This is a genomic window from Bordetella sp. 2513F2 (genome assembly GCF_054642735.1).
In genome coordinates, this window is the sequence record NZ_CM137755.1 from 497,908 (window position 1) to 720,480 (window position 222,573).

At 68.3% G+C, this 222,573-nt stretch carries 204 protein-coding genes, 4 tRNA genes, 3 rRNA genes and 2 other RNA genes (1 of these 213 only partly in view); 132 read left to right on the top strand and 81 right to left on the bottom strand.

Annotated features, from left to right (window positions below; translation table 11 throughout):
- A protein-coding gene (gene metH, locus ACYBYQ_RS02355) for a methionine synthase (protein ID WP_459616792.1) crosses the window boundary here: on the top strand, positions 1-953 show its end. The gene continues 2,821 nt to the left of window position 1, outside the view; 953 of the gene's 3,774 nt are visible here — the last part of the coding sequence; its start codon lies beyond the left edge, outside the window; the stop codon is at positions 951-953.
- Between the two features lie 13 nt (positions 954-966).
- Here the strand turns inward: metH and ACYBYQ_RS02360 are convergent, their stop codons facing one another.
- A complete protein-coding gene (locus ACYBYQ_RS02360; protein WP_459616793.1) occupies positions 967-1,737 on the bottom strand; it encodes a class I SAM-dependent methyltransferase in 771 nt (256 codons plus the stop codon).
- 94 nt (positions 1,738-1,831) lie between these two features.
- On the opposite strand from ACYBYQ_RS02360, the gene ACYBYQ_RS02365 reads away from it, so the two are divergent.
- A complete protein-coding gene (locus ACYBYQ_RS02365; protein ID WP_459616794.1) occupies positions 1,832-2,638 on the top strand; it encodes a helix-turn-helix transcriptional regulator in 807 nt (268 codons plus the stop codon).
- A 31-nt stretch (positions 2,639-2,669) separates the two neighbouring features.
- Here ACYBYQ_RS02365 and mutY read toward each other — a convergent pair whose 3' ends face one another.
- Entirely contained in the window at positions 2,670-3,773 is a 1,104-nt protein-coding gene (mutY, locus tag ACYBYQ_RS02370; protein WP_459616795.1) for an A/G-specific adenine glycosylase, read from the bottom strand.
- 148 nt (positions 3,774-3,921) lie between these two features.
- Here mutY and ACYBYQ_RS02375 point away from each other — a divergent pair, with 148 nt between their 5' ends.
- Complete coding sequence (locus tag ACYBYQ_RS02375; RefSeq protein WP_459616796.1) at positions 3,922-7,527, top strand: indolepyruvate ferredoxin oxidoreductase family protein; 3,606 nt, start codon at positions 3,922-3,924, stop codon at positions 7,525-7,527.
- Between the two features lie 74 nt (positions 7,528-7,601).
- Here the strand turns inward: ACYBYQ_RS02375 and cheD are convergent, their stop codons facing one another.
- From cheD to ACYBYQ_RS02390, 3 genes are all read right to left on the bottom strand, one after another.
- The gene (cheD, locus tag ACYBYQ_RS02380; protein ID WP_459616797.1) at positions 7,602-8,252 is read right to left on the bottom strand and encodes a chemoreceptor glutamine deamidase CheD; all 651 of its coding nucleotides are present in this window, start codon (positions 8,250-8,252) and stop codon (positions 7,602-7,604) included.
- 137 nt (positions 8,253-8,389) lie between these two features.
- A complete protein-coding gene (locus ACYBYQ_RS02385; RefSeq protein WP_459616798.1) occupies positions 8,390-9,298 on the bottom strand; it encodes a cell division protein FtsX in 909 nt (302 codons plus the stop codon).
- On the bottom strand, positions 9,295-9,966 hold the full coding sequence (locus ACYBYQ_RS02390; RefSeq protein WP_459616799.1) for a cell division ATP-binding protein FtsE: 672 nt from the start codon (positions 9,964-9,966) through the stop codon (positions 9,295-9,297). Before ACYBYQ_RS02390 ends, ACYBYQ_RS02385 begins: the two co-directional genes overlap by 4 nt.
- Positions 9,967-10,183: 217 nt before the next feature.
- On the opposite strand from ACYBYQ_RS02390, the gene ACYBYQ_RS02395 reads away from it, so the two are divergent.
- The 6 genes from ACYBYQ_RS02395 to ACYBYQ_RS02420 all read left to right on the top strand — a co-directional run bounded on the left by ACYBYQ_RS02395 (position 10,184) and on the right by ACYBYQ_RS02420 (position 16,315).
- Positions 10,184-11,200, top strand: coding sequence for an amino acid ABC transporter substrate-binding protein (locus ACYBYQ_RS02395; protein ID WP_459616800.1), 1,017 nt, complete (start codon positions 10,184-10,186; stop codon positions 11,198-11,200).
- 132 nt (positions 11,201-11,332) lie between these two features.
- Complete coding sequence (locus ACYBYQ_RS02400) at positions 11,333-12,523, top strand: amino acid ABC transporter permease (RefSeq protein ID WP_459616801.1); 1,191 nt, start codon at positions 11,333-11,335, stop codon at positions 12,521-12,523.
- Between the two features lies 1 nt (position 12,524).
- Complete coding sequence (locus ACYBYQ_RS02405) at positions 12,525-13,622, top strand: amino acid ABC transporter permease (RefSeq protein WP_459616802.1); 1,098 nt, start codon at positions 12,525-12,527, stop codon at positions 13,620-13,622.
- A gap of 59 nt (positions 13,623-13,681) precedes the next feature.
- Positions 13,682-14,422, top strand: a complete 741-nt coding sequence (locus ACYBYQ_RS02410; protein WP_459616803.1) for an amino acid ABC transporter ATP-binding protein — start codon at positions 13,682-13,684, stop codon at positions 14,420-14,422.
- Positions 14,423-14,548: 126 nt separating this feature from the next.
- Positions 14,549-15,574 (top strand): Bug family tripartite tricarboxylate transporter substrate binding protein, encoded by a 1,026-nt coding sequence (locus tag ACYBYQ_RS02415; protein ID WP_459616804.1) that lies wholly within the window; start codon positions 14,549-14,551, stop codon positions 15,572-15,574.
- A gap of 132 nt (positions 15,575-15,706) precedes the next feature.
- Complete coding sequence (locus ACYBYQ_RS02420) at positions 15,707-16,315, top strand: suppressor of fused domain protein (protein ID WP_459616805.1); 609 nt, start codon at positions 15,707-15,709, stop codon at positions 16,313-16,315.
- A gap of 10 nt (positions 16,316-16,325) precedes the next feature.
- Here the strand turns inward: ACYBYQ_RS02420 and glpK are convergent, their stop codons facing one another.
- Positions 16,326-17,837: a glycerol kinase GlpK gene (gene glpK / locus ACYBYQ_RS02425; RefSeq protein WP_459616806.1), complete on the bottom strand. Its 1,512-nt coding sequence runs from the start codon at positions 17,835-17,837 to the stop codon at positions 16,326-16,328.
- Complete coding sequence (locus tag ACYBYQ_RS02430; RefSeq protein WP_459616807.1) at positions 17,834-19,276, bottom strand: DHA2 family efflux MFS transporter permease subunit; 1,443 nt, start codon at positions 19,274-19,276, stop codon at positions 17,834-17,836. The genes glpK and ACYBYQ_RS02430 overlap by 4 nt, the downstream gene beginning before the upstream one ends.
- A 105-nt stretch (positions 19,277-19,381) precedes the next feature.
- Here ACYBYQ_RS02430 and ACYBYQ_RS02435 point away from each other — a divergent pair, with 105 nt between their 5' ends.
- From ACYBYQ_RS02435 to ACYBYQ_RS02450, 4 genes are all read left to right on the top strand, one after another.
- Complete coding sequence (locus ACYBYQ_RS02435) at positions 19,382-19,570, top strand: DUF3460 family protein (protein WP_459616808.1); 189 nt, start codon at positions 19,382-19,384, stop codon at positions 19,568-19,570.
- A 23-nt stretch (positions 19,571-19,593) separates the two neighbouring features.
- Positions 19,594-20,478 carry a segregation and condensation protein A gene (locus ACYBYQ_RS02440; protein WP_459616809.1) on the top strand — a complete coding sequence of 295 codons (885 nt, stop codon included), beginning with the start codon at positions 19,594-19,596 and terminating at the stop codon, positions 20,476-20,478.
- A gap of 42 nt (positions 20,479-20,520) precedes the next feature.
- Complete coding sequence (gene panC / locus ACYBYQ_RS02445) at positions 20,521-21,363, top strand: pantoate--beta-alanine ligase (RefSeq protein ID WP_459616810.1); 843 nt, start codon at positions 20,521-20,523, stop codon at positions 21,361-21,363.
- A gap of 86 nt (positions 21,364-21,449) precedes the next feature.
- Positions 21,450-21,692 (top strand): response regulator transcription factor, encoded by a 243-nt coding sequence (locus ACYBYQ_RS02450; protein WP_459616811.1) that lies wholly within the window; start codon positions 21,450-21,452, stop codon positions 21,690-21,692.
- Between the two features lie 13 nt (positions 21,693-21,705).
- On the opposite strand, the gene ACYBYQ_RS02455 is transcribed toward ACYBYQ_RS02450, so the two are convergent.
- Positions 21,706-22,488 (bottom strand): copper resistance protein NlpE N-terminal domain-containing protein, encoded by a 783-nt coding sequence (locus tag ACYBYQ_RS02455; protein WP_459616812.1) that lies wholly within the window; start codon positions 22,486-22,488, stop codon positions 21,706-21,708.
- 167 nt (positions 22,489-22,655) lie between these two features.
- Here ACYBYQ_RS02455 and ACYBYQ_RS02460 point away from each other — a divergent pair, with 167 nt between their 5' ends.
- From ACYBYQ_RS02460 to ACYBYQ_RS02490, 7 genes are all read left to right on the top strand, one after another.
- On the top strand, positions 22,656-23,501 hold the full coding sequence (locus tag ACYBYQ_RS02460) for a prepilin peptidase (RefSeq protein WP_459616813.1): 846 nt from the start codon (positions 22,656-22,658) through the stop codon (positions 23,499-23,501).
- Between the two features lie 52 nt (positions 23,502-23,553).
- On the top strand, positions 23,554-24,195 hold the full coding sequence (gene coaE, locus ACYBYQ_RS02465) for a dephospho-CoA kinase (protein WP_459616814.1): 642 nt from the start codon (positions 23,554-23,556) through the stop codon (positions 24,193-24,195).
- A gap of 44 nt (positions 24,196-24,239) precedes the next feature.
- Positions 24,240-24,992, top strand: coding sequence for a cell division protein ZapD (gene zapD, locus ACYBYQ_RS02470; protein ID WP_459616815.1), 753 nt, complete (start codon positions 24,240-24,242; stop codon positions 24,990-24,992).
- Positions 24,993-25,110: 118 nt separating this feature from the next.
- Positions 25,111-26,427, top strand: coding sequence for an MdtA/MuxA family multidrug efflux RND transporter periplasmic adaptor subunit (locus ACYBYQ_RS02475; RefSeq protein WP_459616816.1), 1,317 nt, complete (start codon positions 25,111-25,113; stop codon positions 26,425-26,427).
- Positions 26,424-29,513 (top strand): MdtB/MuxB family multidrug efflux RND transporter permease subunit, encoded by a 3,090-nt coding sequence (locus ACYBYQ_RS02480; RefSeq protein ID WP_459616817.1) that lies wholly within the window; start codon positions 26,424-26,426, stop codon positions 29,511-29,513. The genes ACYBYQ_RS02475 and ACYBYQ_RS02480 overlap by 4 nt, the downstream gene beginning before the upstream one ends.
- A complete protein-coding gene (locus ACYBYQ_RS02485; protein WP_459616818.1) occupies positions 29,510-32,620 on the top strand; it encodes a multidrug efflux RND transporter permease subunit in 3,111 nt (1,036 codons plus the stop codon). The genes ACYBYQ_RS02480 and ACYBYQ_RS02485 overlap by 4 nt, the downstream gene beginning before the upstream one ends.
- Positions 32,620-34,128, top strand: coding sequence for an efflux transporter outer membrane subunit (locus ACYBYQ_RS02490; RefSeq protein WP_459618686.1), 1,509 nt, complete (start codon positions 32,620-32,622; stop codon positions 34,126-34,128). The genes ACYBYQ_RS02485 and ACYBYQ_RS02490 overlap by 1 nt, the downstream gene beginning before the upstream one ends.
- A gap of 10 nt (positions 34,129-34,138) precedes the next feature.
- Here the strand turns inward: ACYBYQ_RS02490 and ACYBYQ_RS02495 are convergent, their stop codons facing one another.
- From ACYBYQ_RS02495 to ACYBYQ_RS02515, 5 genes are all read right to left on the bottom strand, one after another.
- Positions 34,139-35,101 (bottom strand): Nudix family hydrolase, encoded by a 963-nt coding sequence (locus ACYBYQ_RS02495; protein WP_459616819.1) that lies wholly within the window; start codon positions 35,099-35,101, stop codon positions 34,139-34,141.
- Positions 35,094-35,966: an ATP-binding protein gene (locus tag ACYBYQ_RS02500; RefSeq protein ID WP_459616820.1), complete on the bottom strand. Its 873-nt coding sequence runs from the start codon at positions 35,964-35,966 to the stop codon at positions 35,094-35,096. Before ACYBYQ_RS02500 ends, ACYBYQ_RS02495 begins: the two co-directional genes overlap by 8 nt.
- An 8-nt stretch (positions 35,967-35,974) precedes the next feature.
- Positions 35,975-37,201 (bottom strand): bifunctional glutamate N-acetyltransferase/amino-acid acetyltransferase ArgJ, encoded by a 1,227-nt coding sequence (argJ, locus tag ACYBYQ_RS02505; protein WP_459616821.1) that lies wholly within the window; start codon positions 37,199-37,201, stop codon positions 35,975-35,977.
- 95 nt (positions 37,202-37,296) lie between these two features.
- Positions 37,297-38,292 carry a hypothetical protein gene (locus ACYBYQ_RS02510; RefSeq protein ID WP_459616822.1) on the bottom strand — a complete coding sequence of 332 codons (996 nt, stop codon included), beginning with the start codon at positions 38,290-38,292 and terminating at the stop codon, positions 37,297-37,299.
- A 28-nt stretch (positions 38,293-38,320) separates the two neighbouring features.
- The gene (locus ACYBYQ_RS02515) at positions 38,321-38,809 is read right to left on the bottom strand and encodes a MarR family winged helix-turn-helix transcriptional regulator (RefSeq protein ID WP_459616823.1); all 489 of its coding nucleotides are present in this window, start codon (positions 38,807-38,809) and stop codon (positions 38,321-38,323) included.
- Between the two features lie 384 nt (positions 38,810-39,193).
- On the opposite strand from ACYBYQ_RS02515, the gene ACYBYQ_RS02520 reads away from it, so the two are divergent.
- From ACYBYQ_RS02520 to ACYBYQ_RS02540, 5 genes are all read left to right on the top strand, one after another.
- Positions 39,194-40,357: an ABC transporter substrate-binding protein gene (locus ACYBYQ_RS02520; RefSeq protein ID WP_459616824.1), complete on the top strand. Its 1,164-nt coding sequence runs from the start codon at positions 39,194-39,196 to the stop codon at positions 40,355-40,357.
- An 88-nt stretch (positions 40,358-40,445) separates the two neighbouring features.
- The gene (locus ACYBYQ_RS02525) at positions 40,446-41,366 is read left to right on the top strand and encodes a branched-chain amino acid ABC transporter permease (protein WP_459616825.1); all 921 of its coding nucleotides are present in this window, start codon (positions 40,446-40,448) and stop codon (positions 41,364-41,366) included.
- 19 nt (positions 41,367-41,385) lie between these two features.
- The gene (locus tag ACYBYQ_RS02530) at positions 41,386-42,348 is read left to right on the top strand and encodes a branched-chain amino acid ABC transporter permease (protein ID WP_459616826.1); all 963 of its coding nucleotides are present in this window, start codon (positions 41,386-41,388) and stop codon (positions 42,346-42,348) included.
- Positions 42,345-43,127 (top strand): ABC transporter ATP-binding protein, encoded by a 783-nt coding sequence (locus ACYBYQ_RS02535; protein WP_459616827.1) that lies wholly within the window; start codon positions 42,345-42,347, stop codon positions 43,125-43,127. The genes ACYBYQ_RS02530 and ACYBYQ_RS02535 overlap by 4 nt, the downstream gene beginning before the upstream one ends.
- The gene (locus ACYBYQ_RS02540; protein ID WP_459618687.1) at positions 43,127-43,831 is read left to right on the top strand and encodes an ABC transporter ATP-binding protein; all 705 of its coding nucleotides are present in this window, start codon (positions 43,127-43,129) and stop codon (positions 43,829-43,831) included. Before ACYBYQ_RS02535 ends, ACYBYQ_RS02540 begins: the two co-directional genes overlap by 1 nt.
- Before the next feature lie 23 nt (positions 43,832-43,854).
- Here ACYBYQ_RS02540 and ACYBYQ_RS02545 read toward each other — a convergent pair whose 3' ends face one another.
- On the bottom strand, positions 43,855-44,736 hold the full coding sequence (locus ACYBYQ_RS02545) for an alpha/beta hydrolase (protein WP_459616828.1): 882 nt from the start codon (positions 44,734-44,736) through the stop codon (positions 43,855-43,857).
- 370 nt (positions 44,737-45,106) lie between these two features.
- Here ACYBYQ_RS02545 and ACYBYQ_RS02550 point away from each other — a divergent pair, with 370 nt between their 5' ends.
- From ACYBYQ_RS02550 to ACYBYQ_RS02605, 12 genes are all read left to right on the top strand, one after another.
- A complete protein-coding gene (locus ACYBYQ_RS02550) occupies positions 45,107-47,455 on the top strand; it encodes a bifunctional salicylyl-CoA 5-hydroxylase/oxidoreductase (RefSeq protein ID WP_459616829.1) in 2,349 nt (782 codons plus the stop codon).
- The gene (locus ACYBYQ_RS02555) at positions 47,452-48,243 is read left to right on the top strand and encodes an SDR family NAD(P)-dependent oxidoreductase (RefSeq protein WP_459616830.1); all 792 of its coding nucleotides are present in this window, start codon (positions 47,452-47,454) and stop codon (positions 48,241-48,243) included. Before ACYBYQ_RS02550 ends, ACYBYQ_RS02555 begins: the two co-directional genes overlap by 4 nt.
- A 55-nt stretch (positions 48,244-48,298) precedes the next feature.
- The gene (locus tag ACYBYQ_RS02560) at positions 48,299-49,156 is read left to right on the top strand and encodes an enoyl-CoA hydratase family protein (RefSeq protein ID WP_459616831.1); all 858 of its coding nucleotides are present in this window, start codon (positions 48,299-48,301) and stop codon (positions 49,154-49,156) included.
- A gap of 3 nt (positions 49,157-49,159) precedes the next feature.
- Positions 49,160-50,329, top strand: a complete 1,170-nt coding sequence (locus ACYBYQ_RS02565) for an acyl-CoA dehydrogenase family protein (protein WP_459616832.1) — start codon at positions 49,160-49,162, stop codon at positions 50,327-50,329.
- A 34-nt stretch (positions 50,330-50,363) separates the two neighbouring features.
- Entirely contained in the window at positions 50,364-52,019 is a 1,656-nt protein-coding gene (locus tag ACYBYQ_RS02570) for an AMP-binding protein (protein WP_459616833.1), read from the top strand.
- A gap of 2 nt (positions 52,020-52,021) precedes the next feature.
- A complete protein-coding gene (locus tag ACYBYQ_RS02575) occupies positions 52,022-52,465 on the top strand; it encodes an acyl-CoA thioesterase (protein WP_459616834.1) in 444 nt (147 codons plus the stop codon).
- Between the two features lie 37 nt (positions 52,466-52,502).
- Positions 52,503-52,910 carry a RidA family protein gene (locus tag ACYBYQ_RS02580; protein WP_459616835.1) on the top strand — a complete coding sequence of 136 codons (408 nt, stop codon included), beginning with the start codon at positions 52,503-52,505 and terminating at the stop codon, positions 52,908-52,910.
- Positions 52,911-53,939: 1,029 nt separating this feature from the next.
- Entirely contained in the window at positions 53,940-55,115 is a 1,176-nt protein-coding gene (locus tag ACYBYQ_RS02585) for an ABC transporter substrate-binding protein (protein WP_459616836.1), read from the top strand.
- A gap of 63 nt (positions 55,116-55,178) precedes the next feature.
- Complete coding sequence (locus ACYBYQ_RS02590; protein ID WP_459616837.1) at positions 55,179-56,522, top strand: aromatic ring-hydroxylating dioxygenase subunit alpha; 1,344 nt, start codon at positions 55,179-55,181, stop codon at positions 56,520-56,522.
- Positions 56,513-57,046 (top strand): aromatic-ring-hydroxylating dioxygenase subunit beta, encoded by a 534-nt coding sequence (locus ACYBYQ_RS02595; protein ID WP_459616838.1) that lies wholly within the window; start codon positions 56,513-56,515, stop codon positions 57,044-57,046. Before ACYBYQ_RS02590 ends, ACYBYQ_RS02595 begins: the two co-directional genes overlap by 10 nt.
- Positions 57,043-57,636 (top strand): cysteine hydrolase family protein, encoded by a 594-nt coding sequence (locus tag ACYBYQ_RS02600; protein WP_459616839.1) that lies wholly within the window; start codon positions 57,043-57,045, stop codon positions 57,634-57,636. The genes ACYBYQ_RS02595 and ACYBYQ_RS02600 overlap by 4 nt, the downstream gene beginning before the upstream one ends.
- A gap of 55 nt (positions 57,637-57,691) precedes the next feature.
- Complete coding sequence (locus ACYBYQ_RS02605) at positions 57,692-58,507, top strand: SDR family oxidoreductase (RefSeq protein WP_459616840.1); 816 nt, start codon at positions 57,692-57,694, stop codon at positions 58,505-58,507.
- Here ACYBYQ_RS02605 and ACYBYQ_RS02610 read toward each other — a convergent pair whose 3' ends face one another.
- From ACYBYQ_RS02610 to ACYBYQ_RS02625, 4 genes are all read right to left on the bottom strand, one after another.
- Positions 58,508-60,127 carry a flagellar assembly protein A gene (locus ACYBYQ_RS02610; RefSeq protein ID WP_459616841.1) on the bottom strand — a complete coding sequence of 540 codons (1,620 nt, stop codon included), beginning with the start codon at positions 60,125-60,127 and terminating at the stop codon, positions 58,508-58,510. It abuts the gene before it with no gap.
- Between the two features lie 207 nt (positions 60,128-60,334).
- Entirely contained in the window at positions 60,335-61,615 is a 1,281-nt protein-coding gene (hemL, locus tag ACYBYQ_RS02615; protein ID WP_459616842.1) for a glutamate-1-semialdehyde 2,1-aminomutase, read from the bottom strand.
- A gap of 6 nt (positions 61,616-61,621) precedes the next feature.
- Positions 61,622-62,305, bottom strand: coding sequence for a thiamine phosphate synthase (gene thiE / locus ACYBYQ_RS02620; protein WP_459616843.1), 684 nt, complete (start codon positions 62,303-62,305; stop codon positions 61,622-61,624).
- The gene (locus ACYBYQ_RS02625; protein ID WP_459616844.1) at positions 62,302-63,111 is read right to left on the bottom strand and encodes a bifunctional hydroxymethylpyrimidine kinase/phosphomethylpyrimidine kinase; all 810 of its coding nucleotides are present in this window, start codon (positions 63,109-63,111) and stop codon (positions 62,302-62,304) included. Before ACYBYQ_RS02625 ends, thiE begins: the two co-directional genes overlap by 4 nt.
- 143 nt (positions 63,112-63,254) lie before the next feature.
- Here ACYBYQ_RS02625 and ACYBYQ_RS02630 point away from each other — a divergent pair, with 143 nt between their 5' ends.
- The 4 genes from ACYBYQ_RS02630 (at position 63,255) to ACYBYQ_RS02645 (ending at position 65,293) form a co-directional block, all read left to right on the top strand.
- Positions 63,255-63,419 carry a rubredoxin gene (locus tag ACYBYQ_RS02630; RefSeq protein WP_003814980.1) on the top strand — a complete coding sequence of 55 codons (165 nt, stop codon included), beginning with the start codon at positions 63,255-63,257 and terminating at the stop codon, positions 63,417-63,419.
- Positions 63,420-63,470: 51 nt separating this feature from the next.
- Positions 63,471-64,070 (top strand): YqgE/AlgH family protein, encoded by a 600-nt coding sequence (locus ACYBYQ_RS02635; RefSeq protein WP_459616845.1) that lies wholly within the window; start codon positions 63,471-63,473, stop codon positions 64,068-64,070.
- Positions 64,063-64,488, top strand: a complete 426-nt coding sequence (ruvX, locus tag ACYBYQ_RS02640; RefSeq protein WP_459616846.1) for a Holliday junction resolvase RuvX — start codon at positions 64,063-64,065, stop codon at positions 64,486-64,488. The genes ACYBYQ_RS02635 and ruvX overlap by 8 nt, the downstream gene beginning before the upstream one ends.
- A gap of 61 nt (positions 64,489-64,549) precedes the next feature.
- Positions 64,550-65,293 (top strand): lysophospholipid acyltransferase family protein, encoded by a 744-nt coding sequence (locus ACYBYQ_RS02645; RefSeq protein ID WP_459616847.1) that lies wholly within the window; start codon positions 64,550-64,552, stop codon positions 65,291-65,293.
- Positions 65,294-65,303: 10 nt separating this feature from the next.
- Here the strand turns inward: ACYBYQ_RS02645 and ACYBYQ_RS02650 are convergent, their stop codons facing one another.
- The 8 genes from ACYBYQ_RS02650 to mpl all read right to left on the bottom strand — a co-directional run bounded on the left by ACYBYQ_RS02650 (position 65,304) and on the right by mpl (position 73,907).
- The gene (locus ACYBYQ_RS02650) at positions 65,304-66,137 is read right to left on the bottom strand and encodes a symmetrical bis(5'-nucleosyl)-tetraphosphatase (RefSeq protein WP_459616848.1); all 834 of its coding nucleotides are present in this window, start codon (positions 66,135-66,137) and stop codon (positions 65,304-65,306) included.
- Positions 66,134-67,312 (bottom strand): LPS export ABC transporter permease LptG, encoded by a 1,179-nt coding sequence (lptG, locus tag ACYBYQ_RS02655; RefSeq protein WP_459616849.1) that lies wholly within the window; start codon positions 67,310-67,312, stop codon positions 66,134-66,136. The genes ACYBYQ_RS02650 and lptG overlap by 4 nt, the downstream gene beginning before the upstream one ends.
- 89 nt (positions 67,313-67,401) lie before the next feature.
- Positions 67,402-68,136: a monofunctional biosynthetic peptidoglycan transglycosylase gene (gene mtgA / locus ACYBYQ_RS02660; protein ID WP_459616850.1), complete on the bottom strand. Its 735-nt coding sequence runs from the start codon at positions 68,134-68,136 to the stop codon at positions 67,402-67,404.
- Between the two features lie 5 nt (positions 68,137-68,141).
- Positions 68,142-69,008, bottom strand: coding sequence for a shikimate dehydrogenase (aroE, locus tag ACYBYQ_RS02665; protein WP_459616851.1), 867 nt, complete (start codon positions 69,006-69,008; stop codon positions 68,142-68,144).
- Positions 69,005-69,904 (bottom strand): energy transducer TonB family protein, encoded by a 900-nt coding sequence (locus ACYBYQ_RS02670; protein ID WP_459616852.1) that lies wholly within the window; start codon positions 69,902-69,904, stop codon positions 69,005-69,007. Before ACYBYQ_RS02670 ends, aroE begins: the two co-directional genes overlap by 4 nt.
- Positions 69,905-69,953: 49 nt before the next feature.
- A complete protein-coding gene (locus ACYBYQ_RS02675) occupies positions 69,954-71,834 on the bottom strand; it encodes a ribonuclease catalytic domain-containing protein (RefSeq protein WP_459616853.1) in 1,881 nt (626 codons plus the stop codon).
- Positions 71,835-71,905: 71 nt separating this feature from the next.
- Positions 71,906-72,508, bottom strand: coding sequence for a YqiA/YcfP family alpha/beta fold hydrolase (locus ACYBYQ_RS02680; RefSeq protein ID WP_459616854.1), 603 nt, complete (start codon positions 72,506-72,508; stop codon positions 71,906-71,908).
- A gap of 19 nt (positions 72,509-72,527) precedes the next feature.
- Complete coding sequence (mpl, locus tag ACYBYQ_RS02685) at positions 72,528-73,907, bottom strand: UDP-N-acetylmuramate:L-alanyl-gamma-D-glutamyl-meso-diaminopimelate ligase (RefSeq protein ID WP_459616855.1); 1,380 nt, start codon at positions 73,905-73,907, stop codon at positions 72,528-72,530.
- A 79-nt stretch (positions 73,908-73,986) separates the two neighbouring features.
- On the opposite strand from mpl, the gene ACYBYQ_RS02690 reads away from it, so the two are divergent.
- The 8 genes from ACYBYQ_RS02690 (at position 73,987) to ACYBYQ_RS02725 (ending at position 80,652) form a co-directional block, all read left to right on the top strand.
- On the top strand, positions 73,987-74,523 hold the full coding sequence (locus tag ACYBYQ_RS02690; protein WP_459618688.1) for a TlpA family protein disulfide reductase: 537 nt from the start codon (positions 73,987-73,989) through the stop codon (positions 74,521-74,523).
- A 71-nt stretch (positions 74,524-74,594) separates the two neighbouring features.
- Positions 74,595-75,029, top strand: a complete 435-nt coding sequence (gene aroQ, locus ACYBYQ_RS02695) for a type II 3-dehydroquinate dehydratase (protein WP_459616856.1) — start codon at positions 74,595-74,597, stop codon at positions 75,027-75,029.
- Positions 75,030-75,118: 89 nt separating this feature from the next.
- Positions 75,119-75,571 (top strand): acetyl-CoA carboxylase biotin carboxyl carrier protein, encoded by a 453-nt coding sequence (accB, locus tag ACYBYQ_RS02700; RefSeq protein WP_459616857.1) that lies wholly within the window; start codon positions 75,119-75,121, stop codon positions 75,569-75,571.
- 15 nt (positions 75,572-75,586) lie between these two features.
- Positions 75,587-76,933: an acetyl-CoA carboxylase biotin carboxylase subunit gene (accC, locus tag ACYBYQ_RS02705; protein ID WP_459616858.1), complete on the top strand. Its 1,347-nt coding sequence runs from the start codon at positions 75,587-75,589 to the stop codon at positions 76,931-76,933.
- A gap of 36 nt (positions 76,934-76,969) precedes the next feature.
- The gene (gene prmA, locus ACYBYQ_RS02710; RefSeq protein ID WP_459616859.1) at positions 76,970-77,881 is read left to right on the top strand and encodes a 50S ribosomal protein L11 methyltransferase; all 912 of its coding nucleotides are present in this window, start codon (positions 76,970-76,972) and stop codon (positions 77,879-77,881) included.
- A 14-nt stretch (positions 77,882-77,895) separates the two neighbouring features.
- Entirely contained in the window at positions 77,896-79,053 is a 1,158-nt protein-coding gene (locus ACYBYQ_RS02715; RefSeq protein WP_459616860.1) for a DUF3426 domain-containing protein, read from the top strand.
- Between the two features lie 12 nt (positions 79,054-79,065).
- The gene (locus ACYBYQ_RS02720; RefSeq protein WP_459616861.1) at positions 79,066-80,007 is read left to right on the top strand and encodes a carbohydrate kinase family protein; all 942 of its coding nucleotides are present in this window, start codon (positions 79,066-79,068) and stop codon (positions 80,005-80,007) included.
- A gap of 141 nt (positions 80,008-80,148) precedes the next feature.
- Entirely contained in the window at positions 80,149-80,652 is a 504-nt protein-coding gene (locus ACYBYQ_RS02725; RefSeq protein WP_459616862.1) for an outer membrane lipoprotein, read from the top strand.
- Between the two features lie 93 nt (positions 80,653-80,745).
- Here ACYBYQ_RS02725 and ACYBYQ_RS02730 read toward each other — a convergent pair whose 3' ends face one another.
- The 5 genes from ACYBYQ_RS02730 to ACYBYQ_RS02750 form a co-directional block, all read right to left on the bottom strand.
- Complete coding sequence (locus ACYBYQ_RS02730) at positions 80,746-81,306, bottom strand: YggT family protein (RefSeq protein ID WP_459616863.1); 561 nt, start codon at positions 81,304-81,306, stop codon at positions 80,746-80,748.
- Between the two features lie 141 nt (positions 81,307-81,447).
- Positions 81,448-82,041, bottom strand: coding sequence for a histone H1-like DNA-binding protein (locus tag ACYBYQ_RS02735; protein WP_459616864.1), 594 nt, complete (start codon positions 82,039-82,041; stop codon positions 81,448-81,450).
- 309 nt (positions 82,042-82,350) lie between these two features.
- Positions 82,351-83,532, bottom strand: a complete 1,182-nt coding sequence (locus ACYBYQ_RS02740) for a ribonucleotide-diphosphate reductase subunit beta (protein ID WP_459616865.1) — start codon at positions 83,530-83,532, stop codon at positions 82,351-82,353.
- A 22-nt stretch (positions 83,533-83,554) separates the two neighbouring features.
- Complete coding sequence (locus ACYBYQ_RS02745; protein WP_459616866.1) at positions 83,555-86,479, bottom strand: ribonucleoside-diphosphate reductase subunit alpha; 2,925 nt, start codon at positions 86,477-86,479, stop codon at positions 83,555-83,557.
- A 292-nt stretch (positions 86,480-86,771) separates the two neighbouring features.
- Positions 86,772-90,278 (bottom strand): indolepyruvate ferredoxin oxidoreductase family protein, encoded by a 3,507-nt coding sequence (locus ACYBYQ_RS02750; protein WP_459616867.1) that lies wholly within the window; start codon positions 90,276-90,278, stop codon positions 86,772-86,774.
- A 119-nt stretch (positions 90,279-90,397) separates the two neighbouring features.
- Between ACYBYQ_RS02750 and ACYBYQ_RS02755 the strand changes: the two genes are divergently transcribed.
- The 3 genes from ACYBYQ_RS02755 (at position 90,398) to ACYBYQ_RS02765 (ending at position 92,773) form a co-directional block, all read left to right on the top strand.
- Entirely contained in the window at positions 90,398-90,850 is a 453-nt protein-coding gene (locus ACYBYQ_RS02755) for an Lrp/AsnC family transcriptional regulator (RefSeq protein ID WP_459616868.1), read from the top strand.
- Between the two features lie 140 nt (positions 90,851-90,990).
- Entirely contained in the window at positions 90,991-91,509 is a 519-nt protein-coding gene (locus ACYBYQ_RS02760; protein ID WP_459616869.1) for a hypothetical protein, read from the top strand.
- Between the two features lie 61 nt (positions 91,510-91,570).
- Complete coding sequence (locus tag ACYBYQ_RS02765; protein WP_459616870.1) at positions 91,571-92,773, top strand: MFS transporter; 1,203 nt, start codon at positions 91,571-91,573, stop codon at positions 92,771-92,773.
- Positions 92,774-92,776: 3 nt separating this feature from the next.
- Here the strand turns inward: ACYBYQ_RS02765 and gltX are convergent, their stop codons facing one another.
- A complete protein-coding gene (gene gltX / locus ACYBYQ_RS02770) occupies positions 92,777-94,186 on the bottom strand; it encodes a glutamate--tRNA ligase (RefSeq protein WP_459616871.1) in 1,410 nt (469 codons plus the stop codon).
- Positions 94,187-94,297: 111 nt separating this feature from the next.
- Between gltX and ACYBYQ_RS02775 the strand changes: the two genes are divergently transcribed.
- Positions 94,298-96,757, top strand: coding sequence for a bifunctional acetate--CoA ligase family protein/GNAT family N-acetyltransferase (locus ACYBYQ_RS02775; protein WP_459616872.1), 2,460 nt, complete (start codon positions 94,298-94,300; stop codon positions 96,755-96,757).
- Between the two features lie 34 nt (positions 96,758-96,791).
- Here the strand turns inward: ACYBYQ_RS02775 and ACYBYQ_RS02780 are convergent, their stop codons facing one another.
- Both ACYBYQ_RS02780 and yjgA read right to left on the bottom strand, forming a co-directional pair.
- Positions 96,792-97,469: an alpha/beta hydrolase gene (locus ACYBYQ_RS02780; RefSeq protein WP_459616873.1), complete on the bottom strand. Its 678-nt coding sequence runs from the start codon at positions 97,467-97,469 to the stop codon at positions 96,792-96,794.
- Between the two features lie 11 nt (positions 97,470-97,480).
- On the bottom strand, positions 97,481-98,032 hold the full coding sequence (gene yjgA, locus ACYBYQ_RS02785) for a ribosome biogenesis factor YjgA (protein ID WP_459616874.1): 552 nt from the start codon (positions 98,030-98,032) through the stop codon (positions 97,481-97,483).
- 60 nt (positions 98,033-98,092) lie between these two features.
- Here yjgA and pmbA point away from each other — a divergent pair, with 60 nt between their 5' ends.
- The 7 genes from pmbA to erpA all read left to right on the top strand — a co-directional run bounded on the left by pmbA (position 98,093) and on the right by erpA (position 104,349).
- Positions 98,093-99,457, top strand: a complete 1,365-nt coding sequence (gene pmbA / locus ACYBYQ_RS02790; RefSeq protein WP_459616875.1) for a metalloprotease PmbA — start codon at positions 98,093-98,095, stop codon at positions 99,455-99,457.
- A gap of 124 nt (positions 99,458-99,581) precedes the next feature.
- Positions 99,582-100,682: a TRAP transporter substrate-binding protein gene (locus ACYBYQ_RS02795; protein ID WP_459616876.1), complete on the top strand. Its 1,101-nt coding sequence runs from the start codon at positions 99,582-99,584 to the stop codon at positions 100,680-100,682.
- Positions 100,683-101,084: 402 nt separating this feature from the next.
- Positions 101,085-101,513 (top strand): 50S ribosomal protein L13, encoded by a 429-nt coding sequence (rplM, locus tag ACYBYQ_RS02800; RefSeq protein WP_459616877.1) that lies wholly within the window; start codon positions 101,085-101,087, stop codon positions 101,511-101,513.
- Positions 101,514-101,522: 9 nt separating this feature from the next.
- Positions 101,523-101,915: a 30S ribosomal protein S9 gene (rpsI, locus tag ACYBYQ_RS02805; RefSeq protein ID WP_006388641.1), complete on the top strand. Its 393-nt coding sequence runs from the start codon at positions 101,523-101,525 to the stop codon at positions 101,913-101,915.
- A gap of 129 nt (positions 101,916-102,044) precedes the next feature.
- Complete coding sequence (argC, locus tag ACYBYQ_RS02810; RefSeq protein WP_459616878.1) at positions 102,045-103,109, top strand: N-acetyl-gamma-glutamyl-phosphate reductase; 1,065 nt, start codon at positions 102,045-102,047, stop codon at positions 103,107-103,109.
- 31 nt (positions 103,110-103,140) lie between these two features.
- Positions 103,141-103,890 carry a DUF6776 family protein gene (locus ACYBYQ_RS02815; RefSeq protein ID WP_459616879.1) on the top strand — a complete coding sequence of 250 codons (750 nt, stop codon included), beginning with the start codon at positions 103,141-103,143 and terminating at the stop codon, positions 103,888-103,890.
- 87 nt (positions 103,891-103,977) lie between these two features.
- Positions 103,978-104,349, top strand: a complete 372-nt coding sequence (erpA, locus tag ACYBYQ_RS02820; protein ID WP_459616880.1) for an iron-sulfur cluster insertion protein ErpA — start codon at positions 103,978-103,980, stop codon at positions 104,347-104,349.
- A 135-nt stretch (positions 104,350-104,484) separates the two neighbouring features.
- On the opposite strand, the gene ACYBYQ_RS02825 is transcribed toward erpA, so the two are convergent.
- Positions 104,485-105,624 (bottom strand): anhydro-N-acetylmuramic acid kinase, encoded by a 1,140-nt coding sequence (locus ACYBYQ_RS02825; protein WP_459616881.1) that lies wholly within the window; start codon positions 105,622-105,624, stop codon positions 104,485-104,487.
- 22 nt (positions 105,625-105,646) lie between these two features.
- Positions 105,647-107,062, bottom strand: a complete 1,416-nt coding sequence (locus ACYBYQ_RS02830) for a M23 family metallopeptidase (RefSeq protein WP_459616882.1) — start codon at positions 107,060-107,062, stop codon at positions 105,647-105,649.
- A gap of 264 nt (positions 107,063-107,326) precedes the next feature.
- On the opposite strand from ACYBYQ_RS02830, the gene tyrS reads away from it, so the two are divergent.
- From tyrS to nrdR, 4 genes are all read left to right on the top strand, one after another.
- The gene (tyrS, locus tag ACYBYQ_RS02835) at positions 107,327-108,571 is read left to right on the top strand and encodes a tyrosine--tRNA ligase (RefSeq protein WP_459616883.1); all 1,245 of its coding nucleotides are present in this window, start codon (positions 107,327-107,329) and stop codon (positions 108,569-108,571) included.
- 34 nt (positions 108,572-108,605) lie between these two features.
- Positions 108,606-109,262 (top strand): YbhB/YbcL family Raf kinase inhibitor-like protein, encoded by a 657-nt coding sequence (locus ACYBYQ_RS02840; protein ID WP_459616884.1) that lies wholly within the window; start codon positions 108,606-108,608, stop codon positions 109,260-109,262.
- Between the two features lie 187 nt (positions 109,263-109,449).
- A complete protein-coding gene (gene glyA / locus ACYBYQ_RS02845; protein WP_459616885.1) occupies positions 109,450-110,697 on the top strand; it encodes a serine hydroxymethyltransferase in 1,248 nt (415 codons plus the stop codon).
- Positions 110,698-110,783: 86 nt separating this feature from the next.
- A complete protein-coding gene (nrdR, locus tag ACYBYQ_RS02850) occupies positions 110,784-111,263 on the top strand; it encodes a transcriptional regulator NrdR (protein WP_459616886.1) in 480 nt (159 codons plus the stop codon).
- A gap of 31 nt (positions 111,264-111,294) precedes the next feature.
- Here nrdR and ACYBYQ_RS02855 read toward each other — a convergent pair whose 3' ends face one another.
- Both ACYBYQ_RS02855 and ACYBYQ_RS02860 read right to left on the bottom strand, forming a co-directional pair.
- A complete protein-coding gene (locus ACYBYQ_RS02855) occupies positions 111,295-112,248 on the bottom strand; it encodes a GlxA family transcriptional regulator (RefSeq protein WP_459616887.1) in 954 nt (317 codons plus the stop codon).
- Between the two features lie 11 nt (positions 112,249-112,259).
- Positions 112,260-112,820 carry a cysteine hydrolase family protein gene (locus ACYBYQ_RS02860; protein WP_459616888.1) on the bottom strand — a complete coding sequence of 187 codons (561 nt, stop codon included), beginning with the start codon at positions 112,818-112,820 and terminating at the stop codon, positions 112,260-112,262.
- A 180-nt stretch (positions 112,821-113,000) separates the two neighbouring features.
- Here ACYBYQ_RS02860 and ribD point away from each other — a divergent pair, with 180 nt between their 5' ends.
- The 6 genes from ribD (at position 113,001) to ACYBYQ_RS02890 (ending at position 120,109) form a co-directional block, all read left to right on the top strand.
- Positions 113,001-114,113: a bifunctional diaminohydroxyphosphoribosylaminopyrimidine deaminase/5-amino-6-(5-phosphoribosylamino)uracil reductase RibD gene (gene ribD / locus ACYBYQ_RS02865; RefSeq protein WP_459618689.1), complete on the top strand. Its 1,113-nt coding sequence runs from the start codon at positions 113,001-113,003 to the stop codon at positions 114,111-114,113.
- A 28-nt stretch (positions 114,114-114,141) separates the two neighbouring features.
- Positions 114,142-114,762, top strand: coding sequence for a riboflavin synthase (locus ACYBYQ_RS02870; protein WP_459616889.1), 621 nt, complete (start codon positions 114,142-114,144; stop codon positions 114,760-114,762).
- Between the two features lie 373 nt (positions 114,763-115,135).
- Complete coding sequence (locus ACYBYQ_RS02875) at positions 115,136-117,052, top strand: PrkA family serine protein kinase (protein WP_459618690.1); 1,917 nt, start codon at positions 115,136-115,138, stop codon at positions 117,050-117,052.
- Positions 117,053-117,065: 13 nt separating this feature from the next.
- Complete coding sequence (locus ACYBYQ_RS02880) at positions 117,066-118,328, top strand: YeaH/YhbH family protein (protein ID WP_459616890.1); 1,263 nt, start codon at positions 117,066-117,068, stop codon at positions 118,326-118,328.
- 52 nt (positions 118,329-118,380) lie between these two features.
- Positions 118,381-119,922: a SpoVR family protein gene (locus ACYBYQ_RS02885; protein WP_459616891.1), complete on the top strand. Its 1,542-nt coding sequence runs from the start codon at positions 118,381-118,383 to the stop codon at positions 119,920-119,922.
- A 96-nt stretch (positions 119,923-120,018) separates the two neighbouring features.
- Positions 120,019-120,109: transfer RNA gene (locus ACYBYQ_RS02890), tRNA-Ser, on the top strand.
- A gap of 99 nt (positions 120,110-120,208) precedes the next feature.
- On the opposite strand, the gene ACYBYQ_RS02895 is transcribed toward ACYBYQ_RS02890, so the two are convergent.
- Positions 120,209-120,844: a TonB family protein gene (locus ACYBYQ_RS02895; protein WP_459616892.1), complete on the bottom strand. Its 636-nt coding sequence runs from the start codon at positions 120,842-120,844 to the stop codon at positions 120,209-120,211.
- Positions 120,845-121,108: 264 nt separating this feature from the next.
- Between ACYBYQ_RS02895 and ACYBYQ_RS02900 the strand changes: the two genes are divergently transcribed.
- From ACYBYQ_RS02900 to ACYBYQ_RS02910, 3 genes are all read left to right on the top strand, one after another.
- Positions 121,109-121,408, top strand: a complete 300-nt coding sequence (locus ACYBYQ_RS02900; RefSeq protein ID WP_459616893.1) for a DUF2061 domain-containing protein — start codon at positions 121,109-121,111, stop codon at positions 121,406-121,408.
- 159 nt (positions 121,409-121,567) lie between these two features.
- Positions 121,568-121,834: a hypothetical protein gene (locus ACYBYQ_RS02905; RefSeq protein ID WP_459616894.1), complete on the top strand. Its 267-nt coding sequence runs from the start codon at positions 121,568-121,570 to the stop codon at positions 121,832-121,834.
- Between the two features lie 4 nt (positions 121,835-121,838).
- Positions 121,839-122,315 (top strand): YaiI/YqxD family protein, encoded by a 477-nt coding sequence (locus ACYBYQ_RS02910; RefSeq protein WP_459616895.1) that lies wholly within the window; start codon positions 121,839-121,841, stop codon positions 122,313-122,315.
- 45 nt (positions 122,316-122,360) lie between these two features.
- Here ACYBYQ_RS02910 and ACYBYQ_RS02915 read toward each other — a convergent pair whose 3' ends face one another.
- The 6 genes from ACYBYQ_RS02915 to ACYBYQ_RS02940 all read right to left on the bottom strand — a co-directional run bounded on the left by ACYBYQ_RS02915 (position 122,361) and on the right by ACYBYQ_RS02940 (position 128,053).
- Positions 122,361-122,702 carry a YegP family protein gene (locus ACYBYQ_RS02915; protein WP_459616896.1) on the bottom strand — a complete coding sequence of 114 codons (342 nt, stop codon included), beginning with the start codon at positions 122,700-122,702 and terminating at the stop codon, positions 122,361-122,363.
- Between the two features lie 128 nt (positions 122,703-122,830).
- Entirely contained in the window at positions 122,831-123,151 is a 321-nt protein-coding gene (locus ACYBYQ_RS02920) for a cupin domain-containing protein (protein ID WP_459618691.1), read from the bottom strand.
- Between the two features lie 161 nt (positions 123,152-123,312).
- Positions 123,313-124,092: an NAD(+) diphosphatase gene (nudC, locus tag ACYBYQ_RS02925; protein ID WP_459616897.1), complete on the bottom strand. Its 780-nt coding sequence runs from the start codon at positions 124,090-124,092 to the stop codon at positions 123,313-123,315.
- 159 nt (positions 124,093-124,251) lie between these two features.
- Positions 124,252-125,547, bottom strand: a complete 1,296-nt coding sequence (locus ACYBYQ_RS02930; RefSeq protein WP_459616898.1) for a c-type cytochrome — start codon at positions 125,545-125,547, stop codon at positions 124,252-124,254.
- Between the two features lie 13 nt (positions 125,548-125,560).
- The gene (locus ACYBYQ_RS02935; protein ID WP_459616899.1) at positions 125,561-127,336 is read right to left on the bottom strand and encodes a GMC family oxidoreductase; all 1,776 of its coding nucleotides are present in this window, start codon (positions 127,334-127,336) and stop codon (positions 125,561-125,563) included.
- Positions 127,337-127,339: 3 nt separating this feature from the next.
- Entirely contained in the window at positions 127,340-128,053 is a 714-nt protein-coding gene (locus ACYBYQ_RS02940; RefSeq protein ID WP_459616900.1) for a gluconate 2-dehydrogenase subunit 3 family protein, read from the bottom strand.
- A gap of 165 nt (positions 128,054-128,218) precedes the next feature.
- On the opposite strand from ACYBYQ_RS02940, the gene ACYBYQ_RS02945 reads away from it, so the two are divergent.
- Positions 128,219-129,679 carry an alanine/glycine:cation symporter family protein gene (locus ACYBYQ_RS02945; RefSeq protein WP_459616901.1) on the top strand — a complete coding sequence of 487 codons (1,461 nt, stop codon included), beginning with the start codon at positions 128,219-128,221 and terminating at the stop codon, positions 129,677-129,679.
- A 7-nt stretch (positions 129,680-129,686) separates the two neighbouring features.
- On the opposite strand, the gene ACYBYQ_RS02950 is transcribed toward ACYBYQ_RS02945, so the two are convergent.
- Positions 129,687-130,307 carry a flavin reductase family protein gene (locus ACYBYQ_RS02950; protein ID WP_459616902.1) on the bottom strand — a complete coding sequence of 207 codons (621 nt, stop codon included), beginning with the start codon at positions 130,305-130,307 and terminating at the stop codon, positions 129,687-129,689.
- 90 nt (positions 130,308-130,397) lie between these two features.
- The gene (locus ACYBYQ_RS02955) at positions 130,398-130,634 is read right to left on the bottom strand and encodes a hypothetical protein (protein WP_459616903.1); all 237 of its coding nucleotides are present in this window, start codon (positions 130,632-130,634) and stop codon (positions 130,398-130,400) included.
- A gap of 191 nt (positions 130,635-130,825) precedes the next feature.
- Here ACYBYQ_RS02955 and ACYBYQ_RS02960 point away from each other — a divergent pair, with 191 nt between their 5' ends.
- The 4 genes from ACYBYQ_RS02960 to ACYBYQ_RS02975 all read left to right on the top strand — a co-directional run bounded on the left by ACYBYQ_RS02960 (position 130,826) and on the right by ACYBYQ_RS02975 (position 134,253).
- Entirely contained in the window at positions 130,826-131,761 is a 936-nt protein-coding gene (locus tag ACYBYQ_RS02960; protein WP_459616904.1) for an NUDIX hydrolase, read from the top strand.
- Positions 131,762-131,783: 22 nt separating this feature from the next.
- Positions 131,784-132,218, top strand: a complete 435-nt coding sequence (locus ACYBYQ_RS02965) for an EamA family transporter (protein WP_459616905.1) — start codon at positions 131,784-131,786, stop codon at positions 132,216-132,218.
- A 96-nt stretch (positions 132,219-132,314) separates the two neighbouring features.
- Complete coding sequence (gene nadC / locus ACYBYQ_RS02970) at positions 132,315-133,190, top strand: carboxylating nicotinate-nucleotide diphosphorylase (protein WP_459616906.1); 876 nt, start codon at positions 132,315-132,317, stop codon at positions 133,188-133,190.
- Positions 133,191-133,278: 88 nt separating this feature from the next.
- Complete coding sequence (locus ACYBYQ_RS02975) at positions 133,279-134,253, top strand: tripartite tricarboxylate transporter substrate binding protein (RefSeq protein ID WP_459616907.1); 975 nt, start codon at positions 133,279-133,281, stop codon at positions 134,251-134,253.
- A 34-nt stretch (positions 134,254-134,287) separates the two neighbouring features.
- Here the strand turns inward: ACYBYQ_RS02975 and ACYBYQ_RS02980 are convergent, their stop codons facing one another.
- The 4 genes from ACYBYQ_RS02980 to gloB form a co-directional block, all read right to left on the bottom strand.
- Positions 134,288-135,007, bottom strand: coding sequence for a tellurite resistance TerB family protein (locus tag ACYBYQ_RS02980; RefSeq protein WP_459616908.1), 720 nt, complete (start codon positions 135,005-135,007; stop codon positions 134,288-134,290).
- 90 nt (positions 135,008-135,097) lie between these two features.
- A complete protein-coding gene (gene fabI / locus ACYBYQ_RS02985; protein WP_459616909.1) occupies positions 135,098-135,883 on the bottom strand; it encodes an enoyl-ACP reductase FabI in 786 nt (261 codons plus the stop codon).
- Between the two features lie 67 nt (positions 135,884-135,950).
- Complete coding sequence (locus tag ACYBYQ_RS02990) at positions 135,951-137,366, bottom strand: transglycosylase SLT domain-containing protein (RefSeq protein WP_459618692.1); 1,416 nt, start codon at positions 137,364-137,366, stop codon at positions 135,951-135,953.
- A 10-nt stretch (positions 137,367-137,376) separates the two neighbouring features.
- Complete coding sequence (gene gloB, locus ACYBYQ_RS02995; protein WP_459616910.1) at positions 137,377-138,198, bottom strand: hydroxyacylglutathione hydrolase; 822 nt, start codon at positions 138,196-138,198, stop codon at positions 137,377-137,379.
- Positions 138,199-138,219: 21 nt separating this feature from the next.
- On the opposite strand from gloB, the gene ACYBYQ_RS03000 reads away from it, so the two are divergent.
- From ACYBYQ_RS03000 to ACYBYQ_RS03025, 6 genes are all read left to right on the top strand, one after another.
- Complete coding sequence (locus ACYBYQ_RS03000) at positions 138,220-138,978, top strand: class I SAM-dependent methyltransferase (RefSeq protein ID WP_459618693.1); 759 nt, start codon at positions 138,220-138,222, stop codon at positions 138,976-138,978.
- A gap of 25 nt (positions 138,979-139,003) precedes the next feature.
- The gene (rnhA, locus tag ACYBYQ_RS03005; protein ID WP_459616911.1) at positions 139,004-139,471 is read left to right on the top strand and encodes a ribonuclease HI; all 468 of its coding nucleotides are present in this window, start codon (positions 139,004-139,006) and stop codon (positions 139,469-139,471) included.
- Between the two features lie 168 nt (positions 139,472-139,639).
- Positions 139,640-140,719: an efflux RND transporter periplasmic adaptor subunit gene (locus ACYBYQ_RS03010; RefSeq protein ID WP_459616912.1), complete on the top strand. Its 1,080-nt coding sequence runs from the start codon at positions 139,640-139,642 to the stop codon at positions 140,717-140,719.
- Positions 140,720-140,739: 20 nt separating this feature from the next.
- Positions 140,740-143,832, top strand: a complete 3,093-nt coding sequence (locus ACYBYQ_RS03015) for an efflux RND transporter permease subunit (protein ID WP_459616913.1) — start codon at positions 140,740-140,742, stop codon at positions 143,830-143,832.
- A 9-nt stretch (positions 143,833-143,841) separates the two neighbouring features.
- Positions 143,842-144,570, top strand: coding sequence for a DNA polymerase III subunit epsilon (gene dnaQ, locus ACYBYQ_RS03020; RefSeq protein WP_459616914.1), 729 nt, complete (start codon positions 143,842-143,844; stop codon positions 144,568-144,570).
- A gap of 74 nt (positions 144,571-144,644) precedes the next feature.
- Positions 144,645-144,719, top strand: a tRNA-Val gene (locus ACYBYQ_RS03025).
- A 136-nt stretch (positions 144,720-144,855) separates the two neighbouring features.
- Here ACYBYQ_RS03025 and ACYBYQ_RS03030 read toward each other — a convergent pair.
- A complete protein-coding gene (locus ACYBYQ_RS03030) occupies positions 144,856-145,293 on the bottom strand; it encodes a response regulator (RefSeq protein ID WP_459616915.1) in 438 nt (145 codons plus the stop codon).
- Positions 145,294-145,632: 339 nt separating this feature from the next.
- Here ACYBYQ_RS03030 and ACYBYQ_RS03035 point away from each other — a divergent pair, with 339 nt between their 5' ends.
- Positions 145,633-146,091: a multidrug/biocide efflux PACE transporter gene (locus ACYBYQ_RS03035; RefSeq protein WP_459616916.1), complete on the top strand. Its 459-nt coding sequence runs from the start codon at positions 145,633-145,635 to the stop codon at positions 146,089-146,091.
- 79 nt (positions 146,092-146,170) lie between these two features.
- Here the strand turns inward: ACYBYQ_RS03035 and ACYBYQ_RS03040 are convergent, their stop codons facing one another.
- From ACYBYQ_RS03040 to ACYBYQ_RS03050, 3 genes are all read right to left on the bottom strand, one after another.
- A complete protein-coding gene (locus tag ACYBYQ_RS03040; protein ID WP_459616917.1) occupies positions 146,171-147,103 on the bottom strand; it encodes an alpha/beta hydrolase in 933 nt (310 codons plus the stop codon).
- A gap of 179 nt (positions 147,104-147,282) precedes the next feature.
- Positions 147,283-147,927: a LysE family translocator gene (locus tag ACYBYQ_RS03045; protein ID WP_459616918.1), complete on the bottom strand. Its 645-nt coding sequence runs from the start codon at positions 147,925-147,927 to the stop codon at positions 147,283-147,285.
- Positions 147,924-148,835 (bottom strand): DMT family transporter, encoded by a 912-nt coding sequence (locus ACYBYQ_RS03050; RefSeq protein WP_459616919.1) that lies wholly within the window; start codon positions 148,833-148,835, stop codon positions 147,924-147,926. The genes ACYBYQ_RS03045 and ACYBYQ_RS03050 overlap by 4 nt, the downstream gene beginning before the upstream one ends.
- 157 nt (positions 148,836-148,992) lie before the next feature.
- Here ACYBYQ_RS03050 and ACYBYQ_RS03055 point away from each other — a divergent pair, with 157 nt between their 5' ends.
- From ACYBYQ_RS03055 to fusA, 4 genes are all read left to right on the top strand, one after another.
- Positions 148,993-150,408, top strand: a complete 1,416-nt coding sequence (locus ACYBYQ_RS03055; protein WP_459618694.1) for an aminotransferase-like domain-containing protein — start codon at positions 148,993-148,995, stop codon at positions 150,406-150,408.
- A 44-nt stretch (positions 150,409-150,452) separates the two neighbouring features.
- On the top strand, positions 150,453-150,797 hold the full coding sequence (locus tag ACYBYQ_RS03060; RefSeq protein WP_459616920.1) for a protein tyrosine phosphatase family protein: 345 nt from the start codon (positions 150,453-150,455) through the stop codon (positions 150,795-150,797).
- An 88-nt stretch (positions 150,798-150,885) separates the two neighbouring features.
- Entirely contained in the window at positions 150,886-151,350 is a 465-nt protein-coding gene (locus ACYBYQ_RS03065; RefSeq protein WP_459616921.1) for a universal stress protein, read from the top strand.
- 182 nt (positions 151,351-151,532) lie between these two features.
- Positions 151,533-153,632: an elongation factor G gene (gene fusA, locus ACYBYQ_RS03070; protein ID WP_459616922.1), complete on the top strand. Its 2,100-nt coding sequence runs from the start codon at positions 151,533-151,535 to the stop codon at positions 153,630-153,632.
- Positions 153,633-153,638: 6 nt separating this feature from the next.
- On the opposite strand, the gene ACYBYQ_RS03075 is transcribed toward fusA, so the two are convergent.
- On the bottom strand, positions 153,639-154,163 hold the full coding sequence (locus ACYBYQ_RS03075) for an MgtC/SapB family protein (protein ID WP_459616923.1): 525 nt from the start codon (positions 154,161-154,163) through the stop codon (positions 153,639-153,641).
- Between the two features lie 112 nt (positions 154,164-154,275).
- On the opposite strand from ACYBYQ_RS03075, the gene ACYBYQ_RS03080 reads away from it, so the two are divergent.
- A complete protein-coding gene (locus ACYBYQ_RS03080) occupies positions 154,276-155,025 on the top strand; it encodes a TerC family protein (protein ID WP_459616924.1) in 750 nt (249 codons plus the stop codon).
- 11 nt (positions 155,026-155,036) lie between these two features.
- Here ACYBYQ_RS03080 and ACYBYQ_RS03085 read toward each other — a convergent pair whose 3' ends face one another.
- The gene (locus ACYBYQ_RS03085) at positions 155,037-155,846 is read right to left on the bottom strand and encodes an alpha/beta fold hydrolase (RefSeq protein WP_459616925.1); all 810 of its coding nucleotides are present in this window, start codon (positions 155,844-155,846) and stop codon (positions 155,037-155,039) included.
- A 127-nt stretch (positions 155,847-155,973) separates the two neighbouring features.
- On the opposite strand from ACYBYQ_RS03085, the gene ACYBYQ_RS03090 reads away from it, so the two are divergent.
- Both ACYBYQ_RS03090 and ACYBYQ_RS03095 read left to right on the top strand, forming a co-directional pair.
- Positions 155,974-156,468: a YbaK/EbsC family protein gene (locus tag ACYBYQ_RS03090; protein WP_459616926.1), complete on the top strand. Its 495-nt coding sequence runs from the start codon at positions 155,974-155,976 to the stop codon at positions 156,466-156,468.
- A 3-nt stretch (positions 156,469-156,471) separates the two neighbouring features.
- A complete protein-coding gene (locus tag ACYBYQ_RS03095; protein ID WP_459616927.1) occupies positions 156,472-157,380 on the top strand; it encodes an EamA family transporter in 909 nt (302 codons plus the stop codon).
- A gap of 22 nt (positions 157,381-157,402) precedes the next feature.
- Here the strand turns inward: ACYBYQ_RS03095 and ybgF are convergent, their stop codons facing one another.
- From ybgF to ACYBYQ_RS03135, 8 genes are all read right to left on the bottom strand, one after another.
- Positions 157,403-158,092: a tol-pal system protein YbgF gene (gene ybgF / locus ACYBYQ_RS03100; protein WP_459616928.1), complete on the bottom strand. Its 690-nt coding sequence runs from the start codon at positions 158,090-158,092 to the stop codon at positions 157,403-157,405.
- An 85-nt stretch (positions 158,093-158,177) separates the two neighbouring features.
- Positions 158,178-158,684, bottom strand: coding sequence for a peptidoglycan-associated lipoprotein Pal (pal, locus tag ACYBYQ_RS03105; protein WP_459616929.1), 507 nt, complete (start codon positions 158,682-158,684; stop codon positions 158,178-158,180).
- A 34-nt stretch (positions 158,685-158,718) separates the two neighbouring features.
- Entirely contained in the window at positions 158,719-160,035 is a 1,317-nt protein-coding gene (gene tolB / locus ACYBYQ_RS03110; protein ID WP_459616930.1) for a Tol-Pal system beta propeller repeat protein TolB, read from the bottom strand.
- Between the two features lie 16 nt (positions 160,036-160,051).
- Positions 160,052-161,233, bottom strand: coding sequence for a cell envelope integrity protein TolA (gene tolA, locus ACYBYQ_RS03115; protein ID WP_459616931.1), 1,182 nt, complete (start codon positions 161,231-161,233; stop codon positions 160,052-160,054).
- Between the two features lie 32 nt (positions 161,234-161,265).
- Complete coding sequence (gene tolR, locus ACYBYQ_RS03120; protein ID WP_459616932.1) at positions 161,266-161,721, bottom strand: protein TolR; 456 nt, start codon at positions 161,719-161,721, stop codon at positions 161,266-161,268.
- On the bottom strand, positions 161,721-162,401 hold the full coding sequence (gene tolQ / locus ACYBYQ_RS03125) for a protein TolQ (RefSeq protein ID WP_459616933.1): 681 nt from the start codon (positions 162,399-162,401) through the stop codon (positions 161,721-161,723). The genes tolR and tolQ overlap by 1 nt, the downstream gene beginning before the upstream one ends.
- A 2-nt stretch (positions 162,402-162,403) precedes the next feature.
- A complete protein-coding gene (gene ybgC, locus ACYBYQ_RS03130) occupies positions 162,404-162,826 on the bottom strand; it encodes a tol-pal system-associated acyl-CoA thioesterase (protein WP_459616934.1) in 423 nt (140 codons plus the stop codon).
- A 49-nt stretch (positions 162,827-162,875) separates the two neighbouring features.
- A complete protein-coding gene (locus tag ACYBYQ_RS03135; protein WP_459616935.1) occupies positions 162,876-164,606 on the bottom strand; it encodes a proline--tRNA ligase in 1,731 nt (576 codons plus the stop codon).
- 63 nt (positions 164,607-164,669) lie between these two features.
- Here ACYBYQ_RS03135 and ACYBYQ_RS03140 point away from each other — a divergent pair, with 63 nt between their 5' ends.
- Genes ACYBYQ_RS03140 through ACYBYQ_RS03150 form a run of 3 tightly spaced genes read left to right on the top strand, consistent with a single transcriptional unit; the run spans position 164,670 to position 167,444 of the window.
- Positions 164,670-165,245 carry an RNA pyrophosphohydrolase gene (locus ACYBYQ_RS03140; protein WP_459616936.1) on the top strand — a complete coding sequence of 192 codons (576 nt, stop codon included), beginning with the start codon at positions 164,670-164,672 and terminating at the stop codon, positions 165,243-165,245.
- On the top strand, positions 165,226-165,912 hold the full coding sequence (locus tag ACYBYQ_RS03145; RefSeq protein WP_459616937.1) for a response regulator: 687 nt from the start codon (positions 165,226-165,228) through the stop codon (positions 165,910-165,912). Before ACYBYQ_RS03140 ends, ACYBYQ_RS03145 begins: the two co-directional genes overlap by 20 nt.
- A 32-nt stretch (positions 165,913-165,944) precedes the next feature.
- Positions 165,945-167,444 carry a sensor histidine kinase gene (locus ACYBYQ_RS03150; protein WP_459618695.1) on the top strand — a complete coding sequence of 500 codons (1,500 nt, stop codon included), beginning with the start codon at positions 165,945-165,947 and terminating at the stop codon, positions 167,442-167,444.
- 25 nt (positions 167,445-167,469) lie between these two features.
- Here the strand turns inward: ACYBYQ_RS03150 and ACYBYQ_RS03155 are convergent, their stop codons facing one another.
- A complete protein-coding gene (locus ACYBYQ_RS03155; protein ID WP_459616938.1) occupies positions 167,470-168,402 on the bottom strand; it encodes a LysR family transcriptional regulator in 933 nt (310 codons plus the stop codon).
- 128 nt (positions 168,403-168,530) lie between these two features.
- On the opposite strand from ACYBYQ_RS03155, the gene ACYBYQ_RS03160 reads away from it, so the two are divergent.
- Positions 168,531-169,154: an FMN-dependent NADH-azoreductase gene (locus ACYBYQ_RS03160; protein ID WP_459616939.1), complete on the top strand. Its 624-nt coding sequence runs from the start codon at positions 168,531-168,533 to the stop codon at positions 169,152-169,154.
- A gap of 20 nt (positions 169,155-169,174) precedes the next feature.
- Here the strand turns inward: ACYBYQ_RS03160 and ACYBYQ_RS03165 are convergent, their stop codons facing one another.
- From ACYBYQ_RS03165 to ACYBYQ_RS03185, 5 genes are all read right to left on the bottom strand, one after another.
- Positions 169,175-170,080 (bottom strand): NAD(P)-dependent oxidoreductase, encoded by a 906-nt coding sequence (locus tag ACYBYQ_RS03165; protein ID WP_459616940.1) that lies wholly within the window; start codon positions 170,078-170,080, stop codon positions 169,175-169,177.
- Between the two features lie 113 nt (positions 170,081-170,193).
- Positions 170,194-171,051 (bottom strand): SDR family NAD(P)-dependent oxidoreductase, encoded by an 858-nt coding sequence (locus ACYBYQ_RS03170; protein ID WP_459616941.1) that lies wholly within the window; start codon positions 171,049-171,051, stop codon positions 170,194-170,196.
- Between the two features lie 68 nt (positions 171,052-171,119).
- On the bottom strand, positions 171,120-171,692 hold the full coding sequence (locus ACYBYQ_RS03175; protein ID WP_459616942.1) for a TetR/AcrR family transcriptional regulator: 573 nt from the start codon (positions 171,690-171,692) through the stop codon (positions 171,120-171,122).
- Positions 171,693-171,818: 126 nt separating this feature from the next.
- Complete coding sequence (locus tag ACYBYQ_RS03180; RefSeq protein ID WP_459616943.1) at positions 171,819-173,324, bottom strand: tripartite tricarboxylate transporter permease; 1,506 nt, start codon at positions 173,322-173,324, stop codon at positions 171,819-171,821.
- 11 nt (positions 173,325-173,335) lie between these two features.
- Entirely contained in the window at positions 173,336-173,800 is a 465-nt protein-coding gene (locus tag ACYBYQ_RS03185) for a tripartite tricarboxylate transporter TctB family protein (protein WP_459616944.1), read from the bottom strand.
- 416 nt (positions 173,801-174,216) lie between these two features.
- Between ACYBYQ_RS03185 and ACYBYQ_RS03190 the strand changes: the two genes are divergently transcribed.
- The 4 genes from ACYBYQ_RS03190 (at position 174,217) to ACYBYQ_RS03205 (ending at position 176,102) form a co-directional block, all read left to right on the top strand.
- Positions 174,217-174,663, top strand: coding sequence for a hypothetical protein (locus ACYBYQ_RS03190; RefSeq protein ID WP_459616945.1), 447 nt, complete (start codon positions 174,217-174,219; stop codon positions 174,661-174,663).
- Entirely contained in the window at positions 174,663-174,974 is a 312-nt protein-coding gene (locus tag ACYBYQ_RS03195; RefSeq protein ID WP_459616946.1) for a cell division protein ZapA, read from the top strand. Before ACYBYQ_RS03190 ends, ACYBYQ_RS03195 begins: the two co-directional genes overlap by 1 nt.
- A gap of 105 nt (positions 174,975-175,079) precedes the next feature.
- A non-coding RNA gene (ssrS, locus tag ACYBYQ_RS03200) (6S RNA) lies at positions 175,080-175,263 on the top strand.
- Between the two features lie 80 nt (positions 175,264-175,343).
- The gene (locus tag ACYBYQ_RS03205) at positions 175,344-176,102 is read left to right on the top strand and encodes an SIMPL domain-containing protein (RefSeq protein ID WP_459616947.1); all 759 of its coding nucleotides are present in this window, start codon (positions 175,344-175,346) and stop codon (positions 176,100-176,102) included.
- On the opposite strand, the gene lgt is transcribed toward ACYBYQ_RS03205, so the two are convergent.
- Entirely contained in the window at positions 176,065-176,862 is a 798-nt protein-coding gene (lgt, locus tag ACYBYQ_RS03210; protein WP_459616948.1) for a prolipoprotein diacylglyceryl transferase, read from the bottom strand. The two genes, ACYBYQ_RS03205 and lgt, sit on opposite strands and share 38 nt — an antisense overlap.
- Before the next feature lie 174 nt (positions 176,863-177,036).
- Here lgt and ACYBYQ_RS03215 point away from each other — a divergent pair, with 174 nt between their 5' ends.
- Positions 177,037-177,375, top strand: a complete 339-nt coding sequence (locus tag ACYBYQ_RS03215; protein ID WP_459616949.1) for a c-type cytochrome — start codon at positions 177,037-177,039, stop codon at positions 177,373-177,375.
- Between the two features lie 21 nt (positions 177,376-177,396).
- Entirely contained in the window at positions 177,397-177,954 is a 558-nt protein-coding gene (gene msrA / locus ACYBYQ_RS03220) for a peptide-methionine (S)-S-oxide reductase MsrA (protein WP_459616950.1), read from the top strand.
- Positions 177,955-178,001: 47 nt separating this feature from the next.
- Here the strand turns inward: msrA and hppD are convergent, their stop codons facing one another.
- The gene (gene hppD / locus ACYBYQ_RS03225) at positions 178,002-179,114 is read right to left on the bottom strand and encodes a 4-hydroxyphenylpyruvate dioxygenase (RefSeq protein ID WP_459616951.1); all 1,113 of its coding nucleotides are present in this window, start codon (positions 179,112-179,114) and stop codon (positions 178,002-178,004) included.
- 144 nt (positions 179,115-179,258) lie between these two features.
- Between hppD and ACYBYQ_RS03230 the strand changes: the two genes are divergently transcribed.
- From ACYBYQ_RS03230 to ACYBYQ_RS03260, 7 genes are all read left to right on the top strand, one after another.
- Entirely contained in the window at positions 179,259-179,741 is a 483-nt protein-coding gene (locus tag ACYBYQ_RS03230) for an Lrp/AsnC family transcriptional regulator (protein WP_459616952.1), read from the top strand.
- Between the two features lie 753 nt (positions 179,742-180,494).
- A 16S ribosomal RNA gene (locus ACYBYQ_RS03235) occupies positions 180,495-182,025 on the top strand.
- Positions 182,026-182,129: 104 nt separating this feature from the next.
- Positions 182,130-182,206: transfer RNA gene (locus tag ACYBYQ_RS03240), tRNA-Ile, on the top strand.
- A 43-nt stretch (positions 182,207-182,249) separates the two neighbouring features.
- Positions 182,250-182,325, top strand: a tRNA-Ala gene (locus tag ACYBYQ_RS03245).
- A 342-nt stretch (positions 182,326-182,667) separates the two neighbouring features.
- Positions 182,668-185,548, top strand: a 23S ribosomal RNA gene (locus tag ACYBYQ_RS03250).
- 187 nt (positions 185,549-185,735) lie between these two features.
- Positions 185,736-185,848, top strand: a 5S ribosomal RNA gene (gene rrf / locus ACYBYQ_RS03255).
- Together the 16S, 23S and 5S rRNA genes with 2 tRNA genes alongside form the textbook arrangement of a ribosomal RNA operon.
- Before the next feature lie 230 nt (positions 185,849-186,078).
- Positions 186,079-186,408, top strand: a complete 330-nt coding sequence (locus tag ACYBYQ_RS03260; protein ID WP_459618696.1) for a DUF4870 family protein — start codon at positions 186,079-186,081, stop codon at positions 186,406-186,408.
- Positions 186,409-186,615: 207 nt separating this feature from the next.
- On the opposite strand, the gene ACYBYQ_RS03265 is transcribed toward ACYBYQ_RS03260, so the two are convergent.
- Entirely contained in the window at positions 186,616-186,894 is a 279-nt protein-coding gene (locus ACYBYQ_RS03265; protein ID WP_459616953.1) for an SWIB/MDM2 domain-containing protein, read from the bottom strand.
- Between the two features lie 156 nt (positions 186,895-187,050).
- Here ACYBYQ_RS03265 and ACYBYQ_RS03270 point away from each other — a divergent pair, with 156 nt between their 5' ends.
- On the top strand, positions 187,051-188,244 hold the full coding sequence (locus ACYBYQ_RS03270) for a M20 aminoacylase family protein (RefSeq protein ID WP_459616954.1): 1,194 nt from the start codon (positions 187,051-187,053) through the stop codon (positions 188,242-188,244).
- A gap of 8 nt (positions 188,245-188,252) precedes the next feature.
- A complete protein-coding gene (gene pyrC / locus ACYBYQ_RS03275; protein WP_459616955.1) occupies positions 188,253-189,311 on the top strand; it encodes a dihydroorotase in 1,059 nt (352 codons plus the stop codon).
- Positions 189,312-189,313: 2 nt separating this feature from the next.
- On the opposite strand, the gene ACYBYQ_RS03280 is transcribed toward pyrC, so the two are convergent.
- On the bottom strand, positions 189,314-191,143 hold the full coding sequence (locus tag ACYBYQ_RS03280; RefSeq protein WP_459616956.1) for an ATP-binding cassette domain-containing protein: 1,830 nt from the start codon (positions 191,141-191,143) through the stop codon (positions 189,314-189,316).
- A gap of 86 nt (positions 191,144-191,229) precedes the next feature.
- Between ACYBYQ_RS03280 and rnpB the strand changes: the two genes are divergently transcribed.
- From rnpB to murD, 8 genes are all read left to right on the top strand, one after another.
- An RNA gene (rnpB, locus tag ACYBYQ_RS03285) (RNase P RNA component class A) lies at positions 191,230-191,649 on the top strand.
- 269 nt (positions 191,650-191,918) lie between these two features.
- Positions 191,919-192,347 carry a division/cell wall cluster transcriptional repressor MraZ gene (mraZ, locus tag ACYBYQ_RS03290; RefSeq protein ID WP_459616957.1) on the top strand — a complete coding sequence of 143 codons (429 nt, stop codon included), beginning with the start codon at positions 191,919-191,921 and terminating at the stop codon, positions 192,345-192,347.
- Between the two features lie 8 nt (positions 192,348-192,355).
- Positions 192,356-193,435 carry a 16S rRNA (cytosine(1402)-N(4))-methyltransferase RsmH gene (gene rsmH / locus ACYBYQ_RS03295; RefSeq protein ID WP_459616958.1) on the top strand — a complete coding sequence of 360 codons (1,080 nt, stop codon included), beginning with the start codon at positions 192,356-192,358 and terminating at the stop codon, positions 193,433-193,435.
- Positions 193,435-193,728: a cell division protein FtsL gene (gene ftsL / locus ACYBYQ_RS03300; protein WP_459616959.1), complete on the top strand. Its 294-nt coding sequence runs from the start codon at positions 193,435-193,437 to the stop codon at positions 193,726-193,728. Before rsmH ends, ftsL begins: the two co-directional genes overlap by 1 nt.
- Entirely contained in the window at positions 193,725-195,455 is a 1,731-nt protein-coding gene (locus ACYBYQ_RS03305) for a peptidoglycan D,D-transpeptidase FtsI family protein (protein ID WP_459616960.1), read from the top strand. Before ftsL ends, ACYBYQ_RS03305 begins: the two co-directional genes overlap by 4 nt.
- Positions 195,452-198,289 (top strand): bifunctional UDP-N-acetylmuramoyl-L-alanyl-D-glutamate--2,6-diaminopimelate ligase MurE/UDP-N-acetylmuramoyl-tripeptide--D-alanyl-D-alanine ligase MurF, encoded by a 2,838-nt coding sequence (gene murF / locus ACYBYQ_RS03310; RefSeq protein ID WP_459616961.1) that lies wholly within the window; start codon positions 195,452-195,454, stop codon positions 198,287-198,289. Before ACYBYQ_RS03305 ends, murF begins: the two co-directional genes overlap by 4 nt.
- Complete coding sequence (gene mraY, locus ACYBYQ_RS03315; RefSeq protein ID WP_459616962.1) at positions 198,279-199,448, top strand: phospho-N-acetylmuramoyl-pentapeptide-transferase; 1,170 nt, start codon at positions 198,279-198,281, stop codon at positions 199,446-199,448. Before murF ends, mraY begins: the two co-directional genes overlap by 11 nt.
- The gene (gene murD / locus ACYBYQ_RS03320; RefSeq protein WP_459616963.1) at positions 199,445-200,977 is read left to right on the top strand and encodes a UDP-N-acetylmuramoyl-L-alanine--D-glutamate ligase; all 1,533 of its coding nucleotides are present in this window, start codon (positions 199,445-199,447) and stop codon (positions 200,975-200,977) included. Before mraY ends, murD begins: the two co-directional genes overlap by 4 nt.
- Positions 200,978-201,128: 151 nt before the next feature.
- Here murD and ACYBYQ_RS03325 read toward each other — a convergent pair whose 3' ends face one another.
- Complete coding sequence (locus tag ACYBYQ_RS03325; RefSeq protein WP_459616964.1) at positions 201,129-202,310, bottom strand: IS110 family RNA-guided transposase; 1,182 nt, start codon at positions 202,308-202,310, stop codon at positions 201,129-201,131.
- Between the two features lie 233 nt (positions 202,311-202,543).
- Between ACYBYQ_RS03325 and ftsW the strand changes: the two genes are divergently transcribed.
- The 8 genes from ftsW to lpxC all read left to right on the top strand — a co-directional run bounded on the left by ftsW (position 202,544) and on the right by lpxC (position 211,787).
- Positions 202,544-203,737 (top strand): putative lipid II flippase FtsW, encoded by a 1,194-nt coding sequence (ftsW, locus tag ACYBYQ_RS03330; RefSeq protein WP_459616965.1) that lies wholly within the window; start codon positions 202,544-202,546, stop codon positions 203,735-203,737.
- Entirely contained in the window at positions 203,734-204,807 is a 1,074-nt protein-coding gene (gene murG / locus ACYBYQ_RS03335; RefSeq protein ID WP_459616966.1) for an undecaprenyldiphospho-muramoylpentapeptide beta-N-acetylglucosaminyltransferase, read from the top strand. The genes ftsW and murG overlap by 4 nt, the downstream gene beginning before the upstream one ends.
- Entirely contained in the window at positions 204,804-206,210 is a 1,407-nt protein-coding gene (gene murC / locus ACYBYQ_RS03340; protein ID WP_459616967.1) for a UDP-N-acetylmuramate--L-alanine ligase, read from the top strand. The genes murG and murC overlap by 4 nt, the downstream gene beginning before the upstream one ends.
- A 44-nt stretch (positions 206,211-206,254) precedes the next feature.
- Positions 206,255-207,211 carry a D-alanine--D-alanine ligase gene (locus ACYBYQ_RS03345; RefSeq protein ID WP_459618697.1) on the top strand — a complete coding sequence of 319 codons (957 nt, stop codon included), beginning with the start codon at positions 206,255-206,257 and terminating at the stop codon, positions 207,209-207,211.
- A 12-nt stretch (positions 207,212-207,223) separates the two neighbouring features.
- Complete coding sequence (locus ACYBYQ_RS03350) at positions 207,224-208,045, top strand: cell division protein FtsQ/DivIB (protein ID WP_459616968.1); 822 nt, start codon at positions 207,224-207,226, stop codon at positions 208,043-208,045.
- 4 nt (positions 208,046-208,049) lie between these two features.
- Positions 208,050-209,276, top strand: coding sequence for a cell division protein FtsA (gene ftsA, locus ACYBYQ_RS03355; RefSeq protein WP_459616969.1), 1,227 nt, complete (start codon positions 208,050-208,052; stop codon positions 209,274-209,276).
- A gap of 184 nt (positions 209,277-209,460) precedes the next feature.
- Entirely contained in the window at positions 209,461-210,633 is a 1,173-nt protein-coding gene (gene ftsZ / locus ACYBYQ_RS03360) for a cell division protein FtsZ (RefSeq protein WP_459616970.1), read from the top strand.
- A 230-nt stretch (positions 210,634-210,863) separates the two neighbouring features.
- Positions 210,864-211,787, top strand: coding sequence for a UDP-3-O-acyl-N-acetylglucosamine deacetylase (lpxC, locus tag ACYBYQ_RS03365; RefSeq protein WP_459618698.1), 924 nt, complete (start codon positions 210,864-210,866; stop codon positions 211,785-211,787).
- 93 nt (positions 211,788-211,880) lie between these two features.
- Here lpxC and ACYBYQ_RS03370 read toward each other — a convergent pair whose 3' ends face one another.
- Positions 211,881-212,366, bottom strand: a complete 486-nt coding sequence (locus tag ACYBYQ_RS03370) for a DciA family protein (RefSeq protein WP_459616971.1) — start codon at positions 212,364-212,366, stop codon at positions 211,881-211,883.
- A gap of 43 nt (positions 212,367-212,409) precedes the next feature.
- On the opposite strand from ACYBYQ_RS03370, the gene ACYBYQ_RS03375 reads away from it, so the two are divergent.
- The 3 genes from ACYBYQ_RS03375 (at position 212,410) to ACYBYQ_RS03385 (ending at position 217,013) form a co-directional block, all read left to right on the top strand.
- Positions 212,410-213,387 (top strand): M23 family metallopeptidase, encoded by a 978-nt coding sequence (locus ACYBYQ_RS03375; protein WP_459618699.1) that lies wholly within the window; start codon positions 212,410-212,412, stop codon positions 213,385-213,387.
- 148 nt (positions 213,388-213,535) lie between these two features.
- On the top strand, positions 213,536-216,280 hold the full coding sequence (secA, locus tag ACYBYQ_RS03380) for a preprotein translocase subunit SecA (RefSeq protein WP_459616972.1): 2,745 nt from the start codon (positions 213,536-213,538) through the stop codon (positions 216,278-216,280).
- Between the two features lie 13 nt (positions 216,281-216,293).
- Positions 216,294-217,013, top strand: coding sequence for a VOC family protein (locus tag ACYBYQ_RS03385; protein WP_459616973.1), 720 nt, complete (start codon positions 216,294-216,296; stop codon positions 217,011-217,013).
- A gap of 39 nt (positions 217,014-217,052) precedes the next feature.
- Here ACYBYQ_RS03385 and ACYBYQ_RS03390 read toward each other — a convergent pair whose 3' ends face one another.
- Entirely contained in the window at positions 217,053-217,613 is a 561-nt protein-coding gene (locus tag ACYBYQ_RS03390) for a cysteine dioxygenase family protein (protein ID WP_459616974.1), read from the bottom strand.
- A 143-nt stretch (positions 217,614-217,756) separates the two neighbouring features.
- On the opposite strand from ACYBYQ_RS03390, the gene ACYBYQ_RS03395 reads away from it, so the two are divergent.
- Together ACYBYQ_RS03395 and ACYBYQ_RS03400 are read left to right on the top strand one after the other, a co-directional pair.
- Positions 217,757-219,013, top strand: coding sequence for a D-amino acid dehydrogenase (locus ACYBYQ_RS03395; protein WP_459616975.1), 1,257 nt, complete (start codon positions 217,757-217,759; stop codon positions 219,011-219,013).
- Positions 219,014-219,023: 10 nt separating this feature from the next.
- Positions 219,024-219,482, top strand: coding sequence for an Lrp/AsnC family transcriptional regulator (locus ACYBYQ_RS03400; RefSeq protein ID WP_459616976.1), 459 nt, complete (start codon positions 219,024-219,026; stop codon positions 219,480-219,482).
- Positions 219,483-219,501: 19 nt separating this feature from the next.
- Here the strand turns inward: ACYBYQ_RS03400 and mgtE are convergent, their stop codons facing one another.
- The 3 genes from mgtE to ACYBYQ_RS03415 form a co-directional block, all read right to left on the bottom strand.
- Positions 219,502-220,956: a magnesium transporter gene (gene mgtE, locus ACYBYQ_RS03405; RefSeq protein WP_459616977.1), complete on the bottom strand. Its 1,455-nt coding sequence runs from the start codon at positions 220,954-220,956 to the stop codon at positions 219,502-219,504.
- A 10-nt stretch (positions 220,957-220,966) separates the two neighbouring features.
- Entirely contained in the window at positions 220,967-221,377 is a 411-nt protein-coding gene (locus ACYBYQ_RS03410) for an acyl-CoA thioesterase (protein ID WP_459616978.1), read from the bottom strand.
- A gap of 65 nt (positions 221,378-221,442) precedes the next feature.
- Entirely contained in the window at positions 221,443-222,489 is a 1,047-nt protein-coding gene (locus tag ACYBYQ_RS03415; protein ID WP_459616979.1) for a YeiH family protein, read from the bottom strand.
- Positions 222,490-222,573 lie beyond the last annotated feature (84 nt).

The following is a 222,573-nucleotide window of genomic DNA, read 5'->3' on the forward strand; positions in this document are numbered from 1 at the left end:
CGCGCGCTTCGCGGCCGCAGATCGACTGGGTCGCGTACACGCCGCCGCGCCCCAAGTTCCTGGGCCGGCGCACCTTCCAGCGCTACGACCTGGCCGAGATCGCACGCTACATCGACTGGGGGCCATTCTTCCAGACCTGGAGCCTGTTCGGCCCGTACCCGGCCATCCTGGAAGACAAGGTCGTGGGCGAGCAGGCGCGCAAGGTCCTGGCCGACGGCCAGGCCATGCTCAAGCGCATCATCGAAGGCCGTTGGCTCACCGCCAGCGGCGTGGTCGGCTTCTTTCCGGCCAACACGGTCAACGACGAAGACATCGAGGTGTATGCCGACGAGTCGCGCAGCGAGGTGCTGTTCACCTACCGCAACCTGCGCCAGCAGGGCGTCAAGCGCGAGGGCGTCAGCAACAAGTGCCTGGCCGATTTCATCGCCCCCCGGGACAGCGGCAAGCTCGACTACATCGGCATGTTCGCCGTCACGGCAGGGCTGGGGCTGGAGAAGAAGGAGGCGGAGTTCCAGGGCGCAATGGACGACTATTCCTCCATCATGCTGAAGTCGCTGGCCGACCGCCTGGCCGAGGCCTTCGCCGAGTGCCTGCACGCACGGGTGCGCCGCGACCTGTGGGGCTATGCGCCCGACGAGCAGCTCACCAACGAAGAGCTGATCGCCGAGAAATACGTGGGCATCCGGCCCGCGCCCGGCTATCCGGCCTGCCCGGAGCACGTGGTCAAGGCGGACCTGTTCCGTGTGCTCGACGCCGGCGAGGTCGGCATGTCGCTCACCGACAGCTATGCCATGTACCCGGCCTCCAGCGTGTCCGGCTTCTACTTCAGCCATCCGCAGTCGCAGTACTTCAACGTGGGCGTGATCGGCGAAGACCAGCTCGCCGACTATGCGGCCCGCAGCGGCCGCAGCCTCGACGACCTGCGGCGCACGCTGGCGCCCAGCCTCGGCTGAGCGCGCGGCGGGTTCAGCCGGGCTTGCGCACTACCAGCGTGGCGGTGTCGCTGGTGAATGATCCGTCGTCCTGCATTGCGTAGTGCCTGCGCACCAGGTCGGGCGCGGCCGCGCCCATGTGGCGCAGCGCTGCCACCAGGACGTCCGGGGTACGCATGCGCGCCACCCAGGCGGCGAACTCGAGCGGCAGCCGGCGCGGCGTCAGTTCCTGCAGCACGAAGCCGGCTTCGGCCAGCATGCGCAGCCACTCGGAAACCGTATAGTTGCGCACGTGCGAGTTGTCGCGAAGCACCTCCAGCGCCTGCAGCCATGTGTCGAGCAGCGGTTCGCCGGGCGACACCACGTCGGCGAACACGGCAGTGCCGCCCGGCCTGAGCACGCGCCAGGCGTCGCGCAGCGCGCGGCCGGCATCCTGCCAGTGGTGGGTGGAATAGCGCGACATCACGAGGTCGAACTCCCCATCGGCGAAGGGCAGATACTCGGCTTTGCCTCGACAGGTGGCGAGGTTGTGCAGCCCGCGCCTGGCCGCCTCGGCGGCCACCACGTCCAGCATCGGCTGCGACAGGTCGTAGGCGGTGACCTGCGCCACCAGCGGCGCAAGATGAAAGCTCACGTGGCCTGCGCCGCAGCCCAGGTCCAGCGCTTGGGCGCCGGGATGCAGCCGGGCCAGCCCGGCCATCTGCCGCAGGTCCTCTCCCTGCGCATGGACCGCGCTGGCCAGGTAGGCCTCGGCACGGGGACTGAACTGCTGGTCGACGACGTCGTCATGGGTGGGGGCATGCATGGTGGCTCCTTGGGCGAGTGGCAGCGCGTGGACTGCGGCAGCGGCTAAGATAGGCAGGTACCGATACGCGTACAAGACCATTGCTTATCCTGGTATGACGACTGCTTCCCTCCCCACCGAAGGCCCGGTGCTGCGCCGCCAGCTGCTGGGCGAGTTCGTGCGCAATGCGCGGGCACGCGTCAGCCCGCAGATGGCGGGCCTGCCGCCCGGCACGCGCCGCCGCACGCCCGGGCTGCGCCGCGAGGAAGTGGCCCAGCTGTGCGGCATCAGCGTCACCTGGTACACCTGGATCGAGCAGGGCCGCGACGTCTCCGTCTCGCCCGCCGTGTGGGGGCGTATCGCGGCCGTGCTGCAGCTGGGCCGCGCGGAACGCGCCTATCTCTTCGAGCTGGCCGAATGCGCCGACCCGCAGCATCCGCGCGACGACGCCCAGGGCGCCGCGGCGCCGCTGCGCGAATGCGTGGAAGCCATTGCCGCGCCGGCCTACGTGCTCGACCGCGCCTGGAACGTGCTGGCCTGCAACCGGCCGCTGGTCCACCTGTTCGACGACTGGCCGGTACGCGACCCGGCGCCGAACCTGCTGCGCTACATCTTCCTGGACCCCGCTGCGCGCAGCCTGGTGGTGGACTGGGAGCAGCGCGCCCGCCGGGTGGTGGCTGAATTCCGCGCCGACGCCGCCGCGCACCTGGACGCCGCCGACGTGGCGGCGCTGGTGGCATCGCTGGTGCGCGAAAGCGAGGTGTTCGCGCACTGGTGGACGCGCCATGCGGTGGTGGAGCGCGAAGGGGGCCGGCGCGACTTCAACCATCCGGTGGACGGCCGGCTGGCCTATCGCCAGGTCACTTTCCGCCTGGCCACCCATCCCGAGCTGAAGCTGGTGATGTTGCTGGCCGGCGAATGAAGCAGGCCGGCGCCCGCGCGGGCGGTGCGGGCTATTGCGGGGAGGGCGCCAGGACCAGGCCGGCGTCGCCGGACGGCAGCCCCGCTGCGGCCAGCCCGGCCAGCAGCTTCTTCACCGGCGCGGGCAGCGCCACCGCGGCCAGCTCCTGCACGCCCACCCAGCGCTCGGCGCGTGCGCTGTCGCGCAGCGCAGGCGGTGTTTTCACCGGCACGTACCAGGGCTGCACGTGCAGCCGGAAGTGGGTGAACGTGTGCGAGAAACCGGCCAGCCGGCACGGGGCCAGCGGTTCCAGCCCGAGGGCGCGGACGGCGGCCAGCGGTTCGGCGCCGGATTCGAATTCGGGCAGGCTCCACAAGCCGCCCCAAATGCCGGGCGAGGGGCGCTGCTGCAGCAGCAGCGCGCCTTCATGGGCCAGCACCAGCATGGCCGTCTCGCGTTCGGGCACGGCCTTGCGCGCCTTGGGCGTGGGCAGCTCCAGCTGGCGGCCGTCGCGCCGCGCGATACAGGTCTCGGCCACGGGGCAGGCCTGGCAGGCGGGTTTGCCGCGCGTGCACAGGGTGGCGCCCAGGTCCATCAGGCCCTGGGTATAGGCGGCCATGTCGAGCCCGGGCGCCGCATCCACCTGCGCTTGGGCCAGACCCCAGAGGCGCTGGTCCACCGCGCGTCGGGCCGGGTCGCCCTCGATGCCGAAGTGCCGGGCGAAAACCCGCTTGACGTTGCCGTCGAGGATGGGCGAGCGCTCGCCGTAGGCAAAGGCGGCGATGGCAGCGGCGGTGGAGCGGCCGATGCCGGGCAGGGTGGCGATGCGTTCGGCATCCGGCGGAAAGCGGCCCTGCCAGCGTTCCATGATTTCCCGGGCGCAGCGATGCAGGTTGCGGGCCCGGGCGTAGTAGCCCAGCCCTGCCCAGTAGGGCATGACCTCTTCCTGGCTGGCGGCAGCCAGCGCGGCCACGTCGGGAAAGCGGGCCAGGAAGCGCTGGTAATACGGGATCACGGTGGCGACCTGGGTCTGCTGCAGCATGATCTCCGACAGCCAGATGCGATAGGGGTCGGCGGTGCCTTGCCAGGGCAGGCCGTGCCGGCCGTGGGTGCGCTGCCAGGCCACGATGCGGGGGGCGAATTCCATGGCACGCATTATCGCATCGCCCTATTGCGCCGCCCGGTGGCGGGGGGGTAAAACGGAACAAAACAACAAAGGCACTCGCGTGCCCGCATCGGTTTGCCCATCGCTTCACAAGAGCTCGCCGGGCGCCGTGCGGAAACCCCACACCAACGGAGTAGACATGAATGCCCCCCTCTCGCCCGCGCAGCGCGCGGCGCTCGACGCTGTCCAGCTCGACGACAAATACACCCTCGCCACGGGCCGCGCCTGGATGAGCGGCATCCATGCGCTGGTGCGCCTGCCCATGATGCAGCGCCAGCGCGACGAGCGCGCCGGGCTCAACACCGCCGGCTTCGTCTCGGGCTATCGCGGTTCGCCGCTCGGCGGCGTGGACCAGAACATGTGGAAGGCGGCCAAGTACCTCAAGGCCCACCATGTGGAATTCCAGCCCGGCATCAACGAAGACCTGGCTGCCACCGCGGTGTGGGGCTCCCAGCAGGTGAACCTGTTTCCCGGCGCCCGGTACGACGGCGTGTTCGGCATGTGGTACGGCAAGGGCCCGGGAGTGGACCGCTGCGGCGACGTCTTCAAGCATGCCAATGCCGCCGGCACGTCGCGGTACGGCGGCGTGCTCGTGGTGGCCGGCGACGACCACCCCGCCAAGTCCTCCACGCTGCCCCACCAGAGCGACCACATCCTGAAGGCCTGCATGATTCCGGTGCTGTTCCCGGCCAGCGTGCAGGAAGTGCTGGACTTCGGCATGCACGGCTGGGCCATGAGCCGCTATGCCGGCGTATGGGTCGGCCTCAAGACCATCACCGACATCGTCGAGGCCTCGGCATCCGTGGAGGTCGACGCCGAGCGCGCGTCCATCGTGCTGCCCGACGACTTCGTCATGCCGCCCGACGGGCTGAACATCCGGCTGCCCGACACGCCGCTGCAGCAAGAGGCGCGGCTGCTCGACTACAAGCTCTACGCGGCGCTGGCGTACGCGCGCGCCAACAGGCTCAACCACGAGCTCTGGAACGTGCCCGCCGCGCAGGCGCGCTTCGGCATCATGACGTCCGGCAAGGCCTATCTCGACACGCGCCAGGCGCTGTCCGACCTGGGGCTCACCGAATCCGTGTGCCGCCGCATCGGCCTGCGCCTCTTCAAGGTAGGCATGGTGTGGCCGCTGGAGGCCACGGGCGTGCAGCAGTTCGCCGACGGGCTGGACGAGATTCTGGTGGTGGAGGAAAAGCGCCAGGTGCTGGAGTATCAGCTCAAGGAAGAACTCTTCAGCCGGATCGGCTCGGGCAAGAAGATCCCCCGCGTGGTGGGCAAGTTCGACGACAAGGACGGCGGCGAATGGTCGGTGCCGCAGGGCAACTGGCTGCTGCCGGCGCATTATGAGTTCTCCCCCGCCATGGTCGCCAAGGTGATCGGCGCGCGCCTGCTGCGCTTCGAGCTGCCCGAGGACGTGCGCGCCGGCATCGAGGCGCACCTGGCCTTCATCCGCGAGCGCGAGCAGGCGCTGGCGCGCCCGCGCGTGGTGGCCGAGCGCAAGCCCTGGTTCTGTTCGGGCTGTCCGCACAACACCTCCACCCGGGTGCCCGAGGGGTCGCGCGGCATGGCCGGCATCGGCTGCCACTACATGGTGACCTGGATGGGGCGCAATACCCAGGTCTTCACCCAGATGGGCGGCGAGGGCGTGCCCTGGCTGGGCCAGGCCCCGTTCACCGAGGAGCAGCACGTGTTCGCCAACCTCGGCGACGGCACCTATTACCATTCGGGGCTGCTGGCCATCCGCGCCGCGGTGGCGGCCAAGGTGCCCATCACCTACAAGATCCTCTTCAACGACGCGGTGGCCATGACCGGCGGGCAGCCGGTGGACGGTCCCATCGACGTGCCCATGATCACCCGCCAGGTGGCGGCCGAGGGCATCGAGAAGATCGTGATCGTCACCGACGAGCCCGGCAAATACCAGGGCGTGTCGGGTCTGGCGCCGGGCGTGCCGGTGCGCCATCGCGACGACCTGGACGAAGTGATGCGCGAGCTGCGCGCCCATCGGGGCGTGTCGGTGCTCATCTACGACCAGACCTGCGCCACCGAGAAGCGGCGCCGGCGCAAGCGCGGCGCCTATCCCGACCCGGCCCGGCGCGTGCTCATCAACGACCGTGTATGCGAGGGCTGCGGCGACTGCTCCGAAAAGTCGCACTGCCTGTCGGTCGAGCCGCTGGAAACCGAATTCGGCCGCAAGCGCACCATCAACCAGTCCAGCTGCAACAAGGACTACTCCTGCCTGAAGGGCTTCTGCCCCAGTTTCGTCACGGTGGAAGGCGGCAAGCTGCGCCGGCCGCAACCGGCGGGCGGCAAGGGCGATCCCGCCGAAGGGCTGCCCGATCCGGCGTCGCCGGAACTGCGCGGCCACTACGGCGTGTTCATCGCCGGCGTGGGCGGAACCGGCGTGGTCACGATCGGGCAGCTGCTGGGCATGGCGGCGCACATCGAGGGCAAGGGCTGCTCGGTGCTGGACATGGCCGGCCTGGCCCAGAAGGGCGGCGCGGTCTATTCGCACGTGGTGCTGGCGCCCACCCCGGGCGAACTGCTCAACACCCGGGTGGCCATGGGCGAGGCCGACGTGGTGCTCATCGGCGACCTGGTCGTGGGCACCGGGCAGGAATCGGTGGCGCGCATGCGGCCGGGCCGCACGCGCGTGCTGCTCAACAGCGACGTGGCGCCGACCGCGGCCTTCGTGGGCAACCCCGACTGGAAGCTGCCCGAAGCCGACCTGCGCGGCGCGCTGGCGGCGGCTTGCGAGGCGGGGCATGTCGACACCGTGGATGCCGCCGAACTGGCCGTGGGCCTGCTCGGCGACGCCATCTACGCCAATCCCCTGATGATGGGCTATGCGTACCAGAAGGGCTGGCTGCCCCTGGGCGAGGCCGCGCTGCAGCGCGCCATCCAGCTCAACGGCCAGCAGATCGAGAACAACCTGGCGGCCTTTGCCTGGGGCCGCCGGGCCGCCCACGACCTGGCGGCGGTGCAGGCCCTGCTCGGCATCCAGCAGGCGCAGGCGCCTGCACCGGCCGATTATGTAGAGGTGAGGCGCGGCCAGGGCGCCGTCGTGGACTTCAGGCGCCCCGCGGGCGAGCTGGCCGCCCTGGTGGCGAGCCGCCGCGAATTCCTGGAGGCCTATCAGGACCGCGCCTACGCCCGGCGCTATGCAGACCTGGTCGAGCGCGTGGCGCAGGCCGAGAAGGCAGCCACCGGCACCGACCGGCTGGCGCTGGCCGTGGCGCGCTACGCCTTCAAGCTCATGGCCTACAAGGACGAGTACGAAGTGGCCCGCCTCTACACCGACGGCGTGTTCCTGGCCCAGGTGCGCGAGCGCTTCGAGGGCGACTGGAAGCTCAACTTCCACCTGGCTCCGCCGCTGTTTGCCAGGCGCGATGCCCAGGGGCATCTCGTCAAGCGCCAGTATGGCCCCGGCATGCTGCGCGCCTTCGGGATGCTGGCGAAGCTGCGCCGGCTGCGCGGCACGCCGTTCGATCCCTTCGGCTATACGGCCGAGCGGCGCGCCGAGCGGGGCCTCATACGGCAGTACGAAGAAGATATCGCCGCCATCCTGCCCAGGCTCGACCACGGCAACCTCGACAAGGCCGTGGCCCTGGCCAGCCTGCCCGAGGAAATCCGCGGCTACGGCCACGTGAAGGAAGCAGCGATGCGCCGCGCCGCGGAGCGGCGCGAGCAGCTGTTGCGCGAATTCAGCGCCCGGGTGCTGCCCATCGGGCAGCGCGCGGCCTGATGCCGATCAGCTTCGTCGGCCCCGGCTGCAGCCGGCCGGGGGGCGCCGGCACGTCCTGGGCCTGTTAACAGGTCCTAGTCGAAGCGCTCGATGCGCATGCGCGAGGGGCCCGGGAAGCGCTCGACGCGCTGCGCCGCCCGGGTCTGCGCCTGCACCGTCTGGGCCACCTCGAGCTCGCGCTGCAGGATCACGGCCTCGGCTTTCTCGTGGTTGGGCTTCATCTTGCGCACCATCACCTTGCCGCTGCCGGGGAAATAATTGATGCGCCGGGCGTGCACGTCGCCGAGATCCTGGGCGCGCACCGGAATGCCTTCGAGCTTGAGATAGTTCAGCACGAACTGGCCGTTGCGTTCGCCGATGTTCATCTGCTGCATGGCGCTGAGCACGGCCCCCCCGCCGAACACCTTGGCTTCCAGCCGCTCGCGGGCCGCGCCCGCCTTCAGCAGCTCGTTGATCAGCACCTCCATGGCGAAGGCGCCGTAGCGCATGGTGGCCGACGAAGGCGACTGCGTGTCGCCCTCGGGCAGCATGAAATGGTTCATGCCGCCCACGCCGGTGACGGGATCGTGCACACAGGCAGCCACGCACGAGCCCAGCACGGTGGAGAGCATGAGCTCTTCGCCGTGCGTGACGTAATACTCGTTGGGCAGGATCTTGACCGCCTTGCACTTGAACGTGCTGTCGAAATAGTGGCGCGTGGCGAGTGCTTTGGCGGCGGACGGCATGGGCGTGGTTCGATGCAGGAATGGTAGTGGATCGAAACAAAATGCGCCAAATGTTACATCTTGCGCCTGAGTATACCGGAGCACTGCCGCATCAATGTACGCCGGGCCGGGGCGTGTCGATCGGCGGAACAAGCTGCTTAAAACCGGGTACTCCGGGTGACTGACCAGCGCGCCGACAGTGCGCCCAGCACACCGGCGGCAACGACCGCGCAGGCCAGCACCGGCACGCCGGGCAGGCGCAGGGCGAACTGCGCGCCGTAGCTGCGCGCCAGGCCCAGCAGCGCGTCGTTCAGGGGCGCCAGTGCGATGGCCGCCGCGCCGATCGCCAGCAGCGCGGCCAGTGCGCCCGTCAGCGCGCCCTGGTAGAGGAAGGGGCGGCGCACGAAGGACTCGGTGGCGCCCACCAGCCGCGCCACGGCGATTTCCTCGCGCTGCGTCATGGCCTGCAGGCGCACGGTATTGAACACCGTGGCCAGCACCACCACGGCCACGCAGGCCGCCAGGAACAGCAGGCCGATGCGCGCGAACCGCAGGATGGCCTCCAGCCGCTGCACCCAGGCGCTGTCGAGCTGCACCTGGTCGACCTGCTCCCAGGTGCGCCATTGGTCGGCCAGCGCGGCGGCCCTGGCTGCGAGGTCGGGCCCGTCGGCCAGGGTGGCGACCACCGCGTCCGGCAGGGGGTTGTCCGGCAGCACGGCCAGGGCTTCGTCCCAGGCCGGATCCCGGCGCAGGGCCGACAGCGCCTCTTCGCGCGGCACCACGCGCACCGCCGCCACCTGGGTGCCGGCTTCGCGGGCGATGCGGTCGGCCACGGCGCGGGAGGCCTCGGCGGGGGCGCCGGGCTGCATGAAGACCGTGAGTTCGGGCGTGACCGACAGCTGGCGCGCCACCGGCTGCACCGAAACCAGGATGGCGGTGCCCAGCAGCGGCAGGGCCAGGGCCAGGGCCATGACCAGGATGTTGGCCAGCGACGAGAGCGGCTGCCGGAGCAGGCGCCGCAAGGTGACGGACAGGGCGTAGCGATGCTGCCTCAGCCAGGCCTTCATGCCTCGCCTCCGTGCGTGTCGTGGAAGCGGCCGTGGTCGATGCTGAGCGTGCGGCTGGCATAGCCGGCCATGAGGGCCCGGTCGTGCGAGGCGATCAGCGTCGTGACGCCGACGCGATTGAAGTCCCGGAAGACGTTCATGATGCGCTGGGCGTTGCCCGAGTCGAGGTTGGCAGTGGGTTCGTCGGCGATGAGGATGGCGGGGCGATTCACGATGGCCCGGGCGATGGCCAGGCGCTGCTGCTCGCCGCCCGACAGCTCGATGGGGTTGAGGTCTTCCTTGCCGGCCAGCCCCACTTTGTCGAGCGCGGCGCGGGCGCGGGTGGTGGCGGCATCGGCGGGGTGGCCCAGCACGGCCAGGGGCAGCATGACGTTCTGCAGCGCGCTGCGGTCGTAGAGCAGGTGGGTGTCCTGCAGGATCACGCCCACGGCGCGGCGCAGGTAGGGCCTGGCGCGCGCCGACAGCCTGTCGAGCCGCTGGCCGTTGACCTGTATGGATCCTCGCGTGGGCGGCTCCAGCCCTCCGATGAGCTTGAGCAGGGTGGACTTGCCCGCGCCCGAGGGGCCCGATACGAAGACGAACTCGCCGGCGGTGATCCGGAAGTTGATGTCGGCCAGGATGTTGCGGCCGCGTCCGTACGATTTGAAGACGTGCTGGAATTCGATCATGGCGACGCCGAAGTGAAGCCGCAATAGTACCGTGCCGGAGCGGGGCGCCGGCAAGGGCGGCCCAGGGGGTGAAGGAAAAATCCGTCCCCGTTTTGTCGGCCGGGCGCAAAGGGATTTCCCCCATGTCCCCTAATTTGTCCAAACGCTACGATGCCGCCAAGCGCACGGCCTACCCGGGGTGCGCAGCTTCAGAAAGACCCCCATACGGAGATCAGCAATGAAAGCATTGAAACTCGCCGCGCTCGGCGCCGCTCTGTTCGCCGCTACGTCGGCGGCCCACGCCGGCGCCACGTTCGACAACGTGAAGAAGAAGGGTTTCGTCCAGTGCGGCGTGTCCACCGGGATCCCCGGCTTCTCGATCGCCGACAGCAAGGGTCAGTGGCAGGGCATCGACGTCGACATGTGCCGCGCCGTCGCCGCTGCGATGTTCAACGACGCCACCAAGTTCAAGGTCACCCCGCTCAACACCCAGCAGCGCTTCACCGCCCTGCAGTCGGGCGAGGTCGACGTGCTCACCCGCAACACCACCCAGACCCTCACGCGCGACACCACCCTGGGCCTGATCGGCGCCGGCGTGAACTACTACGACAGCCAGGGCGTCATGGTCTCCAAGGACCTCGGCGTCTCGAGCGCCAAGGAGCTCGGCGGGGCCACCATCTGCGTGCAGCCCGGCACCACCACCGAGCTCAACCTGGCCGACTGGTTCCGCGGCAACAAGATCGAGTTCAAGCCGGTCGTCATCGACAAGTACGACGAAATCGTCCGTGCGTTCTCGTCCGGCCGCTGCGACGCCTTCACCACCGACAAGTCGCAGCTGGCGTCCACCCGCACCACCCTGGCCGATCCCGACAAGTACGTGATCCTGCCCGAGGACTTCTCCAAGGAGCCGCTCGGCCCCATGGTGCGCCAGGGCGACGAGCAGTGGTTCAACGTGGTGCGCTGGTCGCTCAACGCCATGCTCGAAGCCGAGGAGTACGGCATCACCTCGCAGAACGTCGACGAAATGACCAAGAGCGCCAATCCCAACATCCAGCGCATCCTGGGCGTGACCCCGGGCATGGGCAAGAACCTGGGCGTGGACGACAAGTGGGCCTACACCATCATCAAGCAGGTGGGCAACTACGGCGAGAGCTTCGAGCGCACCCTGGGCAAGAGCAGCCCCATGAAGCTCGAGCGCGGCCTGAACGCCTCGTACAAGGACGGCGGCCTGATGTACGGCTGGCCGGTGCGCTGAGCCGCAGCGCTGCCTGAGCGCGAAGCCCCAGCGGGGCTTCGCCCGTTTCCCGCCTCCCCGCGCGGCCGGGTGGCAGGAGCGCCGGACGTGCACGGCACGTCCGGCGATGTCCGACTTCCGTAGATCTCCTTCATGGCTACTTCCCCCGACAATGCCCCCGTCCCGGCTCCCCCGCGGCGGCTGTCCTGGAACGACCCCGGCGTGCGCGCCGTCGTCTACCAGGTCATCGCGCTGGGCGCCGTGGCCCTGGGCGTCTGGTTCCTCGTATCGAACACGCTCACCAACCTGTCCGTGCGCAACATCTCCACGGGCTTCGGTTTCCTGGATCGCGAGGCCGGCTTCGCCATCGGCGAGACGGCCATCGCGTACGATCCTTCCCATACCTATGGCCGGGCCATCGTGGTCGGGCTGCTCAACACGCTGCGCGTCGCCGTGCTGGGCATCATCCTGGCCACCATCCTGGGCACGCTCATCGGCATCGGGCGGCTCTCCAAGAACTGGCTCATCTCGCGGCTGACCTCGATCTACGTCGAGGTGATGCGCAACGTGCCGCTGCTGCTGCAGCTCTTCTTCTGGTATGCCATCATCACCGAGAGCATGCCGGGCCCGCGCCAGGCGCACAATCCGCTGCCGGGCGTGTTCCTGTCCAACCGCGGCCTCAAGGTGCCGGGCCTGGAAGGCGCCTCGCTGGACTGGATCCTGGCCGGCCTGGGCCTGGCCATCGTGGCCATCGTCGTGCTGGCCAACTGGGCCCGCAAGCGCCATGCGCAGACGGGCCACCTGTTCCCGCTGGGGCGCTGGGTGCTGATCCTGCTGGTCGGCCTTCCGGTGCTGGGCTGGCTGCTCAGCGGCATGTCGCTCACGCTCGACATGCCGGTGCTCAAGGGCTTCAACTTCGCCGGCGGGCTTACCCTGTCGCCGGAGTTCGCCGCGCTGCTCGCCGGCCTGGTGATCTACACCTCGGCCTTCGTGGCCGAAGTGGTGCGCTCCGGCGTGCAGGCCGTCAGCCATGGCCAGTGGGAAGCCGCCAGCTCGCTGGGCCTGCGCCGCGGGCTGGTGCTGCGCCTCGTGGTGCTGCCCCAGGCGTTGCGCGTGATCATCCCGCCCATGACCAGCCAATACCTCAACCTCACCAAGAACAGCTCGCTGGCCGTGGCCATCGGCTACCCGGACATCGTGTCGGTGGTCAACACCACGCTCAACCAGACGGGCCAGGCCATCGAGGGCATCCTCATCATCATGGCGGCCTACCTCACCGTGAGCCTGTCGATCTCGGTGTTCATGAACTGGTACAACAAGCGCATCGCGCTGGTGGAGCGTTGACATGAGCAGCACCACGCATACATCCACCGAGGGCCTGCCCCCGCCCGGCAGCCACATCGGCGCCGGGCACTGGATACGCACGCGGCTGTTCTCCTCGCCGCTGAACATCCTGCTCACGCTGCTGGCCGTCTGGTTCATCATCATGGCGGTGCCTGCGCTGATCGACTGGGCGCTGATCCAGGCCACCTACAGCGGCACCGCCGACCAATGCCGCGCCAGTTCCGGGGCGTGCTGGGCCTTCATCGTCGAGAAGCACCGCCTGATCCTCTTCGGCACCTATCCCTACGACGAGCAATGGCGCCCCCTGCTGGCCTGCATCATCCTCGTGGCGGTGGTGGTGTGCAGCGGCATGCGGCGCTTCTGGAATGCCAGCCTGGCCGTGATCTGGGTGGTGGGCCTGGCGGCGGTGGCCGTGCTGATGTGGGGCGGCGTGCTCGGCCTGAGCCACGTCGAGAATTCCCGCTGGGGCGGCCTGCCGATCACGCTGATCCTGTCCACCTTCGGCATCGCCATCGCCTTTCCCTTCGGGGTGCTGCTGGCGCTGGGACGGCGTTCGCGCATGCCCGCCATCAAGGCCCTGTGCGTCGTCTACATCGAGCTCATCCGCGGCGTACCGCTGATCAGCCTGCTGTTCATGTCGTCGGTGATGCTGCCGCTGTTCCTTCCCGAGGGCTTCTCGATCGACAAGCTGCTGCGCGCGCAGATCGCCATCATCCTGTTCGCGGCGGCCTATATCGCCGAAACCGTGCGCGGGGGGCTGCAGGCCATACCCAAGGGGCAGTACGAGGGCGCCGATTCGCTGGGCCTGACCTACTGGCAGCAGATGCGCAAGATCATCCTGCCGCAGGCGCTGAAGATCGTGATCCCGCCGCTGGTGAGCATCTTCATCGCGCTGTTCAAGGACACCTCGCTGGTGGTGATCATCGGCATCTTCGACCTGACGCTGGCCGCCAAGGCGGCGCTGGCGGACGCGGCATGGCGCGGATTCAGCGTGGAGGCGTATGTCTTCATCGCCTTGATCTACTTCGCCTTCTGCTATTCCATGTCCAAGTACAGCCAGGCGCTCGAGAAACGGCTGCAGACCGGCCACGCGAGATAAGAACAACCCGCCGCGCCGCCGCCGGCGGCGCGGCTTGCGACCATTACGGGAGTACAGGCATGTCGGATGCCATCATTCGTATGCAGGACGTGAACAAGTGGTACGGCCAGTTCCACGTGCTGCGCAACATCAACCTGGAAGTGACCCGCGGCGAGCGCATCGTCATCTGCGGCCCTTCGGGATCGGGCAAGTCCACCATGATCCGCTGCATCAACCGGCTGGAGGAACACCAGCAGGGCAAGATCATCGTCGAGGGCACCGAGCTCACCAACGACCTCAAGCAGATCGAGGCGATCCGCCGCGACGTGGGCATGGTGTTCCAGCACTTCAACCTGTTCCCGCACCTCACGGTGCTGGAGAACCTCACGCTGGGGCCCACCTGGGTGCTCAAGAAGCCGCGCGCCGAAGCCGAAGCCACGGCCATGAAATACCTCGAGCGGGTGCGCATCCCCGAGCAGGCCAAGAAGTTCCCCGGCCAGCTGTCGGGCGGCCAGCAGCAGCGGGTGGCCATCGCGCGTTCGCTGTGCATGAATCCCAAGGTCATGCTGTTCGACGAGCCCACCTCCGCGCTGGATCCCGAAATGGTCAAGGAGGTGCTGGACGTGATGGTGAGCCTGGCCCAGGAAAGCGGCATGACCATGCTGTGCGTCACCCACGAGATGGGTTTCGCGCGCAAGGTGGCGAACCGGGTGATCTTCATGGACCGCGGCGAGATCATCGAGCAGAACAGCCCGGACGCGTTCTTCGACAACCCGCAGAACGAGCGGACCAAGCTGTTCCTCAGCCAGATCCTGCACTGAGGGGCCGGCGCCATCCGGGGAACAGAGGCGGCGCAGGCGGCATATTCGCGGCAGCGGCAGGCGGGGCATCGGTTATGCTTGCCCCGCCATATCAACACAGACAGCAACAAGCAGGAGACTCTGCCCATGGTCCGCCCGTCCGCCTCATCCCCCCGTTCTTCCATCCGCCGCGCACTGCTGGGCGGCGCGCTGGCCCTGGCCGCCGCACTGGGCATCGCCCCGTCGGCCGCGCTGGCCCAGGGCTACCCCGAGAAGCCGCTGCGCTTCATCGTGCCGTATCCCCCCGGCGGCCCGCTCGACGCCATGGCCCGCCTGCTGGCGGAGAAAGTCCGCGCATCGCTGGGCCAGCCCGTGATCGTGGAGAACCGCTCGGGCGCCGGCGGCAACATCGGCGCGGATCTCATCGCCAAGGCGGCGCCCGACGGCTACACGCTGGGCATGGGGGCGGTCGCCACCCACGCCATCAACCCGTGGCTGTTCGCCAACCTGCCATACGACCCCATCAAGGACTTCGCGCCCGTCACCATCGTGGCCTCGGTGCCCAACGTGCTGGTCGCGAACACCGATTTCGTGGAGCGCAATGGCATCAAGACCCTGGCGGACCTGATCGCCTACGCCAAGAAGAACCCGGGCAAGCTGAATTTCGGCTCGGGCGGCAACGGCAGCGCCGGCCACCTGGCAGGCGAGCTGCTCAAGGCGCGCGCCGGCATCGTCGCCGAGCACATCCCCTACCAGGGCGCCGCGCCGGCCCAGATGGCGCTGCTGGCGGGCCAGTCCGACTTCATGTTCGACAACCTGGCCGCGGCCGCGCCGCTGATCAAGGACGGCAAGGTCAGGGCGCTGGCGGTCACCACCACCGAGCGCTCCTCGCTGCTGCCCGATGTGCCCACGGTGCAGCAGGCCGGCGTGGCGGGCTTCGACCTGGGCACCTGGTTCGGCGTGTTCACCACCGGCGGCGTGCCGGCCGACGTGGTGGCCAGGCTGAACCAGGCTTATGCCGATGCCATGCGCCAGCCCGACGTGCGCCAGCGCCTGCTCACCATGGGCTCCGAAGCGCAGCCCATGACGCCCGAGGCATTCGCCGAGTTCGTCAAGACGGAGAAGGGCAAGTACCAGGAGCTGGTGAAGCTCTCCGGCGCCAGCCTGAACTGACGCGCGGCGGCGCCGCGCTTCCGGTTACATCCGCAGGGGGCGGTCCGGGGCATACAATGACCGTTCCCATCACCGGCCCGGATTGCCCGTCGCGACGGCGGGCAGCAGGGCGCACACCGACGGATGACCACCTTGCCCACTGACTCCCATTCCTCCACGCCTCCGTCGCCCCAGCGCAAGACGGTGGCCCGTCACGCCTGGGCCGTCTTCGGGGGCGAGCCGGTCGTGCACGCCTGGCATCATGATGCGCTGGACCTGTCCATCGACATCATCGAAGTGGACGACAGCCCTTACGAGGGCCTGGTGTCGTACAGCACCATCGGCCTGTTCGAGCTGGACTTGCGGCAGGACGACGGCAGCCCCATGAGCACGCAGGTCGAGCTCTGCGCCGAGGCGCCCCACGAGCAGGAAGAATGGGGCGGCATCCTCAGCACGGCCGCCTTCGTGCTGATGCGGGCCGGCCAGGCCGTGCGCTCGGGCAGCGTGCTGCCGGATTGCGTGTCCGAGTACTATCCGGAAACCACCGTGCCGCACCTATACCTGTGCGCGCCCTACGCCTGGAACGATACGGAATTCCCGCCGGTGGCGTTCGACGGAACGCAGGTGAACTGGCTGCAGGTCGTGCCGATCTCCGAGGCCGAGCGCGCCTACCTCGAGCGCGAGGGCCAGGAGGCGTTCGAGGACGCCCTGGTGGAGGCCGATCCCGACATCTATTCGCTGGATCGCCCCTCGCTGTTCTGAGCCCGGCGCCTCAGCCCCGGGCCCAGCCCTTGGCGTGTTCGACGGCCTGGCGCCAGCGCGCGATCCGCGCCTGGCGGGCGTCCTCGGGCCATGCCGGCTCGAAGCGGCGGTCCGGCTGCCACTGGGCGGCGAATTCTTCCTGCGATTCCCAGAATCCGGCCGCCAGTCCGGCCAGGCCCGCGGCGCCCAGCGCCGTGGATTCGGGCACGCGCGGGCGCACCACGGGCACGCCCAGCAGGTCGGCCTGCATCTGCATCAGCAGGTCGTTGCGCGCGGCGCCGCCGTCGACCCGCAGCTCCGACAGCGCGATGCCGCTGTCGGCCTTCATGCACGCCAGCAATTCGGCGCTTTGCAGCGCGATCGATTCCAGCGTTGCGCGCGCGATGTGCGCGCGCGTGGTGCCGCGCGTCAGGCCCACGATGGTGCCGCGCGCGTAGGGGTCCCAGTGCGGCGCGCCCAGGCCGGCGAATGCCGGCACCACGAACACGTCGTCGGTGCCGCCCACCTGCGCCGCCAGGGCTTCGACGTCGGCGGAGCGCGGGATGATGCCCAGGCCGTCGCGCAGCCACTGGACCGCCGCCCCGGCCATGAAGATGCCGCCTTCCAGCATGTAGGTGGGGCGCCAGCGCCCGGCTTCGGGCATGCCCCAGCCCACGGTGGACAGCAGGTTGTGGTGCGAGGCAACGGGTTCCTCGCCCACGTTCATGAGCATGAAGCAGCCGGTGCCGTAGGTGTTCTTGGCCATGCCGGGGCGGAAGCAGGCCTGGCCGAACGTGGCAGCGTGCTGGTCTCCGGCCACGCCGGATATGGGAATGCTGCCGCCGAACCATTCCGGCAGGGACTGCCCCACCTCGCCGCTGCTGGGCGCGATGGCAGGCAGGAGGCTGCGCGGAATATCCAGCAGGGACAGGATCTCGTCGCTCCAGTCCTGTTTGTGGATGTCGAACAGCATGGTGCGCGCGGCGTTGCCGGGGTCGGTGCTGTGCACCGCGCCGCCGGTGAGCTGCCACACCAGCCAGGTGTCCACCGTGCCGAATGCCAGCTCGCCCCGCTCGGCGGCTTTTCGCGCGCCCGGCACGTGGTCCAGCAGCCATGCCAGCTTGGTGCCGGAGAAATAGGCGTCCACCACCAGGCCGGTGCGCGCCTGCAGCATGTCGGCGTGTCCCTGCTGGCGCAGGCTCTCGCACAGCGGCGCGGTGCGGCGGTCCTGCCAGACCAGGGCCCGGGCCAGCGGCCGGCCGGTGGCGCGTTCCCAGAGCAGGGTGGTCTCGCGCTGGTTGGTGATGCCGATGGCGGCCACGTCGGCGGCGGTGGCGCCCACGTTGCGCAAGGCCTCGCGCGCCACCTCGAGCTGGGACTGCCAGATCTCCATGGCATCGTGCTCGACCCAGCCGGGGCGCGGGTAGTACTGGCGGAATTCGCGCTGGCCGATGCCGCGCACCGAGCCGCTGCGGTCGAACACGATGGCGCGGGAACTCGTGGTGCCCTGGTCCAGGGCGAGTACGAACTCGTGCTTGGTCATGTAGGCCTCCTCTTTGCGGCATTGAGCTCGGCGCCGGCCTGCGGCGCCAGGCGGCGGAACGACAGGGCCGACAGCATGCACATCGCGCCGATCACCACAAAGCCTACCACTACGTCGGGGATTTCCAGCCGATCCGCGCCGCGCAGGTTCATGCTGAGATTGATGGCCACCGCGGCCACGCCCACGCCCAGGCTGATCCCCAGCTGCTGCGCCATGGCCGAGAAGCTGCTGGCCTGGCTCATCCGCCCCGGCGGGATGTCGGCAAAGCTGAGCGTGTTGACACCGGTGAACTGCAGCGACCGGAAGAAGCCGCCGACCAGCAGCACCCCGATCATCAGCCACACCGGGGTGGCAGGCGTGAAGGCCCCGCAGGCAATGACGAACAGCCCCGTGAGCAGCGCATTGACCATGAGCACCCGGCGAAAGCCGAAGCGGTGCACGATGGGCGTGGCCACGAACTTCATGAGCAGCGCGCCGGCGGCGCTGGCGAAGGTGATCAGGCCGGCCTGGAACGGCGTCAGGCCGAAGCCCACCTGCAGCAGCATGGCCAGCAGGAACGGCGTGCCGCCGACCGCGAAGCGGCACAGGTTGCCGCCCAGGGTGGAGATGGCGAAGGTCGGGATGCGCATCAGCGACAGGTCGATGATGGGATGGTCGACGCGGCGTGCGTGGCGCACGTACAGCACGCCGCAGGCCAGGCCCACGGCCAGCAGCCCCGCCATCCAGGCGGGCGACAGCAGCCCGTGGCCGATCGACTCGAAGCTGCTGACCAGGGCGGCCAGGCAGACCGCGCTCAGCAGGAAGCCGGTGAAGTCCAGCCGCGGCGTGCCGGTCTCGCGGATGTCCGGCACGTGGCGCATCACCAGCGCGATGCCGAAGATGCCGATGGGGATGTTGATCAGGAAGATCCAGTGCCATGACATGTAGGTGACCATGAACCCGCCCAGCGGCGGGCCGATCACCGGCCCCAGCAGCGCGGGGATCGACAGGAAGGACATGGCCTTGAGGAGGTCTTCCTTGGGCACGATGCGCAGCAGGATGACCCGGCCGACCGGCACCATCATGGCGCCCGCCATGCCCTGGACGACCCGGGCGACGACCAGGTGGCCGAGGTTCTGCGACAGGGCGCAGCCCACCGAGCTGAGGGTGAACAGGGCGATGGCGGCGATGAAGACCCGCTTGGCGCCGTAGCGGTCGGCCGCCCAGCCGCTGACGGGAACGAACACGGCCACGGCCAGGAGGTAGGAGGTGATGGCCACGTTGAGGCGCACGGGGCTCGAGCCCAGGGCTGCTGCCATGGCCGGCAGGGCGGTCGCCACCACGGTGGAATCCAGCATCTGCATGAACAGCGCGCAACCGACGATGAAAGGGATCATGCGGGCGGCGCGGGCCGCCTCGGCGGCGGAAGGGGCTGGGGCGGTGGGGGATTCGGCAGGCATGGAGGCGGCAGTGGCGGGCGTGGCACGATTGTAACGCCGGGGGACGGGGCATTCCGCCGCTGAAGTAAACTCTCAGCATCGTCAACCGCATCACCGCATGCAACCATGGCCACCCACTACGAATCCGACATCACCCGCTTCCTGAAGGAATACAAGGCCCAGCATCCCGACGTGGAAGAGCGCCAGCGCGAAGGTCGCGCGCGCCTCTGGGACAAGCCCCAGGACCTGGACCTGCTGGAATCGTTCCGGGCCGCGCGCGTGCCGCAGAAGCCCTACGTCTACCAGGCCGACTGACCGGTGAGCCGCCGGTCGCGCCCATGACCCACAACGCCTCCATTCCGGGCGACGACCTGGCTGCGCTGGTGGAACCCCAGGTCGACAGCACCCCCGACACCGTCGACAGCGTTGCTTTCGCGCGCCTGTACGGCGAACCGCTGTTCCAGCTGCCGAACGACCTCTACATACCGCCCGATGCGCTGGAGGTGTTCCTGGAGGCCTTCGAGGGGCCGCTCGACCTCCTGCTCTACCTGATCCGCAAGCAGAACTTCAACGTGCTGGACATCCCCATGGCGGATGTCACGCGGCAGTACCTGTCCTACGTCGACCAGATCCGCACCCACAACCTGGAACTGGCCGCCGAGTACCTGCTCATGGCGGCGCTGCTGATCGAGATCAAGTCGCGCATGCTGCTGCCCGTGAAGAAGTCCGACACGGGCGAAGAGCCCGAGGACCCTCGCGCAGAACTGGTGCGCAGGCTGCTCGAGTACGAGCAGATGAAGCTGGCGGCCCGCAAGCTCGACGCGCTGCCTCAGCTGGGCCGCGATTTCGTGCGGGCCCAGGCGGCCGCCGAAGTCAGCGTGGAACGCATGCTGCCCGAGGTCAGCGTCGACGACCTGCGGCAGGCCTGGGCCGACATCATGAAGCGCGCCCGCCTCAACCAGCACCACCACATCACCCGCGAACAGCTGTCGGTGCGCGACCACATGACGCACATCCTGCGCCGCCTGAACGAAGTCCGCTTCATGGAATTCGGCGAGCTCTTCATGGAGCGCATACGCGCGGGCGCGCCGACCGCGGTGGTGGTGGTCCATTTCATCGCCATGCTCGAGCTGGCGCGCGAGTCGCTGCTCGAGATCACTCAGGCCGAGCCCTACGCGCCCATCTACGTGCGCCTGGCCTACACCAGTGCCGCAGCCGCCTGAGCGGCGGCGCCCACCGCCAGCCGAGCCTCCCGGAGCATTCCCTTGAAAGTCGTACACACCATCCAGGAACTGCGCGATCACCTGCGCGGCCAGACCCGAGTGTCTTTCGTGCCCACCATGGGCAACCTGCACGACGGCCACCTGGCGCTGATGAAACTGGCGCGCCACCACGGCGATCCGGTGGTGGCCAGCATCTTCGTCAACCGGCTGCAGTTCGGCCCCAACGAAGACTTCGACCGCTACCCGCGCACGCTGGCCGACGACGTCGCCAAGCTCGAGCGCCAGCGCGACGTCTACGTACTGTTCGCGCCCGACGAGCGTGAGATGTATCCGGAGCCGCAGAACTACCGCGTGCAGCCTCCCGACGAGCTGGGCGACATCCTCGAGGGTGAATTCCGCCCGGGATTTTTCGCCGGCGTCTGTACCGTGGTGCTCAAGCTGTTCTCCTGCGTGCAGCCGCGCGTGGCCGTGTTCGGCAAGAAGGACTACCAGCAGCTCATGGTGGTGCGCAACATGTGCCGCCAGTTCCAGCTGCCCGTGGACATCGTGGCGCACGAGACCGTGCGCGCCGGGGACGGCCTGGCGCTGTCCTCGCGCAACCGCTATCTCAGCGAGGCCCAGCGCGCCGAGGCGCCGGCCCTTTATGCGGCCCTGGAGGCCGTGCGCCAGCAGGTGCGCGACGGCGCCAGCGACCCGGCCGAGATCGAGGACCGGGCCGTGCGCGGCCTGGTCGCGCGCGGCTGGCAGGTTGATTACGTCGCGCTGCGCCGCCAGCGCGACCTGAAGGTCCCCGCTGCCTCGGAGATCACCGCCGGCGAGCCGCTGGTGGTGCTGGCTGCCGCCCGGCTGGGCGACACGCGCCTGATCGACAACCTGGAGCTGTAGCGTTCAGGTCACTGCCAGAATTGGCAGTTTCAGGGTTGGTTACGTCGTGACACACTTGTGCAACATTGGATTGCAGCGAGGCGTACATGCACTGTGGCAACCCCTCAACCCTGGCCGAGCCCGTGCCCGAACCGCTGGCCACCCTCACGCCGCGCGAGCGCGAGCTGCTCACTTATGTGGCGGCGGGCCGGCCCAACAAGGTCATCGCCATCGACTTCGGCATTTCCATGCGGACTGCCGAGGCGCATCGCGCCCGCATCTTCCGCAAGCTGGGCGTGCGCAATGCCATGGAGCTGGCCTGCCGCCTCTGCCCGCACCGCCGCGGATAGCCCTGCCGGCGCGCTACGGGCAGCGCGGGGCCGGCTGCTTGTCGAGCTCGCCGATGGGGTCGAGGTCGGGCTGGCGGGTGAGGTTGTAGCTGAGGTTGGGCACATGGCCCACCACCGAACGCACGCGCAGCACGTTGTTCGCCGAAGACACCAGTTCGGCGCGGGTGTTGCCTGTCGCATCCAGCAGCATCACATGCACAGGCCGGCCGGCCGTGGCGTTCCAGCAGCCCTGCTCGGCCACGGGCGCGTTCTGCGCAGTGGCCGCCAGGTAGGTCGTGCGGGCCCGCCAGCGCCCATTGGGCGCGAGGGTGAGCGTGACGCGCTGCGCCTCGCACTGCATTGCGCCGGCAAAGCAGGGCAGCGTGCCCAGGTAGGTTTGCGCCTGCGGCAGGAAGGCCTGGATGGCCGGGTCGGCTGCGCCTTCGCCGGGCGCCGCGGCGGGTGCGGCGGGTTTGGCATCAGGTTGCGGCACCATGCGCGCGTTGGCGCCTCCGGATGGCGGAGGGGGCGCCGGGGTATCGTCGGTGCCCGGCACGCCGGGCGCGGCAGCCTGGTGCGTACGGTTTTCGTCTCCCCTGAGGCCGATCTGCACCTGCGACGGCGCCTGCACCACGGTGCGGTAGCCTGCGCCCTGGCCCTGGTACTGGGCATCGGTGATCGAACTTTCGCGCGGCCGGTCGTAGTAGCCGCTGCTGCGCTGCTGGGCGCAGCCAGCCAGCGCGGCGGCGGCCAGCAGCAGCGCGGCCACGGCGCCGGGACGGAAACACGTTGCAGAAGAGGCGCGGGGGACGGGCATGGGGATCGGTCCGGATACGGTGCGGGTTGCAGCAATACTCAGCTGGCGATTCTACGCACTTATGGCAGGCTCCGATACGGCCGCGCCGGTTTGAACTATTGCGCCGCAGCCGGAATAATGCGGCGTCTCCTACAGGCCGCCGGCGATGCACCGCCGGCCCGATCCCCATGTGGCATGCCTTCCCCATAGACCCCGTGCTGGCCATCGTGCTGGCAGCCCTGGCCGGGCTGCTGGTCGGCAGCTGGCTCACGGTGCCGGCTCACCGGCTGCCGCGCATGATGGAGCGCGAGTGGCGCGCCCAGGCGGAACAGGCCGATGCATCGGATGCCGCGCCGTATGACCTGCTGCGTCCGGGCTGGCACTGCCCCGGATGCCAGGCGTCGGTGCGCGGCTGGCGCGCGCTGCCGCTGGTCGGCTGGCTGGCGGCCCGCGGGCGCTGCCGGCAGTGCGCCGCGCCTATAGGCTGGCGCTACCCCGCCATGGAGCTGGCCACCGCCGGCCTGTTCGCGGCCTGCGCCTGGCGCTTCGGGGCCACGCCCATGGCCCTCTGCGGCATGGGCCTGGCGGCCACGCTGCTGGTGCTGGCCTGGATCGACTTCGAAACCAGCCTGCTGCCCGACGCGCTCACCTTGCCGCTGGCCTGGGCCGGCCTGCTGGTGAACCTGCGCGGCGACGGCCTGGCGCCCCTGCCTCTCGCGGTGCTGGGGGCGGTGGCGGGGTATCTGTTCCTCTGGGTCGTGTTCCATGCCTTCCGGCTGCTTACCCGGCGCGAGGGCATGGGCTATGGCGACTTCAAGCTCATGGCCGCGCTCGGGGCCTGGTTCGGCCTGGCAGCCGTGCCATGGCTGCTGCTGGGCGCTTCGCTGGCCGGCGCGGTGGTGGGCATCGGCCTGCGGCTGGCCGGCCGCATCGGGCGTGGCCATGCCCTGCCGTTCGGCCCCTATCTGGCAATGGGCGGTATCCTGATGCTGCTGGCCATGGGCGAGCCCGCCTGGGTGTTCTGGTACCGCTGAGCCGCCCTGCGCGGCACCATGGGTTGGACGCAACGCGACGAATGGAAACGGGATGTACAGCATCGGACTGACGGGAGGCATCGGCTCGGGCAAATCGCGCGTGGCCGACATGCTGGCCGAATGGGGCGCCGCCGTGGTCGACACCGACCGCATCGCCCATGCGCTCACTGCGCCGGGCGGGGCGGCCATGCCTGCCATACGCGAGGCTTTCGGGCCGCAGGCCGTGTCGGCCGACGGCGCACTGGACCGGGCGTGGATGCGCGAACGGGTCTTCCGCGAGCCCCCGGCCCGGGCGCAGCTCGAAGCCCTGCTGCATCCGCTCATCGGCCGCGAGACGCAGGCCCAGGCAGCGCAGGCCCGCGGCGCCTATCTGGTGTTCGTCGTGCCGCTGCTGGTGGAGTCCGGGCGCTGGCGCGAGCGGGTCGACCGCGTGTGCGTGGTCGATTGCGATCCGGATACACAAGTGGCAAGGGTGCAGGCCCGCAGCGGGCTGACGGAGGAAGCCATCCGGCGTATCATGGCGGCACAGGCCGCGCGGGCAACCCGGCTGGCTGCCGCCGACGACGTCATCCTGAACGACGGCGCCACCACGCCCGACCTGTTGCGCGCGCGGGCGAAGAGCATGCACGACCGCTGGATCATGCTGGCGGCGGCATCGGCCCGGCCGGTCTCCGGCCCGGACGCCCCCTCCTGAAACACATTCGGCCTGCGAGCCGATCACCAACGGGCCTGCAGCGAGTGATTCTGTACGAATATCCTTTCAACGAGCGTATCCGGGCCTACCTGCGGCTCGAGTATCTTTTCGACAGGCTGTTCTTCTTCGCCCGTGGCGACGATATCCGGGAACACCAGATCGCCGTGTCCACGCTGTTCGACATACTCGATACGTGCGAGCGCACCGACGTCAAGGGCTCGGTGCTCCAGGATCTCGAACGCCAGCGTTCCACGCTGGCCGGCCTGCGCGGGCATCCGGGCGTGGCCCAGGACGCCCTCGAAACCATGCTGGCCGAGATGGAGAAGGCCACCTCCGCCCTGGTGGGCCAGGGCAAGACCGGCCAGGCGCTGCGCGAGAACGAGTGGCTCACCAGCCTGCGCGGCCGGCTGGCGGTGCCCGGCGGGGCCACCCAGGTCGAGATGCCTTCCTATCACGCGTGGCAGCACAAACCCACGGAGGCGCGACGCGCCGACCTGGGCGCGTGGTGCACGCCCATGCTGGCGCTGCACGAGGCGCTGGCGATGGCGCTGCGGCTGCTGCGCGAGGCGGGGCGCCGCGCCGACATCGTGGCCGAGCAGGGCGCCTTCCAGCAGATGCTGGGCGGCAAGGTCTACCAGCTGATGCGCGTCTGGATCGATCCCGCCCAGGGCGTGTTTCCGGAGATCAGTGCGAACAAGTACATGATCTGGATCCGCTTCTCCACCCAGGACGGCGAGTTCAAGCCGCAGCCGGTGGCCCGCGACGTGCCCTTCCAGATGTCGCTCTGCGCCGTCTAGCCTCTGCGGGCGGGGGGCGGCAAGCGGTCGGCCGAACCTGTTGCGGTCGATTACAACCGGGCACCGTGGCGTGCGGCTCTAGTGGACAATAGCGGCTCTCGTCAGCCCGGACCCGTCTATGCCCGATAGCCCTTCCGATTCCCCGCCATCGCGCTGGTCGCGTCGTCGCCTCGCCTGGCTTGCCCTCGTGGTTCTGCTCCTTGCCACTGCCGTGTGGTGGTGGTTCCTGCGCCCGGCGGCCACACCCGAAGGGGGCGCCGGCGGGCAGCCCGCCGGCCGCGGCGGCGCCATGCGCGGCGGCCCTGCGTTCATGATGAACATGCCCACGCCCGTGCGGCTGGCCGAGGCGCGTGCCCAGGATATCCAGGTGGTGCTGCGCGCGCTGGGCACCGTCACGGCCTACAACACCGTCACGGTGCGCAGCCGGGTCGACGGCGAACTGGTCGAGGTCGCCTTCCGGGAAGGCCAGTCCGTCAAGGCCGGCGACCTGCTCGCGCAGATCGATCCGCGCCCCTACCAGGTGGCGCTGGCCCAGGCGGAAGGCACGCTGCAGCAGAACCGCGCCCAGCTCGAGAACGCCCGCCGCGACCTGCAGCGCTATCAGGTCCTCCACAAGCAGGATTCCATCGCGCGCCAGACGCTGGACACGCAGGCCGCGCTGGTGCGCCAATACGAGGGCACCGTGCGCACCAACCAGGCCGCGGTCGACGACGCCAAGCTGCAGCTTTCCTACACCCGCATCACCGCGCCCATCGCCGGCAGGCTGGGCCTGCGCCAGGTCGACCAGGGCAACCTGATTTCCAGCGGCGACACCACCGGGCTGGTGGTGATCACCCAGACCCAGCCCATCGCGGTCATGTTCACCCTCCCCGAGACACAGCTCCCCGAAGTGCTGCAGCAGCTGCGCGCCGGCCGGCAGCTCAGCGTGGAGGCCTATGACCGCTCCGACACGGAGCGCATCGCCGGCGGCGTGCTGGAAACCGTGGACAACCAGATCGACGTGGCCACCGGAACGGTCAAGCTCAAGGCGCGCTTCGACAACCAGGACCAGCTGCTTTTTCCCAATCAGTTCGTCAACGTGCGCCTGCTGGTCGAGACCCGCCCCGGCGTCACCGCCATTCCCATGGCGGCGGTGCAGCAGGGGTCCAAGGGCACGTTCGTGTTCGTGGCGCGCGACGACGACACCGTGACGGTGCGGCAGGTGAAGCTGGGCGCCATCAATGGCGACTGGGTGGCCGTGAACGAGGGCATCGGGGTCGGCGAGCGCGTGGTCGTCGAAGGCACCGACCGGCTGCGCGAGGGCGCGCGCATCGAAGTCGTGACCGGCGATGCCGCCATCTCGGCCACGCCGGGCGAGTCGCTCGGCGCCGGCAGCCCGCAGGGTACGGCGCCGGCGGGCGAGCGTCCCCCCAGGGCGGGCAGGCGGGCGCAGTGAACCCGTCGCGCGTCTTCATCCTGCGGCCCATCGCCACCACGCTTTCGATGGTGGCGATCCTGATCGCCGGCTTCATCGCGTACCGCATGCTGCCGGTGTCGTCGCTGCCCGAGGTCGACTACCCCACCATCCAGGTGGTCACGCTGTATCCGGGGGCCAGCCCCGACGTGATGACCTCGCTGGTCACCTCGCCGCTGGAACGGCAGTTCGGGCAGATGCCCGGCCTGAACCAGATGTCGTCCACCAGCTCCGGCGGGGCGTCGGTGATCACGCTGCAGTTCAGCCTGGACCTCGCCCTGGACGTGGCCGAGCAGGAGGTGCAGGCGGCCATCAACGCGGCGTCCAACCTGCTGCCCAGCGACTTGCCGGTGCCGCCCGTCTACAACAAGGTGAACCCGGCCGACGCGGCGGTGATCACCCTGGCCATCACCTCTCCCACCATGCCGCTGCCGCAGGTGCGCGATCTCATCGATACGCGCATGGCGCAGAAACTGTCGCAGATACCCGGCGTGGGGCTGGTCAGCGTGGCGGGCGGGCAGCGGCCGGCCGTGCGCGTGCGGGTCAATCCCCAGGCGCTGGCTGCCACGGGGCTCAGCCTGGCCGACCTGCGCAGCGCCATCGTCGGCGCCAACGTCAACCAGCCCAAGGGCAACCTCGACGGCCCGGTGCGTTCCACCACCATCGACGCCAACGACCAGCTGGCCTCGCCCACGGCCTACAACGACCTGATCATCGCCTATCGCAACAACGCGCCGCTGCGCCTGTCCGACGTGGCGCAGGCGGTGCAGGGCGCAGAAGACGCGCGACAGGCCGCCTGGGTGGGCGACCAGCCCGCCATCCTGCTCAACGTGCAGCGCCAGCCCGGCGCCAACGTCATCGACGTGGTGGACCGCATCCACGAGATGCTGCCCCAGCTGCGCGCCTCGCTGCCGGCCACGCTGGACGTGTCGGTGGTGTCGGACCGCACCCAGACCATCCGGGAGTCGGTCTCCCATGTGCAGCGCGAGATGCTGTTCGCCATCGGCCTGGTGGTCTTCGTGACCTTCGTCTTCCTGCGCAGCCTGTCGGCCACCCTGATCCCCAGCGTGGTCGTGCCGCTGTCGCTGGTGGGCACCTTCGGCATCATGTACCTGGCGGGCTTCAGCATCAACAACCTCACGCTGATGGCGCTCACCATCGCCACGGGCTTCGTGGTGGACGACGCCATCGTCATGATCGAGAACATCGCCCGCCATCTCGAGAACGGCGAGACGCCGCTGCAGGCGGCGCTCAAGGGCGCATCGCAGATCGGCTTCACGCTGGTCTCGCTGACCTTCTCGCTGATCGCGGTGCTGATCCCGCTGCTCTTCATGACCGAGGTCGTGGGCCGGCTGTTCCGCGAGTTCGCCGTGACGCTGGCGGTGGCCATCCTGATCTCGCTCGTCATCTCGCTCACGCTCACGCCCATGATGTGCGCACGCCTGCTGCGTCCGGAATCGGAGCAGAAGCACGGGCGTTTCCACCGGGCCAGCGGCGCCCTCATCGACCGCACGATCGCCGGCTACGACCGCCTGCTGCGGGTGGTGCTGCGCCACCAGCCGCTCACCCTGCTGGTGGCCGTGGGCACCTTCGTGCTGACGGCGCTGCTGTACCTGGCCATTCCCAAGGGCTTCTTCCCGCAGCAGGACAGCGGGCTGATCCAGGCCATCACGCAGGCGCCGCAGACGGCCTCGTTCTCGTCCATGTCCGAGCGCCAGCGCGAAGTGGCACGCATCGTGATGCAGGACCCCGACGTCTCCGCGGTGTCTTCGTTCATCGGCGTCGACGGCAGCAACGCGACGCTGAGCGCGGGCCGCATGCAGATCGCGCTCAAGCCCAATGCCGAGCGCGACGGCACGCTGCCCGAGGTGGTGGAACGCCTGCAGAAGGCGCTCAGCGAGCAGCAGGATGGCATGACGGTCTACATGCAGCCGGTGCAGGACCTCACCATCGAGGACCGCATCAGCCGCACGCAATACCAGATGACGCTGTCCAACCCGGACCTCGACGTGCTGAGCGAATGGACGCCCAGGCTGGTGGAGCGCCTGTCGCAGCTGCCCGAGCTGCGCGACGTCAACCATGACCTGCAGGACCAGGGCCTGCAGACCTGGGTGCAGATCGACCGCGACGCGGCCTCGCGCCTGGGCATCAGCGTGGCCGACATCGACGACGCGCTCTACGACGCCTTCGGCCAGCGCCTGATCTCCACCATCTTCACCCAGTCGAACCAGTACCGCGTGGTGCTTGAGGTGGAGCCGCAGTTCCGCGACGGGCCGCAGGCGCTGGAGCGCATCCACGTCGGCACCGGCGACGGCCAGCAGGTGCCGCTGTCGGCCGTGGCCCGCTTCAGCGAAGGCCGCTCGCTGCTGGCGGTGAGCCGGCTGGACCAGTTCCCCGTTGTCACCGTGTCGTTCAACCTGGCGCCGGGGGCCTCGCTGTCTTCGGCCGTGGAGGCCATCGGGCAGGCCGAGCAGGAGCTGGGCCTGCCGCCCAGCATCGAAACGCGCTTCCAGGGCGCGGCGCTGGCGTTCCAGAATTCCCTCTCCAGCACGCTGTGGCTCATCGTGGCGGCCATCGTCACCATGTACATCGTGCTGGGCGTGCTCTATGAGAGCTACATCCATCCGGTCACGATCCTGTCCACGCTGCCCTCCGCCGGCGTGGGCGCGCTGCTGGCCCTGATGCTCACGGGCCGCGACCTGGACATGATAGGCATCATCGGCATCATCCTGCTGATCGGCATCGTGAAGAAGAACGCCATCATGATGATCGACTTCGCGCTGGAGGCCGAGCGCAAGCGCGGGCTGTCGCCGCTGGCGGCCATCCATGAGGCGGCGCTGCTGCGCTTCCGGCCCATCCTCATGACCACGCTGGCCGCGCTGTTCGGCGCGCTGCCGCTGATGCTGGCCACCGGCACCGGCGCGGAGCTGCGCCAGCCCCTGGGCCTGGTGATGGTGGGCGGGCTGCTGGTGAGCCAGGTGCTCACGCTGTTCACCACGCCCGTCATCTACCTGATGTTCGACCGGCTGGTGCGCCGCCGCGCGCCGCAGGAGGCGCCGCAGCCATGAGCCTGTCGACGTCGTTCATCGTGCGGCCGGTGGCCACCACCCTGCTGTGCCTGGGGCTGGTGCTGGCGGGGCTGCTGTCGTACCGGCTGCTGCCGGTGGCGCCGCTGCCGCAGGTGGATTTCCCGATGATTTCCGTGTCGGCCAGCCTGCCCGGCGCCAGCCCGGAGACCATGGCGTCCAGCGTGGCCACCCCGCTGGAACGGGCCCTGGGCAGCATCGCCGGCGTCACCGAGATGACCTCGCGCAATTCCCAGGGCTCCACGCGCATCACGCTGCAGTTCGACCTGGGCCGCGACATCGACGCCGCGGCGCGCGACGTGCAGGCGGCCATCAATGCGGCGCGATCGCTGCTGCCTTCGGGGCTGCGCAACAATCCCACCTACAACAAGGTCAATCCGTCGTCGGCCCCCATCATGGTGCTGGCCATGACGTCATCCACCCTCAGCCAGGGCAGGCTGTACGACCTGGCCTCCACCATCGTGGCCCAGAAGCTGGCCCAGGTGAACGGGGTGGGCGAGGTCACGGTGGGCGGCAGCTCGCTGCCGGCCGTGCGGGTCGACCTCATCCCCGGCGCGCTCTCGAGCCGCGGCGTGTCGCTCGACGAGGTGCGCCAGGCCCTGTCGGCGGCCAACGCCAACCGCCCCAAGGGCATGCTGGAGAACGACGACTACCACTGGCAGATCATGGCCAGCGACCAGCTCGAGCGCGCGGAGCAATACCGGCCGCTGATCGTGGCGTGGCGCGACGGCGCCCCGGTGCGCCTGGCGGACGTGGCCACGGTGGAGGACTCGGTCGAGGACCTCTACCAGACCGGCTTCTACAACGACAGTCCCGCAATCCTCATCATCCTGCGCCGCCAGGCCGACGCCAACATCATCGAGACCGTGGAGGCGGTGCGTGCGCAGCTGCCGCAGCTGGCCGCGCTGCTGCCCGGCGACGTGAACCTCGACGTGGCGCAGGACCGCACGCCCAGCATCCGCGCCTCGCTGCACGAGGCCGAACTGACCCTGGTGATCGCGGTGGGGCTGGTGATGGTGGTGGTGCTGCTGTTCCTGCGGCGGCTGCGCGCGGCCCTGATCCCCACCGTGGCCGTGCCGGTGTCGCTGGTGGGCACGTTCTGCGTGATGTACCTGTGCGGATACACGCTGAACACCATTTCCCTGATGGCCCTGATCGTCGCCACCGGGTTCGTGGTGGACGACGCCATCGTGGTGCTCGAGAACATCATGCGCCACGTCGAGGCGGGTGCCTCGCCGCTGCGCGCGGCGCTGCGCGGCACGCGCGAGGTGGGTTTCACCGTGCTCGCGATGAGCCTGTCGCTGGTGGCGGTGTTCATACCCATCCTGCTGATGGGCGGGGTGGCGGGCCGGCTGTTCCGCGAATTCGCGGTCACGCTGTCGGCCGCGATCATGGTGTCGCTGGTGGTGTCGCTCACCCTCACGCCCATGATGTGCGCGCGGCTGCTCCAGCCCGAGCCGCAGGCGCCGCGCAAGCCGGGCCCCGTGGGCGCATGGCTCGAGCGCGCGCTGGGGGGCATGCATCGCGGCTACGACCGCAGCCTGGGGTGGGCGCTGCGGCACCCGCGTTTCATGATGCTGCTGCTGGCCGCGGCGATAGGCCTCAATTTCTACCTCTATGCCGTCGTGCCCAAGGGCCTCATGCCGCAGCAGGACACCGGGCAGCTGATGGGATTCTTCCGGGCCGACCAGGGTTCTTCGTTCCAGTCCACCGTGCCGAAGCTGGAGTATTTCCGCCGCATCATCATGTCGGATCCGGCGGTGCGCAGCGTCACCGCCTATGCCGGCGGCCGGGGCGGCAGCAACTCCAGCTTCATCATGGTCGAGCTCAAGCCGCTGGACCAGCGCGACGCCAGCGCCGAGGAGGTCATCGCCCGGCTGCGCGCTCGCATGCAGAACGTCCCGGGGGCGCGCATGTTCCTGGTTGCGCAGCAGGACATCCGCGTGGGCGGCCGCGCCACCTCCACGGGATCGTACGAATACACCCTGATGTCGGGCGACCTGGACCTGCTGCGCACCTGGCGGCCGCGCGTGCAGCAGGCCATGGCTGCGCTGCCGCAGCTCACCGACGTCGAGGCCGACACCGAGGACCAGGGCACGCAGGTCGACCTGGTGATAGACCGCGACGCGGCCACGCGCCTGGGCATCAGCATGTCCGACATCGCGGCGGTGTTGAACAACTCGTTCAGCCAGCGGCAGGTGTCGGTGATGTACGGGCCGCTCAACCAGTACCACGTGGTCATGGGCGTGGACCCGCGATTCGCGCGCGATGCGCAGTCGCTGGAGCACGTGCACGTGATCGCGGCCGACGGGCAGCGGGTGCCCCTGTCGGCCTTCGCCAGCATGCGGCTGGGCAACGCGCCGCTCAGCGTGCAGCACCAGGGGCTGTTCGTGGCCGACACCATTTCGTTCAGCCTGCCGCCCGGCGTCTCGCTGGGCGAGGCCACGCAGGCCATCGACGCCGCGGTGGCCCGCATCGGCCTGCCGTCCGACCAGATCCAGGCCGGCTTCCAGGGCACGGCCGCCGAGCTCCAGAAGACGCTGGACCAGCAGCCGTGGCTGATCCTGGCTGCGCTGGTCACCATGTATATCGTGCTGGGCATGCTCTACGAGAGCCTGGTGCATCCGCTCACCATCCTCTCCACGCTGCCGTCGGCCGGCATCGGGGCGCTGCTGGCGCTGATGCTGTTCGGCAGCGAGTTCTCGGTGATCGCGCTGATCGGCGTGTTCCTGCTGATCGGCATCGTGAAGAAGAACGCCATCATGATGGTGGACTTCGCCCTGGATGCCGAGCGCAAGCGCGGCCTGAGCCCGCGCGAGTCGATCCACGAGGCCTGCCTCACGCGCTTTCGCCCCATCATGATGACCACGCTGGCGGCCATCTTCGGCGCGGTGCCGCTGGTGGTGGCCACCGGGGCCGGCGTGGAGATGCGCCAGCCGCTGGGCATCACCATCGTGGGCGGCCTGGTGCTCAGCCAGGTGCTCACCCTCTACACCACGCCCGTGGTGTATCTGTACCTCGATCGCTTCCGCCTGTGGGCCGCCCGGTTGCGGCATCGCGGCGCCGTTTCTCCTGCCACGCGTCCATGATGCCCGAGTCCCGTTTCCGCCTTCCCACGTTCGTCCCGCGCCTCGGCGCCACGCTGCTGTGCGCCGTGCTCTCCGCCTGTGCCGTGGGGCCGGACTACCAGCGTCCCGTGCTGGACGTGGGTACGGCCTACAAGCAGGACCGCGCGCCCGTGGACGGCTGGAAACCCGCGGAGCCCGCCGATACGGCCGCGCGCGGCGCCTGGTGGCGCATCTACGGCGATCCGGTGCTCGACGACCTGATGGCGCGCCTGGATGACGCCAACCAGGACATCGCCGTGGCCCAGGCCAATTACCGCCAGGCCGAGGCGCTGGTGCGCGGCGCGCGCGCCAGCCTGTTCCCCGTGGTCGGCGCGGGCGCCGGCGCCACCCGTTCCGGCAGCGGCGCCTCCAGCACCTCGTCGGTGTCCAACCAGTATTCGCTCTCCGGCTCGGTGAGCTGGGAGGCCGATGTATGGGGCCGCCTGCGGCGCAGCCTGGAGAGCAGCCGCGCGAGCGCCGAGGCTTCGGAGGCCGACCTGGCCGCCACGCGGCTCAGCGCGCAATCGGCGCTGGCGCAGAACTACTTCCGGCTGCGCGTGCTGGACCAGCAGGAGCGCCTGCTGCAGGCCACCGTGCAGGCCTACGAACGCTCGCTGCGTCTCACGCGCAACCGCTACGACGCGGGCGTGGCGGGCAAGTCCGACGTGACCCTCGCCACCACCCAGCTCGAGAATGCCCGGGCCCAGCTGGTGGACCTGGCATGGCAGCGCGGGCAGTTCGAGCATGCGGTGGCCGTGCTGGTGGGCCTGCCGCCGTCGAAGTTCGCGTTGCCGGCGCAGGAAGCGTACGCGCAGCGGGTGCCCCAGGTTCCGCCGGGCGTGCCCTCGGCGCTGCTCGAGCGGCGGCCCGACGTGGCGGCGGCCGAGCGGCGCACCGCTGCCGCCAATGCCGCGATCGGCGTGGCGCAGTCGGCCTGGTTCCCCAGCCTGGTGCTGTCGGCCGACGGCGGTTTCCGCAGCGGCAGCTTCGCGAACTGGCTGACCGCGCCGGCACGCTTCTGGTCGCTGGGGCCCGAGCTGGCCCTCACGCTGTTCGACGCGGGTGCACGCCGGGCCGAGGTCGACCAGGCGCTTGCCGCCTACGATGCGCAGGCCGCAGCCTACCGGCAGGCGGTGCTGACGGCCTTGCGCGAGGTCGAAGACTATCTGGTGCAATTGCGCGTGCTGGGCGAGGAGCAGCAGGTCCAGGCCCGCGCGCTGGAAGCCGCGCGCGAGTCGCTGCGCCTGATCCGCAACCAGTACGACGAGGGCATGCTGGACTACCTCGACGTGGCCACGGTCGAGACGGCGGCCTTGAGCGCCGAGCGCAGCGCGCTCAGCCTGCACGGCGACCGCCTGGTGGCCAGCGTGCAGCTGATAGCCGCCCTGGGCGGAGGCTGGGAGGGGCTGCGCGACGCCGCGGGTGCGGCATCGCCAGCCGCGGCGGCCGCAGCCGATGAGCCCCCCGGGGCCGCCTCCGGGGGCCGCTGACCCGCGCGGCTCAGATGATGCCGCGGATGCCGGCGATGCCGTGCGCGCCGTGGCGGCGGGCCTCGATGCGCGTGTCCGCCGACTGGCCGCCCAGCGCATATACCGGCAGCCCGGCATCGCGCAGCGCCGCTTCGAAGCCGGGCCATCCCAGGCCGGGCTGGCCTGGATGCGATGGCGTGGGCAGCACCGGGCCCAGCACCGCGAAATCTGCTTCCAGTTGGCGTGCGCGGGCGATCTCGGCGGCGTCGTGGGCCGACACGCCCACCAGCGCGCCGGGGCCGAGATCGGGGCGGCCGGGCTGCGCCGCGGCGTCGGCCGCGCGCAGGTGCACGCCGCCGGCTTCGCGCCACCAGGCTTGCGGATGGACGCTGTTCACCAGCAGGCGCGCGCCCGCGGCGCGGCAACGTTCAAGCACGGCGTGCATGGCCTCGTGCAGCGAGGCGGCGTCCGGCCCGCCGGGCCATTGCGGCTCGCGCAGCTGCACCAGCTTCAGGCCGCGCGCCAGCGCCGCATCCAGCCGCTGCAGGAAGGCGGCCAGGCCCGCAGGCGAGCCGATCGCGCCGATGCCGTAGGTGTCGGGCAGCTGCAGCCAGCGCAGCGGCGGCAGGGTGGCCGGCAGCAGGTCGCCGACCGCGGCGGCTTCGGCGGGATCCACCCATTGCAGCCGCTGGTTCTCCAGGCCCCGGGGCTCGCCTTCCCAGGCGGTGACCTGGCAGAAAGCCAGGCGCACGGTGGTGTGCGGGTAGACGTGCACGTAGGTCACCCAGGGCCAGGCTTCGGTGATCCGGATGCCGAGTTCCTCGTCCAGCTCGCGCGCCAGCGCCTGCAGCACGGTCTCGCCGGGCTCCAGCTTGCCGCCGGGCAGCTCCCACCAGCCCGACCAGGGCTTGCCCTCGGGCCGCTGGCCCAGCAACAGCTTGCCGTCGGCACGCAGGATCAGGCCGGCGGCCACGTCGAGGATCTTCTCAGGCATGGCGCGCGGCCCAGTCCCGGGCGAATTGATAGGCCACGCGGCCCGAGCGCGAGCCGCGCTCCAGCGCCCACTGCAGGGCCTCCGTGCGCGAGGCCTCGATCTGCCCGGCCGGGCAGCCCAGTTCGCCCAGCCAGTGGCGCACGATGTCCAGGTAGTCGTCCTGGCGGAACGGATGGAACGACAGCCACAGCCCGAAGCGCTCGGACAGGGATATCTTTTCTTCCACGGTTTCGCCGGGGTGGATCTCGCCGTCGGGCTGGTGCCGCGCCTGGAGGTTCTCGCTCATGTATTCGGGCATGAGGTGCCGGCGGTTCGAGGTGGCGTAGATCAGCACGTTGTCGCCCGAGGCGGACACCGAGCCGTCCAGCACCGACTTGAGCGCCTTGTAGCCGGCCTCGCCTTCCTCGAACGACAGGTCGTCGCAGAACACGATGTAGCGTTCCGGCCGCGGGGCCACCAGCTCCACGATGTCGGCCAGGTCGGCGAGGTCGGACTTGTCGACCTCGATGAGGCGCAGGCCCTGGCCGCCATAGGCAGCCAGCATGGCCTTGACCAGCGAACTCTTGCCGGTGCCGCGGGCGCCGGTCATGAGGACGTTGTTGGCGGGCTTGCCGGCCAGGAACTGGCGGGTGTTGCGGTCGATGATGTCTTTCTGGCGCTCGATGTGCTGCAGGTCGGCAAGCTCGATGCGCGCCACGTGGCGCACGGCGTCGAGCCAGCCGCGCGACCCGCGGCGGCGCCAGCGGTATGCGTGGGCGCTCCAGTCTGTCTCGGGCGGGGCCGGCGGCAGCCAGGCCTCGAGCTGGGCCAGCACGCGCTCGGCGCGCTCCAGCAGGCGCGCCAGGTCGGTTTCGGGCAGGGGCATGGACGGTATCAGGAGCGGTAGTCGGCGTTGATGCTGACGTAGTCGTGGGAGAAGTCGCAGGTGTAGACCGTTTCGGCGGCGTGGCCGCGGCCCAGGGCGATGCGCACCAGGATCTCGGCCTCGCGCATCACGCGCTGGCCGTCCTCTTCCTGGTAGGCGGGATTGCGTCCGCCGTCCACGGCCACCAGCACGTCGCCCAGCCACAGGCGGATGTTGCCCACGTCGAGGTCGTCTATGCCGGCATAGCCGATGGCGGCCAGGATGCGGCCCAGGTTGGGGTCGGACGCATAGAACGCGGTCTTGACCAGGGGCGAATGCGCCACCGCGTACGCCACCTTGAGCGCCTCCTCGGCGTCGCCCGCTTCCTCCACGCGGATGGTCATGAACTTGGTGGCGCCTTCGGCATCGCGCACGATCTTCTGGGCGAGGTCCAGGGCGGCGCGGGCGAGCGCTTCGGCCACTTCGGCATAGCCGGGATCGGATTCGCTGTCGATCTGCAGGCCCGACTTCCCGGTGGCGACCAGGATGAACGAGTCGTTCGTCGAGGTATCGCCGTCGACGGTGATGCGGTTGAAGCTCTGGTCGGCGATGCGGCCCGCCAGCTTGCGCAGCAGCGGCTGGGCGATGCCGGCGTCGGTGGCCAGGAAGCTCAGCATGGTTGCCATGTTGGGGCGGATCATGCCGGCGCCCTTGCTGATGCCGGTGAGGGTGATGGTCTTGCCGCCGGCCGTGATGCGCTGCGAGTGCACCTTGGGCAGCGTGTCGGTGGTCATGATGCCGTGGGCGGCGTTGAACCACTGGTCGGCCGCGAGGGCCGACACGGCGCCTGGCAGGCCCGCCTCGATGCGGTCTATGGGCAGCGGCTCGAGGATCACGCCGGTGGAGAACGGCAGCACCTGCTGCGCCGGCACGCCCAGCAGCCTGCCGAGGATCCCGCAGGTTTCCCGGGCCCGCTCGAGCCCTTCGGCGCCGGTGCCGGCGTTGGCGTTGCCGGTGTTGATCACCAGGGCCCGGATCGGCCCGCCGCTCGCCAGGTGCTCCTCGCATACCTGCACGGGCGCCGCGCGGAAGCGGTTGCGGGTGAACACGCCCGCCACGCTGCTGCCTTCGGCCAGGCGGAACACGGTGAGGTCGCGCCGGTTGGCCTTGCGGATGCCGGCCTCGGTGACGCCGATCTCGACGCCGGGAACGGGGAATATGTCGGATTCTTGGGGGATCTGCAGGTTAACGGCCATCGGTTCGTCTCGGGAGGCAGGAAGCAGGGCGCCGCACGGCGGCGGATGCCAGGGCCCGTCGGGCTCTGAGCCGCCTATTATCCCACTGCCGCGGCTCAGGGCGCGATGCGCAGGTCGGCCACGTCGAACACGCCTGCCGCGCGATTGGCGAGCACGGCGCGCACCGTGCCGTCGGGCGCCTGCAGCACCGACGAGCCGGGTCCCACGTCGGTGCCGCCCTCGCGGCGGGCCGAGCGGCCGCGCGCGGGGCTGAACAGCAGGTCGCCGGCGCGTGCGCCGGGCACGCCGTCGGCGCTTGCGGCGCGCGTGCCCGTGGGGTAGCTCAGCGGACCCAGGGCCAGGTCTTCGGCGAGCAGGCCTTCGAAGGTGTGCACCTGCCGTGCGTCATCGAGCAGCACGTCCGCCCTGAGCAGGGGCAGCCCGGCGATGCGCACGGGCTCGCTGCCTTCCGTGCGCAGCCGCCAGCCGGCGGCATCGCGCCGCGCCAGCCAGGTGCCCCGGGGCAGGACCTCGCCCGCCAGCAGATTGCCGGCGGCCAGGTGGCAGCCCTCGAAGCGCGCAGCGCCTTGCTGCAGCCGCAGTTCGACGCGATGGCCGCGAGCGCACTGCCAGCCGTCCACGGCCTGCTCGCCGGCCAGGACCAGCGACCAGGCCTCCGGCCCGTCGCCGGTGCGCGGGTGGCGCCACACTTCGCGGACCTGCAGCCCGGCCACCTCGACGGAGTGCGGGAAGGCGGCGTGCAGGAAGGTGGCCGGCTCGCCGGGCGTGGCCAGGCGCAGCACGGTGCCCGCCGGCATGGCGATGCCAGCCAGTTCCAGGGGCGCCTCGAGCCGGGCGCGGCGCGCTTCGGCTTCCCGGGCCTCGCGCTGGGCGGCGAGCCAGGGGCCGATGTGCTGGCCGGGAAAGACGGCGCCGAGGGCGGCCAGCAGCGCCATCAGGGCCGGGCCCAGGCGCGGATGCGCGCGCAGCCACTGGCGCGCGTCGCGGTTGACGGCGAGACGCGCCAGCCAGGTGAGCAGCGTGCTCAGGCAGGCCAGGGAGATCAGCAGGGCGGCCTGCGAGCCGCCCGCCAGTGCAAGCGGGGGAATCATGCGCGGATTATGCGCTCATCCGCCGCCTTCAACGCGGCTGGCTGCGCCGCGACACGACCTGCAGCTTCAGTTCGCCCAGCGCCTTGAACAGGGCGTTGCGGCTGGACTCGGGCAGGTCGTCGAACATGCTCTTGACCCAGCCTTCATGGGCGCGCGCCATGCGGGCGAACGTGCGGCGGCCCAGCGGCGTGAGCTTGATCAGCGAGCTGCGCCGGTCGGTCTCGACCTTGGTGCGCATCACCAGCCCTTCTTTCTCGAGCTGGTCGGTGATGCCCGTGATGTTGCCGTTGGTCACCATCATGTGGCGCGACAGCTCGCCCATCTTCATGCCCTTGGGAGCGCGCTGCAGCTGGGCCATCAGGTCGAAGCGCGGCAGCGTGGTGTCGAATTCCGTGCGCAGCCGGCCACGGATCTCGGATTCGATGAGATTGCAGCAGGTCAGCATGCGCAGCCACAGGCGCAGCGCATGGTGGTCTTCGGGCGCGGCGCGCGATTCCAGGTCGGGAGAGTCGATCATGGGGGCAGGGTAGGGGTGGGGATCCGGAGGCCGCCTCAGGCTGCACCCGGCGTGTGGCGAGCCTTGCGGCCGCGCTCGGCATGAGGCTTGAGGAAAGGTCCGGCGTCGGGTACTGTCGCGCGTGCGTGGCGTTGCAGTGCGTGGCGTTGCACAGGGCGCACGCCGTAGTCGTGTCTGCGGCAAAGGGCGGTCATGGCGATAGTTTATTGGGAAAAACCCTAGACTTGTTATGCCGGATACTTTAAACCTAAACTATGGCGCACGCCACCGGTTCCTGCACGGGGCAAGCGCCGCGCGGCACAGGGATCCCGCGCCGGGCACGGAAGCATTCGAATCAAACGCAGCATAAAAAACCGCAAGCGCACCGAGCAAGGAGCCGACCCCATGCGTTTTCTTTCCACTCTACTGGCCGTCGCGGCGCTCGCACCCGCGCTGGCCCAGGCCGAACCCGTCAAGGTGGGCATCGCCAACGACATCTCCGGGCCGTTCTCGGCGCTGGGCGCCGAGGCGCGCGATGGCTTCAATCTCGCCATCAAGCAGCTCGGCGGCAAGCTCGGCGGCCAGCCGGCGGAGTTTCTCCAGACCGACATGGGCGGCAATCCCGACCAGGCGCGCCAGCTGGTCATGCGCTACATCCAGCGCGAGAAGATCGACTTCTTCACCGGCCCCATCGGCTCCAATGTGGCACTGGCCGTGGGGCCGGCCCTGTTCGCAGCCAAGGTGCCGTACCTGTCCAACAATCCCGGCCCCAGCCAGTATGCCGGCACGCAATGCAACCGCTACTGGTTCGGCGTGTCGTACCAGAACGATGCGTTCCACGAGGCCGCCGGCAAGGTGGCCGCCGACCGGGGATACAAGAAGGTATTCATCCTGGCGCCCGACTATCCCGCCGGCAAGGATGCCCTCACGGGCTTCAAGCGCGGCTACAAGGCCGAGGTCGACCAGGAGCTCTACACCAAGCTGGGCCAGATCGACTACGCCGCCGAGCTGGCGCAGATCCGCGCCGCCAAGCCCGACGCCGTGTATTTCTTCCTGCCGGGCGGCATGGGCATCAATTTCATCAAGCAGTTCGTCGCGGCGGGCCTGTCGCAGAGCATCGCCATGGTCGGCCCGGGCTTCTCTGCCGACGAAGACGTCATCCAGGCCGTGGGCGAGCCCATGCTGGGCATGTACAACGCCGCACAATGGGCGCACGATCTCGACGTGCCGCAGAACAGGCAGTTCGTCGAGGCGTTCCGCAAGGAATACGGCGGCCGCTACCCCTCCGTCTACGCGGCCCAGGCCTATGACGTCATCATGGCCATCGACGCCGCGGTCAAGCAGGCGGGCGGCAAGGTGTCCGACCGCGAGGCCGTCGTGCAGGCCCTGGAGAAGGCCGACTTCCCCTCGGTGCGCGGCAAGTTTTCCTACGGCAGGAACCATTATCCGGTCCAGGCCTACTACGCCCGCGTGATCGACAAGGACGCAGACGGCCGCATCACCAACAAGCTGGTGGGCCAGGTGTTCGAGCGGCACCAGGACGTCTACGTGGAGCAGTGCAAGCTGTAATGCCGTGGCGGCGGGCGCGCGCTGCGCCCGCCGCTGCGAACGACACGACCCCGGGCATGCAGGCCCGGGGCACAGGGGGATCGTGCCGATGAGCCATACGCTGATCATCGAGCAGTTGCTGAATGGCCTGCAGTTCGGGCTGATGCTGTTTCTCATCGCGGCGGGGCTGACGCTGGTGTTCGGCATCATGGACATCATGAACCTGGCCCACGGGTCGCTCTACATGGCCGGGGCCTACGTGGCCGCCGAAACCATGCAGCGCACCGGCTCGTTCACGGCCGCGGTGCTGGTGGCCGCCCTGGCCACCGGCGTGGTGGCCGTGGTGCTCGAGCTCACGCTGATCCGGCGCCTGGCCGTGCGCGACCACCTCGCCCAGGTGCTGGGCACCTATGCCGTGATCCTGATCGCCAACGACCTCGTCAAGATGATCTGGGGCCCGGCTCCCATGATGCTCGGCATGCCGGCGGCACTGTCCGGGCCGGTCAGGCTGATGCCCGACCTGCTCTACCCGGCCTATCGCCTCATGATCATCGCCGCCGGGCTGGCCGCGGCCGTAGGGCTGTACGCGTTCGTCACCCGCACGCGCGCCGGCGTGCTGGTCCGGGCGGGCGCCTCGAACCGCCAGATGGCCACGCTGATGGGCGTGCGCGTGCCGCTGCTGTTCCTGGGCGTGTTCGTGCTGGGCGCGGTGCTGGCGGCGGTGGCAGGCGCGCTGCTGGGCCCCGTCACGGCCGTGCAGATCGGCATGGGCGAGGAGATCCTCATCCTGGTGCTGGTGTGCATCGTCATCGGCGGCATAGGCTCGATCCGCGGCGCCTTCGTGGGCGCGCTGCTGGTCGGCATGGTCGACACCGCCGGCCGGGCCTTCCTGCCCATGCTGCTGCGCAGCTTCTTTCCTCCGGCCGTCGCCTCCAGCGTCGGGCCCACGCTCGCCGCCATTGCCATCTACGTACTGATGGCCGGCATCCTGGTATTCCGCCCCTCGGGCCTGTTTCCCGCACGCGGCTAGCGCCGCCAGACTGCCTCCCATGACCCGACGTTCCCTGTTCTGGACCGCGCTGCTGTTGCTCGCCCTGGCGGCATTCCCGCTGGTGGCGCCGCTGTTCGGCTTCGATTTCTATGTCTCTTTCGTGCGCCGCATCCTGATCTATGCCATCGCGGCCACGGCGCTCAACCTCGTGCTGGGCTACGGCGGCATGGTGGCCCTGGGCCATGCCGCCTATTTCGGTGCGGGCGCGTACGCGGTCGGCATCCTGGCCGCCGAAGGCCTGGACGCGGCGCTGCTGGCCTGGCCCGTGGCCATGGGGCTGGCGGCCGTGCTGGCCCTGGTCACGGGCGCGATCTCGCTGCGCACGCGCGGCGTGTACTTCATCATGATCACCCTGGCCTTCGCGCAGATGATCTACTACGTCTTCATCTCGCTGCGCCAGTACGGCGGCGAGGACGGCCTCAACCTCGCCGGCTACTCCACCGTGCCGGGCCTCGATCTCGCCGACGACCGCAGCTTCTACTATCTGGTGCTGGCCCTGTTCGTCCTGGTCATGTGGCTGTTCAACCGGCTGGTGGATTCGCGCTTCGGCATGGCGCTGCAGGGCGTGCGCGAGAACGAGTCGCGCATGGAGGCGCTGGGCTATCCGGTATACCGGCTCAAGCTCGTCGCCTTCACCCTGAGCGGCGCGGTGGCGGGGCTCGCCGGCGCGCTGCTGGCCAACCACAACCTGTTCATCTCGCCCAGCCTGATGCACTGGACCCAATCCGCCAACCTGCTCATCATGGTGCTGGTGGGGGGCATCGGCCTGCGCTACGGCGGCGTGGCGGGGGCGGTGGTGATGCTGGTGCTCGAGGAGGCGCTGCGCATCTGGACCGAATACTGGCACCTGCCGCTGGGCATCCTGCTGCTGTGCGTGGTGCTGGGCGCGCCGCGGGGCCTGGCGGGGCTGCTGGGGCCGTTCTTTGCCGGCCGCGGCCCCGCCGCAAGGACGCAACCATGACTGCCTCCCCATCTTCCGTTCCGGCCCTGCAGGCCGAAGGCCTGGTACGGCGCTTCGGCGCGCTGCTCGCCACCGACCATGTTTCGCTCAGCCTCGCGCCCGGCGAGATCCACGCCCTGATCGGGCCCAACGGGGCCGGCAAGTCCACGCTGATCCACCTGCTTTCCGGCACCCTGCCTGCCGACGCCGGCACGCTGCGGCTGGGCGGCGCCGACATCACGCGCCTGAACGCGCACCGGCGCGTGGCCGCGGGGCTGTCGCGCTCCTACCAGATCACCAACATCTTCAAGTCGTTCAGCGTGCAGGAGAACCTGCTGCTGGCAGTGCAGGCCCACGCGGGCAGCAGCTTCCGCTTCTGGCGTCCGCGCGACGCCGAACAGGCCCTCCACGAGGCGGCGCAGGCCCTGGCGCGCCAGTGCGCCATCGATGCGCAACTGCTGTCGCGGCCGGCCGGCACGCTGCCCCACGGCGAGCAGCGCAAGCTGGAATTCGCGCTGGCCCTGGCTGCCCGGCCCAGCGTGCTGCTGCTCGACGAGCCCATGGCCGGGATGGGGCCCGACGAGACCCTGCGCCTGGCCGACCTCATCGAAACCCTGCGGGGCCAGGCGGCCATGCTGCTGGTGGAGCACGACATGCAGGCGGTATTCCGGCTGGCCGACCGCATTTCCGTGCTGGTGTACGGCCGGGTCATCGCCACCGGCACGCCGGATGAGATCCGGGCCAACCCCGAGGTGCGCCAGGCCTACCTGGGCGACGAAGCCGCGCTGGAGGAGGCATGATGCTGGAACTCAGCAAGATCGAGAGCGGCTACGGACCCAGCCAGGTCCTGTTCGGCGTGGACCTGTCGATAGGCGCCGGCCAGGTCGTCACGCTGCTGGGCCGCAACGGCATGGGCAAGACCACGCTGCTGCGCACCCTGTTCGGCCAGCTGCCGCTGCGGGCCGGCCACATGCGCTTCGGGGGGCAGGACATCGGCGGATGGCGGCCCGACCGCATCGCGCGCGCCGGCCTGGCCATCGTGCCAGAGGGCAGGCAGTGCTTTCCCAATCTCACGGTGCGCGAGCACCTGACCGCCTTCGCGGCGGCACGCAATCCCGAGATCGGCGAGCCCTGGACGCCCGAGCGCGTGTTCGCCCTGTTTCCGCGCCTGGCCGAGCGGGCCCGCAACCTGGGCAACCAGCTCTCCGGCGGCGAGCAGCAGATGCTGGCCATCGGCAGGGCGCTCGTCACCAATCCGCGCCTGCTCATCCTGGACGAGGCCACGGAGGGGCTGGCACCGCGCATCCGCGAGGAGATCTGGACCTGCCTGGCGCGGCTGCGCGAGGCGGGCCAGACCATCCTGGTCATCGACAAATACGTGGAGCGCCTGCTGGCCCTGGCCGACCGCCACGTCATCCTCGAGCGCGGCAAGGTCGTCTGGACGGGCGACTCCGCGGCGCTGGACGCCGACCGCGGGCTGTGGGAGCGTTACCTGGGGGTGTGAGCCGGCGGCGTGCGCCCCGCCGCTCAGGCGTCGGGCAGGCCCATCTGCGCGAACACGGCGCGGGTCAGCGGGCTGTCCGCCTTGCCCAGTTCCAGCACGATGTCGAAATGGTTCAGGCCGGGCACGCGCACGTGGCGGCCCGGATGGCCCAGCGCCTGCCAGCGCCGCAGGAACTCGTCGCTCTGGCGCTTGAATTCGTCGGTCTCGTTGTCGCCGTAGCTGACCACCACGGGGCAGCCCGTGGCCGGCAGCTGGCGGTCGGGGCTGTTGCGCACGGCGTCTTCCGGCGTCATGCGCATCCATGCGTTGATGTGCGTGTGCACCAGCGGAGTGAGGTCGTAGAGCCCCGACAACAGCAGCGCGCCCTTCACCACGTCTTCGGGCAGGCCCGCCGCCTGCTTCCAGCCGCCGGCCAGCAGCATCCCGGCGAGATGCCCGCCGGCCGAGCTGCCGCCGATGTGGATGCGGGAGGGATCGCCGCCGTAGCGGGCGATGTTGCGATACACCCAGGCCAGGGCCCGCCGGTTCTGCTCGACGATGCGGTCCAGGGTGGCCGCCGGCGCCAGCGAATAGTTCACCGCCACGCACACCGCGCCGGCCCGCGTGAAGGCCGGCGCCATGCTGCTGGACTCGTTCTTGGACAGCATGCGCCAGTAGCCGCCGTGGATGTAGAGAAACACCGGCACAGGGCCTGTCGCCACGCGCGCATCGGCGGGAAAGATGTCCAGCGTCTCGTCCGGATGATCGCCGTAGGCCACGTCCAGCTCGCAGGGCAGGGTTTCCCGGGCGATGCGGCTTTCCTCGGCATAGCGCTGCATCAGCGGCTGGATGTCCGGCACGGTGGCGCGGGCGTTGTACTGGATGTCCAGGGCGGCCTGGTCGTATTGTCGGTAGAGAAAGCTCATGGGGACACCTGTGGGGTGGGGCTCAGGCGGCGGATGGAGGCTCATGCCTGCGTGCGGGTGGAGGTCCTGCTCACAGCCTGGACTGACGTGATGATAGGGGGCGGCAGCCGGCTTTGCCACCAGCGCCATCCTCGTCTGCATCGGCGCGTGCGTGCATTGCTGGCCTGGGCCAGCGGCGTGCATGGCCGGCGGGCGGATCAGGGAAACCCCGGGATGGCCGCAGCAGGCCTGCCGGAACGTTGCGGCTGCTGCTTGCAGGGCCCCCGATTCGCGTATATATTTCAAGCCTAAACTATTAAGGGTTGAAAATCCGCGACGCCTGCCTGCCGGCACACCGGCCGGCGCCGCACAGCACGGAGTGGCTTGCGCAATGAAGATCGTCTGCCTGGGGGGCGGCCCCGCCGGCCTGTATTTCGGCCTGCTGATGAAGCTGCAGAACCCCGATCACGAAGTCACCGTCGTGGAGCGCAACCGCCCGTACGATACGTTCGGCTGGGGCGTGGTGTTCTCCGACGCCACCATGGAAAACCTGCGCCAGGCCGATCCGGTGTCGGCCCGCACCATCGGCGACGCCTTCAACCACTGGGACGACATCGAAGTCCACTTCAAGGGCCGCAGCATCCGCACCAGCGGGCACGGCTTCATCGGCATCGGCCGCAAGCACCTGCTCAACATCCTGCAGGCGCGCTGCGAAGAGGTGGGCGTGAAGCTGGTTTTCGAGACCTTCGTGCAGGACGACCAGGAAATCGCCCGCCAGTACGGCGCCGACCTGGTCATCGCCTCCGACGGCATCAACAGCCTGGCCCGCACGCGCTATGCGGATACCTTCAAGCCCGATATCGACCAGCGTCGCTGCCGCTTCGTGTGGATGGGCACCACCAAGGTATTCGACGCCTTCACCTTCGCCTTCGTGGAAACCGAGCATGGCTGGTTCCAGGCGCACGCCTATCGCTTCGAGAACGGGCTGTCCACCTTCATCGTGGAAACGCCCGAGGAAACCTGGAAGGCGGCCGGCATCGAAGAGATGAGCCAGGAGGAAGGCATCGCCTATTGCGAGCGCCTGTTCGCCCCGTGGCTGGACGGCCACAAGCTCATGAGCAATGCCCGGCACCTGCGCGGCTCGGCCATCTGGATCCGCTTCCCGCGGGTGATCTGCAATACCTGGGTGCACTGGAACACCCTGGAAACGGGCCACGGCCCGCGGCGCGTGCCGGTGGTGCTGATGGGCGACGCGGCCCATACGGCGCATTTCTCCATCGGCTCGGGCACCAAGCTGGCGCTGGAAGACGCCATCGAGCTGGCCCGCTGCATGGCGGGCCACGAGACGCTGGAGGCCGCGCTGCAGCACTACGAAGACGTGCGCAGCGTGGAGGTGCTCAAGATCCAGAACGCCGCCCGCAACTCCACCGAATGGTTCGAGAATGTCAGCCGCTATGCCGGCCTGCCGCCGGAGCAGTTCGTCTACTCGCTGCTCACGCGTTCGCAGCGCATCTCGCACGAGAACCTGCGCCTGCGCGATGCGGCCTGGCTGGAAGGCTACGAGCGCTTCATCGCCGGGCAGGCAGGCGTGCCGGTGCCGCCGGGCACGCGTCCGCCCCTGCCCATGCTCACGCCGTTCCGGCTGCGCGAGGTCACGCTGCCCAACCGCATCGTGGTCTCGCCCATGGCCATGTACTCCTGCCAGGACGGCGTGCCGGGCGATTTCCACCTGGTGCACCTGGGCGCGCGCGCCATGGGCGGCGCCGGCCTGGTCATGGTCGAGATGACCTGCCCCTCGCCCGACGCGCGCATCACGCCCGGGTGCCCCGGGTTGTGGAACGACGCACAGGCCGAGGCTTTCCGGCGCATCGTCGATTTCGTGCACGGGCATACCCCGGCGCGCATCGGCATCCAGCTGGGGCATGCCGGGCGCAAGGGCTCCACGCAGCTCGGCTGGCAGCAGATGGACCACCCGTTGCCCGAAGGCAACTGGCCGCTGCTCTCGGCTTCGGCGCTGCCCTACCTGCCGGGAATCTCCCAGACGCCCGGCGCCATGACGCGCGCCGATATGGATCGCGTGCGCGACGATTTCGTCGCGGCAGCGCGGCGCGCGGCGCATGCCGGCTTCGACTGGCTGGAGCTGCATTGTGCCCACGGCTACCTGCTGTCGAGCTTCATCTCCCCGCTCACCAACCAGCGCGAGGACGAGTACGGCGGCAGCCTGGAGAACCGCCTGCGCTATCCGCTGGAGGTGTTCGAAGCGGTGCGCGCGGCATGGCCCGCGCACCTGCCCATGTCGGTGCGGATCTCGGCGCACGACTGGGTGGAGGGCGGCATCACGGCCGACGATGCCGTGGCCATCGCCCGGCTGTTCAAGGCGGCCGGCGCCGACATGATCGACTGCTCGTCCGGCCAGGTCAGCCCCGACCAGAAACCCGTATACGGCCGCATGTACCAGACGCCCTTCGCCGACCGCGTGCGCAACGAGGCCGGCATTCCCACCATCGCGGTGGGCGCCATCTTCGAGGCCGACCATGCCAACGGCATCATCGCCTCCGGGCGGGCCGATCTGTGCGCGCTGGCCCGCCCGCACCTGGCCGATGCCTCCTGGACGCTGCGCGAGGCGGCACGCGTGGGCTACCGCGGCACGCAGTGGCCGCGCCAGTACGCGGCCGGCAAGCGCCAGCTCGAGACCAACTTCGAACGCGCCGCCGCCATGGCGCAACTGGACGTCAAATGAATCCCTCCCCGCTTCCCCTGGCAGGCCGCCACGCCGTCGTCACCGGCGGGGCGCGCGGCATCGGCCTGGCCTGCGCCCGTGCGCTGCTTGCGCGCGGTGCCGACGTCACCCTGATGGGGCGCGATGCGCAGGCCCTGCGCACCGCCGCCGACGGGCTCGGGGCCGCGGGGCGGGTGGCGGTGGCCGCTGCGGACGTGGCCGACGCGCAGGCCGTGGCGCAGGCCTTCGCGCAGGCCGCTGCCGCGCTCGGCCCGGTGCACGTCCTGGTCAACAACGCAGGGCAGGCGGTCAGCCAGCGCTTCGACCGCACCGATGCGGCGCTGTGGCGCGCCATGCTCGACGTGAATCTCACGGGCACCTTCCACTGCATGCAGGCGGCGCTGCCGGGCATGCTGGAGCAGGGCTGGGGCCGCATCGTCAATGTGGCCAGCACGGCAGGCCTGATCGGCTATGCCTATGTCAGCGCCTACAGCGCCGCCAAGCACGGCGTGATCGGGCTGACCCGTTCGGTGGCCCTGGAAACGGCGCGCAAGGGCGTCACGGTGAATGCGGTGTGCCCGGGCTACACCGAAACCGACATCGTGCGCGATGCCGTGGCCAACATCATGCACAAGACGGGGCTGGGCGAGGCCGAGGCGCGCGCCAGGCTGGCGGAGCGCAATCCCCAGGGCAGGCTGGTCGACCCCGTCGACGTGGCCGAGACGGTGGCCTGGCTGGCGCTGCCCTCGTCCGCGTCGGTGAACGGCCAGGCCATCGCCGTGGACGGCGGCGAAGTCATGACGGGCTAGGAGCCCGCCACCTGCAACGGCGGCGAACTTCCGCGCAGACACATACGGAGACATCATGAGCACCACACCCGAATCGCACTCGATGAAGCACCACAAGCGTCCGTATGCGGACTACCAGGCGCGCACGTTCCGCTGGGATGTGTCGGACGACGGCAAGGTCGCCACCATCACCCTCGACCGCCCCGAACGCAAGAACCCGCTCACGTTCGACTCCTACGCCGAACTGCGCGACCTCTTCCGCGGCCTGGTCTACGCCACCGACGTCAAGGTGGTGGTGGTTACCGGGGCGGGCGGCAACTTCTGCTCCGGCGGCGACGTGCACGAAATCATCGGCCCGCTCACCCGGATGAGCATGCCGGAGCTGCTCGATTTCACGCGCATGACGGGCGACCTGGTCAAGGCCATGCGCGCCTGCCCGCAGCCCATCGTGGCGGCGGTCGACGGCGTGTGCGCCGGGGCGGGCGCCATGGTGGCACTGGCGTCCGACCTGCGCCTGGGCACGCCGGCGGCCCGCACGGCTTTCCTGTTCACCCGCGTGGGCCTGGCGGGCGCCGACATGGGCGCCTGCACGCTGCTGCCGCGCACGATAGGCCAGGGCCGCGCCGCGGAACTGCTGTATACGGGGCGCGCCATGAGCGCCGAGGAGGGCCTGCAGTGGGGATTCTTCAACGCCCTGCACGCGTCCGACGAGCTGGCGCAGGCCGCGCAGCGCCTGGCAGGGCAGATCGCCGCCGGCCCCACCTTCGCGCACGGGGTCACCAAGAAGCTGCTGCACCAGGAATGGAACATGGGGCTGGACGAGGCGATAGAGGCCGAGGCCGAGGCCCAGGCCATCTGCATGCAGACGCGCGATTTCCATCGCGCTTACCACGCTTTCGTGGCCAAGCAGAAGCCGGTGTTCGAGGGAGACTGAACCATGCGCGATGCGTCCTGGCTGGACTGGCCGTTCTTCGACGATGCCCACCGCGCGCTGGCGCGCGAACTGGACGACTGGTGCGGCCCGGCGCTGGCCCACGTCGACCATCATGATGCGGATGCCGCCTGCAGGCAGCTGGTGCGGGCCCTGGGCGAGGCCGGCTGGCTGCGCTATGCCGTGCCGGCCGGCCCCGGCGGAGCCTGGGGCGGCAAGCTGCCCGCGGTGGACTCTCGCGCCGTCTGCATCCTGCGCGAGACCCTCGCCCGGCACGAGGGCCTGGCCGATTTCGCCTTCGCCATGCAGGGCCTGGGCAGCGGGGCGATCTCGCTGATGGGATCCGACGCGCTGCGCCTGCGCTACCTGCCCCGCGTGGCTTCCGGTTCCGCCATCGCGGCGTTCGCGCTGTCGGAGCCCGAGGCGGGCTCCGACGTGGCGGCCATGGCCTGCGAGGCGCGCCGGGAGGGAGACCATTACGTGCTGGATGGCGAGAAGACCTGGATATCGAACGCCGGCATCGCCGATTTCTATTGCGTGTTCGCGCGCACGGGCGAAGCGCCGGGGGCGCGCGGCATCAGCGCCTTCGTGGTCGAGGCCGGCACGCCGGGATTGAGCGTGGCCGAGCGCTTCGACCTGATCGCGCCGCACCCCCTGGGCCGGCTGCGCTTCGAGAACTGCCGCATCCCCGCGGACCAGCGCCTGGGCGAGGCCGGGCAGGGCTTCAAGCTGGCCATGATGACCCTGGACATCTTCCGCGCCTCGGTGGCGGCCGCCGCGCTGGGCTTTGCCCGCCGGGCGCTGGACGAGGGCCTGGAGCGCGCCCGCAGCCGGCGCATGTTCGGCCAGACGCTGGCCGACCTGCAGCTCACCCAGGCGGCGCTGGGCGACATGGACACCGCCATCGACGCCTCCGCCCTGCTCACGTACCGGGCCGCGTGGATGCGCGACGTACAGGGCGTGCGCACCACGCGCGAGGCGGCCATGGCCAAGATGACGGCCACCGAGTCGGCGCAGTCGGTGATCGACCGCGCCCTGCAGATGTTCGGCGGGGCCGGCGTGGTCGCCGGCCAGCCGGTGGAGAAGCTGTACCGCGAGATCCGTGCGCTGCGCATCTACGAGGGCGCCACGGAGGTCCAGAAACTCATCATCGCCCGGGAACTGCTCAAGACCTGAGCCGGCCCGGCGCAGCCCTGAAGGGGACGACACCATGGAACCATCCGCCCACGTGGACACCTACGCCCGCGACAACCTGCCGCCGCCCGACACCTGGCCCGAGTTCCTGCTGGACGGCCCGGACACCGCCTATCCGGCCCGGGTCAACTGCGCCGTGGAGCTGGTCGACGCCATGGTGGAGCGCGGCCATGGCCAGCGCATCGCCCTGCGCTGGCGCGGCCCGGACGGCCGGCCGTGCGCCATGCGCTACGACGAGCTGCGTGCGCTCACCAACCGCATCGCCCGCGTGCTGACCGAAGACATGGGCCTGGTGCCGGGCAATCGCGTGCTGCTGCGCGGGCCCAACAATCCCATGATGGCGGCCAGCTGGCTGGCGGCCATCAAGGCGGGGCTGGTCACGGTGCCCACCATGCCGCTGCTGCGCGCCAAGGAGCTGCATCAGGTCATCGAGAAGGCCCGCGTGCGCGCGGTGCTGTGCGACGTCCGCCTCAAGGACGAGGCGCTGCGTTGCGCCGAGCCGGGCCACGAATACCACTGCCCCGGCCTCGAGCAGGTGATGCTGTTCAACCACGATGCGCCGGACGCGCTCGACGCGCTCGCCGCGGCCAAGCCCGATACCTATGCCGCCTGCGACACGGCCGTCGACGACGTCTGCCTGATCGCCTTCACCAGCGGCACCACCGGCGCGCCCAAGGGCTGCATGCACTTCCACCGCGACGTGCTGGCCATGTGCGACCTGTTCCCGCGCCACGTCATCCGGCCCGGTCCGGACGACGTGTTCTGCGGCACGCCGCCCCTGGCGTTCACCTTCGGGCTGGGCGGGCTGCTGTGCTTCCCCCTTCGCGTGGGCGCCAGCGCCGTGCTGGCCGAGAAGCTCACGCCCGAGTCGCTGCTGCAGCTGATCCAGGATTTCCGCGCCACCATCGTGTTCACCGCGCCCACCTTCTACCGCCAGATGGCGGGGCTGGCTGACCGCTACGACATCTCGTCGCTGGCCAAGAGCGTGTCGGCCGGCGAGGCACTGCCCGATGCCACGCGCCAGCTCTGGAAGCGGGCCACCGGCATCGAGATGATCGACGGCATCGGCGGCACCGAGATGATCCACGTGTTCGTCTCGAGCCCGCCCGAGGAAGTGCGTCCGGGCGCCATCGGCAAGGTGGTGCCCGGCTACGTCGCCCAGGTGGTCGACGACGCGATGCAGCCCGTGCCCAACGGCACCCCGGGCCGCCTGGCCATCAAGGGCCCCACGGGCTGCCGCTACCTGGCCGACGAACGCCAGCGCAAGTTCGTGCAGCAGGGCTGGAACCTGCCCGGCGACACCTTCGTCCGCGACGACGACGGCTACTTCTTCTATCAGGCCCGCAACGACGACATGATCATTTCGGCCGGCTACAACATCGCCGGGCCGGAGGTCGAGGATGCGCTGCTGCGCCACGAGGCCGTGGCCGAGTGCGGCGTGGTCGGCGTGCCCGACGAGGAGCGCGGGCAGCTGGTCAAGGCCTACGTGGTGCTCAAGCCCGGCCACGCGGGTACGCCCGAGCTCGCCGCCGCCCTGCAGGAATTCGTCAAGCAGGGCATTGCGCCCTACAAGTATCCGCGCCTCATCGAGTTCGTGGCCTCGCTGCCGCGCACCGAGACCGGCAAATTGCAGCGCTTCGCGCTGCGCCAGATGAGCATGGGGAAGGCCTGAGCATGGCGGCGCCGTTCATCAGCGAGGTGGAAGTCCGGTTCCGCCACTGCGATCCCGCAGGCATCGTGTTCTACCCGCGCTACTTCGAGATGATCAACGATTTCGTCGAGGAGTGGTTCGACAAGGGCATGGGCCTGCCCTTCCACGCGCTGCACGTCGAGCGCCACATCGGCACGCCGCTGGCCTCCGTGCAGTGCGATTTCAGCGCGCCGAGCCGCTGGCACGAGCGCCTGCGGCAACGGCTGGTCGTCGAGCGCATCGGCGGCGCGTCGTTTCGCGCCGGTGTGCGGTTCGAAGGCCCGGACGGCCAGCCGCGGCTGGCCGCGGCGCTGACCATCGTCACCGTGGACCTGCGCAGCATGAGCGCCATCCCGCTGCCGCAGGACCTGCGCGCGCGCATGGCCGAATTCGTGGCGCCCGACACGCCGGGCGCCGACCTCCGCTGAGACGGCATCCAATCCCATCCATCACAGGAACAGAACCATGCAGATTCTCCAACCGCCCGACTGGCTCCCCCCGCGCGGCTACTCCAACGGCATGCTGGCCGAGATCACCGCGGGGTCGCGCCTGATCTTCGTGGGCGGGCAGGTGGGCTGGACCGGCCAGCAGCAGTTCGAGACCGACGATTTCGCCGGACAGGTGCGCCAGACGCTGGCCAATATTGTCGCCGTGCTGGCCGAAGGCGGCGCCGGCCCGCAGCACATCGTGCGCATGACCTGGTATGTGCGGGACAAGCGCGAATACGTGGCCGCCTATCCCGAGATCGGCAAGCACTACCGGGAAATCATCGGGCGTCATTTCCCCGCCATGACGGCGGTGGAGGTGTCCAACCTGGTCGAGGAGCGTGCGCGGGTGGAGATCGAGGTGACGGCGGTGGTGCCTGGGGAGTGAGGGGGGGCAGGATCGCATCCTAGGGCGTGTCGTCTCGGTCCGGGGGCGGGGTGCCGGACGCGGATCGGCCACGCCGGCCGGCTCGGGCGCTGGACGCGCCCTCGGCCTGTGCCATGCGCCCGGCGCGGGCCGTGGGAGCAAACTCGGCCTGCGGCCTCGGACAGCCCCCACGGACTGCCCCCGCCCCGTGCGCACGGCCCGGCAGCCGGCGAACGGGCCGGTCCGCGTCCGCCACCCCGCCCCGGACTTGCGGGAGCCCGATGGGCGCGGCTGGAAGCGACGAGCGGAAGGGTTGCGTTGCGCGTCATGCCATGGGCTGCGTCATGTCATGCGCGGGGTGGCGGGCGCGGATTGGCCACGCCGGCCGGCTCGGGCGCTGGACGCGCCTTCGGCCTGTGCCCTGCGCCCGGCGCGGGCCGTGGGGGCAAACTCGGCCTGCGGCCTCGGACAGCCCCCACGGACTGCCCCCGCGCCGGGCGTATGGCCCAGGCAGCCGGCGAACTGGCCGATCCGCGCCCGCCACCCCGCCCCGGACTTGCGGCAGCCCGATGGGCGCGGCTGGATGTGGCATGCGGCAAGCGCTGCAGCGACGCGACATGAATGCGTGCACCGGTCTACGCCGTTATCACTGCGGCACGTCGGCGAGCCTGTCGGTGGGGTTTCCCCCCCACTTCCCGGCTCGTCACGTTTCGGGGCGGGATGGCTGGCGTGGGCGGGGCAGTTCGTCGGCTGCCGGGCTGTTCCGCGTGGGGCGGGGGCAGTCCGTGGGGCCTGTCTGAGGCCGCAGGCCGAGTTTGGCCCCACGGCCCGCCCTGCGCGGAGCAGCCCAGGCCGAGGGCGCGTTGAGCGCCCGAGCCGGCCGGCGTGCCCGGCCCACGCCAGCCATCCCGCCCAGAACCTGCCGACCGCAACATTCCCGGATAAACCTGCGCAGAAACGGATAGAGCGCGCGCCCCGCCAAGCCTATCTTAGATGTCGCGACGTACCGATGGCAGACGGACTCTGCCTGTCTTGCACGGAAGCGACACGATGAAGACCAGAATGGGGATCCTGCGCGCGGCCATCGCCGCGCTCTGCATGGGAGCGGCCGGCGCGGCGGGCGCGGCCGATGGCATCAAGGTGGGGTTGCTCACCACCCTGTCGGGGCCGGGGGCGGCGCTGGGCAATGAAATCCGCGACGGCTTCAACCTCGCCGTGGCCAACGCGGGCGGCAAGCTCGGCGGCCTGCCTGCAGAAGTGATCGTGGCCGACGACCAGCAGAAGGCCGACGCCGGCCGGCAGGCCGTGGAGCGCCTGCTGCGCCGCGACCGGGTGGACATCATGACGGGCATGGTGTTCTCCAATGTGCTGCTGCCGGTGATGCCGGCCATCCTGAAGTCGGACACCATCTACCTCAGCACCAATACCGGCCCCGAGAACTTCGCCGGCAAGGGCTGTCATCCCAACTTCTTCGCCGTCGCCTGGCAGAACGAGGACATCCCGGCGGCCATGGGCAAGTACGCCGCCGACCAGGGCTACAAGCGCGTGGCGCTGATCGCACCGGATTATCCCGGCGGGCGCGAGTCGCTCAACGGTTTCAAGCGTCTCTACAAGGGCGGCGTGGCTGAGGAGATCTACACCCAGCTCGGCCAGCTCGACTACGCCGTGGAGATTTCCCAGCTGCGCGCCAGCAAGCCCGATGCGGTGTTCTTCTTCCTGCCCGGCGGCATGGGCGTCAATTTCATCAAGCAGTTCAACGGCGCCGGCCTGTCTGAGCAGATCGCGCTGCTGGCGCCGGGCTTCTCGGCCGACGAAGACACCATAGGCGCGGTGGGCGATGCCATCGCGGGCCTGTTCAACGCATCGCAGTGGGCGGCCGACCTCGACAACGCAGCCAACCGGCGCTTCGTGGCCGACTTCCAGCAGCGCTATGGGCGCGTGCCCACGATGTACGCGGCACAGGGCTACGACGCCGCGCTGATGCTGGACGCAGCCGTCCGGCGCACGGGCGGCAATCTCGACACCGAGGCGCTGCGCGAGGCCCTGCGGGCCGCCGATTTCGAATCGGTGCGCGGGCATTTCGCCTTCAATGCCAACCAGTATCCGATCCAGGACTACTACCTGCGTGTCGTGGAGAAGGGCGCAGACGGCAAGCTGCACAACCGCCTGGCGGGCAAGCTGCTGGACCAGTACAAGGACCCCTTCGCCGCCGACTGCAGGATGTAGGCGGGGCCGGTCGCCCCGCATCGAGCGTACGCCGGCCCGGGCCGGCATTATGGAGTTCTAGCCATGCCTTACACCGAGGAAGAGCTCGCCGCCATGGTGCGCGGCGACAGCGTGCACAAGCGCCTCTATACCGACCCCGAGATCTTCGCGCTGGAGATGGAGCGCATCTACGGCCGCGCCTGGATCTACGTGGGCCACGAAAGCCAGGTGCCCGCCACCGGCGACTACATCACCGCCAGGCTGGGAGACCAGGACGTGGCCATGCTGCGCGCCGCCGACGGCCGCGTGCACGTGCTGTACAACCGCTGTCCGCACAAGGGCGCCAAGGTGCTGGCCGAAGGCAGCGGCTGTGCCGGCAGGTTCCTGCGCTGCCCCTACCACGCCTGGACCTTCAAGCTCGACGGCAGCCACCTGGGCGTGCCGCTCAAGCAGGGCCTGGAAGGCACGGCCTACGATCCGCGCAGCCCCGAGTTCGCCATGCGCCGCGTGGCCCGGGTCGAGAGCTATCGCGGCTTCGTGTTCGCCAGCCAGGCGGCCGACGGCCCCGGCCTGCAGGCGTTCCTGGGCGGCGTGCGCTCTTCCATCGACAACCTGTGCGACCGTTCCCCGGTGGGCGAGGTCGAGGTGGCAGGCGGCATCTTCCGCGTGGTGCAACGGTCGAACTGGAAGGTGTTCTACGAGAATCTGCACGACACCATGCATGCGCGCGTCACGCACGAGTCCTCCTTTGCCGCGGCGCGCGACGAGGCGCAGGAGATCGGCGAGATGCCGTTCGAGCTGCACATCATGGACGGCAACGGCGAGCCCTACGACTTCTGGGAAAAGCTCGAGCTGCGCGCCTATCCCAATGGCCACGGCTACATGGAAGGCATCTTCAATCCCGGGGCGGCGGAGCGCGACCCGGTGTCGCGCGCACATTTCCAGGTGCTGACCGAGGCCTACGGCGAAGAACGCGCGCGCGCCATCCTGGGCATGAACCGCCACAACACCGTGATCTACGGCAGCGGCTCGCCCCACACCGTGTTCCAGCAGTTCCGGGTGATCCGTCCGGTCGCCGTGGACCGCACGCTGATCGAGATACAGACGTTCCGCCTGAAAGGGGCGCCCGACAGCGTGTTCCGGCGCGCCATGCTCTACACCAACATCATCAACTCGCCCTCGTCCAACGTGATGCCCGACGACATCGAGCTCTACAACCGCTGCCAGGAGGGCAATGCCACCCGCGGCGGCGACTGGGTCAGCATGCATCGCTACCACGGCACCGACCGCGCGGACGCCGAAGGCATGGTGTCGATCAATGGCACCAGCGAGCTGCCCATGCGCAACCAGTTCGATGCGTGGAAGCAGTACATGACCTCAGGCGGCGCCGCTGCCCAGCGCATCGAGGAGGAACAGGCATGCTGCTAGAACTGGATTTCGACGTTTCCACCGACAAGCTCCAGCCTGCCGACGTGCCGGCCGAAACCTGGCACGGCGTGGCGCAGTTCCTCTATCGCGAGGCGCGCCTGCTCGACGAGCGCCGCCATGCCGAGTGGCTGGCGCTCTGGACCGACGACGGCATGTACTGGATGCCGCATCATCCCGGCCAGTCCAGCCCGTACGACCACGTCTCGCTGTTCTGGGAAGACCGCATGCTGCGCGAGGTGCGCATCCGGCGCCTGGAGCATCCCCGCAACTGGTCGCAGCAGCCGCCCACGCGCAGCGCGCGCCTGGTGGGCGGCGTCAGCATCGAAGGCCTGGACCGCGCCGGCAACCTGGTGGTGCACTCGGCCTTCCAGCTCACCGAGTGGCGCAAGGGGCGCGCGCGCCAGCTTGCCGGACGCTACACCCACAAGCTCGCCGCTGAGGGCGCGGGCTGGCGCATCCGCATGAAGCGCGTGGACCTCGTCAACAGCGAGGATGCGCACGAAGCGCTGGAGAGCTACGTATGACCTGCGCGGCGGTGCTGGCGCTGCACTACCAGAACGACGTCCTGCATCCGCAGGGCCGCATCCGGCTGGGCGTGGCGGACGACGACGCGCTGCGCGCCCGGCTGTTCGCGGGTGCCGCGGCCCTGCTGGGCGGCGCGCGCGAACGCGGCCTGCCGCTCGTCCACGTGCGCATCGCCTTCCGCGAGGACGGCGCCGACCTGCTGGCCAATTGCCGCATCTTCCAGGGCGTGGCAGCGTCCGGCGCGGTGCGGGAAGGGCAGTGGGGCAGCGAATTCCACGAAGCCCTGGCGCCGTTGCCGCACGAGCTGGTGGTCACGCATCGGCGCATCAGCGCCTTCCATGGCACGCCGCTGGACGAATTGCTGCGCGCCCGCGGCGTGGGCCGCCTGGTGGTGGCCGGCGTGGCGACGCATTCGGTGGTGGAGGGTACGGTGCGCCATGCCAGCGACATCGGCTACGAGGTCATGGTGGCCGAAGAGGCCTGTGCGGCCGCAGACGCCGCGGTGCACGCCGCCGCGCTGGCCAGCATGCGCCTCGTCGCCGAGGTCGGCACCGTGGCCGATGCCCTGCAATGGGCCGTCGGCCCGTGAACCGCAGCCGCGGCGTAGCCGCACATACCGCGCACCCGATCCACGGAGCATCATCATGACAGCCATCCACCGGCCGCTGGCCGGCAAGACCGCCATCGTCACCGGCAGCACGCAGGGCCTGGGGGCCGACATCGCCCGCGGCCTGCACGCCGCCGGGGCCCGCGTCACCCTCGTAGGCCGCAACGCGCAGGCGGGCGCGGCCCTGGCGCAGGAGCTGGGCGAGGGCGCCTGCTACTGCGAGACCGACATCGGCGACGACGCCCAGGTGCAGGCCTGCATAGCGCAGACGCTGGCCGTCCATGGCGGCCTGCACATCCTGGTGAACAACGCCTGCCAGTATGCCGACCAGGGACTGGCGTCCACGCGGGCGCAATGGCATGCCACGCTGGATACCAATCTGGTCTCGGCCGCCATCTTCACCCAGCTCGCGGTGCCGCACATGCCGCGCGGCGGCGTGGTGGTGAACATGGGCAGCGTAGGCGGCAAGTTCGGCGCGGCGGGCCGGGCGCTGTATCCGGCGTCCAAGGCGGCCTTGCTGCAGATCACCAAGAATTTCGCGGTGGAGCTGGCGCCGCGCGGCATACGGGTGCTGGCCGTGTCGCCCGCCTGGACCTGGTCGCCGTCGGTGGAATCGCTGGCGGGCACGCGCGAACGCGCCGATGCGGTGGGCGCCCATTTCCATCCGCTGGGCAGGGTGGGCGGCGGCGAGGAGATCGCAGCGGCAGTGTGCTTCGCCTGCTCGGATGCGGCGTCATGGATGACGGGCGTGGACCTGCCCGTGGACGGCGGCTACTCGATACTGGGCCCCGACCGGGGCGAGTCGCCGCGCGTGTGGTTCGAGCGCCTGGCGGGAGGCCGGGACGCTGGCTAGCTAGCGGATGACGATCTGGTCGCCCGCCAGCGTGGCCTTGCCGCCGACCTGGCCTTCCAGGAACTCCTGCATCCGGCCGCCCAGGTAAAGCGTGACGCCGCCATGGAAGCGGCGGCTGGCCGTGATGGTGGCCGTCTGCAGCGGCAGCAGTTCGCGCGCCAGCTGTGCTTCGCGGGCCTGCAGCTGGGCCATGTCGAGCCGCGCCTGCTCCAGCGTGTTGCGGCAGCGCTCGCCCAGCCCGCCGACGTCCTTCTGCGGATTGCTGGCGAGGAACAGCACCAGCTTCTCCAGTTTGTCCTGCTGTTCCGCCAGTTCGGCGCGTTCGCGCCGCAGTGCCGCGTGCTTTTCGTCGGCATAGGGGTCCAGCCCCACGCGCACCACCGTGGGCATGGCCGAGAGCGAGCCCAGCGTGCCGGCCTGCACCGATTTCAGGGCGTGTACCGAGCCCCCCGTGATCGCGCCCGATTGCGAGCCGGGCGGCCCCACGCGCACGCTGTCGCCGGCGATGATCTCGCTCTGGCGGATCTCGCGCTCCACTGCCACATCCCGGGCCGCACGCACTTCGGCATTGCTGATGAACCGCGCCTTGACGCTGCCGCCGCAGCTGATCCTGGCGGTGCGGGCATGGCCCGCCGCGTCGCGCATATTGTCGGCCATGCCGATGATGCCGCCGTTGACCGTGATGTTGCCGTCGGCATGGACCCGGGCCGCTTCTATCGTGCCGCTGACGGCCACGTCTCCCGTGACCCGCACCTCCATGCCCATGGTGATGTCGCCCCTGACCTTCAGCGAGCCGTCGAACACCACGTTGCCGGACGTCAGGTCGACGGCGTCGACTTCGAGCAGCGAGCTCACGTGCACGCCCTGGGCCAGGACCACCGGCACGCCGGCGATGGCGGCCCGCAGCAGGCAGGGATCGTCCGGATCGGGCTCCACGCCGGTGAGGTCCCTGGCAAAAGGCGTGTCGGGCTGCGGCGGGGGCGCCACGGGCTCGCCCAGCACGTTCTCGCCCGCCACCCCCGGCGTGGCCGGGATGCGCCGCATCAGCGGATGGCCCGGCGCCACCAGGGTGAGATTGCCCAGGTTGCGGTAGTCGACGAGGGCGTGATCGTCGTGGTCGGCCGGCGCGGGAGGGTCGTCGAGCAGGTTTTCGAAGCGGGTCGGCGTGCCGGGCATCGGCGTGCGGCCCTCGGCCACCACGACTGCCTCGCAGTGGCCCCGCGCCAGGGCCTGGCGCAGGATGTCCTCGCGCAGCCCCGCGACCACGCCGGCTTCCTGCAAGGCGGCGCGGACCTGCGCTTCGGTGGCCGGCGCCCCGCCCCGGGGCGGCACGATGGACAGCAGCGCGCTCATGCGGTCGGCGGCCAGTTCGACCTCCACGCTGCCGTCGGTGGTCTGGCCGACCGGCAGGCATACCTCTGCGGTGCCGGTGCGGCACGCTTCCAGGAAGGCGGCGACGAGCGTCCCGTCCAGCACGTCCTCCGGCCAGCCCTGGGCCAGCACGGCGAGCCGCAGCGCGTCGGGGGTCGGCGCGGCAGGATGGTCCCCGGCCTCGTGGACGGCCAGCAGGGCACGGCTCGATACATCCACGGCGAGCCGCAGCGGATAGTCGGAAGACATGAGGGAAGTCCCACCCAGGAGCAACGTCCGGCCAGGAAGGAACCGGGCGGACGAATTTTAGATTGAGTAATAGGTGGAAATATTAAGACATATTCGACCTGCGCGGCATGACTACGGGGTTTACCCTTGGTCGGACGACTGAGCGCCAGCGAAAAGGCCCGCGGCGCGAGCCGCGGGCCTCCAGGGCTGGCAGAGGCGCAGCCGGCGTCAGCGCAGGGCCGCGAAGGCCGCCTCGGCGGCTTCCAGCGTGGCGTCGATCACGCCGTCGTCGTGCGTGGCCGAGACGAAGCCCGCCTCGAACGCCGACGGCGCGAAATGCACGCCGCGCTCGAGCATGGCGTGGAAGAAGCGCTTGAACGCGCCGGTGTCGCAGGCCGACACCGCGGCGTAGCTGTCGGGCACGCTGTCGGAGAAGTACAGGCCGAACATGCCACCGATGGCGTCCGCCGAGAACGCCAGGCCGGCGGCGCGGCCGCGTTCCTGCAGGCCCTGCGCCAGGCGGGCAGTCTGTGCGGCCAGGGCTTCGTAGAAGCCGGGCTGGCCGATGAGGCGCATGGTGGCCAGTCCCGCGGCCACGGCCACGGGGTTGCCCGAGAGGGTGCCGGCCTGGTAGACGCCGCCCAGCGGCGCGATGTGCTGCATCAGGTCGGCCCGGCCGCCGAAGGCGCCCACCGGCATGCCGCCGCCGATCACCTTGGCCAGGGTGGTGAGGTCGGGCCGGATGCCGGTCAGGCCCTGCACGCCCTGCGGACCCACGCGGAAACCGGTCATGACCTCGTCGAAGATCAGCACCGCGCCATGCCGGGTGCACAGTTCCCTCAGGCCTTCCAGGAAACCCCGGGCCGGCTTGATCAGGTTCATGTTGCCCGCCACCGGCTCGACGATCACGCAGGCGATGTCGGCGCCGTATTCGTCGAAGGCGGTGTGCACCGCCTGCAGGTTGTTGTATTCCAGCGTGAGGGTGTGGGCCACGAATTCGGGCGGCACGCCCGCCGAGCTGGGATTGCCGAAAGTCAGCAGGCCCGACCCGGCCTTGACCAGCAGGCTGTCGGAATGGCCGTGGTAGCAGCCTTCGAATTTCACGATCTTGGCGCGGCCGGTGGCGCCGCGGGCCAGGCGGATGGCCGTCATGGTGGCTTCGGTGCCCGAGCTCACCAGGCGCACCTGCTCCAGCGAGGGCAGGCGCTCGATCAGCAGCTCGGCCAGCTCGACCTCCGCCTCGGTGGGCGCGCCGAACGACAGGCCGCCGGTGGCGGCGCGCTGCACCGCCTCGACCACCTCGGGATGGGCATGGCCCAGGATGGCCGGGCCCCAGGAGCCCACGTAGTCGATGTAGCGGGTGCCTTCGGCGTCCCAGACATACGGCCCCTGGGCCCGTTCGATGAAGCGCGGGGTGCCGCCGACGGAGCGGAAAGCGCGCACCGGCGAGTTGACGCCGCCGGGGATGCTGCGGCAGGCGCGTTCGAAGAGTTCGGCGTTTCGGGACATGGCGTTTCAGTATTGCTGCGGTTGGGAGTACGGAACGGCGCAGGCGCGGGCCGCCGCCTGTATGTCGGGGGCCTCGAACAGGCCGGTGATCACGGCGATGGCGTCGGCGCCGGCGTGCGCCGCCTCGGCGGCGTTGGCGGGCGTGATGCCGCCGATGGCCACCACGGCGGGCCGCGGCTGGCCGCGGGCCGCGGCCAGCGCGCGCGCCTCACGCAGCAGCGCCAGCGGCGCCCGGACCGCCTGGGGTTTGGTCGGGGACGGGAAGACGGCGCCGAAGGCGATGTAGTCGACGCCGGCCTCGAGGTGCCGCTGCGCCAGGGGCAATTCGTTGTAGCAGGACGCGCCCAGCAGGAAGCCGGGGCCCGCCTGGCGGCGCACTTCGGCCGGATCGGCATCCTCGCGGCCCAGGTGGGCCCCGTCGGCGCCCACCTCGAGCGCGAGCTCCCAGTGGTCGTTGACCAGGAAGGCCACGCCCAGCTCGCGGCACAGCGGCGCCAGCGCGCGCGCCTGGCTGGCCCGTTCGGCGTCCGTGGCGAGCTTGCGGCGCAGCTGCAGGCTGCGCATGCCGCCCGCCGCAGCCTCGCGCACCGCGCGCAGCAGCCGCCCGGTGTCGTCCCATTCGGGCGTGACGCCATACAGGCCGCGGGGAAAGCGCAGCGTGTCTGCCGAGGCGCCGGCCGCGGCGCTCATGGCGCGCCCACGCGGTTGGGGATGCGGCGGCCCATGCCGGCCAGGAAGCCGGCCGCCAGGGTCTGCTCGGCATGCGCCAGCGCCAGTTCGACGGCGCGCGGCATTTCCAGCCCCTGCGCCAGCATGGCTGCGGCGGCCGTGGCGGCCACCCCGCCGGTGTCGCCGCTGCGGTCGGGGGGCGACTGCCAGGGATAGGTGTGGGTCTGGCCTTCCGGGCCCACCAGCAGGTTGGCCTGGTGGCCGGGGCGGACCGGCGAACCCAGCACCAGCGCCCACTGGGCGCCGCCGCCGAGCAGCGCGTGGGCGGGGCTGGGGGCGCCGGAGGTGTCGATGCTGCCGTCGGCCTGCCATTGGGCCAGCCGCATGTGTTCGACCACGACCAGGTCGGTCTGGGGCAGGACCAGTTCCAGCGTGGCCGACAGCAGGTCCTCGGCGTCGTCCTGGGATGCTGCGTCCTGCGGCAGCTGGCCGCGCGGCCCCAGGTGCAGCACCAGCGGCACCTGGCTGTAATCGGCCGCGATCTGCGCGGCCACGCTGGCCGCCTCGGTGGAGTGCAGGCCGCCCACCTTGATGGCCTGCACCGGCATGTCTTCGAGCAGGCAGCGCGCCTGGTCGTCGAGCAGGTCGGGCGAGACCGGGTGGATCTCCTCGATGCCGGCCGTGTCCTGGACGGTGAGGGCGGTGGCGGCGGCCAGCCCGTGGCAGCCCAGGCGCGCGCAGGTCACGGCGTCGGCAGGCAGGCCGTCGGCCCCGGAAGGGTCGAACGGACCGAGGATGAGTACGAGAGGCGGAATGAGGGATGCCACGGGATGCTACGGCGCTCGGGCAGGGCAGCCGGTTCGGATCCGGGCAAGCCCTGTTGGGTTTCGGTAAGATGGCCCCATTCTAATGGATGCACTCCGGACTGGGCCCGAGCACCGGGCCCGCGGGCGCCTTGCTAGAGAGAACTATGCGTACTTGGATGTGTCTTATCTGCGGTTGGGTCTACGATGAAGAGGCCGGCCTCCCCGACGAGGGCATCGCCCCCGGCACGCGCTGGGAAGACGTGCCCCCGAACTGGGTCTGTCCCGAATGCGGGGCCCGCAAGGAAGATTTCGAGCTGATGGAGATCTGACGGCCCGCGCCGTTGGCCCATCCCCGTTGCTGGCGCATCCAGGGGGCTGCCATGACAGACGACAATACATCCCACGACGACGATCCGTCCGCCGTGCCGGCGACCGACTTCTCCAACCAGTTCCTCATGGCCATGCCGGGGCGGGTGGAAGGCGCGCTGGCCGGCACGGTGATCTACATCTGCGAGCACACCGCGCGCGGCGCCCTGGGGCTGGTCATCAACCGCCCCACCGATCTCACCCTGGCCACGCTGTTCGAGCGCATCGACCTCAAGCTCGAGATCGCGCCGGTGAAAGACGACATCGTCTTCTTCGGCGGTCCGGTCCAGACCGATCGTGGATTCGTGCTGCACGCCCCGGCCGGCGACTACACGTCCAGCATCAAGCTCGGCGAACTGGCGCTCACCACCTCGCGCGACGTGCTGCAGGCCGTGGCCGAAGGCACGGGGCCGGCGCGCATGCTGGTCACGCTGGGCTATGCGGGCTGGGGCGCCGGCCAGCTCGAGAGCGAGATGGCCCAGAACGCCTGGCTCAGCGTCAACGCCGACACCCGCATCATCTTCGACGTGCCGCCCGAGGAGCGCTATCCGGCGGCCCTCAAGCTGCTGGGCATAGACCCGGTGATGCTGGCCGGCGACGCGGGCCATGCCTGACGAGACCCTGCTGGCGTTCGACTACGGCGAGAAGAAGATCGGCATCGCCATCGGCAATACGCTGACCCGGCAGGCGCGGCCGCTCGAGATCATCGTGTCGGAAACGCGTGCCGGCCGCTTCGGGCGCATCGCGGCGCTGCTTGCCGAATGGCAGCCGCAGCGCGTGGTGGTGGGCCTGCCGCTCACCGCCGAGGGCGGCGAGCAGTTGGCCTCGGTGCGCGCGCGCCGTTTCGCCAACCAGCTGCACGGGCGCTTCGGCCTGCGCGTCGAGCTGGTGGACGAGCGGGGCAGCAGCCTCGAGGCCCAGCAGCTGCTGGGCACGAACGCGGCCGACGATGCCGTGGCCGCGGCGGTGATCCTGCAGCGCTACCTCGACGCGCTGTCCGTGCCGGGCAGCGCCGCGGGGCAGGCGGTATGATGCTGCCCGGCTGCACGCCTGCCATCCGGCCGGGTGCCGGCCGTGTTGCGGAGACCCCGATTTGAATCTGCTGCGTTTCTTGCTGCGGGCATTGCTGGTCGTGCCCCTGATCGCGTTCGGCCTGTTCTGCGTGGGCGTCGTCTATCCTTTCCTGGCATGGCCGAAGCGTGCGGCGCTGAACCGGGCCTGGTCGCGGGTGCTGATGCGCGCCTGCGGCGTGCGCGTGCGCGTGTCCGGCGAGCCGGTGCGGCAGGGGCCGGTGCTCTGGGTGGCCAACCACGTCTCGTGGATCGATATCTTCGTGGTGAATTCCGTGCGGGCCGCGGCCTTCGTGGCCAAGGCCGAGATCCGCCACTGGCCGGTCGTCGGCTGGCTCGCGCTCGGCGCCGGGACCCTCTTCATCGACCGCACCCAGCGCCATGCCGTGCACGAGACCGGCAATTCCATCCAGCGCTGTTTCGATGCAGGCGTGGCCGTGGGGCTGTTCCCCGAGGGCACGACCAGCGACGGCACGGCCACGCGGCCGTTCCACGCCAGCCTGTTCGAGCCGGCGCGCAGCGCCGGCGTGGACATACAGCCCATCGCGCTGCGCTTCCTGCACCATGGCCGGCGCAGCGGCTATGCGGCCTTCGTCGGCGAGGAATCTCTGGTGGCGAATCTGTGGCGCGTGCTGGGCGCCACCGGACTGGCGGTGGAGGTGGTGTTCCTGCCTCCCATCCCGACGCGCGCCGCACCGGGCGGCGGGGCGCCCACCCGGCTCGAACTCGCGCACCAGGCGCGCGTGGCCATCGCCGCGCAGTTGTAGCGGCCTGCGGCTATTTGCCGCCCGGGTCCCGGAAGCCTTCGCAGCGGACCTGCACCAGCTTGCGGTCCTGCAGCCGCACCGCAGTGAGGGCGCCGCCCCAGACGCAGCCGGAGTCCAGGCAGATCACGTCGGGCCGCAGCAGCAGGCCCAGGGTGGACCAGTGGCCGAACACCACGGTCACGTTCGTCGTGGCGCGCTTGGGCACGTCGAACCAGGGGATCAGCCCCGCCGGCCATGCGCCGGGAGCCACCTTGGTGTCGAACTCCATGCGGCCGGCCGGCGTGCACAGGCGTATGCGCGTGAGCGCGTTGATGATGACGCGCAGGCGCTTGCCGCCCTTGTGGCCGTCTTTCCAGATGACCGGCTCGTTGCCGTACATCTTCTGCAGCGCCTTGTGCCAGTTGGGCCCGCGCAAGGCTTCCTCCACTTCCGCGGCCAGCGACAGGGTCTTGGCCACGTCCCACTTGGCCAGCACCCCGGCATGCACCATGAGGTGGTCATGCTCGAAATGCGCCAGCGGACGAAAGCGCAGCCAGTCGATCAGTTCGTCGGCGTCGGGCGCCTCGAGTATCTCGTCCAGCGTGTCCGACTTCGACGGCTTGCGCACGCCCGCGGCGGCGGCCAGCAGGTGGAGGTCGTGGTTGCCCAGCACGCAGGTGGCGCGGTCTTCGAGCGCCATGATGCGGCGCAGGGTGGCGAGCGACTGCGGGCCGCGGTTGACCAGGTCGCCCGCGAACCAGAAGCGCGATTGCGGCTCGCCTGCCAGCTGGGGATGCGCCAGCAGCTGCTCCAGGGGGTCGCAGCAGCCCTGCACGTCGCCGATCATCCAGATCGAGTCCTTCATGCCGGCTCCCGGTGCCACGGCCAGCGGCGGCGGGCGAAACTGGCGGCGGCATGGCGGTTTTCCATCAGCGACAGGGCTCCCAGGGCCAGCAGGAGGGCGCCCAGGTTGGGGCCGAGCGCGGTGACCCAGGGCGGCCAGCGGCTCAGCATGCCCACGTTCAGGGCCAGCTGGTTGAGCATGAAGAAGCCCACGCCCAGCAGGATCCCGACGAACACCTTGGCGCCCACGCCGCCGCGCCGCGTCTGCATGAAACTGATCGGGGCCGCGATGGTGATCATCACCAGCAGGGTGAACGGGTAGACCGCCTTGCGCCACAGCGCCACGATCTGGCGATCCGCCTGCAGCTGATTGTTCCGCAGGTATTCCACATAGTCGAGCAGGGTCACGATGGACATGCGCTCGGGCGTGAGGACCCGCGCCAGCAGCCGTTCGGGGCTGAGCGTGGTGTCGAGCACGCGCTCCGGCACCTGCGCCACCTGGGCCGGCGGGCGCGCCGGCGGCCTGGCATTGGCCAGGGCCTCGGGCGCGTGCTCGTCGATGCGCGTCTCGATGGCGTTCTGCAGCACCAGGTTGCCGTCGGCGAATACGCCGGTGGCGGCTTCGGATACCGACACCAGCTCCAGGTCGGAACGGAATTCGTACATGATCACGTCGCGCACCTGCCCGCTGGCGAGCAGGGTCTTGATGTTGATGATGCGGGTGCCGCCCTGCGAGGTGGGCTCCTTGAACCAGTAGCCGCTTTCCAGGCGGCCGCCGCCGGCCTTGCCGCGCAACACGAGATTCGCTTCGCCGCTGCGGATCTCGGCGGCCGGCGTGACGAATTCGGACAGCAGCAGCGCCAGCACCATCAGCGGCACGGTGATGAGCCAGAGCATGCTGAGCAGGCGCATGCCGCTCACGCCGGACACCCGCAGTATCACCAGTTCGTTGCGCTGGGCCAGCCCCGCCAGGGCGAGGATGGCGCCGATCAGCAGCCCGATCGGCAGCAGGTCGTACAGGCGGGTGGGCAGCGCCAGGCCCTGCATGTAGAAGAGGGCCAGCATCGAGAATTTGCCGCCGACGTTGTCCAGCTCATCGACCAGCGCGAAGAACGTGAAAAGCCCCAGCAGGGCCACGAGGACCACGGAGCAGGAGCGATAGATTTCGCGGGCCAGGTAGCGGCGGGCTGTGCGCATGAAATCGGAGGTTGCCGGGTGCGGGGTGTAAACACGAAAGCTTAACAAATCCGCGGCGGGGCCGAGCCGCGCCCCCGGGGCGCCGGACCTCAGGGAATCTCGACCAGGCGCGCGCGCCGCGCGATCGTGGCGGCGCGGGAGTTCAGGTAGCCGGTGTTGCGGTGGCGGTCGTAGTAGCGGGGGTTGGGCAGCATGGCCGCCAGGCGTGCCGCCTGGTAGGTGCTCAGGCTCGCGGCGCCGGTACGGAAATAGTGCCGCGCGGCGGCCTCGGCGCCGAACACGCCATTGCCCCATTCGGCCACGTTGAGATAGAGCTCGAGGATGCGCCGCTTGGACATCACGTGCTCGATCATGTAGGCCAGCACCAGCTCCTGGCCCTTGCGGATGTAGCTGCGCGAGCTGGACAGGAAGAGGTTCTTGGCCAGCTGCTGGGTGATGGTGGATCCGCCGCGACGGGCGCTGCGGCCCAGTTCCTCCTGGCGCTGGTTGTATTCCCAGGCCTTGCGGATGGCGTCCCATTCGACGCCGTCGTGGCCGGTGAAATTGGCATCTTCCGAGGCCACGACCGCGCGCTTGAGCGAATTGCTGATGCGGTCGTAGGGCACCCAGGTGTACTGCAGGCGGGCGTCGGGATCGTCTTCGCGCAGCCGCGACAGCTCCTGGCGCATGATGGCGCTGCTGCCGGGGTCCTGATAGGCATACCAGACCACCAGGCAGAACAGCCACAACTGGTAGAGAATCAGCAGCGAGAACACGGCCATCGCCAGGCCGGTGGTCACGCGCAGCCAGGACACGCGGCGGCCGCCGCGCCGTAGCGTCGCCATCGGCCTCATGCTTCGTCGGCCAGCAGCATGGCGCGCAGCTGGGACAGGACGGGCGCCGGATCGGGCCGGATGCCGTGCCAGATGTGGAAGCTCTCCGCCGCCTGGCCCACCAGCATGCCCAGGCCGTCGGCCGTGCGCGCCGCGCCGTCGGCCGCCGCCTGGCGCATGAAGGCCGTGGGGCGGGCGCCATACATCATGTCGTAGGCCATGGCATCGGGCGCATACAGGCCGGCGGGCAGCGCCGGCGCCAGGCCCTGCAGGCCGCTGGCGGTGGCGTTGATCACCAGGTTCCAGCCGCCCGGCCGTGCGGCTTCGGCCAGGCCGCCGGCGCTGGCCCGCGTGGATGCGGGCAGGCCGCCGGCAATCCAGTCGCGCACCAGCGCCGCCGCGCGCCCGGCGTTGCGGTTGACCACGTGGACCCGGGCGCAGCCCGCCTCGGCCAGCGGCTGGAGCGCGCCGCGCGCCGCGCCGCCCGCGCCCACGACCAGCACGTGCGCACCTTCCAGCGTGACGCCCAGGCGGAGCAGGTCGCTCACCAGCCCCACGCCGTCGGTATTGCAGCCATGCCATTCGCCGTCCTGCAGCCACAGCGTATTGACCGCGCCTGCGCGGCGCGCGCGCTCGGACAGATGGCGGGCCGCCAGGTCATAGGCCTCCTGCTTGAACGGCACGGTGACGTTCAGTCCGCTGCCGCCCGCTTCGCCGAACGCCTGCACCGTGGCCCGGAAACCATCCACCGGCGCGGGCAGCCGCTCGTAGCGCAGCGCGCGGCCGGTCTGGGCCGAGAACATGGCATGGATCTGCGGCGACTTGCTGTGGGCCACCGGGTTGCCGATCACGGCATAGCAGGGAGGAGCGGACGCCTGGGTCATGGGGCGGCGGTTTCCAGTTGGTCGTTGACGAAATGCCAGGTGCGGGTGATGACCAGCTCGTCGGTGTCGCGGGCCAGTTCCGGCGGGAAAGGCGCGAACGGCGCGGCAAGCTGCACGATGCGGCGCGCGGCCTGGTTCAGCACGGCATGGGGCGCCGGCTGGTCGATCTCGAAACCCGCCACGCTGCCGTCGGCGCGCACCGTCACGGTGGCGCGCAGGCTGCCGTAGAGGCGTCCCCGTGCGGACTCGGGATAGTGCTGGGTGCCCACGGCCTCGATGCGCCGGCTCCAGCCGTCCAGGTAGGCGGCATGGCGCGAGGCCTGCGCCGAAGGCGCCACATAGGCGCGCCGCGGCAGCGCGTTGTAGGCCTGCACGCGCTCGGCCAGCGCGGCGATGCGGGCGTTCTGCACGATGCCGGGCTGGTCGTGGACGTCCGGCCCGGGCTGCGTGGATTCCCGCCACGGATGCACCGGCGTGCGCTCCGGGGCGGCCTGGGCGCGCGCCTGCAGCTGCGTCAGCAAGCGCATCTGTTCGGCTTCGAGTTGTTCCTGGCGCTTGCGCATGGCTTCCAGCACGATGGTGCGGGCGTTCTCGCCGGTGCGGGGCAGCGGCGAGGAAGCCAGGCCCCGCTCGGCGTTGCCGCCCCCGTCGAAAGGCTGCGGGGCGATGGCCTGCGGGCGCAGCGGGGTGGATGCGCTGTGCGCGTTCAGCAGCACCACTTCGAGGGACGAGGCCGGCGCGCGCGCGGACGCCGGCGCGCCGCCGCGCCACGCCAGCACGCCGGCGTGGACCAGCAGCGAGATCGCCGTGCCGATGAGCAGGTAGTGCTGGGCCGGAGCGCCCAGCCAGCGCCAGAACCGGACAGGCAGCGAGGGAAGGGAATCGTCGCGTCGCACCCGGGCATTTTAGGGCCTGTTCGGGGCGACCGGCGTACGGCGACGGCCGTCAGGCCGTGCCGGCATACCGGCAATCCAGCTCCAGCGCCAGTTCGTCCATTCCCAGGATGTCGATCTCGACCGGCGTGCCGCGCTCCAGCTCCGGCATGCCGCCCACCCGCGTGACCAGCGGGGCGTGCGCGAGCCGCACCAGGTCGTCGCGCAGCACGTGCGCCGGAACGCGGCTGGCGCCCTGCTGGCGCAGCCAGCGCAGGCACCAGTAGCGCTCCATGGCGCCCTGGAATTCGGCCCACGCCGCATACTGCGCGTCGAAGGCCCCGATGATGGCGAACAGGTCTGCATCCTTGGGCTTGAACGGCGCCACCAGGCGCGCCGACACGCCATGCTCCACGGCCGCGATCAGCTGCCACTGGTTGACCAGGTCGACATAGCGGCGCAGCGGCGAAGTGCTCCAGGCATACTGCGGCACGCCGATGGCTTCATGCGGCAGCGCCTGGGTGCTCATCCGCACGCGCCCGGCCTGCTGGGACCGGTAGATGCCCGGCACGCCATGCTGATGCAGCAGGCCGCCCCACAGGTTGTTGGCCAGGATCATGTATTCGGCCACCATGCGGTCCAGCGGCGCGTTGCGCTGGCGCGGCACCAGCCGCACCGGCGTATCGGGATCGTCCGGGTCGCCGTCGAGGTAGAAGCTGTATTCCACCCGGGTGTTGTTCTCCGGCTTGCCCCGCACCGCCTCGCGCCGGGCCGACAGCGCCTGCGCCAGCTGCCACAGCGGCCGCAGCCAGTGCGCATAGGGCAGGGGCGCCGCCGGATCGGCCAGCGCGTCTTCCGTCACGTGGGCGTCCAGCGTGTTGTGGCGCAGGTTCTCGCGCACCACGATGCGCTCGATCCGCGTCTCGGACTCGCTGATCTCCCCGGTCTGCGGGTCGGCCGTCACATAGAGCGACAGGGCGGGCACGGCGCGTCCGGCGTCCAGCGAGAACGCCTGGATCACCGCATCGGGCTGCATGGGGATCTTGTCGCCCGGCATGTAGACGGTGGACATGCGCGCGCGCGCCAGCTTGTCGAGCTCGCTGTCGCGCGTCACCGCGAGGCCCGGCGCGGCCACGTGCACGCCCACGCGCACCCGTCCGTCGTCGAGGCAGGTCACGGACAAGGCATCGTCGATCTCGGTGGTGGTGACGTCGTCGACCGAATAGATTTCCGCCTCCGACAACGGCAGTTCGCGTTCGATCGGCGGCACCTCGACCGGCGGGAAGCCGATGCCCCGCGGGAAGTGCACGGCCAGGAAGCGCTGCTTGTGCAGGGCCAGCGCATGCGGCCAGGCGCCCAGCTCGAGCAGCAGGCGTTCCGGCGTTTTCTGCAGGCGGGCGCAGGCTGCCTCCAGCGCCTTCCAGGGCTGGGAGTTCTTGTCGGGGCGTACCAGCAGGGATTCCGCGGCCTGGGCGATGGGCTCGGGCAATTGCCCGGCCGCCATGGCGTCGACCCACTGCTGCTGCTGCTCGGCCTGCTGGCGTTTTTTCTCGATGGCCGCCAGCGCGGCGGCCAGGATGTCGGGCGGAGCCGGACGATAGCGGCCCTTGCCGCGGCGATGAAAATAGGCCGGCGCCCCATGCACCCGCATCAGCAGGGCGGCCTGCTCCACCGGCGTGGGCGCGTGGCCGTAATACTCGGCGGCCAGGGCCGGCGTGTCGAACTCCTCCTGCGGGGCGCAATCCCACAGGAACTGCAGGTCGATCTCATCGGCCGCCTCGGCGGCCTCCGCCATGAGCCGCGCCGGCTCCGGAGCCTCGAAGGTGAACAGGGCATTGGCCCGCTTGATCTTGCTGCGCTTGCCCGATTCGGATTCCACCTGCAGGCTGGCGTCCGTTTCGGACATGATGTGAGCGGCCTTGAAACTGCCGTCATCTTCGTAGAACACGTACATGGATTTATCTGTTTATGCGAGCCATCGGGCACCGGGCGGTGCGGGTGGGCCACCGGCGGGATGTGGGGATGTCAGTCTGCGGGCGCGAAGGCGAATTCCAGCACCTCGGGCATCCAGCGCGCGAAGTCCGAGAGGCCATGGTCGCTGCCCGGCACGATGCGCTGCCGGCAGCCGGCATAACGGTCGCGCATCTCGCGCCAGTCCAGGACTTCATCGCCGGTTGCCGCGATCAGGAAATAGCGGTCGAGGCGGGTAAGCTGCGGCACGTGCAGGTCGGCCAGTTCCTGCACGTATTCCGGCAGGAAGACGAACGGCGCGTCCGAATGATACATGGCATGTTCCCCCACCTGGGTGGCGAGGTCCCGCGCCGCATGCACCGCCGGATTGAGCAGCACCGCGCGGCAATCGAGGCGCTCGGCCAGCCAGGTGGCGTAGTAGCCGCCCAGGGACGAGCCCACCACCGTGAGCTGCCGGGGGCGCGACAGCGTCTGCAGCTGCGCCCGGGCCGTGTCCAGGATCAGCTCGGCGGCCGCGCGGGGGCTGGCGGGCAGCTGCGGGCAGGCCCAGTTCGCAGCGAGGCCGCGCTGCGCCATGGCCTGCGCCATCATCGTGGCCTTGAACGAGGCCGGGGCGGAACGGAACCCGTGCAGGTAGAGGATCTTGTGCGCGTCCATGGAGCGTCTCCCTCCGGCTTCAGCGCGATGCTAGGGCTTCGAGCAGCTTGCCGTGCACGCCGCCGAAGCCGCCGTTGCTCATGACCAATACGTGGTCGCCGGGCCGGGCCTCCGCCGCCACGGCAGCCACGAGCGCATCCAGGTCCTCGTGGCTGCTGGCGCGGGTGCCCAGCGGCGCCAGCACCTGGGCGGGGTCCCAGCCCAGCGCGTGCCGGCCCTCGCGCGCGCCGAAACAGTAGATGCGGTCGGCGGCCTGCAGCGCCTGCGGCAGGCGGGCGGCCATGGTGCCCAGCTTCATGGTGTTCGAGCGGGGTTCCAGCACCGCCAGGATGCGGGCCTCGCCCACCTGGCGGCGCAGGCCTTCCAGCGTGGTCTGGATGGCGGTGGGGTGGTGGGCGAAGTCGTCGTACACCGCCACTCCGCCCCGGGTGCCGCGCAGTTCCAGGCGGCGCTTCACGCCGCCGAACCGGCCCAGCGCCTCGATGCCTTCCTCGGCCGGCACGCCATAGTGCTCGGCTGCGGCCAGCGCGGCCAGCGCGTTGCGGCGGTTGTGGGCGCCCAGCAGGCGCCAGCGCACCGTGCCCAGTTCGCGGCCGTCGCGGTACACCGCGAAGGCCTCGTCGGCATCGGGCTCGCCCGCCGTCCAGGCACCGTTGGGGCCGAAGCGCACCACGGGGGTCCAGCAGCCGCGGGCCAGCACCCGGTCCAGCGCCTCGGCGTCGGTGGGAGCCACGATGCGGCCGCTGCCGGGGATGGTGCGCACCAGGTGGTGGAACTGGGTTTCGATGGCGGCCAGATCGGGGAAGATGTCCGCGTGGTCGTACTCGAGGTTGTTCAGGATGGCCGTGCGGGGCCGGTAGTGCACGAACTTCGAGCGCTTGTCGAAGAACGCGGTGTCGTACTCGTCGGCCTCGATGACGAAAGGAGCCGCCGATGCGCGCGCCGCCGGGTCGTAGTGGGCGGAGACGCGCAGATCCGGCGCCACGCCGCCGATCAGGAAGTTGGGCTGGCGGCCCGTGGCCTGCAGTATCCAGGCCAGCATGGCGCTGGTGGTGGTCTTGCCGTGCGTGCCGGCGACGGCGAGCACGTGGTTGCCGGGCAGCACGTGCTCGCCCAGCCACTGCGGGCCGGACACATAGCGCGCGCCGCTGTCCAGGATGGCTTCCATGAGCGGGTTGCCGCGCGTCACCACATTGCCCACCACGTACAGGTCGGGCCGCAGGGCGGTCTGGTCGGCGTCGAAGCCCTCGATCAGGGCAATGCCCTGCTCGGACAGCTGGGTGCTCATGGGTGGATAGACGCCGGCGTCGCAGCCGGTGACCTTGTGTCCGGCGGCCCGCGCGATCAGCGCCAGGCCACCCATGAAAGTGCCGCAGATTCCCAGTATGTGCAGGTGCATGAGTGATGATCTCCTGGCCCGCATTGTAGAGGGAGTGGCGCGGCGCGCCGCCCGGCTGCAGGCCGGTTATCATCGCGCCATGGATCGCCGATATTTCCTCTACGGAGCCGTTGCCGTCGCCGCCGTGGCGGCGGGTGGCCATTACGCCGCGGGCAGGCGGGGCAGCGAGCCCGCCGGCGCGAACGACGCCGCTGCCGTGGCCGGGCTCATGCGCGCCTCGTTCCCGGACCTGCAGGGCAGGCCGCAAAGCCTGTCCGCCTGGCAGGGGCGGCCCCTGGTGGTGAACTTCTGGGCCACCTGGTGCGCGCCCTGCGTGAAGGAGATGCCCGAGCTGGAGGCATTGCACAAAAAATATCCCAAGGCGCAGTTCGTGGGCATGGGTATCGATACTGTGGAGAAAATGCAGGAATTCACCCGCAAAGTCCCGGTTTCCTATCCGCTGCTGGTCATGGGCGCCGGCGCCATCGATACTTTGCGCGGGCTCGGAAATCCTGCAGGCGGACTGCCTTTTACATTGGTTTTGAATGCAGATGGCAGCATACGGCGCAGGATTCTCGGGCAGATCGATCCCGCCGACCTGGAACGCACGGTGGCCGAACTCGCTGCCTCGGCGTGAGTTGGACAAATACCGTAATTTGGCGTAAAAACGCGGTTTATCTATCGTTTTGCCAACATTTTTGGCAGCCCATGGCGCAACGCATTCTTGTATTGCATGGCCCCAACCTGAACCTCCTCGGCAAGCGCGAACCCGGCATCTACGGCAGCCGCACGCTGGCGCAGATCGACGAAGGGCTCGCCGACCTGGCGGCGGAGTTGGGCGTGGCGCTGACGGCGTGGCAAAGCAATCACGAGGGCGCGCTCGTCGATCGCATCCAGGCGGCCGCCTCGGATGGAACCGACTTCATCATCATCAATGCGGGTGCCTACACGCATACCAGCGTGGCGGTGCGCGATGCGCTTGCCGGCGTGGCCATCCCATTTATTGAAGTACATTTGTCTAACCTTTTTAAGCGCGAGCCGTTCCGGCACCACTCGTACCTGTCCGACATCGCCACGGGCCTGATCAGCGGCCTCGGGCCGGATGGCTACGAGGCCGCCCTGCGTTACGCGGCCCGGCACTGAGCGCCCGTCCCTACCGTTTTCAACTCTTTCAGTACATGGCCCAGGCCCGGCCTACGGGCGCAGCCAACATTAATCGGGAAGCAGCTTCTATGGACCTCCGAAAACTCAAGACCCTGATCGACCTGGTGGCGGAATCGGGCATCGCCGAACTCGAGATCACCGAAGGCGAGGGTAAGGTTCGCATCGTCAAGTTCTCGCAAACCGTGCAGCCCGTGGCCTACCAGGTGCCCGAGTCGGCTCCCGCCCCGGCGCCGGCCCCGGCAGCGCCGGCTCCCGCCGCCGCGCCCGAGGCGCCGGCGCCGGTCCAGGGCCATGTGGTCAAGGCGCCCATGGTCGGCACGTTCTATCGCGCACCCAATCCGGGCGCCGCGCCCTTCGTCGACGTGGGCCAGACGGTCAAGGAAGGCGACGCGCTGTGCATCATCGAGGCCATGAAGCTGCTCAACGAGATCGAGGCCGACAAGGCCGGCGTCATCAAGGAAATCCTGGTCGAGAACGGCGAACCGGTCGAGTACGGCCAACCGCTGTTCGTCATTGGCTGATAGCACCCTATTCCTATGTTCGAGAAAATCCTGATCGCCAATCGCGGCGAGATCGCCCTGCGCATCCAGCGCGCCTGCCGTGAGCTGGGCATCAAGACCGTGGTCGTGCATTCCGAGGCCGACCGGGATGCCAAGTACGTGCGCCTGGCCGACGAGTCGGTATGCATCGGGCCGGCACCCTCGCGCGAAAGCTATCTGAACATGCCGGCCATCATCTCGGCGGCGGAGGTCACCGACGCCGAGGCGATCCATCCGGGATACGGCTTTCTTTCCGAGAACGCCGATTTCGCCGATCGCGTGGAAAAGAGCGGCTTCGTGTTCATCGGCCCGCGCCCCGAAACCATCCGCCTGATGGGCGACAAGGTCAGCGCCAAGCGCGCCATGATCGAGGCCGGCGTGCCGGTGGTACCGGGCTCGGAGGGCGCATTGCCCGAGGATACGCAGGAGATCCTGCGCATTGCCCGCGAGGTCGGCTATCCGGTCATCATCAAGGCGGCCGGCGGCGGCGGCGGCCGCGGCATGCGGGTGGTGTACACCGAGGCCGCCCTGCTCAACGCGGTCAACATGACGCGTTCCGAGGCCGGCGCGGCGTTCAACAACCCCGAGGTCTACATGGAGAAGTTCCTCGAGAACCCTCGCCATGTGGAGATCCAGATCCTCGCCGACGGCGGCCGCAACGCCGTGTGGCTGGGCGAGCGCGACTGCTCCATGCAGCGCCGCCACCAGAAGGTCATCGAGGAGGCCCCGGCCCCGGGCATCGCCCGCCGGCTGATCGAACGCATCGGCGACCGCTGCGCCGACGCATGCCGCAAGATGGGCTACCGCGGTGCGGGCACCTTCGAGTTCCTGTACGAGAACGGCGAGTTCTACTTCATCGAGATGAACACCCGCATCCAGGTGGAGCATCCCGTCACCGAACTGATCACCGGGGTCGACCTGGTCCAGCAGCAGATCCTCATCGCGGCCGGCGAGAAGTTCACGCTGCGCCAGCGCGACATCCAGTTCAAGGGCCACGCCATCGAATGCCGGATCAACGCCGAGGATCCGTTCCGCTTCGTGCCCAGCCCCGGACGCATCACCAATTGGCATACGCCGGGCGGTCCGGGCGTGCGCATCGACTCGCATGTGTTCAACGGCTACTTCGTGCCGCCCAACTACGACTCCATGATCGCCAAGGTCATCACCTACGGCGATACCCGTGAACAGGCGATCGCGCGCATGCGCATCGCACTGTCCGAAATGGTGGTGGAGGGCATCCAGACCAACATCCCGCTGCATCGCGAACTCATGCAGGACGCCCGCTTCGTCGAGGGCGGCACCAGCATCCATTATCTGGAACACAAGCTGTCGCAGCGTCCCTGAACGCTCCGCCGGCGCGTCTACACAGGAGTCATCGTCATGCGTGAACTCGTGCTCCATTGCCGCGAGGCGCAGGCCGAAGCGCTGTCGGACGCGCTCCTGGAGGCCGGCGCCTTGTCGGTCTCCGTCGAGGATGCCGACCTGGGCACCGCCGAAGAGCGTCCGCTGTTCGGCGAGCCGGGCAGCGAGCCCGAGATCCTGGCCTGGGACCGCAACCGCGTCGTCGCGCTGCTGCCCGATGGCGCCGATCCGGCCCAGCTCCTGGAGCAGGCCCTGGCCGGCGCCGCCATGGATCCGATGCTGGCCGCCGACTGGTCGCTGCGCGAGGTGCCCGATGCCGACTGGGTGCGTCTCACCCAGTCGCAGTTCGGGCCGATCCGCATCGCCGAGCGGCTCTGGATCGTGCCCAGCTGGCATCGTGACGACGCGCCTGCCGAAGTGCAGCAGCCCGGCGCGATCACCATCGAGCTCGACCCGGGGCTGGCCTTCGGCACGGGCAGCCATCCCACCACGCATCTGTGCCTGGCCTGGCTCGATGCCGAGCTGCCGCAAGGCGCCACGCTGCTCGACTATGGCTGCGGGTCCGGCATCCTGGCCATCGCGGCGCGCAAGCTCGGCGCCGGCGCCACCGTCGCGGTGGACATCGACCCGCAGGCGGTGCAGGCTACGCAGGACAACGCCCGCGTCAACCGGGTCGAGCTCCAGGCTTCGCTGCCCGACGGCCTGGCCGATGGCGTCTTCGAGGTGGTGGTGGCCAACATTCTTTCCAATCCGCTGAAGGTCCTGGCTCCCATGCTGGCCGGGCGGGTGGCGCCCGGCGGGCACCTGGTGCTGTCCGGCGTCCTCGCGCGGCAGGCCGAGGAAGTGGCTGCCGCCTATGCGCCCTGGCTCGAGATGTCGGTCTGGCGCGAGCGCGACGGCTGGGTCTGCCTCTACGGACGCCGCCCTTAGGGCGGCTGCCTGCCATGGCCCTGGTCACGCGTTGTCCTCAATGCGGCACCGCCTTCAAGGTGGTGCCGGACCAGCTGCGCGTGCGCAACGGGCTGGTGCGTTGCGGCGCCTGCAGCACCGTGTTCGACGGCCGGGCCTGCCTGGTCCAGCCGGCGGTCCCGGCGCCGCAGCCGGCCCCCGTCCCGCGCGCCGCTGGGCCCAGGGCGCCCGAACTGCCGGTTTCCTCCGCCATGCCGCCCGCGCGGACCCAACCTCCCGCCGTGCTGCGCGGGCGCGCGGAGATACGCCCGACTGCGTCGTGGCCCCATTCCCCCGGGGCATACGTCGACGATGACCATGACGACGACGGGCCGCCGCCGGAAGACCTGCCGTACGGCGCGGGTCGCGAGCCCGACATGCCGCGCCCCAGGCCGCGCAGGGCCGAGCTCGATCTCTCCCCCGCATACGGCCTGTCGGCGGGCAGCCGCCCCGGAGGCCGCAGCGAGCCGCGCCTGAGGGCCGTGCGCGTGGGCGGACCCGAGCCCGACGAGAGCGAGGAAGGGGCAGGGGGGCATGACGAGGCGCTGCAGGAACCGCCCATGCCCGTCTATGGCGAGGCGCGTACCCGCCTGGCGGGCGATACCGATGCCGGGCGCACGCCGCCGGCCTTCCTCGACCCCGGGCGCATCGCTTCCCGCCACGCGGCCCGCCGGGCCTGGGCATGGGGATGCTGCGCCGGCGTGCTGCTGCTGGCGCTGCAGCTGGTCTATGTGTACCGCACCCCGGTCGCCGTTGCCGTGCCCGCGTTGCGGCCTGTCCTGACGATGCTGTGCCAGCCGCTGGGCTGCGAGGTGGGGCATGCGCGCCGCATCGAGCGCATTTCCATCGTCTCGTCATCGCTGCGTGCGCCGCCGGGCGCAGCGCAGCAGGACGCCGGGCGCCAGCGGCTGGTGCTCACGGTGGTGCTGCGTAACCGTTATGAGCAGGACCAGCCCTGGCCTGCGCTGGTGCTGGATCTCACCGACCTGTCCGATACCGTGGTGGCACGCAAGGTGCTGCGGCCCGAGGCCTATCTCACGCCGGCGCAACTGGCCGGGCCCATGGCGGCCCAGGCCGAAGTGACGCTGCGCGTGCCCATCGAGGTGGCGGGCCTGCAGGTCAATGGCTATCAACTCGACAAATTCTTTCCTTGAAGGACGACTAGCATGACGGCTCCCGTACTGGTTTGCGGCTCGATGGCATTCGATTCCATCGCGGTGTTCGAAGGGAGGTTCAGGGAACACATCCTGCCGGATCGCATCCATACGCTCAGCGTGTCGTTCCTGGTTCCTGCCATGCGCAAGGAATACGGAGGGTGCGCGGGCAACATCGCCTACAACCTGAAGCTTCTGGGCGGGCATCCCGTGCCGGTGGCCACGGTGGGCGAGGACGCGCAGGACTACCTCGACCGGCTCGCCGGCCTGGGCATCGAGACCGCCCGCGTGCGCGTGATGCCGGGCACCTACACCGCGCAGTGCTTCATCACGACCGACCTCGACGACAACCAGATCGCCGCCTTCCACCCGGGCGCCATGGAACTCTCGGCCCAGAACGACCTCAGCGATGCCCAGGCGGCGTGGGCGATCGTGGCGCCCGATGCCAAGGCTGGCATGTTCGCGCATGCAGAACGCCTGAATGCGCGCGGCATTCCCTTCGTGTTCGACCTGGGGCAGGCCATGCCGCTCTTCGACGGGGCAGACCTCGAGCGCATGCTGGGCCTGGCCCAGGTGCTGACGGTCAACGACTACGAGGCCGGGGTGGTGGAAGAGCGCACCGGCCGCAGCCTGGCAGACATCGCCGCCGGCATGCAGGCCGTGGTGGTGACGCGCGGCGCCCAGGGGGCCACGCTGATGACGGACGGCAAGACGCTCGAGGTGCCGGCCGTACGCCCGGCCGCCGTGGTGGATCCCACCGGCTGCGGCGATGCGCATCGCGCCGGCCTGCTCTATGGATTGACGCAGGGCTGGAACTGGGTCGACTGTTGCCGCCTGGCCAATCTCATGGGCGCCATCAAGGTGGCGTCGCGCGGGCCGCAGAATCATGCGCCCAGCCGCCAGGAGATCGACGGCATGCTGCGCGGCGCCTACGGGATCGGCCTGCCGGCCTGAACCGGGCGGGACGAGATTGCGTAGCGAATTGCAACCATGCCGCGTCCCCGTTTCACCCTGTTTCCGCCGTGCTCCCCAGGGCAGGCGGCGTCGAGTATCATCCGAAAAAACGTCGGGAATCCGACTGAGGAGCCTGTCTTCATGAAACGCACCATCTCCCCTTTCGTTGCCCTGCCGCGCGCCGGCCGCTGGGTCGCCGTCGCGGCCGTCGTCACGTCGATGGCCGTGCTGGGCGGCTGCGCCAACCGCAGCGCCTCCAGCGGGGTCTACAGCTACGATCAGGCGCAGCGCGAACAGATCGTGCGCACCGGCACTGTAACCGGCGTGCGTCCCATCGTCATCGAGAACGATCGCTCCACCGGGGCTGGCGTGGTCGCTGGCGGCGCGCTCGGCGGCGTGGCCGGGAACACCATCGGTGGCGGCACGGGGCGTGCCATCGCCACCGTGGGTGGCGCCATCCTCGGTGCCATCGTCGGCAACACGGTCGAGAACCGCGTCGGCCGCACCTCCGGCTACGAGATCACCGTGCGCCTGGATAACGGCGAGACCCGCGTGGTGGCCCAGGAAGCCGACGTGCCCGTCAGCGTGGGGCAGCGCGTGCAGGTCATCAGCGGCGGCGGCCCCACCCGCGTCACGCCGCTCTGATCGCCGCGCCGCAACGAAAAAGGCCCGCCGGTCTGAACTGGCGGGCCTTTTTGCCGTGCGCGGGGCCATGAGGCCCAGGAGGCCGCGGCCGCGCTACACACCCATCATCGCGTAAGTGAGGCGAGCCAGCACCATCAGCAGCACCTGGGCGACGATGAGCAGCACCAGCGGCGAGAAGTCGATGCCGCTGCGCGGCAGGATGCGGCGGATGGGATCCAGCAAGGGGGCGGTGAGCGTCTGCAGCACGGGCATGATGGGCGACAGCGGGTTCACCCAGGACAGCACCGCCTGGATGAGCGTGAGCCACACCACGAGGTTCAAGGCCCACTTCAGCGTCATGAGCAGCGCCGAGCCCAGGGCAGCGGGAATCAGCCCCGCGGGCACCAGTGCGCCCACGCTGATCAGCCAGGTGAGCAGCAGGTACACCAGCGCGGCCAGCCAGGCCGCGACCAGGCTGGCCCAGTCCAGGGTGCCGGTGGAAGGCAAGATCTTGCGCAGCGGGACCACGAGCCAGTTGGTGCTCTGGTAGACCGCGCGCGCGACCGGATTGAACGGGTGCAGGCGCACGGCGTGCATCCAGGCACGCAGGATCAGTGCCGCCCCGAACAAGGTAAAGGTGATCTCGAGCAGAAAGCGGATGATGTCGCCGAACATGGGCCTGTCTACCAAACGATAACGTGTGCAATTGTCTCATGGCCTGCGTTGCAGGCCTGTGCGCGGCAACACGAGACATTAAAAAACCGCCTGGCCGGAGCCAGGCGGTCGAGGTACTGCTAGAACGCCGAGGCGTCCCGTTCAGGGACGGCCGCCGGTCGGGAAGGGCCACGACGCGGCAGGATTCAGCGCGGTCTTGGCACCCGGGGCAGCAGCCGTGGACGGGGGCGTGGCAGGCTTCTTGGGAGCAGCCTTCTTCGGGGCAGCCTTCTTGGCGGCAGGCGCTTTCTTGGCCGGGGCCTTCTTGGCCGCAGCCTTCTTGGCAGGCGCCTTCTTGGCCGGTGCCTTCTTGGCGACGGCCTTCTTCGCTACCGCCTTCTTGGCAGCGGCTTTCTTGGCCGGTGCCTTCTTGGCAACGGCTTTCTTCGCTACCGCCTTCTTGGCAACGGCCTTTTTGGCGACTGCCTTCTTGGCGGGCGCCTTCTTGGCTGCGACCTTCTTGGTTGCGACCTTCTTGGTGGCCTTCTTGGCGACGGTCTTCTTGGCTGCGGCCTTCTTGGCCGGTGCCTTCTTGGCAGCCGTCTTCTTCACTGCCGGCTTCTTGGCAGCGACCTTCTTCACTGCAGCCTTCTTGGCCGGAGCGGCCTTCTTGGCGGGAGTGGTCTTCTTGGCTGCAGCCTTCTTGGCTGCGGGTTTCTTCACCGCCTTCTTGGCGGCTTTCTTGGCTGTTGCCATGGTCATGCTCCTTAGGTTCAGGGGTCCCAGAACATAAACCCGTGCCACGGAGCGTCGGAGGACGAGCCGTACCCGGGCTATTCATCGGCGCATGCCTCTGTGCCTGTCAGGCTACAGCAGGGCGGCTTGCGCTAATGAATTCAGCACAGCCATTTGATATGGCCCCCGCTCGCGGGCGCGAGCCATTTCAAATGGCATCGGTAGGCGGCCCGTTCCCGGGTCGCCTACCGCTTGGTCTTGCGTTTCCGAACACCTGCTCCGGGGAGCTTGCAGGCAGGCCGCCGCATCGGCGGCTGCCCGGCCCTGCCCTTATTCCCAGCTCAGCGTGCCACCGGTCTGGTATTCGATCACGCGCGTCTCAAAAAAGTTACGTTCCTTTTTCAGGTCGATCATTTCCGCCATCCACGGGAAGGGGTTTTCCTCCTGCGGGAACAGCGGCTCGATACCGATCTGCTGGCAGCGCCGGTTGGCGATGAAGCGCAGATAAGACTTGAACATGGGAGCATTGAGGCCCAGCACGCCGCGCGGCATGGTGTCCTCGGCATAGGCGTACTCGAGTTCGACGGCCTTGCGGAACAGTTCGCGGATCTCCTCGCGGAACTCCGGCGTCCACAGGTGCGGATTCTCGAGCTTGATGGTGTTGATGAGGTCGATGCCGAAATTGCAGTGCATGGATTCATCGCGCAGGATGTACATGTACTGCTCGGCCGCGCCGGTCATCTTGTTCTGCCGGCCCAGTGCCAGGATCTGCGTGAAGCCCACGTAGAAGAACAGGCCTTCCATCAGGCATGCAAACACGATCAGGGACTTCAGCAGGGTCTGGTCGGCCTCCGGGGTGCCGGTCTTGAATTCGGGATCCGCGATGGCCTCGATGAACGGGATCAGGAATTCGTCCTTGGCGCGGATCGACGGGATCTCGTTGTAGGCGTTGAAGATCTCGGATTCGTCGAGGTCCAGGCTCTCGACGATGTACTGGTAGGCGTGCGTGTGGATGGCTTCCTCGAATGCCTGGCGCAGCAGGAACTGCCGGCATTCCGGAGCCGTGATGTGGCGGTACGTGCCCAGCACGATGTTGTTGGCGGCCAGCGAGTCGGCCGTCACGAAGAAACCCAGGTTGCGCTTGACGATGCGGCGCTCGTCCTCGGTGAGCCCGTTGGGGTTCTTCCAGAGGGCGATGTCGCGCGACATGTTGATTTCCTGCGGCATCCAATGGTTGGCGCAGGTGGCGAGATACTTCTCCCAGGCCCACTTGTACTTGAAGGGCACCAGCTGGTTGACGTCGGTCTCGCCGTTGATGATGCGCTTGTCGGCCACGCGGACGCGGCGGGCGGCGCCCTCCGCATCGACGGCCGGCTGCGCCGCTGCCGGCGTGGGCAGGGCGGCATCGTCGAACACACCGGTGGCAGCCCGCGTCGGCTCGGCCGCCGGCGATCGGCTGGAAGCCGCTTGCGCGGCTTGCAGGGCGGTGTTCTCGTCTTCCCATTTCAGCATGATTGAACTCTCCGATGGCGGTTTACTGGCAGGCCTCGCACTCGTCGAAACCGGGGTCGCCCGGCTTCATGGTGCAGACCGCCCCGACGATCTCGGGTTCGGGAAGGGAAGGCGCGACTGCGGTGGTCGCGATGCCGGCATCGCCGCTCTTGACGGCATTGAGCTCGCCGCCGCGGCCGGTGGACTTCTCGGCGCTGGTGGCGCCCAGCGTGCGCAGGTAGTAGGTGGTCTTGAGGCCGCGCTGCCATGCAAGCTTGTACGTGTCGTCGAGCTTCTTGCCCGAGGCGCCGGCCATGTAGATGTTCAGCGATTGGGCCTGATCGATCCACTTCTGGCGGCGCGCAGCGCACTCGACCAGCCAGCGCGGTTCGACTTCGAACGCGGTGGCGTAGAGTTCGCGGAGTTCGGAAGGTACGCGATCGATGCGGGACAGGCTGCCGTCGAAGTACTTGAGGTCGGCGACCATGACTTCGTCCCAGAGACCGAGTTTCTTCAGGTCACGCACGAGGTAATCGTTTACGACCGTGAACTCGCCGGAGAGATTCGATTTGACGTACAAGTTCTGGAATGTGGGTTCGATGCACGCAGATACACCAATGATATTGGAAATCGTCGCCGTTGGGGCGATTGCGATGCAGTTCGAGTTGCGCATGCCGTGCGCTTTGATGCGCGCACGCAACGCATCCCAATCGAGCGTGCTCGACGTGTCGACGTCGACGTTGCCGCCGCGTTCTTCACGCAGCATCGCGATGGTGTCTTGCGGCAGGATGCCGCGCGACCACAGCGAGCCTTCGTACGATTCATAGTGGCCGCGTTCTTCGGAGAGTTCGCTCGAAGCCCAGTACGCGTGATAGCACACGGCTTCCATCGATTCGTCGGCGAACTGCACCGCGGCTTGCGACGAGTAGGGCACGCGCATCATGTGCAGGCAGTCCTGGAAGCCCATGATGCCCATGCCCACCGGACGATGGCGCGCATTGGAGTTGCGGGCCTTGTCGACGGCGTAGTAGTTGATGTCGATCACGTTGTCGAGCATGCGCATCGCCACGCGGATGGTGCGCTTGAGCTTGTCGTGATCGAGCTCGTAGCTGCCGTCGGCGTTGCGCTTCATGTGCGCCGGCAGGTTCACGGAGCCGAGGTTGCACACGGCGATCTCGGATTCGTTGGTGTTCAGCGTGATCTCGGTGCAGAGGTTGGAGCTGTGCACCACGCCCACGTGCTGCTGCGGCGAGCGGATGTTGCACGGGTCCTTGAAGGTGATCCACGGGTGGCCGGTCTCGAACAGCATCGAGAGCATCTTGCGCCACAGCGACACGGCCGGCATCTTCTTGTAGAGCTTGAGCTCGCCGCGGGCCACCTTGGCCTCGTAGCCGACGTAGGCCTCCTCGAAGGCCTTGCCGTACTTGTCGTGCAGGTCGGGGCAGTCGGACGGCGAGAACAGGGTCCATTCGCCGTTTTCCATCACCCGCTTCATGAACAGGTCCGGGATCCAGTTGGCCGTGTTCATGTCGTGCGTGCGGCGGCGCTCGTCGCCGGTGTTCTTGCGCAGTTCGAGGAACTCCTCGATGTCCAGGTGCCAGGTTTCCAGGTACGTGCACACCGCGCCCTTGCGCTTGCCGCCCTGGTTCACCGCCACGGCGGTGTCGTTGACGACCTTCAGGAACGGCACCACGCCCTGGCTTTCGCCGTTGGTGCCCTTGATGTGGCTGCGCAGCGCGCGCACCGGGGTCCAGTCGTTGCCCAGGCCGCCGGCGTACTTGGCCAGCAGCGCGTTCTCCTTGATGGCGTCGTAGATGCCTTCCAGGTCGTCGGAGACCGTGGTGAGGTAGCACGACGACAGCTGCGAATGCAGCGTGCCCGAATTGAACAGCGTGGGCGTCGAGCTCATGAAGTCGAACGACGACAGGATCTCGTAGAACTGGATGGCGCGCGCCTCGCGGTCGTCTTCGCGCAGCGCCAGGCCCATGGCCACGCGCATGAAGAACACCTGCGGCAGCTCGATGCGGGTGCCCCGGATGTGCAGGAAGTAGCGGTCGTAGAGCGTCTGCAGGCCCAGGTAGCCGAATTGCAGGTCGCGATTCGCGTCGAGCGCCTTGGCCACGCGCGCCAGGTCGAACTTGGCCAGCTCGGGATCGAGCAGGCCGCCCTCGATGCCGCGGGCGATGAAGGTGGGGAAGTACTCGGCGTAGCGCCGGGCCATGTCGGCCTGCGCGACTTCCTCGCCCAGGACTTCCTTGCGGATCGTGTGCAGCAGCAGGCGCGCCGTGACCTGGCTGTAGGCCGGGTCTTTCTCGACCAGGGCGCGGGCCGAAAGGATGGCAGACTTGTAGACCTCTTCGACGGGCACGCCGTCGTAGAGGTTCTTCACGGTTTCCTTCAGGATCGCTTCGGTATCGATGTAGTCGGTGAGGCCCACGCCGGCGGCTTCGATGGTGGCCCGCAACGTCGCCAGGTCGAGCGGGCGGCGCGCGCCGTTTTCCGTGACGTGCAGCAGGGGCTCCTGCGGCTCGGCCGCGGGGGCCTTGTCGTGCGATTGTGCGGCGGCGGCGCGCTCCTGCGCGCGCTTCTCGCGGTACAGCACGTAGGCGCGGGCCACATCGTGCTCGCCGGAGCGCATCAGGGCCAGTTCGACCTGGTCCTGGACGTCTTCTATATGGAAGGTGCCGCCGGCAGGGCGGTTGCGCACCAGGGCATTGACCACCTGGGCGGTGAGCTGTTCGACCAGTTCACGCACGCGGGCCGAGGCGGCGCCCTGGCCGCCATTGACCGCCAGGAAGGCCTTGGTCATGGCGATGGCGATCTTGCCGGGCTCGAAGCCCACGACGGAGCCGTTGCGGCGGATCAGGTTGTAGCTCGCCCATTGGCTGGCCGACGGATCGGCCTGGGATTCGGACGGTGAGGGCGGCACGGCCGAGGGCCGGGTCACAGAGGCGATCGTAGTCTGCATGGAAGCTCCTGTGCGAAAACGGTGAGGGAAGGCACGGCCGGCGCCGTGCAAAAAATGGGTGCGGATCGAGATGGCGAAATCTGGGACGGAACGCCGGGGCGCGTAGCGGCAAGCCTGGGCTTGCGCGCGACCACTATATGTAGTGTATCACCCCGTTTGTGACACTAATTCTAGTGAGGCCTGGCGCAGGCGGCAATACGCGGCGGAAAATAACTCGCGAATTAGTTGTAACGCCAAGCGATGGGCGCGCCCAGTAGGCGCGCCCGTAGTAGTGCTCACTTAGATCGCCCATTCATGCGGTCTTGCGCAGGGCCGTCTCCGGAGAGGGTTGCTGCATATAGGCTTCCAGCCGGCGGCGAAGCTCATTCCGATACTGCTCGACACTGGCGGCCTTGATGTGGCCGTAGCCCCGGACGGCATCGGGAAGGGCGGCGATTGTAGCCGCTTCGCCCAGCTTGTCCACCGTGAGGCCTGCCAGCAGGGTTTCGACGGCGTCCCGGTACTCCTGGATGAGCGCGCGCTCCATACGCCGCTCGGCCGTGTACCCGAACGGATCGAGCCAGGTGCCGCGCAGGAACTTGAGGCGGTGCAGCAGGCGCAGGGCGGTTTCGGTGCGCGGTCCGAGCGCCAGCTTGCGCGGCCTGCCGGTGTGCGGGTCCCGGGGGGCGAACAGCGGCGGGGCCATATGGAAGCGCAGCGTGTAGTCGCCTTCGAACTGCTGCGCGAGCTGGGCACGGAAGCTGCCGTCGGCATAGAGCCGCGCCACCTCGTATTCGTCCTTGTAGGCCATCAGCTTGAAGAGGCTGCGGGCCACGGCCATGGCCAGGCGCGGCTTGCGCGCCTGCGGGTCCACGGCGCGCTCGCGCTCGGCCACGTGCTCGACGAACTCGCGGTAGCGGCGGGCATAGGCGGCGTCCTGGTAGGCGGCCAGGTCGCGCTCGCGGCGCGCCACGGCCTGTTCGAAGGTCTCGGGCCGGTGCAGCTCCACCACCTGGGCCGCGGGCCGCAGCACGCCCTGCAGGGCCTGCGGCTCGTGCGCAGCAAGGCGGCCGGCGTCGAACGCGGCGCGATTGGCCTGCACCGCCACGCCGTTGAGTTCGATGGCGCGCTCCAGCGCGGCCAGCCCCAGCGGCACATCGCCGCGCTGCCAGGCATGGCCCAGCATGAACATGTTGGAGAGGATGCTGTCGCCGAACAGGGCCAGCGCGGCGCCGTGCGCATCCACGGCGGCAACCTGGGCATCGCCGGCCGCATGGCGGATCTTGGCGAGCAGGGCCTCGGCGTGCAGCGGCACGTCGGGGTTGCGGGTGAAGTCGGATACCGGCGCCACGTAGGTGTTGGCCGTGACCCGGGTATGGCCGCGGCGCAGCGCACCGAGCGCGTCGGGCGCCGTGGAGGCCACCGGATCGCACAGGATGGCGGCGTCGGCCTGCTGCCAGTCCAGGCGCACGGGTCCGGCAGGGGCGCCCGACGGCGCAAGGCAGATGTGGCTGACCACCGTGCCGCCCTTCTGCGCCAGTCCGGTGAGGTCCAGCACCGATGCCGACAGGCCTTCCAGGTGGGCCGCCATGGACACGATGGCGCCTATGGTGATGACGCCCGTGCCGCCCACGCCCGCCACCAGCAGGCGATACGCCCGGCCGACCTCCGGCACGTGCGGACGCGGCAGTGCCGCGATGCGCCGGGCGAGTTCGTCGCGCTGCGGCCCGGGCGCGCTGCTCTTGCGCGGCTTGCCGCCGATCACCGACACGAAGCTGGGGCAGAAGCCCTCGGCACAGGAGTAGTCCTTGTTGCAGTTCGACTGGTCGATGGCGCGCTTGCGGCCATAGGGCGTTTCCAGCGGCACGACCGACAGGCAGTTCGACTGCGTGCCGCAGTCGCCGCAACCCTCGCACACGGCGCTGTTGATCAGCAGGCGGCGCGGCGGGTCGGAATACTGGTTCTTCTTGCGGCGGCGGCGCTTCGCGGCGGCGCAGGTCTGGTCGTGGATCAGCACCGTGACGCCAGGCGTGGCGCGCAGCTCGCGCTGCAGCGCGTCCAGTTCGCGGCGGTGATGGACCTGCACGCCGGCGCCGAGATCCACGCCACGGTATTTTTCCGGCTCATCGGTGGTGACCACGATGCGGGCCACGTTCTCGCCGCGCAGCTGCTGGCAGATCTGCGGCACCGAGATCGGGCCGTCGACCGGCTGCCCGCCCGTCATGGCCACGGCGTCGTTGAAGAGGATCTTGTAGGTGATGTTGGCGCGGGCGGCGATCGCCTGGCGGATGGCCAGATAGCCGGAATGGTAGTACGTGCCTTCGCCCATGTTCTGGAATACGTGCGGCATCTCCACGTAGGGCGCCAGGCCGATCCAGTCCACGCCCTCTCCGCCCATCTGGGTGAGCCCGCCGGTATTGCGGTCCATCCAGGCCGCCATGTAATGGCAGCCCACGCCCGCCAGCGCCTGGCTGCCTTCGGGCACCCGCGTCGACGTGTTGTGGGGACAGCCGGAGCAGAAATAGGGGCGCCTGCGCATGCCGTCGGCTTCGTTGGACAGCGGCGCCGCGCATGCGAAGGCCGTCGGGTCGGCGCTGCCGCGGATGCCCGCCGTGCGCTGCAGCCACCCGGCAAGCGGCCCGGCCAGCAGGGACGGCCGCAGCTGGCCGGCGGCGGGAATCAGCGGTGCGCCGTCCGGTCCAAGCTTGCCGCACACCGTGGGCCGGTCGGGCTGGTTGTAGAGCAGGTCCTTGACCTGGCTCTCGACCACACCGCCTTTTTCCTCGATCACCAGCACATGGGCCAGGCCGCGGGCGAATTCGAGCAGCCGCTCGCGGTCCAGCGGCCAGGTCAGGCCCGGTTTGTAGATCCGCACCGGCGCTTGCGGCCCGCTGGTCTGCACGCCGAGCCGGCGCAGGGCCTCCATGGCGTCCAGGTGGGCCTTGCCCACGGTGATCACGCCCACCACCGCCTGCGGCGCGGGGCACACCAGCCGGTCGATGCTGTGGCGGCGGGCGAAGGCCCGCACCGCCTGCATGCGCCGCAGCATGCGGGCCTCGATCGCCGGCGACAGGAATTCACGGGCGGAATATTCCAGGTCGCCGGGCGGCAACGCCGGATCCGGCGGCATGTCGTAGGACACGGGCGGCGCGAGTTCGAACGACAGGCCGCTTTCCACCGTCTCGGAGATCGCCTTGAACGCCACCCAGGTTCCGGCATGGCGCGACAGGGCCCAGCCCCACAGCGCATACGTCTCGTATTCCGCCACGGAGGCGGGGTGCACCACCGGCATCTGCCAGCCGATCAGGGAAGCTTCGCTGGCGTGCGGAATCGACGACGACACCGCATTGTGATCGTCGCCCACCACGACCAGCACGCCGCCATGGCGCGAGGCGCCGGCGGCGTTGCCGTGGTGCAGGGCATCGCCCGCGCGGTCCAGCCCGGGGCCCTTGCCGTACCACATCGCAAAGACACCATCGACCTTGCGGTCGGGCCGCACGCCGGCCTGCTGCGTGCCCATCACGGCCGTGGCCGCCATGTCTTCGTTGATGGCCGGCAGGAAGCGGACCTGGTTGGCCTCCAGCAGCTTCTGCGCCTTCCACATCGCCTGGTCTACGCCGCCCAGCGGCGAGCCCCGGTAGCCCGATGCGAAGCCAGCCGTGTTAAGGCCGCGCTCGCGGTCCAGGCGGCGCTGCGTGAGCAGCACGCGGACCAGGGCCTGGGTGCCGGTGAGGAACACGCGGCCGCTGGCGCGCGTGAGGTTGTCTCCGAGCTCGTAGCCGAGATCGACGGCGCGATCGGCTGCGGGGGTACCGTCCATGGGTGACTCCGGTTGTTCTCCAAGCCATGATAGGAGCGCTGGTCCGGCAATTCATTGCGTTCTGCCGTCATGTAATCCCTATAATTTGAAATAAACATTTCGTTTGAGGGAGGTGGCGGATGGACAAGACCGATATCGGCATCCTGCGCGAGCTGCAGCGCGACGGGCGCGCTTCGGCGCAACAGTTGTCCGAGAAGGTGGGGCTTTCAGCCGCGCCGGTGTGGCGGCGCGTGAAGGCCCTGGAGGCCGACGGCGTGATCCGCGGCTATACCGCCCAGCTGGATCGCGGCAAGGTGGGCCTGCAGGGCTGCATGTTCGCCCAGATCAGCCTGGAACGGCACTCGGCCAGCACGGTCGAGAACTTCGAGCGTTCGGTGCGCGATGCGCCCGAGATCCTCGAATGCTATGCCGTCACCGGCGATTCGGATTTCCTGCTGAAGATCCTGGTGGAAAGCACCGAGGCCTACGACCAGTTCCTGCACCGCTTCCTGTTCAATCTGCCGGGCATACGCCAGACGCGCACCATCGTGGCGCTGCGCGAGATCAAGCACGAGGTGCGGCTGCCGCTCTGAAAGGCCGGGGAAGCGCGACAGTGTTGCGCAGATGCACACTCGCTGCGTGCGCATTGCCTTGCGCGCTGCGCCTCATTAGAGTGCGGGCTTTGTGGCGGCGCGCCGCGCCGCAATGTTTGCGGGCATAGCCCGGAGTCGTCATGTGCCGTTCCTCGTTGTTCCGGGCCGCCGCCGCCTGCGCCGCGCTGGCCCTTGCCGGATGTTCGTCTCCCCGGCCCGCCTCCACCGCCGCCGCTGCGCAGGGCGAGGCGCCCGCGCCCAAGCCTGCCGCGCCGGCCTGCGTCCCGGCGGGCCAGGGTGATCCCATGGTCGGCACCTGGTATTCCACCTACCGCCAGCCGGGTTTCGCCGGAGACTTCCAGACGCTCACGGTGCTGTCCGCAGACGGCACCATGCGCTACGAGTCGCAGATCAAGATGGGCCGCCGGACCCGTCCGGCCCTGCGCGAGCAAGGCTGCTGGACGGTGGCCGGCGGCATCTACACCATGCAGACCACCATGTCGAACGGCGAGCCGGTGGACGCAGCCGATCCCATCTACCGCAACCGCTACCAGGTGGAGAAGGTGGAGCCGGCGCGCCTGACGCTGCGCGAACTCAAGCCGGGCGGCCAGAAGATCACGGCGCGGCGCATGCAGCCGGGCTACCGCCTGCCCGACTGAGCGGTCGCCACGGGCCGGAGACTGGAGTAAGGTAGCGCACTTTCCAGTCCCGGCTCCTGCGATGTCCACGCCGTCTTCCGAGAACCGCGCCATTCTCTTGCTGGCCCTGGCGGGTTTCGCCAGCGCCAGCGCCTTCCGCATCTGCGATGCCATGCTGCCGCTGCTGGCGTCCGAGTTCGGCACCACTACGGGCCAGGCGGCCCATGCGGTGACGGCCTTTGCCATCGCCTACGGCGTGCTGCAGATGTTCTTCGGGCCGGTGGGCGATCGCTATGGCAAGTATCGCGTGGTGTGCGCCGCCACGTTCCTGTGCGCGCTCGGCAGCGCCGGCGCGGTCCTGGCCGGTTCGCTGGACGCGCTGGTGCTGTGCCGCGCGCTGTCGGGCGCGGCGGGCGCGGGCATCGTGCCCCTGTCCATGGCCTGGATCGGCGATACGGTGCCGTACGAGCGGCGCCAGGCCACGCTGGCCCGGTTTCTCACCGGCACCATCCTGGGCATGTCGGCCGGGCAGCTGGCAGGCGGGCTCTACGCCGACACGCTGGGCTGGCGCTGGGCCTTCGGCACGCTGGTCGTGGGCTATCTGGCGGTGGGCATGCTGCTGCTGCGCGAAGTGCGCCGCCAGGCGGCGGCCGGCATCGGGGCGGGCGTCCCGGGCGGACGGGCGGGCCTGCTGGCGCAGGGGCGCATGGTGCTGGGCGTGCCCTGGGCGCGCATCGTGCTGCTTACCGTGTTCATCGAGGGCCTGCTGGTGTTCGGCACCCTGGCTTTCGCGCCGGCGTACCTGCACGCGCGCTTCGGCCTGTCGCTCACGGCGGCAGGCGGCCTGGTGGCCGTCTATGCCGTAGGCGGCCTGTTGTACACCATGGTGGCGGGCGTGGTCCTGAGGCGGCTGGGCGAGCGCGGGCTGGCCGTTGCCGGCGGGCTGACCCTGGGGCTGGCCTTCCTGTGCTACCTGCTGGGGCCGGCCTGGTCCTGGAGCGTGCTCGCCAGCGTGCTGGCCGGCTTCGGCTACTACCTGCTGCATGCCACGCTGCAGACCCACGCCACGCAGATGGTGCCCGGCGCGCGCGGCACGGCCGTGGCCTGGTTCGCTTCGTGCCTGTTCATGGGGCAGGCGGCGGGCGTGGCGGCGGCCGGCACGGTGGTGGACGCCGTGGGCGCCTCCACGCTGTTCGGGGTGGCGGCCGTGCTGCTGCCTCTGCTGGGCGTGGGCTTCGCGCAGGCCCTCGCGCGCCGCCGCACGACCGCCGCGGCGCATTCCTGAGCGCTACGCCAGCGCGGCAAGGCGTTGCAGCACGGGCTCCTTGCCCAGCAGCGCAAGCACGGCGTCCACGGCAGGTGTCTGGGCACGGCCCGTCACGGCCACCCGCAGCGGGATGGCCAGCTGCGGCATCTTCAGTCCGCGGTCGGCCAGCACCGATTTGATCAGGGCCGCGATGGCGTCCCGGGTCCAGGGAATGTCGCGGGCGCGCGCGGCGAAATCGGCCAGCGCTTCGCGCGCGGTTGCGGTGAGGTGCTGCTCGGCCAGTTCGGCCGGGGCGGCGGCGTAGGGAGCGCAGAAGAGCATGGCGCCTTCGGCCAGCTGCTCCAGCGTTTCAGCGCGGTCTTTCAGCAGGGCCATCACGCCGGGCAGGTCGGCGGCCGCCGGGTCGCCGCCGCGGCGGGCGATGCGGGGCGCCACGCGGCGCGCCAGTTCGGCGTCGTCCATCTGCTTGATGTAGTGCGCGTTGACCCAGTTGAGCTTCTTCGGATCCCATTGCGAGGCCGACTTCGACAGGTGGTCGGTGTCGAACCACTGCACCAGCTGATCGCGCGTGAACAGCTCGTCGTCGCCGTGGCTCCAGCCCAGCCGCGCGAGGTAGTTCACCATGGCCTCGGGCAGGTAGCCTTCGGCGTCGTACTCCATGACGTTGACAGCGCCGTGGCGCTTGGACAGCTTCTGGCCGTCGGGCCCGAGGATCATGGGCACGTGGCCGTATTGCGGCAGCGTGGCGCCGAGCGCCTTGAGGATGTTGATCTGGCGCGGGGTGTTGTTGACGTGGTCGTCGCCGCGCAGCACGTGGGTGATGCCCATGTCCCAGTCGTCGACCACCACGCAGAAGTTGTACGTGGGCGTGCCGTCGGGGCGGGCGATGATGAGGTCGTCGAGTTCGGCGTTGTCGAAGCTGATGGGGCCTTTCACCAGGTCGTTCCAGCTGGTGGCGCCGTCGAGCGGGTTGCGGAAGCGCACCACCGGCTTGCGCCCTGCCGGCGGGGTCGGCAGCGTCTTGCCGGGCTCGGGGCGCCAGGTGCCGTCATAGCGCGGCTTGCGCCCCTGGGCGCGCGCGGCCTCGCGCATGGCCTCGACCTCCTCGGGGGTGCTGTAGCAGTGGTAGGCCGTGCCTTCGTCGAGCATGCGCGCGATGACCTCGCGGTAGCGGTCCATGCGCTGCATCTGATAGAAGGGGCCCTCGTCGGGCTGCATGCCCAACCATTCCATGCTGTCCAGGATGGCCTGCACCGCTTCCTCGGAAGAGCGCTCCAGGTCGGTGTCTTCGATGCGCAGCACGAACACGCCCTGGTGGTGGCGCGCGTAGGCCCAGGAAAACAGGGCCGTGCGTGCGCCGCCCAGGTGCAGGAAGCCGGTGGGCGAGGGGGCGAAGCGGGTGCGGACGATGGGGGATGCGGGCGATGTCATGATGCGGGACCACGCTGCCCGCAGGTTTGCGGCGGGCCGTGGATGTCGGGCCGGGGTCTTGTTACGATGACCGGTATTTTAGGCCCTATCGAAGCAGGCGAACCCGCGCCCATGTTGCGACACGTCCTGGCTCCGCTGTTCGAGCCTCGCTCCTTGCTGGTCGTGGCCGACCGCCCGTTGCCCGTGGCGTCGGTCCTGCCAGCGGCGCTGCGCGCCTCCACCACCGTCGTCGCGTGCATGCCGGGCGAGGCGCCCGCCATGCCCGACGCCTGCGCGGGCGTGCCCGCCGGCGAGCGTCCCGATCTCGCGCTGGTGTGCGTTTCGCCGGCCGTGCTGCCCGAGACGCTGCGGCGCCTGGCAGCGCATGCTCCGCGTGCAGCCGTGGTGCTGCCCCACGAGACCCCGGATCCGTATCCCGGCGGCACGCTGGCACTGTGCCGGGCCTGGGCGCAGGAACACGGCTGCCAGTTGCTGGGGCCGCGCTCCTTCGGGGCCCAGCGCCCGCATGCGGGGCTGAACCTCAGCCAGCACCCGGGCCTGGCCCGCGCCGGCCGCGTGGCGCTCGCGGCGCAATCACGCTCCATCATGGCCGCCGTGATGGACTGGGCGGAGGACGTGCACATCGGATTTTCCACGGCCGTGTCGCTGGGCGACGAGGCCGTGGTGGACCTGGCCAGCGTGCTCGACTACCTCGCCAGCGACCCGCGCACCGACAGCATCGTGCTCTACCTCGAAGAGGTAGGGCCGGCGCGGGAATTCATGAGCGCGCTGCGCGCGGCAGCCAGCGTCAAGCCCGTCATCGTCCTGAAGGCCGGCCGCGGCGATGCTCAGGGCGGCGATGCGGTGTTCGATGCCGCCCTGCGTCGGGCGGGGGCAGTGCGCGTGCGCTATTTCGTGCAGCTCTTCTCCGCGGTCAAGGTGCTGGGCTACACGCGGCGCCCGCGCGGCCGGCGCGTGGCGCTGTTCTCCAACGGCAGCGGGCCGCCGCAGCTGGCACTGGACCTGATCGGTCCGGACGCGGCCGTGCTCAAGGCGGAGCTCTCGGGCCAGACGCGCCGCGCCCTCAAGGACATGCTGGATCCCGATGCGGCCATCGACAACCCGGTCATCACCTACACGCCGCTCACGCCCGAGCGCATCCAGGCGGTGCTGGATTGCCTGATCGACGATCCCGGCGTCGACGGCGTGCTGGTGCTGCTCGCTCCCGACGCACTGGCCGACATGCCGTCCGTGGCGCGCAGGCTGGCGCAGGTCGCGCCGGCGGCGCGCAAGCCGGTGGTGAGCTGCTTCATGGGCGATGCCGGCATGCGTCCGCTGCGCCGCATGCTGGATGATGCGGGCACGTCCGCCTTCCGCACGCCGGAGTCCGCCGCCGACGCGTTCGGCGTGCTGGCCACGCATCATTACAACCAGCAGCTGCTGCTGCAGACCCAGCCCCCCGAACCTGCCGGCATGCCGCCCGACATCGCGGGCGCACGTGCCGTGATCGCGTCTGCCCGCGCGCAGGGCAGGCTGGACCTCTCGGCCGAAGAGGCGCGCGCCGTGCTCGATGCCTTCCAGGTGCCGCTGCGCGACACCCCCCGCGACGTGCTGCCGGCCGAGCCCGAATCCCGGCCCATGGCCATACACGTGTGGCGCGACGCGAAATTCGGGCCGGTGATCCGTTTCGGCGCGGGCGGCCCCGATGCCGTGCTGTCGGCCGCCGACCGGGGCATGGACCTGCCGCCGCTCAATGGCTTCCTGGCGCGCCAGCTGGTCGAGCGCAGCCGGCTGTGGCGCACGGTGCTGGCGCCGGAGGTTGGCACGGTGGCCGCCGAATCCCTGCAGCAGGCGCTGGTGCAGGTCTCGGAGCTGGTCTCCGAACTGCCCGACATCGAGAAACTGGAAATCGACCCGCTGTATGCGGGCGAGACGCACCTGCGCGCCGCCGGCTGCAGCATGCGGCTATGTGCCGCACCCGCCTGCGAGGCGCCGCAGCTGCAGGGCTATCCGCACATGGCGATCCATCCCTATCCCACGCGGCTGGTGCAGGTGCGCCGGTTCGAGGACGGCACGCCATGGGTGATCCGCCCCATCCGCCCCGAGGACGGCCAGCCGCTGCAGGAATTCATCCGCGGGCTGTCGGAGCGCTCGCGCTACATGCGCTTCGTCTCCATGATGCGCGAGCTCACGCCGCGCATGCTGTCGCGCTATACCCAGGTGGACTACCACCGGGAACTGGCGCTGGTTGCGGCCACGCAACTGCCCAACCCCGCCAACCGCGGGCATCCGCACGAGGTCATCATCGGTTTTGCGCACTATCTGCGCAATCCCGACGGCCGCGGCGCCGAATACGCGCTGGTGATCGGCGACGACTGGCAGCGCCGCAGGCTGGGCGGCCAGCTGATGCAGGCGCTGATCGAGGCGGCGCGCGAGCAGGGGCTGGAGTACATAGACGGTCTGGTGCTGGCCGCCAACCGGCCCATGCTCACGCTCATGACCCGGCTGGGCTTCACCAACGATCCGGATCCCGAGGACCCGACCATGAGGCGGGTCTGGCTGGACCTGCGGGGCGGGCCGGCGCCGCGATAGCGGCCGGCGACAGGGCCCCGGCCGGCATGCCGCGTCAGTGCAGGACTTCGCCCAGGAACGCCGCGATGTCGGCGATCTCCTGCGGGCACACGGAATGCGGCATGGGATAGGTGTGCCAGCGCACGTCGTGCCCCAATGCCAGCAGCTGCTGGCGCGACTGTTCGGCACGCGCCAGCGCGACCACGGGGTCGTACAGCCCGTGCGCCAGGAAGATGGGCGTCTGCGCATTGGCCGACTGCCGCTCCGCGGCCACGCTGTCGATCAGGGGCAGGTAGCCCGACAGGCCCAGCATGCCGGCCAGCGGCTCTTCCAGCCGCAGGCCGGTATGCAGCGTCATAGCGCAGCCTTGCGAAAAGCCGGCCAGCACGATGCGCGAGGTGGGGATGCCGCGCGCGTTCTCGCGGGCGATCAGCGCGCGCACGGCCTGTTCGCTGCGGCGGATGCCCGCGCCGTCTTCGCGCCGCACCAGGTCCATGACCAGGATGTCGTACCAGGAGCGCATCGCCATGCCGCCATTGATGGTGACGGGCTGGACCGGCGCGTTCGGGAACACGAAGCGCACGGCCGGGCCGAGCACCGGGCGCAGTTCTGGCACGATGGGCGCGAAGTCGTTGGCGTCGGCGCCGAGCCCGTGCAGCCAGATGACGGCGTGGGTGGGGTTCGGCGCGGTCTCGATCTCGACGCAGTCCAGCAGGGCAGTGGGGGCGTTCATGGGCGAGGCAGTCAGGAGACGAGCGGTTTGAGGGCCTGGAACAGGGCACGATAGTGCTTGCGCTGGGGCTCCTGGCCGGGGCCGAGCGCGGCATTGGACTGCGCTTCCTTGCGGGCCGCCCGGATCACGGTGCGCAGATGCTGGATGTCGAAGTCGGGATGCTCGCGCAGCAGGGCGGTGAGGGCGTCGTCGTCGGCCAGCAGGCGTTCGCGCAGGGCCTCCAGCCGATGCATGGCGGCGGTTTCCTCGCGCGAGCCGTTGCGCCAGGCGTCGAGCTGGGCGCGGATCGCGTCGGCCGGCGCATCGCGCATGAGCTTGCCGACGTAATGGACCTGGCGCCGCCGGCCTTCGCGGCTGGTGGTGCGCTGCGCTTCGCGGATGGCCTCGTACAGGCGCTCGGCCAGCGGCAGCTGGCGCAGGCGTTCGGGCGAGAGCTCGACCAGCTCCTTGCCAAGATCCAGCAGCGCGTGCATTTCGCGCTTCACCTGGGATTTGCTGGGGCGGTCGTAGCCTTCGTCGTCGGGATCGTCGGACGCGAGGGCGTCGGGAGCGTGGGGAATCATCGGAGATACTGCGCAAACACGGACTTGGCTATGATAACCGTCTCTGCAAACTGGACAGCAATGGTCAATTCCTCTTCTACCCTGCCGATCGACGCCAACCACGCGCGTTTCCGTGAACTCGTCGAGAAGGTCCTGGGCTATGCCCGCAAGGCCGGCGCCACCGACGCCGTGGCCGAAGTGTCCGAAAGCCTGGGCCTGTCCGTGGCCGTGCGCAAGAACGACATCGAGACCGTCGAGCAGACCCGCGACCGTTCGCTGGACCTCACCGTCTACGCCGGGCAAAGCCGCGGTTCGGCTTCCACCTCCGATTTTTCCGACGAGGCCCTGCGCCAGACGGTCGAGGCCGCCTGGCACATCGCCCGCCATACGGCTGCGGATCCCGCAGCCGGGCTGCCCGACCCCGAATTCCTGGCCCACGACTATCCCGACCTCGCGCTGCACTATCCCTGGCCCGTGGGCACCGAAGAGGCCGCCGCGCTGGCGCTGCGCGCCGAGCGCGCCGCCCGCGAGGTGGACCCGCGCATCACCAATACCGACGGCGCCACGGTGGGCACCTACGAGGGCCAGTTCGTGATGGGCAACACCCGGGGCTTCCTGGGCGGTTATCCCTATTCGCGGCACAGTCTTTCGGTGGCGCCCATCGCCGGCCGCGGCAACGGCATGCAGCGCGACTACTGGTACACGTCCGAGCGCGATCCCTCGCGCCTGGCCTCGCCCGAGGCGGTGGGCCGCTATGCCGCCGAGCGCACGCTTTCGCGCCTGTCGGCCCGGCGCATCCGTACCGGCAAGTTCCCCGTGCTGTTCGAAGCGCCGCTGGCGCTCGGCCTGCTGGGCGCCTTCACGCAGGCAACCAATGGCGGCGCGCTCTACCGCAAGGCCAGCTTCCTGGTCGACGCGCTGGGCAAGCCGGTGTTCGCCGACCACATCGACGTGGCCGAGGATCCGCACATCCGCGGGGCCATGGGCAGCTCGCCGTTCGACGACGAGGGGGTGCGCACCCGCGCCCGCAAGGTGGTGTCGGGCGGCACGCTGGAAGGCTATTTCCTTTCCACCTACACGGCGCGCAAGCTGGGCATGGCCACCACCGGCAATGCCGGCGGTTCGCACAACCTGTCGCTCACCTCGCGGCACACCCGGCCCGAAGACGATTTCGCCGCCATGCTGCGCAAGCTCGGCACGGGCCTGCTGGTCACCGAGCTGATCGGGCAGGGCGTCAACTACGTCACCGGCGATTATTCCCGCGGGGCATTCGGCTACTGGGTCGAGAATGGCGAGATCCAGCATGCGGTGCAGGAAATCACCATTGCGGGCAACCTGGCCGACATGTTCCGCGGCATCGTTGCCGTCGGGGCCGACACCATCTCGCGCGGCACCAAGACCACCGGCTCCATCCTGATCGAGCAGATGTCGGTGGCGGGCACCTGAAATCTCCGTGTTTTGTGCGGCGCAGCAGCTGCGAGGGCTGCACGCGCCGTCTATGACAAGGTGTAATATCGCGCCGTTGTCGCCCCATTTCCCCAATTATTCGCTGATCCTCAGGAGACGGAAGATGCAACGTCGCTCGTTTTTGAAAAATGCCGGCCTCGGCGCCGTCGCAGGTAGCGCGGCGGTCGCCGCACCGGTTTTCGCGCAGGATGCCCCCACGCTGAGCTGGCGCATGGCTTCCAGCTTCCCGCGCAGCCTCGATGCGCTGTTCGGCACGGGCGAGGTCTTTGCCAAGTTCGTCTCCGAGGCCACCAACGGCAAGTTCACGGTGCGCCAGTTCCCCGGCGGAGAGATCGTGCCGGCGCTGCAGGTCATGGACGCAGTGTCCAACAACACCATCGAATGCGGCCACACGGTGTCGTACTACTACTACGGCAAGGATCCGGCCTTCTGCTTCGATGCCGCAGTGCCCTTCGGCCTGAACGCGCGCCAGATGACGTCTTGGATGCTGGACGGCGACGGCATGAAGCTCACGCGCGAGATGTTCGCCCCGCACAACATCGTCAACTTCCCCATGGGGAACACCGGCGTGCAGATGGGCGGATGGTACCGTCGCGAGATCAAGTCGCCCGATGACCTCAAGGGCCTGAAGATGCGCACCGCCGGCTTCGCCGGCGAAGTGCTCTCGCGCCTGGGCGTGGTGCCCCAGCAGCTGGCCGGCGGCGACGTCTATCCCTCGCTGGAGCGCGGCACGCTGGACGCGGTGGAATTCGTCGGCCCCTACGACGACGAGAAGCTGGGCTTCAACAAGGTCGCCAAGTTCTACTACTACCCCGGCTGGTGGGAAGGCGGCCCGCAGGTGTCGCTCTATATCAACAAGGGCACCTGGGAGAAGCTGCCCAAGTCCTACCAGGCCATCGTCGAGGCGGCCAGCCGCGTGGCGCACGTGGCCATGACCTCCCGCTACGACGCCCACAACCCGCCGGCGCTGCGCAAGCTGATCGCGGGCGGTGCAGAACTGCGCGCCTTCCCGCGCTCGGTGATGGACGCCTCCTACCAGGCTGCCCAGCAGGTCTACAAGGAATTCAGCGACCGCGATCCCAAGTTCAAGGCGCTGTACGAGAACTACATGGGTTTCCGCGACAGCGTGGTGCCCTGGTTCCGCCTGGCCGAAGGCGCCTACGACCAATACCTGGGCGTGGCCATGGCCGCCGGCAGCAAATAACGGCAGCACGTAACGGCAGCACGTAACGGCAGCACGTAACGGCAGCACGTAACGGCAGCACGTAACGGCAGCAGGGTACCGACAAAGCCCGGTCCGGCTCCGTCCGGCCGGCGACGGGGCGGTGGCGCTTCTGGCACGAGGCGCCACCGCCCCGTTTCCATTCGCCGCAGGGCAGGCACTTGCGCAAGACTTGATCAGATGTGCTAGAATCGTCGACTTTCCCTAATCACGGGTCAGCACGGGCGGGTAATAACGCTTAGGCGGGCGGTGTGTGGGCGCAAACCGAGGCGCGGCAAATCTGGCGAAGCCAGGCTTTCCGGGCGCGGGGAAGCCCCGGGAATTGCAGTGCTCCTGCCCGACGTCCGGCGCAGGGGAAATCCGATTCAGAATCTAGGAACCATCATGAAGACCTTTGTGGCCAAGCCGCATGAAGTCAAGCGTGACTGGTTTGTGATCGACGCCAAGGGCAAGGTCCTCGGTCGTGTGGCCAGCGAAGTCGCACGCCGTCTGCGTGGTAAGCACAAACCCGAATTCACGCCCCACGTGGATACTGGCGATTACATCGTCATCATCAACGCCGCCGATATCGTCGTCACGGGCAACAAGGCGCACGACAAGAAGTACTTCCGCCACACCACCTACCCCGGTGGCATCCGCGAGACGAACTTCGAGAAGATGCAGCAGCGTTTTCCCGGTCGCGCGATCCAGAAGGCCGTCAAGGGCATGCTGCCCAAGGGTCCGCTGGGCTACGCCATGATCAAGAAACTCAAGGTGTACGCCGGTGCCGAGCACCCGCACACCGCTCAGCAGCCCAAGCCGCTGGACTTCTAAGGACAAGCCATGATCGGTAACTGGAATTACGGAACCGGCCGTCGCAAGACCTCGGTGGCCCGCGTCTTCATCAAGAAAGGTACCGGCAAGATCGTCGTCAACGGCAAGCCCGTCGACGAGTTCTTCGCCCGCGAAACCGGCCGCATGGTCGTGCGCCAGCCGCTCGAGCTCACCGGCCACCTCGAGAGCTTCGACATCAAGGTCAATGTGCACGGCGGCGGTGAAACCGGCCAGGCCGGCGCGGTCCGTCACGGCATCACGCGTGCCCTGATCGACTACGACGCCACCCTGAAGCCGGCCCTGTCGCAAGCGGGCTTCGTCACCCGCGATGCGCGCGAAGTCGAACGCAAGAAAGTCGGCTTCCGCAAGGCTCGTCGGCGCAAGCAGTTCAGCAAGCGCTAATGGGTTCGAAAAAGGCCGCGCAAGCGGCCTTTTTCTATGGGCGCCTCCCCCGGCGTGCGGCAGGCGGGCAGCGCGGCCCGGGCGCGCTTTGGCGATACAATCTCCCCACGTTTTCTGGATGATCCCTCCATGGCTCAAGCATCGAACTCCCGCATCAAGGTCGGCATCGTCGGCGGCACCGGTTATACGGGCGTCGAGCTGCTGCGCCTGTTGTCGCAGCACCCCAACGTGGAGCTGGTGGCCATCACTTCCCGCAAGGAAGACGGCATGCCCGTGGCCGACATGTATCCCAATCTGCGCGGTCGCGTGAACCTGGCCTTCTCCACGCCCGACCAGGCGCCGCTGGCCGAATGCGACGTGGTGTTCTTCGCCACGCCCCACGGGGTGGCCATGGCGCAGGCGCCCGAACTCCTGGCGGCGGGCACCCGCATCATCGACCTGGCGGCCGATTTCCGCCTGCAGGACACCGCGGTGTTCGAGCGCTGGTACAAGATGCCGCACAGCTGCCCCGACATCCTGGCCGAGTCGGTGTACGGGCTGGTCGAACTCAACCGGAACGCGCTCGCGGGCGCCCGCGTGGTGGGCAATCCCGGCTGCTATCCCACCACCGTGCTGCTGGGCCTCGCGCCGCTGCTCGAGGGCGGCAAGGCGCTGGTCGATACCGACCACCTCATCGCCGACTGCAAGTCGGGCGTGTCGGGCGCCGGCCGCAAGGCCGAGGTCGGTTCGCTGTTCTCCGAGGCCTCCGACAACTTCAAGGCCTACGGCGTGGCGGGGCATCGGCACCACCCCGAGATCTCCGCCCAGCTCGACAGGCTTGCCGGGCGCAAGGTCGGCCTCACCTTCGTGCCGCACCTCGTGCCCATGATCCGGGGCATGTTCACGACTCTCTATGCGCGCATCCTGCCCGAGGCCATGGATACCGATTTCCATGCCCTGTACGCGCAGCGCTACGCCGACGAGGCCTTCGTCGACGTGATGCCGGCCGGCAGCCTGCCCGAGACCCGTTCCGTGCGCGCTTCCAACACCCTGCGCATCGCCGTGCATCGGCCCGAGGGCGCCGATCAACTCGTCGTGCTGGTGGTCCAGGACAACCTCGTCAAGGGCGCGTCCGGCCAGGCGGTGCAGAACATGAACCTCATGTTCGGCCTGCCCGAACCCACCGGCCTGGACCAGGTCGCCATCCTGCCCTGAGGCCCTGCGGGCCGCCCGCGGCCCTCGTCGCATGCAAGACGCCCACGCCACGCGGTCCAGCCGCCCCCGTAACGCCGGGAGGCTGTCGCGCATCCCGTGGCTGGCCGTGGTGCTGTGCGCCGGGCTGGCGCTGGGCGCCGGTGCCGGCTACCGCTACGCCCGCCAGCCGGGCGCTGCCGCGGTCGTCCTCCCCAGCGAGCAGGCCTCGGCGCGCCAGGAGGCAGTCCAGCAGCGCGAGGCCGAATTGCGCTATCTGCGTTCCCAGCTGGATACGGCCGATGGCGAACTCTCGGTGGAGCGGGCTGCGCGCACCGAGCTCGAGGCGCAGTTGCGCGCAGCCCAGGCCGAATCCGGGCGGCTGCGCGACCAGCTCGCCTTCTACGAGCAGTTGCTGCCGCCGGGGCCGGAGGGTTCGGTGGACCTGCGGGCCGTGGAGGTGCAGCATGCAGGTGCGGGGCTGCGCTACAAGATATTGCTGATGCGCAGCGGCCGCAGCGAGCAGCCGTTCTCCGGGGCGCTGCGCTTCGAGGCCGCCGGCGTGCTCAAGGGCGAGACGGTCTCGGTGGAGCTTGCGCCACTGCAGGTGCGCCCGGAAGGCGAGGGCAGTGCTGCGGCGGTTGATCCGGCTGCCCCCGCGCCTCTGCCGCTGCAGTTCGAGCAGTACCAGCGCAGCGAGGGCATGCTGGCCTTGCCGGAGGGATTTGTCCCCGAGGCGGTCACCGTCAGCGTGCTGGAGGGCGCCACGGTGCGGGCCGCGCGCACCGTGCCCGTGGAATTTTGAGTCCGGGCGCGCCTGGGCTATAGTGAACCTATCCGGGCGGCCGAAGTCCGCCCCATGGCATGTGGCCGTAGGGCCAGGAGTGTAATCATGAATGCTGTCACCGAAACCGTAGACCTGCAGGCTCCGCCGCCTGCACCCCTGATCTTCACCGATTCGGCAGCCATCAAGGTCAAGGACCTGCTGGCCGAAGAGGGCAACCCCGAGCTCAAGCTGCGCGTGTTCGTGCAGGGCGGAGGCTGTTCGGGCTTCCAGTATGGCTTCACGTTCGACGAAGTCGTCAACGAAGACGACACCGTGCTCGACAAGAACGGCGTGCAGCTGCTCGTCGACCCGATGAGCTTCCAGTACCTGGTGGGTGCCGAGATCGACTACAAGGAAGACCTCGAAGGCGCCCAATTCGTCATCCGCAACCCCAACGCCACCACCACCTGCGGCTGCGGATCGTCGTTCTCGGTCTGAGCCGGGTCGTCGTCCGGATTTGATCAACGTAGGGCCGCAGGAGACTGCGGCCCTACGTACGTGTGGCCGTCGCGGCGCGTTCCGTCGCGTCCGGCTCGCCCGGCCTTTCCTCCCTGCCGCCTGTTTCTGCGCCGCTCAGCGCGGATAGCGCGCGCCCAGGATGCGTGGGCCGCGCGCGCCCGTGACTTCCGGCGTGCCTGCCGGCCGGCCTTCCATGTGGGCCAGGGCCAGCCATGCAAATGCCAGGGCTTCCACCGACTGCGAGGGCACGCCTTCGGAGTCGGTGGGCCGTACCGGGCGTTGCAGGGCGTAGGCCAGCTCCTGCATCAGGCCTGCGTTGCGTGCCCCGCCGCCACACACCAGCACGTCGCGCGCTTGCGGCAGCGTTGCGTCCAGCGCATTGGCCACCGTGCGGGCCGTGAGGCGCTGCAGCGTGGCCTGGACGTCGGCCGGTGGGAGGGGCTCGCCGCCGTAGCTGGCCAGCCGCGCATCGAGCCAGGCCGCGTCGAAGAGGTCGCGCCCCGTGGACTTGGGCGGCGGCAGAGCGAACCAGGGCTCTGCGCCTATGAGGTGGTCGAGCAGCCCGGCATGGGCGCGGCCGCTGGCGGCCCATGCGCCGTCGGCATCGTAGGGGCGCCCGGTGTGGCGCCGGCACCAGGTGTCCAGCAGCACGTTGGCCGGCCCGGTATCGAAGCCGCGCGGCGCCTGGCCCGGCTCGAGCAGCGTGAGATTGGCGATGCCGCCCAGGTTCAGCACGGCGCGTGGGTGGCCGGCGCCGAACACCGCGGCGTGGAAAGGGGGAACCAGCGGCGCTCCCTGGCCGCCCGCCGCGACGTCGCGGCTGCGGAAGTCGGCGATGACGTCGATGCCGGCAAGCTCGGCCAGCCGCGCCGGCGCATTGAGCTGGATGGTGTAGCCCAGTTCGGGCCGGTGCCGCACCGTCTGGCCATGCGCGCCGATGGCCGAGACTTCGGCCGCCGTCATGCGCGCCTCGTCGAGCAGGGCCCCCACCACGTCGGCGTACAACTGGGCCAGGGCCAGCGAGGCGCGCGCGGCGCGCTCGAGCTCGTCTGCGCCGCTTTGATTCAGGGCCAGCAGTTCGGCCTGCAGGGCCGGGGGCATGTCGAGCGCCGCCTCCGCCAGCATGCAGGGGCGGCCGTCTGGCGCGAAGCGCACCAGCACGCCGTCGACGCCATCCAGGCTCGTGCCGGACATCAGTCCGATGAAGCAGCGGCCCGGTGCGTGGGCATCCGGGCCGGATGGGGAATGCGCCATGGCAGCGGGCGTGGCCGGGTCTTTAGCGGCTGGCCACGCGGGTCGCGTCTTCGGGCTGCGTCTGCTGCAGCTCGGTGAGCAGGCGGATCTGCCGCTTGTAGGGCTCGACGGCCTGCGCGAAGGCCCGGGCCTCGGCGGGCTCGAGCTTGCGCGCCACAGGGAGATCCACTGCCAGCGGGTCGACGGGGACGTTGTTGACGCGGAACTCGTAGTGCAGGTGCGGACCGGTGGCCCATCCTGTGGAGCCCACATATCCGATCAGTTGGCCCTGCGACACTTTCACGCCTTTCTTGATGCCGCTGGCCAGCTTGCTCTGGTGGCCGTACAGCGTGGTGTATTTGCCGTGGTGCTTGAGTATGACCACATTGCCGTAGCCGTTCTGCCAGCCGGCGAACTCCACTTCGCCATCGGCCGTGGCATGGATGGGCGTGCCGGACGGTGCGGCGTAGTCCACGCCCTTGTGGCCGATCCAGCGCTTGTGGATGGGATGCATGCGCATGCCGAAGGTGGAACTGATGCGGGTGAACTTGAGGGCGGTGCGCAGGAAGGTGCCGCGCAGGCTGGTGCCGTCGAAGTCGTAGTAGGCGCCGGACTTGCCGTCGGGGCTGAACCATACCGCGTTGTAGGTCTTGTCGCCGTTGATGAACTCGAGCGCCAGCACGCGGCCCGCGCCGGCGTAGCGGCCGTCGTGCGAGCGGACCTCGTAGACCACGCGGAACTGGTCGCCCTGGCGGAGGTCGCGCAGGAAGTCGAGTTTGGCGCTGAGGATATCGGCCATCTGCAGCGTGACCGAATCCGGCACGCCGGCGGCGTCGGTTGCGCCGAACAGGGACGAGCGGATGGTGCCCACGGCCACGCGCGTCTGCGTTTCGGTGTCCTGGGTGATCTCGCGGGCCGCGTAGCCGCCGGAGCCGTCGGGCTCGACGAAGAGCATGCAGGTGTAGACCTGGCCGCCGTCCTCGCTGCCCGGCGTGTGGATGTAGCGCAGCCAGACCAGGTTGCCGGCGCCATCGGTGGCGGCCTGCATCGAGCGGCCCGGATACAGCTTGTAGATGCTGCGGGCGCTGGGATCGTGGGTGAGGAACTGCTGGAGGCCAGGGGCGTCGAGTTCCAGGCGCTGCAGCACCGAGGCGAGCGTGTCGCCGCGGCGGATGCGGGTTTCGGTGATATACGGAGCGCTGTCGGCAGCACTGACCTGGTATTGGCCGGCTTCGAGGGGGAGCGGACTATGGACGAGCCGGCTGGGCGGCAATTCGGTGCGGTCGGGCTGCTGGACCATGCCAAGGGCCGCCGCGGCGGCGAAGAGGCCCAGGGCCGTGACGGCCAGCGCCCTGCTGACCAGGGCGGCGCGGCGGGATCGGGGTTCGGACGGCGACGCGAACAGGGCGGCAGCCTTGCTTGGTACTCCGTCTGCCGGGCTGTTGGTGCCACGATTCATCGTGTAAAGACCCTTCTGGTGACGTGCAATTCTTGCTGTGCTGACCGGATGCTGCCGGGGGGCGCGGGCCACGCGGGCGGCATGGCCAGGCGTGGGGCGCGCGGTTGTGGCGCATTACAGACAACAACGGGTGGAACGGGGCGCTACCGTCATGTGACAGTTGCGTATGATTAGGGCGTTATGCTAGCGGATTCGGATAGAATTTTCGACCGATTTTTGTCGTATTTACCTCTTTTTTTGCACCAGAATCGTCTGGTTTGATCCATGTCCCTGACTGAAGCCTCTTCTACTCCCAACGTCGACGCCCCCGAAGTCGCCGCCGGCCTGCGCGCGGCGCGGCGCGGCTGCGACGAACTCCTGGTGGAGTCCGAGTTCGCCCGCAAGCTTGCCCGCAGCCACGCCACGGGGGTTCCCCTGCGCATCAAGCTCGGACTGGATCCCACTGCGCCGGACATCCATCTCGGCCATACGGTGGTGCTCAACAAGATGCGCCAGCTGCAGGATCTCGGCCATACCGTGATCTTCCTCATCGGCGACTTCACCGCCATGATCGGCGACCCCAGCGGCCGCAACTCCACCCGGCCGCCGCTCACGCGCGAGCAGATCAAGGTCAATGCGGAAACGTACTACGCGCAGGCCAGCCAGGTGCTGGATCCGTCGCGCACCGAGGTCCGCTACAACTCCGAGTGGTGCGACCCGCTCGGCACGCGCGGACTGATCCAGCTGGCCTCGCGCTACACCGTGGCGCGCATGATGGAGCGCGACGACTTCACCAAGCGCTTCAAGGGCGGCGTGCCCATCGCGGTGCACGAGTTCCTCTACCCGCTGCTGCAGGGCTACGACTCGGTGGTGCTCGAGGCCGACCTGGAACTTGGCGGCACCGATCAGAAGTTCAACCTGCTGGTGGGCCGGGAGCTGCAGAAGGAATACGGGCAGGAGCCGCAGTGCATCCTTACCATGCCGTTGCTGGAGGGCACGGACGGCGTCGAGAAGATGTCCAAGTCCAAGGGCAACTACATCGGGATCTCCGAGGCGCCAGCCGAGATGTTCGGCAAGCTCATGTCGATTTCCGACACGCTGATGTGGCGCTATTTCGAGCTGCTGTCGTTCCGCTCGCTCGAGGACATCGCGGCGCTGCGCGCAGAGATCGAGGGCGGGCGCAATCCGCGCGATGCCAAGGTGATGCTGGGCCAGGAGATCGTGGCCCGCTTCCATGGCCAGGCTGCGGCGCAACAGGCGCTGGCCGCATTCGAGGCGCGCTTTCGCGACGGCGCCCTGCCCGAGGACATGCCCGAGGTCAACGTGGCGGGGGCGCCCCTGGGCATCCTCAAGCTGCTGCGCGAGGCGGGGCTGGTGGCTTCGGCCTCCGAGGCGCAGCGCAATGTCGAGCAGGGCGGGGTGCGCGTCGACGGCGATCGCATCGAAGACAAATCGTTGCAATTGCCCGCCGGAACCTACGTCGTGCAAGTCGGCAAGCGCAAGTTCGCGCGTGTTAACTTGGCGGGGTAGGAAACGCCTACGGCATTACACCTAGGAGTCCGACATGAAACTCTCGAGCCTGTCTTTTTCCGATAACGACTCGATGCCCGAGCGCTATGCCTTCGGACGGATCGACCCGCAGTCCCACGTCGCGCTGGCCGATAATTGCAATCCGCATTTCGCCTGGGATGACGTGCCGGAGGGCACCAAGTCGTTCGCCCTGATCTGCCATGACCCCGACGTGCCGTCCAAGCCCGACGATGTCAACGTCGAGGGCCGCACGGTGCCTGCCAGCCTGCCGCGCGTGGATTTCTTCCATTGGGTGCTGATCGACCTCCCGCCCGCCCTGCGCGAGATCGACGAAGGCGCGTTCTCCAACGGCATCACCCCGCGCGGCAAGGGCGGTCCGCTGGCCCCCATGGAGGCGCGCCAGGGGCTGAACGACTACACCGGCTGGTTCGCCGCCGACCGCGACATGAACGGCCAGTATTTCGGCTACGACGGCCCCTGCCCGCCCTGGAACGACGAGCTGGTGCACCACTATGTCTTCACGCTGTATGCCCTGGATGTGGCCCAGCTGCCGGTCACCGGCAGCTTCACCGGCGCCGACGCCCTGAAGGCCATCCAGGGTCATGTGCTGGCCCAGGCGTCGCTCACGGGCACCTATACGCTGAATCCCGGCCTGGCGCCCAAGGAGATCGGGGCGCAGTCCAGCACCTGAACGGCATCGCGTGCCGGCTCCTGATGCAGCCCGCCTCCAGGCGGGCTGTCTTTTCATGAGCCCTGCTCATGCTGGCTTGAGCCGGGGGCCGGCCGGGGCGCCGCGGTAAACTACGGGTTTTCCGCGTGAACCGGCCGCCGCGCCACTTCCGCGCCTGCGCATCTCCCTTTCCGCTCCAGGAACCTCCATGTTCGACCGCAACCTCGACCTCGCCAAGGTGGATCCCGACCTCTGGGCCGCCATCCAGCAAGAAGAAACCCGCCAGGAACAGCACATCGAGCTGATCGCCTCCGAGAACTACGCCAGCCCGGCGGTGATGCAGGCCCAGGGCACGCAGCTCACCAACAAGTACGCCGAGGGCTACCCCGGCAAGCGGTACTACGGCGGTTGCGAGTACGTGGACGTGGTCGAGCAGCTGGCCATCGACCGCCTCAAGCAGATCTTCGGCGCCGAGGCCGCCAACGTGCAGCCGAACTCGGGTTCGCAGGCCAACCAGGGCGTCTACAACGCCGTGCTCAAGCCGGGCGACACCGTCCTGGGCATGAGCCTGGCGGAGGGCGGCCATCTCACGCATGGCGCCTCGGTGAACCAGTCGGGCAAGCTCTACAACTTCCTGCCCTACGGCCTCGACGAAAACGAAGTGCTGAACTACGCCCAGGTCGAGCAGCTCGCCCGGGAGCACAAGCCCAAGCTCATCGTGGCCGGGGCCTCCGCCTATGCGCTGCACATCGACTTCGAACGCATGGCGCGCATCGCCCGCGACAACGGCGCCCTGTTCATGGTGGACATCGCCCACTATGCCGGGCTGGTGGCCGGGGGCGCCTATCCCAATCCGGTGCCGCACGCCGACTTCGTCACCTCCACCACGCACAAGTCGCTGCGCGGCCCGCGCGGCGGCGTGATCATGATGAAGGCGGAATTCGAGAAGGCCGTCAATTCGGCCATCTTCCCCGGCATCCAGGGCGGCCCGCTGATGCACGTGATCGCCGCCAAGGCGGTGGCCTTCAAGGAAGCGCTGTCGCCCGAATTCAAGGACTACGCGCAGCAGGTCGTGAAGAACGCGAAGGTGCTGGCCGACACGCTGGTCAAGCGGGGCCTGCGCATCGTCTCCGGCAAGACCGAAAGCCACGTCATGCTGGTGGACCTGCGCCCGAAGGGCATCACGGGCAAGGAAGCCGAGTCGGTGCTGGGCCAGGCGCACATCACGGTGAACAAGAACGCCATCCCCAACGATCCGGAGAAGCCCTTCGTCACCAGCGGCGTGCGTCTGGGCACGCCGGCCATGACCACCCGCGGCTTCAAGGAAGCCGAGGCCGAGCTCACCGCCAACCTGATCGCCGACGTGCTCGACAATCCGCGCGACGAGGCCAACATCGCCGCGGTGCGTGCCCGCGTCAACGAGCTCACTGCGCGCCTGCCGGTCTACGGCGGCTGAATCGCGGCGGGCCGGTTGCAACTGGCCCGCCCGCTGCGCACCGGCCGTCATTACAATATTTCCGATCACAGGAACCGGGAGCGCGCATGAGATGCCCTTTCTGCGGCAACGCCGATACGCAGGTCGTGGATAGCCGCGTGTCCGAGGAGGGCGACACCATACGCCGCCGGCGGCGCTGCCTGGGTTGCGACAAGCGCTTCACCACCTACGAGCGGGTCGAGCTCACCATGCCGTCCGTGGTCAAGCGCGACGGCAGCCGTTCCGAGTACGACGCGGGCAAGCTGCGCGGCAGCCTCGGCCTGGCGTTGCGCAAGCGGCCGGTCAGCACTTCCGAGGTCGACGCTGCCGTGGCGCGCATCGAGGAAAAACTCCTGGCCAGCGGCGCGCGCGAAGTGCCCAGCGAACAGATCGGCGAGCTCGTCATGGCCGAGCTCAAGCGGCTCGACAAGGTGGCCTACGTGCGCTTTGCCTCGGTCTACAAGAGCTTCGAGGACATCGGCGAGTTCGTGGAGGCCATCCGCGAGATGCAAGGCCCGCTGCCGCAGGGCAAGCTCAGGAAGGGGTAGGGCGCTGCCGGCGCACGGCGGGCCGGCACGCTCACGCGCCGCGCAGGCCGCCGGGCGTGCCGTCCTCATAGCGTTTCCACACGCGGCGCAGATGATGCCCCGAGCCGAAGCCGGCGCGTTCGGCCACGCGCTCCAGGTCCAGCCGGGTTTCCCGGATCAGTTCGCGCGCCAACGCCAGCCTGACCCGATACAGATATTCCATGGGGGTGCACCCCGCGTGTTCCGAGAACAGCCGGCTGAGGTGGCGCGGCCCGGTGTGGGCCGCGCGCGCCAGGTCGGCCACCGACCAGGGCGCCGCGGGATCGCGCAGGATCGCGTCCTGGACGCGGTGCACCCCGGGATGCAGGTGGTTGCGGTGCGCCAGCCATGGCGACAGGGCCGGATCCTGACCGACGCGCCGCAGGTACACCACCATGTCGCGTGCCACGTCGCCCGCGACGCGCGGGCCGCAGTCCTGGGCCACGAGGTGCAGCGCGAGATCTATGCCGGCGGTGATGCCGGCGCTGGTGAGCATGGGCCCGTCCTCGACGAAGATGCGATTGTCGAGCACCCGAGCACCCGGTTCCGCCCGGCGCAGGGCGTCGAGGCAGGCGTGGTGGCTGGTGCACTCGCGCCCGCGCAGCAGGCCCGCGGCGGCCGTCACCAGGGCGCCGGCGCACACCGACATCACGCGGAATCCGTCCTGCGGCTGGCGCTGCGCCAGCCATCGCACGATCGCCCGCGTGGCGGGCGCCGACCAGTCGGGCGCCGCGCCCACCTGGCCCGCCACTACCACCAGCGCATCCGGAGGCAGTTGCGCCGGCAGCGCCTGCAGCCGGTTCAGGTAGAGCCCCGACAGTCCGCTCTCGACCTCGGCTTCGGGGCCGCAATAGTGCAGTGCGTAGCTGCCCGGCACGCATTTGTTGGCCGAACGGAAAGCCTCGGCCGGGCCTGCCAGGTCCAGCAGCACGATGCCGTGCGTGACGAGGAAATAGACGGGTGTCATGTGGCCGGCAATCAGGCCGACGGCGCGTCGGCGGCGGACACCACGTCGGCGAAGCGCCCGTGCAGGACGAGCTCGGTGCGTTCGCGCAGCGCCTGCGGCGAATAATGGCGTCCGGAGCGGGAGCGCATGGCGAAGGTCAGGGTGGCGTCGAGCGCGTATCGTACCTGGAAGCCGGCATCCGAGGCATGCCGGGCGGTGGTCTCGCAGCATTGCTCGGTGCGTATGCCGCTCACGATCACGCGCCGTACCCCATGGCGCAGCAGCCAGTCGTGCAGGGTGCCGCCTTGTGCGTCGCGGGCATAGAGCGCGGAATGCACCGATTTGTGGAACACGGCATCGGGCGCGACGGCCAGGCCTTCCAGGGTGCGCACGTGGCCCGACGCCAGCGAGAACGGGTCGGCGGGATCGCCGCTGTCTGCGTGGAAGACCTGCAGCACGAGAATGCCGCGGCTCGCGCAGGCATCCACCAGCCCCTGCTGGGCGGCCAGGAAGGCGGGGAGTTCGGCGGGATCCCAGTACGGACGGTGGCGGAAGGATTCCTGTACGTCGATCACGAGCAAGGCCTGGTTCATGGAGCGGGCTCCTGGGAAGTGGGAGGAAGCGCCATTCTGGGCTGTCCGCGCGGCGCCGGCGAGCCAGGCGCCGGACCTCCGGCGTACCGATACGGACATGCCGGCCGGTCGCGGCGGGCTGCGGCTGGACATACAATCGGAACCCTGATGAATGCCACCGTATCCGACGACCTTGCCTGGATGCAGCGCGCCCTGGCCCTGGCCCGTGGCGTGCTCTACAGCACCACGCCCAATCCCCGCGTGGGCTGCGTGATCGTGCGCGACGGCCGGGTGCTGGGCGAGGGCGCCACGCAGCCGCCCGGCGGACCGCATGCCGAGGTCTGTGCCTTGCGCGATGCGGCCGCGCGCGGCGTTCCGGTGGCTGGCGCCACCGTCTATGTCACGCTAGAACCGTGCAGCCATCATGGCCGCACGCCGCCCTGCGTGGACGCGCTGCTGGCGGCACGTCCTGCGCGCGTGGTGGTGGCCCTGAGGGATCCCAATCCGCGCGTCGACGGCGCCGGCATCAGGGCGCTGCGCGAGGCCGGCATCGCCGTCGAGGTCGGGCTGTGCGCCGACGAGGCCCTGGAGATCAACGCCGGCTTCGTGGCGCGCATGCGCCGCGGCACGCCCTGGACGTGGCTCAAGCTGGCCGCCTCGCTGGACGGCCGCAGTGCCCTGCACAACGGCATGTCGCAGTGGATCACCGGGCCCGAGGCGCGCGCCGACGGTCACCACTGGCGCGCCCGCAGCTGCGTGGTGCTCACCGGCATGGGCACCGTGCTGGCCGACGATCCGCAGCTCAACGTGCGCGAAGTGCGCACGCCGCGTCCGCCGCGCAAGGCCGTGGTCGATGGCGGTTTCGCCATTCCCGAGAGCGCCCGGCTGTTCGATGGCAGCGAGGTGCTGGTGTTCACCGCCCGCAGCGACCCGGCGAAAGCCGCGCGCCTGGCGCGCCGCAATGTGCGCACCGTCGTCATGCCGGGGCCCGAACCGCGCCGCGTGGACCTCGCCGGCATGATGCAATGGCTGGGCGAGAACGACGTCAACGAGGTGCACGTGGAGGCAGGCGCCGGCCTGTCCGGCGCCCTGCTGTCGGCCGACTGCGTCGACGAATTGCTGGTGTATCTCGCGCCGGTGCTGCTGGGCGATGCCGCGGGCATGGTGCGCATGCCCATGCTGGAGCACCTGGATGCGGCGCGGCGCTTCATCTTCGACGACGTGGCCCGCCTCGGGCCCGACGTCCGCCTGCGCGCACGGCTGGATGCGCGCTGGCAAGCCCTGCGCGACGGCCTGGCTGCCGATCCGCAGTGATTCGAACGAATTGAAACAGGAGCAAATCATGTTCACGGGTCTGGTCGCGGCCGTCGGCCGCATCGTCGAGGTCAAGCCGCTGGAAGAAGGCGCCCAGGCCGGGGTGCGGCTCGACGTCGAGGCCACTGCGCTGGGCCTGGACGACGTGCGCATCGGCGATTCGATCGCCATCCAGGGCGCCTGCATGACAGTGGTTTCGCTGCCTGCGCCGGGCCATTTCGAAGTCGACGTCTCGCAGGAAAGCCTGGCCCGCACCGTGGGGCTGGATCGCCCGGGCGAGGTGAATCTCGAGAAATCCCTGCGCGTAGGCGATGCCATCGGCGGTCACCTGGTGTCCGGGCACGTGGACGGGCTGGGCGAAGTGCTGCGCTTCGCCCCGGTGGGCGAATCGCGCGAGCTGGCCCTGCGCGTGCCTGCCGCGCTGGGCCGCTATCTGGCGTACAAGGGGTCGGTGGCCATCAACGGCATCAGCCTCACGGTGAATCGCGTACATGACCATGCGGATGGCTGCGACATCAGCATCAACATCATCCCGCATACGCAATCGGTGACCACGCTGCGCAATATCCGCGTCGGCGACAAGGTCAACGTCGAGATCGACACCATCGCCCGCTACGTCGAACGCATGCTCGCCACGGCACCACGCTGACGACCTGCGATGCACTGTCTGCGTGCGCGATGCGCAGATGCGTGCATCGCCTGCACAGGGACGTGCATGTCATGACTTTTTTCCTGGGATTAGCACTCGCTGCATGCGGCTGCTGACAGGTATGCAAATGTCATGCTAGGTAAAAACCGACCCCAAATCCACACCGCATGGAACTTGTGCGGGAACATCGGGGCCTAATCAAAAACAGCCGCCGAGGGGCTTTCTATTGTGTGTGGTGAAACCGCCACGTCAAGATGATGGGGTCCGGAGAATCGCAATAATGTCTGGCACCGCTCTTGCTACAGGAACACAATGAACAACAGGCGACCTGTTTTTATCTTTGGCATCCGTAGGAGGGTTGGTCGTGCAAAGCATCCTCGAAGGCTTCAAGTCGCAGTACGCCAGAGACCAGGAGACGGAGCTCTCGCTTGAAGAGTATCTGGCCCTGGCCAAGCGGGACCCGATGGTCTACGCAAGCCCCGCCGAACGCATGTTGTCCGCGATCGGCGAACCCGAGCTGATCGACACACGCAACGATCCGCGCCTTTCGCGGTTGTTCTCGAACCGCGTCATCCGCCGTTATCCCGCTTTCCGCGAGTTCTACGGCATGGAAGACGTCATCGACCAGATCGTGGCGTTCTTCAAGCATGCCGCCCAGGGCCTCGAGGAACGCAAGCAGATCCTCTATCTGCTGGGGCCGGTCGGTGGCGGCAAGTCGTCCATCGCCGAGCGCCTCAAGGTGCTGATGGAAGCCCATCCCATCTACGCCCTCAAGGGCTCGCCGGTCAACGAATCTCCGCTCGGGCTCTTCAACCCCGACCGCTTCGGCGAGCAGCTCGAGGCCGAATACGGCATACCCAAGCGCTACCTGCACGGCATCATGTCGCCCTGGGCAGTGAAGCGGCTGCGCGAGTTCGACGGCGACATCTCCCAGTTCCGCGTCGTGCGCCTCAACCCCTCGGTGCTGCGCCAGGTGGCCATCGCCAAGACCGAGCCCGGTGACGAGAACAACCAGGACATCTCCTCGCTGGTGGGCAAGGTCGACATCCGCAAGCTCGACCGCTACTCGCAGGACGATCCCGACGCCTACAGCTACTCCGGCGGCCTGTGCCTGGCCAACCAGGGGCTGCTGGAGTTCGTCGAGATGTTCAAGGCGCCCATCAAGATGCTGCATCCGCTGCTCACGGCCACGCAGGAAGGCAACTTCAAGGGCACCGAGGGCTTCTCGGCCATTCCGTTCAACGGCATGATCCTGGCCCACTCCAACGAATCCGAGTGGCAGACCTTCCGCAACAACAAGCACAACGAGGCCTTCCTCGACCGCATCTACATCGTGAAGGTGCCGTACTGCCTGCAGGTGTCGGAAGAGGTGCGCATCTACGAGAAGCTGCTGCGCCACAGCTCGCTGGCCGAGGCGCCGTGCGCCCCGGGCACGCTCGACATGATGGCGCAGTTCTCGGTGCTCACGCGGCTGAAGGAGCCGGAGAATTCCAGCATCTATTCCAAGATGCGCGTCTACGACGGCGAATCCCTGAAAGACGTGGACCCCAAGGCCAAGGCCCTGCAGGAATACAAGGACTACGCCGGCACCGACGAGGGCATGACGGGCGTGTCCACCCGCTTCGCCTACAAGATATTGTCCAGCGTCTTCAATCACGACCAGACCGAGGTCGCGGCCAACCCCGTGCACCTGATGTACGTGCTCGAGCAGCGTATCGCCCGCGAAGACTTCCCCGAGGAAACGCGGCGCCGCTATCTCGAGTTCATCAAGGGCTACCTGGCGCCGCGCTATGCCGAGTTCATCGGCAAGGAGATCCAGACCGCCTACCTGGAGTCCTACTCCGAGTACGGGCAGAACATCTTCGACCGCTACGTCACTTTCGCCGACTGCTGGATCCAGGACGAGGAATTCCGCGATCCCGAAACCGGCGAGAGCTTCGACCGCAGCGCGCTGAACGATGAACTCGAGAAAATCGAGAAACCGGCGGGCATCGCCAACCCGAAGGACTTCCGCAACGAGATCGTCAACTTCGTACTGCGGGCGCGCGCCAACAACGCGGGCCGCAATCCCAACTGGACGAGTTACGAAAAGCTGCGCGAAGTCATCGAGAAGAAGATGTTCTCCAACACCGAGGACCTGCTCCCGGTGATTTCCTTCAACGCCAAGGCCTCGGCCGAAGACCGCTCCAAGCACCAGAGCTTCGTCGACAGAATGGTGGAGAAGGGTTACACCGAAAAACAGGTTCGGCTCCTGTGCGAGTGGTATCTTCGCGTAAGGAAGTCCTCCTGAGCGGGGTACATCAATGAATTCGCTCATCGACCGGCGCTTGAATGGCCGCAACAAGAGCGCTGTCAACCGCGAACGGTTCCTGCGCCGCTACAAGGAACAGATCCGCAAGGCGGTAGGCGACATGGTCCGGGAACGGTCCATCGAAGACATGGATCGCGGCGGGGAGATCAATCTGCCCGCACGCGACATCTCCGAACCGCGTTTCCGCTACGGCCCCGGAGGCGATCGCGAGATCGTCCATCCAGGCAACCGCGAGTTCGCCAAGGGCGATACCTTCGACCGTCCCTCTGGCGGGGAGGGCGAGGGCGGCGGCGGGGAGCCCGGGCAGGGCGAGTCGGTGGACCAGTTCACCTTCAGCCTCTCGCGCGCGGAATTCCTGGGCCTGTTCTTCGATGACCTCGAACTGCCGCACCTGATACGCACCCAGCTCGGCGACGTATCCCAGACCAAATGGCAGCGCGCCGGCTACACCACGTCCGGCTCGCCCAGCACGCTGAGCGTGAACCGCACGCTCAAGCAATCGCTGTCGCGCCGTGTGGCCCTCGGCATGAATGCGCGCCATGGCCTGGAGGACGCCCAGGCCAGGCTGGCCGAGGCCGAGGCGCGGTCGGCGCCGGCCGACGAGATCGCGGCCCTGCGTGCCGAAATCGAGGAATGGGAGACGCGCGTGGCGCGCGTGCCCTTCCTCGACGACCTGGACCTGCGCTATCGCCACCGCGTTGCCGTGCCGGTGCCCGTGGCGCGCGCCGTGATGTTCTGCCTGATGGACGTCTCGGGCTCGATGGACGAGCACAAGAAGGATCTCGCCAAGCGCTTCTTCACGCTGCTGTACCTGTTCCTGTCGCGCAAGTACGAACACGTCGACCTGATCTTCATCCGCCACACCGACAACGCGGAGGAAGTCGACGAACAGACGTTCTTCTACGATCCCAAGAGCGGCGGCACCATCGTGCTCTCGGCGCTGGAGCTCATGCGCGAGATCATGCTCGAGCGCTATCCGCCCTCTGCATGGAACGTCTACGCCGCGCAGGCCAGCGACGGCGACTCCTTCGGCGCCGATGCGGGCAAGAGTGCGCGTTTCCTGGCCGAGCACCTGCTGCCTGCCACGCGATACTTCGCCTACATCGAGGTGCCGGATTCCCCCGAGGCGCGCAAGAGCAGCCTGTGGGCCGAATACGAGCAGGAGTCTGCGCCGCATTTCGCCATGCGCCGCATCTGCGAACGCGGCGAAATCTATCCCGTGTTCCACGACCTGTTCAAGAAGGAGACGGCATGATCGGCCAGCGCCGCCTCCACCTGGATTCCCCTCGCGGGGCAAAGGGGGCAACATGAATGCCATCACGGGTTCCCGAGCCGAACTGGCGGCCCTGGGGCGGGCACGCCCCATCTCCGAAGGCTCGGAATGGACGTTCGAGCTGATCCAGCGCTATGACGAAGCCATTTCCGAAGTGGCGGGCGCCTACCGGCTGGACACCTATCCCAACCAGATCGAGATCATCACCTCCGAGCAGATGCTCGACGCCTACGCCTCGGCCGGCCTGCCCATCGGCTACCCGCACTGGTCGTACGGCAAGGAGTTCATCCGCAACGAGCAGTACTACCGCAAGGGCATGCAGGGCCTGGCCTACGAGATCGTCATCAATTCCAATCCCTGCATCTCCTACCTGATGGAGGAGAACTCCATGGCGATGCAGGCGCTGGTGATCGCGCATGCCTGCTATGGCCACAACTCCTTCTTCAAGAGCAACTACCTGTTCCGCCAGTGGACCGACGCCGACGGCGTGCTGGACTACCTGGTGTTCGCGCGCAAATACGTGATGGACTGCGAGGAGCGCTACGGCATCGAGGCGGTCGAGGCCATCCTGGATTCCTGCCATGCCCTGAGCCTGCATGGCGTGGACCGCTACAAGCGGCCAGCGCCCATGTCATACCGCGAGGAAGCCCGGCGCCAGGCCGAGCGCGAGGAACATGCGCGCCTGCAATACAACGACCTGTGGCGCACCGTGCCGCAACCGGAAAGCTCCCCTGCCGAGACGACACGCCGCAACGTGTTCCCGCCCGAGCCCGAGGAGAACCTGCTCTACTTCATCGAGAAGCATGCGCCCAAGCTCGAGCCCTGGCAGAAGGAACTGGTGCGCATCGTGCGCAAGATCGCCCAGTACTTCTACCCGCAGACCCAGACCAAGGTGATGAACGAGGGCTGGGCCACCTTCTGGCACTACACGCTGCTGAATCGCCTGCACCAGCAGGGCCGCGTCACCGATGGCTTCATGATGGAGTTCCTGCAGAGCCACACCAGCGTGGTCAGCCAGCGTGGATTCGACGAGCGCGGCTACGGCGGCATGAACCCGTATGCCCTGGGCTACGCCATGATGCAGGACATCCGCCGCATCTGCGAGAACCCCACGCCCGAAGACCGCCAGTGGTTCCCCGACATCGCCGGCTCCGAGTGGCTGAGCACGCTGGACTTCGCCATGCGCAACTTCAAGGACGAGTCCTTCATTGCGCAGTATCTGTCGCCGCGGCTGATCCGCGAATTCCACTTCTTCGCCATCGCCGACCATCAGGCCAACCCCAAGCTGGAGGTGGCGGCCATCCACGACGACGAAGGCTACCGCGACATCCGCCGCCTGCTCGCTGCCCAGTACAACCGCGACAACCATGTGCCCGACATCCAGGTCGTGCGCTACAACCGCGATTCCGACCGTTCGCTCGTGCTGCGCCACCAGCAGAACCGCGGCAGGCCGCTGGCCGCTGCCGAGGCCGAGCAGGTCATGAAGCACCTGGGCCGGCTGTGGGGGTTCCGCGTCAGGCTGGAAGAGACCTCGCCCGAGGGCACCGTGCTGTCGTATCGGCAGATCGACCCCTGAGTGCTCGGCCCTGGAGCTACGTCCCTATTTTGTCCGGCGAGATGCCGGAGCCGCCGCGTTCTGCTAGAATCGCGGATTCGCATTTCTTGCGATCCCGGACAGGTGGCCGAGCGGTTGAAGGCGCACGCCTGGAAAGCGTGTATACGTGAATAGCGTATCGGGGGTTCGAATCCCCCTCTGTCCGCCAGAGAATTCTCCCAGGCAGGTCCAGAAACTGAAAACCCCGTAGAAACCAGCATCTACGGGGTTTTTCTTTTCCGCTTCGCTTTAAGTGGCAGCCTGCCGCTCAGTTGGCCCGAGCTTGTTCGGCTGCGCGTCTGAACACGGTCCAGAAGTTGGCTCCCGGTTGCAGCTCGCACATCGCGATCGATGTCGTGATGGCTTTCTTTATTCCCTTTGCCAGCGTGACGCGGCTCTGGCCGCTGACCGACATCACCAACATTCCCGTGGCCAGATTGAATACAGTGCGAGAAGCGACGTCGACCTCCGGGAATACGGAGCGGGAGTAGGCCAGGTCGGTATTCAAATCGGCGCAGCTCTTTTGCTTCAGGTTGGCGGCTGTGTCCTTCCTGAACGTGACCGGCACCAGCAAGACCTGAGATGAAGACTGCGGCGGTGCCTTCAGTTCGCGGACCACAGACAGCGCGGCATCATCCAGGGCCTTCGAGCGCGACGTGGTTTCCACGGCAGCCTTGCCTACTGCGCCGTCAGGCTTGAACGTGGCGCGCACTATCGCCGTACCCTGGACGCCAGCCCTGCTCAGCGCCGGCGGATAGTGCGTGGGCCTGTCGGCCGTGATCACGATCTCCTGCGTTCTGGCCTGCGGGGCTGGAGGAGAAGGTTTCCCGGTTGCCTGTGCCTGCGCCGTCAAAGGCATGGTGGCGCTCAGCACGAAGGTCAGCACGGCAATGCGGGCATACATCTAACGTTCTCCATGGAAGACGGGGCGTGGCGGGAATCTAGCACAGCGTGTTACGGAATGCCTCTGCACGATGCGGCAGGCGGCACCAGGCGTGGACCGGGCTGGCGAACGACAAACCACCCCGACTCCACGGGATAAGGTGCGTTGGTGCGGGACAGAGGAGATAAACAAGCCCTATGGGCATGACGGGAATTATCAATTGGCCGTCAACAATGATAATTATTATCATTTGATCAATGCTGCTGCTGCCCGATGGAGCCTCTCATGTCCCGCATTCCCCCGATCCGCCCCGAAACCTCGCGCATGCTGCTCAAGACGGGCAGCTATTACGTGCTGCACATCATGGTGGCCGCAACGGTGGCCTATGCCGTAACGGGCAATCTGCTGGCCTCGCTCACGCTGAGCCTGCTCGAACCCACCGTCCAGGCATTCGCCTACTTCTTCCACGAAAAAGCCTGGGACCGCTTCGGCCGGCGCAAGCCGGCGCCCGTGCCGGCCGGGGATGCCCGGCAGTGTCCGGCGGGATTGGCCGCCTGCCCGCATGTCCCGCAGCAGGCGGGGTGACGAGCCGCGTCAGCGAGGCGGGTACGGGCAACGCGCTGTGAGCCAAGCAAGGTCCCACGGTTGCTGCACGCTAAGGGCCTCGCGGGGTTTTACGCATACACTAGCTGTCCTTCCCCGCCTGCGCGGCGTGCCGGCCACTGGCGCGGCACGCCGACCTCCATGAAAAAAACCGATCTCGAAAAGACCAAGGCCCTGAAACTGATGGGCAAGCTCAACGCGGCGATTCCGCCCGGGCGCTACGCCGGCGGTTCCGCCATGCCCGATCGCCGCGAACAGCGGCGGCTCGACCAGGCGGCCGGCCTGGTGCCGTTTCCCGTCAAGCTGCGCCAGCCGCTGGTGGATGCCCTGCGGGCGCGGGCCGAGGCGGATGGCGTGGGCGTGAATGAACTGGTCGACACGCTGCTTGCCGCCGCCCTGAAAGCGTAGCGTCATGCACATCTGGGTCGATGCCGATGCCTGTCCGGCGGTGATCAAGGACATCCTGTTCAGGGCGGCGCAGCGCTGGCAGCGCCCGCTGACGCTGGTGGCGAACCAGATGCTGCGTACGCCGCCATCGCCCTTGATACGGGCGGTGCAGGTGCCGCGCGGCTTCGATGTGGCCGACGACTATATCGTGGCGCACGCCGGCGCCGGCGACCTGGTCATCACCGGCGACATCCCGCTGGCGGCCCAGGTGCTGGAAAAGGGCGCCTGCGTGCTGAGCCCGCGGGGCGAGCGCTATACGGCGGACACCATACGAGAGCGCCTGTCGATGCGCGACATGATGGAAGAGCTGCGCAATGCAGGAGTCGATACCGGCGGCCCCGCGGCATTCAGCCAGGCCGACCGGCGTGCCTTTGGCAACGCGCTGGACGGCCTGATGGCCGCCCGGATGCGCGCGATCCGCCCGCCTGAGGGCGCTGGCTGATTGCAGCGTTCCGGCCCGCGGCGCCGCCGCGGGCCATTTTCATGCTCAGGCGGCCGCGGCCGTCAGGTCCTTTAGGGCGGCGTCGGGGGCGTTCTTCTTGACGGAGGCGATGCCGTTGTCCCGGGCGCTGGCGCTGGTGTACATCTCGCTGCGGCCGATGTCCTGGCCGTTGGTGGCGGTGAGGGTGAAATAGGGCGAGCCGTCGGCAGCCGTCTTGCGCTCGTAGCGCTCGTCCTGAGGGGAATTCTTGCGTACCGACTCGATGCCGGCCAGCGCGGAATCCTTGCTGGCGTAGCGCTGGCTGGTGAGGATGATCTCGTGGTTGCCCGCCTTCAGGTTGAAGAAGTACTTGTCTGCGCTGGACTTCAATTCGTAGTAGCCGCTCATGCGTATCTCCGGATGTTGTGATTCTCGGGAATCCTGACTGCGCGGTGTGCGCCGATGGCGCACGGCTCGATCGTAGCGGCTTTCCCGGCGGAGCACGAGGGGCGGCCGATTGCTGCGGTGCGGCGCGTTCAGTCGACGCGCGTGATGAAGTAAACCTTCTTCACGCGGGAGTCGACCTCCCAGTGCCCCTTGTAGCCTTCGGGCATGATGAATGGGTCTCCTGGCGCGAGATGGTGCACGGTGCCATCGGGATCGACGATGCGCGCTTCGCCTTCGAGGATGTAGCCGAATTCGATGTAGCCCGTGGTGTCGGAGCGGAACTTGCCGGCGGAGCTTTCCCAGACGCCCGACGACACGCGGCCGCCGATGGCCTCGAAGGCATTCCTGGTGCGGTATACGGTATTGCCCGAGATCGGGCGGCTGGGTGCGCCGGTCTCGGCGTCATCCATCGGGCCAGTGCTGAAGCGGACCAGGCGGGAAGCGTCGTGGGACAAGATCTACCTCGATGTGTATGCGCCGGCGGCGGGCGCCGCGGGCCGGAATGGGCGGTGTGCTGTCTGTGCGGCATGCGGGCCCGCCATCGTATCGTCCGGCGCCGGCGCGGGCAAGATCAGGCGGTATGGGCCTGGAGCGCGAGGCCGGGCGGCAGGTGGGCGCGGATCAGGCGGCCGGCGATGGTCTCTTCGGAGGGAACGTCGGGCAGGGTGTCGCCCGGCCCGAACCAGCGCGCGTCGGCGATCTCGTCCTGCTGCAGCCGCAGCTCGCCTCCGGCGTACTCGGCGGTGAAGGCGATCATGAGCGAGTGCGGGAAGGGCCAGGGCTGGCTGCCGAAATAGCGCAGGTCACGCACGCGCAGCCCGACTTCTTCCTCGACCTCGCGATGCACCGTCTGTTCTATGCTTTCCCCTGCCTCGACGAAGCCCGCCAGGGCCGTGTAGCGCGCGGTGGCGTAGCGCGCATGCCGCGCGAGCAGGATGTGGTCGCCGCGGCGCACCAGCACCATCATGGCAGGGGAAATGCGCGGGTAGGACGACAGCCCGCAGGACGGGCAGCGCAGGCACAGCTCGGTTTCGGCGTGCCGCATGGGTGTGCCGCAGGCGCCGCAATAGCGGTGCGTGCGCGCCCATTCGGCGATCTGGAAGGCGCGGCCGGCCAGTGCGCCGTGCTCGCCCAGCTCGCTCAGCAGCGTGCGGAGCTTGCGGAAAGTGTAGCCGGGCGGCGGTGCGACGCTGCGCTCGACGATGGCGGTGCGGCAATGGGGGTCGCGGTCGAACCACACGCGTTGCAGGGAGTCGGGCGACAGGCCCAGCTGCGCACAGGCGGCAGGGTCCGGGAGTTCCAGGCCGGATTCGGCCACCAGCAGTTCATCGGTGCGGAAAATGAATATCACCGTGCTACCTCGTGTTCGGCGTCCGGGCTCTTCGGGCCGGGGCTGGCCCGAAGCCGGACGTGGGCAAGCTTAACCCGCGCCGGTCGTCACGTGCCAACGCCGGACGCGCCACGGGCCCCCGCAGCGCGGGCCCGTGGCGTCATGGCGGCAGAGGCGCCCCTAGCGCACCGGCGCGGCCGGCGCGCCGGTTTCCTCGCGCACCTTGGCGACCTGTTCGGCGCTGACTGCCGGGGCCTTGTTGCCCCAGCTGCTGCGCACGAAGCTCACCACGTCAGCGACTTCCGCATCGGTGAGGCGTTCGGCGAAGCCCGGCATGCCGTAGTGCGTGGGCGCGGCCTGGGTCCAGGGCATCTCGCCGCCCTTGAGCACGATGTGGATGAGCGACGTGGGGTCGGCGGTATTGACCGTGCTGCTCAACGCCAGCTTGGGGAAGGTTTCTTCCCAGCCCTTGCCGTCGCTGCGGTGGCAGGCGGCGCAGTTGTTGAGGTAGGTCATGGCGCCCCGCGCGTCGGCCTTGCCGCTGCGCAGCGCCTGGGCGGTGGACGCGTCATATGTCAGCGCGGCCGACTGCGACGGGTTCACGGGCGACAGGGTCTTGAGGTAGGCCGCGATGGCGTTCAGGTCGGCGTCGGACAGGTGCTGCGTGCTGTCCTGCACCACCTGCGCCATGCCGCCGAACGCCGCCGAATGGCCGTTGCGCCCGCCCTTGAGGAAGGCCACGATGTCTTCCTGGCTCCAGCTGCCCAGGCCGTCGTGCATGTCGCCACGCAGGTTCTTGGCCAGCCAGCCCTCGATCACGCCGCCCGACAGGAACTCGGTGCCGTCGGCGTCGCTGAGCGCCTTTTCCTGCAGCGCGAAGCCGCGCGGCGTATGGCAGGTGCTGCAATGGCCCAGGCCCTCGACCAGGTAACGGCCCCGCAGCACGGCGTCTGCACTGTCCGCGGCAGGCGCCTCGGCGTCGACCACGTCGGGAGCGAACAGCATGCGCCAGATGCCCAGCGGCCAGCGCATCGACAGCGGCCACGGGATGTCGGTGTCGCGGTTGGCCTGCTCGACGGGCTCGACCCCGTGCATGAAGTAGGCATACAGCGCACGGACGTCGGCGGGGCTGACGTTGGCGTACGAGGTGTAGGGCATGGCCGGATACAGCGAGCGGCCGTCCTTGGCCACGCCGTGGCGCACGGCGCGGTCGAAGTCCTCGAGCGTGTACTCTCCGATGCCGGTTTTCTTGTCGGGCGTGATGTTGGTGGAGTAGATCGTGCCCAGCGGCGACTCCAGGCCCAGGCCGCCGGCGAACGGCTTGCCGTCCTTGGCGGTGTGGCAGGCGACGCAGTCGCCCGCGCGGGCCAGGTACTCGCCCTGGCGGATCAGCTGTGCGTCGTCGTCGGCGGCCGCCGCGCAGGCGGACCAGGCTGCCAGGGCGAACAGGGGCGCGGCGAGATGGGATTTCTTCATCGTCGTCGCCTCCTCAAGCCTGCACCAGAGGACCAGGGTCCTTCAGGTATTGCGTGCGGATGTGGTGCGCCGCCCAATAGGCCAGGGCGCCGACCAGACCGGTGGGGTTGTAGCCCATGTTCTGCGGGAAGGCGCAGGCGCCCATGACGAACACGTTGGATACGTCCCAGCTCTGCAGGTACTTGTTGACCACGCTGTTGTCCGGGCGCGTGCCCATGATGGCGCCGCCGGTGTTGTGCGTGCTCTGGTAGACCCGGGTGTCGTAGTGCGAACCCTTCTTGCGCACGGCCAGCCAGTGCTTCTCGGGCTTCATGGCCTTGGCGACTTCCTCCATGCGGGAGCCGATGTAGCTGATCATGTCGAATTCGTTGTCGTGCCAGTCGAAGGTCATGCGCAGCAGGGGCTGGCCGTATGCGTCCTTGTAAGTGGGGTCGAGCGACAGATAGGCGTCGCGATACGACATCACCGAGCCCGACATGCCGATGCTCATGTGGCGCTGGTAGAGATCCTGCACGCTGGCTTTCCACTCCGAGCCCCAGCTGGGCACGCCCGGCCCCGCGACCGTCTGCCGGATCGGCCGGCCGCCGTAGCGCACGTGACGGACGGAGGCGCCGCCGATGAAGCCCAGCGGGCCGTGGTCGAACTGGTCGCCGTTGAGGTCGTCCATGCCGACGCCGCCGGCGCCCGTGCCGATGAAGGGATTGAGCTGCGTGCCCTTGGGCAGCAGTACGTTGACAGCGCCGTTCATCTGATAGGCGTAGTTCTTGCCCACGGTGCCTTCGCCGGTGACCGGGTCGTACGGCTTGCCGATGCCCGAGAGCAGCAGCAGGCGCACGTTGTGCATCTGGTAGGCCGTCAGGATGACCAGGTCGGCAGGCTGTTCCACCTCGCGGCCCTGCGCGTCGATGTACAGCACGCCGGTGGCCTTCTTGCCGGTGGAGTCGAGGTTGACCTTGATCACGTGCGAGTGCGTGCGCAGCTCGAAGTTGGGCTTCTTGAGCAGCACCGGCAGGATGGTGGTCTGCGGCGAGGCCTTGGAGTACATGTAGCACCCGTAGTTCTCGCAGAAACCGCAGAAATTACAGGGGCCGAGGCGCACGCCGTACGGGTTGGTGTAGGGCTGCGATGCGTTGTCGGCCGGCGCCGGGTAGGGATTGAAGCCCACTTCGCGGGCTGCCTTCTCGAAAAGCTGCGCGCCGTAGCTGTTCTTCAGCGGCGGCAGCGGGAATTCCTTGCTGCGCCGGCCTTCGAGAGGATTACCGCCTTCGACGATCTTGCCGTCGATGTTGCCGGCCTTGCCCGAAGTGCCGCACACGTATTCGAACTGCGTGTAGTACGGTTCCAGTTCGTCGTAGGTGACGCCGAAATCCTGGATCGTCATGTCCTCGGGGATGAACTTCTTGCCGTAGCGCTCTTCATAGCGCGTGCGCAGTTCCAGCTCCTCGGGCAGGTTGCGGTAATGCATGCCGTTCCAGTGGAAGCCGGCACCGCCAACGCCCGTGCCCAGCAGGAAGGATCCATGCTGGCGGTACGGGACGGCCACGTCGTTGATGCCGTGGCGGATCGTCACGGTTTCCTTCGACAGGTCCTGGTACAGCTTGCCGCGCACCGAGTAGGTGAGCTCGTCGATAACTTTCGGGTATTGCGCGTCGGTGGGCGTGTCGCGCATTTCACCGCGTTCCAGCGCCAGTACGTTCAGCCCCGCGTCGGTGAGCTCCTGGCCCAGGATTGCGCCGGTCCAGCCGAAGCCGACCAGCACCACATCAACTTTGTCTTTCTTGATTGCCATGGTTCAGGCCTTTTCTCCGGAGATGGACACGGGCCCGTAGGGGTACTTGACGTTCGGCTGGTCGATCCAGTCGAGGAAGTCGGCGCGCGCGCCGGGGAAGCCGACCATCTTCCAGCCGACCATGCCCTTGTTGCCGCCGTGGATGGGGTCGGCGAAAAAGCCCTCCTTGGTGTTGGACAGCAGATGGCTGAAGAACGTCTTGGCGGGCACGGTCTCGAAATGGATCTTGCCCGCCTCGAGGTCCTTGAGCACCTGCGCCTGCACGTCCCTGGGCAGCTCGGCATAGGCCTTGCCGTGCTGCTGCCTGCACCATGCATCACAGGCGGCTATGCCGTGCCGGTAGATGTCGCGCGGGGTCTGGTTGGTCTGGTAGCCCATCTCGGGAATGGAATCGGGATGGAACGGACCCTGCATGTACCACAGCTTGCCGTGGCCGTATGGCGTTTCCATCTGCCGGTCGATGAATTCCGGCACTCCGGCGGCGATGGCGCCCGGGCCGTACTGGTCTTCGGGTATCAGGTGGTCCACCGCGGCCTTGATGAAGGTCCATTCTGCCTCGGTGAAATAGGTGGGTTCGTATGGCTGGGCCGCGGGGGCGGCGGCGGCATCGCTGCAGCCTGTCTGGAGCGCGCCGGCGCCTGCGGCCAGCGTGGAGACGGGCACGACGGCGACCATCTGTTGTAGAAAGCGTCGTCTGGGCTCGCGTTCTTCGGTCATGTGCTCTCCTGCGTAAAATAAGCGCCGGCGGACTCTACACGAGGTCCCCCTACATAATCCTGACAATACTTACAGGCGTTTGCCCCAGGGCGTTCTGCCATGCGCTGGCGCGCTCGCGCGCCCATATCGGGCTTATATTTCGGCATTTGTGCAAAGGGGGGGGACATGTCCGAATTCATCCGCACACTCAACGGCTATGTCTGGAGTTCCGCGCTCATCTACCTGTGCCTGGGCGTGGGCCTGTATTTTTCGCTGCGCACGCGTTTCATGCAGGTGCGCAGCATCGGCGAGATGGTCCGGCTCATGTTCAGGGGCCAGAAGTCCGATGCCGGCGTCTCGTCGTTCCAGGCGCTGGCCATGTCGCTGTCGGGGCGCGTGGGCACCGGCAATATCGCGGGCGTGGCCACCGCCATCATGTTCGGCGGTCCGGGCGCGGTGTTCTGGATGTGGGTCATGGCCTTCCTGGGCGCCGCCACGTCATACGTCGAATGTACGCTCGGCCAGCTCTACAAGGAGGTGGACGACAACGGCCAGTATCGCGGCGGCCCGGCCTATTACATCGAGAAGGCGATGGGGCAGAGGTGGTATGCCTGGATCTTCGCCCTGGCCACTGCCGTTGCCATGGGCCTGCTGCTGCCGGGCGTGCAGGCCAACAGCATTGCTTCGGGCATGAGCAATGCCTGGGGCATCGCGCCTACGGTCAGCGCCGCCGTGGTGGTGGTCCTGCTGGGTTTCATCATCTTCGGCGGGGTGCGCCGCATTGCGGCATTCGCCGAGATCGTGGTGCCCTTCATGGCGCTGGGCTACATTCTGGTGGCCCTCGTGATCGTGCTGCTGAACATCGGCCAGGTGCCGGCCATGGTGGCCCTGATCGTCAAGAGCGCGATGGGCCTGGAGGCCGGTTTCGGCGCGGTGCTGGGCCTGGCCGTGGAATGGGGGGTCAAGCGCGGGGTGTATTCCAACGAGGCCGGCCAGGGCACGGGCCCGCACGCCGCTGCCGCGGCCGAGGTGTCGCATCCCGCCAAGCAAGGGTATGTGCAGGCTTTCGCGGTGTACGTGGACACGCTGCTGGTGTGCTCGGCCACGGCATTCATGATGCTGTCGACCGGCATGTACAACGTGCAGGGACCCGACGGCGCGATGCTGGTGAACTCGCTGCAGGGCGTGGAGGCCGGCCCGGGCTTCACCCAGGCCGCCGTCGAGAGCGTGCTGCCGGGCTTCGGCGCATCGTTCGTGGCGGTGGCGCTGGCCTTCTTCGCCTTCACCACCATCGTGGCCTACTACTACATCGCCGAGACCAACATCGCCTACATCAACCGCAAGGTGCACCGGCCGTGGCTCACGATGTTGCTGAAGCTGGTGATCCTGGTTTCCGTGACCTACGGCTCCGTGCGCAGCGCCGGGGCCGCCTGGGATCTCGGCGACCTCGGCGTAGGGGTGATGGCCTGGCTCAACATCATCGCCATCCTGATCGTGCAGAAGCCCGCGTTGCTGTGCCTCAAGGATTATGAGGCGCAGAAGCGCGCCGGCAAGGATCCGGTGTTCGACCCGGATGCCCTGGGCATACGCAACGCCGACTGGTGGCGCGGCGCGAAGTCGCGGGCGAAGTCTACGCAGCCCGAGTGATCGCGGGTCAGTCGGGCCGGCGCATCTGGAAGCGCGCCTCCGGCGTGATGGCGAAATAGTCGGCGGGGCCTCCGCCGCGCACGATGGGGTGGGCCGCGCCGGTATCGTAGATGCCGTCCTTGAGCAGCGCGGTGCGGATATGTACGCCCACCACTTCCCCCAGCACCAGCCAGCTGCCCGTCGGGGTGCCGTCGGCACCCTGCAGGGCGATCAGCTGGCTGACCCGGCATTCGAACGATACGGGGCTCTCCGCCACGCGCGCAGGCCGTACCAGGCGCGAAGGCACGGGCGTCAGGCCGGCCAGTTCGAATTCGTCCACCTCGGGCGGCACCGTGGCGGACGTGGCATTCATGGCCGTGGCCAGCTCGCGCGTTGCCAGGTTCCAGCAGAATTCGCCGGTGGCTTCCACGTTGCGCACGCTGTCCTTGTAGCCCGTGCTGGAGAAGCCGATGATGGGCGGCGTGTAATTGAAGGCGTTGAAGAAACTGTAGGGCGCAAGGTTGCGCGCGCCGGCGGCATCGCAGGTGGATATCCAGCCTATGGGGCGGGGCGCGATGATGGCATTGAGCGGGTTGTGGGGCAGCCCATGGCCCAGGGCGGGCTCGTAGAAGTAGATGTCGTCAGGCATGGCGGATGGCGGTTGGACGCGGGCCTTCATTGTGCGCCAGATCGCCGTGCGCTGCCGACCCCCGGACTGGGGCAGGCCTGCGGGGCGCCGTCAGCGCCGCCGGGCGCCGGGATGCGAAGTGTCCAGCACGTCGTCTTCCGGGGTGATCACGCCCGGTTCGCCAGGCTCGGTGATGTTCCGGCGGTCGCGCGGCATGCCGGCCACCGTCTCGGGCACGTCGGGCATGGGCAGGATCTCGGTGCCGGCCGGCGTCTGTGCGTCGGTGTGCTGCGCTTCGTCCTGGCGGCGGCCGCCGTTGTCCTGCGCTTCGTGTCGGGGCTTGGTCATGGCTGTCTCCGTGATGTGCCGCGCGAGGCGGCGTGGAACACCTCTACATGGTAGGCCCGGCACGCAGGCCCCGGGGTGTCGGGCTGTGTCGTTTGCAAGGGGCTGTTGCCCTGATGCCGCTGCGGCGCATCCGCTGCTCCTATAATGGCGCACACCCTGGCGCACCTCCTGGCGCAGGGGGGTGCATACCCTTGATCGACGCCGCCATCGACCGCTCCCTGACCGCAGAACTGGTTGCCGTGCTGGTTGCCGTGACCCACGGCGAGCCCCGCGTGCTCACGACCGGCGAGGCCAACGCCTTGCCCGCGGGCCCCTTCGAAGTGGCGCATCGCTCCCTGCAGGCCGGATTGCGGGCATGGGTGGAGGCGCAGACGCACCATCCGCTGGGTTACGTCGAACAGCTCTATACCTTTGCCGACAGCGACCGTTTCGAAGACGCCGCCAAGCGGGTGATCTCGGTGAGCTACCTGGGCCTCACCCGCGAGGCCGGCGAGGCCGCCCACGGGGCGTGGCAGCCGTGGTACCGCTACTTCCCGTGGGAAGACCACCGCGGCGGCACGCCCGCGGTGCTGGACAGCCTGATCGTGCCGCGGTTGCGCGACTGGGCAGGGCAGGGGCAGGACGCGGCAGCCTCCGCGGTGCGGCGCCAGCGGGTGGAGCTCACCTTCGGCCTGGACGGCGCGCCCTGGAACGAGGACATGGTGCTGCAGCGCTACGAGCTGCTCTACGAGGCCGGGCTGGTGCCCGAGGCGGTGCGCCGCCGCGCTGCGCCGCCGGCCGGGCCGCTGGCGCCGGGCCTGCCCATGCGGCATGATCACCGCCGCATCCTGGCAACCGGCATCGCCCGGCTGCGCGCCAAGATCAAGTACCGGCCCGTGGTGTTCGAATTGATGCCGGCCGAATTCACCTTGTTGCAATTGCAGCATACGGTCGAGGCGCTCGCGGGCCGCGGCCTGCACAAGCAGAATTTCCGCAGGCTGGTGGAGCAGCAGGCGCTGGTGGAGGAAACCGGCGCCATGTCGGCAGGCGCCGCCGGCCGGCCCGCCAAACTGTTCCGCTTCCGCGGCGACGTGCTGCGCGAACGCGCCATCGCCGGCAGCAAGCTGCCGCTGGCCCGCCAAGCCTGATTTCCCGTCCAAGGAACCTCATATGGAAGCATCGGCAAGCTGGTTGACCTGGGCGCTGCTGTCCGCCGTCTTCGCCGCCTTGACGGCCATATTCGGCAAGCTGGGCGTGCAGGGCGTGGACGCCGATCTCGCCACCCTGATCCGCACTTTCATCATCCTGTTCGTACTGGGCCTGTTCGTGGCGGCCACGGGCAAGTGGCGCAATCCCGGCGACCTGGCGCCGCGCACCTGGATGTTCCTCACGCTGTCGGCCCTCGCCACCGGGGCGTCCTGGGTGTGCTACTACCGGGCGCTGCAGGTGGGCGACGCGTCCAAGGTCGCGCCGGTGGACAAGTTCAGCCTCGTGCTGGTGGCCCTGTTCGCCGTGATGTTCCTGGGAGAACGGCCGGCGCTGAAGGATTGGGCCGGCATCGCGATGGTGGCGGGCGGCGTGCTGCTGCTGGCCATCCGGCGCTGAGATGCCGCCTGGATGCTTGACGGCAAAATATACTCAGGTATAGCATAAGGTGTCCCCCGAGCGCGGGGCCCCTTTTTTACCCATTAAATACTCATAATGAGCACAATAACCGAAACCCATCCACACCGGCCGGTCCCCCCTCTGCCGCGCGTCATGCTCGAACCCCTGGTGCGCGGCGCATTGCTGGAGGACCTGGGGCGTGCAGGAGACCTGACCACCGATGCCATCGTGCCCCCAGAGACCCGCGCCACGGCGCGGCTGGTGGCGCGCCAGGCCGGCATGCTGGCCGGCATGGATCTGGCCCGCCTGGCATTCCGGCTGGTGGACCCGGACATCGCCGTGGAGGCCCGCCTGGATGATGGCGCCCGCCTCGAACCCGGCAGCGAGATCGCCGTATTGCGGGGATCCGCGCGCGCGCTGCTCACGGCCGAGCGCACCGCGCTGAACTTCCTGGGACACCTGAGCGGCGTGGCCAGCGCAACGGCCTCTATCGCGGACGCGATCCGCCATACGCACACCCGGGTGACGTGCACGCGCAAGACTTTGCCCGGGCTGCGTGTGGTGCAGAAGTATGCGGTGCGGGTCGGGGGCGGAAGCAACCACCGCTACGGGCTGGACGATGCCGTGCTGATCAAGGACAACCACATCGCGCTCGCCGGCGGGGTGGCGCGCGCCGTCGAGCTGGCCCGCGCCGGCGTGGGCCACATGGTGAAGATCGAGCTGGAAGTCGACACCCTGGCCCAGCTCGACGAAGCGCTGGCGCTGGGCGTGGACGTGGTGCTGCTCGACAACATGGACCTGGAAACCCTGCGCGCCGCGGTACGCAAGGTCGACGGGCGCGCCATCACCGAGGCTTCCGGCCGCATCACTCCCGAAACCGCGCCGCGGGTCGCGGAAACGGGCGTGGACCTGATGGCCGTAGGCTGGCTCACCCACAGCGCCCGGGTGCTGGACATCGGCCTGGATACCTGAGAGGGCGCCGGGCCGCCCGGCGCGGCAGCCCGCCTGGCGTTCCACCAGACGGCGCCCGTCGACGCGGGCGCCGCGGAGACCTGCATCCATGAACTACGCGAACTTCTTCCGGTCTGCGGTGGCGGCACTGGCGCTGGCCACGGCGTGCAGCACGGCGCCGGCCCAGGCCTATCCGGACCGTCCCATCACCATCGTGGTCACCTTTCCGCCCGGCGGCGGCACCGACCTGCTGGCGCGCAAACTGGGCGCGGCATTGCAGGCGCGGCTGGGCCGGCCTGTCGTGGTGGAGAACCGGCCGGGGGCCAGCGGCAACATCGGCGCGCGCTTCGTGGCGCGTGCCGCGCCCGATGGCCATACCCTGCTGATGGTCAACAGCTCCTTCGCCATCAATCCCGGCGTGTTCCGCCAGCTCGAGTTTTCGCCGCGCAAGGATTTCGTCGCGGTGGCCAACGTGGCCTATGTCCCGTCAGTGATCGCGGTGCCGGCCGGCTCTCCCCTGGCCACCCTGGCCGATGCGCTGTTGCGCGCTGCGGATCCGCAACAGCCGCTGCCCTACGCTTCGTGCGGCAACGGCACGCCGCAACATCTGGCTGGTGAAATGCTGCACGGCATGACCGGCGCGGCGCTGCAACACGTGCCTTATCGGGGCTGCGGGCCGGCGCTGAACGACCTGCTGGCCGGCCAGGTGCCCCTCGGCATCGTCACGGCTTCCAGTGCGGCACCTTTCCTGTCGGAAGGAAGGCTGCGGGCCCTGGCCGTGACGTCGCCGGGCCGCGCGGCATCGTGGCCGGGCGTTCCCACGGTGGCCGAGCAGGGCGTGGCGGGCTACGAACTGGACCAATGGCACGGACTGCTGGCCCCGGCGGGCACGCCGCACCAGGTGGTGCGGCAGCTCAATGCAGAGATCGATGCCATCGTGGCGCAGCCCGCCATGCAGCAGGCCCTGCAGCAGCTGGGCTACACGCCTGCAGGCGGCGACGCGGATGATTTCCAGCGCCTGGTGCTGCGCGACATCGCGCGCTTCGGGGCCTTGACGGCGCGCATCGGCCTCCAGGTGGACTGACGCGATGCGTCGATGCCGGGCGGCGGACCGCCGCTCAGGCGGCCTGCGTCCGCACCTGGGCCTCGAGCTGCTGCCGGAGGTCCGGAGGCAGCTGCAGCTGGCGTGCCAGCTCTTCGAGGTAGGCGCGTTCCATGTAGCTTTCTTCGTCGACCATCATCAGGCTGGCCAGGTACATCTCTGCCGCCATCTCGGGCGTGCGCGCCGCGCGGGCCACCGCGGCAGGGTCCACGGGCCGCGCGAGCTCGGCTTCCAGCCAGGCCCGGTCGCCAGCGTCGCCTGACAGGCGCGACAGCTCGGTCTCCAGCAGGCGACGCTCTTCGGGTCCGATGTGGCCGTCGGCCTTGGCGGCGCCTATCATGGCCACGAGCACCGCGTTGCTGTGCTGCTCGACTTCGGCAGGCGGAAGACGGTCGAGGGTACGAGGTTCGGCAGCCGGAGCCTGGCCTTGGCCCGAGGCGGCCTGCTTGCGCTGCCAGTCGCCGTAGGCGCGGTAGGCCAGGGCGCCCAGGGCGGCCATCCCGCCGTACAGCGCGACCTTGCCGCCGATCTTGCGGGCCTTCTTGCTGCCCATGAGCAGGCCGAGCGCGCCGGCCCCCAGGGCGCCGCCGCCCACCCCGCCCAGCCCGCCCAGGCCGGACAGCAGGGAACCGCCGCCCTCTGGCGAGCGGGCCGGCTGGCCGCGCGCCGCGGATACGTCGCGGACCAGGCTCTGGCCGGACTGCAGGAGTTGATCAAGCAATTGTCGTGCGCTCACGAGCTGTCTCCGTGTCATGTCGGATCCGGTGAGACAGTCGGCAGGCGGATTGGTTCAGCGGCCCGTAAGCCGGCCGGGGAATGCAGGCGTTCAGCCTTCCATGCCGGGCACGACCGTGGAGAAGCCTGCGTCGACGTGGGTGATCTCGCCCGTGACGCCGGCCGCCAGGTCCGAAAGGAGGAAGGCGGCCACGTTGCCGACGTCCTCGATGGTGACGTTGCGCCGCAGCGGGGCGTTGGCCTCGACGAACTTCAGGATGGAGGAGAAGTCCTTGATGCCGCTGGCGGCCAGCGTCTTGATCGGACCGGCGGAGATGCCGTTGGCCCGGATGCCGCGCGGACCGAGCGCCGTGGCGAGGTAGCGCACGCTGGCTTCGAGCGAGGCCTTGGCCAGGCCCATGGTGTTGTAGTTGGACACCACACGCTCTGCGCCCAGGTAGGTGAGCGTGAGCACCGAGGCGCTGCGGCCCTCCATCAGCGGCAGCGCCGCCTTGGCGAGCGCCGGGAAGCTGTATGCCGAGATGTCGTGGGCCACGCGGAACGCCTCGCGCGACAGCCCCTCGAGGAAGTCGCCGGCGATGGCTTCGCGCGGCGCGAAGCCTATCGAGTGCACCAGGCCATCCAGGCCGTCCCAGCGCTTGCCGAGCTCGGCGACGGCCGCGTCGATCTGGCTGTCCTCGGAGACGTCGCAGGGCAGCACGATGTCGCTGCCGAAGTCGGCGGCGAATTCAGTGATGCGGTCCTTGAAGCGGTCGCCCACGTACGTGAAGGCCAGTTCGGCGCCTTGCTGATGGCAGGCGCGGGCGATGCCGTATGCGATGGAGCGGTTGGAAAGCACCCCGGTGACCAGAATGCGCTTGCCGGCGAGAAAGCCCATGGGAAATCCTTTGTATGCCTTGCGGTACTGCCGCGATTTTAATGAATGACAGGGGCCGGGCCGGAGGCTAGCCCCGCGCGCCGGTGCCGGGGATGCGCAACACCCGGCCGACCGTCAGGCTGTTGCCCTTGAGGTTGTTCAGGGCACGCAGCGTATCGACGGAGGTGCCGTACTGGCGCGCCAGGCCGTAGAGGGTGTCGCCCGTGCGCACCCGGTGCGTGCGCACATTGGGGCGCGATCCGGTGCTGCGGGCCGCCGGGCTGCGCACGGCCGGTTTGCCGGCATTGCCCTCGAGGGGGCCGACCGGCGTGGACAGCGACGCGAGCTGGACGCCGCCGGCGGGCGCGTCGGCGGGGACGGGAATGAGCAGGCTCTGGCCCGAGGCCACCGTGCGGCGCCTGGGGATGTCGTTGATCTCGCGCAGCCGCGCCTCCGATACGCCGAAGCGCCGCGCAATGGACGCATAGCTCTCGCCGCGGCGGGGCTCATATACCGACCAGTGGCTGAGCCGGCCCTTGTAGCCCGCCAGGTTGGCGTTGAAGACCTCGACCCGGTCGGCCGGCAGCAGCAGCGTGGTGGACTGGCCGCCGCGGATCAGCGGACGGTTGTACGACGGGTTCAGGGCCTTGAATTCGTCCACCGGCATTTCGGCCAGCTTGGCGGCGACTTCCAGGTCGATGTCGCGGCTCTTGGCCACGACGGCGAAGTACGGCGTGTTCTCGACCGGCGGCAGCACCACGGCGTACTTGGCGGGGTTGGCGATGATGTTCTTGATGGCCTGCAGCTTGGGCACGTAGTTGCGCGTTTCGTCAGGCATGTCCAGCGACAGGTAGTCGGTGGGCAGCCCGGCTGCCTCGTTGCGGGCCATGGCGCGCTGCACCGAGCCTTCGCCCCAGTTGTACGAGGCGAGCGCCAGGTACCAGTCGCCCTGCATCTCGAACAGCTTCTCGAGGTAGTCGAGGGCGGCGTAGGTGGACGCGATCGGGTCGCGGCGCTCGTCGCGCCACCAGTCTTGCTGGAGATTGAAGTGCTGGCCCGTGGTGGGAATGAACTGCCAGAGGCCGGACGCCTGCGAGCGCGACAGGGCGGTGGGGTTGTAGGCGCTTTCGACGAAGGGCAGCAGGGCCAGCTCGGTGGGCAGGCCGCGGCGATTGATCTCGTCGACGATGAAATACAGGTACTTGCCCGCACGCTCCGCCATGCGTTGCACCGACTCGGGATGCGAGGCGTAGTAGTCGGTCCATTCCTGGGCAAGGTCGGTATGCAGGTTGGGGATGGCGAAACCGCGGCGGATGCGATCCCAGGCGTCGCGCGGCGGGTGGGTCAGGTCCACCGTGCGCGAGGTGTCTCGGGCGATGGGGCGGTCGGCGCGCAACGCGCCGGCGCCGTACTTCTGTCCGGCCTGTTCCGGTTTGTTGCCGGTGGCGGCGCAGCCGGCCAGCACGGCGAGCATCAGGGGGAGCAGGAGACGGTACAGGAGGATCATTGGCGGTTTACTTGAATTCGTTCTTCCATTCGCGCAGGACAGCAAAGGTATCGACCGGCGACGCAAGGGGCCGGCCTGCCCGGGCTGCTGCGGCCTGGGCGACTTCGACTTGGCGGGTACGCAGAAAAGGATTGATCCGCAGTTCCTGGCCGATGGTGGAAGGCAGGCTGGGCTCTTCTTTTTCGCGCAGTTGCCGGACCCGCTGCAGCGCCTGTTGCAGGGTGCGGTTGGCGGGTTCTACTGCCAGCGCCCAGCGCAGGTTGGCAAGCGTGTATTCGTGCGCACAGCAAACCAGCGTTTCGGGCGGCAAGGCCGCCAATTTTGCCAGAGAATCGGCCATCTGCGCAGGCGTGCCCTCGAAGAGGCGCCCGCAGCCGGCCATGAACAGCGTGTCGCCGCAGAACAGCACCTCTGGCGCAGCCGCGACGCGCCCATGATAAGCGATATGGCCCGCGGTGTGTCCGGGCACGTCGAGCACCTGCATGTCCAGGCCGAGTTCGGGCAGGGCGACGCGGTCGCCTTCGGCCAGGGGCACGTCGCAGCGGGGCAGGCGTTCGCCGGCGGGCCCGTACACGGTGGCGCCGGTTGCACGCACCAGCTCGTCGACGCCGCCGACATGGTCGGCATGGTGATGGGTGAGTAGAATGGCGCGCAGCGCAAGACCCCGCGCCTGCAGCAGGTCCTGTACGGGCCCGGCCTGCCCGGGATCCACGACGGCGGCCTGGCCACCGCATAGCACGGCCCATATGTAGTTGTCGGTGAATGCCGGCAGGGGCAGCAGGGCGGCCGGCGGCGTGTGGCTTTCCGTGGCAGGGGCGTGGCTGGGCATAATTTGATGAGGACCGAGCAAGTGGCAGAACAGACCCCGCCGATTGTAGAACTGGCCGAGTGGTTCCAGTCGGCGCCGGGACAATATGTCCTGGCCTGGGAGCATGCCCAGTTCGACGAGCTGGTGGCCGACGTGTTCGGCTTCCATGCCTGGCAGGTGGGCCTCTCCGAGCCGGACCTGCTGCGCGCCAACCGCATGCCGTTCAAGGCCTACGTGGGCACCCAGATGCCGGCCGAGGGGGCCTCGGCCCGCTGGCAGGGCTGCGTGCTTGCCCGGCCCGACGCGCTGCCGTTCGAATCCCAGACGGTGGACCTGCTGGTCCTGCCGCATGCTTTCGAGTGCGCGCCGGATCCGCATCGGGTCCTGCGGGAGGTCGAGCGCGTGCTGGTTCCCGAAGGGCGCGTGGTGATTTCCGGCTTCAATCCCTGGAGCCTCTGGGGCGCCCGCAACGCCATGCCGGGCATGGAGGCCTGGCTGCCCCTGCCGGTCTCGGCGCAGGTCTCGCCACTGCGCCTGAAGGACTGGCTCAAGCTCCTGTCGTTCGAGGTGGCGCCGGCGCGATTCGGCTGCTATGCGCCCGCGTGCCGTACCGACAAGTGGCTGCGCCGCTGGCGCTTCCTGGAAGCCCAGGGACGGCGCTGGTGGTCGGTGGGCGGCGCGGTATACGTGATTTCGGCGACCAAGCGCGTGGCCGGCATGCGGCTCATCGGGCCGGCCTGGAAGAAGAACCGCCGCCGCCGTGCGCGGGCAGCCTCGGTGGTGGTCAACCGCGGGGCCTGAGCGCCTCGCCTGCAACAAGGACATCATGCAAGAAGACGAAAACGCCGGCCAGCAGGTCGAAATGTGGACCGACGGCGCCTGCAAGGGCAATCCCGGGCCGGGCGGCTGGGGCGTGCTGATGCGCGCCGGCAGCCACGAGAAGACCCTGCACGGCGGCGAGGCCAGCACCACCAACAATCGCATGGAACTCATGGCGGTCATCCAGGGGCTGCGCGCGCTCAAGCGGCCCTGCTCGGTCGTCATCCATACCGATTCGCAGTACGTCATGAAAGGCATGACCGAGTGGCTTGCCAACTGGAAGCGGCGCGGCTGGGTCACGGCCGACAAGAAGCCGGTCAAGAACGTCGAGCTCTGGCAGGCGCTGGACGAGCAGGTGGGGCGCCACCAGGTGGCCTGGCGCTGGGTGCGCGGCCATGCCGGCGACCCCGGCAACGAACGTGCCGATGCGCTGGCCAACCAGGGCGTGGCGCAGATGCGCGGGGCTGGGCGCTGAGGCTGCGGGCGGCGCCGGCCTCCCCGGGCATACCCTAGTCTGCCCGACATGCCGTGGCCGGGGTGCAGGTGCTAAAGTCCGGGGGCTTCCCTGCGTGTCCGTCAGGGCCCCAGGCCCTGCTTTTCCGCCGCGCTGCGCCGCGGCGCAGCCGTTCCGTGTTTTTCATGCATGAATAAAGTCGTACTGCTGGTCGCGGTGGCGGCCGGAGTGGCCGCGGGCGCGGCCCTGGGTTTCTACCTGCCTCATCGGATGCCGGCTGGCGGCACCGCGCCGGCCGCGGCTGCGCCTGCGGCGCCGGCACCCGTGGCCGCGGTGCGCGTGGTCACCACCCGGGTCGAAACCGTGCCGTTCCCGCGCGGCATTTCTGCCGTGGGCAGCCTGCGTTCCGACGAATCGGTGATGCTGCGTCCGGAAGTCTCGGGCAGGATCAGCGAAATCGCCTTCCGCGAAGGGCAGCCCGTGGCGCGGGGCCAGGTGCTCGTGCGCCTGGACGATTCCGTGCCGCGCGCCGAGCTGGAGCAGGCGCGGGCCAACCTGGCGCTGGCCGAGACCCACTACCGCCGCGCCGTGGACCTGCAGGGACGCGGATTCGTCAGCCAGCAGGCCCGCGATGAAGCCGCCAGCCAGCTCAAGGTGCAGCGGGCGGCCGCCGCCCTGGCCCAGGCCCGGCTCGACAAGATGACCCTGCGCGCGCCGTTCGCCGGCGTGGTGGGCCTGCGCAACGTGTCGGTGGGCGATTACGTCAGCGAGGGCCAGGACCTCGCGCCGCTGGAGGCCATCGACCCGCTGAAGGCCGACTTCCGCGTGCCCGAGATGTACCTGGGCAAGCTGGCGGTGGGCCAGAAGCTCACGCTGCGCCTGGATGCGCTGCCCGGCGAAACCCGCACCGGCGAGGTCTACGCCGTCAGCCCGCTGGTCGATGCCGCAGGCCGGTCGGTGCTGCTGCGGGCCACGGTGGCCAATGCCGACGGTGCGCTGCGCCCCGGCATGTTTGCCCGCGTGCAGCTGTTTTTCAGCATGGAGCAGGCGCTGGTGGTGCCGGAGGCGGCGCTCGCGCCTTCGGGCCAGGCCCAGTACGTGTTCCGCGTCCAGGACGGCGTAGCCCGGCGCATCGAAGTCACGGTGGGCGAGCGGCGCGACGGCCGCGTCGAGCTGCTCACCGGCGTACAGGCCGGCGACGAGCTCGTGGTGGCGGGGCTGCAGCGTCTCACCGACGGCGCGCCCGTCGTCGTCGCCTCGGGCGCCTAGCACCCTACCAGGATCAGGCCATGGTCATCTCCGAGATCTGCATCCGGCGTCCCGTATTCGCTTCGGTACTCTCGCTGGTCGTGGTCCTGATCGGCCTGATCTCCTACTCGCGCCTGTCGGTGCGCGAGTATCCGCGGATCGACGAGCCCATCGTCTCGGTGGACACCACCTACAAGGGCGCTTCTCCCGAGGTGGTGGAGTCACAGGTCACCAAGCCGCTCGAAGACCAGCTCGCCGGCATCGAGGGCGTGGACGTGATGACCTCGCGCAGCCGTTCCGAGCGCAGCCTGATCAACATCCGTTTCGACCTTTCCCGCGATCCCGACGCCGCGGCAGCCGAAGTGCGCGACAAGGTCTCGCGCGCGCGGCGCTTCCTGCCCGACGAGATCGACGAACCGATCATCGGCAAGGTCGAGGCCGATTCCCAGCCCATCATCTATATTGCGGTCGAGTCCGGTTCCTACTCGGCCATCCAGACTTCCGACTACATCAACCGCTACGTCAAGACCCGCCTGTCGGTGCTGCCCGGCGCGGCCGAAGTGCGCGTTTTCGGCGAGCGCCTGCCGGCCATGCGCATCTATGTGGACCGCGACAAGCTGGCCGCCTACGGCCTGGCCGTCCAGGATGTCGAGGAGGCCCTGCGCAGCCAGAATGTCGAGATCCCGGCGGGGCGCATCGAATCGCGCGAGCGCGAGTTCACCGTGGTGTCGTCCACCGACCTGCAGACGCCGGCGCAGTTCGACAATGTCATCGTGGCCACCGTGAACGGCTATCCGGTGCGCCTGCGCGACGTGTCGCGGATCGAGGTCGGTGCGGCCAACGACCGGGTGCTGTCGCGCTTCAACGGCAGGCCGGCGATCAACATCGGCCTCACGCGCCAGTCGACCGCCAACCCGCTGGAACTGTCACAGGCGGTGCGGGCCGAGGTGGCGCGGCTGAACGAGAGCCTGCCCGCCGGCATGCGGCTCAACATCGCCTACGACACCTCGGTGTTCATCGAGGAATCCATCGGCTCGGTGTTCCATACCATCATCGAGGCCGTGGTGCTGGTGGTCCTGGTGATCTTCTTTTTCCTGCGCAGCCTGCGTGCCAGCATCATCCCCATCGTCACCATCCCGGTGTCGCTGGTGGGCGCCTGCGCGCTCATGTACCTGTTCGGGTTCTCCATCAATACGCTCACGCTGCTGGCCATGGTGCTGGCCATCGGCCTGGTGGTGGACGATGCCATCGTGGTGCTCGAGAACATCTACCGCCATGTCGAGGAGGGCGTGCCGAGGGTGCAGGCCGCCATCCAGGGCTCGCGCGAGATCGGCTTCGCCGTGGTGGCCATGACGCTGACGCTGGTCACCGTGTATGCGCCGCTGGCCTTCGCCACCGGCCGCACCGGCAGGCTGTTCGTGGAGTTTGCGCTGGCGCTGGCCGGCGCGGTGCTGGTCTCGGGTTTCGTGGCGCTCACGCTCACGCCCATGATGTGTTCCCGGCTGCTGCGCCACCAGGCCGGCCACGGCCGCTTCTACAACCTGATCGAGGGCTGGCTGGAGGCGCTGGGGCGCGGCTACCGCCGGGCCCTGAATGCCGCGCTGCAGGCGCGCTGGCTGGTGGTGGGGCTGGGCGCGCTGGTGGCCCTGGGCAGCGGCGTGCTGTTCTCCGTGGTCAAGAGCGAACTGGCGCCGGTCGAGGACCGCGGCGTCATCTTCGGCCTGGTGAGTTCCCCGGAAGGGGCCACGCTGAACTACACGCTCGACAGCATGCTGGAGATCGAGCGTTTCTACGCCGCCGTGCCCGAAGGCAACGTCTCGCAGGTCACGGTGGGCTTTCCCACGGTGTCCGACGGCACTGCCATCCTGCGCCTGAAGCCCTGGTCCGAACGCGAACGCACCCAGCAGGAAATCGCCCAGGCGCTGCAGCCGCAGTTCGCCTCGCTGCCGGGCGTGCGGGCTTTCCCCACCAATCCGCCTTCGCTCGGGCAGTCGGCCCGTTCCAAGCCGGTCGAGTTCATCATCATGAGCCAGTCCTCCTACCCCGAACTGGCCAAGCTGGTGGACGCCTTCATGGCGGCGCTGCGCGGCTATCCGGGCCTGCTCAATCTCGACACCGACCTGCGCCTGAATACGCCTGAACTGCGGGTGGAGGTGGACCGCGACAAGATCGCCGATGTGGGCACCGACGTGGACGTGGTGGGCCGGACGCTCGAGACCATGCTGGGCGGACGCCAGGTCACCCGCTACAAGGACGAGGGCGAGCAGTACGACGTTATCGTCCAGGTCACGCCGCGCGATCGCGCCAATCCGGCCGATATTTCCGGGATCTACGTGCGGGCGCGTGACGGCAGCATGGTGCAGCTCGACAACCTGCTCAAGGTGCGCGAGTCGGTGTCGCCGCAATCGCTCAACCACTTCAACCGCATGCGCGCCGTCAAGGTCGAGGCCGCGGTGGCGCCCGGCTATGCCCTGGGCGAGGTGCTGGCCCACATGACCGAGGTGGCGCGTCAGGTGCTGCCCAACACCGTGGTCACCGACCTGGACGGCCAGTCGCGCGAATTCCGGGACTCTTCCGGCAGCATCTACCTGGTCTTCGGCATGGCGCTGGCATTCATCTACCTGGTGCTGGCGGCGCAGTTCGAGAGCTGGCGCAACCCCTTGGTCATCATGCTGTCGGTGCCGCTTTCCATGACCGGCGCCCTGCTGGCGCTGTGGCTCACGGGCGGCACCCTGTCCATCTACAGCCAGATCGGCCTCATCACCCTGGTGGGCCTGATCACCAAGCACGGCATCCTGATCGTGGAATTCGCCAACCAGCTGCGCGACCAGGGCCTTTCCCTGCGCGAGGCCGTGATCGAGGCCAGCGTGCTGCGCCTGCGTCCCATCCTCATGACCACCGGCGCCATGGTGCTGGGCACGGTGCCGCTGGCGCTGGCCCAGGGAGCCGGTGCCGAATCGCGCCAGCAGATCGGCTGGGTGCTGGTGGGCGGCCTGAGCCTCGGTACACTACTGACTTTGTTCGTCGTGCCGGTGGCGTATTCGCTCATCGCGTCCGCCCGCCCGCAAGCCCTGGCCGCCATCCCGGCTCCCGGCGCGGGCACGCGGCCCGCCCGCCCGGCCACCCCGGAATAACCATCGCCCATGCGCCAGATCATCTTCGACACGGAAACCACCGGACTGGACCCTGCACAGGGCCATCGCATCATCGAAATCGGCTGCGTCGAGATCATCAACCGTGCCGTCACCGGACGGCATCTGCACCTCTACCTCAACCCCGATCGCGACAGCGACCCGGAAGCCTTGGCGGTGCACGGCCTCACCACCGAGTTCCTGGCGGACAAACCGCGTTTCGGCGACGTGGTCGAAGAGTTCCTCGCCTTCATCGAAGGCGCCGAGTTGATTGCGCACAACGCCTCGTTCGACGTCAAGTTCTTCAACGCCGAGCTGCAGCGCATAGGCCGCCCGCCCATTGCGGATCTCTGCGCCGCCATCACGGATTCGCTGCTGCACGCCCGCTCGCTGTTTCCCGGCAAGCGCAATTCCCTCGATGCGCTGTGCGACCGCTTCGGCATCTCCAACGCGCATCGCACGCTGCACGGGGCGCTCCTCGACTCCCAGTTGCTGGCCGAGGTGTGGCTGGCCATGACGCGCGGGCAGGACGCGCTGCTGATCGACACCGACGAGGGTGGGGAGGCCGGGGCCGGCAATCTCGTCCTGGGCAAATTCGACGCCTCGGTGCTGCCGGTGATCCCGGCCAGCCCCGAGGAGCTGGCCGAGCACGACGCCTATCTCGACGCCCTCGACAAGGCGGTCGGCGGCACCTGCGTGTGGCGCCGGGAAACCGCCGAGGTCGCGTCGCTCGAAGCCTAGCCTCGGGCAGGGCGGGCGTCGCGCCACCCCCGTTGCATGGGCCGGCGGATTCATGCTAGAATTTCGTTCTCTTTGGGTGGTTAGCTCAGTGGTAGAGCACTGCCTTCACACGGCAGGGGTCACAAGTTCGAACCTTGTACCACCCACCAAGGATTCCAGGCTGCGCGATTCGAGCAGTACGATTCAAGCAGACCATTCAAGCAGTACCATTTAAGCAGCACACAAGAAGGCCGGCAGCGGATGTTGCCGGCTTTCTTGTTTTGCGTTCACTCGTTTTGCGTTCGCTCACGCATCCGGGCCCCGCAGACGTGACAGCTCGGACAGGATGCTGCGTGGCTGCCATGGCTTGGGCCGGAAGATCACGCCTTGGGGCAGCCCGCGAGGCGGCACCAGCTTCCTGCCGGAGCCGGTCAGGATGGGCAGATGCGGAAACAGGCAGCGGATCATGGTCACGAACGGCACGCCGTGCTTGCTTTCGGGGATGTCGAAGTCTGTGACCACGGCCAGGAGGTCTGCCTGGCCTGAAAGGTGCCGGATTGCCTCGCCGGCCGAACCCGCCTGCAGCACATGGTAGCCGTCATCATGGAGCAGCTCGGCCAGGATCCAGCGCACCCTGGGCTCGTCGTCGACCACCAGGATCGCACGCCTGCGTCTGTGCCGCCGCGCGCCGCATTGCTGGCCTGCGGTGTCGTCTTGCCCAAGGGATTCGGTATGGTCAGCCACGGCAAGCCCCTGTAACGGCGCGCACAGCAGGCCGCCCAACCCGCCGAGGCGACGGCTGTGGCGTGCCCGCGCACAGGAACAAGCATAAGCCCGCATGCTGCGCGACACCAGTCGTCTCTTGCAATAAGGTCATCTGCCCTGGTTGTATTTGAATATCCGTCATCAAGCCGTCATGCAGGCTCATGTTCAATGGCAGTTGCGGTCGGTCTCCCGGAGGCCGTTGCGCGGGCGTCTATACTCGGTGTCGCCTGCAAGGCAAGAGCCCGACCCGGCCGGCGAGCCTGCAGCGCACCGCAGATCCATCGGCGGGCGGCACTTCGCCCGCCTCCCCGGCAGTCCATGAAATCCGGCAGCAAATCCTTCACCGAGCGTCTGCTCCACGCATTCTTCTACGAACTCATCGCCATTGTCCTGAGCGCGCCGGCGGCTGCCTGGGCCATGGGCCAGCCGGTATTCGACATGGGGGTGCTCACCGCAGCCATCGCGGCTGCGGCCATGCTGTGGAACATGGTCTACAACAGCCTGTTCGAGCGTGCCGAGCGGCGCTGGGGATGGCGGCGCAGCACGGTCGTGCGGATCCTGCACGCCCTGGGCTTCGAGGGCGGCCTGGTGCTGATCGTCGTGCCGCTGGCCGCCTGGTGGCTGGGCATAGGCTGGTGGGACGCGCTGCTGCTGGATTTAGGCCTGCTGCTCTTCTACCTGCCCTATACCTACGTCTACAACCTGGTCTACGACGCCTTGCGGGCCCGCGGCTGGTGGGGGCGCGGGCCGGACGCCGAGGCCGCGGGGCGCCCCTGAGCGGCCTGTAGCCGCGACCCTGCCTGCTGACCGCGCTCCTCGGCCCTGCTCGTCGGCCGCCCTGGATAGGCGGCCGGATTCAGGGGGACGCGGATGCGGCGGATCCGGTGGGCAGGGCGGCCTGTTGCGTCTGCGCCGCGGTGTAAGCGCGGCTTGCGTCACGGATGAAGCTGCGCACCGCCGACTCATAGACCTCTCCGCTGCGTATTGCGCCCGAATGCGAGGCGCCTTCGATCTTCACCAGGCGCTTCAGGTCAGGCGGCACCTTCAGCGCAGCGGCGAACAGTTCGTCGCTCATGGTATGGGGCACCACGCGGTCGGCCGTGCCGTGCAGGAACAGCATGGGCGTGGACAGCGTGGCCAGCTTCTCGATGGATGCGAAAGGCTGGGTCACCAGCAGGCTGGCGCCGGGCAGCTTGCCCCAGCGCAGCGTGCCCAGCATGGCAGCCACGCTGGTGAAGCTGGACTCCACGATGAGCCCGGAAAACGGCGGCTGTTCCGGCCGGGAGGCCAGGTCGATGGCGATGGCGCCGCCCAGGCTGTGGCCGTAGACGAAGCGCCGGGCGGGGTCGGGCTGGCGTCTTGCCAGCTCGCGCAGGGCCGCTGCGGCATCTTCGAAGACCGTGTCTTCCGATGGCAGCAGCGGTGTGGACTCGCCGAACCCCCGGTAGTCGATCGCCAGCACCGAGTAGCCCATGCGCGTCCAGCCCGCCATGCGGAAGGCGCTGCCGTTCAGGTTCCAGCGCGCACCGTGCAGGTACAGCACGGCCGGGGCGTCGGGCTCTGGCGCCTGCCAGTACCAGGCGTGCACCTTGTCGCCGTTGGCCAGGTCCAGGTCGAACGCCTGGGTGCCGTCGGGCGGCTCGCGCCACCAGCGCTGCTGTTCCGCCTCGGGAGAGAAGATCGCCTGTCTTTGCCAGGCGTCGAGCTGCGTGCAGCCGACCACGCCGGCGGCGGCAAGCGTGCCGGTGGCCAGGAGACGGCGCAAGGTCAGGCGGAACAGGGCAGGCATCGTTTCGGGCGGGCGGCAGGGACGGCGCTATCGTATACAGACCGGCATGATGGCATCCGGGTTCCGCACGCCGGCAATGCGGCCGGCGCGGCCTCGGCCGGGCCGCATGTTGTCGGACAACGCTGGCCATGCCGGCGCGGCATGCGAAAGACAGCCGCCACGCAGCCGGGCGGCAGGCCTCAGGCGGCGAGCCGCTGCGCCAGGTCCCGGGCGGTGGGGGCGAGCGAGGCCACCAGCAGCGCAGCCATGGTGAGATTGAATGCGCGGATGGCGCGGGGGCGGTGCAGCCATCGGCGCAGCGCGCCGCCGCACAGGACCCAGACGCCGATGCTGGGCAGCCCCACCGCGCAACATACGACGGCGGCGATCAGCAGGTTGCCCAGGTACCCTTGCTGCGGCGTGTAGGCGGTGATGACGCCCGTGGTCATGATCCAGGCCTTGGGGTTGACCCACTGGAACAGCGCCGCCTGCAGGAAGGTGAGCGGCCGGCCCCGTTCGGCGCCGCCTTCCAGCGGGCCCGCCATGGCGATCCTCCACGCCAGATAAAGCAGGTACGCGCCGCCGGCGTACTTCATCACGTCGTAGAGCCATGGCGCGTAGCGGAAAATCGCGCCCAGGCCCAGCCCCAGCAGCACCAGCATCAGGGTGAATCCCAGGTTCACGCCCAGCATGTGCGGGATGCTGCGCCGGAAACCGAACGTCAGGCCGGAAGAGGCCAGCATCACGTTGTTGGGCCCCGGCGTGATCGAGGTAACCAGCACGAAGAGCGCCAGGGGGCCCAGCAGCGCGGGCGACAGCAGGGCCCATTCGGCGGCCGGGTTCATGGCCTGCTCTCCGCGAGGCTGCGGCGGCCTCCCGCGATGACGGCGATCACGGCGGCGGCGAAGACGAAGGTTTCGGGGCCTACCGGTTCGGCAAACAGCACGGCTGCGGCCAGCACCGTGAGAAACGGCTGCAGCAGCTGTACCTGCCCTATCCGGGCGATGCCGCCGGCGGCCAGCCCGCGATACCAGGCGAAGAATCCCAGGAACATCGACCCCAGCGCCAGGTAGGCAAATGCCGCCGTGGCCGCCGGGCCGGGCCGCGGCGAGCCCGCCGCCAGCATGGCCACCGGAATGGCCAGCACCGGCAGGCTCACGGCCAGGGCCCAGCATATCGTGCGCCAGCCGCCCAGCGTGCGCGCCGCGCGGGCGCCTTCGGCGTAGCCCATCCCGCCGAGCACCACCGCCAGCAGCAGCCACGCGTCGCCGGGCTGCAGCATGCCGTGGCCCTGCCGCAGGGCATAGAGCACCACCAGGAGCGCGCCTGCCACGGCCCAGGCCCAGAATGCGCCGCCTGGGCGCTCGCCGCCGCGCCAGGCGGCGAAGGCCGCGGTCGACAGCGGCAGCAGGCCATTGACCACCGCGCCATGGGCCGCCGGGACGGACTGCATGGCCACCGTGGAGGCCAGCGGCCAGCCCACCACGATCCCGGCCGCCGCCAGCAGCACGCCTGACCACTCGGCGCGCGTGGGCAGGCGGCTGCGCGAGAACGCCAGCAGCAGCACGGCCGGCAGCGCTGCCGCCGCCGCTCGTCCCAGGCCCACCAGCAGCGGGGAAAGTTCGGCGACGGCGACGCGCGTCATGGGCAGGGTAAGGCTGAATACCAGCACGCCGGCCATGCCGTATCCATAGCCCTCCATCAGGCGGGGAGACAGACCGGGGGAGGGAGCGGTTGCGGACCAGGGTTTCATGATGTGCGTCGCGGCTTGCCCGGACGGGCGATTCCTGTCACTCTACGCACTGTATCCGGTACAGTACCGGTACACTTTGTGCTCTCTTCAGAATCACTGGCCTGGTGAGGCTCCCATGACAGTTACCCGGCTTGCAGCTGCGCCGGCCTGGCACCCCGTGCGCGACGCAGACACCACCCTGGTCGACCAGCTGGCCGACGACCTGGCCCGGCGCATCGACGACCAGGGCCTGCGTCCCGGGACGCGGCTGCCCTCGATCCGCAAGATGGCGGAGCAGGCAGGCGTCAGCCGCTTCACGGTGGTGGAGGCCTACGACCGCCTGGTGGCGCGCGGCCTGGTCGAGTCGCGCCGCGGCGCCGGATTCTTCGTGCGCGCGCGCCATGGTTCGCTGACGCCCGTACCGGCCGCAGGCGGCGGGCTGGCCGTGCCTGCGCGCATCGACGTCAATTGGCTGCTGCGCAACATGTTCCGCGAGGGTGCGGCCCAGGGGATGCCGGGCAGCGCCGGGCTGCTGCCGCCCGATTGGCTGGACCCCGAGATGGTGGCGGCGGCGGTGCGTGCGGTGGGCCGCTCGGTGCGCGGGCACCTGGTGGCCTATGGCCATCCCCAGGGCTACCTGCCCCTGCGCCAGCAGCTTGCCTCCATGCTGCAGGACCAGGGCGTGCCGGCGCATCCCGAGCGCAACCTGCTCACCACCAGCGGCGTCACCCATGGCCTGGACCTGGTGGCGCGCCACCTGGTGCGCCCGGGTGACACCGTGCTGGTCGAGGATCCGGCCTGGTTCGTGATCTTCGGCCGCCTGGCTGCGTTCGGCGCACGCCTGATCGGCGTGCCGCGCGGCCCGCAGGGCCCGGACATCGCCGTGCTCGAGAAGGCGGCCGCCGAGCACAAGCCCAGGTTGTTCATCATCAACAGCGCCGTCCACAACCCCACGGGCCACACGTTGTCGGCCGGCGCCGCCTACGACGTCCTGAGGGTGGCCGAGCGGCACGACTTCATGGTGGTCGAAGACGACACCTATGGCGAGCTGCACCCCGGCGGGGCGATCAAGCTGGCCGCACTGGACCGCTTCCGGCGCGTGATCCTGGTGGGCGGCTTTTCCAAGATGCTGGCTGCCAGCCTGCGGGTGGGCTATCTGGCGGCGGACGAGGAAGTGGTGCAGAAGATCACCGACCTGAAGATGCTGGCCGGGCTCACGTCGTGCGAACTGGGCGAGCGCGTGGTGCACCGGGTGTTGATGGAAGGGCAGTACCGGCGTCATGTCGAGCGCGTACGGGGCCGTGTCGACGAGGCCCGCCAGCGCTGCCTGAGGAAGCTGGTGGCGCTGGGCCTGCGCCTGCCGCACGAGCCACACGCGGGCATGTTCCTGTGGGCCGATTGCGGCCGCGATGCCGAAGGCCTTGCCCGCGAGGCCGCGGACCGCGGCATGCTGCTGGCGCCCGGCTCGCTGTTCTCGCCGGCGCAGGCGCCTTCCCGCATGCTGCGCTTCTCCGTCACGATGGCAGACAACGCGGCCATGTGGCAAGCGCTGGCGGCCCTGCTGCCGGAGGTATCCGCCGCCGCGGCGAAGTGAATATACTGTGTCGGTCGTACATCCACCCTTGAAAGGTATTCCTCATGGCTGCACCCATACGCCCCCTCGCGCCCGATTTCGCCGTCGCGCCCCAGCTCGGCCCGGACGACATGGCCGAGGTGGCTGCCGCCGGCTACAAGAGCGTGATCATCAACCGGCCCGATTACGAAGGCGGGCCCGACCAGCCCACTGCGGCGGACGTGTCCCGCGCGGCCGAGGCGGCCGGCCTGCAGGTGGCCTACCAGCCGGTGGTCAGCGGCGCCATGACGGCCGAGGACGTCGTCCGTTTCGCCGAACTGCTGCGCACGCTGCCGGGTCCGGTGCTGGCCTATTGCCGAACCGGCACCCGCTGCACCAATCTGTACGCCGGCGCAAAGCAGCTGGGTTGATCGCCATCAAGCACAGCTGACGGCGCGGGTGCCGAGGCAAGGGCTTTTCCGGTAGCATCGAAGTTCACCCCCAACAGGAGCAGGCATCATGTTCAAGAAAATCCTGATTCCCACCGACGGCTCTCCGCTGTCGTCGCAGGCTGCCAACGCAGGCATCCATTTTGCCCGCTCCGTGGGCGCCGAGGTCGTTGCGCTGCACGTCAGCCAGCCCTTCGCCGCCACCATCGGCTTCGACGGCATGGCGGCCGCCTATGCCATCACCGACGAAGACTACGAAAAGGCCTCCGCCGAGCAGGCCGAGAAATACCTCAAGCAGATCCTCGACCGCGCCAACACGGCTGGCGTCAAATGCGAAACGCGCGCCGTCTCCAACTTCAACGTGGCCGACGGCATCGTGCAGGCCGCCGGCGAGAGCGGCTGCGACCTGATCTTCATCGGCAGCCACGGCCGCAGCGGCCTGTCGCGCCTGCTGCTGGGCAGCGTCACGGCCAAGGTGCTGTCGCTGGCCACCACGGCGGTGCTGGTCTATCGCGTCAAGGAAGACAAGAAGTAGCCCGGGCGGCGCGCCGCCCCCGAGCCCGTCGCCGGCCCTGCCGGGGCGGGCTTTTTCGTGCGCGGCCGCGCCGGCACGAGTGGCCCTGCGCGCACCAGGGTGTCTGTACCTGCCGGCGGGCCTTGGGCGTAATATCGGCACAGTGCGCAGATCGTGCGCAACGCCATTACGTCGAGGCCGCCATGACACGCAGAACGCGTATCGAGCAATACCGCAACATCGGCATCAGCGCCCACATCGATGCCGGCAAGACCACCACCACCGAGCGCATCCTGTTCTATACGGGCATCACGCACAAGATCGGCGAGGTGCACGACGGCGCGGCCACGATGGACTGGATGGAGCAGGAGCAGGAGCGCGGCATCACCATCACCTCGGCGGCCACCACCGCGTTCTGGCGCGGCATGGCGGGCGACTATCCCGAGCACCGCATCAACATCATCGATACGCCGGGACACGTGGACTTCACCATCGAGGTCGAGCGCTCCATGCGGGTGCTGGACGGCGCCTGCATGGTGTATGACGCGGTCGGCGGCGTGCAGCCGCAATCCGAGACCGTCTGGCGCCAGGCCAACAAATACGGCGTGCCGCGCATCGCCTTCGTCAACAAGATGGATCGCGTGGGCGCGGATTTCTTCCGCGTGCAGCGGCAGATCGCCGAGCGCCTGAAGGGCGACGCGGTGCCGGTGCAGATTCCGGTCGGCGCCGAAGACCACTTCGAGGGCGTGATCGACCTCGTGAAGATGAAGGCCATCATCTGGGACGATGCCAGCCAGGGGGTGCGCTTCGAATACCGCGATATCCCCGCGGCCCTGCAGGGCCAGGCGCAGCAATGGCACGACAACCTGGTGGAGAAGGCGGCGGAAGCCAACGAGGCGCTGCTCGACAAATACCTGTCGGGCGAGCCGCTCACCGAAGCCGAGATCAAGTCGGGCCTGCGCCAGCGCACGATCGCCAACGAGATCGTCCCCATGCTGTGCGGCAGCGCCTTCAAGAACAAGGGCGTGCAGGCCATGCTCGACGCAGTCATCGACTACCTGCCTTCGCCCGTGGACGTGCCAGCCATCAAGGGCCACGACGAGCGCGACGCCGGGATCGAGCGCCATCCGTCCGACGACGAGCCGTTCTCCGCCCTGGCCTTCAAGATCATGACCGATCCTTTCGTGGGCCAGCTGGTGTTCTTCCGCGTCTATTCCGGCGTGGTCAAGTCGGGCGACTCGGTCTACAACCCGATCAAGGGCCGCAAGGAGCGCATCGGCCGCATCGTCCAGATGCATGCCAACGAAAGGCGCGAGATCAGCGAGGTCTATGCAGGCGACATCGCCGCTGCGGTGGGGCTGAAAGACGTCACCACCGGCGATACGCTGTCCGATCCTGGCCACCCCATCATCCTCGAGCGCATGGTCTTCCCCGAGCCGGTGATCTCCCAGGCGATCGAGCCCAAGACCAAGGCCGACCAGGAGAAGATGGGGCTGGCGCTGGGCCGGCTGGCCCAGGAAGATCCGTCCTTCCGCGTGCGCACCGACGAGGAATCCGGGCAGACGATCATCTCGGGCATGGGCGAGCTGCATCTCGAGATCCTGGTCGATCGCATGCGGCGCGAGTTCAACGTCGAAGCCGCGGTGGGCAAGCCCCAGGTGGCCTACCGCGAAACGATCCGCAAGACCTGCGAGGAAGTCGAAGGCAAGTTCGTCAAGCAGTCCGGCGGCCGCGGCCAGTATGGCCACGTGGTGCTCAAGATCGAACCCCTGCCTCCCGGTGGCGGCTACCAGTTCGTCGACGCCATCAAGGGCGGTGTGGTGCCGCGCGAATACATCCCGGCGGTCGACAAGGGCATCCAGGAGACGCTCGCCTCGGGGGTGCTGGCCGGCTATCCGGTGGTGGACGTGAAGGTCACGCTGTTCTTCGGTTCGTACCACGACGTGGACTCGAACGAGAACGCGTTCAAGATGGCCGCCTCGATGGCGTTCAAGGAAGGCATGCGCAAGGCGGGGCCCGTGCTGCTCGAGCCCATGATGGCCGTGGAAGTCGAGACGCCCGAAGACTACGCCGGCACCGTCATGGGCGACCTCTCCTCCCGGCGCGGCATGGTGCAGGGCATGGACGACATGGTCGGCGGCGGCAAGGTCATCAAGGCCGAAGTGCCGCTGGCCGAGATGTTCGGCTATTCCACCGCGCTGCGCTCGCAGACCCAGGGCCGCGCCACCTACACCATGGAATTCAAGCACTACGCCGAGGCGCCCCGCCAGGTGGTGGCGGAAGTCATCGCGGCCCGGGGCTGAGGCCGGCTAGGCGCCCGGGTCCGCAGGCGGGTGCGGCGGCTGCCTGGGTCGGCTGGCGATGCGCTTCTCGAGCCGGTGCAGCACGGCCAGCACGAACAGGGCCAGCAGCGTGCTGGCGAGTGCCATCGTCTCCCGGCCCATGCCGGCGGCCACGCCGATCGCGGCCGTCAGCCAGATGCTGGCCGCGGTGGTGAGCCCGCGTATCTCCTGCTGGTTGCTGAGCTTGATGATGGCGCCGGCGCCCAGGAAGCCGATGCCGGCGATCACGCCCTGGAGCACCCGGCTCAGGTCGGCAATCTGCATGCCTCCCTGGAGCGGGGCCAGCACGAACACCGCAGCGCCCAGCGCCACCAGCATGTGGGTGCGCAATCCGGCGGCCTTGCCGCTGCGTTCGCGCTCGTAGCCCAGCAGGCCCCCGAGCACGGTGGCCATGAGCAGCCGCACGGCCACCCGCGTGGCTTCCGACGTGTCCGGGATGTCGGAGAACTCGCTGCGCAGCGTATTCAGCACCTCTTGCCAGATCTCGTGCATGGGCCGTCCTTTCCGTGCAAGCTCACGCGGCCAGCATAGCAGCTGCCGCGGGGGTGTGCAGGGCGGGGCAGCAACGCTATCATGGCGGCAGCCGGCAACGAGGAGATGCCCCATGGAGTACCTGATCGAGCTCGCCCAGCAGCCCGAAGCCTGGATCGCGCTTGCCACCCTCATCGCCATGGAGGTCGTCCTCGGGATAGACAACCTCATCTTCATCTCCATCCTCACCAACAAGCTTCCGCCCGAGCAGCGCTCGCGCGGGCGGCGCATCGGCATCGGCATGGCGCTGATCCTGCGGCTCGCGCTGCTGGGCACCGTCGCGTTCATCGTCCAGCTCACCACGCCCCTGTTCGAGCTGTTCGGCCACGGCGTTTCCTGGCGCGACCTGATCCTCATCGCGGGCGGCCTGTTCCTGGTCTGGAAGGCCACCAAGGAGATCCATCACAAGGTGGATCCCGACCCGGGCAGCGACATGTTCGAGAACAAGGCGCAGACCATCGGCTTCGCGGCGGCGATCGGCCAGATCCTGATGCTCGACCTGGTGTTTTCCATCGACAGCATCATCACCGCGGTCGGCATGACCGAACACATACCCATCATGTTCATCGCGGTCATCGTGGCCGTGGCGGTGATGCTGCTGGCGGCCGATCCGCTGGCGCACTTCATCGAGCGCAACCCCACGGTCGTGATGCTGGCCCTGGGGTTCCTGCTGATGATAGGCATGACCCTCATCGCCGAGGGCTTCGGCGCGCATGTGCCCAAGGGCTATGTGTATGCCGCCATGGCGTTCTCCGCACTGGTGGAAGGCCTCAACATGCTGGCCCGGCGCGCCGGACGCAAGAGCGGCCAGCCGCACGGCTGACGCCGGCCAGCCTAACTGCCCAGGAAAGCGGCTATCGCCTCGTTGAAGGCGCGGGGGTTGCCCAGGTTCATGCCATGCGACGAACCGGCGATCGTCACGCGTTCCGCGTGCGGCAGCAGGCGCTGCAGCCGCTCCAGCACGGTCGGGTAGGGTTGCGGGCTGAGCGCGCCGCCGATCAGCAGCACGGGCAGGCTCAGGCTGCGGATCGCGTCGTCGTCCAGCGGCGCCGGCGGTTCGGCGTTCTGCCCCGCCAGCGTGCCGGCATTGTCGCGCACCATCTCCTTGAACCAGGGCACCATGCGGCGCCAGGTGTCCGGGCCGGTGACTGCATCGATGAAGATGCGCAGGCCTTCCTCCGTTTCCCCGGCACTGAGCCGCTCCAGGGCGTGGCGGCGGAAGTCGCCACGCACGTCGGCTTCGCCGGGCAGCGAGAGCCCCGGGTCGGCCAGGGTCAGCGTGCGCACCAGGCCGGGCCGCAGGCGCGCGGCCTCCAGCGCAACACGGCCGCCGCGCGAATGGCCGACCAGGTGCGCCGGCTCGCCCGCCACCCGTTCCACCAACTCCAGCACCTGCCGGGCATGTTCCGCTATGGAGAATCCCCCGCCCTTGCCGTCCCAGCGCTCCGGCCAATGGCGGCGCAGCGACGGAGCCAGTACCCGGAAAGCGCGGCCCAACGGGCCGAACTGCGGCGTCCAGTAGCGATAGTCCGATAGCGAGCCGTGGATCAGCACCAGCGGCGTGCCGCTGCCATGCTCCACATAGGTGGTATCGAAACCGTCCAGCCGGACGGATCTTGCCGGAAGATCGGGGGCAGTGCGCATGAGGGGGGACCGGGATTCCAAGGCCGTGATTCTAGTTCACGTGGTGCATGGCCGGGCCGGGGGCGCCTGATAAACTCCAGCGCTGTCCCGGGCAACCGTGCCCGCCGTTCCAGGAGGATGCCCCGCCATGTCAGACACTGCCGCCGTCCTGCCTCCCGCCGCGCAGCGCGTGGCGCAGCTGCTCCAGCAGCTGGGGCACGACCGCCCCGTGGTGCTGTTGCCGCAGAGCGGCCGTACCTCTGCCGAAGCCGCCGCCGCGCTGGGCTGCGATGTCGCGCAGATCGCCAAATCGATCGTGTTCCGGCGCGTCGGCGACGACAGGCCCGTCATGGTGATCGCCAGTGGCTCCAACCGCGTGGACGAGACCAAGGTGGCGGCCCGGGTGGGCGAGCTGGCCAAGGCCGACGCGCGTTTCGTGCGCGATGCAACCGGCTATGCGATCGGCGGCGTGTGCCCGATCGGCCATCCCGTGGCCCCGGTGATGCTGCTCGACGCCGACCTGTTCCAGTACGACTGCCTCTGGGCCGCCGCAGGCCATCCGCACGCCGTCTTCAGCCTCACCCCCGGGCAGCTCGCGGCGCTCACCGGCGCGCCCGCCACCGACGTGGCCCTGCGTTCCTGAACCATGCCGGATCCGACCTGGCTCTGGATACCGGCCACGCTGCTGGCCGCCGCCGCCCAGGCCGGGCGCAACGCCGTGCAGCGCGGCCTGGTGGCCACGCTGGGTACGCTGGGCGCCACCCAGGTGCGATTCCTGTTCGGCCTGCCTTTCGCCTTGCTGTTCCTGCTGCTCTTTTGGCTGGCGTCCGGTTCCCCGCTGCCGCGCATGGATGCGGTGTTCCTGGGATTCGTGCTGGCCGGCGCCCTGGCGCAGATCACCGCCACGGCCCTGATGCTGGCCGCCATGCGCGAACGCTCCTTCGTCGTGGTCACGGCCTGGACCAAGACCGAGCCCGTACAGGTGGCGGTTTTCGGCGTGGCGGTCCTGGGAGATCCGCTGACGCCCCTGGGCGTGTGTGCGGTGGTGCTGGCCACGCTGGGCGTGGTGCTGATGTCGGGCAGGCCCGCGGACGCAGTCGGGCGGGGCGCCTGGCGTCCTGCCTTGCTGGGGCTGGTGTCGGCGGCCTGCTTCGCGCTGTCGGCCGTGGGGTTCCGCGGCGCCATCCTCCAGCTCGAGGGCGGCAGCTTCGCGCTGCAGGCCAGCTACACGCTATGCTGGTCGCTGGGGGTGCAGGTGCTGTTGCTGCTGGGCTGGATGCTGTGCTTCGACAGGCGCCTGCTGGCGGCCTGTGTCCGGGCCTGGCGCGAATCCATCTGGGGCGGCCTGCTGGGAGCCACGGCCTCGCAGGCCTGGTTCATCGGCTTCGCGCTCACCGCCGCCGCCAACGTGCGCACCCTGGGGCTGGTGGAGGTGCTGTTCGCCCAGGTGCTGTCGCGGCGCGTGTTCGCGCATCGCTCCAGCCGGCGCGAGCTCGCCGGCATCGCCCTGGTGGTGGCGGGGGTGGCGGTTCTGCTGGCGGCCGGCGCGTCCTGACCGGCCCGCGCAGCAGCGGGCCTTACTGCAGCAGCTGCAGGCGGTCCTGGGCGGTGGAAGCCGCCTGTGCGTTGGGGTAGTCGCGCACGATGCGCTGCAGCGTGGCCTTGGCGCCGGCGCGGTTGTTCAGTTCTATCTGGCTGCCGGCAATGACGAGCAGGGCGTCGGGCGCGCGCTCGTCGTTCGGCGCTTCCTGCACCAGGGCGTTGAGACGTTCGATGGCTCCCTTGTAGTCCTTCATGGCGTAGTGGCTGCTGCCCTGGTAGAAGCGGGCGGTCGGCGCCAGCGGGCTGTTCGGGTAGAGCGCGACGAAGGCGGCCAGCGATTCGGCGGCTTCCTTGTATTGGCCCTTGCGGAACAGGTCGATGGCGCCGTCGTAGGCAGCCTGCTCCTGGGCGTCGGCCGCGGCCACGCCCGGTGGGTTGCCGGCATGCTGCTGGCCGCCCGGCTGCGCGCTGGTCTGCTGGCGCGACACCAGTTCGAGCTGGTCGCGCAGCTGCGCCATTTCCTGTTGCAGCGACTGGATCTGGTCGGCCAGCTGCAGGCGCGCACGCAGATTCTGTTCGTTCATTTGCTGGACCTGCTGGCGCAGGTCCAGGATGGCTCGGCGGGCTTCGTCATCGGAGAAGGCATGGGCCGGCGCCGCCACGGCGGCGAACACCAGGCCGGCCGCCATGGCCAGGGGACGCAGGGTCGGGACTCGGTCTCGCATGAAGTTTCCAGTTCGCAAAAACAAACGTCGGGACGGCCGGTAGACCGTCCCGACGCAGGGTGGGGCACTTTACCGCAGAAGAATGTTAACGCTGATAGACGATATCGGCGCGGCGGTTTTCCGCGTAGTCGGCTTCAGACGTGCCCGTGGCCTTCGGCTTTTCCTTGCCGAAGCTGATCGTTTCGATCTGGGTGTCGCTGACGCCCAGCAGGGTCATCATGCGACGCACGGCATCGGCACGACGCTGGCCGAGGGCCAGGTTGTACTCGGCGCCGCCGCGCTCGTCGGTGTTGCCTTCGATGCGGATGCGCTGCTGGGGATTCGAAGCCAGGTAGCGGGCATGGGTTTCGACCAGGCCGCGGTACTGGTCCGACACCGTGTAGCTGTCGAAATCGAAGTACACCGAGCGCTGCTGCGCCAGGACGCTGTTGGGGTTGAAAGGGTCCATGACCTGGCCACCGCTCATGGCCGAGCCCTGGGACGAAGAGCCGCTGCCTTGACCGGCCGTTTCATCGAGAGGGACGGAGCTGCACGCCGCCAGCGAGGCGGCGAAGGCTGCAATAGTAAGGCTTTTGGCAATGCGCGACTTCATGATGGTTCCTTTTTGAAGAGAGAGTCACACGTGTTTATCGGGTAAATGGGCCCCACGTTGGTTCGCGTATTTCCCCGTTCAGGACCGACAACGTCTGCCGCACGCGGCCATCGCTCGATACACCGGCAAGTACGCTTCGGCCGTTCTGCACGGCGGCGTAGAGCACCTGCATTCCGTTGGGCGCGAAGCTTGGTGACTGGTCGTCGCGACCGTCGGTCAGCAAGGTTTCGGTGCCCGTGGAAAGGTTCAACGAGGCGATTCGGAACGCGCCGTCTCGTCTTGTAACGTACAGCAGCGTTGATCCGTCGGGGGAAATTCGGGGTGAGATGTTGTAACTACCATTAAACGTGAGGCGCCGCGCATCGCCTCCGTCCACGCTGGTCTGGTAGATCTGCGGTCCGCCGCTGCGGTCGCTGGTGAAGATGAGGGAGCGCCCGTCGGGAGTGAACACCGGTTCGGTGTCGATGCCGGGCGAGCGCGTCACGCGCCGCATGTTGGAGCCGCCGCCGGCGCTGACCATGTAGATCTGCGACAGGCCGTCGCGCGTGAGGGCCACCGCGAGCTGCGACCCGTCGGGCGACCAGGCCGGGGCGCTGTTGTTGCCCTTGAAGTTGGCCACCGGCACCTGCGCGCTGGTGGACAGCGTCTGCACGTAGACCACCGGCTTTCCGGTGTGGAAGCTCACGTAGGCCAGGCGGTTGCCGTCCGGCGACCAGGTGGGCGAGATGATGGGCTCGCGCGAGCGCAGGGCGACCTGCGGATTCTGGCCGTCGGCATCGGCCACCTGCAGCTCGTAGGTGTTGCCCTGTTTCAACACATAGGCGATGCGGGTGGAGAACACGCCGCGCACCCCGGTGATTTTCTCGTAGATGCGGTCGGCGATCTGGTGCGCCACCCGGCGCAGTTCCTGCTCGGTGCCGGAAAAGGCCACGCCGTCGAGCTGGCCCTTCTTTACCGTGTCGGCCAGGCGGTAGCGCACGTCGTAGCGGCCGTCGGGGCCGCGCGCGATGCTGCCATAGGCGAGGAAATCGGCGCCCCGGGCGCGCCAGTCGTCGTGCGCGATGGGGCTGTCCACGTTCAGGCCCGAGCCGGCTGCGCTGATGAGGCGGAACTGGCCGGTGCGGGTGAGGTCGGCGCGGATCACCTCGGCGATGGCGCGGCCCTGCGGATCGGTGCCGGCGAAGTCGGCAATGGCGACCGGGTATTGGGTGGCGCCGGTGCCCGAGATGTCGACGCGCAGCTGGGCGCGCGCCGGATGCCAGGCCAGCAGCGTGGCCAGCAGCAACAGCACGAGCGCGAGGCCATGCATGCGCAGGACCCCGGGAATGGGGGCGCGGAGGGCGGGTGTCATGGTCGGCGATCTCCTGTCAATCATACATACGGTACACAACATCGATGACGGGGTCATAGCGGCCCGTCGATGGCTTGGGGAACGGGTTGCAGCGCCGGATGCCGGTCTCGACGGCGCGGTCGAAGCCCGCGATGCCGGACGAGCGGGTCAGCGTGACGCCATTGACTCTGCCGTCAGAACCTAACTGTACCCGGTATTCGGCCGTCGGATTGGTGGCGCCGCGCGGCGGCGTGGGGTAGGACACGCCGGGGCGCACGCAAGCCCGCACCTTGGCGCCGTAACCGGTGTCGCGCCCGCCGCCCGCCTGGTTGCGGTCGGCGGTGCCGCCCGGGATGCCGGCCGCGCCGAGGGCGTCGTTGCGGAAGGCCTCGCGCAGGGCACGATCGGCGGCAGCCTTCTTCTCGGCGGCGGCCTTCGCGGCAGCGGCCTTCTTGGCGGCCTCTTCCTTGGCCTTCTTCTCGGCAGCGGCTTTTTCAGCCGCCGCTTTCTCGGCAGCGGCCTTCTCCGCCGCGGCCTTTTCGGCAGCAGCCTGCTCCTGCGCCTTCTTCTCGGCGGCAGCCTTTTCGGCGGCCGCCTTCCTGGCCGCTTCTTCCTTCGCCTTTTTCTCGGCAGCGGCTTTCTCGGCCGCCGCCTTCTCAGCGGCCGCCTTTTCCGCAGCGGCCTTTCCCGCCGCGGCCTTCTCGGCCGCCTCGCGTGCGAGGCGCTGCTTTTCCTTCAGTTCGGCCTGGCGCTGCGCTTCCTCGCGGCGCGCCTTCTCCTTGGCTTCCTCGGCGGCGCGACGCGCTTCTTCCTCGGCTTCGCGCTTCTTGCGGGCCTCTTCCAGCGCGATCTCGGGGTCCGGCTGCTCGGGCGGACGCACCTGCTCCTGCGGGGGCGGTGGCGGGGGAGGTTCGGGTTGTGGCTGGGGTTGCGGCTCGGGCTCGGGCTCGGGCTGCGGCTCGGGTGCCGGCGCCGGCGGTTCCTCGCGCGGTTCGGGCTCGGCTTCGGCCTCCTCGGGCGGAGGCGAAGCCTGGCTGTCGCCTTCGGCCCACAGTTCGACCTGTACCGGGCCGGGATTCTCGGAGTGCCAGTTCACGCCCAAGACCAATGCGGCAACCAGCAGTATGTGCACCAGGATGGCCAGGCCGATGGCCTTGCGGTCGTCCCGGGCGGAGGGGTCCTGCGGATCGGTGAAGCGGGAGGAAGGGCGTGGCGTCATGGGCATGCGTACCGGGTTGCCGGCGAGAGGACTCAGCGGCGCGTCGGTTGGGGTGACTGGGAGCCGCCGCCCTGGTCGACCAGCAGGCCCAGGCGCGTGATGCCGCTGTTGCGCAGCTCGTCCATGACCTGCACCACCGACTCATAGGGCACCTTGCCGTCGGCGGCGATCACCACGGGGGTCTCGGCGGTGATGCGCGAACGCACCTGGTCGACGAGTTCGGCGCGGGCGATGTCCTGCGGCGTGGCGCCGGGCTCGCGCATGCGCAGCGCGATCGTGCCGTCTTCGCTGATCTGGACTTCCAGCGGCTTGGCCGGGACTTCGGCGGCCTGGCCGACCGAGGGCAGCTCGATCAGGCCCGGCGTGATCAGCGGCGCGGTCACCATGAAGATGACCAGCAGCACCAGCATGACGTCGATGTACGGCACGACGTTGATGTCGGCTTTCATGCGTCGGCCATGACGGCCGCCGGAGCGTACAGAGGGCATCAGCGCACCTGCCGTTGCAGAATGTTCAGGAACTCGTCGACAAAGCTGTCGAAACGGATGGACAGCCGGTCGATGTCGTTGGTGAAGCGGTTGTAGGCCACCACCGCCGGGATGGCGGCGAACAGGCCGATGGCCGTGGCGATCAGGGCCTCGGCGATGCCGGGGGCCACCGATGCGAGCGTGGCCTGCTGCATGTTGGACAGGCCGATGAAGGCGTGCATGATGCCCCACACCGTGCCCAGCAGCCCGATGTACGGGCTCACCGAGCCGGCCGACGCCAGGAAGTTCAGGCGCGACTCGAGCGCATCCATCTCGCGCTGGTAGGCCGCCCGCATGGCGCGTCGCGGACCATCGAGCAGCGCGTTGACGTCGCTGCCGCCCGGGCTGCGCCGGGCCTTGAGGAATTCCGTCATGCCTGCATCGAAGATGCGCGCCAGCGCACCCTGTTCCTCGCGGCGCGAGGCGACAGCCTGTTGCAGCATGGAGAGGTCTCCGCCCGACCAGAAGTCGTCCTCGAAGCGCCGGGTCTGCTGGTAGGCGCGGCGGATGGCCATGCGCTTGGCGAAGATGTAGGTCCAGGAAAGGATGGAAATGCCCAGCAGCAGCAGCATGATGAGCTGGACGGGGATGCTTGCGTGAGAGATCAGCGAAAGCAACGACATGTCGTTGGTGACTTGCATGATTATCCCTGGATCGATTTCAGTTTGACGCGGACGTCGGCGGGCAGTTCGGCTGGACGGAGATTCTGCGCATCGACGCAGCAGACCTGGATGCTGCCTTCGGCAAGCAGCTCCCCGTCTCTTTCTGCGCGCTGCGCGAAGTGTATCGAAGCGCGGGCCAGTCGTGTGATCCGGCTGCGTATGGTCAGGAGATCGTCCAGCCGGGCCGGCTTGCGGTAGGCCATGTCCAGCGAATGGACGACGAAGAGGCGCTGGGTCTGCCTGGCCAGCTCGGCCTGGCCCACGCCGAGCGCCCGCAGCCATTCGGTGCGGGCCCTCTCGAAGAATTTCAGGTAGTTGGCGTAGAAGACCACCCCGCCGGCATCCGTGTCTTCGTAGTAGACGCGGATGCCGAACAGGAATTCGGCGGACGTTGGTTCTGTCACGATGGCTATGGCGGAGGTCCAGGTGCGCCGGTAGGAGCGGAGCGCGATATTACAGCGAATCCAGCTTGGCGAGGACCTGGTCCAGGCCCTCGGCCAGGGGGACCCGGCTGGCTTCGCTTTCCCGGCGGGCCTGCAATTCCAACACACCATCCTTCAGGCCGCGCTCTCCAACTGTTACGCGCACCGGGACGCCGATCAGTTCCCATTCCGCGAACATCACGCCGGGCCGGGCGTCGCGGTCGTCCAGGATGACGTCCACCCCGCGCGCGCGCAGCGATTCGTACAGCTGCGTGGCGGTGTCACGGACGGTTTCACTTTTGCCCCAGCCCACGGGGCAGATCACCACCTCGAAGGGCGCGATGGCGCGCGGCCAGACGATGCCGCGGTCGTCATGGTTCTGCTCGATGGCGGCGCCCGCGATGCGGCTGATGCCGATGCCATAGCAGCCCATCTGCAGCAGGGCGGGCTTGCCGGTCTCGTCCAGGAAGGTGGCCTTGAGCGCCTCGGAGTACTTGGTGCCGAGGAAGAATACGTGCCCCACCTCGATGCCGCGCTGGATCGCCAGCACGCCCGTGCCGTCGGGCGAAGGATCGCCCGCCACCACGTTGCGCAGGTCCGCGGTGAGTTCGGGCTCGGGCAGGTCGCGCCCCCAGTTGACGCCCCGCAGGTGGGTGTCGGGGCGGTTGGCGCCGCACACGAAATCGGCCATGTTGGCCACGGTGAGATCGGCCACCACGCGCACCGGCCGGGCCGTGGCGACGGGGCCGAGGTAGCCGGGCCTGCAGCCGAAGTGCGCCACGATCTCGGCCTCCGTGGCGAAGCGGAAGCCTGCCAGGCCGGGCAGCTTGCCGACCTTGATCTCGTTGAGTTCGTGGTCGCCGCGCAGCAGCAGCAGCCAGACCTGCACCGGTCCGTCGGCCGGCTCGGTGGCCAGCACGATGGATTTCACCGTGCGCTCCAGCGGCAGCCCCAGCAGGCTCGCCACGTCTTCGCACTTGGCGGCGCCGGGCGTGGCCACGGCTTCCATGGCCTCGGTCGGCGCGGCCCGCTGGGGCAGCAGGCAGGGCGCGGCCGCCAGTTCGATATTCGCCGCATACGCCGATTCCGGGTTGTAGACCAGCAGGTCTTCGCCCGTATCGGCGATCACCTGGAACTCATGGCTGCGGCTGCCGCCGATGGATCCGGTGTCGGCCGCCACGGCGCGGAATTCCAGGCCCAGGCGCTCGAAGATGCGCATGTAGGCCTGGTACATGATGTCGTAGCTGCGCTGCGCGCCCGCTTCGTCGCGGTCGAAGGAGTAGGCATCCTTCATGGTGAACTCGCGGCCGCGCATCAGGCCGAAGCGCGGACGGCGCTCGTCCCGGAACTTGGTCTGGATATGGTAGAAATTGACCGGCAGCTGGCGATAGCTGTGGATCTCGTTGCGCGCGATGTCCGTGATCACCTCTTCGGAGGTGGGCTGCAGCACGAAATCGCGGTCGTGGCGATCCTTCATGCGCAACAGCTCGGGGCCGTACTGCACCCAGCGGCCGGATTCCTGCCACAGCTCGGCCGGCTGCACCACGGGCATCAGGAGCTCGATGGCGCCGGCGGCGTCCATTTCCTCCCGGACGATCCGCTCGATCTTGCGGATCACCCGCAACCCCAACGGCATGTAGGTGTAGATCCCGCCCGCGAGCTTGCGGATCATGCCGGCGCGGGTCATCAGCTGGTGGCTGGCGACCTCGGCCTCGGCCGGGGCTTCTTTCAGGGTGTTCAGGTGGTAATGGGAAGCGCGCATATAAAAGTGGCACCAGATACGTATAATCGACCGTAATTGTATTGAATTCGGTGGGGGTGGCCCATGCTCGACCGTGAAGGCTACCGCCCCAATGTCGGCATCATTCTCGTCAACAGCAAAAACGAGGTCTTTTGGGGCAAGCGCATCCGGGAACATGCATGGCAGTTCCCGCAAGGCGGCATCAAGCACGGGGAAAGCCCGGTGCAGGCGATGTATCGCGAGCTCCATGAGGAAGTGGGCCTCAGGCCCGAGCATGTCCGCATATTGGGGCGCACGCGCGACTGGCTGCGCTACAACGTTCCGGATCATTTCGTCCGGCGCGAATGGCGCGGCCACTACAAAGGACAGAAACAGATCTGGTTCCTGCTCAGGCTGGTCGGCCGCGACTGCGATGTCTGCCTCCGGGCCACGCAGCATCCGGAATTCGATGCCTGGCGCTGGAGCCAGTACTGGGTGCCGCTGGACGCGGTCATCGAATTCAAGCGCGAGGTCTATACGCAGGCGCTGAACGAGCTGTCGTCCATCCTGTTCCGGCGCCACCACGAAACCCGCTACCTGCGCCAGCGCGTGCACGGGCCGCGGGGAGCCGACGGCTCCGCCACGGCCGACAGCGACGGTCATGCGCATATTGCTGGTTGAAGACGAGCGCGACATGGCCGCCTGGCTGGTCCGGGCGCTTGCGCAAAGCGGCTTTCTGCCCGACCACGCGGCCGATGCGCGCGCCGCCGAAGGCCTGATGGCGAGCAACGAGTACGACGTCATCGTGCTCGACCTGCGCCTGCCCGACAAGCACGGCCTGGTGCTGCTGCGCGAGATGCGCAACCGCGACGATCCCACGCCGGTGCTGCTGCTCACCGCCCAGGGGGCGCTCCAGGACCGCGTGCGCGGGTTGAACCTCGGCGCCGACGACTTCCTCACCAAGCCTTTCGCCCTCGAGGAACTCGAGGCCCGGCTCATGGCGCTGGTGCGCCGCAGCCGCGGGCGCCAGCTGCCCAGGCTGCAGTGCGGCTCGCTTGCCTACGACAGCGAAAGCCGCGCTTTCACGCTCGACGGCTCGCTGCTGCTCCTGACCCCGCGCGAACACGCGGCCCTGGCGGCCCTGCTGGCGCGCAGCGGCTATCCAGTCGACAAGGCGCAGCTCTACGGCAAGGTGTTTCCCCAGGAAAGCGAAGCCAACCCGGATGCCATCGAAGTGGTGCTGCACCGGCTGCGCAAGAAGCTCGCAGGCAGCGACGTGCACATCGTCACCGTGCGGGGCCTGGGCTACATGCTGGAAAGCGTCGCGCGCGAAGCCGCTGAATCGTGACCGCCTCCACAGCCCGCCGGGTGCGCCTGCCGGTGTTCGGCATACGCGCGCTGCTGATTTCGCTGCTGTTGCCCGGGGTGGTGCTGCTGCTGGTCATCGACAGCTGGAACGACTATCGCGCGCTCTCGGCCATCACCAATGCCGCCTACGATTCGGCGCTGCTGGAACCGGCGCGCGTACTCGAGAGCAGCGTGGAGTTCGGCGAGGACGGCGAGTTGCGCATCGTCACGCCGCTCTATGCGCAGGTCATGCTCGAGTCCAAGGCCGGCCTGCGCAAGTATTTCCGCATCGAGGAGATCGATCCGCCGCGCACCGGCGAAATCGCGGCCTCGGCCGAGTCGCCCGGCCGCACGCTGGCCGGCATGCCCGAAGTGCCGCGTCCCGGCGTCTGGCCCGTGAGCAACGGCGATCCGGTGTTCTTCGACAGCGTCTACCGCAACGATCCGGTGCGGGCGGTTGCCCTGCTGCGGGACCTCCACTATCGCGGCCAGCACCGGCAGGTGCTGGTGGTGGTGGCCGAGAGCATCGGCCGGCGCGTCGCGGCCGAAGAAGAGGCCCAGCGTCAGGAGATCCTGCGCGATGCCCGCATGCTGGCGCTGGTGGTGCTGCTGGTGTGGTGGGGGGTGGCCTGGGCGCTGCGGCCGCTGGTCCGCTTGCGCAATGACATCCGCACGCGGCGTCCCGACGACCTGACTCCCCTCGACGCCGCGCGGGTGCCCGCCGAAGTGGTGCCGCTGGTGGAGGCCGTGAACCATCACATCGAGCGTTACCGGCGCGTGCTGGACGAGCAGTCGCAGTTCCTGGCCGATGCGTCGCACCAGCTGCGCACGCCGCTCGCCATCATGCTGACGCAGGCGCAATATGCGCTGCGCGAACGCGACCCGGCGCGGGCTCAGGAAGGCCTGCGCGCCATCCTGGACCAGCTCGCGCGCACGCGCCGGCTCACCGAGCAGCTGCTGTCGCTTGCCCACGCCAGCCAGGCCAAGAGCACGCCGCGGCAGCGGCTGGATCTGGATGCGGTGGCGCGCGAGGTCGTGCTGGAGTATTTGCCGCTGGCCCACGAGAAGCGCCAGGACCTCGGTTGGGTCGGCGCCTCGGCTGTGGCGCCCGCCGAAGGCGAGGCTGCAGTGCCCGTGTGGGGCAGCGAAGCCGAGCTGCACGAGGCCCTGGCCAACCTGGTCCACAACGCCATCCACTATGCCCAGGAAGGGGCCAGCATCACCGTCTCGGTGGTGCGCCTCGAGAACCGCGCCGAGGTCTGCGTTTCCGACAACGGCCCCGGCATTGCGGCGGGCCTGCGGCGCCGCGCGTTCGCCCGTTTCGACCGCGCCGGCGCAGACCGCGGCCAGTCCGCCTCGGGCTCGGGCCTGGGCCTGTCCATCGCGCGCGCCTACGCCCGGCACAACAACGGCGACATCGAGCTGCGGGACGGCGATACCAACCCCATGGGCGGGCGCGGGCTGGCCGCTGTGCTCTGGATGCCGCTGGCGCACGGCCCCGCGGCGGCGCCGGCCCCCGCCACGGCCGCATAACCGGCGCAATGCGGCGCGGGGGCGGTCAAGTGGCGGTAGGCGTATCGCCCGGCTCGACCGCGTAGGTGGGGGGCAGCCGCTCCGACAGAAAATCCAGCAGGGCCCGCACGGCCGGCATCATGCCGCGCCGCGAGGGGTAGATGCAGTGGACGATGCCTTCCGGCGAGCGCCATTCAGGCAGCACCCGTACCAGCAGCCCGCCGCGCGTCGCATCCCGGGTGGCTTCCACCGGCAGCAGCGCGATGCCTCGCCCGCGCACGGCCGCCTGGGTCAGGACGATGAAATCGTTGCAGCAGAGCCGCGGACGCAGCGTGATCCTGGCCTGCTCGCCGCTGCCGTCCTGCAATATCCAGTCCACCTCTTCCTGCGGTTCGTCGAAGCTCAGGATGCGGTGTCCGGCGAGATCACGGGGCGTTTCGGGATGGCCGTGGCGTTGCAGATAGGCGGGGCTGGCCACCAGCGTGCCGATGGCCGTGCCGAAGCGACGCACCACGAAATCGGTTTCCGTATCGAGCCGGCTGCGCACGCGCAGCGCCAGGTCCACGCCCTCGCGGATGAGGTCCACTCTGCGGTTGGTGACCAGCACGTGCACGGAGACGGCCGGCCAGGTGTCCAGGAACTCGGGCAGCAAAGGCGCTAGCAGTTGCTGCGCCAGCGACACCGGGCAACTGATCACCACGCGCCCGGAAGGCTCGGCCTGCAGCTGTCGCATGGCGTCTTCGGCTGCGCGGGCCGAGGCGGTCATCTCCTGGCAGTAGCGCAGATAGCGCTCGCCGGCCAGCGTCAGCCGCAGGCGGCGGGTCGTGCGCTGCAGCAGCCTCACGCCCAGTCGCTCTTCCAGCTGGGAAATGCGCCGGGACAGACGCGATTTGGGGATGTCCAGCGCCCGCGCCGCGGCGCTGAAGCCGCCTTGCTCGACCACCTGCGAGAAGTAATAGAGATCGTTGAGATCCTGCATGGCATTGTTCTATACACAGAACGTTCAGTTCATCATACCCGGGTTTATGCAGGCAATCGATCCCTCTACAGTGTCGGCCATGCACGACGGTGTTGCCGTCGTCCCGATTCCATCACCGGAGAAGCTCAATGAATACCCTGGTCGTGCTCTCGTCGATCCTGGGCGATCGTTCCCATTCCAAGGAACTCGTCGACCACCTGCTGGCCCGCGTCGCGGAGTCGGAACCGCAGGCGCCGGTCGTGGTGCGTGATCTCGGCGCACAACCGCTGCCCTACTTCGATGCGGAAGTCATGGGGGCGCTGTTCACGCCCGCCGAAAGCCGCACGCCGGCGCAGCAGGCCCTGGCCGCGCCGGGCGACGACGTGGTGGCCGAGCTGTTCGCGGCCGACCGCGTGGTGCTGGCCGTGCCGGTCTACAACTTCAGCGTGCCGGCCCAGCTCAAGAGCTACATCGACTACATCGCCCGTGCCGGCGTCACCTTCCGCTACACGCCGCAGGGCGTGCCGGAGGGCCTGGTGAAAAACAAGCAGGTGATCGTGCTGCTGGCCCGCGGGGGCAAGGCCGCCGGCACGCCCGAGGACAACGTCACGCCGTATCTGCGGCAGATGCTGGGCTTCCTGGGCATGACGAACGTGACGTTCATTGCGGCCGAAGGCCTGGCGATGGGCGAAGACACCGCGCGCGAGGGCATGGCCGTGGCGCGCCGGCGCATCGATGAACACCTGGCAATCGGCGCGGCGCAGGCTGCGTGAAACCGGGCCTGCCTGCCGGGTCAATCGCGCAGGCGCTTGATCAGGCTGGAGGTATCCCAGCGTCCGCCGCCCATCTTCTGCACGTCGCCATAGAACTGGTCGACCAGCGCGGTGAGGGGCAGGCGGGCCTGGTTGCTGCGCGCCTCGGCCAGCACCAGGCCGAGGTCCTTGCGCATCCAGTCCACCGCAAAGCCGAAATCGAACTTGTCCTCGATCATCGTGGTGCCGCGGTTTTCCATCTGCCAGCTCTGGGCGGCGCCCTTGCTGATCACGTCCAGCACCAGTTTCATGTCGAGGCCTGCAGCCTGCCCGAAGGCGATGCCTTCCGACAGCCCCTGGACGATGCCTGCGATGCAGATCTGGTTCACCATCTTGGCGAGTTGTCCGGCGCCCGGCTCGCCTACGCGGGTGACGGCGCGGCCGTAGGCGTGCGCCACCGGCCTGATGGCGTCGAAGACTGCCTGTTCGCCGCCGCACATGATGGTGAGCACGCCGTTGACGGCGCCGGCCTGTCCGCCGGAGACCGGCGCGTCGACGAAGTTCAGGCCCGATTCCTTGGCGGCCGCATACAGTTCGCGCGCCACCTGGGCCGAAGCCGTGGTGTGGTCCACGAACACCGCGCCCGGCGCCATGCCGGCGAAGGCCCCGTCGTCACCCAGCACCACGCTGCGCAGGTCGTCGTCGTTGCCGACGCAGGCAAAGACGATCTGTGCGCCTTCCGCCGCTTCGCGCGGCGTGGCGGCGCTGCGTCCGCCGAACTCGGCCACCCAGGCCTGCGACTTGGCGGCCGTGCGGTTGTAGACCGCGACGTCGTGGCCGGCACGGGCGAGATGGCCTGCCATGGGCAGGCCCATGACGCCGAGTCCCAGGAACGCGACTTTCTGGGCGGGGACGGGTTCGTAGGTTTTCGAGCCGATGGATGCCATGCGGAAGTCTCCAGTGTCTGTGTTGGGGTTGCGTGCAGCGAGCGACAACATTAACGCAATCGGAAATCCGCCGCGAGTCCGTCCTGCCTCCTGCGGCCTCGCCGGGCTGCGGGTCAGCGCCGGGGCAGCATGGGCAGCGGCACGCTGGCGTTGCGGTCGATGCCCAGGGTCACGGCGCGCCAGCGCAGTTCGGCCTCGGTGCGCTCGACGTCGGCGCGCCCTGCATGCTGCAGCGCATCGCTGCCCAGCAACAGGTGCGCAGGCGGGGAGTCGTGATAGGCCAGGCGCAGTATCACCTGGGCGACGCGCCGCGGATCGCCGCACTCCTGTGCCGCCAGACCCAGCTGGCGGCCGTTCGTGCCTACCGTGGCGGCGTATTCGGGCAGCCACGCATGTTCGTCGTCGGCGCGCACCCGGACCGCAGTATGCAGGTCGCCCGGCTCGATGCAGCAGACGCGGATGCCCAGCGGCCCCACCTCGCGCGCCAGCGATTCGGAGAATCCGCCCAGCGCCCACTGCGAGGCCTGGTAGGCCACCATGCCGGGCAACCCCAGCCGGGCCCCCACCGACGCCACGGTAAGGACGTGACCGCTGCGCTGCTGGCGCATGATGGGCAGCACGGCCCGGGCCAGGTTGACGACCGGATAGAGGTTCGCGTCGAGCTGTTCGCGGAACGCCGCATCGTCGGTCTGTTCGAACGGCGCGAGCTGGCCGTGGCCGCCGTGGGCCAGCAGGACGTCGACGCGGCCGTAGGTTTCCAAGGCTGCCTGGGCGGCCCTTTCTGCCTGCGAGGGGAGGGTACCGTCCAGCCCCAGCACGCGGCAACGATCCGGGTATCGGGCCTGCAGGCCGGCAAGGCCGTCCGGGCCGTTTGCGATGGCCACCACCCGCTCCCCTGCCGACAGTGCCTCCTCGGCGATGTGCCGGCCCAGTTCGGTGCCCGTAGCGCTGATCAGCCATACTTTCGCCATGTTGGATCCCTCTATGATTGTGTACTCACTCATTAATCGAGCGCCCTGCGCTATCGCAAGCCGCGTGTTCACGCGCCCGTGATTGCGTTCCAGTAGGCGTGGAAGCCGGCGTCCGCGTACTTCGCTGCGTTGGCAGGATCCCGCGTCATCAGGCCGATGGTGGTTTCTGCCATGGTGCCCATCAGGGTTGACGCGAAGAGCGGAGGCGCGGCTTTCAGGGAAGCGCTGGTCACGCTTTCTTCGAGCACGTCGCGCAGCAACGAATAGGCCTGGTGGCATTCGGCGCGCACTTCTTCGCCCACCCTTTCCGATACGGCCAGCTGCATCACGGCGCGGAAGCCCTCGGGATGTTCGGCCCCCCAGCGCACATAGCCCTGCCAGAGATGATAGAGGCGGTCCCGCGCGCTGCCGCCTTCCGGACAGCCCGGCATCATGGCATCGCGCAGGTCCAGTTTCAGGTGCCGGTACAGCGCATTCAGCAGCGCGTCCTTGTTCGGGAAGTAGGTGAACAGCGTGCCCTCGGCGATCCCGGCCAGCTTGGCAATGCGCGCAGTGGGCGCAGCCACGCCCGCCTGGGCGACCACGCGGGCGGCGCTGTGCAGTATGGCCTCTTGCTTGTCGGTGCTGCGGGGGCGAGCCATGGCATTCTTTGATTGAGTAATCACTCAATTTTAAGCAGGCAGCCATGCCTCATGCAAGCCCGGAAACAAAAAACCGGACCCCGCGGGGTCCGGTCTTGGATGATACGCAGGCGTATCGGCCGGGGGTCAGCCTTCTTCGACGAAGGTTTCCTCGCGCTTCTTGCGGATCGACGGCAGGGCCACCAGGAGTATCAGGAACACAGTCACGCCCAGCAGCGAGGCCGACAGCGGGCGCTCGACGAAGGTGCCGTAGTCGCCGCGCGAGAGCAGCAGGGCGCGGCGGAAGTTCTCCTCCATCATGGGGCCCAGCACCAGGCCCAGCAGCAGCGGGGCGCCCTCGCACTTGAGCTTGGACCACACGTAGCCGATGATCCCGAAGACCGCCATGACGTACAGGTCGAAGACGTTGTAGTTCAGCGAATACACGCCGATCGAGCAGAACACCAGGATGGCCGGGAACAGGATGCGGTAGGGCACCTTCAGCAGCTTGACCCATACCCCCACCAGCGGCAGGTTCAGCACCACCAGCATCAGGTTGCCGATCCACATCGAGGCGATCAGGCCCCAGAAGAGCTCGGGGTGGCTCGTCATGACCTGCGGGCCGGGCTGGATGTTGTGGATGGTCATGGCGCCGACCATCAGGGCCATCACGGCGTTGCCCGGGATGCCCAGGGTCAGCAGCGGGATGAAGGAGGTCTGCGCCCCGGCGTTGTTGGCCGACTCGGGGCCGGCCAGGCCGGCGGGGTGGCCCTTGCCGAAGCGCTCGGGGTTCTTCGAGAGCTTCTTCTCCAGGGTGTAGGAGGCAAAGGCCGAGAGCACCGAACCGCCGCCGGGCAGGATGCCCAGGGCCGAGCCCAGCGCGGTGCCGCGCACGATGGCCGGCGCGGCCTCGCGGATCTCCTGCCTGTTGGGGTAGAGCGAGCCGACCTTGTCGGTGAGCTCGGGGCGCTGGTCCTTGAGCTCGAGGTTGGCCATGATTTCCGACAGGCCGAACACGCCCATGGCGACGATGGCGAAGTCGATGCCGTCCTGCAGTTCGGGGATGCCGAAGTCGTAGCGCGCGACGCCGGAGTTGACGTCGGTGCCGACCATGCCCAGCAGCAGTCCGAGCAGGATCATGCAGATGGCCTTGGGCAGGGAGCCGGAGGCGAGCACGACGGCGCCGACCAGGCCGAGCACCATGAGCGAGAAGTACTCGGCGGGGCCGAACTCGAAGGCGACCTCGGCCAGCGGGGGCGCGAAGGCGGCGATCAGCATGGTGGCCACGGAGCCGGCGAAGAACGAGCCGATGGCCGCCAGCGAGAGCGCGGCGCCGCCGCGTCCGTTGCGCGCCATCTGGTGGCCGTCGAGCACGGTGACGACCGCGGAGGTCTCGCCCGGGAGGTTCACCAGGATGGCGGTGGTGGAGCCGCCGTACTGGGTGCCGTAGTAGATGCCGGCCAGCATGATCAGGCCGGCCACCGGCGGCAGCACATAGGTGATGGGCAGCAGCATGGCGATGGTGGGCACCGGGCCCAGGCCCGGCAGCACGCCGACCAGGGTGCCGAGGATGCAGCCCAGCAGGGCGTAGAGCAGGTTCTCGGGGGTGAACGCAACCGAGAACCCCAGGGCGAGGTTGTGCAGCAATTCCATGGAGTGTCTCCTCAGTTCATGCCGAGAAAGGCGGGCCAGAGCGGGAAGATCAGGCCCAGGCCCTTGATGAAGGCGAGCCAGCAGAACACCACCAGGAAGATGGCGTTGGCGAGCGCGACTTTCCAGCTGAACTCATGGCTGGCGAAGCTGCTGAGGATGACCAGGATGAACAGCGAGAGGTAGAGCCCGAGGGGGCGCAGCAGCACGCCGAAGAGCGCGACCGAGCCGATGACGATGAACAGGATCTTGAAGTCGAAGCGCGAGACCTCGGTTTCCTGGGCCTTGGGCGAGAGCGAGGACAGCGTGACCACCGCGGCCAGCAGGGCCAGGCAGATGCCCAGCCAGAAGGGGAAGTATCCAGGTCCCATGCGGGCGGCCGTGCCCATCTGGTATTGGGTCGCTCCGAAGGCGAACCCCAGGCCTATGGCGGCGAACATCAGTCCGGCCCAGAAGTCCTGTTTGTTGCGTAGCTGCATGGTTGGCTTGGCTCCTGTTGTACAGCGTGTATTGGGTAACACCACCCGGCGTGCCGAGCGACGGCGGGCGCATGCGGCATTCGATGTGCCGCTACTTTTGTCGATGGGAACGCAGTCCCCGCGATTTTTTGAAGCGCGAATGGTAAAGGAGGGGCAGGGGGCTGCCTACCCTGAGGATCGGCGCAACTATGGGGGTTTTCCCTAGAAAAGCAGAATTTTTTATGGGGCCGGAGGCGCTGCAAGCCGATTGAAGGCAATTTTGAAAGCAGATTGAAAGCATGCGGAAAGGCTCGAGAAAGCGCCGGGAAGCAGCCTCTCCAGCTTGCTTCCGGCCTCGATTCCTACCGAATATTGCCGTGTTTCTCTGCGTGCGTGCGGCATCGCCGTCCGACGCCGGATGGTTTACGATAGCGCCCATGCTGCAAGACCTAGACCAACTCGCCGCCCGCATCGGGCACTTGGTGCAACGAACCCGCCAGCTCCACGCCGAGCGCGACGCGCTGCGCGGCCAGCTCAATGATCGTGAGGGGCAGCAGCGCGCGCTGCAACAGCGCTGCACCGATTGCGAAGCCGAGCTGCAGGCGCTTCAGGCGCGCGTCGCCGAACATGATGCGCTGGTGGCAACGCTGCGCGCCGAACGCGAACAGAGCGAAAGCGCGCTGCGCGAGGAACTCGCGCGCGAGGTGGCTGCGCGCCAGGCGCTCGAGGCCCGGCTGAGCAACCGGGAAACCGAACTGAAGAATGCGCTGCAAAGCCGCGATTCCGACCTCCAGCGCCTGCGCACCGCCGCCGCGTCGGCGCGCGAGCGTATCGACGCCGTGCTGGCCCGCATGCCGGGCGGCGCGATAGGAGATCAAGCCTGATGGAACGCGTGGATGTCACCATACTGGGCCGCGATTATTCGCTGGCCTGCTCGTCCGACGAAAAGCCCATGCTGCTGGCGGCGGTGCGCCATGTCGACCAGCTCATGCTGCGCATACAGGGCACGGGCAAGATTTCCAGCAACGAGCGCATCGCAGTCATGGCCGCGCTGCAGATCGCCGGTGAACTGCTTGCCATGAAGGCCCCTGACGGCCCGCTGGGCGGTTTGGCAGTCGGCGACTTCAAGCGTAGAATCGATGAAATGAACCTGATGCTCGACGACGCGCTGTCGGGCCAGGAAAAGCTGCTCTAGGCCTTGAAGGCTGCTCCAGGGCTTTTTCGGGGTTCATGCAGGAACGATGCCCGGTCGGCGCACATCCCGACACACAGCCGTATCCTGCCATGTAGTATTCTCAGGTTGTCCCTGCCGTGCTCGTGACTCGGCCATACATTCTCTGAACCTATGTCTTATGGCAACAGGTTGCGTGAGTGTGGAGCTGGAGCGATTGTCTCTCCGGAGACGAACCCGACGCTCTTCTGATCGCGACCACTTGAACCTCACGGTTCGAGATGCCGGCCTAGACGGCACAGGCGGGGCATTTCTTCGGTGGGCCTGCATGGCAGGCCTGCCGCCAGCGGCGGGGCAAGGCCCCGCATCCTTTCTTCCCTACACAGGTTTTTCATGTCCGGACGTCACGCGTTTACGCTGAACAAACTGGCGGCTGCCTGCTGCGCCGCGCTGGCCCTCGGAGCCTACGCCCCGGCTCAGGCCCAGTCCGATGCTCAGGAGCAATCCACTGCGGCGCCGGCTTCGTCCGCGCAGGCGCCCCGCCTCAGCCTGCAGGCCACGGCCTCGTCCGAGGTCATGCAGGACACCGTGCGCATCACGCTGTCGGCCGAAGTCGAAGGGCCGGACCAGCCGGCCGCCGGCAAGGCTCTCACCAACGCGCTCGACGACGTGGTCAAGCGTGCCCGAGGTACGCAGGACGTGGACGTGCGTACGGGCGGCTTCAATGTCTGGCCCAACACCAATGACAAGGGCAAGATCGTCAACTGGCGCGGCCAGGGGCAGGTGGTGCTCGAGTCCAAGGATTTCGCCGCGGCATCTGCGCTGGCTTCCAAGCTGAGCGACAAGACTGCCATCTCGAACATTGTCTTCACGCTGTCGCGCGAAGCGCGCGAGGCCGAAGAACGCAAGCTGCTGAAGCAGGCGGCCGATGCATTCCGCGAGCGCGCGCTGGCCGCCACCAATGCCTTCGGCTTCACCGGCTACCGCCTGGTCGAGATCCACCTGGGCGGCGCCGGCGCGCCGGCGCCCATGCCGCGCGCCATGGCCGCGCCCATGATGATGGCCAAGGAAGCCCGGGCGGCCGATGTGCCGCTCGAGGCAGACGACGTCACCGTCAGCGTGTCGGTGAACGGGACGATTTCCTTGCAGTGACCACGTACATTGCCAGGCCGATCGCCATCATGGGCAGGGACAGCCACTGTCCCATGCTCATGCCTCCGGCCAGCAGTCCCAGGAAGTTGTCGGGTTCGCGGGTGAATTCCACCAGAAAGCGGAAAGTGCCGTAGCCCATGAGGAACAGCGCGCTGACCTGCCCGGTGGGGCGCGGCCTGCTTGAGAACCACCACAGCAGCGCAAACAGCACCACGCCCTCGAGCCCCAGTTCATAGAGCTGCGACGGATGGCGAGGCATGTCGCCGGCGTGCGGGAACACCATGCCCCACGGCACCGTGGTGGGGCGGCCCCACAGCTCGCCGTTGATGAAATTGCCGAGGCGGCCGGCGCCCAGGCCCAGCGGGATCAGCGGCGCGATGAAGTCGCCCAGCTTGAACAGCGAAACCCCCTTCTTGCGTGCGAACAGGGCCAGCACGAGGATCACGCCGAGCAGGCCGCCATGGAACGACATGCCGCCTTCCCAGAGATAGAAGATCTCCAGCGGATGGGTCAGGTAGTGGCCAGGCTTGTAGAACAGCACGTAGCCGAGGCGCCCCCCCAGGACCACGCCCAGCACGCTGTAGAAGATCAGGTCCTCGAGGTCGCGCACCGTGAGGAAAGTGGTGTGGCCGCGCGTGATGCGCCAGCGTCCCAGCATGTAGACGAGGGCGAAGCCGACGAGATACATGAGCCCGTACCAGTGGATGGCCAAGGGGCCGATGCGCAGGGCGATGGGGTCGAACTCGGGATACTGGAGCATGGTCTGTCTGGCGGGAAAAGAGTGCCCGATAATAACCGGCAGGCGTGACGCCGGGCATCGGGTCGTGCGTTTCAGTTACCATCGTGCCGTCCGCTGCAAGGCGGGCTCGCGGCGGCGGGCACGGGCGGTACGCCGCACGCCATGATGGCACTTCGCCCTTGGGGAACGCACACAATGCATAGCTTGAATCGGTTGGCGCTCTGTGGCTTGCTGGGCCTCCTGGCAAGTCCGGGGGCGGGCGCACAGACTGTCGGTGGCGAAGGGTTGGCGCGCAGCAAGGCCTGCATGGCCTGTCACCAGGTCGAGGACAAGCGGGTGGGGCCGCCATTGCGCAGCATCGCCGAACGCTACGCCGGCCAGGCGGAGGCGCTGGACTATCTGGCGGGCAAGATCCGCGGCGGCGGGCGGGGCGCCTGGGGCGCGGTGCCCATGCCGGCGCAGCCGCAGGTCAGCGAAGACGAAGCACGGCAGCTGGCGCAGTGGGTGCTGTCGCTTTCTCCCGCCAAACCCTGATTTTCGTATCGAGGAGTCATCATGGCAGAACAGCAAGCGGCATCCGGGCACGAGGTCGCCATTTTGGGCGGTGGCTGCTTCTGGTGCACCGAAGCGGTTTTCAAGGACCTGCGCGGCGTGGTCGAGGTCATGCCCGGCTACTGCGGCGGGCATGTCGAGCATCCCACATACGAGCAGGTCTGCGGCAAGCAGACCGGCCACATCGAAGTGGCGCGGGTGGTGTTCGATCCCAAGGTGCTCTCTTATGCGGATCTGCTGCGCGTGTTCTTTGCCACGCACGATCCCACGACGCCGGGCCGCCAGGGCAACGATGTGGGGCCACAGTACGAGTCGGCCATCTTCTGGCAGACCCCTGCGCAGCGGCAGGCGGCCGAGGAGGTCATCGCCGAACTCTCTTCGCAGGGCGTTTTCGATGCCCCCATCGTCACCAAGCTGCTGGAGCCCGCCACCTTCTGGCCGGCCGAAGACTACCACCGCGATTATTTCGCCCTGCACCCCGAGCAGGGCTATTGCCAATTCGTCATCGCGCCCAAGGTTGCCAAGTTCCGCAAGCAGTTCCAGGACCGGCTGTCGGGTTGACGTGTCCCGGCGTGCCGGGCCGGCAGCCCTGGCACGCCGGCGCAGCGTCAGTCTGCGGTCTTCACCACGCCGCGGCGCATCTGGTCGAGCTCGATCGATTCGAACAGGGCCTTGAAGTTGCCTTCGCCGAATCCCTCGTTGCCCTTGCGCTGGATGATCTCGAAGAAAATGGGCCCGATCTGGTTCTCGGTGAATATCTGCAGCAGCAGGCCGCCGTCGGGCGAGCCGTCGAGCAGGATACGGTTCTTCTGCAGGCGGGCCACGTCCTCGCCATGGTTCGGAAGGCGCCGGTCCAGCAGCTCGTAATAGGTTTCTGGCGTGTCGAGGAACACCACGCCGTTCTGCCGCAGGGTCTCGATGGTGCTGTAGATGTCGTCGGTGCCCATGGCGATGTGCTGGATGCCTTCGCCGCGGTAGAGATCCAGGTATTCCTGGATCTGGCCCTTCTCTTCCGTGCCTTCCTCGTTGATGGGAATGCGGATGTTGCCGCACGGCGAGGTCATGGCCTTGGACTTCACCCCCGTGACCTTGCCCTCGATGTCGAAATAGCGCACTTCGCGGAAGTTGAACAGGCGCTCGTAGAACTCCGCCCATTCCGCCATGCGGCCCTTGTGCACGTTATGGGTCAGGTGGTCTACCACCGTGAGGCCGGCGCCGGCATGGGTCAGGTCGGCTTCGGCGCTGGCCTTGTCGATGGGTTCGAAGTCCACGTCGTAGATGCTGATGTCGCCGATGCCGCCGTGGCCGTTCTTGCCGCGCCAGCGGTCCACGAGGTAGATCAGCGAATCGCCGATGCCCTTGATGGCGGGGATGTTGAGCTCCATCGGGCCGCTGTGCGAATCGAAGCCCCAGGCACCCAATTCGAGGGCGCGTTTGTAGGCCTTGGCGGCGTCGTCCACGCGAAAGCCGATCGCGCAGATCGACGGCCCATGCAGGCGGGCGAAGCGCTGGGCGAAGGAGTCGGGCTCGGCATTGATCAGGAAGTTGATGCCGCCCTGGCGATACAGGGTCACATCCTTGTGGCGGTGCCTGGCGATGGCCTTGAACCCAAGCAGTTCGAAGACCCGGCGCAGCGCCGCCGGGTCGGGAGCGGTGTATTCGATGAACTCGAAGCCGGACGTTCCCATGGGGTTGTCCCAGGGCTGAAACTGGTTTTCCACGATGCTCTCCTTTGCATGTCAGGCTGTGCTGCCTGTAGAACCGGCATTGTAGGGAGCGAGCCCCGGCAGACGATTGCAAAGATGGCCGTGACAAGGCCCAGGTAAGCCATAATCTATCTCGATACTTTGTTTTTGAGGCAGAAAATGGCTGAAAATGAACTTGACAGGATAGATCGGCGCATCCTGGCGGAATTGCAGCGCGATGGCCGGCTCAGCAACCAGGAGCTGGCGGAGCGGGTTTCCCTCTCTCCCAGCCCCTGCCTGCGGCGGGTGCGCCGGCTGGAGGAGCAGGGCTACATAAAACGATATGTGGCCCTGGTCGACGCCGAGCGGGTGGGGCTGGGGCTGCTTGCCTATGTCACCATCCGGCTCAACAAGCATGTCGGGGGCAGTCACGCGCCCATGTCGGAGTTTGCCCGCGACGTGCAGCTGTGGCCGGAGGTGGTGGAGTGCTATGCCATGTCGGGCGACATGGACTACCTGTTGCGCATACAGGTCGCCGATCTGGCCCATTTTTCCCGATTCGCCATGGATACGCTCATGCAGCACCCCGCTGTGGTGGATATGCGGTCTTTCTTCGCGCTCCAGCAGATCAAGGAAACCACCGAATTGCGCCTGCCCGTCTGAATCGCCCAGCAAAAGGTGACGCGTCAGGCCGCGCCACATGTACGGATATCAAAAAAAGTGCCACATCCGGCGCGCACTGCCGCAGAACCTGTGCTATAGTTCGCCCCCTTCGCAGCGAGCCCGGAGTTTTCAGGGTTGGCGAGCGGGGCCCGGAGGTGGTTTAGGCACGGGTTGGATGCTGTGGGGTTGATACGGCCCTGTTTGCGAAGTCCAAGAGATCTGTGCTATAGTTTCGGGCTCGGCGGTTGAGTCGAACACAGGGTAAACCCTTAGGTCTTTATGGCCCGGTTCCTGGGGCGACGAGGCGGTCGAGGCAAGGCGGTTATGCAAGGCAGGGCGCAAGCCCGGGCGGGCAGATCGGCGCGGGCGGTGAGTGAATGTTGCGGCCCACGATGATTTGACAGCCTGAAAAAATGTCTTCATAATCTCGCTTCTTCGCTACTGACACAGCGCTGCAACAACAAGCGGTGCGGTGGAAGTGGGGAAGGGAAGCGAATACAGCAGTAGGCAGTACCCCGTTCTTTAACAACGAAACAACCGATAAGTGTGGGCGCTTGATGCGCAGCCGCACGGGTCGATGGGTGGTCTGGATCTCAGGATCTAGGTTGTTCATGGATCCGAACGCGCAAGTATCAAGAGCTCACAGAGAAGTAAGGTTTGAGGTTTCCGATTTATCGGGGATCGCGAGCCCTGCTTCCTTTGAGTCATGCGAAGCGCGGCGCATTTATGTGCTGCGTGAATTAAACAGAGATTGAACTGAAGAGTTTGATCCTGGCTCAGATTGAACGCTGGCGGGATGCTTTACACATGCAAGTCGGACGGCAGCACGGGCTTCGGCCTGGTGGCGAGTGGCGAACGGGTGAGTAATGTATCGGAACGTGCCCAGTAGCGGGGGATAACTACGCGAAAGCGTAGCTAATACCGCATACGCCCTACGGGGGAAAGCGGGGGACCTTCGGGCCTCGCACTATTGGAGCGGCCGATATCGGATTAGCTAGTTGGTGAGGTAACGGCTCACCAAGGCGACGATCCGTAGCTGGTTTGAGAGGACGACCAGCCACACTGGGACTGAGACACGGCCCAGACTCCTACGGGAGGCAGCAGTGGGGAATTTTGGACAATGGGGGCAACCCTGATCCAGCCATCCCGCGTGTGCGATGAAGGCCTTCGGGTTGTAAAGCACTTTTGGCAGGAAAGAAACGGCTCTGGCTAATACCTGGGGCAACTGACGGTACCTGCAGAATAAGCACCGGCTAACTACGTGCCAGCAGCCGCGGTAATACGTAGGGTGCAAGCGTTAATCGGAATTACTGGGCGTAAAGCGTGCGCAGGCGGTTCGGAAAGAAAGATGTGAAATCCCAGGGCTTAACCTTGGAACTGCATTTTTAACTACCGGGCTAGAGTGTGTCAGAGGGAGGTGGAATTCCGCGTGTAGCAGTGAAATGCGTAGAGATGCGGAGGAACACCGATGGCGAAGGCAGCCTCCTGGGATAACACTGACGCTCATGCACGAAAGCGTGGGGAGCAAACAGGATTAGATACCCTGGTAGTCCACGCCCTAAACGATGTCAACTAGCTGTTGGGGGCTTCGGCCCTTGGTAGCGCAGCTAACGCGTGAAGTTGACCGCCTGGGGAGTACGGTCGCAAGATTAAAACTCAAAGGAATTGACGGGGACCCGCACAAGCGGTGGATGATGTGGATTAATTCGATGCAACGCGAAAAACCTTACCTACCCTTGACATGTCTGGAATCCTGGGGAGACCTGGGAGTGCTCGCAAGAGAACCGGAACACAGGTGCTGCATGGCTGTCGTCAGCTCGTGTCGTGAGATGTTGGGTTAAGTCCCGCAACGAGCGCAACCCTTGTCATTAGTTGCTACGAAAGGGCACTCTAATGAGACTGCCGGTGACAAACCGGAGGAAGGTGGGGATGACGTCAAGTCCTCATGGCCCTTATGGGTAGGGCTTCACACGTCATACAATGGTCGGGACAGAGGGTCGCCAACCCGCGAGGGGGAGCCAATCCCAGAAACCCGATCGTAGTCCGGATCGCAGTCTGCAACTCGACTGCGTGAAGTCGGAATCGCTAGTAATCGCGGATCAGCATGTCGCGGTGAATACGTTCCCGGGTCTTGTACACACCGCCCGTCACACCATGGGAGTGGGTTTTACCAGAAGTAGTTAGCCTAACCGCAAGGAGGGCGATTACCACGGTAGGATTCATGACTGGGGTGAAGTCGTAACAAGGTAGCCGTATCGGAAGGTGCGGCTGGATCACCTCCTTTAAGAGCGAAGCGTCTGCGTGTTGAAGCGTCCACGCTTATCGGTTGTTTGTTGAAGGTATATGGCTGCTGGATCGACAAGTTGATCCGAGAGTTCGAAGAGTCTGGGGTCTGTAGCTCAGTCGGTTAGAGCACCGTCTTGATAAGGCGGGGGTCGTTGGTTCGAATCCAACCAGACCCACCAAGTATTGCCGGGGTCTGGGGTTGGTTGAGGCTGTCGGGGATATGGGGGTGTAGCTCAGCTGGGAGAGCACCTGCTTTGCAAGCAGGGGGTCATCGGTTCGAACCCGTTCACCTCCACCAGTTCTTGGCGGTGGGTGCGGGCGAGAGAGCGGTGGTTGTCGTCGGTTGGGTGTTGTGGGTTGGGTGTATCAGGCAGAGCATAACGATGAATGCTGCGAGGCAGTGTTGATCGTTGGGTTTTGCCCAATGAAGCTATATATCGTTCTTTAACAATCTGGAAGAAGCACAACGTAAAGTGTTCATCGAACATCGGCGCGAGCCGGTGGAGATGGATACGGGTTGTGATTGCATGATTTTGTTCCAAGTCTCAAGACTGGTTAAGTGAAAGCTTTGCCAGATGCTTTGAACTTATGAACGGCACAAGCGCGAATGAACAGCACCTATAAGACTTAAGTGTTATAGGATCAAGCGACTAAGTGCATATGGTGGATGCCTTGGCGATCACAGGCGAAGAAGGACGTGGTAGCCTGCGAAAAGCTGCGGGGAGCTGGCAAACAAGCATTGATCCGCAGATGTCCGAATGGGGAAACCCACTGCGCAAGCAGTATCCCTGGCTGAATACATAGGCCAGTGGAGGCGAACCGGGTGAACTGAAACATCTCAGTAGCTCGAGGAAAAGAAATCAACCGAGATTCCGAAAGTAGTGGCGAGCGAAATCGGAACAGCCTTTACGATTTAGCTTATAACTTAGCCGAACGGAATGGAAAGTCCGGCCGTAGCAGGTGATAGCCCTGTAGGCGAAAAGTTGTAGGTGGAACTAGGCGTAAGAGAAGTAGGGCGGGACACGTGAAATCCTGTCTGAAGATGGGGGGACCATCCTCCAAGGCTAAATACTCGTGATCGACCGATAGTGAACCAGTACCGTGAGGGAAAGGCGAAAAGAACCCCGGAAGGGGAGTGAAATAGATCCTGAAACCGTATGCATACAAACAGTCGGAGCCTCTTTAAGGGGTGACGGCGTACCTTTTGTATAATGGGTCAGCGACTTACATTCAGTGGCGAGCTTAACCGGATAGGGAAGGCGTAGCGAAAGCGAGTCCGAATAGGGCGTCTAGTCGCTGGGTGTAGACCCGAAACCAGATGATCTACCCATGGCCAGGTTGAAGGCACGGTAACACGTGCTGGAGGACCGAACCCACTAGTGTTGAAAAACTAGGGGATGAGCTGTGGATAGGGGTGAAAGGCTAAACAAATCTGGAAATAGCTGGTTCTCTCCGAAAACTATTTAGGTAGTGCCTCAAGTATTACTGCAGGGGGTAGAGCACTGTTATGGCTAGGGGGTCATGGCGACTTACCAAACCATGGCAAACTCCGAATACCTGCAAGTACAGCTTGGGAGACAGAGCACCGGGTGCTAACGTCCGGACTCAAGAGGGAAACAACCCAGACCGCCAGCTAAGGTCCCGAATTATCGCTAAGTGGGAAACGAAGTGGGAAGGCATAGACAGTCAGGAGGTTGGCTTAGAAGCAGCCACCCTTTAAAGAAAGCGTAATAGCTCACTGATCGAGTCGTCCTGCGCGGAAGATGTAACGGGGCTAAGCGATAAACCGAAGCTGCGGGTGTGTACTATGTACACGCGGTAGGAGAGCGTTCCGTAAGCCTGCGAAGGTGGCTTGTAAAGGCTGCTGGAGGTATCGGAAGTGCGAATGCTGACATGAGTAGCGATAAAGGGGGTGAAAAGCCCCCTCGCCGTAAGTCCAAGGTTTCCTGCGCAACGTTCATCGGCGCAGGGTGAGTCGGCCCCTAAGGCGAGGCAGAGATGCGTAGCTGATGGGAAGCTGGTTAATATTCCAGCACCGTCGTACAGTGCGATGGGGGGACGGATCGCGGAAGGTCATCAGGGTGTTGGAAGTCCCTGTTGCTGCATTGAAGATGGCGCTTAGGCAAATCCGGGCGCGTAAATCAAGGGTGTGGCACGAGCAGACATGTTCTGCGAAGTGATTGGAAGTGGTTCCAAGAAAAGCCTCTAAGCTTCAGCTGTACGAGACCGTACCGCAAACCGACACAGGTGGACGGGATGAATATTCCAAGGCGCTTGAGAGAACTCAGGAGAAGGAACTCGGCAAATTGATACCGTAACTTCGGGAGAAGGTATGCCCCGGTAGGGTGATGCGCCTGCGCGCTGAGCCTGATGGGGTCGCAGAGAATCGGTGGCTGCGACTGTTTATTAAAAACACAGCACTCTGCAAAGACGAAAGTCGACGTATAGGGTGTGACGCCTGCCCGGTGCCGGAAGGTTAAGTGATGGGGTGCAAGCTCTTGATCGAAGCCCCGGTAAACGGCGGCCGTAACTATAACGGTCCTAAGGTAGCGAAATTCCTTGTCGGGTAAGTTCCGACCTGCACGAATGGCGTAACGATGGCCACACTGTCTCCTCCTGAGACTCAGCGAAGTTGAAGTGTTTGTGATGATGCAATCTACCCGCGGCTAGACGGAAAGACCCCATGAACCTTTACTGCAGCTTTGCATTGGACTGTGAACCGGCCTGTGTAGGATAGGTGGGAGGCGCAGAAACCGAGTCGCCAGATTCGGTGGAGCCGACCTTGAAATACCACCCTGGTTTGTTTGCGGTTCTAACCTAGGTCCGTTATCCGGATCGGGGACAGTGCATGGTGGGCAGTTTGACTGGGGCGGTCTCCTCCCAAAGCGTAACGGAGGAGTTCGAAGGTACGCTAGGTACGGTCGGAAATCGTGCTGATAGTGCAATGGCATAAGCGTGCTTGACTGTGAGACTGACAAGTCGAACAGGTGCGAAAGCAGGACATAGTGATCCGGTGGTTCTGAATGGAAGGGCCATCGCTCAACGGATAAAAGGTACTCTGGGGATAACAGGCTGATACCGCCCAAGAGTTCATATCGACGGCGGTGTTTGGCACCTCGATGTCGGCTCATCTCATCCTGGGGCTGTAGCCGGTCCCAAGGGTATGGCTGTTCGCCATTTAAAGAGGTACGTGAGCTGGGTTTAAAACGTCGTGAGACAGTTTGGTCCCTATCTGCCGTGGGCGTTGGATACTTGACGGAGCCTGCTCCTAGTACGAGAGGACCGGAGTGGACGTACCTCTGGTGTACCGGTTGTCATGCCAATGGCATTGCCGGGTAGCTAAGTACGGAAGAGATAACCGCTGAAGGCATCTAAGCGGGAAACTCGTCTGAAGATTAGGTATCCCTGGGGGCTAGACCCCCCTGAAGGGTCGTTCGAGACCAGGACGTTGATAGGTCGGGTGTGCAAGCGCAGTAATGCGTTAAGCTAACCGATACTAATTGCCCGTGAGGCTTGATCCTATAACTCTCAAGTCTTAACACACATAGGCCGCTGTACCCACAGCGCAAGCCGTTCAATACGAAATCACACGCAACCCGCGTTGCCCCGCCGTGCGCACACCGCGCACCCCGCGCGCGCATCGCCACCGTTGTCGCTTCTTCCAGTTCCAAGCCGTTGACTCCCGCGTCAACCGCTTACCCGGTTACGCCTGACGACCATAGCAAGGTGGCCCCACTCCTTCCCATCCCGAACAGGACAGTGAAACGCCTTCGCGCCGATGATAGTGGACGTACGTCTGTGAAAGTAGGTCATCGTCAGGCTCTTATCCCCCAAAACCCCCGCCGTCAACCGGCGGGGGTTTTGCTTTTTGGGCAACGCACGCGCGATGCGTGCATCCGGAAGCCCATTTTCTGCTCCTGGCTGACATCGTTTCGAAATAACAACGCAAACCGGAGGCGCCGGCTTTGTGCGGTAAGATTGTCCTAAATCATTCGATGGAGCCGTTATCGTGACCGATCCTCAGTTTTCTCCCGAGTCCCGGCCATCCGCCATGGATCTGCGCACGCTTACCCACGTGGCCTACGGCCTGTTTGCGTTGGGCTTCGTCACAGGCGGCTTCCTGGGCGTGGCTACGCTGGCCGCGGTGGTGCTCATGTACGTCAAGCGCGGGGATACGGCGGGCACCATGTACGCCTCCCACTTCGACTGGCTGCTGCGCACCTTCTGGTGGTCGCTGCTCTGGCTGGCCGTCAGCGCCATCGCCACACTGATCTTCATCGGCTGGCTGGGCGTGATCGCCACGGTCGTCTGGACCCTCTACCGCCTGATCAAGGGTTGGCTTGCCCTGCTCGAGGGTGTGGCGCCCACGCCGTACGCCTGAACAGGCGCGCAGCAGGGCTGCGCATGACAAAACACGCGGCTGGCCATGATGCCAGCCGCTTTTTTTTCTACGCCAGCAGCGCAGCAGGGGGGGCTAGAGGGGAAGTTGGCCGGACGGCCGGCAGGGGCATGCCGCCTGATGCGGCCCTGGCGGGCGGCGCGCAGCGGCGAGGCAGGACGTACGCCGTACGTCCTCGACCTTGTTCTCTTACTTCAGATGGGCATTGACCAGCTTGGTCAGTTCGAACATCGTGACCTGGTCCTTGCCGAAGATCGGGCGCAGCTTGGCGTCAGCGTTGATGTTGCGCTTGTTGCTGGCATCCTGCAGGTTGTTTTGCTTGATGTAATCCCAGATCTTTTTGGTGACCTCGGTGCGCGGCACGGCTTCCGGGCCGATGACCGCAGCGAGTTCGGCGCTGGGCGTCAGCGGCTTCATGAACGCGGCATTCGGCTTGCGCGTGGTCGCGGTTTTGGAGGGTGTGGCCATAACTCGGCTCTCCTTCTCTGGTGGTTGGAAAAGTGATCCTGCGGGCCGCAGCATAACGTGTCTCTCCCCCAAAGACAAAGCCATTTATCCTCTGTATCCTCTGTAGCATCTAAAATCGGCGGAATCGTTCTGCCACGCGGTATCCTGTAACTGCCCATGTACGCGCGCTCACCCCTCGAGTCCATCCGGCTCTTCCACGACGAGCTCACGGCCCTGCGCCGCGACCTGCATGCCCATCCGGAGCTGGGCTTCGAAGAGGTGCGCACGTCCGGCATCGTGGCGGGTGCGCTCGAGGCGCTGGGCATCGAAGTGCACCGCGGCATCGGCAAGACTGGCGTGGTGGGCGTGATCCGCGGCAAGCGCTGCGACAGCGGGCGCATGATCGGCCTGCGCGCCGACATGGATGCGCTGCCCATGACGGAAGAGAACAGTTTCGACTACAAGTCCACGAAGTCGGGGCTGATGCATGGCTGCGGCCACGACGGCCATACGGCGGTGCTGATCGGCGCTGCGCGCTACCTGGCCCAGACGCGCAATTTCGACGGCACGGCCGTGCTGATCTTCCAGCCCGCCGAGGAAGGGCGCGGCGGCGCCAAGGCCATGATGGACGACGGCCTGTTCGATACCTTCCCCTGCGATGCCATCTATGCGCTGCACAATTGGCCCGGGTTGCAGGCCGGTACCATAGGCATCAATCCCGGCCCGATGATGGCGGCGGCCGATCGCTTCGAGATCGTCATCGAGGGCCGCGGCGGCCATGGCGCCCATCCCTACCAGACCATAGACCCCGTCACCGTGGCCGGGCATCTCATCACCGCGCTCCAGACCATCGTGTCGCGCAACGTGAATCCCCTGGATTCCGCCGTGCTGTCGATAGGCTCGATGCAGGCCGGCCACCCCGGCGCCATGAGCGTGATTCCGCGCGAGGCGCGGCTGGTGGGCACGGTGCGCACCTTCCGCAAGACGGTGCAGGAGATGGTCGAGGCCCGCATGCGCGAGCTGGCGGGCAGCATTGCCGCGGCATTCGGCGCAACGGCGCGCGTGAACTACGAGCGCATCTATCCCGCCACGCTCAACACGCCGCAGCACGCCAATCTGGTGGCCGACATCGCTACCGAAATGGTGGGCAAGGAAAACGTGGTGCGCGACCTCACGCCGTCGATGGGGTCCGAAGATTTCTCGTTCATGCTGCAGGCCCGGCCGGGCGCCTATTTCCGCCTGGGCCAGGGCGGCGCCGAATCCGGCTGTTTCCTGCATAATCCTCGTTTCGATTTCAACGACGCCGTGATTCCCCTGGGCAGCGCCATGTTCTGCGCGCTGGCCGAACGGGGCATGCCGCTGGCCGAATAGGCGCTTTCATGTCTGCTTCCCATACCCTGACGCTGGTGCGTCCCGACGACTGGCACCTGCATCTGCGCGACGGCGCTGCCCTGGAGGCCGTCGTGGCCGACACGGCGCGCCAGTTCGCGCGCGCCATCGTCATGCCCAATCTCAAGCCGCCGGTCACCACCACAGCCCAGGCCCTGGACTACCGCGAGCGCATCCAGCGCGCGCTGCGCAAGGCGGGCGTGGGCACGGGCGTGTTCACGCCCCTCATGACGCTCTACCTCACCGACAATACGCCGCCCGAAGAGATCGAGCGCGCGCATGCCTCGGGCCATGTGCAGGCCGTGAAACTGTATCCCGCCGGCGCCACGACCAACTCGGATGCGGGCGTCACCGATCTTCTGGGCAAGTGCGGCAAGACGCTGCAGGCCCTGGAAAAATGCGGCATGCCGCTGCTGGTGCACGGCGAAGTCCCGGATCCCGGCATCGACGTGTTCGACCGTGAAGCCGTATTCATCGAGCGGGTGATGCAGCCGCTGCGTCGTGCGTTCCCGGGGCTCAAGGTCGTCTTCGAGCACATCACCACCCGGGATGGCGCGCATTATGTGCGCGATGCGGATGGGCCGATCGCCGCCACGATCACGCCGCAGCACCTGCTCTACAACCGCAATGCGCTGTTCACCGGCGGCGTGCGCCCGCACTGGTACTGCCTGCCCATCCTCAAGCGCGAGGAGCACCGGCAGGCCTTGCTGGATGCCGCCACCAGCGGCAACCCGCGTTTCTTCCTGGGCACCGACAGCGCGCCGCACGCGCGCGGGCTGAAGGAGCATGCCTGTGGCTGCGCGGGCTGCTATACCGCGCTGCACGCCATGGAACTGTATGCCACCGCCTTCGAGCGCGCCGGGCGGCTGGATCGGCTCGAAGCGTTCGCCAGTTTCCATGGCCCCGACTTCTATGGCCTGCCGCGCAATACCGGCACCTTGACCCTGCGCCGCGAGGAATTCCATATCCCCGCGGAGGTGCCTTTCGGCGAGACCTCGCTGGTGCCCCTGGCGGCCGGCGAATCGCTGGACTGGCGCGTGGAGGCCTGAAGTCAGCCTTCGGGCTGCTCGCCGGCGCGGCGCGCCTCGAGCTGCTCCCAGCGCTCGAAGCGGGACTCCAGCTCGGCCTGCAGCGTGGCCAGCGCTTCATTGATGCGCGCCACTTCGTCGGGCGCGTCGCGGTAGAGCGAGCCATCGGCCAGCTTCTCCGTGAGCGCCGCCTGGCGCGCCTCGATGTCGGCAATGGCATCGGGCAGTCCTTCGAGTTCCCGCAATTCCCATGACGTGAGGCGCGTGGTGCGCGCCGGCTTGCTGCGCGCCGGCGCCGGCCGGGCTGCGGCCTCGTCGCCGCGCTCCGAGGCAGCCTTGCCGGTGTCGGATGCGGGCGCTGGCCGCTGCGCGACCCATTCGTCGTATCCGCCTACGTAGTCCCGCCAGATGCCGTCGCCTTCGCTGGCGATGGTCTGGGTCACGACGTTGTTCAGGAATGCGCGATCGTGGCTCACCAGCAGCACGGTGCCGGTGTATTCCTGCAGCAGTTCCTCGAGCAGTTCAAGGGTCTCGATGTCGAGATCATTGGTGGGTTCGTCCAGCACCAGCACGTTGGCCGGCCTCGCGAACAGGCGCGCCAGCAGCAATCGGGCGCGTTCGCCGCCCGACAGGCTGCTGACGGGAGAGGCCGCGCGGGCCGGCGAGAACAGGAAGTCACCCAGGTAGCTCATCACGTGCTTGCGGGTCCCGCCTATTTCCACCCATTCGCTTCCCGGGCTGATGACGTCGGCCAGTGTGGCCCGTTCGTCGAGCTGCTCGCGCATCTGGTCGAAATAGGCCACCGCGACGTTGGTGCCCAGGCGCACGGTGCCGCTGTCGGGCGCGAGTTCGCCGAGGATGATGCGCAGCAGCGTGGTCTTGCCCGCGCCGTTGGGGCCAACGATGCCGATGCGGTCGCCACGCAGCACGGTGGTGGAGTAGTCGCGCACCACCTGCCGCTCGCCGTATGCCTTGCTCACGTGCTCGAGTTCGGCCACCAGCTTGCCCGAGCGCTGTCCTTCAGCGAGCGCCAGGTTCACGTTGCCCACGCGCTCGCGGCGCTGCGCGCGCTCCACGCGCAGGCGCTCCAGCCGGCGCACCCGGCCCTCGTTGCGTGTGCGCCGGGCTTCCACGCCCTTGCGGATCCAGACTTCTTCCTGGGCCAGCAGCTTGTCGAAGCGCGCCTGCTCCAGGCGCTCGGCTTCCAGCCACTGGGCCTTGCGCTCCTGCCATTGCGAAAAATTGCCCGGGAAGCTGAGCAGCTTCCCGCGGTCGAGTTCGACGATGCGCGTGGCGACGGCATCGAGGAAGCGGCGGTCGTGGGTGATGATGACGGCGGCTCCTTTCCAGCTGCGCAGCAGCGATTCCAGCCAGGCAATGCCTTCGAAGTCCAGATGGTTGGTGGGTTCGTCGAGCAGCAGCAGGTCGGGTTCGTCGACCAGCGCCTGCGCCAGCGCAACGCGCTTGCGCATCCCGCCCGACAGCCCGCCCACCGCGGCATCGGCCGGCAGGCCGAGCCGCTCCAGCGTGGCACGTACCCGCGCCGGACGTTCCCAGTCTTCGGGGTGGGCCTCCAGCCGGCTGATCGCCTCGTAGATGGTGGCGGCCTCGTCGAGGGCCGGCTCCTGTTCCACCGTGGCCACCCGCAGCCCTGAGGTGCGGGCGATATCGCCATCGTCGGGCTGCGCACGGCCGTCGAGCAGGCGCAGCAGCGAAGACTTGCCGGCGCCGTTGCGGCCGATCAGGCCGATGCGTTCGCCCTGCTGCACGGCCAGGTCGGCATGATCCAGCAGGGGATGGTGGCCGTAGGCCAGTTGAACGTCGGTGAGCGTGATGAGGGTGGTGGTAGCCATGAGGCCCTGTAGAGAAAGCGTCAGGGGATATTGTCGCAGGAACCCGCCGGGCCGCCGCCCAGTGCGGGGGCGGTACAATGGCGGTGCAGGCAGGTCGGGCAATCGCGGCGGCGCGTTCCGTCGAGGAAGGTCCGGACTCCACAGGGCAGGATAACGGCTAACGGCCGTCCGGCTGGCCGGCGGTCTCACCACCGCCGACCGGGCGAGGAACAGGGCCACAGAGACGAGTCTGCGAGGCGGGCGCGCCATCGGCGCGCACCGGCACGGCCATCTCCGTGCCGTGCCGTCCGGCAACGGGCGGCGGCGTCGCAGGGTGAAACGCGGCAACCTCTATCCGGAGCAACATCAAATAGGCATGCGTGCGGCGCTTCGGCGCCGGGAAGGGCGGCCCGTCCGAGCATGCGGGTAGATGGCTACAGCCAGGCAGCAATGCCTGGCGCAGAGGAATGATTGCCCGCCGGGGAAGCCCGGCGTACAGAATCCGGCCTACAGACCTGTCCTGCACAGATTCCGCGGTCCGCGTACCCAACCGGCACGCAAGGTAAGACAATGCAAAGCCGGTTCCGGCGGGCCTTTTTCGGCGATTCTCAGGAACGACTTTTAGTTGACCCTGCAACCCCCTGATTTCTCAGGGGGTTTTTTCGTGCGCCCATTTACAGATTGCCCTAAGTCCTTGTTGTGATTGAAAAAATTGCAACCACTCGCTTGACCGGCCTGTGCCGTTCCCGTAGAGTGGGAAAAAGTAGGAATTTGTGCAACTAAGTGGGGCGAATTGGTGTTTCAGGGTAGCAGCGCGCTGACGATGGATGCCAAGGGGCGGATCTCGATTCCGACCCGGTATCGTGACGCGCTCGCCGAGCAGGCTGACGGCAAGCTGACCCTGACCCGCCACCCGGATGGCTGCCTGCTGGTGTATCCGCGGCCCGAGTGGGAGAAGAAGCGCGAGCAGATCGCCGCTTTTCCCATGTCGGCGCGTGCGCTGCAGCGGCTGTTGCTGGGAAACGCCCAGGATGTCGAGATCGACGGCGCCGGCCGTGTCCTCATCGCACCTGAACTGCGCAACGCTTCCGGTATGGCGCGCGAGGTGATGCTGCTTGGCATGGGCGCTCACTTCGAGCTGTGGGATGCCGCTTCCCTGGCCCGCCGCGAGGCGGAAGACCTGGCCAAGGGGATGCCGGACGTGTTGAACCAGTTTTCGTTCTGAAACCGCGTATGGACTTCGAACATCGGCCCGTGCTGCTGGAGCCGACGGTGGACGCGTTGCTGCTGCCCGAATTCGGCGGCAAGGGCGCGGCCCGGTCGCCCCGGCGGGATGCGCAGGCCGACCTCCGTCGCCGGGAGCAGGGCATCTACGTGGACGGGACGTTCGGGCGCGGCGGACACAGCCGCGAGCTGCTGGGTCGGATAGGTCCCCAGGCTCGGCTGGTGGTGTTCGACAAGGATCCGCAGGCCATTGCCGTGGCCCGGGAGCTGGCCGCCGCCGACGCGAGAGTGGACGTGGTGCATGGCGGCTTCGCCACCATGGCAGAAGAACTGAAGGACCGCGGCATCGAGCAGATCGATGGCGTGATGCTGGACCTGGGCGTGTCCTCGCCCCAGGTCGACGATGCCGGGCGCGGCTTCTCGTTCATGCGGGAAGGGCCGCTCGACATGAGGATGGATACCAGCCGCGGCGTCACCGCCGCGGAGTGGCTGGCGCAAGCCAGCGTGGATGAGATGCGGGAGGTCATCGCGGATTATGGCGAAGAACGGTTTGCTTTTCAGGTTGCAAAGGCGATTGCTGCTCGCCGCGCAACACGGCCGCTGCGCACCACGCTCGAGCTTGCCGAGTGCGTCGCCAGCGCCGTCCGCACGCGCGAAAAGGGCCAGCATCCGGCCACACGCACCTTTCAGGCTCTACGGATTTACATCAATCGGGAACTCGAAGAGCTCGCGCGCGCCCTCGCGTCAGCTCTAGATCTGCTCGCCCCGGGGGGGAGGTTGGCGGTGATCAGCTTTCATTCGCTGGAAGACCGCATGGTCAAGCAGTGCATCGCGGCGGCCGCCCGGCCGGCCGCGGGGCACCCGCGCCTGCCCCTGCGGGAAAGCGAGCTCCCCCAGCCGGTGTTGCGGCCGCTGGGCCGCGTGCTGGCCAGCGACGAGGAAATCGCGGCCAATCCACGCGCCCGTTCGGCGGTGCTGCGCGCCGCCGAACGCACCGACGTGCCGGTGGGCGACGCGGCGGGATTCGTTCCCGATGAGCCGCTGGCGGCGCGCGCGCGGCGCGCGCCTGCGCGCGGCAGGAGGCAATGATGGGGCGCCTGAGCGTGGTCATCGCCGCCTTGTTGATGCTCTCTGCCATTTCGCTGGTCACGAGCCGGTATCAGTCGCGCCAGCTGTTCGTCGAGCTGGGCCGCAGCCAGGCCGAGGCGCGTGACCTGGACATCGACTGGCGCCGCCTGCAGCTCGAACGCGCCGAGCTGGCACGCAATGCGCGGGTCGACCGCGCGGCGCGTGAAGAGCTCAAGCTGATTCCCATCGTGCCCGACCGCACCATCTACATCAACCAGGCGCCCATTGCCGAGCCCTCCGGAGGCGCGCAATGAAGCGCGTCCCGTTCTTCGACAATCCCGTGCTGCGCGGCCAGCTGCCGATGTGGCGCGCGCGCCTGGTGTTGATCCTGCTCTTCGGCGGCTTCCTGGTGCTGGCAGGACGGGCCCTGTTCCTGCAGGGGCTGTCCACCGAATTCCTGCAGCAGCAGGGCGAGCGCCGCTACGAGCGCACCCTCACGCTGGCGGCCACGCGCGGCAAGATCCTCGACCGCAATGGCGTGGTGCTGGCCTCCAGCGTGCCGGCGCGGGCCATCTGGGCGATTCCGGAAGACGCCCGGCAGGCCGATGCCAAGCAGTTCGGCGCGCTGGCCAGGCTGCTCGAGATGCCCGAGTCCGATCTGCGCGGCCGCCTGGCCGACGAAGAGCGCAATTTCGTGTACCTGAAGCGCCAGGTGCCGATGGACGTGGCCGAGAAGATCAAGGCGCTGGGCATGCCCGGCATCCACCAGCAGCCCGAGTCGCGCCGCTATTACCCTGAAGGCGAGGTCACGGCACACGTGGTGGGCTTCAACAACGTCGAGGACCAGGGCCAGGAAGGGGTGGAGCTCAGCTTCAACGACCTGCTGTCCGGCAAGCCGGGGAGCAGGCGCGTCATCAAGGACCGCCTGGGCCGCGTCATCGAGGACGTGCAGGCGGTGAACCTGCCTGTGGACGGCCGCGACCTGCGCCTGTCGATCGATACGCGGCTGCAGTACCTGCTGTACAAGGAACTCAACGACGCGGTGACCAAGCACGAAGCGCGCGGCGCCACCGCCGTGATTGTCGATGTGCGCACCGGCGAGATCCTGGCGCTGGCCAGCCTGCCCACCTTCGACCCCAATCGCCGCGACACGCTCACCGCCACCAATCTGCGCAACCAGGCGATCACCGACACCTTCGAGCCCGGCTCGATCATGAAGCCGTTCACCGCCGCGCTGGCGCTGGACCTGGGTCGCGTCACGCCGGGCACGCAGTTCGATACGGGCAATGGCCGTTTCCAGTACCAGGGCAGCACCATCAGCGACGTGAGCCGCAATGGTGTCCTGGACGTGGCCGGGATCCTGCGCCGGTCCAGCAACATAGGCATGACCATGATCTCGGAGCGCCTGGAGGCGCGCGAGATGTGGAACCGCTTCACCGAACTCGGGTTGGGCCAGGCGCCCCAGCTTGGATTCCCCGGCGCGGCGCCGGGCCGCCTGCGGCCCTGGGAGCGCTGGCGCCTGATCGAGAAGGCCACCATGGCCTATGGCTACGGGCTGTCGGTTTCGCTGCTGCAGGCGGCGCGCGCGTATACCGTGTTCGCGCGCGATGGCGACATGGTGTCGCTCACGCTGGTCAAGCGCGACAGCGCGCCTACCAGCGTGCGGGTCTATACCCCGCACACCGCGCAGCTGGTGCGCTCCATGCTCGAGGCCGCGGCCGGTCCGGATGGCGCCAAGGCCGCCCAAGTGCAGGGCTACCGCGTCGCGGGCAAGAGCGGCACGGCGCGCAAGATCATCGACGGCAAGTACAGCACGCAGCGCTACCGCAGCTCTTTCGTGGGTTTCGCGCCCGTGTCCGACCCCAAGATCGTGGTGGCGGTATCCATCGACGAGCCCAAGGTCGGCGGCTACTACGGCGGCGCCATCGCTGCGCCGGTGTTCTCCCGGGTCGTGGGCGGCAGCCTGCGCCTGATGGGCGTGCAGCCGGACGCGCCGTTCGAGTCGACCATCGTGGCCGGCGTGCCGGAGGGCGGGCAATGAGCGAACGGACGCCAGCCCTGCCCATGCCCGCCGCGACCTCGGCCCAGGTCCTGGATTGGCTGCGCGCGCGCGTACGCGCCGACGCGCACCTGCACCTGGACTCGCGCCAGCTTGCATCCGGCGACGTATTCATTGCCTGCGCGGGCCTGCGCACGGATGGGCGGCTATATATAGAGCAGGCGCGGGCTCGCGGCGCCGCCGCCGTGCTGTGCGAAGCCTCCGGCGACGCGTCGCCCGCCGGGGCGGACGTGCTGCCTGTGGCCGGGTTGCGCGCCATGCTGGGCGAGCTGGCCGATGCCTGGTATGGCAGGCCGTCCGCCGGACTCAGTGTGGTGGCGGTGACGGGCACCAATGGCAAGACCTCATGCGTGCACTGGATCGCTGCCGCCCTCACGCGGCTGCAGCGGCCCTGCGGCAGCATCGGCACGCTCGGCGCCCGGCTGCCCGATGGTACCCTGCTGGCCGAAACCCTGACCACGCCCGACGTGCTGAGCACGCATCGGCTGCTGGCCCGCATGCGGGCCGCGGGAGCGGTGGCCGTCGCGCTGGAAGCGTCCTCCATCGGGCTGGAGCAGGGGCGGCTGGACGGCGTGCGCATCGCGGTGGCGGGCTACACCAATTTCACGCGCGACCACCTGGACTACCACGGCGACATGGCCGGCTACGAGCAAGCCAAGGCCCGCCTGTTCCGCTGGCCCGGGCTGGGCGCGGCGGTCATGAACATCGACGACCCGGTCGTGGCGCGCCTGGCAGCGGGGCTGCCTGCCGGGATGGCCACGGCATGCTCGCTGCGCGGCGATGCGGCCGCCGAGGTGCGCGCGCGCGATATCCGGCCTGCCGCCGACGGACAGGTCTTCACGCTGATGATGCCGGAGGGCGAGGCGCAGATCCTTACGCGCCTCCTCGGCGCGCACAACGTCGCCAACCTGCTGCTGGTGGCCGGCGTGCTGTCGCGGCTGGGCCTGGGATTGAGCGAGGTCGCGCGCGAACTGGCTGCCGCCGAGCCCGTGGCTGGCCGTCTCGACGTGGTCGGCACCGGCGTGCCGGGCCTCGCCGGCACGGCGCGCGCTCCGCTGGCCGTGGTGGACTACTCTCATACGCCCGACGCCCTGGCCCGGGCCCTGGCTGCGCTGCGCCCGGTGGCGCAGGCACGCGGCGGCCGCCTGGTGTGCCTGTTCGGCTGCGGCGGAGGCCGCGACGCGGGCAAGCGTCCCGAGATGGGCCGCATCGCGGGCGAGCAGGCCGACGAAGTCGTGATCACGAGCGACAACCCGCGCGACGAGCAGCCCCAGGCGATCATCGCGCAGGTCCTTGCCGGACTGCCCGCGTCTGCCCGGGCCATCGTCGAGCCCGACCGGGCCCGCGCGATCCTGCAGGCCCTGTGGCGCAGCGCTTCGCAGGACGTCGTGCTGCTGGCCGGAAAGGGCCATGAAACCTATCAGGAAGTGGCGGGGCAGAAACTCCCCTTCGACGACCGCGAGTGGGCGCGGCTGGGCCTGCTGCTGCCGCAGGTGCCCGGCTTGTCCACCGATACCCGGCGCATCGATGCCGGACAGCTGTTCCTGGCGCTGGCCGGCGACAATTTCGACGGCCACGATTATCTCGCCCAGGCCCAGGCGGGCGGCGCCTGCGCAGCCATCGTGGCGCACCGCGTCGCGGACTGCAGCCTGCCGCAGATCGTGCTGGGCGACACGCGCCAGGCGCTGGGCCGCATCGGCGCCGCCTGGCGCGGCGGCTTCCGCCTCCCTGTGATTGCCGTCACCGGCAGCAACGGCAAGACCACGACCAAGGAAATGATCGCCGCCGTACTGGCTGCCTGGCAGGGCGAGGCGCACCGCCTGGCGACGGCGGGCAACTTCAACAATGACATCGGCGTGCCGCTCACGCTGCTGCGCCTGCGTTCCGAACACCGTGCGGCGGTATTCGAGCTGGGCATGAACCATCCTGGCGAGATCGCCACGCTGGCGGCCATGGCGGCGCCCACCGTGGCCCTGGTCACCAATGCGCAGCGCGAGCACCAGGAATTCATGCATTCGGTGGAAGCCGTCGCGGAAGAGAATGGTTCCGTGCTGGCGGCGTTGCCCGACGACGGCGTGGCCGTGTATCCGGGCGACGAACCGTACCTGCCCATCTGGGAAAGGCAGGCTGGCGCGCGCCGGACGCTGCGCTTCGGCCTGGAGCCGGGGCTGGACGTGTACGCGCAGGACGTGTCGTTCGATGCTTGCGGCACGACGTGCACCGTGGTCACCCCCATGGGCACCGGCAGCCTGACGCTGTCCGTGCCCGGCCTGCACAACCTGCGCAACGCGCTGGCGGCCATCGCCTGCAGCCTCGGGGCCGGCGTGCCGCTGTCGGTGGCCCTGCAGGCGCTGGCCGGGTTCCAGGCCGTGTCCGGACGGATGCAGCGCAAGACGCTGGACGACGGCACCGTGCTGGTCGACGACACCTACAACGCCAATCCGGATTCGGTGCGGGCGGCCATCGACGTGCTGGCCAGCCTGCCGGCGCCGCGGGTGCTGGTCCTGGGCGACATGGGAGAGGTGGGCGAGAACGGCCCCGCGATGCACGAGGAGGTCGGCGTCTACGCCCGCGAGCGCGGCATCGACGCCCTGCTGACGCTGGGCGAGGCCAGCCGCGGGTCGGCGGCCGCGTTCGGCGCGCAGGCCCGCGCCTGCGCCTCCGTGGATGAAATCGTCGTCGCCCTGCGCGCCATCGCGCCGGGCAGTGTTCTGGTCAAGGGTTCGCGCTTTATGCGCATGGAGCGGGTAGTGCAGGTTTTTTCTACGAACAACAACAACAGGCCCGAAGGGCAGGGAGACCGGCATGCTGCTTGAGATCGCACGCTGGCTGTCGGATGACGTGAGCGCCATCGGCGTGTTCCAGTACATCACACTGCGAGCGGTGTTCGCCTGCGCGACCGCCCTGCTGATCGGCCTGCTGGCGGGCCCTCGCGTGATCCGCAAGCTGACCGAGATGAAGATCGGCCAGGCCGTGCGCGCCTATGGCCCGCAGACCCACCTGGTCAAGACCGGCACGCCCACCATGGGCGGGGCGCTGATTCTCATCGCCATCGCGATCAGCACGCTGCTGTGGGCCGACTGGACCAATCGGTTCGTGTGGGTGGTGCTGCTCGTGACGTTCGGCTTCGGCTGGATCGGCTGGATGGATGACTATCGCAAAGTCGTGCACCGCGATCCCGAAGGCATGCCCGCGCGGCAGAAGTTCTTCTGGCAGGCCACGATCGGCCTGGTGGCTGCCATCTACCTGGCCTTCGCCGTGTCGGCGCCCGCCAATACCGAGCTCTGGCCGCTCTTCAAGGCCTGGGTCTCCAGCGGTTTCGCCATGCCGCTGCCCACGCGCGCCGACCTGATCGTGCCGTTCTTCAAGAGCGTGAGCTACCCGCTGGGCGTGCTCGGCTTCGTGGCGCTCACCTGGGCGGTGATCGTGGGCACGAGCAACGCCGTGAACCTCACCGACGGTCTGGACGGGCTGGCCATCATGCCGACCGTGATGGTCGGTAGCGCGCTGGGCATCTTCGCTTATGTGGTAGGCCGCGTGGACTACTCCAAGTACCTGCTGTTTCCCTACATCCCCGGCGCTGCCGAGCTGATGGTGCTGTGTGCGGCGATCGGCGGCGCGGGGCTGGCCTTTCTGTGGTTCAACGCCTATCCGGCCCAGGTGTTCATGGGTGATGTGGGCGCGCTGGCCCTGGGCGGTGCGCTGGGCACCATCGCGGTGATCGTGCGCCAGGAAATCGTGCTGTTCATCATGGGCGGCGTGTTCGTGGTCGAGACGCTGTCGGTGATGATGCAGGTCACCTGGTTCAAATACACCAAGCGCAAATACGGAGAAGGGCGACGGATCTTCCGCATGGCGCCCCTGCACCACCACTTCGAGGTGGGCGGCTGGAAGGAAACCCAGGTCGTCGTGCGCTTCTGGATCATCAGCATGATGCTGGTGCTGGTCGGGCTTTCTACATTGAAGTTGCGATGAACGTGAATGACGCCACCCGTGATGACGCGCCGCTCGTCCTGATCCTCGGATTGGGCGAGACGGGCGTGGCTGCCGCGCGCTGGTGCGCCCGTGCGGGCGCCCGGCTGCGCGTGGCCGACACGCGTGCCCGGCAGGGTGGCCTGGAAGCCCTGCAGCAGGCGCTCTCGGCCGCCGAGGTGGAATACCGGCTGGGCTGCGGCGATGTCTTCGAGCCGGAGCTTCTCGACGGCGTTGCGCAGGTCGTGCTCAGCCCGGGCCTGCCGCCGGCCCAGGCGCCGGCCCAGGCGCTGCTGTCCGAAGCCGCGGCGCGCGGCATCGAAGTGGTGGGCGAGATCGAGCTGTTCGCCAGGGCGCTGGCCCGGCTTGCCGAATCGCGCGGGTATCGGCCGCGGCTGCTGGCCGTGACCGGCACCAACGGCAAGACCACGGTCACGGCCATGACGCGCCAGCTGGTCGAGGCCTCGGGATTGTCGGTGCGCGCGGCGGGCAACATCGGTCCGGCCGCGCTCGCGGCGCTGATGGATGCGCTCGATGCCGACGCGCTGCCGCAGGTGTGGGTGCTGGAGCTGTCGAGTTTCCAGCTCGAGACCACGCACAGCCTGTCGGCCGATGCCGCCGTGGTGCTCAATGTCTCGCAAGACCACCTGGACTGGCACGGCAGCATGGACGCCTATGCTCGCGCCAAGGCCCGCCTGCTCGGCATGGCTGGCGTGGCCATCGTGAACCGGGACGATGCGCTCACCGTGGGCATGGTCGATGCACTGGACGCCATGTCGGTGCGCAGTTTCGGCCGCGACCTGCCCGAGCGGGTCGGCGACATGGGCCTGGAACTGGGCGATGGCGTGGCATGGCTTGCCGCCTGCGAGCCCGAGGATTTCGACGAGCCGGCGCCACCCGTGCGCAGGAAAAAAAACGCGCCGCCGCCCACGCGGCCCACGGGGCGCCTGAGCCGGCTCATGCCGGCGGACGCCATGCGGGTGCGCGGCATGCACAACGCCATGAATGCGCTGGCGGCGCTGCTGCTGGCGCGCACGCTGGGACTGGGCTGGGGGCCGATGCTGCGCGCCCTGCGCGACTACGCCGGAGAACCGCATCGCGCCGCGCTGGTGCGCAATATCGGCGGCGTGGACTACATCAACGACAGCAAGGGCACCAACGTGGGCGCCACCGTGGCGGCGCTGGAAGGCCTGGGCCAGCCGGTGGTGCTGATTGCCGGCGGACTGGGCAAGGGCCAGGATTTCTCTCCCCTGGCCCCGGTGGTCGCCCGCCACGCCCGTGCAGTGGTGCTGATCGGCACCGATGGCCCGGCCATAGGCGAGGTGCTGGCAGCCACCGGCGTGCCGTGCGTGCCGGCCGGCGACATGCGCGAAGCCGTACGCCGCGCCGCCGACCTCGCCCAACCCGGCGACGCCGTGCTGCTCTCTCCCGCCTGCGCCAGCATGGACATGTTCCGCAACTATCCCCATCGCGGCCAGGTCTTCGCCGACGAAGTCACCGAACTCGCACTGGATCGGGGGGAAGTGGCATGAGCCCGCAGAACCGCTTCAAGGGCGAATTCCCCCTCGGGGGGAGGGGCGCGCAGCGCCAAGGGGGCCCATTGCTCCCGCAGAACCGCTTCAAGGGCGAATTCCCCCTCGGGGGGAGGGCGCGTAGCGCCAAGGGGGCAGCCTAATGTTTTTGTCAAGCGTTCATAGCCGACGTACGAAGGCTGAATGGCGTGCGGTCGCGCAGCACGGCCCACAGGACATTGACGCGCCGTCGCGCCAGCGCGATGACGGCCTGGTGGTGGCGCTTTCCTTCTTGTCGTTTGCGCGCGTAGAAGGCTCGGCTGTCGGGGCTTCGCAGCGAGGCGAAGGCCGCCTGGTAGAACACGCGCTTGAGCCCCTTGTTGCCACCGTGGGGCCGCTGCAAGCGGCGGGATTTGCCGGACTGCTTGAGTACGGGAGCCAGGCCGGCGGCAGCGGCCAGGGCATCAGCGGATCGGAAGCGCGCGATGGAGCCTGCCTCGGCGATGAACTGGGCGGTCATCAAGGCCCCCATGCCCGGCAGGCTTCGGATGAGGGCCGCATCAGGGTGCGCGCAGAGGCGTTGCCCGATGTCGAGATCGAGTCTGGCCAGTTGCTCCAGAGTATGCCTGGCTTCGGCGGCGAGCTCCTTGATCAGCCGGGCGGTCAGGGTTTCTCCGGGCACGGTAATAGTTTGCCGGGCTGCGGCGCCGCGGGCTGCGGCGATGAGCTTGTGCGCGTAGCTGCGGTTGGCCATCGCCCCCAGGGCCACACGCAGCTGCTCGTCACTGGCTTGGCGCCACTCCAGTGGCGTGACGAACTGGCAGAGCAGAACCAAGGCCGTCTTGCTGGTGAGGTCCAGCGCATGTTCGAGTTCGGGAAAGATGCTTACCAGCAGGTCGTGCATGCGCGCCAGGCGGCGCGTCTGTTCGGCGACCAGATCGCCGCGCCGCGAGACGAGCAGCCGCAGTTCGATATCCAGCTCGCTCTGAGCCGTCACGGGCCGCAGATCCGTGCGCGTGCGCACTTGATCGGCGATGACGCGCGCATCACGCGGGTCGCTCTTGGACTCGCCGCCCACCGTGCCCTGGCGGGCACGATTGACGGCCAGGCCGCTGACGTGAACGAGCTCGAAGCCGGCATGCAGCAGCATCGCCTGGGCCAGCGAGGCGATACCACCCAGCACATCGATGCCGATACGCCACGGCGCCGGCAGCGCTTGCAGTTCGGTCACCAGCCGTTGCAGGTCTTCGGGAGTGTTGAGCAACTTGCGGTTAATAAGTGCGTTGCCGCCAGGGTCAATGGCGCAGACCCAATGAACCTCCTTGGCGACATCGATTCCGACGAAGGTCGTCATGATCAGTCTCCTTGGCTATCGGTCAGGCATCCCTTGCACGCCAACTTCGCCCTACACAGCGATCAATCGCAAAGCCTAATCAGTGGTCGACAAGAGAGGGTGCAGAGGGGGGAAATGCCTCCTGAGCCATCAAGGGCAGCCAGCATGAAAACCATCCCCTCGCACCGCCTGGAACCTAACTTGGCATGCTATCCCAGGCACCGATTCCTCGGTAACGAGAAAGGTAGGGCTGCATGAGCCTGTTTGCCGAACTGACTGGCAGCGTCAACGCCGTGCGCCCCGGCCGCACCCGCATGCGCAATTTCGACATGCCGCTGGTCGTGGCCGCGACCACGTTGCTGCTGCTGGGCCTGCTGATGGTGTACTCGGCTTCGATCGCCCTGGCTGACGGCCCGCGCTACGCCTCCTATGGCCGCTACTATTTCATCCTGCGCCACGGCCTCTTCATCGGCACGGGGCTGTTGGCCGCCATGGTGGTAATCACGGTGCCGATCCGGGTCTGGCAGCGGCTGGCCGTGCCGCTGTTCGGCGTGGCGCTGGCGCTGCTCGTCGCCGTGCTGGTGCCGGGCATAGGCCGTGAGGTCAATGGCGCGCATCGGTGGATTCCGCTGGGCCCCATCAATTTCCAGCCGTCCGAGCTGATGAAGCTGGCTGCCGTGCTCTACGCCGCCGATTACACCGTGCGCAAGCAGGAGTTCATGCAGGCATTCGCCCGGGGCTTCCTTCCCATGGCATGCGCGCTGGGTTGCGTGGGCATGCTGCTGCTGCTCGAGCCCGACCTGGGCGCGTTCATGGTGATCGTGGCGATCGCCATCGGCATCCTGTTCCTCGGCGGCATCAATGGCAAGTACTTCAGCAGCCTGCTGTTGGTGCTGGTGGGCACCTTCCTCGTCCTCATCTGGGCTTCGCCCTGGCGCCGCGCGCGCCTGTTCGCCTATCTGGATCCCTGGAACGAGGCCAATGCCTACGGCAGCGCCTATCAACTGTCGCACTCCCTCATCGCCCTGGGCCGCGGCGAGTGGCTGGGCGTGGGCCTGGGCGCCAGCGTGGAAAAGCTGCACTATCTGCCGGAGGCGCACACCGACTTCCTGATGGCCGTGGTCGGCGAGGAACTCGGCTTCGTCGGCGTGCTGCTGGTGATCGGGCTGTTCGCGGTGGTGGTGCAGCGCGGCTTCGATATCGGCCGGCAGGCCATCGCCATGGAGCGCACCTTTGCCGGGCTGGCCGCGCATGGCGTGGCCATGTGGTTCGGCGTGCAGGCTTTCATCAACATGGGCGTGTGCCTCGGGCTGCTGCCCACCAAGGGGCTGACCCTGCCGCTGATGAGCTACGGCGGTTCGGGCATCGTCATGAACCTGTGCGCGCTCGCGCTGATGCTGCGGGTGGACATCGAGAACCGCGTGATGATGCGGGGAGGGCGGATATGAACGCGCCCACCGTGCTCATCATGGCTGGCGGCACCGGCGGACACATCATGCCCGGTCTGGCCGTGGCCGAGACGTTGCGCGCGCGCGGCTGGCGCGTGCTGTGGCTGGGCAATCCCGACAAAATGGAAGGGCGCCTGGTGCCGCCGCGCGGCTTCGAGCTGGTGGCGCTGCACTTCGAGGGAGTGCGCGGACGGGGCGCCAGGGCATTGCTGCGGCTGCCCCTGGTGCTTGCTCGTGCCTTGGTGCAGGCCTGGCGGCATCTCTCGGTGGTGCGGCCCGACGTCGTGCTCGGCATGGGCGGCTATGTCGCCTTTCCGGGCGGCGTGCTGGCGGCGCTGCGCGGCATTCCGCTGGTGGTGCACGAACAGAATGCGGTGGCAGGCACTTCCAATCGCTGGCTTGCCCGGCTGGCGCGCCGCGTGCTCAGCGGATTCCCGGGCGTCCTGCCGCGCGGCGAGGCGCTGGGCAATCCGGTGCGCGCCGACCTTTGCGCGCTGCCTGCTCCGGCAGAGCGCTACGCCGGCCGCAGCGGCCCGCTGCGCCTGCTCGTGGTGGGCGGCAGCCTGGGGGCGCAGGCGCTCAACGAGGCGCTGCCCAAGGCCATGGCCCTGCTCCCGGCCGGGCAGCGTCCGCTGGTGGTGCACCAGGCGGGCGAGCAGCATATCGCTGCGCTGGTCGAGGCCTACGCCGCGGCCGGCGTGCAGGCCGACTGCCGGGCCTTCATCGACGACATGGCGGGCGCCATGGCCGCGGCGGATCTCATGGTCTGCAGGGCGGGCGCCATGACGGTCGCCGAAGTGGCGGCGGCCGGCGTGGCGGCGCTGTTCGTGCCGTTCCCGCATGCCACCGACGATCACCAGACGGCGAACGCCCGGTACCTGAGCGCAGCCCAGGCCGCCTGGCTGCAGCCGCAGAACGCGCTCACTCCGCAGTGGCTCGCAGCCTGGCTGGGCGAGCGTACCCGTAACGAACTCCAGGCCGTCGCCGAACGTGCGCGCTCCCATGCGCGCCCGGACGCCGCGGCCCGCATTGCCGACGCCTGCGCTCAGGCAGCGGGGCGCCACACATGAAACATCGCATCAATCACATTCACTTCGTAGGCGTGGGCGGCTCGGGCATGAGCGGCATCGCCGAGGTCCTTCTGAACCTGGGCTACCGCATCAGCGGCTCGGACCTCAATGATTCGCCGGTGACACGACGCCTGGCCGGCCTGGGCATGCATGTGGCCATCGGGCACGACGCCGCCAATGTGGCCGGCGCGGACGCCATCGTCGTGTCCACGGCGGTGGCCGGGGACAACCCCGAAGTGCTGGCTGCCCGGGCGGCGCGCATACCCGTGGTGCCCCGTGCCGTGATGCTCACCGAGCTGATGCGCCTGAAGCGCGGCATCGCCGTGGCCGGCACGCACGGCAAGACCACCACGACCAGCCTGGTGGCCAGCGTGCTGGCCGCCGGCGGCCTGGACCCTACCTTCGTGATCGGCGGGCGGCTCAATTCCGCCGGCGCCAACGCACAGCTGGGCCAGGGGGAATTCATCGTGGTCGAGGCCGACGAGTCCGACGCGTCGTTCCTCAACCTGCTGCCCGTGATGGCGATCGTCACCAACATCGATGCCGACCACATGGACACGTACGGCCATGACGTGGCACGGCTCAAGAGCGCCTTCATCGAGTTCACCCAGCGGCTGCCGTTCTACGGCAGCGCCATCCTGTGCGTGGACGATGCCAATGTGCGCGAGATCATGCCGCTGGTGTCGCGCCCGATCACGACCTACGGTCTGAGTCCCGAAGCCCAGATCCGCGCCCAGGATGTGCGCGCCGACGGCACCCGCATGCATTTCTCGGTGCTTCGACGCGACCGCGACCTCGAGCTGCCCACGCTGCAGGTCGAGCTGAACCTGCCCGGGCTGCACAATGTGCGCAATGCCCTTGCCGCGATTGCCGTGGCCTCCGAGCTGGGCGTGGACGACACGGCCATCTGCGAGGCGCTGGCGGCGTTCAAGGGCGTGGGGCGGCGCTTCACGCAGTGGGGCGACATCGCGGTGCCGGCCGAACATGGCGGCGGAAGCTTCACGCTGGTCGACGACTATGGCCACCATCCTGCGGAGATGGCTGCCACGCTGGAAGCCGCCCGCGGCGCCTGGCCGACCCGGCGCATCGTGCTGGCATTCCAGCCGCACCGCTATACCCGCACGCGCGACTGCTTCGAGGACTTCGTGCGGGTGCTGGGCATGGCCGACGCCGTCCTGCTCACCGAAGTCTATGCGGCCGGCGAGGCGCCGCTGGTCGCCGCCGACGGCCGCTCGCTGGCCCGCGCGCTGCGCGTCGCCGGCAAGGTGGAGCCCGTATTCGTGGACGACGTGGCCGAGTTGCCCCAGGCCGTGCGTGACTTCGCGCGCGACGGCGACGTCGTCATCGTGATGGGCGCCGGTTCGATCAGCCGTGTGCCGGCCCAGCTGGGAGAGCGGACATGAGCCCGAAGAGCAAGGAAGACGGCGCCCGGCGCCAGGTGGACAACATGACTCAATCCCATGATTTCGGCCGGGTCGGCGTGCTGTACGGCGGCCGCTCCGCGGAGCGCGAGGTATCGCTGATGTCCGGCCGCGGCGTGCACGAGGCGCTGTGCAGCGTCGGGGTGGATGCCCACCTGTTCGACACCGGCACCCAGAGCCTGGCCGAGCTGGCCCAGGCAGGCTTCGACCGGGTGTTCATCGCGCTGCATGGCCGCTATGGCGAGGACGGCACCATACAGGGCGCCCTGGAACTGCTGGGTATCCCGTATACCGGCAGCGGCCCCATGGCCTCCAGCCTCGCCATGGACAAGGTCATGACCAAGCGCGTCTGGCTGCAGCACGGCCTGCCCACGCCTGCCTTCGAAGTGCTCGATGCCGGCTCGGAGCTGCGCACCGTGCCCGACCGGCTGGGCCTGCCGCTGATCCTCAAGCCGCCGCACGAGGGCTCCACGGTGGGCATCACCAAGGTGGCGGGCTATTCCGACATGAAGCAGGGCTATGCCGATGCGGCGCGCTACGACAGCAGCGTGCTGGCGGAACAGTTCATCGCCGGCCGCGAGCTCACCGTTGCCGTGCTCGGCACGGGCGCGGCCGCGCGTGCCCTGCCGGTGATCGAGATCGTCGCGCCCGGCGGCAACTACGACTACGAGCACAAGTACTTCTCGGACGAGACCCAGTACTTCTGCCCCGCCGACATCCCGCCGGCGGTGGCCGAGGAAGTGGGGCGCATCGCCGAGCAGGCCTACCGCGCCCTGGGTTGCGAAGGCTGGGGGCGGGCCGACTTCATCCTGGATGGGCAGGGGCGGCCGTGGCTGCTGGAAATGAATACTTCGCCGGGCATGACCAGCCATTCGCTGGTGCCCATGGCCGCGCGCGCCGTGGGCATGAGCTATGCCGAATTGTGCGTGGCCATCCTGGCCGAGGCTTCGTGCAAAGTGCACAGCCCGGCCCGGCAGGACTGACAGGAAGGAGCCGTGTGGAACGACGCCCGCACCATCAACCTGATCGCCAACACGCTGGCCGTGCTGGCGGTTGCGGTCATGCTCGCCTGCGGCGTGGCCTGGGTCGCGCAGCGTCCGTACTTCACGCTGACGTCGATCGAGCTCGAGCCCGTCCCGGACAGCACGTTGCACTATGTGTCGACCGCATCCGTGCGCTCGGCCATCGTCGGCCGCTTCAAGGGCAACTTCTTCACCGTGGACCTGGACCAGGCGCGCGAGGTCTTCGAGTCGGTGCCATGGGTGCGGCATGCCACCGTACGGCGCATCTGGCCGAACACGCTGCGGGTGCGCATCGAGGAACAGCAGCCCCTGGCGCGCTGGAACGAGAACCAGATGATCAATACCTGGGGCGAGGCGTTCACGGCCAACCTGGGCGAACTGGACGACGAGACGGCCCTGCCGCATTTTGCCGGGCCGGAAGGCACGGAGAGCCTGGTCGTGCAGCGCTATGCGGAGCTGGCACGCTGGTTCGCGCCATTGAACATGCACGTCACGGAACTGGCGCTGAGCCCGCGCTACGCATGGCGGGCCACCCTGTCGAGCGGCGTCACGCTGGAGCTGGGGCGCGACCCGGGGGCGGATGCTCCCGATCCGCACGGCTTGCCCGGTGCGCTGCCCTTTGCCGCGCGCATCCAGCGCTTCGTCCAGGCCTGGCCCGTGGTGGCGAGCCGGCTCGAGGGCCGCTCGATCACGCAGGCGGACCTGCGCTACCCGAACGGTTTCGCGCTCGCCCTGGCACCCCTGCCGGACGAGCACCAATCCACACCCAAGACAAAACCATCCAAAAGACGCTAACGCCATGACCCGTGACATCAAGGACCTCATCGTCGCCCTGGACATCGGCACCAGCAAAGTGGTGGCGGTCGTGGCGGAAATCCTGCCCGAAGGACGCTTCGAAGTGCTCGGCCTGGGCCAGCACGAATCGCGCGGCATGCGCAAAGGGGTGGTGGTCAACATCGAGACCACGGTCAACTCCATCCAGCGCGCGCTCGAGGAAGCCGAGCTGATGGCCGACTGCAAGATCCGCGACGTCTACACCGGCATCGCGGGCAGCCACATCCGCAGCTTCAACTCCAGCGGCATGGTGGCCGTGAAGGACAAGGAAGTCACCGCGACCGACGTGGCGCGCGTGATCGAGACCGCCAAGGCGGTGAACATCCCGACCGACCAGCAGGTGCTGCACGTGCTGACCCAGGAGTTCATCGTCGACGGCCAGGAGGACATCCGCGAGCCGATCGGCATGAGCGGCCTGCGCCTGGAGGTGCGGGTGCACATCGTCACCGGCGCGGTCAGCGCGGCGCAGAACATCATCAAGTGCGTGCGCCGCTGCGGCCTGGAAGTGCAGGACCTGATCCTGCAGCCCCTGGCCTCCAGCCTGGCCTGCCTGACCGCGGACGAGAAGGAGCTGGGCGTGGTGCTGGTGGACATCGGCGGCGGCACGACCGACGTGGCCATCTTCACCGGCGGCGCCATCCGCCACACGGCGGTGATTCCCATCGCCGGCGACCAGATCACCAACGATATCGCCGCCATGCTGCGCACGCCCACGCCGGATGCCGAGGAGATCAAGCTGCGCTACGGCGTGGCCAAGCAGATCCTGGCGCGTCCGGACGAGGCCGTCGAAGTGCCGGGCCTGGGCGACCGCGGGCCGCGCCAGGTCAAGCGCCAGGCCCTCGGCGCCGTGATCGAGCCGCGCGTGGAGGAGCTCTTCGGCCTGGTGCAGCAAGTGGTGCGCGACTCGGGCTACGAAGATCTGCTGGCTTCCGGCGTGGTGCTGACCGGCGGCACCGCGCAGCTGCCCGGCATGGTGGAACTGGCTGAGGATGTGTTCCTCAAACCGGTGCGCGTGGCCGTACCCGAATACGAAGGCAGCCTCGCCGACGTGATGCGCAACCCGCGTTTCTCGACAGTGATGGGCCTGTTGCAGGAAGCCCGCATGCAGCGCGTGCGGGGCCGCAAGGTCGCGGCGCAGACGGGCAGCTTCAAGACGCTGCTGGCGCGCATGAAGGAGTGGTTCATGAATTGAGTTGTGCGGTATCGGGCCCCAGGGCCCGGGACCGGGTCTGCGCCACGGCATGCCGCGGCATGGGCCGAATGAGGCGTCTCAAATCCGGTGCGGATCCCGCGATCGGCACCTGCTTTGAGGCGATTCACAAAATAGGATGTTGGGGAATTTTTGTGATTTGCAAATCGGACTTGAGGGAGTCACCATGATGAACTTTGAAATGCTCGAGAACAACACCAAAGGGACCGTGATCAAGGTCGTGGGTGTTGGAGGCGCCGGCGGCAACGCCGTCGCCCACATGATCCGCAGCGGTGTCAGCGGCGTGGATTTCATCTGCGCCAATACCGATGCCCAGGCACTGGCCGCGACCAACGCGCCGGTGCAGATCCGCCTCGGCCGCACGGGCCTGGGCGCCGGCGCCAAGCCCGAACAGGGCCGCGCCGCCGCCGAAACCGCGCGCGAGGAGATCCGTGCGGCCCTCACCGGCGCGCACATGGTGTTCATCACCGCAGGCATGGGTGGCGGCACCGGCACGGGCGCCGGTCCGGTCGTGGCCGAAGTGGCCAAGGAACTGGGCATCCTGACCGTGGGCGTGGTCACCAAACCCTTCAGCTTCGAGGGCAACAAGCGCCTGAAGATGGCCGAGGACGGCATCGCCGAACTCGGCAAGCACGTGCACTCGCTCATCGTGGTCCTCAACGAGAACCTCTATGAGCTGATGGACGAGGACGCCACGCAGGAAGACTGCTTCAAGTCGGCCGACGACATCCTGCACAACGCCTGCGCAGGCATCGCCGAGATCATCAACGTCGAGGGCAACGTCAACGTCGACTTCGAAGACGTGAAGACCATCATGGGCGAGCAGGGCCAGGCCATGATGGGCACGGCGACCGCCAGCGGCGCCGACCGCGCCCGCGTCGCGGCCGAGAAGGCGATCGCGTGCCCGCTGCTCGAGGGCGTGGACCTCAACGGCGCACGCGGCGTGCTGGTCAACATCACCGCCAGCCGCTCGCTCAAGATGCGCGAGACCCGCGAAATCATGGAAACGATCCGCAGCTACGCTTCGGACGACGCCACCGTGATCTTCGGCACGGCCTACGACGAGTCGATGGGCGAGAACCTGCGCGTGACCGTGGTTGCCACCGGCCTCGGCCGGGCCTCGTCGCGGCCGCAGCTGGTGCAGGACGTCACCGAAGTGCTGCGTACCGGCACCGACAACATGCCGATGGGCGGGCAGGGCGGCGACTACCGCAACCTGGACATGCCGTCCGTGATGCGCAACCCGCGCAGCAACGCGTCGGCCCAGGTGCGCGCCCTGGAAAGCTCCGGCATGGACCACTTCGACATCCCGGCCTTCCTGCGCAAGCAGGCCGACTGACGACTGTCGCATGCGGGCCCTGACGGGCCCGCCACTCCCTCAGCTTCGGCCCGCCGTTCCCCGCGGCGGGCCGAGGGCGGAGCGGCTGTTGTAACGCAGTGAAATGGGGACACACCCTTGAGGCAGGGCAGCTGCATGGCGGCAATACCCTGCCCGGGTTACAATATTGTCATCGCACCGGCCTCAAGGGCATGGATCTGCCCCGAGCGCCCGCATTCATCGTATCCGTCATGTTCCGACAGCGCAGCATTCAGAATCTCGTCCGCACGACAGGCGTCGGCGTCCATTCCGGGCGGCGGGTCGAGCTCACGCTGCGGCCTGCCGAAGCCAACACCGGCATCGTATTCCATCGCATCGATCTGCCCCAGGTGGTGGATCTCCCGGCGCGCGCCGACGCGGTCGGCGACACCCGCATGGCGTCGGTGCTGCAGCAGGGCAACGTGCGCGTGTCCACCGTCGAGCACCTGATGTCGGCGCTGGCCGGCTTGGGCATCGACAACCTGCACGTCGACCTCACTGCCGAAGAAGTGCCCATCATGGACGGCAGCGCGGCAACCTTCGTATACCTGCTGCGTTCGGCCGGGATCGTCGAGCAAAACGCGCCCAAACGCTTCATCCGCGTGCGCAAGCCGGTTGAAGTGCGTGAAGGCGAGGGCCGCAATGCCAAGTGGGCCCGGCTCGAGCCCCACGAGGGCTTCGCCCTGGCATTCTCCATCGATTTCCGCCATCCCGCCATCGACGCCACGGCCAACTTCGCCGAGATCGATTTCGCCACGCATTCGTACGTCAGCGAGATCGCGCGCGCGCGCACCTTCGGCTTCGTCAACGAGGTCGAAACCCTGCGCTCCATGGGCCTGGCGCGCGGCGGCAGCCTGGACAACGCCATCGTGATGGACGAGTACCGGGTGCTCAACAGCGACGGCCTGCGCTACGACGACGAGTTCGTCAAGCACAAGATCCTCGACGCCATCGGCGATCTTTACCTCCTGGGCAAGCCGCTGGTGGCCCGCTACGTGGCGTCCAAGTCCGGGCATGGCCTGAACAACCAGCTGGCGCGCGCGCTGCTGGCCCAGCAGGACGCCTGGGAACTGGTCAGCTACGAATCGCAGGCGGAGGCACCGCAGGCCTTCCGCCACGAGTGGAAGCTGGCCTGAGCTGAAATCCCCCGCAGCGCCGGCGTTCTGTCCGGCGCGGCAGCACGATGCATCGGCCGCCTCGGGGCGGCCGATCCCGTTCATGGCTTCACGTCAGGTCTTGTGGTGCGCCAGCAGGCGGGCGATGGCGTCGGCCAGCGGGCCGGGGCGCACATGGCCATGCAGCTGCTCGAAGGCCTGCAGCGCCGTTTCGCCCAGCGGCTGGGCTGTCTTGGGCGGGCGGGGCTGTTTTGCCCCGGGGCGCGGCATGCCGGCTTGAACCTTAACGCTGATTTCGTTAAGGTTCCAGCCTTGGGCGGCGAGTGCCTGTGCAATGCGCGGTGCCATCTGCCGCAGCTTGGCAGCGTGAGCAGGGGCCGGTACGGCCAGCTGCAAGCGCTGGTTCTCCATACGGGCAACCACGCATACGCCGGCAAGGCCCGGGGGCAGCAGCGCAGCCACTGCGTGCTGCACCTGCAGGTGCAGGCGGGCCGTGGCCAGCACGCCGGCGCCGCGCGCGTCGTGTCCCAGCCAGCCCAGCGCGGTTTCGCCGGTCCGGCCGGCCTTGGTTCGCGGGCGGGATGGGGCAGTACGGTTCATGCCGGCTCAGACAACAGGATGTAGACCCTTGAAAATCGTGATTATGCACGCCCGTGGCGGGCGAGACGGACATCTTACCCTGGGGGGTGTGCGTCTGGCCGCCCTGATGGGCGGCGTCCTGCTGATCGCCACCCTGTTCGGCGCGGCCCTGCAACGCTATTTCACCCCGGTCGTGCCCGTATCCTATGCCGTCGACTGGCCGTCCTATGCCCGCGAGGTGCATCCCGAGCGCGATGCGGCCTTCCTGCGCGAGAACGTCAACCTGCTGGCCGCCAAGGTGGGCACGCTGCAGGCCAAGCTGGTGAGCATCGATGGCCTGGGCCGCCGCGTGGCCCAGATCGCGGGAGTGGCCTACACCGATCCGGAGCTGGCCAACGAAATGCACGGCGTGCCCGACGAGGCCACGCACGTCATGGACGACCTCTTCACCGACCGCCAGCCGCCTTCGCCCGAGTCCGCCGAGGCGCTGGGACGCCAGCTCGATGAGATCCAGGAGCGCATGCTGCGCCAGGCCGACAACCTGAAGATGCTCGACGCCGCGCTCACGCGCCGCTCGGCCGACCAGGCCCGCCTGCCGACGGCCATGCCGGTGGGCGAGGACTACCCCTACCTCAGTTCGTCCTATGGCTGGCGCCGCAATCCGGTCACCGGCCGCTACGCCATGCACGAGGGCCTGGATTTCGCCGCGCCCACGGGCACCGCCATACGCGCGGCCTCGGGCGGGGTGGTGCTGGAAGCCAAGTACCAGTCGGGCTACGGCAACATGATCGAGATCGACCATGGCGACGGCCTCATCACGCGCTATGCCCATGCGTCCAGCCTCTTGGTCAAGCCCGGGGAACTGGTCGAGCGCGGCCAGGAGATCGCGCGCGTGGGCTCCACCGGCCGCTCCACGGGGGCGCACCTGCATTTCGAGGTCCGCCTGGCCGGCCAGCCCCTGGACCCGCGTCTGTTCCTCGGTGCGCCGCAGAAGGCGCCGCCGGCCGTGGCGGCAGTACCGTCCCCGCCGCCCGCCCACTGACGGCCGCAGCCGCGTCACGCGGCTGCCGTCCAGGTGCGTTAAACTGGTTCGTTTCCTGGCGGCGTCCCTGCCTGCCCAATCGCCTAACCAAATCGAATCACGGACGACGGCCATAGCCGGCCGGGCGCCCGTTTCGCCACCGACACGCATGGTCTCTCTGCTCAAAAAACTCATAGGCAGCCGCAACGACCGGTTGCTCAAGCAGTACCGCAAGCTGGTCAACCAGATCAACGGCCTGGAGCCGCAGGTCGCGGCGCTATCTGACGAGGCGCTGGCCGCCAAGACGCAGGAGTTCCGTTCGCGGCTCGACCAGGGAGCCACTCTCGACGACCTGCTGCCCGAGGCCTTTGCCGTGGTGCGCGAAGCGGGCAAGCGGGTGTTCGGCATGCGCCACTTCGACGTGCAGATGCTGGGCGGCATCGCGCTGCACAACGGCAAGATCGCCGAAATGCGCACCGGCGAGGGCAAGACCCTCATGGCCACGCTGCCGGTGTACCTGAACGCGCTCGCCGGCAAGGGCGTGCACGTGGTCACGGTGAACGACTACCTGGCGCGCCGCGATGCCGAATGGATGGGCAGGCTGTACCGCTTCCTGGGCATGAGCACGGGCGTGGTCGTGCCCCAGCAGACCAACGAAGAGAAGATCGCCTCCTACCGGGCCGACATCACCTACGGCACCAACAACGAGTTCGGGTTCGACTACCTGCGCGACAACATGGAGTACCGCATCGAGGACCGGCGCCAGCGCGGGCTCTCGTACGCCATCGTCGACGAGGTCGACTCCATCCTGATCGACGAGGCGCGCACGCCGCTGATCATCTCCGGCCAGGCCGAAGACCACACCGAGCTGTACGTGCGCATGAACACCGTGCCGCCGCTGCTCAAGCGCATGGCCAGCGAGCCCAAGCCGCACGAGCCCGAGCCCGAGGGCGACTACTGGGTCGACGAGAAGAGCCAGCAGGTCTACCTGTCGGAAGCCGGCCACGAACATGCCGAGTCCATCCTGGGACGGGTGGGGCTGCTGCCCGAGGGCGAGTCGCTCTACGACCCGCGCCACATCGCGCTGATGCATCACCTGATGGTGGCGCTGCGCGCCCATACGCTGTTCTTCCGCGACCAGCAGTACGTGGTGCAGGACGGCGAGGTCATCATCGTCGACGAGTTCACCGGCCGCCTGATGGTGGGCCGCCGCTGGTCCGACGGCCTGCACCAGGCGGTCGAGGCCAAGGAAGGCGTGAAGATCCAGCACGAGAACCAGACGCTGGCTTCCATCACCTTCCAGAACTACTTCCGCATGTACGACAAGCTGTCGGGCATGACGGGCACGGCCGATACCGAGGCATACGAGTTCCAGGAGATCTACGGCCTGGAAACCGTGCTGATCCCCACCAACAAGCCCATGGTCCGCAAGGATCAGAACGACCAGGTCTTCAAGACGGCGACCGAAAAGTACAACGCCATCCTCGAGGACATCCGTGACTGCCACCAGCGCGGCCAGCCGGTGCTGGTGGGCACCACCAGCATCGAGAACTCCGAGCTGCTGTCGGGGCTGCTCACCAAGGCCAAGCTGCCGCACGAGGTGCTCAACGCCAAGCAGCACGCGCGTGAAGCCGAGATCGTGGCCGAGGCCGGGAAGCCCGGGCACATCACCATCGCCACCAACATGGCGGGCCGCGGCACCGACATCGTGCTGGGCGGCAGCATCGACAAGCAGATCGACCTGATCCGCGCCGACGCCAGCCTGGACGAGGCCGGCAAGGCCGCGCGCATCGAGAAGGTGCGCGCCGAATGGAAGCCGCTGAACGAACAGGTGAAGGCGGCGGGCGGCCTGCGCATCATCGGCACCGAGCGCCATGAGTCGCGCCGCATCGACAACCAGTTGCGCGGCCGCGCCGGCCGCCAGGGCGACCCGGGCTCGTCGCGCTTCTACCTCTCGCTCGAGGATCCGCTCATGCGCATCTTCGCGGGCGACCGGGTGCGCGCCATCATGGAGCGCCTGAAACTGCCGGAAGGCGAGCCCATCGAGGCCGGGATGGTGACGCGCTCGATCGAGACCGCGCAGCGCAAGGTCGAAGGCCGCAACTTCGACATCCGCAAGCAGCTGCTCGAATACGACGACGTGGCCAACGACCAGCGCAAGGTGCTCTATGCGCAGCGCAACGAGGTGCTGGAATCCACCACCATCGGCACCACGGTCGAGAACCTCATCGATGCCGCCGTCACCGAACTGTTCCGCAGCCATGTGCCGGCCGAATCGGTCGAGGAACAATGGGACGTGGCCGGGCTCGAGGCAGCCCTGGCGGCCGACTGGCAGCTGGCGCTGCCCTTGACCGACATGCTGGAAAAAGAGCCCGACCTCACCGACGAGGACCTGCTCGAGCGCGTGCGCGAGGCGGCGCGGGCCACCTACCAGGGCAAGGTCGCGCTGGTGGGGGCGGAGTCGTGGTCGCAGTTCGAGCGTTCCATCATGCTGCAGGCCATCGACACGCACTGGCGCGAACACCTGTCGGCGCTGGATTACCTGCGCCAGGGCATCCACCTGCGCGGCTATGCGCAGAAGAATCCCAAGCAGGAATACAAGCGCGAGGCCTTCGAGCTGTTCTCGGGCATGCTCGACCGCATACGCAACGACGTGGTGCGCGTGCTCCTTACCGTACGCGTGCAGTCGCCCGAGCAGGTGGAGCAGGCCGCCGAGGCCGAGACGGCCCAGTCCCACGTGCAGAACGTGCAGTATCACCATTCGGACTACGACGAGGCGCTCGCCGGCCAGGACCAGGCCGCGCCGCCGCCCCAGCAGCCGGCGCGCAATGCCATGCCCAAGGTCGGCCGCAACGACCCCTGCCCGTGCGGCAGCGGCAAGAAGTACAAGCACTGCCACGGGCAACTCGCCTGAACCGGGGGCTCCCATGCTGCACGCCGTAGGCCGCACCGAATTCGACCACGCCGTCGTCATGGTGCGCGATCGCCTCGATGAGCTGGCGCCGCATTTCGAGCGCCAGGGCTTCGTGCTCAGCGAGAAGTCGGTGCACAACCTCGGTTCGTGCAATCGCCTGATCGCCCTCGAGAGCACCTATATCGAGCTGTTGGGGTGGCCGCCCGGCGCGCCGCCCGCGCGCAAGGAGATCGCCGACTCGCCGTTCGGCCTGGAGGCCCTGGTGTTCCGCACCTACGACGCGGAGGCCACCTACCAGCGCTTGCGCGCAGCGGGCTTTGCCGTCAACCCGGTGCAGGAACTCACCCGCCCGGCCCGGCTGGGCGACCAGACCGTGCAGGCGCGCTTCCATACGGTACGTTTCGCGGAACAGCCGATTCCCGGGATCCGCATGTATTTCTGCCGGCACCTCACGCCCGAGTGCGTATGGATGCCCGAGCTGATGGCGCATCCCAACGGCGCGCGGCGCATCCTGCGCATCGACGCGCGCGCCGCCCAGGCGCAGGCCGTGGCCGAGCGCCTGGCGCAGGTCGTGGACGTGCCGGCCGCCGCGGCGGCCGGCGGCTGGGACCTCCCCCTGGGCAACCTGCGGCTGCACATTGCCCAGGACGACGCAGCCGTCGTCCCGGCGCTCGCCACGCTCACGCTCGAGAACCGCGACGGCGCCCACTACACGCTGGACACGGGCCTCTAGGGCCCGCCGGCGCCCCGGCCGCACGGGCCTTAGGCCGGTTCAGCCGGCGCTGGCCACCAGGTGGTTGACGCCGGTGGCGATGTCGGCGCCCGCCACGCCGTAGATGTGCAGCGAGATCGCCACCTCCGGGCCGGCATTGCCGAGCCGGTGTATCTGGCGCAGGCCCGGCGTTGCCGTGACGATGTCGCCCGGCCGTCGCACCGCCTGGCCGCAGGGCGTGGCCTGTGCCTGGCCGGGATCCCAGCGGTAGTGGGTCTCGGAGAGGACACCCTGCAATACCCGGTAGGTGCACCACGTCTTGTGGCCGTGCACGGGGCTGAACTGCCCTGGGCGCCATACCAGGTACATGATGCTGTAGCTGCCATGCGGGTCGGCATAGGCCAGGTGCCGCTGATAGCCCTCGGGCGAGCCCTTGCGCAAATCCTCCGGGAGGGCCGCCAGCAGCTCGCCGGCGCCGGCCACGCTGGCGCCGACATCGCGCAGGAGCGCGCGCGCGGCCCCGGCCTGGGCTTGCTCGACGCCGGTGCAGAGCTGCTGCAGCAGGGGGTCGGCGGGCGTGGTGGACGAGAGGGACGGCATGGTGAGGCCTGGAGTCTGCATGCCCTTCATCCTAGCGGCCGTGCCGCGGAATGCCTTTGCCAATTCGCGCGCGGCGGATGCGGGTATTGGAAAAATTTTTCTGGCGGCGCTGCGTCATAATGCCCGATTGCAATGACGATGCGCAGAACAGAGGGGATCCCCACATGAAGGTGATGGTGCTGGGCGCCGGCGTGGCCGGCATGGCCGCGGCGTACTACCTGTGGCGCGACGGGCACGAGGTAACGGTGCTCGAGCGGCGCGAGGCGGCCGCCCTGGAAACCAGCTATGGCAATGCCGGCGGGCTGTGTCCGGGGTTCGCGGGGCCGTGGGCCGCGCCCGGCATGATACGCAAGGTGCTGCGCATGTCGCTGCAGCGCCAGGCGCCGATCCGTTTCTCGTTCTGGCCCGAGCCACGCAAGCTGGCCTGGCTGGCGCGCTGGATCGGCGAGTGCGATGCGGAACATTTCCGCGTGAACAAGCTGCGCATGCAGCGCGTGGCCCACTACAGCCAGGCCTGCCTGCGCGACATCGTGGCCGCAGGGCTGCCTCTGGACTTCGATTTCCACCAGGATGGCACGCTGCAGCTCTTTCGCAGCGAGGCAGACCTCAAGGCGGTTCCGAACATCACGCGCGCGCTGGACGAATTCGAGGTGCCCTGGCGCTACGTGCCGGGCGACGAGGTCGCGGCGCTGGAACCGGCGCTGGCGCAGTCGCGGGCCGGCGTGGCCGGAGCCCTGTACCTGCCCACCGACGCCTCGGGCGACAGCCACCGCTTCGCCCAGGGCATGGCAGCCTACCTGTCGGCCCAGGGCGTGGCCATGCGCTATGGCGTGCGCATCGCCGGGCTGCTGCATCAGGGCGGAGCCGTCAGCGGCGTGCGCACCGACGCCGGCGTGCTGCAGGCCGATGCCTACGTCGTGGCGCTCGGCGGGCAGTCGCCCGCGCTGCTGCGGCCGCTGGGCCTGCGGCTGCCCATCTATCCGCTCAAGGGCTACTCCATCACTGCGCAGATCCAGGAGCCGGCGCTCGCGCCGCGCACCGCCCTCATGGACGAGTACAACAAGGTCATGATCTCGCGCCTGGGCGATCGCCTGCGCGTGGCGGGAATGGCGGAACTGCGCGGCCACGACCTGCGCATCGACCCGGCCCGCGTTGCCTTCCTCACTGCGGTCGCGCGCGAATGGTTCCCGCAAGGCATCGCATTCGACCAGGCGCAGGGCTGGACCGGGCTGCGCCCCATGACGCCGGACGGCCCGGCCATCCTGGGCGCCACCCCCTACCGCAATCTCTACCTGGATTGCGGCCATGGCTCCAATGGCTGGACGCAGGCCTGCGGAACCGGCAAGATCGTGGCGGACATCGTCGCGGGCCGCAAGCCCGAGATCGACATGGAAGGCCTCACCGCCGACCGCTACGCCTGAGGACGCCGCCGTGGACCAGACGGACCTGAAGATACTCAGCCTGCTGCAAAAGGACGCCACGCGCTCGGTGGCCGAGATCGCCGAGCAGGTGAACCTTTCGGTGACCCCGTGCTGGCGCCGCATCCAGAAGCTCAAGGAAGACGGCGTCATCACCCGCCAGACGGTGCTGCTGGACCCCCAGGCCCTGGGATTCAACCTCACGGTGTTCGTATCCATCAAGACCAGCCAGCACAACGCCAAATGGACGCAGGGGCTGGTCGCCGCGGTCACCGCCTTGCCCAATGTGGTGGAGTTCCACCGCATGGCGGGCGACATCGACTACCTGCTCAAGGTGGTCGTGGAAGACATGGCGGCCTACGACCGGTTCTATCGGCGCCTGATCGAGACGGTGGACCTGCTGGACGTAAGCGCCAGCTTCTCGATGGAAGTCATCAAGAGCACCACGGAGCTGCCGCTGGGGCCGGGCTGAGGCGGCGGGCGCGGCCGCGCTACAGCAGGAAGACCGTGGCCAGCCCCAGGAAGATGAAGAAGCCCAGCGAGTCGGTGGCGAAGGTGAGCAGCACCGACGAGCCGATGGCCGGATCCTTGCCGAAGCGCGCGCGCAGCATGGGCACCAGCACGCCCACGCCGGCCCCCACCAGCATGTTGCAGATCATCGCGGCCATCATGACAACCGCGATGGCGAAGGAGCCGGAGATCACCCAGGCGAAGGCGGCGGCCACCACGCTGCCGCACAGGCCCACCATGAGGGTGACCAGCATCTCGCGCTTGACCAGCTGCCACAGGTTGCGACCGGTGATGCGGCCCATGGCGAGGGCGCGGATGATCATGGTCATGGTCTGGTTGCCCGAGTTGCCGCCGATGCCGGCGACGATGGACATCAGAAAGGCCAGGACCACGATGTGGCTCACGGTGTCTTCGAAGCGCGAGGCCACGAAGGAGGCGGTGGCCGCGGTGCACAGGTTGAACAGCAGCCACGGCGCGCGGTTGCGCAGCGCCTTCACCACCGGCGAGAAGATGTCTTCTTCCTGCAGGCCGGCGCGCGAGAGCTGCTGCTCCTGCGAGTCTTCGCGCATCACGTCCACCACGTCGGCGATGGTGACGCGGCCGATGAGGCGGCCCTGGTCGTCGGTGACGGGCGCGGATACGAGGTCGTAGCGCTCGAAGGCGCCGGCGGCGTCGGCGTCGGAATCGAGCGGGCCCAGCGCGAGGAAGTCGGTGAGCATCACTTCCTTCACCTCGGTGTCGGGCTCGCTGACCAGCAGGGTGGCGATGGGCAGCACGCCTTGCAGCTTGTCCTGGCGGTCTACGACGAAGACCTGATCGGTGTGGTCGGGCAGCTCGTGCAGGCGGCGCAGGTAGCGCAGCACCACCTCGAGCGTGACGTCCTCGCGCACCCGGACCATCTCGAAGTCCATGATGGCGCCGACGCTGTCCTCGGGATAGCCCATGGCCTCGAGCAACTGCGCGCGCTCTTCCTCGGTGAGCCCCTTCTGCACCTCGGCCACCACGTCGGGCGGCAGGTCGGGCGCCAGGTCGGCCAGCTCGTCCGCGTCCATGTTGCCGGTGGCCGCGACGAGGTCCTGGCGGTCCATGGCCTCGATGAGCGACTCGCGCACCCAGTCTTCGACCTCGAGCAGCACGTCGGCGTCGTGTTCGGCACTGACCAGGCGCCAGACCGTCTGGCGCTCGTCCTTGGGGAGCGATTCCAGGATGAAGGCGATATCGGCCGGATGCAGGCCGTCGACCAGGGACTTGAGCTCCGCCTCGTGCTGGCGGTGCACCAGGTCTTCCACGAGCGTGGCCTTGGCGTCTCCCTGTTCCTGGCGATGCACCAGGTCTTCGACCAGCTGCTGGCGACGCAGACATTCCTGCACCGCCGCCAGCGCGTGCTGGGCATCTTCGGGATCGAGGCGGCGGGGCGAGGCTGCGGGTTGAGTCATGCGCGGGGAGTCAAAGCTTGGGAAGGGGACGGCTGCGGCGGGCCTCGTCGGTGGCCACGTAGGTGAGGGTGGCCTCCGTTACCTTGACGACTTCGGCGTCGAGCCGCTGGCGCTCGGCATAGACCTCCACCGATACCGTGATGGACGTGGTGCCGGTCTTGGTGATGGTGGCATAGAAACTGAGCAGGTCGCCGACGAATACCGGCTGCTTGAACTGGAAGGCATTCACCGCCACGGTGGCGACGCGCCCGGCTGCGCGCCGCGCGGCCGGAATCGAGCCCGCGATGTCGACCTGGGCCATGATCCAGCCGCCGAAGACGTCGCCATGGATGTTCGCGTCGGCCGGCATGGGCATGACCCGCAGCACGGGATCGCGGCCCGTGGGCAGGCTGGTGAACACGGATGGATTGGAAGATGCCATGCGACCGGCTCCGGATGGGGAACCGGTCGATTATGCAGGAAAAACGTGGCCGCGTCGTAAGCGCTTCAGGCTGCCAGCTTGACCAGTGCGTAGCCGCCGAAGAGCAGCCAGGCATAGAGCACCAGCCCCAGCACGAGTACGCGCGGCCCCGCCTTGCGGATCTGGGCGAAACGCGTCTCGATGCCCAGCGCAGTCATGGCCATGGTGAGCAGGAATACGTCGAGGCGGCGCACTGCGTCGATGAAGTCCTGGGGGAGGATGTGCAGCGAGTTGACGATGGCCAGCGCCAGGAAGCCCACGGCGAACCAGGGCACGGGCAGCCTGGCCGCGGGCCCGGCGCCTTCGTCGGCGCTGGCGCGGCTGCGCAGCCACAGGCCCAGCACCAGCAGCACCGGCACCAGCAGCGCCACGCGGGTCATCTTGACGATGGTGGCCACTTCGGTGGTGGCCGGGTCGATGTTGCTGGCGGCGCCCACCACCTGTGCCACCTCGTGCACCGTGCCGCCGATGTAGATGCCCAGCGCCTGGGTGTCGAAGTGCAGCCAGCCCGCGTGGTAGAGCACCGGATACAGGAACATGGACAGCGTGCCGAACAGCACCACCGTGGCCACGGCGACCGCGCTCTTGTGGGGGGCGGCGCGCAGCGTGGGTTCGAAGGCCAGCACGGCGGCGGCGCCGCAGATGGCGCTGCCGGCGGAGGTGAGCATGGCCGTGTCGCGGTCCAGGCCGAGCAGCCGCTGGCCCACCACGGTGCCCAGCAGCAGCGTCCCGACCACCACCGCCACGGAGACGGCGAGCCCCGGCAGGCCCACTGCCGCGATCTGCTGGATGCTGATGTTCAGGCCGTAGAAGGCCACGGCGATGCGCAGCAGCCTGCGGGCGGTGAAATTGACGCCTGCGCTCCAGTCGGCCGGCATGGTGCCGCGCAGAAAGTTGCCATAAAGCATGCCGCAGACGATGCCTACCACCAGCGGAGAGAATCCCAGCTGGCGGATGGCGGGCAGGTCGGCCAGCTGCACGACGGCCGTGGCCATCAGGCCGACGAAGAGAATGCCGTTGAGCTTGTCCCGCCATGCGGCGGCAGGGGATGCGGGGAGCGCCGTGGTGTTCATGTATGCATAACCAAATAACTTGCGGAAATAATAATCCTCCGCTTGTTATCTGAAAAATTTTGGTTTTTGATATCAGATATCGGA

Excerpts from the sequence above, each read along its gene's own strand:
- ACYBYQ_RS02390 (WP_459616799.1), bottom strand. The coding sequence starts at position 9,966 with ATGATCGAATTCCAGCACGTCTTCAAATCGTACGGACGCGGCCGCAAC.
- murC (WP_459616967.1), top strand. The coding sequence starts at position 204,804 with ATGAAACATCGCATCAATCACATTCACTTCGTAGGCGTGGGCGGCTCG.
- ACYBYQ_RS02955 (WP_459616903.1), bottom strand. The coding sequence starts at position 130,634 with ATGACCAAGCCCCGACACGAAGCGCAGGACAACGGCGGCCGCCGCCAG.
- ACYBYQ_RS02475 (WP_459616816.1), top strand. The coding sequence starts at position 25,111 with ATGCCCGATAGCCCTTCCGATTCCCCGCCATCGCGCTGGTCGCGTCGT.
- ACYBYQ_RS02545 (WP_459616828.1), bottom strand. The coding sequence starts at position 44,736 with ATGAGCTTTCTCTACCGACAATACGACCAGGCCGCCCTGGACATCCAG.
- ACYBYQ_RS02780 (WP_459616873.1), bottom strand. The coding sequence starts at position 97,469 with ATGAACGCCCCCACTGCCCTGCTGGACTGCGTCGAGATCGAGACCGCG.
- ACYBYQ_RS03305 (WP_459616960.1), top strand. The coding sequence starts at position 193,725 with ATGAAGCGCGTCCCGTTCTTCGACAATCCCGTGCTGCGCGGCCAGCTG.
- tolR (WP_459616932.1), bottom strand. The coding sequence starts at position 161,721 with ATGCCCTCTGTACGCTCCGGCGGCCGTCATGGCCGACGCATGAAAGCC.
- ftsA (WP_459616969.1), top strand. The coding sequence starts at position 208,050 with ATGACCCGTGACATCAAGGACCTCATCGTCGCCCTGGACATCGGCACC.
- ACYBYQ_RS02720 (WP_459616861.1), top strand. The coding sequence starts at position 79,066 with ATGACGGCTCCCGTACTGGTTTGCGGCTCGATGGCATTCGATTCCATC.
- ACYBYQ_RS02385 (WP_459616798.1), bottom strand. The coding sequence starts at position 9,298 with ATGAAGGCCTGGCTGAGGCAGCATCGCTACGCCCTGTCCGTCACCTTG.
- ACYBYQ_RS02905 (WP_459616894.1), top strand. The coding sequence starts at position 121,568 with ATGAAAAAAACCGATCTCGAAAAGACCAAGGCCCTGAAACTGATGGGC.
- ACYBYQ_RS02650 (WP_459616848.1), bottom strand. The coding sequence starts at position 66,137 with ATGAAGGACTCGATCTGGATGATCGGCGACGTGCAGGGCTGCTGCGAC.
- ACYBYQ_RS02930 (WP_459616898.1), bottom strand. The coding sequence starts at position 125,547 with ATGAAGAAATCCCATCTCGCCGCGCCCCTGTTCGCCCTGGCAGCCTGG.
- fabI (WP_459616909.1), bottom strand. The coding sequence starts at position 135,883 with ATGGGCTTTCTCGCCGGCAAGCGCATTCTGGTCACCGGGGTGCTTTCC.
- ACYBYQ_RS02895 (WP_459616892.1), bottom strand. The coding sequence starts at position 120,844 with ATGTATGCCCGCATTGCCGTGCTGACCTTCGTGCTGAGCGCCACCATG.
- ACYBYQ_RS02940 (WP_459616900.1), bottom strand. The coding sequence starts at position 128,053 with ATGACCGAAGAACGCGAGCCCAGACGACGCTTTCTACAACAGATGGTC.
- ACYBYQ_RS03280 (WP_459616956.1), bottom strand. The coding sequence starts at position 191,143 with ATGGCTACCACCACCCTCATCACGCTCACCGACGTTCAACTGGCCTAC.
- ACYBYQ_RS02590 (WP_459616837.1), top strand. The coding sequence starts at position 55,179 with ATGCCTTACACCGAGGAAGAGCTCGCCGCCATGGTGCGCGGCGACAGC.
- aroE (WP_459616851.1), bottom strand. The coding sequence starts at position 69,008 with ATGACCCAGGCGTCCGCTCCTCCCTGCTATGCCGTGATCGGCAACCCG.
- ACYBYQ_RS02690 (WP_459618688.1), top strand. The coding sequence starts at position 73,987 with ATGGATCGCCGATATTTCCTCTACGGAGCCGTTGCCGTCGCCGCCGTG.
- ACYBYQ_RS02450 (WP_459616811.1), top strand. The coding sequence starts at position 21,450 with ATGCACTGTGGCAACCCCTCAACCCTGGCCGAGCCCGTGCCCGAACCG.
- ACYBYQ_RS02840 (WP_459616884.1), top strand. The coding sequence starts at position 108,606 with ATGAAACTCTCGAGCCTGTCTTTTTCCGATAACGACTCGATGCCCGAG.
- ACYBYQ_RS03065 (WP_459616921.1), top strand. The coding sequence starts at position 150,886 with ATGTTCAAGAAAATCCTGATTCCCACCGACGGCTCTCCGCTGTCGTCG.
- ACYBYQ_RS03145 (WP_459616937.1), top strand. The coding sequence starts at position 165,226 with ATGCGCATATTGCTGGTTGAAGACGAGCGCGACATGGCCGCCTGGCTG.
- ACYBYQ_RS02365 (WP_459616794.1), top strand. The coding sequence starts at position 1,832 with ATGACGACTGCTTCCCTCCCCACCGAAGGCCCGGTGCTGCGCCGCCAG.
- tolB (WP_459616930.1), bottom strand. The coding sequence starts at position 160,035 with ATGACACCCGCCCTCCGCGCCCCCATTCCCGGGGTCCTGCGCATGCAT.
- ACYBYQ_RS02570 (WP_459616833.1), top strand. The coding sequence starts at position 50,364 with ATGGAACCATCCGCCCACGTGGACACCTACGCCCGCGACAACCTGCCG.
- ACYBYQ_RS02395 (WP_459616800.1), top strand. The coding sequence starts at position 10,184 with ATGAAAGCATTGAAACTCGCCGCGCTCGGCGCCGCTCTGTTCGCCGCT.
- ribD (WP_459618689.1), top strand. The coding sequence starts at position 113,001 with ATGCAGCGCGCCCTGGCCCTGGCCCGTGGCGTGCTCTACAGCACCACG.
- ACYBYQ_RS03185 (WP_459616944.1), bottom strand. The coding sequence starts at position 173,800 with ATGCAGCTACGCAACAAACAGGACTTCTGGGCCGGACTGATGTTCGCC.
- ACYBYQ_RS02530 (WP_459616826.1), top strand. The coding sequence starts at position 41,386 with ATGACCCGACGTTCCCTGTTCTGGACCGCGCTGCTGTTGCTCGCCCTG.
- ACYBYQ_RS02525 (WP_459616825.1), top strand. The coding sequence starts at position 40,446 with ATGAGCCATACGCTGATCATCGAGCAGTTGCTGAATGGCCTGCAGTTC.
- rnhA (WP_459616911.1), top strand. The coding sequence starts at position 139,004 with ATGCAAGAAGACGAAAACGCCGGCCAGCAGGTCGAAATGTGGACCGAC.
- ACYBYQ_RS02880 (WP_459616890.1), top strand. The coding sequence starts at position 117,066 with ATGAATTCGCTCATCGACCGGCGCTTGAATGGCCGCAACAAGAGCGCT.
- ACYBYQ_RS02630 (WP_003814980.1), top strand. The coding sequence starts at position 63,255 with ATGCGTACTTGGATGTGTCTTATCTGCGGTTGGGTCTACGATGAAGAG.
- ACYBYQ_RS03045 (WP_459616918.1), bottom strand. The coding sequence starts at position 147,927 with ATGAACCCGGCCGCCGAATGGGCCCTGCTGTCGCCCGCGCTGCTGGGC.
- ACYBYQ_RS02680 (WP_459616854.1), bottom strand. The coding sequence starts at position 72,508 with ATGGACGCGCACAAGATCCTCTACCTGCACGGGTTCCGTTCCGCCCCG.
- mpl (WP_459616855.1), bottom strand. The coding sequence starts at position 73,907 with ATGCACCTGCACATACTGGGAATCTGCGGCACTTTCATGGGTGGCCTG.
- ACYBYQ_RS02825 (WP_459616881.1), bottom strand. The coding sequence starts at position 105,624 with ATGGCGCATTCCCCATCCGGCCCGGATGCCCACGCACCGGGCCGCTGC.
- lgt (WP_459616948.1), bottom strand. The coding sequence starts at position 176,862 with ATGCTCCAGTATCCCGAGTTCGACCCCATCGCCCTGCGCATCGGCCCC.
- ACYBYQ_RS03095 (WP_459616927.1), top strand. The coding sequence starts at position 156,472 with ATGCCGGATCCGACCTGGCTCTGGATACCGGCCACGCTGCTGGCCGCC.
- ACYBYQ_RS02410 (WP_459616803.1), top strand. The coding sequence starts at position 13,682 with ATGTCGGATGCCATCATTCGTATGCAGGACGTGAACAAGTGGTACGGC.
- cheD (WP_459616797.1), bottom strand. The coding sequence starts at position 8,252 with ATGCCGTCCGCCGCCAAAGCACTCGCCACGCGCCACTATTTCGACAGC.
- ACYBYQ_RS02900 (WP_459616893.1), top strand. The coding sequence starts at position 121,109 with ATGTCCCGCATTCCCCCGATCCGCCCCGAAACCTCGCGCATGCTGCTC.
- ACYBYQ_RS03215 (WP_459616949.1), top strand. The coding sequence starts at position 177,037 with ATGCATAGCTTGAATCGGTTGGCGCTCTGTGGCTTGCTGGGCCTCCTG.
- ACYBYQ_RS02580 (WP_459616835.1), top strand. The coding sequence starts at position 52,503 with ATGCAGATTCTCCAACCGCCCGACTGGCTCCCCCCGCGCGGCTACTCC.
- ACYBYQ_RS02745 (WP_459616866.1), bottom strand. The coding sequence starts at position 86,479 with ATGCAGACTACGATCGCCTCTGTGACCCGGCCCTCGGCCGTGCCGCCC.
- ACYBYQ_RS03035 (WP_459616916.1), top strand. The coding sequence starts at position 145,633 with ATGAAATCCGGCAGCAAATCCTTCACCGAGCGTCTGCTCCACGCATTC.
- ACYBYQ_RS02760 (WP_459616869.1), top strand. The coding sequence starts at position 90,991 with ATGTGCCGTTCCTCGTTGTTCCGGGCCGCCGCCGCCTGCGCCGCGCTG.
- ACYBYQ_RS02735 (WP_459616864.1), bottom strand. The coding sequence starts at position 82,041 with ATGGCAACAGCCAAGAAAGCCGCCAAGAAGGCGGTGAAGAAACCCGCA.
- ACYBYQ_RS03195 (WP_459616946.1), top strand. The coding sequence starts at position 174,663 with ATGGAACGCGTGGATGTCACCATACTGGGCCGCGATTATTCGCTGGCC.
- ACYBYQ_RS03170 (WP_459616941.1), bottom strand. The coding sequence starts at position 171,051 with ATGGCGAAAGTATGGCTGATCAGCGCTACGGGCACCGAACTGGGCCGG.
- murG (WP_459616966.1), top strand. The coding sequence starts at position 203,734 with ATGAACGCGCCCACCGTGCTCATCATGGCTGGCGGCACCGGCGGACAC.
- ACYBYQ_RS03410 (WP_459616978.1), bottom strand. The coding sequence starts at position 221,377 with ATGGCATCTTCCAATCCATCCGTGTTCACCAGCCTGCCCACGGGCCGC.
- coaE (WP_459616814.1), top strand. The coding sequence starts at position 23,554 with ATGTACAGCATCGGACTGACGGGAGGCATCGGCTCGGGCAAATCGCGC.
- ACYBYQ_RS03085 (WP_459616925.1), bottom strand. The coding sequence starts at position 155,846 with ATGCGCACTGCCCCCGATCTTCCGGCAAGATCCGTCCGGCTGGACGGT.
- ACYBYQ_RS03385 (WP_459616973.1), top strand. The coding sequence starts at position 216,294 with ATGCTGCACGCCGTAGGCCGCACCGAATTCGACCACGCCGTCGTCATG.
- ACYBYQ_RS03080 (WP_459616924.1), top strand. The coding sequence starts at position 154,276 with ATGGAGTACCTGATCGAGCTCGCCCAGCAGCCCGAAGCCTGGATCGCG.
- ACYBYQ_RS02375 (WP_459616796.1), top strand. The coding sequence starts at position 3,922 with ATGAATGCCCCCCTCTCGCCCGCGCAGCGCGCGGCGCTCGACGCTGTC.
- ACYBYQ_RS02830 (WP_459616882.1), bottom strand. The coding sequence starts at position 107,062 with ATGAATCGTGGCACCAACAGCCCGGCAGACGGAGTACCAAGCAAGGCT.
- murD (WP_459616963.1), top strand. The coding sequence starts at position 199,445 with ATGAACGTGAATGACGCCACCCGTGATGACGCGCCGCTCGTCCTGATC.
- ACYBYQ_RS02765 (WP_459616870.1), top strand. The coding sequence starts at position 91,571 with ATGTCCACGCCGTCTTCCGAGAACCGCGCCATTCTCTTGCTGGCCCTG.
- rsmH (WP_459616958.1), top strand. The coding sequence starts at position 192,356 with ATGGACTTCGAACATCGGCCCGTGCTGCTGGAGCCGACGGTGGACGCG.
- ACYBYQ_RS02885 (WP_459616891.1), top strand. The coding sequence starts at position 118,381 with ATGAATGCCATCACGGGTTCCCGAGCCGAACTGGCGGCCCTGGGGCGG.
- ftsW (WP_459616965.1), top strand. The coding sequence starts at position 202,544 with ATGAGCCTGTTTGCCGAACTGACTGGCAGCGTCAACGCCGTGCGCCCC.
- glpK (WP_459616806.1), bottom strand. The coding sequence starts at position 17,837 with ATGACCAAGCACGAGTTCGTACTCGCCCTGGACCAGGGCACCACGAGT.
- msrA (WP_459616950.1), top strand. The coding sequence starts at position 177,397 with ATGGCAGAACAGCAAGCGGCATCCGGGCACGAGGTCGCCATTTTGGGC.
- ACYBYQ_RS02965 (WP_459616905.1), top strand. The coding sequence starts at position 131,784 with ATGGAAGCATCGGCAAGCTGGTTGACCTGGGCGCTGCTGTCCGCCGTC.
- tyrS (WP_459616883.1), top strand. The coding sequence starts at position 107,327 with ATGTCCCTGACTGAAGCCTCTTCTACTCCCAACGTCGACGCCCCCGAA.
- ACYBYQ_RS02500 (WP_459616820.1), bottom strand. The coding sequence starts at position 35,966 with ATGCCCCTGCCCGAAACCGACCTGGCGCGCCTGCTGGAGCGCGCCGAG.
- ACYBYQ_RS02485 (WP_459616818.1), top strand. The coding sequence starts at position 29,510 with ATGAGCCTGTCGACGTCGTTCATCGTGCGGCCGGTGGCCACCACCCTG.
- ACYBYQ_RS02950 (WP_459616902.1), bottom strand. The coding sequence starts at position 130,307 with ATGCCTGACGACATCTACTTCTACGAGCCCGCCCTGGGCCATGGGCTG.
- ACYBYQ_RS03010 (WP_459616912.1), top strand. The coding sequence starts at position 139,640 with ATGAATAAAGTCGTACTGCTGGTCGCGGTGGCGGCCGGAGTGGCCGCG.
- accB (WP_459616857.1), top strand. The coding sequence starts at position 75,119 with ATGGACCTCCGAAAACTCAAGACCCTGATCGACCTGGTGGCGGAATCG.
- ACYBYQ_RS02920 (WP_459618691.1), bottom strand. The coding sequence starts at position 123,151 with ATGGATGACGCCGAGACCGGCGCACCCAGCCGCCCGATCTCGGGCAAT.
- ACYBYQ_RS02540 (WP_459618687.1), top strand. The coding sequence starts at position 43,127 with ATGCTGGAACTCAGCAAGATCGAGAGCGGCTACGGACCCAGCCAGGTC.
- yjgA (WP_459616874.1), bottom strand. The coding sequence starts at position 98,032 with ATGATTCCCCACGCTCCCGACGCCCTCGCGTCCGACGATCCCGACGAC.
- ACYBYQ_RS02510 (WP_459616822.1), bottom strand. The coding sequence starts at position 38,292 with ATGATTCCCCCGCTTGCACTGGCGGGCGGCTCGCAGGCCGCCCTGCTG.
- ACYBYQ_RS03040 (WP_459616917.1), bottom strand. The coding sequence starts at position 147,103 with ATGCCTGCCCTGTTCCGCCTGACCTTGCGCCGTCTCCTGGCCACCGGC.
- ftsL (WP_459616959.1), top strand. The coding sequence starts at position 193,435 with ATGGGGCGCCTGAGCGTGGTCATCGCCGCCTTGTTGATGCTCTCTGCC.
- secA (WP_459616972.1), top strand. The coding sequence starts at position 213,536 with ATGGTCTCTCTGCTCAAAAAACTCATAGGCAGCCGCAACGACCGGTTG.
- ACYBYQ_RS03375 (WP_459618699.1), top strand. The coding sequence starts at position 212,410 with ATGCACGCCCGTGGCGGGCGAGACGGACATCTTACCCTGGGGGGTGTG.
- ACYBYQ_RS02755 (WP_459616868.1), top strand. The coding sequence starts at position 90,398 with ATGGACAAGACCGATATCGGCATCCTGCGCGAGCTGCAGCGCGACGGG.
- lptG (WP_459616849.1), bottom strand. The coding sequence starts at position 67,312 with ATGCGCACAGCCCGCCGCTACCTGGCCCGCGAAATCTATCGCTCCTGC.
- ACYBYQ_RS02455 (WP_459616812.1), bottom strand. The coding sequence starts at position 22,488 with ATGCCCGTCCCCCGCGCCTCTTCTGCAACGTGTTTCCGTCCCGGCGCC.
- ACYBYQ_RS02415 (WP_459616804.1), top strand. The coding sequence starts at position 14,549 with ATGGTCCGCCCGTCCGCCTCATCCCCCCGTTCTTCCATCCGCCGCGCA.
- erpA (WP_459616880.1), top strand. The coding sequence starts at position 103,978 with ATGAATGCTGTCACCGAAACCGTAGACCTGCAGGCTCCGCCGCCTGCA.
- ACYBYQ_RS02635 (WP_459616845.1), top strand. The coding sequence starts at position 63,471 with ATGACAGACGACAATACATCCCACGACGACGATCCGTCCGCCGTGCCG.
- ruvX (WP_459616846.1), top strand. The coding sequence starts at position 64,063 with ATGCCTGACGAGACCCTGCTGGCGTTCGACTACGGCGAGAAGAAGATC.
- ACYBYQ_RS02575 (WP_459616834.1), top strand. The coding sequence starts at position 52,022 with ATGGCGGCGCCGTTCATCAGCGAGGTGGAAGTCCGGTTCCGCCACTGC.
- ybgF (WP_459616928.1), bottom strand. The coding sequence starts at position 158,092 with ATGCGAGACCGAGTCCCGACCCTGCGTCCCCTGGCCATGGCGGCCGGC.
- accC (WP_459616858.1), top strand. The coding sequence starts at position 75,587 with ATGTTCGAGAAAATCCTGATCGCCAATCGCGGCGAGATCGCCCTGCGC.
- ACYBYQ_RS03160 (WP_459616939.1), top strand. The coding sequence starts at position 168,531 with ATGAATACCCTGGTCGTGCTCTCGTCGATCCTGGGCGATCGTTCCCAT.
- ACYBYQ_RS02405 (WP_459616802.1), top strand. The coding sequence starts at position 12,525 with ATGAGCAGCACCACGCATACATCCACCGAGGGCCTGCCCCCGCCCGGC.
- ACYBYQ_RS03075 (WP_459616923.1), bottom strand. The coding sequence starts at position 154,163 with ATGCACGAGATCTGGCAAGAGGTGCTGAATACGCTGCGCAGCGAGTTC.
- nrdR (WP_459616886.1), top strand. The coding sequence starts at position 110,784 with ATGAGATGCCCTTTCTGCGGCAACGCCGATACGCAGGTCGTGGATAGC.
- ACYBYQ_RS03165 (WP_459616940.1), bottom strand. The coding sequence starts at position 170,080 with ATGGCATCCATCGGCTCGAAAACCTACGAACCCGTCCCCGCCCAGAAA.
- ACYBYQ_RS02795 (WP_459616876.1), top strand. The coding sequence starts at position 99,582 with ATGCAACGTCGCTCGTTTTTGAAAAATGCCGGCCTCGGCGCCGTCGCA.
- ACYBYQ_RS03345 (WP_459618697.1), top strand. The coding sequence starts at position 206,255 with ATGACTCAATCCCATGATTTCGGCCGGGTCGGCGTGCTGTACGGCGGC.
- ACYBYQ_RS02490 (WP_459618686.1), top strand. The coding sequence starts at position 32,620 with ATGCCCGAGTCCCGTTTCCGCCTTCCCACGTTCGTCCCGCGCCTCGGC.
- ACYBYQ_RS03135 (WP_459616935.1), bottom strand. The coding sequence starts at position 164,606 with ATGCGCGCTTCCCATTACCACCTGAACACCCTGAAAGAAGCCCCGGCC.
- ACYBYQ_RS02975 (WP_459616907.1), top strand. The coding sequence starts at position 133,279 with ATGAACTACGCGAACTTCTTCCGGTCTGCGGTGGCGGCACTGGCGCTG.
- ftsZ (WP_459616970.1), top strand. The coding sequence starts at position 209,461 with ATGATGAACTTTGAAATGCTCGAGAACAACACCAAAGGGACCGTGATC.
- ACYBYQ_RS02595 (WP_459616838.1), top strand. The coding sequence starts at position 56,513 with ATGCTGCTAGAACTGGATTTCGACGTTTCCACCGACAAGCTCCAGCCT.
- ACYBYQ_RS02775 (WP_459616872.1), top strand. The coding sequence starts at position 94,298 with ATGTTGCGACACGTCCTGGCTCCGCTGTTCGAGCCTCGCTCCTTGCTG.
- mgtE (WP_459616977.1), bottom strand. The coding sequence starts at position 220,956 with ATGACTCAACCCGCAGCCTCGCCCCGCCGCCTCGATCCCGAAGATGCC.
- ACYBYQ_RS03015 (WP_459616913.1), top strand. The coding sequence starts at position 140,740 with ATGGTCATCTCCGAGATCTGCATCCGGCGTCCCGTATTCGCTTCGGTA.
- rpsI (WP_006388641.1), top strand. The coding sequence starts at position 101,523 with ATGATCGGTAACTGGAATTACGGAACCGGCCGTCGCAAGACCTCGGTG.
- ACYBYQ_RS03270 (WP_459616954.1), top strand. The coding sequence starts at position 187,051 with ATGTACGCGCGCTCACCCCTCGAGTCCATCCGGCTCTTCCACGACGAG.
- ACYBYQ_RS02610 (WP_459616841.1), bottom strand. The coding sequence starts at position 60,127 with ATGTCTTCCGACTATCCGCTGCGGCTCGCCGTGGATGTATCGAGCCGT.
- ACYBYQ_RS02715 (WP_459616860.1), top strand. The coding sequence starts at position 77,896 with ATGGCCCTGGTCACGCGTTGTCCTCAATGCGGCACCGCCTTCAAGGTG.
- ACYBYQ_RS02870 (WP_459616889.1), top strand. The coding sequence starts at position 114,142 with ATGTTCACGGGTCTGGTCGCGGCCGTCGGCCGCATCGTCGAGGTCAAG.
- ACYBYQ_RS02600 (WP_459616839.1), top strand. The coding sequence starts at position 57,043 with ATGACCTGCGCGGCGGTGCTGGCGCTGCACTACCAGAACGACGTCCTG.
- ACYBYQ_RS02855 (WP_459616887.1), bottom strand. The coding sequence starts at position 112,248 with ATGACACCCGTCTATTTCCTCGTCACGCACGGCATCGTGCTGCTGGAC.
- ACYBYQ_RS03050 (WP_459616919.1), bottom strand. The coding sequence starts at position 148,835 with ATGAAACCCTGGTCCGCAACCGCTCCCTCCCCCGGTCTGTCTCCCCGC.
- ACYBYQ_RS03090 (WP_459616926.1), top strand. The coding sequence starts at position 155,974 with ATGTCAGACACTGCCGCCGTCCTGCCTCCCGCCGCGCAGCGCGTGGCG.
- ACYBYQ_RS02460 (WP_459616813.1), top strand. The coding sequence starts at position 22,656 with ATGTGGCATGCCTTCCCCATAGACCCCGTGCTGGCCATCGTGCTGGCA.
- ACYBYQ_RS02910 (WP_459616895.1), top strand. The coding sequence starts at position 121,839 with ATGCACATCTGGGTCGATGCCGATGCCTGTCCGGCGGTGATCAAGGAC.
- ACYBYQ_RS02435 (WP_459616808.1), top strand. The coding sequence starts at position 19,382 with ATGGCCACCCACTACGAATCCGACATCACCCGCTTCCTGAAGGAATAC.
- hemL (WP_459616842.1), bottom strand. The coding sequence starts at position 61,615 with ATGTCCCGAAACGCCGAACTCTTCGAACGCGCCTGCCGCAGCATCCCC.
- ACYBYQ_RS03060 (WP_459616920.1), top strand. The coding sequence starts at position 150,453 with ATGGCTGCACCCATACGCCCCCTCGCGCCCGATTTCGCCGTCGCGCCC.
- ACYBYQ_RS03395 (WP_459616975.1), top strand. The coding sequence starts at position 217,757 with ATGAAGGTGATGGTGCTGGGCGCCGGCGTGGCCGGCATGGCCGCGGCG.
- ACYBYQ_RS02400 (WP_459616801.1), top strand. The coding sequence starts at position 11,333 with ATGGCTACTTCCCCCGACAATGCCCCCGTCCCGGCTCCCCCGCGGCGG.
- ACYBYQ_RS03190 (WP_459616945.1), top strand. The coding sequence starts at position 174,217 with ATGCTGCAAGACCTAGACCAACTCGCCGCCCGCATCGGGCACTTGGTG.
- ACYBYQ_RS03140 (WP_459616936.1), top strand. The coding sequence starts at position 164,670 with ATGCTCGACCGTGAAGGCTACCGCCCCAATGTCGGCATCATTCTCGTC.
- ACYBYQ_RS03265 (WP_459616953.1), bottom strand. The coding sequence starts at position 186,894 with ATGGCCACACCCTCCAAAACCGCGACCACGCGCAAGCCGAATGCCGCG.
- ACYBYQ_RS03180 (WP_459616943.1), bottom strand. The coding sequence starts at position 173,324 with ATGGAATTGCTGCACAACCTCGCCCTGGGGTTCTCGGTTGCGTTCACC.
- prmA (WP_459616859.1), top strand. The coding sequence starts at position 76,970 with ATGCGTGAACTCGTGCTCCATTGCCGCGAGGCGCAGGCCGAAGCGCTG.
- murF (WP_459616961.1), top strand. The coding sequence starts at position 195,452 with ATGAGCGAACGGACGCCAGCCCTGCCCATGCCCGCCGCGACCTCGGCC.
- ACYBYQ_RS02815 (WP_459616879.1), top strand. The coding sequence starts at position 103,141 with ATGCAAGACGCCCACGCCACGCGGTCCAGCCGCCCCCGTAACGCCGGG.
- tolA (WP_459616931.1), bottom strand. The coding sequence starts at position 161,233 with ATGACGCCACGCCCTTCCTCCCGCTTCACCGATCCGCAGGACCCCTCC.
- ACYBYQ_RS02520 (WP_459616824.1), top strand. The coding sequence starts at position 39,194 with ATGCGTTTTCTTTCCACTCTACTGGCCGTCGCGGCGCTCGCACCCGCG.
- ACYBYQ_RS03175 (WP_459616942.1), bottom strand. The coding sequence starts at position 171,692 with ATGGCTCGCCCCCGCAGCACCGACAAGCAAGAGGCCATACTGCACAGC.
- mtgA (WP_459616850.1), bottom strand. The coding sequence starts at position 68,136 with ATGGCGACGCTACGGCGCGGCGGCCGCCGCGTGTCCTGGCTGCGCGTG.
- ACYBYQ_RS02605 (WP_459616840.1), top strand. The coding sequence starts at position 57,692 with ATGACAGCCATCCACCGGCCGCTGGCCGGCAAGACCGCCATCGTCACC.
- lpxC (WP_459618698.1), top strand. The coding sequence starts at position 210,864 with ATGTTCCGACAGCGCAGCATTCAGAATCTCGTCCGCACGACAGGCGTC.
- pmbA (WP_459616875.1), top strand. The coding sequence starts at position 98,093 with ATGGTCAATTCCTCTTCTACCCTGCCGATCGACGCCAACCACGCGCGT.
- ACYBYQ_RS03325 (WP_459616964.1), bottom strand. The coding sequence starts at position 202,310 with ATGACGACCTTCGTCGGAATCGATGTCGCCAAGGAGGTTCATTGGGTC.
- ACYBYQ_RS02750 (WP_459616867.1), bottom strand. The coding sequence starts at position 90,278 with ATGGACGGTACCCCCGCAGCCGATCGCGCCGTCGATCTCGGCTACGAG.
- ACYBYQ_RS03370 (WP_459616971.1), bottom strand. The coding sequence starts at position 212,366 with ATGAACCGTACTGCCCCATCCCGCCCGCGAACCAAGGCCGGCCGGACC.
- argJ (WP_459616821.1), bottom strand. The coding sequence starts at position 37,201 with ATGGCCGTTAACCTGCAGATCCCCCAAGAATCCGACATATTCCCCGTT.
- dnaQ (WP_459616914.1), top strand. The coding sequence starts at position 143,842 with ATGCGCCAGATCATCTTCGACACGGAAACCACCGGACTGGACCCTGCA.
- thiE (WP_459616843.1), bottom strand. The coding sequence starts at position 62,305 with ATGAGCGCCGCGGCCGGCGCCTCGGCAGACACGCTGCGCTTTCCCCGC.
- ACYBYQ_RS03390 (WP_459616974.1), bottom strand. The coding sequence starts at position 217,613 with ATGCAGACTCCAGGCCTCACCATGCCGTCCCTCTCGTCCACCACGCCC.
- ACYBYQ_RS02740 (WP_459616865.1), bottom strand. The coding sequence starts at position 83,532 with ATGCTGAAATGGGAAGACGAGAACACCGCCCTGCAAGCCGCGCAAGCG.
- ACYBYQ_RS02585 (WP_459616836.1), top strand. The coding sequence starts at position 53,940 with ATGAAGACCAGAATGGGGATCCTGCGCGCGGCCATCGCCGCGCTCTGC.
- ACYBYQ_RS02560 (WP_459616831.1), top strand. The coding sequence starts at position 48,299 with ATGAGCACCACACCCGAATCGCACTCGATGAAGCACCACAAGCGTCCG.
- ACYBYQ_RS03260 (WP_459618696.1), top strand. The coding sequence starts at position 186,079 with ATGGATCTGCGCACGCTTACCCACGTGGCCTACGGCCTGTTTGCGTTG.
- ACYBYQ_RS02675 (WP_459616853.1), bottom strand. The coding sequence starts at position 71,834 with ATGTACGTGTTCTACGAAGATGACGGCAGTTTCAAGGCCGCTCACATC.
- ACYBYQ_RS02565 (WP_459616832.1), top strand. The coding sequence starts at position 49,160 with ATGCGCGATGCGTCCTGGCTGGACTGGCCGTTCTTCGACGATGCCCAC.
- ACYBYQ_RS02440 (WP_459616809.1), top strand. The coding sequence starts at position 19,594 with ATGACCCACAACGCCTCCATTCCGGGCGACGACCTGGCTGCGCTGGTG.
- ACYBYQ_RS02495 (WP_459616819.1), bottom strand. The coding sequence starts at position 35,101 with ATGCCTGAGAAGATCCTCGACGTGGCCGCCGGCCTGATCCTGCGTGCC.
- ACYBYQ_RS03415 (WP_459616979.1), bottom strand. The coding sequence starts at position 222,489 with ATGAACACCACGGCGCTCCCCGCATCCCCTGCCGCCGCATGGCGGGAC.
- ACYBYQ_RS02555 (WP_459616830.1), top strand. The coding sequence starts at position 47,452 with ATGAATCCCTCCCCGCTTCCCCTGGCAGGCCGCCACGCCGTCGTCACC.
- ACYBYQ_RS02430 (WP_459616807.1), bottom strand. The coding sequence starts at position 19,276 with ATGCCTGCCGAATCCCCCACCGCCCCAGCCCCTTCCGCCGCCGAGGCG.
- ACYBYQ_RS02725 (WP_459616862.1), top strand. The coding sequence starts at position 80,149 with ATGAAACGCACCATCTCCCCTTTCGTTGCCCTGCCGCGCGCCGGCCGC.
- ACYBYQ_RS03205 (WP_459616947.1), top strand. The coding sequence starts at position 175,344 with ATGTCCGGACGTCACGCGTTTACGCTGAACAAACTGGCGGCTGCCTGC.
- gloB (WP_459616910.1), bottom strand. The coding sequence starts at position 138,198 with ATGCCCAGCCACGCCCCTGCCACGGAAAGCCACACGCCGCCGGCCGCC.
- ACYBYQ_RS02360 (WP_459616793.1), bottom strand. The coding sequence starts at position 1,737 with ATGCATGCCCCCACCCATGACGACGTCGTCGACCAGCAGTTCAGTCCC.
- ACYBYQ_RS02515 (WP_459616823.1), bottom strand. The coding sequence starts at position 38,809 with ATGATCGACTCTCCCGACCTGGAATCGCGCGCCGCGCCCGAAGACCAC.
- rplM (WP_459616877.1), top strand. The coding sequence starts at position 101,085 with ATGAAGACCTTTGTGGCCAAGCCGCATGAAGTCAAGCGTGACTGGTTT.
- glyA (WP_459616885.1), top strand. The coding sequence starts at position 109,450 with ATGTTCGACCGCAACCTCGACCTCGCCAAGGTGGATCCCGACCTCTGG.
- ACYBYQ_RS02730 (WP_459616863.1), bottom strand. The coding sequence starts at position 81,306 with ATGTTCGGCGACATCATCCGCTTTCTGCTCGAGATCACCTTTACCTTG.
- nadC (WP_459616906.1), top strand. The coding sequence starts at position 132,315 with ATGAGCACAATAACCGAAACCCATCCACACCGGCCGGTCCCCCCTCTG.
- ACYBYQ_RS02860 (WP_459616888.1), bottom strand. The coding sequence starts at position 112,820 with ATGAACCAGGCCTTGCTCGTGATCGACGTACAGGAATCCTTCCGCCAC.
- ACYBYQ_RS02945 (WP_459616901.1), top strand. The coding sequence starts at position 128,219 with ATGTCCGAATTCATCCGCACACTCAACGGCTATGTCTGGAGTTCCGCG.
- fusA (WP_459616922.1), top strand. The coding sequence starts at position 151,533 with ATGACACGCAGAACGCGTATCGAGCAATACCGCAACATCGGCATCAGC.
- tolQ (WP_459616933.1), bottom strand. The coding sequence starts at position 162,401 with ATGCAAGTCACCAACGACATGTCGTTGCTTTCGCTGATCTCTCACGCA.
- aroQ (WP_459616856.1), top strand. The coding sequence starts at position 74,595 with ATGGCGCAACGCATTCTTGTATTGCATGGCCCCAACCTGAACCTCCTC.
- ACYBYQ_RS02935 (WP_459616899.1), bottom strand. The coding sequence starts at position 127,336 with ATGGCAATCAAGAAAGACAAAGTTGATGTGGTGCTGGTCGGCTTCGGC.
- mraY (WP_459616962.1), top strand. The coding sequence starts at position 198,279 with ATGCTGCTTGAGATCGCACGCTGGCTGTCGGATGACGTGAGCGCCATC.
- ACYBYQ_RS02535 (WP_459616827.1), top strand. The coding sequence starts at position 42,345 with ATGACTGCCTCCCCATCTTCCGTTCCGGCCCTGCAGGCCGAAGGCCTG.
- argC (WP_459616878.1), top strand. The coding sequence starts at position 102,045 with ATGGCTCAAGCATCGAACTCCCGCATCAAGGTCGGCATCGTCGGCGGC.
- pyrC (WP_459616955.1), top strand. The coding sequence starts at position 188,253 with ATGTCTGCTTCCCATACCCTGACGCTGGTGCGTCCCGACGACTGGCAC.
- ACYBYQ_RS03230 (WP_459616952.1), top strand. The coding sequence starts at position 179,259 with ATGGCTGAAAATGAACTTGACAGGATAGATCGGCGCATCCTGGCGGAA.
- ACYBYQ_RS02550 (WP_459616829.1), top strand. The coding sequence starts at position 45,107 with ATGAAGATCGTCTGCCTGGGGGGCGGCCCCGCCGGCCTGTATTTCGGC.
- ACYBYQ_RS02915 (WP_459616896.1), bottom strand. The coding sequence starts at position 122,702 with ATGAGCGGCTACTACGAATTGAAGTCCAGCGCAGACAAGTACTTCTTC.
- gltX (WP_459616871.1), bottom strand. The coding sequence starts at position 94,186 with ATGACATCGCCCGCATCCCCCATCGTCCGCACCCGCTTCGCCCCCTCG.
- pal (WP_459616929.1), bottom strand. The coding sequence starts at position 158,684 with ATGAAGTCGCGCATTGCCAAAAGCCTTACTATTGCAGCCTTCGCCGCC.
- ACYBYQ_RS03155 (WP_459616938.1), bottom strand. The coding sequence starts at position 168,402 with ATGCAGGATCTCAACGATCTCTATTACTTCTCGCAGGTGGTCGAGCAA.
- mutY (WP_459616795.1), bottom strand. The coding sequence starts at position 3,773 with ATGCGTGCCATGGAATTCGCCCCCCGCATCGTGGCCTGGCAGCGCACC.